We start from the raw sequence: 178,928 nt of genomic DNA, 5'->3' as shown, positions 1-178,928 counted from the left end.
CTACCCCACACCGACGCGCCAGCCCCCAACTACACCCTCATCTGTGAAGAGCCGCTTTCGCATCTGCTGGTGAGCAGAATGACGGCGGATGCTTGGCTCAGATGGTCGCCCGTTTGTTGGCCAGATAACTGATGACCAGGCACCCGACCCCAAAAGCAGAGGCTGTGACAGTGGGTAACCAGGGACCGAGGTCGGTGGCGAATTCCAGGGTGAATTCTCTTTGCCACACAATCACAGCGACGACGCCGGCGACCAACAGAACTGCCGAGACAATTGCGGCTGTGACCGCACGAGCTCCGAATGCGCGGAAAATCGTGCCGAAGGCAGCACCCATGAAGAGCGCAGCCAGGGAATAGGCCAGTACTGAGACAAACGTGATCAACAGGTTCCCGTCGCCCAAGAACGGTGTGTCAAAAACCGGCACACCAATGAACCAGCCGTCGGTGAGACGTTCAAGACCCAGGAGCAGAGTTCCACACACTGCGGCGATCATGGCGGTGACCACGAATCCCAGGGAAGAACCTAACCAGAAGTCGCGCCGTGTCCCGCCAAAGGCGAGCACTGTGGCAAAAGTCCGATTCACGGCCAAGGCTGAGGATGAGATGAAGAACCCGATCAGCACGCTGACCACCATGAAAATGCCCTGAAAGCCGTCTGCGACTTCGGGTGGGAGTGGAAGACCAACCACCATGCCCGTGATCAGACCAGCGATGACAGTCAGTGCCAGGACGGCCAAGAGCATCACAGGAGCCACATAGACGGAGAACGTGCGTTGGGCCATGTAGATCCGGAAGCTGCGCAATGAGTACGTCATGGTCGATCTCCGCGATTGAGGTAGTTGCCAATGAATTTCTCGGGGAAAGGGGAGGCCGAGCCGTTCGGGTGATCCAGGGTTCCCAGGGAGGCCACGATCTCTTGCAAGCTCGGTGATTCAACGGAAAGGTGCAAGTCCGCTGCAAGTTCGAGATCATCCGGGGACAGCGCCCCACGGATCAAGACAGAGCGAATACGGCCCAGGGCTTGTGAAGAGATCAGGTTGTGGCCGTTGAGGAATCGGTCCATTGCCTCATCCAGGCCGCGAACCGCAGTCATGTTGGCGGTGACCTCATCTACAGGTGCATGGAGGTCAACGCGTCCCTGGCGGATGAGGATGACTTCCTCCAGCAGATTGGCTGCCTCATCAATTAGATGAGTAGACATCAAGATCAGGCGGGGATGCTCGGCAACTTCCCGCATCAACTCTTCGTAGAAGATGTTGCGCGCGCTCGGATCCAGCCCCAGGTAGGGCTCATCCAAGAACGTGTAGTCCGTGCGGCACGCCAAAGCGATGCTGATGGCAAACGCCGAGCGTTGTCCCCTTGACAGCTTTTTCAAGGGCGTCTCGCGGGGTATGGAGAACCGGTCCAGGAGACGATCTGCAAGTTGCGATTGCCATCGGGGATAAAAGTGCGGAAGGGTCTGGAGGATGTGCTTGACCAGGTAGTCGTCGTGCCACCGCTGGTCCTCGTGAATGAAGCACGTGCGCTCAAGGACGCGAGCATTCTCCGCCGGGTTCTGACCGTCGATGGTGATCTGGCCAGAACTGCGAAAGGTGTGGTTCAAGATCACCGACATGAGCGTGGTCTTGCCCGCTCCGTTGGCTCCCAGGAGTCCGTATACCTTGCCTGGCTCCAAGTGGAGGTTGATGCCTGCCAAGACTTGCTGTTTGCCGTAGGACTTGGTGACGTTGGTCAAGGTGATGCCACGATCGGTCCGGGTCTGATGGGACGTTGTCTCACCCGCTGTGACTCCACTGGTAGGGGCGGTGGTTGTAGTCATGGTCATGCCTCCATTGGACTTGCGGCGTGTGACGGTGTGCGGGTGCTGGTGGGCAAAGCTGGATTACCCGATGTCGATGGCGTGCGAGTGGTTGGTAATGCCGTCATAGCGGCGTGGCTCTGAATTAGGGTGAGGACATCGGCTGTGGTCATGCCTAGTCGTTGTGCTTCCGCCAATAGCGGGCTGATGTAGGCGTCCAGAAGATCTGCCTGGCGCTGCGCGCGCAAAATGTTGGGACCCTCCGCCGTGACGAACATCCCTAAGCCGCGACGCTTTTCCAACACCCCCTGATCCACCAGACGGTTGAGGGCCTTGCCCGCAGTGGCCGGATTGATTCGGAAGTGTGTTGAGAGTTCTGTGGTCGAGGGCACCTGGGTGCCCGGCGGGTATGCCCCGGCCAGAATGTCATCGGCAATGGTGTCGGCCAGGTCCAGGAAGATCGGGCGATCCGATCGTGGTGCAGGGGGAGTCACGGGCACCTCCTCGATGCTCTTAGGTTAGTTACTCAACTAATTAACCATGGAACCTGGGTGATGGCAAGGCTTGCATCCGCGGTTGCGCAGATTTTGGCGAAAGGGCCTGCTTGTGGGGGAAGTGTTTCTTAACCCCTGCCGCGTGAGGTCACCGGTTGTTGTTGAGACCACCGGTTACAGCCGGTGCTCTCAACAACAACCGGTGACCTCACGGGTGGTGCCGGGGGCGCGGCGGTCACGGAAGCACGCACGGCCTCGGATCATTCCAAAGCAGGAGCGCATCCTCCGCAGGATGACCCGGGTCCACGGCCGTAGGTTCAAGACGGACCGACGGGTGGACACGAATTCATCCCTTGGAAGCTGTTGGGCGGGGCCGCCTATTTTTAGGCTGATCAAGTTGCAATCAAGACCTCTGCACAGGATCGTTCCCCATCTGAAAGGACCCCGCGTGACCACCACTGCGGCCCCCACCGCCTCTGCTCCACCCAGCTCAAAACATCGCCTCCCCGCACTGGACGTTTTGCGCGGTATTGCCATCCTGGGCACGTTGCTGACCAACATTTGGATCTTTGCCACGCCGCGGAACATGGCGTCCATGTCCGAATCCGAGTTGGGTGCCATAGCGGATGGTGGAGTGTGGGCCAATGCCTTCCAAACTGCATTGGGCCTGGTCACCGACGGTAAGTTCATTGGGCTGCTCACCATCATGTTTGGTATTGGCTTGGAGATCCAGCGCCAGTCGGCACTTCGACGGGGCGAAACCTGGCCGGGACGTTACCCGTGGCGGGCCGGCATTTTGGTGTTGGACGGGCTGCTCAATTACATCTTCATTTTTGAATTCGATGTGTTGATGGGTTACGGCCTGACCGCCTTGGCTGTTTCCGCCATCATGATGACCAGCCCCAAAGCGCAGAAAATATGGATGATCGTTGGGTTGGCGGTACACGTTGCAGTGATTGTCGGTTTTGATCTGTTGCAGTCTGTCTTTGTGTTCCTGGGCGGTGTTCCGACGGACATTGGTGACCGTGCCTCGGAGGCTGAAAATGCGGTGGGTGCGGCCGGCCCAGCACTGGATGCCATGGGATCGGGTTCCACCGACTCCTACTGGGCCATGGTGCACGAACGCTTGATCACCTTTGTGGGTGGGCGCGCAGAAATCCCCATCATGTTTCTCATGGGGATAGGGCTTTTCCTGGTGGGCGCGCACCTCTACCGCGCCGGTATTTTTGAGGAGCGGGGTCGGCAATTACGACGACGCATCATGTTGCTCTCTTTCGGCATCGGCCTGCCTTTGGACTGGACCTTGCGTTTGTTCCTCTCCGACTACACGGGTGGTATCACCCGCTACATAACTTCCAGCTTGGTGGCCTTTGGCATCTTGGCCCTGGTGGCGCAGTTCTACGTGCGCCGAGGTTCCACTGGCGTGGTGGGGACCGGACTGAGCGCTGTGGGAAAGATGGCCCTGACCTGCTACATCTTGCAGAACTTGATTGCCTCAATCATCTTCTACGACTGGGGCTTTGGCATGGCTGGCCGTATTCAGGGCGAGTACGCAGTGTGGTTGACCATGCTGATCTATCTGGGTATCGCTGGCTTCCTGGTGGCCTTGAGCCTGGTCTGGCAGAGGTACTTCAAACGCGGTCCCGTGGAGTGGTTGTGGCACGCAACGTATGACGGCATTGGCACGGTGCTGGACCGTCGTCGTGCGCGGGTCTCAGCTGGGTGAGTCGCGCGGCAGCAGGCTGAACTCGACGGGCGGGCAGGAAACGCCGCTGACCTGGACGGCAACCGCCTGAACACCGGGGTAGTAGGTGCGTGTGGTGATCTCGCGGAATGAGTGTTCGCGGGTCAACGTCAGTGTCTGTCCGGGAGCCAGTTTCGCCGTGGTCCATTTGAAGGTCTTGGGCGAGGTGGTGCCGTTGGCTTTGAGGTGGTGGATGACGTAGTCGATGAGCAGGCGAGCGGGTGCGACGTCGTCGTTGCGCAGAGTGACCGTGAAGGTGAGTGTCCCGCCCCAGGTCAGGGGAGACTCCGCTACGTGCGGGCCGCGAATGTCCACCGTGGCGCTGCCGTAGCCCATGACGGCCAGCGCCTCCGGGTGGCCCTGTTTGATCAGGGACCGCAAGGCATGCTTGACGGTTCCCGCGGTGTGCGTACCGGGTTCAACCAACCACTGACGGGCGGTGGCCACAACAAGATCCGGGTGATTGCGGCTCAGATCATTCAGGTGATTGGACACCGAACGACGAACGTAGGGGCTGGGATCATCCTGCAGCGCGGACAGAATGGGCAGCGTGGCCTCCGGGTCTGCCTGCAGCTGGGGGACACGCTGCCCCCACGGCAGGAACGGGCGTGTGCCTTCGGAAGCCAAGCGGCGGATGTGTTCGTCCTGTGCACTGGGCCAGGTGTTGATGGTGCTCAGCGCGGCATCCACGTTGTGATTGAGCAGGATGCGGATGGCAAACTCCGAACTGAAACGGTGGGTGAGCTCGGCCAGTAAGGCCAGGGCATCGCGGAATGCGTGGTCACCTCCGTCAGCCACCGCGCAGCGCGCCACGGCTTCCGTGACGGGCCAGATCAACCAGCCGGAGAACCCGTCAGGTTCCATGGCTGCTGCGTGGCGCACGGTATCGGCCAGGTCAGCATAATTGGGGCCCAAGTCCTCCAGAAGGGCGTCAGCCACCAAGTTCACACGTTGCCGCATGGCCAGGCCCGCCAGCTGATCGGGTGCGGCCGTGATGTGGTCAGCGCGCTGGGGCGCAACGGCGGTCAGCATGTGGGCCAGAGCCTGGACGGTTGACGGGCCGAGCATTTCATTCGCGGTGGGCATGGGCTCATCTCTGGGAAAGGTGGATGTGTCCCAGCCAGGATGCCACGGGGTCGAGTTCACCGGTTGTTGTTGAGACCACCGGTTACAGCCGGGGGTGTCAAACAAAACCGGTGTTGTCACGCCGGGGGGGGGGGGGCGGGGGCGGGGGCGGCCCCCGGGTTGGGCGCCCCCCCCCCCGCCCCCGGCGGGGGCCCCACCCACACCCGGGGTGCCCCCCGCGGGGGGGGGGCGCGCGCGACAGGGGGAGGCCGCCAGGGGGAGGCAACGACGGCGGGGCGGGCTGCGGCGTCGGGTCCATCAAGCCTGTAGGTTGGTGCGGTGACTTCCCAGACCTCAGCACCGACCGCATCTCCGTTGCGTGTGCTGCAAGAGGTCTTTGGTTATGACTCCTTCCGCGGGGACCAGGCACAGATCGTGGAGCATGTCACGGCCGGTGGCGACGCCGTCGTTCTCATGCCCACCGGCGGCGGAAAATCCCTGTGTTACCAGATTCCGGCGCTGGTCAGGGACGGTACGGGCATTGTGATCTCCCCGTTGATCGCGCTGATGCAGAACCAGGTGGATGCCCTGGCGGCGGTGGGTGTCAGGGCAGCATTTCTGAACTCCACCCTGGGCCCGGAGCAAGCCGCCCAGGTGGAGACCCAACTGCTGGCCGGTGAACTGGACCTGCTCTACATGGCGCCCGAACGCCTGGTGCAGTCCCGCACATTGGACCTGCTGAGTCACGCGCAGCTGGCGCTGTTCGCCATTGACGAGGCCCACTGTGTGTCCCAGTGGGGCCACGATTTCCGCAAGGACTACCTTGGGCTGTCCGTCCTGGCCGAACGCTTCCCGGAAACCCCGCGGATCGCCCTGACCGCCACCGCCACCCAGGCCACCCACCGGGAGATCACCGAGCGGCTGAGCCTGGGGGAGGCGCAGCACTTTGTGGCCAGCTTTGACCGCCCCAATATCCAGTACCGCATTGTGGAAAAGGACAACGCGCGCTCGCAGTTGCTGAGCCTGATCCGCGCCGAACATGCGGGGGAGTCCGGGATCGTCTATTGCTTGTCGCGCCGCAGCGTGGAGCAGACCGCAGAAGCCCTGCGTAAAGAGGGTGTTGATGCCATGGCCTATCACGCTGGGCTCACCGAATCCGAGCGGGCCGAGCGCCAAACGCGGTTCCTGCAGGAGGACGGTGTGGTCATGGTGGCCACCATCGCCTTCGGCATGGGGATCGACAAACCTGACGTCCGCTTTGTGGCTCATCTTGATCTGCCCAAGAGCGTGGAGGGCTACTACCAGGAGACGGGCCGCGCGGGCCGCGATGGTCTTCCGGCCACGGCGTGGTTGGCCTACGGGTTGCACGACGTCGTTCAACTGCGCCGCATGATCGACTCTTCGGAGGCCACCGAAACGCACCTGCGCGGACAGCGCGCGCACCTGGATGCCATGTTGGCCCTGTGCGAGTCACTGACCTGCCGCCGCGTGGAGATTCTGCGGTACTTCGGCCAGGACGCCCAACCGTGCGGCAACTGCGACAACTGCCTGACCCCGCCCACCGGCTGGGATGCCACTGTGGCCGCCCAGAAACTTCTCTCGGCACTGATTCGCCTTGACCGGGAACGCAATCAGCACTTTGGTGCCGGCCAGGTGATTCATGTGCTGCGCGGCAAGGTCAATGACCGCTCCACGGCCTCCCGCCACGATCAGCTCAGCGTATGGGGCGTGGGCGCGGATCTGAGCGAAACGGAATGGCGCAGCGTGATCCGCCAACTCCTGGCCCGCAACGTGATCAGCACCTACGGCGAATACGGCACGTTGGGCCTGGCCCCGGGAGCAGGCCCGGTGCTACGCGGAGAGACCACCCTGGAACTTAGGCGTTCGGCCCGCAAAAAACGCGGCTCACTCAGCGGCACACGGCGGACTTCCACAACGACGACGGCCGCCCTCACGCCCCAACAGTCCTCCCTGTTCGAGTCCCTGCGTGAATGGCGTGCTCATCAGGCCCGTGAGCAGAAGGTGCCGGCCTACGTGGTGTTCGGTGATGCCACGTTGATGGCGATAGCCCAGGCGGCACCCACCGCCGTGCACGAATTACGCGGCATCAGCGGAATCGGGGCCAAGAAGTTGGAACGCTACGGGGAGGCCGTCGTCGACATTGTGCGCGGCCCCTGGGGCTGAGCCCGCGGCAAGGGTCTTGCGGTTAGGCGTGTTGTGAACGAAATGCTCCTGGGGTCAGGACCACCCGTTGCTTGAAGTACTTAGAGAAGTTAGTGGCGTCGTCGAATCCTAGCCGGGTGGCCATGGTGGCAGCTAATATGGATTCGTGGGCCAGAAGACGCTGAGCTTCCAGGATCACCCGCTGATCGGTGAAGTCTTTGGCGTGACCCCGGAAAGATTTTCACGGCCCGGTTCAGGGTTGCGCTCCGAGTACTCGATGAGGGCAGCCTAGATGTAGGAGGCCATGACGTTGTTGATAGTGGCCGGGGCTTGTGATGCCGGGGGGTATCCGTCGCAGGCGGTATGGGGTCGATGGTAGTTGTAGTGGTTCACCCAGACTTGGAGCGCTTCTCGGCGTGCCGTCTCTGAGGGGTAGGGGCGGGTGTAGAGGACCTCGTCGACCATGAGCCGGTTGTAGCGCTCGACCTTGCCGTTGTGCTTGGGCGTGTACGGGGGGATCCGGTGGTGACGGTGCCCCAGCCCGGTCACGGCGGCGTTGAAGATGTTGGAGCGGTAGTTGTTGCCGTTGTCGGTGATGACCCGGTCGATCTCGATCCCGTGGGCGGCGAAGAAGGCGCGGGCCCGGTACCAGAATCCGACCGTGGTTTCGGCCCTCTCGTCCTCCAGCGACTCGGTGTAGGCCAGTCGGGTGTGCCCGTCCACGGCCGAGTGCAGGTAGGTGTATCCGACTCTGGCGCCCTTGCCACGCTTGCCGGCCAGCGCCGGACTGGTCCCGCGGCCGTGGGCCCACCAACCGCCTCCGTCCGGGATCTTGCCGAGCTTCTTCACGTCCAGGTGGACCATGTACCCGGGGTGCCGGGCATCGATCCGTTGTGGTGGCGCAACAGCCGCTGCGGGCTCACCTGAGGGGTCGGTGCCTCGGAGGGTGTCGCCGGCTGGGGTGAGGTGGCGCAGCCGGCTGATGCCTAGTCGGTGCAGCCAACGGCCCACGGTGCGCAGGCTGATGACCACGGCGTCGTGGATCACGCCGGTGGCCAGGGCGTGCCTGTCCGGCAGGGGGTCGATCCCGCCGCCAGTCAGGTGGTGGTGGATCCGGCGAGCAGACCACTTCAGCACCCGACGTAGTGCCTCGATTCTCTCCACCACCGGGCCTGAGATCTGTGTCGGCATGCGCCGCGGAGCGCTGGAGATATCAGCCAACGCGGCCTCGCCGCGCTCCTGGTACCGGATGACCCATTTGCTCACGGTTTCCCAGGAAACCCGGAATTCAGAGGCGACGTGGGCGATCGGGGGACCCGTCGCGCAGATGGCGCTGGACCATCTGCAACCGGCCCGTCGGAGTGAGAGCGGAATTGGGGTGGACAGCGATAGCGTGGGACACGGACGGGCTCCTTGTTGCAGCAGGCGGATCTTTGGCGATTTCCATCCTGCGGGCAGGAGCCCGTTCGTCATCTCACTGACCCACCACATCCGACAACCTCATGACCCACAACACCTAGAAGGCTACTGAGCGGTGGACGGTGAAGTGTTCTTCTAAGGGCCGTCATGAACCATGTGATGATCTCTTGCCGGGTGCTGGCCATGTTCGGGACAGTCGGCGACGGGCTCGATAACGCGCTGATGGAAAGCTTCTGGTCATCGATGCAGATCGAACTGCTAAAGCGGAAGATGAGAGTCGAACTCGCCAACGCGATCTTCGAGTACATCGAGATCTTCCACAACCGCCAGCGCCGACATTCCGCCCTCGGCTACCTCGCCCCGACCGAGCACCAGACACTCATCGTCAACAACATCCCCGCCGTGAGTTAGCGACCAGAACTGGAATCAGCTTCGTGGAGCAGGTCAATTTGTCGCCTCTTCGCGCAGCAGTCCCTTTGGGAGCCTGGACCGATTATTAAGCTCATGAGCCGGAATGTTACCGACCACTTCGACAGCCCCAGGAGTAACCCAGTCCGGCCTGGACGCCTTCGTCCTGCCCCACTTGAGGCCGAAAGCCAACGGCGACGGGCAATCTCGCGGCTAGAAGCTAAAACTGTGGGTTGACAGAGGAGGCCTCAGCTGTTGATGCTCTTTGGAGGTTCGTTTGTATTGGCTAGTCAGAGGCTGGTCAATGGAGATCGGAGAAATCACAAGATGCCGCGATATGAAGCGACCAGGATGAGCCTTGAGGGGCTCTTGAAGGAACCTGATGTTACCTATGCTATGGAAGCCCATGACGGGATGTCCGCGCGGATCGCCGAGGGCGCAGGTTTCCCAGTTTTGTGGGCTTCAGGGCTCTGTATCTCGACGTCGTGCGGTGTGCGTGATTCCAACGAGATTTCCTGGAGCAACATGCTCGACAGGGTGCGTTCCATTAGCCTGTGTACGAACCTGCCAATCCTTGTGGACGGTGATAGCGGGCACGGAAATTACAATTCAGCGCGGGTTTTTGCCCGGCACGCGCAGGAGTCCGGCGCGCAAGGTGTGTGTTACGAGGACAAGCAGTTCCCTAAGATGAACTCGTTCTACGGTGACGCCCCAGATCTCATCGAGACGCGAGAGTTCATGGTTAAGATTGCCGCCGCCCGGGAGGTGGTGGAAGACGACTTTATGATTGTAGCTCGTACGGAGAGCCTCATCGCGGGTGCGGGTGTGGATGAAGCCCTTGAGCGTGGCCGTGCCTACATTGCCGCTGGCGCGAACGCGCTGTTCATTCATTCTCGGCAAGAGGAAGTTAACGAGATTGCCGAGTTTTGTCGTCGGTGGGATCGTTGCGCTCCACTCGTCATTGCGCCGACAACTTACGGACGTGATCTTGATCCCCAGGCCTTCGAGGAACTCGGGGTCTCCATGGTGATCTGGGCCAATCAGTCATTGCGGGCTGCCTACAAGGCGATGGAAAAGGTTGCCTGTCACCTCAGCAAGAATCGCAGCTTGGTTAGTCTCCCGGAAATGATCCAGGTGCAGGAGATTTTCGAGCACTACGCTTACCCCGAGATGGACGAGGCGGAACGACGGCTTGTGGGGTTCGTCGAGTCGTGCATGGAAGGCTCTGTCGAAAGGTCAGTGCCCACCAACAACAGGACCTCCGCATGAACGACTCTGCTCTTCTCTTCAACCCGGGGCCCGTTCGGGTTCACCCTTCTGTGTGGGAAGCACTCAATACCGGAGATCTCTGTCATCGGGAGATGGAGACCCTCTCCCGCTTGACCAGGGTGAGGGAGAAGCTGGTGGAGATCTGCAACGGGGACGGGACGCACGACGCGATCCTACTTACCGGCTCTGGAACATGCGCCCTTGAGGCGGCTATCGCTACAGCTGTGCCCCCCTTAGGAACGGCACTCGTTCTGGACAACGGCAATTATGGAGAGCGTCTGCGGCAGATCGTGGCCTCGCGCGCTATCGATCATGAGTGGCTCCGCATGGGTTGGGGCCAGACCTTTGATCTTATTGAGATCGAGCGTGTGCTGAAGGCTCGTACGTTCAGCCACGTGTTGATGGTGCACCATGAGACAAGCACGAGCATGCTGAATCCACTTGCCGAGGTCGCGGCTATCGCCCACCGGTACGGGTGTGATGTCATCGTCGACGCTGTGAGCAGCGTGGGCGCGGAGGAGATCGACGTTCGCGCGATGGGTGTCGACTGGCTGGTCGGTTCTTCGAATAAGTGCCTTGAGGGCTTGCCGGGCATGAGCTTCGTGTGCGCGAAGACCGCGCTCCTCGAGTCGGCCGAGGGCAGCAACGCGGGGCTCTATCTGGACTTGCACGCCAATTTTTCCGCGCAGGTGGGTCGGCAAGAGCCCGCTTTCACTCCCGCGGTGCAAGTGCTCGCCGCGTGGGAATGTGCGCTCGATGTCCTCCTCGCTGAGGGTGTTATCGGGAGACGCGAGCGCTACAGCCGTAGCACCGCTCGGATCCGCGAGCGGATGCAGGAATTGGGCATGAAGTCATTCGTGAGCGACGGTGATTTGTCGTGTTGCACGAGCGTGTTCCATTTGCCGGAGTCCATGCCGTTTTCAGCGTTCCACGACCAGATGCGGGACCGCGGTTACATTATTTACCATTGTCCGCCCCGGATGGGCAATGTCGTTCGTATTGCGACGATGGGGCAGCTCAAAGAGAGTCACGTTGAGGGATTGCTTCACGCCATGACAGCTGTGCTGGTTCCACAAGGAGGTGCGACCAGTGCAAGCAATGAGTGAGTCTCACTATGTCCTTGCCATTGTGGGGGCTGGTCCAAGTGCCGTCTATTCGATGGAACGGTTGGCGGCCCTGGCGTCTGCGGGCCGGTTGACCAAGCCGCTGCTGATTCATGTCTTCGATAAGGGTGGAAACTTCGGCGACGGCGAAGTCCACAGTGCGCGACAGTCCCAGGTAAGTTTCCTTAATCGTATTGCCGGGCAGGTATCTTTCGCCGCCGACGAGACGATCAAGGGGGCAAATCCCCTACTGGAACCCGAGTACCGACTAAACCTCGCGCAGTGGTGCGGGCAAAGATACGCAGAGACTCATGATCAGCGCTATTCCGTTGGGGCCGCGGATTGGCCGAAACGGTATGTGCATGGGGAAGCTTTGCGGCATCACTTCTATGCGTATGTGGGTCTCCTGCGGAAGGCAGGCGTGAAGGTCGTTTTGCATCCCCTGGAAGTGGTGGACATCGACACTTCCAGCGCGCGGATTGAGTTGCTGTGTGGCGATAGTTCCTCGGTGGGAGACGTCGATCAGGTCCTCTTAGTCACGGGGCACTCGTGGAACGACCCCCAACTCGACAAGCGTCGTCACGGCAAGGCTGAGCATGCGAAGCGAGCAGGCGTCGAATACATCGGGAGCGCCTATCCACTGGAACGTGGGCTCACCGTGGAAGCTGCGCCTGCGGGGAGCGTTGTGGCATGCGAAGGTATGGGCCTGACAGCCATCGATATAGTCCTGTATCTCACGGAAGGTAGGGGCGGGACCTTCATCACGGAGGGTTCCGAGGTGAAGTACGTCCCATCGGGAGATGAACCGTCCCGAATCATTCCCTTCTCAGGCTCAGGGTTATTTACTTTTGCGCGACCCGACAATCATAAACAGGTTGACCTCGCGCTTTACGAGCACCGAGGTGTGTTCCTCACAAAGCAAGCAGTGGACATCATCCGTGCACACCGCGGGGAGCCCGGGCGTGAAGGCACACAGGTCGATTTTGAGCGAGACATTTTTCCGTTGGTTCTTCTGGAGATGGCGTTGCTACACGCAACCACACTGTTCGGGGGGGACACGAGGGGCTATTTACGGCAAACCGTTGAGGAGTCGGTGTCGGCGTTCCTCAGCGCCTCGATCGCCCAGGCACCGGCGAGCGCCGAGATTGCCCAGAAGCAACTCCAAGAAGAGATCGCCCGTATCGCTGCACTGATTGACCAGCGCCTGGACGGCACCATATCCCTGGAAGAATGCCGCGTGCAGGCGAACGGGTGGGATTTCGGCCTCGCCGCCGCATCCTTCGTGCATTGCGTATGGGGCAAGGCAGCTCGTGCTCCCGTGGGCACCGTCGTAGCGGCAGAGCAACCCCGCCGCTACCTAACGTCCGAGTCCCCGTTCGGCCTGGCGCCCCGGGCCTTAGAGAGTCCCTTCGACTGGGACCGCACCATCCGGCCGATCCCAGGCAGCGCCTGCGATACACCCGAGCGCTACCGCGCTGCCATGCTCGAATTCTTCGGACAGGATGACACAGCTGCCGCGCGCGGTAACCTAGCCCATCCGGCTAAAGCAGCGGCCGACGGGGTGTGGCGAGATCTGCGCGACGTTCTGGCGCACGCGGTAGACCGAGGCGGTCTCACCCCTAGTTCCCATCGGCGCTTCCTTGAGGTCTACATGCGCCATCACAACCGACTCGCCAATGGTGCCGCTCGTGAGGTCATGGCAAAGATTCGCGCGGTCGCGGAATGCGGCCTCCTGGATGTGGGGGTCGGCCCAGGAGGGAGCGTTCGGCTCGACGACAAGGGGTACATGATTAGCGGCCCGCTCACGGGGTACGAAGGACACGCCGGAGTGCTCGTGGACGCCACTGTCCATGCCTTCGATCCGCGTCTGGACACTGCGGTGCTGTACCGTAACCTGTTGAATAGGGGCGTGGTCCGCCTCTGGGAGAACGTCGGTGGGGAAGGGCTATCCGAAATCTTTGTCCCCGGCGGCCTTGACCTTGACGAGTCATTCAGCCCACGTGGGGCCTCGGGCAAGGTCGACTCCCGAATTACCGTGCTCGGGCCGCCTAGCGAGGGAGTGGTGTTTTTCCAGCTCGGCGCGCTACGGCCCGAGCAGAACCACCACGTGATGCAGGACATCCTCACCTGGGTGGCCAAGCTGGACGCCGAGGGCCTCCTCACTGCCTCAGACACGGCGGTTCCCCGATGAATGGGGGCCGCCTGTCCGGCGCAGTCGCCATTATGGTTGAGTCCCCCGTGACCGGGGCGGGCGCGGATGCGGCACGCTTCCTGGACCATTTGGGGTTCCGTACCCTGTTGCTCGCCCATAACCCTGACGCGATGCCTGAGTATCTGCGTGATCAGCTTGACAAACACGACGTTCGCGTCGTGCGCACGGACACGCAGAGTGTGGCGGCCATGCGCGCAACGATCTGCACCGAAGTCGACGGCGAGCCAGCCGCAGTGCTCAGCTTCTACGAGTACTACGCGGCGCAGGCTGCGGAGCTCGCTGACGAGCTGGGCCTCCCCGGTCCTAACCCGGAGGCGGTCAGGGTGTGCCGCAACAAGGCGGATCAACGGGACACCCTGAGATGTACCAACCTGTCCCTCCGATACGCGAGATGCGGAACACCCGAAGAAGCCGCCCAGACTGCCCGAGACATGGGGAGGCCGGTCGTCGTCAAGCCGACCAATCTCACCGGTAGCGTGCTTGTCCGCCGGTGCGAAACCCCCGAGGAAGCGGCTGAAGCTGCCGCTGCTGTCCTCCACCAGGAGTCCTATCTCGGAGTTCCTGTCACACCTGAGGTCGTGGTCGAGGAGTTCATAGAGGGCCGGGAGTACTCGGTCGAGCTGATGCATGGCCAAGCCGTGGCGGTCACGGGCAAGGAGTTGGCCGCAGGCACCGTCATTGAGATTGCCCACACAGTGCCGGCACCGATCCACGACGGCATCCACGCGGCATTGGCTTCCGCTGCAGAAGCGACCTGCAAGATGATCGGCCTCGGATGGGGTCCGGCGCATGTGGAGGTGCGTCGAGAGGACTCAGGCCGTATCGTCGTCATCGAGGTCAATGCCCGGGTGGCCGGGGACCGCATCCCCGAGCTCGTTCGGCTGGTGACGGGGCGTGATCTAGTGCAAGAACAGATCTGCGCCGCCCTCGGGCGGGAAGTTGACCGCGCACCGTGTTGTGGGGCGCGCACTGCGATGATCTGCTTCCGTCAAGGGCCGGGAGGTCGCCTCGATCGCGTCGGAGGAGAGGACCGGGCGCACGCCGTTCCGGGAGTCCGCGAGGTACACGTGCGGATCGCACAGGGGCAGGAGCACCGACTCAACGATTCCAACCAGGATCGCGTCGCCTGGTGCATCGCCACAGGAGAGGACGCAACCGAGGCCCGGCTTCGTGCGCAAGAGGCCCTGGGGTTGCTGGACCTTTCGTGGACCGCTGCTGAAGGAGACGGGCAATGACAACAGCTGTCCTCAACCGATTCCCCCTTGCGCTGGTGGACTACCCCACGTGGGTCGATGATGACGTCGTCATGGTGACGTCTCGTGACGCCTTGTCACACCCTTTAGATCTGTCTGCATACCGGGACGTCGCGGTGGTGGATGACTACATGTCGGCGAGGACGTGTCTGATCCTGGAGCGCCTCATTCACCAGCATGGCTGTAATGCCTTAGTGGCCCTCTCTGAGTTCGACCTCCTGCGGGCCGCGCGGCTGCGCGATGCGAACGATATGACTGGCCCCACCTTGGCACAGACATTACCTTACCGCGACAAGCTGCTAATGAAGGAGGTCCTGCACGACGCGGGCATTCCCGTCGCGCGGTTCGCACCCGTGAACGAGTTCACGGAGTTGCTTGCGTTCTGGCGAGACATCCAAGGCCCGGTGGTTGTCAAGCCCCGGCTCGGGGCCTCCTCAATCGGGGTCACAGTGCTGAGGACGGGAACGGACCTGGAGGAGTACTGCAGGAGCGTTGGGGCTCTGAAGGGTGACGATCCCGCCTACCTTTTGGCCGAAGAGTTCATCGATAACGAGATGTTCAATATTGACGGTATTTCGATGAACGGCGCGATGCACATCTGCTGGCCTTCCGGAACGTCGTCGTGTTTGGGCTTCGAGTCCGGCCAGTTGCTGATCGCCAGCCAGCTCGACACCGACGATGAGCGGGTGCCCGTCCTCCAAGGACTTGTCCGTGATACGGTTGCCGCCCTCCCATCACACGACCGCATGATCTTCCACGCCGAGGCCTTCAGGTCGCCTGATGGTCACTATCTTTTGAACGAGATTGGCGCCCGGATCGGAGGCGCGAAGGTGCGTGAGCTTGTGTCGCGCGGCTTTGGAACCGATCCCGTCGAATGGTACGTACGGGAGGCGTTCGGCGTCGGAATGTCCCTGGGGGGACTCCCCGACGCGCCCTTCCGCCCGCACGCATACTGTCTTGTGCCTCCCCGCCCGGGGCGTGTCCTCGAGATTGATCCCACGCTGTTTTCCAGCCGAGACGGGCTGGACTCCATCGAGCTACGCGTGGAAGTGGGCGACACGCTGATATCGCCTGGGTCCTCCATCGATGGTATGGCGCTCGTTGTCACGCACGGCGACAGTTGTCAGGAAGCGAGCTCGGTTGCCGAGGCTGTGGCAGAGGACATCCGGGCAAAGGTGAGAGTGGAATAATGAAGACTCATGTAGTTCCGCAGCGATCACCGCAGATTCTGGCGCAGTTCGTTGACCCCGCCAACCTCTGCACATTGGCCGGACTGGTCTTCACCGTGTGGGGACTGGCTGGCGTGCTCGAGGGCAATCTGCATCAGGGTGCCCTTGGTATTATGGGCTCCACCGTGTGTGATATCGGTGATGGTTTCTTGGCTCGGGCGATGTCGAAGCGATCAGAGCTGAAGTCCCGAATCGGCGGGGTGCTCGACTCGCTCGTGGACCTAGCGGCAGGAGGTTTACTTGGGGGCGCCTGCTTCGTGCTTCTGGGCGGGGGGTCAGTCTTCTCCGTTGTCGTGGCGGTGATCTTTACCTGCGCGCTGGCCTGCCGGTTGGCGTACTTCACCGTGGTGGGCTTGGACGGCCACTCTTTCATCGGTGTGCCGGTGGTCGCTAACCAACTCTTGGTTGCAGGCCTACTTCTCGTGCCGTGGGTCCGCCAGGACGGCTTAGCCCACTACGTGGTAGGCGGTCTCATGATTCTTACCGCGGCGGCCAACGTGTCTATGCTGCGGGTACCCAAGCCTCGCGGGGTGTGGATGGCCCTGCTGGCGTGCGTCGCGTGTGCCATCGCAGCGGCGCACGTCCTTCAGTGGGTCATGGCATGAGGGATGCGGAGGCCATCAACCGCTTGCCGCACGGCATCGCGCCGTTCGTCAGCGTGCGCTTCCTGAGTTTTGTTGCGGACCAAGGGTCTACTTTCCTCATTCCCCTCTCAGTCTACGCACTGACAGGCAGCGCTCAGCTATCCGGCCTCGCCTTCATGGTCCAGTGGCTGCCACGGATCATCCTGTCACCGCTCTTCGGTACCATCGTGGATCGCTTTCCGTCAAAACCACAACTCATGCTGACTGACCTGGTAAGGGCCGTCGTCCTGGCGGTGCTCTTCATCGTTCCCGAGACGTGGAGCCTCATCGCCGCATCAGCCGTCCTCACCTTGGCCAACGGCTACTCGTCCATCGTCACCGAGCAGGTCGTGAGTACCGCAGTGGACGACAATGACGTCGCGCAGGCCCAGTCGCAGCAGCAGATGGCTTTCCAAACTGCCCTGGTTCTTGGTCCCGCGCTCGGGAGCTGGGCCCTCGGTCTTCTTAGTCTTCGGAGCGCAATCCTGCTTTTTGCGGTGACCTTTTTCCTCTGCATGGTGTTGACGCCCATGGTCATTCACGCCGTCGGGACTCCGGAACGAAGCCCTGAGGGGGGTGCTCCCCTCCAGCGGCTAAAAGACGGCGCGTTCGAACTCTTCCGCCGCCGGGAGCTAGTCCTCCTCCTGGCGATCACGATGCTGGTGAATCTCACCGGCGGCATGGCCCTAGCGACACTGCCCGTCATCGTGGTGGGCCACCTTGGCGGCGGGCCAGCCATGGCGGGCACGCTCGCGGGCGTCGCGGCCGGCCTAAGCCTGGCCACGGCTGCGGCGGTCACTTGGGTCACCCGAAAGACACCTATCGCGCACGTGGTGATCGCGGCCCCGATCCTAATGACGACCGCAGTGTTCCTCCTCTGCCTGTCGCACTCGGTGTTCCTCTTCGGCCTCGGTTACGCGTTGTGGAGCAGTGGGATGGTCATCTTCACGATCTGGATGCGAACCCGAAGGCTAGAGTTCATCGACCCCGCACGTGTCGGCAGAACTCTGGGGTTCTTCGTGGCGATCATCCTGGGGTCCACACCGGTGGCGGGCTTACTGCTTGCGGTGCTGGGCGACCGGGTTGATAGCCACCAACTTCTCCTCTTCACGGCGGTGTTCAGCGCCTTGGCACTGGTGCCCTTGCTGGTTGCGTGGAAACGCACCCGCCGTGCCACTGCGATGTCCTCGGAGGTATGATGGTTCCCCCCACTATTCTACTCGTCGGCGCTGGCGTGATGGCCGAGCCCTACCTCGACGCTGCCCGGCGTAACGGGCTGCAGATCGCGGTGGTGGACACTGCGGGACGCCTCGCGACCCTCGCCGAGCGCTATCCACTCATCGACCAAGAGGTGCTCCCAGACGGGGAAGCTGGTCACGAGACCGGTTGGGTGCGCCCCGCGTTGGCCCTCGCCGCCAGGCTTGCGGCTGGTGGTGAGCGCTGGGGTTGTCTCGCCTTTTCGGAACCCCATGTGTTGGCGGCGGCCCTGGTACAGGACACCTACGGAATCCCGGGACCGGGCATGCGGGCAGCGCTAACGAGCCGGAATAAGGCGCTCCAGCGCGCGCAGCTGGACGGGATAGTGGATCAACCAGAGCACCTACTGGCTTCCTCAATAACGGACGCTGCGCCTTGGTTGCAGGAGCACCTGCCGGCAGTGGTCAAACCGCTTGACGGGATGGGTAGCCACGGGGTCGAGCGCGTGGTGGCACCGAGCGACATTGAGGACGTCGTGGCGCGCAGAGGCGTCGAGGGGCCCGTGCTGTGCGAGACGTACGTCGAGGGTCAGGAGTACAGCGTCGAGGCACTTGTGGTGGCGGGCGAGCCCGTGCTGACCAATTTGACGCACAAGACCACTCAGGACCAGAAGCACTTCGTGGAGGTGGCGCACCGCGTGGGGTTCGAGGTGGTCGACCCAGCGTTGGCCGAAGTCGCTTGTGGGGCTCTACGCCAGGTGCTGTCCCACCTGGGGGTGCGTGACGCCATGATGAGCATGGAATTCCGGGAGAGCGGCGAGCGTGTCGTGGTGATGGAAACCATGGTGCGCATGCCTGGTGACCATCTCATGGAGGCTATTTCCCGAGCCTATGACAGGGACCTTTACGCGGCGCATATCCAGGCCGCACTCGGGATCGAGACCCCGAGTCTGGAAAGGTTCCCCCATGTCCGTAGGCCGGACCAGGTCGGCGGCCGGTACGGCACGTGCTTTCTTGTGGCCCACCGCCGGGGTGCCCTGCAGGGAATCGAGTGGGGTGAACTGCGTACGTCCGCGGGGGTCGTGCGTTGGGGGGAGCGTTTCCCTCCCGGGCATCAGGTGCAACCGGCGGAGTCGTCCGCAGACCGAGTCGCGTATGCCATCGTGCGCGCGGCCGACGATGCTGCGCTCTCCCACCTCCTCGACGACCTACTCGACCCCGCTCGGATTTTGATCAATGACCAGCAAGAGCAGAAGGGACTCCCATGACCTCTCCACAAACCCTGTCTGGGGACATCCAGCTTGATCTTCCCGAGTTCGACATCCCTCCGTCAGCGCCCCTCCCGATCGTTCGGGAGTGGATGGACCGCGCTCAGGCCGTCGGGGTCCGCGAACTCGCTGCCGCCACGCTCGCGACGGCGGGGCAGGAAGGGCCCTCCACTCGAACCGTCTTGATCAAGGATGTGGACGATACTCGTCTTGTCTTCACGACCAGCGCGGCGAGCCGCAAGGGTTGTGAGCTCGAGACAGATCCCCGCTGCGCACTGACCTTCTATTGGCGCGAGACTATGCAGCAAATTTCCGTTAAGGGCCGGGCCGTGAAGGCGACGGTTGAGGAGTCCGACGCGCGGTTTGACGCTCGACCGGCGGCGGCCCGCGCCGCCGTGATCGCCTCACACCAGAGCCGCCCGCTCCAGGACGAGGATACCTTGCGGGAGCGCGCTAAGATCATCGAAGAGAGCGGTGAACTCCAGCGGCCCGACGAATGGCACGCCTGGCACGTGATCCCTGATGAGGTCGAGTTCTGGCACGGGAGCGCCAACCGGCTCCACCGTCGCCTCTGCTATCGTCGGGGGGCGAATGGAGCGTGGGACGCATGCCGCCTAGAGCCATGAATCGCCGCGTTGTGCTGAAGGTTCTCGTCACTGACCCAATGCACCAGACCGGCATCAAGGAGCTTTCGAGCTTCACCGAACTCGCCGTGGTGAACCGGCCGACCCGTGCCCAGTTCCTGGGGCAGCTCGCGGACACTGATGTGCTCGTGTGCCGCAGTAGCGTGAAGGTCGACGCAGAGGCGTTCGATGTCGCTAACCACCTGCGCGCCGTGATCCGCGCTGGCAATGGGTTAGACAACATCGATGTGACCCGCGCCGAGGCCGACGGTGTGGAGCTCTCCTCGATTCCCAGCCCCGGAGTGAACGCCGTGGCCGAGTTCGTGATCGGCCACCTGCTGGGGTTGAGTCGGCACATCGTGGAGGCTGATCGGCAGGTGCGGGAGGGGCAGTGGAATAAAGCGCTCCTCTGCGGTACGGAACTCGGTGGACGGACCCTGGGAATCGTCGGGTGCGGCAAGATCGGCTCCCGCGTGGCCGAACTCGCGCAGGGATTCGGAATGCACACTCTGGCCAGCGTGGCTCGCCAGGATCCCGCCCGGCGTACGGAACTCGCCGCCCGGGGTATTGAGCTGTGCCCGTTGGAAGAGCTGATTGAGCGCTCCGACGCCATCTCCGTCCAGGTCCCAGGCGCTCCGGAGACGCGCAATCTGATCGACGCCGCCCTGCTCGAACGGGTGCGTCAGGGATGCATGGTGGTCGACGTGAGCCGAGCCGGTGTGGTAAATCATCACGCGCTTCTCGCGGGGTTGAACTCTGGACGCCTCGCAGGCGTCGCCGTAGACGTCCATGCCGAAGAATCGGGGATTCCCGTCCTAGCCCAGCATGAGCGTGCCGTGCTCACCCCTCATCTCGGCGGGTCTACAGACGAGGCCCAAGAGAGGATCGCACGCGAGGTTGTTAGTCGGATTCGTCGACTCGAGTGTGAGGGGAGAGTTGCCCATGGTAACCATGCCTGAGTCGTGGGTTTACGAGCTCACCCTGCAGAGCACTTTTGAACGGCGACTCGTGGAGTTACGGCCTCCTACAGGAGACGAAGTCCTGGTTCAGGTGCACCACACGGGGATATGCGGCTCCGATATTGGAGCCTTCCTCGGTCGGCACCCTTATAAAAGGCCTCCGGTAGTGCTCGGCCATGAAATGTGCGGCACGGTGGTCGGAGTCGGTGCTGCCGTGACATCTGTCTTTCCAGGGGACCTGGTTGCGACTTCCGCCTTCTGCCCCTGCGAGGTATGCCGTCAGTGCCGGGTCGGGCTGATCAACCTGTGTGAGCGACGAACTAACCTCTCACATGAGGGATGGGCAGGCACATTCGCGCGCCATGTGACTTTACGGGAACCGATGATTGTGCGCCTCTCGGCACAGTTGCCCCGACTCCAGGGGGTCCTCGTCGAACCTCTCTCGATTGCTTGGCATGCGTGGCGTCGCACGTCGCTGGGGCGACCGCGTGTAGCTGTGGTCGGCGTAGGGGGTATAGGTTCGGCCGCCCTAGTCCTCGCCCGTGCGGCCGGGGCCCTGCATGTCACTGCTACCGACCTAGGAAAGGAGAAAGAGCACTACGCCGAGCATTTAGGGGCAGAGTGCTTCCTCAGTGCCTCAGATCCAGAGGACCGGGCGCGGTATGGCGAGGTGCAGGCGGATCTCACCCTGGTAACGAATAGCCATCCCTCGTGTCTACGAGAGGCGCTGGAACTGACACGCCCGGGCGGACACGTTGTCGTCGTGAGTTATGCCGGGCAGGATGTACCCATCCCGCTCGATGCCTATGTCGCCCACGAGCTCACGCTCTTCACCTCGCATCTTGCCACACGCCGCGACGTCTATGAGGTGGTTGCGTTACTGGAGGGTGGTCTCGACGCCTTGGGGATGATTGCCCACCGCCGCCCCATCGGCGAGATAGCGCAAGCGTTCGAGATGCTTACCGCGAAGGTGTCCCGCCCCGCAGGTCGGGTCATTCTCGATATCGAGGAGAAGGAAGTGCCGCAGTGAGAACTTTGACCGTGGGAGTCGTGGGGGCCACAGGGGCAGCCGGAGTTGAGGCGTGTCGTCTGCTTCTGCGCCACCCCGCCGTCGGGACCGTGATTCCGTTCGCTCGGTCCGATGGCGACCTCGCGACCCTGCACCGGCGCCTGTCGGACCGCCTTCTCCTGCAGCCCGTGTCCGAAGTGCTGGAGCGCGACGACCTCGATGCCGTACTGATGTGCACCCCCACCGGGGAGGCCATGCAGATCAGCGAGCAGCTCACGACCGCAGGCAGCTGCGTGATCGATCTCAGTGCGGACCACCGCTTCCCTAACGCGGAAGACCTGGAGCGCTGGCACGGTGTTCGACATCCGGCGCCTGCGCTCCTGGCTACAGCACGTTACGGTCTGACCGAGATGGCGCGCGAGGAACTTTACGGCGCACGACTGGTTGCCAACCCCGGCTGCTTCGCCGTCACAGCTGAGCTGGCGCTCATCCCGCTTGCCTGTGCGGGGATGCTCAAGCCCGACAGCCGTGTGACCATCTATGCGGTGAACGGCATGACAGGTGCGGGAAGTAGCCCTCGACGCGAGACGAGCGCAGCTGTGGCGAGCGGCACGTTGCTCTCGTACGGTCTGGACGGGCACCGACATGCGCCCGAGATCGAGGCTGCCGTGAGGATCTGGGGTGGTGTCAACACGGTGGTGGACATGTCGACCGCTCATGCGGACTTTCCCCGCGGAATCCACCTCACAGCATCGATTGAGGTCACTGGCGGCGAATCTCCCTCGCGTGCGGACCTGCTGGATGTCTTCTGCGACGCCTACGGGGCTGGCCGAGAAGGGGAGCGATTCGTCCAAGTCATCGCCCCCGAGCGTCAGGGCGCACTCAACCACAAGGACTACTCCCTCTACCCCTGGGTTTCGTCTGTGACGGGGACCAACAACTGCCAGATAGGTGCAGACGTGGACCCTCGAACTCACTCGATCAAGGTGGTCGCGGTGTCTGACAACCTCGGTAAGGGGGCCGCCGGTAGCGCGGTCCAGAACATGAATGTCGCGTTCGGTCTCCCTGAATCCGCTGGGTTGGAATGGCTAGAGTAGTGCCCGACAACCACGATTCGCAGTATGCCCAGCTCATCTTCGATCCCGCACGCGTCAAGGTTGGACAGCGTTGGCTCTACTCTGCTGGTGCCAACGTACCCCCGTGGGGTGGGGCGCCCGAGCGCTTGACGGAGGAAATCCCTGATCTCGCAGCGCTTGCGGAGGCGGGCGCTGAGGTTATCGTTCTCAACCACCAGGGTTCGGCAAAAGATGGCACGGCAGGGGACCAGGAGCATATCGCCAGCGCGTGGCAGCGAATGGGCTTGCCCGTGCGCTACGACTCTGACCCTTGGAGGAACATCCGGTCCGTTGGCGCTGGGCCCGGAACAATCACTCTGCTGCGCAACACACGGCTCGATCCGGGAGAGGAGAGGTGCGACGAGGCCTTGGCCCGCGCGTACGCGACGCTTGCGCCGCGCGCGATCATCGGTGGGTTTTCCAAGAGCCACCGTCGCAACGCTTCGAATACCGGTATTCTCCAGCACATGCCGACATGGTTGAGTCGGGGTTTGGCCCGGGAGGTCGCTGCCCTTGAACCGCTGCGGCACGGTTCCTTGGGTGCGCTCGTCCTAGGAGGGATGAAGCGTGAGAAAGCCATGGCTGTGACGGGCGCCCTAGCGGATCGCACCGCATGCGTGCTGTTGGCTGGGGGCGTGCTCAACTCCCTGCGGCGCGCTCGGGGTCTCGAGCTCGGGAACTCGTCCCGGCCCACCCTCTCGGCAGGTGACTCTACCCGCTTTCTGAAGGCCACGCGCAGCCTTGGGGATCGGCTCGTGCTTCCCACCGAGGTGTGCCAGCGGGAGAGCGCCACGGGGCGGCTGCAGTGGATCCCCGTGACAGCGCCCACGAAGCCTGGATGGGCGGTCGTGGACGTGCGGTGGGATACACGTGACATGCAGCGCGTGGCCCACGCTCTCCTGGTGGCGCCGCGCGCAGTGGTGGCGGGGCCCCCTGGGCACATAGGTGAAGGTCATGCTGAGGCAGCTGGCGAGGTAGGACGGCTCCTGGAACCCCTCGGGGAGAAGGCGGTCTTTCTCGGCGGTGACACCTGTACCGAGCTGGATGTCACGGGGACTGCATCGGCCGGTGGTGGAGCGGCCCTGGTGTACTTGAGCAAGGGATTCTCACCTGTTGTCGAAGACTTGAGACGGGTTCGAGATCGAAGAAGGGAAAGTCTGTGACAGCGGAAATCTGCACGCCCACCCGGGTCATGCTCGGTGCGGAAGCAACGACGGAGCTCGCCACTATGATCGAGGGGTTCGGTAAAAATTGCCTGCTCGTCTCCGGTTCGGCCAGCGCGGGCGAATCGGGTGCTCTCGATGCGGTCCGTGAACAGCTTGATAAGGCGCGCTGCACCATTACCCTGCACGACTCCGTGCGTCCAGAGCCGACAACCCAAGACGTGGACTGCGGTGTTGAGTTGGCCCGCAGTGCAGATATCAACCTTATTATCGCTGTGGGTGGCGGTAGTGCGATCGACACGGCCAAGGCGATCAGTGTCGCTGTTCATCGCAACTCTTCGGCAGAGCTGGTGGGCATGACCCTGCCGGACAATACGAGCGCCATCGATGTTGTGGCGATTCCGACGACGGCGGGTAGTGGTGCCGAGGTGACACGAGGGGCCATCATCACAGACCCTGATCGAGGCCTGAAATCGGGTATCCGTGGACGGTGCTTGCTGCCACGTGTGGCGGTAGTGGACCCAATATGGCTGCCCACGATGCCACAGAATGTTGCCGCGCAGACGAGCTTTGACGCGCTGTCTCACTCCATCGAGGGATTCATGGCGCGCCGCGCATCGGTTATTTCCCGCATGTGGTGCCGTGAGGCACTGCAAATTCTCCGTCGTACCCTCCCAGCCATCGCCGAGGGGTGCGCCACACGCGAGGCATGGGAAGCACAGGCCACGGCCTCACTCCTTGGTGGGTATACCGTCGCTAATGCCAGCACCGGCTACCCGCACCGCATTCAGCAGGCACTTGGTGGGGACCCGCGCGTACCCAGCACCCACGGGCGTGGCTTGGCGGCGGTCTATCCGGCATGGGTCGATCAGCTTTACATGGACCTACCGCCCGAGCCGATGAACGAGATCGCAGCGCTCCTGGGTGGAACTGACTTGCGGGATGTCATCCGCGACGTGATTTGCCAGCTTGGCCTGCCCATTTCCCTCGCCGTCATGGGTTATGAGCAGGAGCATGTAGACCTCGCCCGTGGCGTCCTGGGGGGCAACCTGGACAATGACCCGATCACCGGCGTGAATGCGAAGGGATTGGACGTTGTCCTAAACAACGCGCTGATGACGGGTGACACGCGATGATCGGGATTGTGCCTGCGGCCGGGTTGGGTCGGCGGCTGGGGACCGCCCTGGATATGCCAAAGCCCTTACTGGAGCTGGGTGGTCATAGCTTGATCGGAACAGTCCTCAGTCGACTCGACGAGATGGAGATCACGCGCATCGTGGTGGTGCTTGGTCACGCTGAGAAGGCAGTTCGGAGTCATGTAGAGGGTCTCGACCTGCGTCATCCAGTGGAGTTCATCGTGAACGAGTGCTATCAAACTACGAATAACCTGTACTCCTTGAGCTTGACCATTCCGTGGTGGGACGAGGGTTTCCTCGTGAGCGACAGCGACCTGCTCACATCCCCCGCCGTGGTCCGGCGACTGTGGGACACCCCAGGTAGCGGCATCGTAGTCGATACTTCTCGAAGTGACACGTTCGATCTGGGGGCGCAAGTCGAGGAGGGAAGAGTCGTGAAACTAAGTAAGAATATTCCCGTGTCTGAGGCGAGCGGAGAGGGGCTCGGGATGTCGATCTGGCGATCCGCCGATGCGGCAGTGCTGGCCGAGGAGGTGCGAAGCATGCTTGTCTGTGGTGGGGAAGATCTGTGGTATCCCTACGCGATGAGCGAGGCCGCGAAGCGTGTTCTCCTGCTTCAGGTGGCTGTTGGGCCAGAGGAGTGGTGGGAGGTCGACACCCAGGAAGACCTTGTGCAAGGGCGCCGCCGTGCGACAGCCCTGCCGGCGTGGGCTCCGTTACCCCGCGTCAAGTAGTTGGCGGTAGTTCGAGGGCGCAATGGAGCTGTTCGAAAATTAACGACGGAAAGGCCACTCGCGGTGGATGGGTTACGGGAGGTGAAGTTCATTGTTCACTCCAGCCCGGTCCGGCCCAGGGAGAGGCTTACGGTTGAGACATCTTGGGGCGCTGGGGTGCGTGTTTGGATTGGATGCTTGCTGTGTGCGGCCGGGGTAGGAGGCCAGTGGTGACTGTTGCGCGGGTAGATTACAAGTTGGGTCAAGCAGCCTGAGTGGTTGGTGTGGTCATGATTATCTCGTATCCGATGGGGGTCAAACTTGCCAAGAGTGTCCTGGCGCCGGCGTCGATGATAAATTTTCTCGATTAATCGCACGCTGGTGATGCGGAGTTCTTCGCGGGTGGCGACGCCGTTGTTGAGTGCTGTGACGTGAGAGCGGGGACTTCATCCGTCATCAATGGAGTTGCCCACGATCCGGTTAGAGTGAATGTCCATGACCGCACAAACGTAAGGCATCCCCTTAGTGGTCTGGTGCGAAGACGTTCCGGGTCACGCCGGACATGTCGGCCACAGCGCACAGTCCATCATGGACCGGTGCACCGGGCTTCTTCGCCTCGCCCTGCTGGGGTTTCTCGGACGCTGACCACCTGCCTATCTCGGAGCAGATTCGCTACTCGCTCCGCTCGAACATCACCTCACCCGCCTTCTCGAGCAGGAGCAGGTAGCCGGAGTCGGGATCATGCGCAGTGCCCATTGAACAATGCGGTCTCCCGGTATGCCTCCACAAGTAAGGTGTCGTTGACTGGGCAGGTCAGCCAGCGGTAGTAGGGCTGGCGGGAGAGCTTCAACACCGGCAGGGACACCGCGAAAGCGAGACGGCCTCAGCGGATCGCCGTAGTTCCGTTGGTTCGAAGTCCTAGCGGCACAGTTGCACAACGTCGACATAGTCGCGCCATCGTCAGTCGGGACCTCAGCGAGGAGGGAATGACGAGTCGCAAATACTTAGGCATGACATCGGCACTGATCGCATTCGCGTCGACATCTTTGGTGGGACACCAAACACCGTAGGACGCCAGGAGAATACCGCCCTTGAGAACGAAGTCTTGGCTGTGCTCTGCGCGGCTGAGACGGTCCAACAACGATTCGAGTAGATGCCGTACCAATTACTTTTGGGTGGGTGTCGGGGTGCCAGTTTTGGCGGCCACCGATCTTGCTTTGGTCTGCAACTTCTTGAAGAATCCTCACCTCCGGTCATGACATGACATCCAACGCTTGGCGAATAGGTGCCTTGGCTCGGGGCTCTTCAGAGCGATATTCAACAGATTTAGTGGGCTTTCCGCCGCGACGCAGCCACTGCATGAGGGCATCACGTACAGTTTCGTAACCGAGCTGCCTTCGTAGGCGAAAAGCGTCAGCGATACAAAGTTCCGGAGAGTAGAGCCCAATGGACAGGTCGCTGCCCGCGATCGAGATCTCATCGCGTCCGGTCGGCGGCTTTGACCAGGTCCCAGTCAGCAGCCGTTGCTTCCTTGGGAAGGTAAATCCCTCGAGCTATGTGAGTGAGGTTCCCAGCGTCTATAGCCCGGTAAAGACCGGTGCGGGGTAAGCAGCCTGGCTGGCGGCCGTCGACCGGATTGCTGGCATGAGCGCCCCCGAGAGCCTGATACGAAATCGTTTTACCATCGCTATGGCTGCGGAGCGCGTGCCTTTCAGGCCAAGCAACACTCGAGTCTCCGGACCCAGCATCTCTTGGACTCACACCACCTCAAAGTTGGCCATCATCATCATCATGTCCTCGTGCTCCAGGTTGTGGCAGTGGAACACGTACTTCCCGCGGTACCCGTCAAAGCGCACCAGCAGGTCCACCTGACCGCCGGTGTCCATGCTGACGGTGTCCTTCCACCCGTGGTTGAAACTGCTCACGGACTGCTGCCGGTCCTGGCCAATCACCTGGAACGGGGCCATGCGGATGTGGAAGGGATGCTCAACATCCAGCCCACGGATCCGCCACCGCTCCACCGTGCCCAATTGGGGGTCGGCCAGGATGGTGTCCGGGTCAAAAGCCTGGTTGTTCACCGTCCACAGGGCCATCCCGTGGGCCTGCGCGCCACCGCGGGCAAACACGAACTCGCGCTCGGCCACCACATCGTCCTCTGACAGCGTCTCCAATTCGGCTAGTCGGTCAGGGATGGGGCCGGAATCTTCCTCCTGGCGGGTGACCTTGAACCGCATGATCACATCAGTGCCGTCAGTCCCGTGTTGGTTGCGCAGCGTGACTTCCTCACCTATCGCCACCTCAGAGAAATCAACGACGACGTCGAACCTCTCCGCTTGGGCAATGTCCAATGTCCCGTGCTCAACGGGAGCTTCCAACAGGCCCAGGTCACTGCCGATCTGCACAAACGGCATGCCACCGTCCAGGTTGAGCCGGTACCGGCGGGCGTTGGACGCGTTGAGGATTCGGAACCGGGACTTGGTGTTGGAAATCTCCAGCACGGGCCAAGGTGCCCCGTTGACCAGGATGCAGTCGCCCAGCACGCCACTCATGTACTCAGCCTCCACACCGGGTGGATCCACCAGGTCTGGGTCAACGGAGGGGTAGAGAAAAGATCCATCTGCCGCAAAAGCTCGGTCCATGATCATCAGGGGGATGTCGCGGTCGCCAGATGGGAGACCGAGGGCGTCTTCGGCGTGGTCGTGAATCAGGTGAAAACCGGCCAGGCCGCGGTAAACCTGGGGGCCGGTGAAGTCCATGCGGTGATCGTGGTACCAGAGGGTGGCGGCGGGCTGGTTCATCTCATAGATGTATTCGCGCTCCCCATCGCTGGTGTCTCCGCTGGCCAGATGGTCGGAGTGCTCGAAGTCGGTGCCGGCGTCGTGGGTGGCGTGATCGCCGTGGTCGGTAGTGGTGGGGAAGATGACGTCCGTGGGTAGCCGTCGTGCTCCGGTGCGGTGACCCCGCCATGGAGATGAACCACCACCGGCACGGGCAGTTCATTGCGATGCGTCACCACAGTGCGGCGCCCCCGTTGGGAGATCAGCGTGGGGCCCGGGACGGTGCCGTTGTAACCCCACACTTGCGTGGTGGTGTGGGGGATGATCTCCAGGTCAGCGGTAGTAGTCCGTGTCCGCATCCGTCCGAGTGGGTTCCAGCACCTCCGGGATGGGCAGGGGCACCTGGAAGGGCTCGGGTAATTCCAGCTCACTGGTCAGCAGAGCCCCCGCACTTCCCTGCGCTCGCCGGTTGTCCCGGGCGCCCCCGCTGCACGCCGTGAACAGCGTGGTCAGCGTCAGCCCGCCTGCGGTGACGGCACTGGTCTTCAGCAGACGGCGACGAGTGACTGCATGCGAGGTGCCGGGGGAAACCATGATTCGACCCTATGCGTTGGCGCAGTTCGCGCGCGCCGAGTTGCCAGTTATGTGGCTGCTCCGCCCACCCTCCCGCCGAGTTGCCAGTTATGTGGCCCCTGAAACCGCCTGACTCAGGGGCCACAAAACTGCGCACTCGACGGGCACAAAGGCCAGCGGCTCAGGGCATCTGGCCCATCACAAACTTGACCCGTTGGTCTGGCTCACCTGTCCCAGCCACCGGGCAGAGGGTTTGGGCTCCCGCTGTTGGGTGTGCCTGTCCACCGCGATGATGCCGAACTTAGGGCCGTAGCCAAAGGTCCATTCGTAATTGTCGAAAGCTGACCATGCCATGTAGCCACGAACATCCACACCTTCCGTCAGACAGCCAGCCACGCCCCGTAACGCGGCTTCCAGATAGGCCAGGCGTTGTGCGTCGTCGTCGGTGCACATTCCGTTCTCTGTGACCATCACGGGTATCTGTGCAACCTCAGCGGCTTCGCGGATGGTTTCGGCCAGACCGTCCGGGTAAATTTCACGTCCCATTTGATCGAGTTCAACGTCCGGGGGAGGTGGTGCGAGTCCGTCAGCTGCGTACACCGTGCGCCCGTAATTCTGGATTCCCACAAAGTCGTCTCCGCGGGAGTCCCGGAGGAATCGCAGATTGACCTCTTCCCGCACGGCCGCAGCGTGCTGTTCACCACCCGGCGCGGCGTGAATCGCGGAGTTGGCCAATGTCCACCCGGTTGGGGTGTCCGGGTGTGTGCTTTTCACGGCGCGTGTTGCGGCACGGTGGGCGGCTAGTACGACGTCGTAACTGCGCTCGGTGGCACAGGACAGAAACGGAGCCAGTCCCTGGGCGGCGACCCCCAATTCCTGCGCGGCGCTGAGAATCATGGGTGTACGTGCGCGTGCTTCGGCATCCTTCTCCACGACGCCGAAGGTGGCCAGTAACCAGGTCAGATTGGGTTCGTTGATGGTGCACACAACGTCGATCAGATCGCCCAGGTCCCGCATCACACGGTGGCTATAACGCTCAAAGAACTCAACGGTCTGTTCGCTTTCCCATCCACCGGAATGCAGCAACCAGCGGGGCGAGGTGAAATGGAAAAGTGTGACCACTGTTGTCAGCCCGTGCTGACGACAGGCCAGAAGAACGTCCCGGTAGTGGCTGATCGCCTCTGGGCTGAACTGGCCCTCTTCCGGCTCAATGCGGGACCACTCCAGGGAGAAACGGTAGGTGTTGAAGCCCAGGCCGGCTAGCAGCGCAATGTCTTCCCGGTAGCGGTCGTAGTGCTCAATGGCGGCTCCGGACGGTTCGGCAAAGTCCGTGTGGGGCAGATTCTCCAGGAACCACACGTCGGAGTTGGTGTTATTACCTTCAACCTGGTGGGCCGCAGTGGCGGCACCCCAGAGGAAAGTTGCGGGAAAGCGGGAAGTCACGGGTCGATTCTCCTGCGGTTGCGGTGTTGTTGACGGAGGACGGGGACGGTGGTGACCAACCGAGAACAGGTTGACCACCACCGTTGTGGAAGGTGTTGGGTTCAGCTGACGATCAGCTACGTGGCTCTGCGCTGCTGTCGGTGACCAGCGTGGTGGCTTCCGTGGGAGGGTTCTTGCGGATGCCCTCGTCGTAGAGCTGTTGCTTGGCTTCGGTCAGGTCCATGTCTTCAACGTCGAAGGCATTGAACCGGCTGTTGCGGAAGGCCAACCACCCGACCACCAGGCCGATAGCCACCACTGCGCTGAGTACCCCGTACAACACGGCGGGGGTATTGGCCAGGGTGGGGGTGACCAGAGCGGCACCGGCAGCAACCACACGTGCGACGGCGATGATGGTGCCCTGGGCCGATGACCTGAGCAGAACGGGGAAGGACTCCTGCGTCCAGATCTTCATGATGGCCTCAAAGGCAAATGCCGAACCGAGTCCTTGGAGCACCTGCACGGCGATCCAGACAGGCACGGTGAAGCCCAAGATGACGGGCAACAGGTATGAGATCACCAGGACTATGGCGCCCATGGCGAAGTAGTTCATGCGACGCGGGCCGTCTGCAATCTTCATGAACAGCAGTGCCCACAACAAACCCAGTGGGAACCCGATGAGGCCGATCAACGAGTTCGTCTGGACGGAGAGCCCCACCACGTTGACGGCGATATAGGTGCCGAACTGGCCGCCGGTGTTGGCCCCCACGTTCGTCAGTGAGTAAAACACCAGCAGGGCAAGGAAGGGCACCAGGTAAATGCGCTGCGTCAGAACATCCTTGATGCTGGATCGTTCAGCGCGAACCGTGTGGATTCCAGCGGACCGCTCGGCATGTGCCGCCTGCCAGGACGCTGATTCGGGGATGCTCAAACGCAGGATCAGAACCACCAGCGCGGACAGACCCACGTTGGCAAAGAGGATCTGAGCCCCGAGCTGACCCATTCCTCCCACCACGGTGGAGAGCCCCACTGAGGCCAGAATGCCCATGAACCACAGCACCTGGGAGAAGCCCAGCAGCTTTCCTCTGTTCTGGTCATTGGCGGCCTCAGCAATGGTTGCCAGGGACACGGGTAGATCTGCGCCACTGCCCAGGCCCAGGAGGATGGTGCCGATCAGCAGTGCGGTGAAGCCACCGGCGAAAACCAACAAGGTTGCTCCCACCACGATCATGGCCATGGTGGCAATGAACACGGCGCGCCTGCCGAACTGATCGCCCAACCGTCCACCGGTCAAAGCACCGATGGCGATGCACAAGGTCAGAGTGGCGGAGAGAATGCCGATCTGGGTTTCAGTGATCCCGATGGTGTGCTGGTACAGGACCAGAGCAATACCTGAGCTCACGATGGCTGCGGCGTCAATGTAGGAGGCCATGCCCGCAACCACACCAACCCACCAGGGGTTCGGTGCCCGGCGGGCGAGATCTGAGGTGGGAGACATGTGTCCTTCTCCTTTGAGTCCAGGACGAAATTGAAACGACTCAATTTCATGATGAGTGTGACAGTAGCTCATCGTGAGCCAACTCACAAGATGATGAGGGTGAGTCGCGGAAACGGGCGGAATGAACACCTTGACTGCCTACTGAATGCGCGCATAGCCTGCCTTCATTCGAGTGAAACGATTCACAAAAGAGTTGGGGTAAAAGATGCCGTTTGAGCGACTTGTACGGGAGTTCCAAGACCCGGGAATCGAATACCGTCCAGAGCTGCGGTGGTGGCTGGCCGAGGGTGCCCACACGGAAGAGACCCTGCGTGCGGAGATCGCCCATGCGCATCGTCTGGGGTTTGGAGCCATGGAGTTCTTGGCCATGGACGAACCAGGGGTGGATCATGCGCGTTACGGCTGGGGTTCGGAGGCATGGTCGCACAGCACCGGAGTGGTCCTGGAAGAAACCACAGCGCGGGGTATGGGAGTGAGTTTCACCTCGGGAGCCAACTGGTCCAACGCCAATTTGCCCACCATCACCGGGGACGACGCCGCAGCCTCCCAGGAGCTCAACGTGGTGGTCAAAGACCTTGTACCGGGAGGTGTCTTTGACGGTGAACTTCCCAGGGTGGACCTAGCTGCACTAAAGCCGGAAGAAGGCCCGATCAGCACCCGAGGTGAGGTGCATCAACAACATCTGGTGGCTGTGGTGGCCGTCCGCCGGGCCGAGGTGGAGGATGTCGGCAGTCGAGATGACCCGGACAACGACGACGGAAGCCACGGACACGGCGGCCCAAGCAGCCAGGCCGCACCGGGAACTGTCCTGGATGCTGATTCCGCCCTTGATCTGACCACCGAGCTCAACGGGACACATCTGGCATGGACAGTTCCTGATCAGCCGGGGTGGACCCTCATGGTTTTCTGGCGCCACGGAACAGGTCAGACCGCGAATCCGTCCGCAACCGTCAATTACACGGTCAACTACCTGGACCGCGCTGGGGTGGAAGCGGTGATCGACTACTGGGACCGTCACGTTCTGACCCCACAGTTGCGGGAAACCATCGCCAGGAATCCAAGGGTCCAGATGTACATGGACTCTTTGGAGGTCAGCACATTCGGAGACGGTGGGCAGCTCTGGTCAGCTCAGATGGTGCGGGAGTTTGAGAGTCGCCGGGGCTACAGCATCATCCCCTGGTTGCCCTTTGTGGTTCACCTTCCCACGTTCATGGCAGTGGCTCTGACTTACACCTATCAACCGGAGGCCTTCCACCGCGGTCGGGTGGAGAAAGTGCGCCGTGACCTGTACCAGACCTATACGGAACTCTACATGGAGAACATGTTGCGCCCGTTTGCTCAGTACCTGCACTCCGTGGGCATACAACTGCGGGCTGAGATTTCGTACGGGCTGCCGTTCGAACTGACTCAACCGGGGCCGGAGGTTGATGGCATAGAGACTGAATCCTTGGAGTTTGGCTCCCAGATTGATGCTTACCGGTTGCTGGCCGGACCCGCTCACCTGTTTGGCAAGCAATATTCCTCGGAAACCGGGGCCACCACGCGCAACCACATCCTGGATCACCGGTTCTATGACCAGATCATCGCAACACAATTGGCGGCGGGAATCACCAAGACTGTTCTGCACGGCTGGTCCAGCACAGCAGGTCCGGAGCCGGCGACCACCTGGCCCGGACACGAAGGCATGTATGCGATGTTCTCGGAGCGATTCGGGTCTCGGCAACCATCGGTGGAGTTTTACCCGCACTGGACTCGGTCCCTGGCGCGGAAGCAGTACCTACTGCGGCGCGGGCGGCCTCGAATCGACGTTGGCATTCTGCGCCGTGACTACCTGGTGGACACCCTGTCTGGTACGGCTTTCCTGGACCCGGACGGCACTCGAGTACCGGACGAGGTTGCTTATGCCACCCGGTGGATGCGGGACCGCAACAACTTCTGGTGGCGGGATCTGGGGATGCAGGACAACGGCTACACCTACGAATTCCTGGACCCAGCTTTGCTGCTGCACCCGGAAGTTTCCTACGACGACGGTGTGGTTCAGCCCCACGGGCCCGGTTACCAAGCGTTGCTGGTCTATCAAGACCACCTGGATGCGGATGCCGCACTGTGGCTGCTGGAACAAGCTCGGGCAGGCTTAAAGGTTGTGATCGTAGATGGTGCGTCTGACCTGCTCTATCTTGCGGAGGACCGCTGGCACACGCATGTCCGCGCGGCCGCCGGCACATCCGGACTGGATGAGCGGGATGCCGAGCTTGTTGAGACCGTGGAAGCCCTGACGCAGCTGCCCAGTGTCCTGCGAGTGGAAGACCCTGCCCGGACGGTGGAGGCTCTGCAGCAGCTGGGCGTCCATGCACGGGCTGGATTCACAGCACCGAACACCTCCTTGCTCACCCATCTGCGTGAGGAGGATGAGCTCTCTCACCTCTACGCGTACAACTTCCTTTATGAAACGGGTGAGGTGACCTCTGCGGAGGTGCGGATTCCGGGCGTCGGGCAGGTTTACGTGATGGATACCCAAGACGGCACAGCACAAGTGCTGCACGATGTTCGGCAGGACAATGCAGCCACCTACGTCACCGTGACCTTGGCGCCCGGTGAATCTTGTGTGATCACCGTGGACCACGCTGAACCTCTCGCATCAGTTCGTCCGGCTGATGAGCCCATCGAGCGGGCACGCTTGGAACAGTTCGAGATCACCGTGGAGAGCTGGGACGCCGGGGAATCCAGGGTGATCACAGAAGATCGCGGCTTGGGTTACGTGACGCATGAAGTGGTACCGGAGACCCAAGTGACGGTCCTGCACTCCGAGGTGGACCAGCTCAAACCCTGGTCTGAACTTCCCGGTATTGGACCGGAGGTTTCGGGGGTGGGTACCTATACCGCGCGGTGGCATCTGGACCGGGCGCCGGCACATGGTGAACGCTGGTATCTGGAATTGGGTTCAACCTGCGGTGGCCTGGCTTCAGCATCCGTCAACGGTTCCCCCGCCATCGGGGTGGACACCTCCGTTTCGAAGGCTGATGTCACACAGTTTCTGGTGGCGGGTCAGAACACCGTTGTGATCCGGGTGGCCAGTTCACTCAACAATCGGTTGCTGGCGCGTGGCTATTACGACGACGTCCTGGACATTGTGACCGTCATGGGTGGTCAACCACCGGCAACAGTGCAGACCAGCCCGCAAGCTCACGGTCTGTTGGGGCCGGTTCGACTGGTCAGTGTGGCGGGCAAGGATTGAGTGGTTGAATCCCGGATCACCAGCTCGGGCGGAAAACTGACGTGACGGTGCCGGTGGCCCGGATCGGTGATCTCATCTTCCAGGAGATCGACGGCGGTCCGCCCGATCAGCTTGCTCGGCTGGTGGACTGAGCTCAGGGCCACCACGGCGGAGGCGGCGTAGTCGATGTCGTCATAGCCGATCAGAAGGATGTCTTGCGGCACCCGCAGGTGATTGCCAAAGACGAAGGCCTGAAGGAGTCCCAGGGCCAGAAGGTCGTTGGCGGCAAACACGGCATCCGGGAGGTGTTTGCGGGGCCGCTCACGGATGATTTCCCCGATGCGTCGCCCTTCCAGGATGCTCAACGCGGCGGTGTTGAAAGATTCCAGACTCGCACCCTGGACGGCGTCCACGGCGGTTTGGGCTCCGGCGCGGCGGTTGACGATCTGGTGCAGGGTGTTGGGGCCACCTACGAAGGCAATACTGCGTGCTCCTTGAGCTAGAAGATGCTCGGCAGCCATCCGACCACCTTCGACGTCGTCGACGGCCAGCGAACAGTAGTCCCCGGGGGGAGCGTGTTCATCCACCAGAACCACGGGAATGTTGCGCTCACGCAGAGCGTCGGTGCGGGTGTGGTCTGCGGTTTGCGGTGTCAGCAAAACACCTCGGACTCGCTGCTGTTCAAAGAGGTCCAGGTAGAGCTGTTCGCGCTCGGGCGTGTACCCAGCACTTCCCACGATCACGGCCTGCCCCAGGGCCTCCGCGCCTTCTTCTGCTCCTTGGGCAAGCTGATGGTAGTAGGGGTTACCGGAATCTTGAACAATCAACCCCACCGTCAAGGAGCGGCCAGCCTTCAACTGCCGTGCGGCGTCATTGCGCACGTACCCCAGATCCTCGATGGCTTGCAGAACACGGCGACGTCGTGCTTCGGAAACCATGTCCGGGCGGTTGAGAACGTTTGACACGGTGCCGATGGAGACGCCGGCGGCCTGTGCGACGTCCTTGATACTCGCCGGTGACGGCACTGGTGTTCCCCTTGCTGGTGGCTGTATTGGACTAGTGACTGCGCGGGCTGGTGGCTACGTGGCTGGTAGACCCGGTCTGCAGCGTGATCGGATCCTGATTCCGATCTTAGGAGACAGGCCTACCGGGGCTTGTCTCAAAACGGCCCCAGAGGCTGCTCGTCTTGACGTGATCGGCCGCACGCCATACTGTATGAAACGATTCAATTTTGTGTGGCCCGCGCCGCACCCCGCACTTCTCTCCCAGGAGCCAGAGCCCATGCCGTCTTTCGATCAGATCACCTCAGCATTGGCACAGCAGGCCATCGAGCTGCCTTCGTGGGCGTTTGGGAACTCCGGCACCCGGTTCAAGGTGTTCTCCACCCCGGGCACGCCCCGCACTGTGGAAGAGAAGATCGCTGATGCAGCCACGGTCCACCACTACACCGGCTTGGCACCATCAGTGGCCCTGCACATTCCGTGGGATGCCGTGGAGGATTACACCGCATTGCGCCGGTACGCCGGAGACCAGGGGATCGAGTTGGGAACCGTCAACTCGAACACTTTCCAGGACGACGCCTACAAATTTGGCTCACTCACCCACACCGACCCCGCCGTGCGGCGAAAGGCGATCGACCACCACCTGCAGTGCCTGGAGATCATGTCCCAGACGAACTCGCGGGATTTGAAGATCTGGCTGGCTGATGGCACCAATTACGCCGGTCAACAGGACATGCGCGGTCGCCAAGACCGCTTGGCTGAATCCCTGGCGGAAATCTACACCCAGCTCGGAGCTGACCAGCGGTTGGTGCTGGAATACAAGTTCTTTGAGCCGGCCTTCTACCACACCGATGTACCGGACTGGGGGACGGCCTACTGTCAGGTGGCTGCGCTGGGGGAGCGGGCCATGGTGTGCCTGGATACCGGCCACCATGCACCGGGGACCAACATTGAGTTCATCGTCATGCAGCTGTTGCGGCTGGGCAAGCTCGGTTCCTTTGACTTCAATTCCCGTAACTACGCCGATGACGACCTCATTGTGGGCGCAGCCGATCCATTCCAGCTCTTCCGGATCATGGTTGAGGTGTTGCGTGGGGGTGGCCTGGAGCCGTCGTCGTCAGTGGCGTTCATGCTCGATCAATGCCACAACGTGGAGGAGAAGATCCCCGGCCAAATCCGCTCCGTGCTCAACGTCCAGGAAATGACCGCACGCGCCTTGCTGCTGGATCGGGTGGCCCTGACGGCGGCCCAAGAAGCAGGCGACGTCCTGGGCGCCCACCAGATTCTGATGGACGCCTTCTACACGGATGTCCGCCCGGACCTGGCTCAATGGCGAGCCTCCCGTGGACTGCCAGAGGACCCCATGGTCGCCTATGCGGCATCCGGTCACGCAGCGCGGATCGCTGAGGAACGCGTGGGCGGTACCCAGGCGTCGTGGGCTTCCTGATCCACAGCGCCTTAACCACACGCCTTACCCACAGCCCCATTCACTGCACCGTGAGAACGGAACTGACACATGACTGCATCATCTGCCTCGACCACGTCCAGCTTCACCGGAGAATCGAAGACCCCGCCCGCGGTGAAGGAGCTGATTGATCGTTCCAACCGTGTGGGCTCGGATCCCAAGAACACCAACTTTGCCGGCGGCAACACTTCGGCCAAAGGCACGGTGACCGATCCTGTCACGGGCACAGAGGTTGAACTGTTGTGGGTCAAGGGCTCCGGCGGTGATCTGGGCACTCTGACAGAGTCCGGCCTGGCCGTCCTGCGGCTGGATCGCGTGCGAGCACTGCGTGGCGTGTACGGCGGTGTTGAGCAGGAAGATGACATGGTGGCGGCCTTTGACTACTGCCTGCATGGAAAAGGTGGAGCAGCGCCGTCGATCGACACCGCCATGCACGGGTTGGTGGATGCCGCTCACGTGGATCATCTGCATCCCGATTCGGGAATCGCCGTGGCCACGTCCCGTGATGGCAAGGAACTGACGACGACGATTTTCGGCGACCGTGTGGTCTGGGTTGATTGGCGCCGCCCGGGCTTCCAACTCGGTTTGGACATCGCTGAGATCAAAGAAGCCAACCCGCAAGCGGTCGGTTGCATCCTGGGTGGACACGGCATCACGGCATGGGGTGCCACCAGCGCTGAAGCTGAGCAGAACTCCCTGTGGATCATCCGAACTGCTGAGGCTTACATTGCTGAACACTCGAAACCAGAACCGTTCGGGCCGGTCCTGGAGGGATACGAGGCACTGCCAGAGGGGAAACGACGGACCAAAGCGGCTGCACTTGCCCCGGTGATCCGTGGTCTGGCTTCCACCGACGCACCGCAGGTGGGACATTTCACGGATTCTGCCGAGGTCTTGGAATTCCTGGCTCACGCGGAGCACCCGCGCCTGGCAGCTCTGGGCACCTCTTGCCCTGATCACTTCCTGCGCACCAAGGTCCGTCCGCTGGTCCTGGACTTGCCCGCCGAGGCCACGATTGAAGAATCCGTGACCAGGCTCAAAGAACTTCATGCCGAGTACCGGGAGGAATACCGGGCCTACTACCAGCGTCACGCCACCCCGGATTCACCGGCCATGCGCGGTGCCGATCCCGCGATCGTGCTGGTCCCGGGAGTTGGGATGTTCTCCTACGGTCGCAACAAGCAGACCGCCCGGGTGGCCGGGGAGTTCTACGTCAATGCCATCAACGTCATGCGCGGTGCCGAGGGGATTTCCTCTTACGCTCCGATCGACGAGGCGGAGAAATTCCGGATCGAGTACTGGGCATTGGAAGAGGCCAAGCTCGCACGGATGCCAGCGCCCAAGCCGCTGGCCACTCGAATTGCACTGGTCACAGGTGCTGCCTCCGGCATCGGCAAGGCCATTGCCACTCGGTTGGCGGCGGAAGGAGCTTGCGTCGTCGTCGCTGATCTGGATGCGGGCAAAGCTCAAGCCGCTGCCGCGGACATCGGTGGTGCGGACACGGCTGTGGGTGTGGCCGTGGATGTTTCGGACGAGGCCGCGGTGCAAGCGGCACTCGATACAGCCGTTCTGGCCTTCGGCGGTGTGGACCTTGTGGTCAACAACGCGGGTTTGTCGCTGTCCAAGCCGTTGCTGGAGACCACCGAGGCTGACTGGGATTTGCAGCACGACGTCATGGCCAAGGGTTCGTTCCTGGTGGCCAAGAATGCCGCAGGGATTCTGATGGACCAGGGCATGGGCGGAGACATCGTTTACATCTCCTCCAAGAACTCGATCTTTGCCGGTCCGAACAACATTGCGTATTCGGCAACCAAGGCCGACCAGGCTCACCAGGTACGCCTTCTGGCTGCTGAATTGGGGGAATACGGTGTCCGCGTCAACGGCATCAATCCCGACGGCGTGGTGCGCGGATCTGGAATCTTTGCCGGAGGTTGGGGAGCGCAGCGGGCCGCAGTGTACGGCGTGGCCGAGGACGACCTGGGTTCCTACTACGCCCAGCGGACGCTGCTCAAACGTGAAGTTCTCCCGGAACACGTGGCCAACGCGGTGTACGCATTGTGCACGGATGACTTCTCGCACACCACGGGCCTGCATGTGCCCGTTGATGCCGGTGTGGCTGCGGCCTTCTTGCGGTGAGGGTTGAACATGGCTAAGTCGGATTCACGCGGTGTGGTTGCCGTTGACCTGGGGGCCACCAGCGGACGGGTGATTCTGGGTCACATGGCCAATGGCTGTCTCCAGATGCGCCACGTGGCAAGGTTCCCCAACCAGCCGGTGAAGCTGTACCAGGGGGAGAGCGCCGGGCTGTACTGGAACATGATCGAGCTCTACCGCAATGTGGTCTCCGGTCTGGCTCAGGCTTGTTCGCTGGACCCGCGTGTGGCCAGTGTGGGCGTGGACACCTGGGCCGTTGATTACGGGTTGCTGCGGAATGGGCGGTTGCTGGGGGTGCCCCGGCATTACCGAGATCCGCATAACGGGCTCGGCGTCGAGGCTGTGCATGCTGTCATTGACCATGCCCAGCTCTATCCGCGCAACGGGCTGCAGCACCTTCCCTTCAACACGATTTTTCAGCTGGCTGTTGACCACGCTGAGGGCGCACTCGGTATGGCAGACCGAATGCTGATGATCCCGGATCTGATCGGATACTGGCTCGCCGGCGTGGAGTTTTCGGAGGTCACCAACGCCTCCACCACGGGCCTTCTGAGCGTTGGCAGTTCAACCTGGGACCGGGAACTGATGAACCGGTTGGACTACTCGACGGAACTGTTGGCGCCCTTGGTGCCACCGGGAACTGCGGTGGGGCCTCTGTTGCCCTCGGTGCGCGCAGAGCTTGGGTTGGGCGATGAACCCGGACCGGAGCTGATTGCGGTGGGGTCCCATGACACCGCCTCTGCTGTGGCTGCTGTCCCTTTGGATGAGGACAGCGCCTACATTTCAGCAGGGACCTGGTCCCTGGTAGGTGTGGAACTCGAAACACCTGTGCTGACTGCTGAAAGTCGAGCGGCAAATTTCACCAACGAACTCGGTGTGGACGGGCGGGTGCGCTTTCTCAAGAACGTCTCCGGCTTGTGGCTGCTGAGCGAAAGTATCCGCCGCTGGGAGAGTCCCACCGTCACGGATTCCCAACGGACCAGTGATCTAGCTGAATTGATTTCTCAAGCTGAGGCTGTCACTCGCCCAGTTCCAGTCTTCGACACCACCGATGAACGGTTCACCCCACCGGGGGACATCCCCGCCAGGATCAGACAGTGGTGCATTGAACACGATGTTGAACCACCGCGTGATCGGGCTGAAACGGTGCGCAGCATCCTGGAATCTCTGGCAGAAGGCTACGCCCACACGATTCAGCAGGCCCAGGAGCTCTCCGGGCGTCAGATCAGAACCGTTCACGTGGTGGGAGGTGGTTCTCAGAACCATCTGCTGTGCCAGCTCACAGCCGACCGAACCGGTCTGCCGGTGATCGCTGGGCCCGTGGAAGCCACCGCCATGGGAAATCTGCTGGTGCAGTTGCGGGCCACGGGGCAGACCACAGGCTCTCTTGAGGCTATGCGCTCGATCGTGAAGAACACCGCCCAACTGCGGCGCTATGAACCCAGGTCAGCCGCTGAGAACCAAGGACAACGGAGGTAAACCCATGACTGAGACCGTGACCAGAGTCCGGCTGGAACACCATGAACCAGGAAGACTGGGCGTAGGGGAAACCACGCCGCGGATTTCGTGGCAGGTGCAGACCGAAGACCCGCAATACCGCCAGGCGGCCGCACGTTTGGAGGTCACCCGATCCTTGGCCGGTGGTGCACCCACCACCCAGGTGCATGAACTCCAGGGGCCGGACCAGGTCCTGGTGGCGTGGCCGCAGGACCCGCTGAGCTCGCGTGAACGGGTCACGGTTCGAGTCCAAGTCTCCGAAGGAAGCCGGTGGAGCCCGTGGAGCGAGCCGGTCACGCTGGAGATCGGCCTGCTGGAACCTGCCCAGTGGTCGGCCCGTTTTGTTGGGCCCGCCTGGGAGGAAACCCCGGCAACACTGCGCCGACCAGGTCGGATTCGTACAGACTTCACGCTTCCCGCCGATATCGTTCAGGCCCGGCTGTACCTCACCGGCCACGGGTTGGTGCAAGCTGAGATCAACGGTGAGCGGATCGGGGATGAAGAACTGACACCAGGATGGACCAGTTACCACCACCGCCTGCGCTACGCCACTTTTGACGTCACGGAAGAGGTCACTGAAGGCAGCAATGCCATCGGGATCTGGCTGGCCGATGGCTGGCACCGTGGCCGCATCGGATTTGAAGGAGGAGTGTGGGACCTCTACGGAAGCCGGTTGGCTGCACTGGCCCAGTTGGAAATCCTCACGGCAGACGGGTCCGTGATCACCGTGGGCACCGACGAATCCTGGCAGGCCGGCTTTGGGCCTCTGTTGAGCAGCAGCCTTTACGACGGCGAACACCATGACCAGCGGCTTGAGGACAAGAACTGGTCCCGTCCCGAGTACCTGGTTGACCCAAGCGGTGTGGCTGCCGAAGAAAGGTGGGGGCCGGTCGCCGTCGTCGATGCTGACTTGGGTCTCCTGGAAGCCCCGGTGGGTCCGCCGGTGCGCTGTACCGGCGAGCTGAATCCCGTCACGGTTGAGGACAAAGGTGAGGGGCGCTGGCTTCTGGACTTTGGCCAAAATCATTCCGGGCGGCTGCGGATCAAGGTATCCGGGGTGGCGGGACAACAGATCACCCTGCGGCACGCCGAAGTGATCCAGGACGGTGAGCTGTACACCCGGACCCTGCGCCAGGCTGAGGCCACCGATGTCCTGATCTTGGGTCAGGACGGCCCGAATGGTGTTACCTGGGAGCCGCGGTTCACCATCCACGGGTATCGGTACGCTGAAATTTCCGGGGTGCCAGGAACACTGAACCCGGCGGATGTGGTCTCGCGTGTGCTGCACACGGACATGGAGCGAACAGGGTGGTTCCGCTGCTCAGAGCCCATATTGGAACGCCTTCACGAGAACGTGTTGTGGAGTACGCGCTCGAATTTTGTGGACATCCCCACCGACTGCCCGCAGCGCGATGAACGCCTGGGCTGGACCGGGGACATTCAGGTCTTTGCTCCCGCAGCGGCCTTCCTGTACGACGTCACGAGCATGCTCGATTCCTGGTTGCGCGACGTCGCCTTGGAGCAACAGGACCAAGGGACCGTGCCGGTTTTTGTGCCCTACATGCGCCTGGGCCCCTGGGGTCAGATGGACCCGCTGCCCACCGCCGTATGGGGCGATGTTGCCGTGTTGACGCCCGACGTCCTGCATCAACGCACCGGTGACTTGGACCTGGTGCGCCGCCAGTACCCCAGTGCCAAGGACTGGGTGGATGGTGTGTTGGAGAAGGCGGGTGACTCCCGGATCTGCGAGGGCTGGATGCAACTGGGCGACTGGCTCGATCCTGCCGCTCCACCGGAGGAGCCATTCAAGGCAACCACGGACCCAGACCTGGTGGCCACCGCCTATCTGGCGTGGTCCACTGGGCGGCTTTCAGCGTTGGCGGAGCTGCTTGGTCATCACGACGACGCCGCCACCTACGCTGCCATTGCCGATGAGGTGCGGGAGGCCTTTGCGCAGCGATACATCGGCGAGGATGGAACAGCGACCAGCGACACCCAATGCGCCTACGCACTGATCTCTGTGTTCGAGCTCTATCCCGATGCTCGGACACGTGCCGCAGGTTCCGCTCGTCTGGCACAGCTGGTGCGGGAAGCCGGTGGAAAGATTTCCACGGGTTTCGCGGGAACTCCCGTTGTGACGGATGCCCTGACCCGGGACGGGTACCTGGAGGAGGCCTACTTGATGTTGCAGGCCACCGAGAACCCATCCTGGCTCTACCCAGTGAGCATGGGAGCCACCACCATTTGGGAACGCTGGGATTCCATGCTCCCGGATGGCAGCATCAACCCGGGGGAGATGACCTCTTTCAATCACTATGCACTGGGGGCGGTGGCCGACTGGATGCAGCGTGTGGTGGCGGGTCTGGCGCTTGAGGACACGGCCTACCGTCGGATTCGTATTGCACCGCGTCCGGGCGGAACCCTGACCAGTGCCGGGGCAACGCACAACACTCCGTACGGTCAGGCCTCCGTGGACTGGGAGATTCGGGACGGACAGCTGCACACGCGGGTGGTCCTTCCGGTGGGAACCTCCGGCGTCGTTGATCTGCCAGGCCAGGCCCGGGTAGAAGTGGGTCATGGGAGGCACGAGTTCACCACACCTCACGGGTGAGCACGGGCTACGGTCTCTTGAACCGTAGCCGCCGAGTGCGCAGTTGTACGGCCACTCCCGCCATCCACCGCCGAATTGCCAAGTGTGTGGCCCCTGACTGAGTCAGGGGCCACACAACTGCGCACTCGGTGCGGGGCTGAGGGTCAGGCCTAGACTCTCGTGTGACGATGTCCGCTATCGGAAGCCCTAGAGAGGCTTGGAGGGTCATGCCAGACGTTCCGCAGCACAGTCATGAGACGGAACGTCCTCTGACCCCTCAGACCTCCAACTTTTGGAAGCGTTTGCGGTATCAAGCTGTTTTTGCGCTCGTGATGGCCGTCGTCAGTGTGCTCGCCGTGCTGGTTGGAGAACTGGGGGTCCTGCGTTCGCGACACGGTGGAGTTATTGAGGACGGTGCTCTGCTGGGGACGGTTCTTCTGGCAGCGTTTGCCAGTCTGTGGGCGTGGCTTCTGTTCGACTCAGACCGTGCGGACCACGGCTTCCCACGTCGGGGGCTCGTGGCGTTGCTGATGCTGTGCGGCCCTACCTACGCGGTGGTTTCAGGCGCGGCATTCATGGTGTGGCCAGTCGCTCTGGGGGAAAACGCTGATCCGTCCACCCTGACGGGCAGCTTGGGTACCTACCCCATGGGGATCCTGGTTTTGAGCCTTGCGTGTTGGGTGTTGGTCAACCTGGGGCTGACGTTCGGGGTCCCGGTTTTTGCGGAGGTGCCATCGGTAGGCCTGAAGCTGTTGTTGATCGTGCCTTGGCTGGCTGTGATCGTTGGCGGTGTCATCTGGATGGTGATCTGGACAGAAGCTAATCCTGTGCAGGCCAGCTCTGCCATGTCAGTGCTGATCATGACCGTCCTGGTGCTACTGAGCCAGTTGGCGGTTTTGGTCTGCGGCCTGCTGATCCAGTGGGCCCGGGTGCGTCGAGAGCGCGCCTGGCAGGGGACTTGGCACGGGTGATCGGGTTCCAAGTGGTCACCCGCGCCGAGTGCGCAGTTGTGCGGCCGCTTCCGCCATCCACCCGCCGAGTTGCCAAGTTTGTGGCCCCTGACTGACTCAGGGGCCACACAACTGCGCACTCGACTAGCGGCCTACGGGAGACAGCCGATCGGCCCCACTCCCTACCATTGGGCTGCCCCGTACTTCTCCCGCAGGACCGTGTCGCTCATGCCTCCGGGATTTCCCGGCCGAAGGCCTCCAACGTGACGTCCTCTGGCTCCGGGCCACCCCTCACACCGGTGTCCAGGGCATCAATGCGGGTGAGTTCATCGTTGGTCAGTTCAAAGTCAAAGACCTCAAAGTTCTCTTGGATGCGGTGGCGCTTGACTGACTTGGGGATGGCTTGACGCCCCTGCTCCAGATGCCAGCGCAACATCACCTGCGCTGGAGTCTTACCGTGCGCCTCAGCGATTTCCAGGATCTCCGGGTTTTCCAAGGTGGATTTCCGATCTTCGCCAAATCCCGGGTAGAAAGTGATCCCGCCAATGGGTGACCACGCCTGGGAAACAATCCCCAGTTCACGGTTCTTGTTGAGCAGTTCCGTTTGACGGAAGTACGGATGGACCTCTATCTGATTGACAGCAGGGATCACTGTGGTCTGAGCCAGTAGTGTGTCCAGATGTTCCGGCATGAAGTTGGAGACACCGATGGCGCGGACTTTGCCGTCCTCCAGTAACTTCTCCAGTGCTTGATATGCGGCGATGGTCCGGTCGAACGCTTCAGGCAGGGCTTGATGGAGAATCAGAAGGTCAATCTGGTCCAGGCCAAGTTTGCCCGCAGATTTATCAAAAGCGTGCAAGGTCTGCTCATAGCCGTAATCGGAAATCCAGATTTTGGTTTCAACAAAAACGTCCTCACGGGCCACCCCAGAATCGCGGATGGCCTGCCCCACCTCACGCTCATTGAAGTAGGCAGCTGCTGTGTCAATGTGGCGATAACCCACATCCAACGCATCAGACACCGCCTGCACGGTCTCCTGCGGTTCAGATTGAAAAACACCAAACCCCAGCTGCGGGATCTCTACGCCATTGTTCAGGGTCAAATTCTGAGTGCTCATACGCCCACGGTATGCACACGCCAGCCTGGTGTCACAGGCCGTACGGCAACCCTTCAGTAGTTCCCAGCCAGCACTCAGCTTAGACTGATGGCTCCACGCGCGCTCAGGGGATCCACAACGACGGCGCAACGCACCCGACGTCGTACACCTCAGCATCCCGTGTGGTGCTGTCCGCACTGACCCGCCCCGCACCCATGAATTACGAGGTGGTACTGATGTCTGCCAACGCCATTGGCTTTGCCCTACTGATCTTGGGGGCGGCGTTGCTGCTCGGCAAGGTCATTCGCGTGAAGGTGGGGTGGATTCAAAGTCTGTTCCTGCCCAGCTCCATCATTGCGGGTGCGCTCCTGCTGCTGTTGGGCCCCCAAGTTCTGGGGCGATTCAACGGCCCGTGGGGTGAGAATGGGCTGTTCACCGAGCCCATGATCACCACCTGGGCAGCGCTGCCCGGGCTGTTGATCAGCGTCATTTTTGCCACCATGTTCCTGGGTCAAGACCTGCCATCGCCCAAACGAGCCGCCAAGCTGGTGGGGCCACAGCTTTCCCTGGGTGTGGCGTTTGGCTCCGGACAGTACGTGATCGGTCTACTGCTGGCGGCACTGGTTCTGGTACCGATCTTTGCGGCCTCGCCCATGACCGGGGCGCTGATCGAAATTGCCTTCGAGGGTGGCCATGGCACCGCAGCGGGCATGCGCGGTGTCATGGAAGACCTTGGTTTTGGCGACGGCGCGGACCTTGCCGTTGGCCTGGCCACGGTGGGCATTGTGGGCGGTGTGATCATTGGCATCGGTCTGATCAACTGGGGCGTGCGGACGGGTAAGACGGAAATCCTCAAGGGCGACGTCAAAATGTCCGTTGCTGAGCAAAAGGGCCTGTTCCGGGCTGACGAACATTATTCGGCAGGCAAGATGACCAGCCGCCCATCCTCCGTGGAGCCGTTGTCCCTGCACATGGCCATCATGGCCGTGGCCGTCCTGATCGGCTGGCTGATCCTGGAAGGGCTGCGCTGGATTGAGCAGATGACCTATGCCTCCGTGATGTTGGACGACACCACCCCGTTGGAGATTTTTGCCTACGTTCCGCTGTTCCCCATGGCGCTGCTGGGTGGTGTGATCCTGCAGCTGATTGCCCGCGCGGTGGGTGCCGATCACTACATCGACCACCAGATCATGCTGCGTATTCAAGGTTGGGCTCTGGACTTTTTGATCGTCTCCGCGATTGCCACCCTGTCTCTGCAAGCTGTGGGGGACAACTTGGCAACTTTCGCCATCCTGGCTGTTGCCGGCATCACCTTCAACGTGTTCATCTTCCTGTGGTTGGCGCCGCGAATCATCGGCCGGTACTGGTTTGAGCGCGGCATCGGTGACTTTGGCCAGTCCATGGGTGTCACGGCAACAGGTTTGATCCTCATGCGCGTGGTGGACCCGGAGGGTGAGTCCCCGGCCTTTGAGGCCTTCGGCTACAAGCAGTTGCTCTTTGAACCGTTCTTTGGCGGCGGTATGGTCACGGCCCTGGCAATTCCAGTCATTTATCTGACCGGGCCGTGGCCCCTGTTCTTTGTGATGCTGGTGGTCTTCCTGATCGCAGTGCTTTCCGGGCTGTTGTACTTCCGGCCCCGGGAGATGAAAGACCGGGAAGCGCATACCCAGGAGTTGGCGCAGCAGAAGAAGGCGGAGGGCGAGGCTACGACCTGACGTGGGCGGTCCGGTGAAGTCAGCCCTGGGGATACCCCTCCGGCACGTCCACCGCGGCTGCAATCACATCTGCAGGAACCTGGTCCACCACCACGGTGGTGCAAGTCGCCGATTGCAGAACTGTCCCGGCCGTGATCCCGTCCATGTCTTGCGTGGCAACCGTGCGCTCGCCGATCCAGGCACCAGTGGTGGGGTCTATGATCACTTCCTGCCGCTCACTGCGCACCGACTCCCACCGCCCGATGGCCACACCGCTGTGTCCATCCACGGTGACCGAGGATGCTGTGACGTCAACACCGGGGACCAGCAACAAGGTTTTGTAGAACACTGCGCGCAGTTCTGCATCCACCAGCCCGGTACGCATGGCATCTGTGATGAACGTAAATACTTGTTCGTCCTCAGACGCGCTTTGGCCTGCTTTGACCCGGTGGATGTGTTCCATCAGCGCCTGGGGATCACGGGGGAGAGCATCCAAATCCTCGGCGGTGAACTGTGCGGGCGAACCGTACCAACGGCCTTGCGGAGCTTCCAACACTGTTCCGGCGTCCCCATGCCCCACCGGATCAAAGGCCTGAACCACGTCAGCAGGGAGATCATCCGCATTGAGGACTTGGCCCTCCTGACCTTCCCGACGCTGATCCCAGTACCAGAGGTCGGAGGCATCTCCCGGGTCCGCCGGGATGTACATGACGTCCGTGGTGGCCTCCCGAAACACGGTGTAGGTACCGGACTCCACCGTGGCCGTGGCCATACCGTGGGATGTTGTTTCCACACGGCGGTACTGCCCCGGCTCCACCGGCGGGTCAGAGATCTCCATGCTGTTCAGCGCCGCTTCCTCCAGGGTTGCGGCAGCCGCAGGTGTGGCACCAGCACCGGCATCCCCACCGATCTGGCTGAGTACCAGGAGACCAGCCGCCGCCGCAGCGGCAGCTGCGGTGAGTAGCCAGGGGGCACGACGACGTCGTCATTGCGAGACTTCAGGCAGTGGAGTCACGGGAACCACAGTGGACTGCGCAGTGGCGTCCTGTTGGGCGTGAATATGTGTGAGAAGTTTTGTTCGCCCCTGAGCAAGTGCCTGCTCTTGGGGGGCGTGGACGGACTCACGGCCGGCGTTCTCCAAGATTTTTAGATCATGCATGGTGGGGCTCCTGCGTGGCGGTGGCTTCGGGTGAAGCCGAAGACGGTGATGAGAGGCGCTCGGCTATTCGCTGCGTGGGTGTGGAATCAGCGGGTGCAGAAAGGTGGGAGCGCAAGGTGAGCCGTGCCCGATGCAATCGTGACCGAACGGTGCCCACGGGCACATGCGTGGCGGCAGCGATTTGGTCATAGGTGAGCTCGCCCCAGACATGTAAGAGGAGAGTGTCGCGGTTGGTGGGGGAAAGGTGCGCGAGCGCCCGCATGACTTGTGACGTGCCTTGCGAGTGATCCAGTTGCTCCGTGATCGGTTCCAGCAGGTCTGCGGGATGCCCGGGATCAAGTCGCGCGGCTTTCTGTTGGATCTGCTCTTGACGCACCGACTGCCGTAGATGCCGGTTTGCCAGGTTGGTGGCGATGCCCAGCAGCCACGGGAGGGCTGATTCACGGGAGAGATCAAAGGTGGTGCGGGAATCGAACGCGGCCAAAAACGTCTCGGAGGTGATGTCCTCGGCAGACAACCGGCCCAAGCGGCGCGTGAGGTAGCGGTACACCGGGGTGGCGTGCCGGTCGTAGAGCACGGCAAATTGCTCCGGTGTCTCCAACGAACCTCTGATGACATCACTGTCCGTGCTCATGGAGTCTCATTTTCGGTGTTCATACCCTGTATTGCCCGCAGGCCACCAAATAGTTCACGCCTACGCGTTCCATCTTGTGCAGCAGGCTTCACCGCTGCCTCGAAATGTGGGATGCAAGGGAGCAATTCGGCAATGCGGGGGCAAGCGGTCCGGTAGGGTCCGGCACAGTCACAACAATGCAGCAAGGAGTTACGTCATGACTGACCAGCATTCTCCCGTTGAGCCCCCTCTGTCCGAGTCTGATGCTTGGGAGCAGGACCGTCAGCAACGTCTGACGGAGTTCTTTGCGGGGGATGATCGCAGCAACTATCAACGCATGCTGGCTGGAGACGACTACGTGGCCGAGGACCCGGAACTGGCAAGAGTCGGCGCCCGTGCCATAGAGCTCATGGGCCGCTTCAACACGGAGTATTACCGTGATCCGCAGGGCAGTCAGTCCATTGTGCGGGAACTGTTCGGTGAGGTGGGCGAGCACGCTCATATCCGCGGCCCGGTTCACGTGGACTACGGGCAGTTCATTTCCGTGGGAGCCCGCACGTTCATCAACATGGGTCTCACGGCCTTGGACGTGGTGCCCATCAGAATCGGGGAGGACTGCCAGTTAGGCCCCCACGTGCAACTGCTGGCGCCCACACACCCCATTGACCCCACGCAGCGCCGGGACAAGTTGGAAGCTGGGAAGCCCATCACCATTGGCAACAACGTCTGGCTCGGTGGGGGAGTCATTGTGTGTCCCGGAGTGAGTATCGGGGAGAACTCGGTGATCGGTTCCGGCGCCGTGGTGACCAAGGACATTCCGGCCAATGTGGTGGCCGTGGGTAACCCGGCGCGGGTCATCAAGGAGAACATCTGACCCACACCACCCTCCCGCCAACTCGACTGCCGAGTGTGTGGTTTTGGTCGCCTGAGCACACCTGAAGCGACCAAAACCACACACTCGGCAGTGGGAGGGAAAGGGGTCAGGTGGCGGTGTTGGTGGCGGCGATGCCTTCGGCCAGCACCTTCAGCAGGCGCGGAGCATCCCGTTCCGGCAAGTCAACGGTGATGAAGTAGCTGGCATCCCGGTTCGCAGCCGATTCGGCCAGGACCGCGCGCAGCTCGCCCACGGTACCCACACGCGGGGTGTGCACGTGCGGGGCACCCAAAACTGCTGGAATGGCGGGCCAGTCCCAGGTGATGACGTCCTGGTAGACCGCATCCGGGCTTTGGATGTAACGCTCCACCGTGTACCCCCGGTTTTCGATCAGGAAGGTCACGGAGTTGGGGATGCGCTGAAAAATGGTCCCCAGTTCTTGCACGGTCAGTTGGGCTGATCCGTCACCGATGAACAGCACCGGCCGCCGCTGCGGCTGCGCCAACCCTGCACCCAGAACAGCGGGCAGCGTGTAACCGATCGAGGACCACACCGGCTGTCCCAAAAGGTCACTGTCCGCGGGCAACTGCAAATCCAGCGCCCCGTAAAAACTGGTGCCGGCTTCTGCAATCACGGTGGTCTGCGGCGCAATCCAGTTCTGAATCTCCGGCCAGAACAGTTCGTGGGTCAGTGCGGCATCCTCAGCGGCATGGGTTGTGCTCAGCTGAGACGGCACCGACGACGACGCCCCGCCCTCCAACGCAGCAAACTCCGCCTGGCCGATCACCCGCTGCAGCACCTCCAGTGCATCGTGGAGCATCACACCTGGATAGTGGGCGTGTGCAATCCGCGCGTGGTCCAGCGCCAGTTCCACAGCTTCCTCCGGTACGTACTTGTGGGAGAAGAACCCGGTGGTGAAGTCGCTGGTGATGGTGCCCACCATGATCAGAAGTTCCGCCTGGTCAACGGCATCACGGGTGGCGGGGTCCGCCGTCGTTTTGCCCAGGTAGGTGCCAAGGCTGGCAGGGTGACGTTCATCCAGGATCGCTTTGGAAGCGGACTGGCTGGCCACCTGGACCCCGGGGAGTTCGGCAATCTGGCGCACCACGGACTCCAAGCCGCGGCGGTGAATGCGGGGTCCGGCCAACAGCGTTGCCTGGGAGCAGCGTGCCACGTGATCCCGTAGGGCGCGCTCAAAGGCTGCCAGAACATCCGGTCGGGTGGAGGCCACGGTCAGCGGTTGGGGGTCGCTGGCGTCCTGAACCATGGCGGCGGCAACATCCAGCGGCACACCGATGAACCCGGGTTTGGAGGCGGACAGCACTGCGGTCAGGACACGATCAATCTCCCGGGCGGCACTTTCGGGACGTAGTACGGCATCCGCCACGGTGAATTCGCGGGCCACGCGCAGGCCGTGCTCAAAGTCCCCGTCGAGCAGTGTGTGATGAAGCGGGACGCCCTGCTCCATGGCCGCACGGGACGGCATCCCCACAATGTGCACCACCGGGACGTCCTCGGCATAACTGCCCGCCATCCCATTGACGGCGGAAAGTTCCCCCACCCCAAAGGTGGTCACAAAGGCCCCCACACCACGTCCTGCGCGAGCATAGGCGTCTGCGGCATAGGAGGCGTTGAGTTCGTTGGTGGAACCCACCCATTGGAGCTCTTCCACGGTGAGCATCTGATCCAGCAGGGTCAGGTTGAAATCCCCGGGCAGCCCAAAAAGGTTGGTGGCGCCCAACTGGGTCAAGCGCTGGGCCAGGTACTGGCCAACGGTGGGCGCGGTGTGAGCTGTGTCAACGGAAGTGTTCATGTCAGACTATTTGTAGAAAGATCACCAATCTGGTCAATAGGTGACTGATGTATTGGTCAAACTGATCAAAACACCCGGCACTCAGGAGGCTGGCATGAGCAAAACGGTGACTCAGTTGGATGACACCAGCCGCCGGGTACTACGAGCATTGGACACCCACCCCCGCGCCACCGTGGGATGGATGGCGCAGAAACTCCGTCTGGCGCGCGGCACCGTCCAAAGTCGCATGGGTCAACTCTTTGAGCCAGGAGTCTTACGCGCCCACAGCGTCACCGTGCCCCCGGAAACGCTGGGGTACGGTCTGCGTGCCATCTGTGTGGCGGAGGTGGAACAGGAACTTTTCGACGACGCCGTGGCCGCCCTCCGCGAACTACCTGAAGTCCTGGAGTGCGTTGCCACCACAGGTGGAACAGATCTGTTCATGCAGTTGGTGGCGCGGGATGCCGACGATCTCTACCAGGTCAACCAGGCGGTGCTCAGCTGTCCGGGAATCCGCAGAACGTCAACCACCCTGGTCCTGCGGGAGCTGATTCCGTACCGGATCGAACAGCTTTTGAGCCCGTGACCCGGAAGCGGTCATGCAGTGCGGGCGGGCCGGTATTGCGCCATCACGTTGTGCGGCGTTGCTGATGGAGCGACCACCCCATGGCCACTGCGGTCTGCGCTGCTTGGATGCCGAGCAATAACCACTGGGCGTCCGGGAATGCGTTGCCCAGGGCCACTGCAACCCCGGTGGGAACCACGGCCACCAGACCTGCCAGGTGCGCGCCCGCAATTTGGGAGCCCACGCCGATAGGTAGGGGGCCGGCATCCGTCATGATGGTGGCCCCGGCCCAGTCCACCGGGGGTCTGCGAGCTCCGGCGGTGGCAGTGGCGCCAACACCAACTGCGGCCAGTACTCCCATGAGCATCAGGAGAGGGGCTGAGAACAGCAGAGACAGCGCGCCGAAAACAGCGGCGCCCCACACGGCCATGATCGTGCACGGCACTGCTGTCCGAACCATGCGCGCAGCTGTGGCGCTCACGGGGATCACGGACTCGACATGGGGATTGAGTGCGGAGGTTCGTGCAGAGCTGGCAGCCAAATCCGCAGCTGCCAACAGCAAGGCGATCAGGGCGGTCACCACGAGCACCGGTGCGCTCCACTGTGGAACGGCCAGGAAAAGCAGCGCTGCTGCTGCAGAGGCTGCCCACAGGGGCAACGGCCCGCTCATTCGCAGCCAGGCCACGGTTTCAGCCCGTGCCAGAGCGGCAGTGGGCCAGTTGGACACATGGAGCCAATGGGGCGCACGGGGCCAATCGGACGCATGGGGCAGCATCCAGCCACCGCGCCCGGCTTGTCCGGGGCCCAAGACCGACCGATACATCTCCTGGATGTCCAGGCTCATCCGTGCAGCCTGGGCCACTTGGGCCCTACCTCCAGCACGTTCCAGCGCAGGCCAGCCCAGAACGTGGATGCCTCTGGCAGCCCATCTGAGCGTTGCAGCAGTCACGACCAGCCCCACCACCAGGGCGACGACGCCGCTCCACACCCCTACGCTCCAACTCCCCAGGGCTGGAAGTGGGGTGGGCATCCACTGCCACACGGCGATGCTGAGCAATCCCACCGTGAGCACCGTGACAGGAGTCCACAGAAGACAAGACGTATAGGCAAAAGTCCCGGCAGTCCTGGGTGCGGTTTCTGCGGTTTGTCGGCACTGGGCTCGTACCGCCAAGGAAGCAATGACGGGACCGGAAAATGCCACTGCAAGGACCCAACCCATCCATGCCCATGGTGAGGCAGCACCTGCCCAGATCATCACAGTCAGGGCTGCGGCACTGACCATGCTGAGCATTCCGGAACGACGAATGACCGCAACCAGCCGCCGTCGTAGGAAAGGTGCACGATCCACTGGCAGCTGAAAGCCCCAGACCAATTCGGGGCGGGTTGCCCACATAGGACCCGTGGAGAGCACCGTCCAGATGGCCAGGCACAACCCTGCAACGGCATACAGGAACAGCGCAGCCCAGGGAGGCAGCCCCAGGTTGGTGTCCCAGACGGGCAGGAACACATGAGCGACGCCGGAAAAGGCCGCCTCACTGAAGTGCACCACGCTGGCGGCTATGGCCGTGGCCACCAGAAAAGCGAATATCTGGGTGTAAAGATCTTCCAGCCGATGAGTCCACGGTGGGACGTTGCGCCTGCGTGTCAGATCATGCGCGTGCAGCCAGGGATCAAATTCACTGGCATCTTGGCCCTCTTGGTGCTCGGCGTTCACGGGCGCTGCGTCTGAATCACGAGTGCACCTTCATGCGGGGTGACTTGGCGGACGTCGTCGTCAATCACCAGGCAACGTTGAGCAATCTGCCGCAGAAAATCGGGATCGTGGGTGACCACCACAGCGGCGCAGCCCTGCGCCTGGGCAGTCAGAATGCGCTCTCCCAGGGCGGAGACCATGGCCGGATCAAGACGTTGCTCTGGTTCATCGAACAGAAGCAGCCGGGCTGGGCGGATCATGGCAGCGGCCAGCAGGAGGCGGCGGCGTTGCCCGGAGGAAAGAGCCTCGGGGAAGGCATGGGAACGCTCGGCCAGGCCAAAGAAGTCCAGTTCGTGTTCCACAGCGCTGATGGGATCAGCAATGCCATGCGCGGTTGCCACCAGGTTCAGGTGTTCGGTGACGGTCAGTCCGGGGAACCAAGCGTCGTCGTCGAACACAGCGGCCACGGCTCGGCGCCACCGTGTGGAGCCCTCTGACCGCGGCCTGGCATCAAACTGAACGTGTCCCTCCAAGGGTTCCTGTCGGCCTGCGACACTGCGCAACACCGTGGACTTTCCGGTTCCGTTGAACCCCACCACACCCAGGATGTCGCCCGCCTGAATGCTGAAATTGACCCTTCCGCACACGGGGACACCGCCGTAGCCGCAGGAGAGGTTGCGAGCTTCCAACACTGCGTTGACATGGGCCATGAATCGAGTCTAAAGGCCAGGTACCGGGTACCCGGGGACAAGTCCGTGACCCGGAAGTGGTCATGCAGTGCGGGCGGGCCGCCACATGGCGTGGGGTTTGGCCTCAGCGGTGATGGGGATGGGGCGTAATGTCTGGAAGCCGTGCCGCCGGTAGAGCTTGCCGGTCAGTGCCGTGGAGGACTCCAGGTAGGCCGGTTCCCGGCGCTGATCCACGGTGGCCAGGCGATATTCCAGCAATTGGGAGGCCACACCGCGGCCACGTGCCTGCGGGCTGACACCGATGGCGTGCAGGTACCAGGCGGGAACCCCCGGCTTGTGGCGGGCAATCGAGGTTTGGATGCCGATGGCCCGTGGCAGCCCCGTCCAGCCTATCGCTTTCACGTAATCGGGCAGGTGGTTGAGGTAGGAACGCGGGGAGGAGGACGCTTTGTCACCCGGCGCTTCCCACACGGCCACCCCCAAGATGTCCTCCCCGTCACGGATGGTGTCCACCATTCCGCGATCCACGGGTCCTGCGGCCAGCATGGCCCGGAAGAGGTGGAAGGCACGTACCAGCATGTCCTGGTCATCTCGGGGCTGCAGCACAGCCCGCGACGGCGGATCGAATTGAAAAGACAAAGCCAACAGGCGGGACAGATCATCAATGTCCGCGCGAGATGCAGGCGTGACGGTGGACACGGCATCCTTTCTTGCAGTTCACAGTGGTGCGTCAGGATTATCTCAGGCGCTCAGGGGTGGCCTGGGCAAAACCTCGCCCGGGCCACCCCTGGGCCGTGGGGCTACTCAGCCCTGGGCACGACGCCGGTACACCAGTACCGCACCCGATGCTGCAGCTACCGCCGCTGTACTCATCAGAACCCACGCGGTGGGCCCAAAACCACCGTTCGAGTTGGCCAAACCGGTCCGCACCAGAATCGGCTTCTGCTCAGTGGGGCCTTGCTCCGGGTGGGAAGCCACCGGCGGATGCGAATCCGTGGGCTCAGGGGAGTGAGATGGCGACGCAGAGGGAGCTGTGTGGCTTGGCGTAGCGGAAGGCTCCTGCGACGGCGATTCCTCCGGAGTAGGGGACACCGATGGCTCAGTGGAGGTGGTGGGAGTTGGAGTCACCGATGGCTCAGGTGTTGCACTCGGTTCCGGTGTGGTCGATGGTTCCGCAGTCACAGTAGGCTCCGGGCTGGGCTCAGCGGTTGGTTCTGTTGAGGGAGTCTCGCTGGGCTCAGGAGTGGGTTCGGGGGTCGGTTCCGGAGTTGGCTCTGATGTCGGTTCGGGAGTTGGTTCGGGAGTCGGCTCCGGCGTTGGTTCGGGCGTTGGCTCCGGGCTGGGCGCGGGTGGCGGCGGGTTGCCGCCGCCGGTGCCGTCCGCACCGTAAAGCACGGAGACCCCAGAGCCGTCCGACGATCCCTGATCTGCTGTGACACTCCATCCGTTGCGTAGCAGACCGTCGGTATCGGGGGTGATCCCCGCGGCAACGTCAACGTCCCCAAGGACCAAGACCAACTGGCCGGCAGCAATATCACCCGCGGAAACGGTCCAACCGGAATCATCACAGGTGAGCACCTGAATCTCGCGGGGTTCCCAGGAGGTGGGATAGGCGCCGTCGATGGATTCACCCACCAGTCCCCGCAAGGTTCCGCAGTCGATCTGGTGGCCTACCGGGGTGTCCGTGACCGTCACGTTGGTCAGCGGGCCGGGCACCTGAACACTCCAGGAATTGGTCCCGGATTGATTGACCCAGCCAAACTTGGAGGGCCGGGTGATGTCTCCGATGCCGGAGGGCTCACCCGGCGTGATGGTTGTGGTGGACTCACCCCACGCGATCACAATGGGCTGTCCCGGTACAGCAGTCTCATTGACGGTGGCGTTGAACCGTAGCTGGCCCTGGAGGTCCATGGGATGTTGAGCTACATAATCGGAGAGCGTCACCGCCACGCTGCCGTCTTGAACCTGTGCTGTGGCCACCACGGCCCCGGTGTCACTGAGGACATCAAACTCCGTCTGCATGGGTGATAGTTCCGGTGGCAGTGCCAGGGAGAAGGTGTCCCCGGGCTGGGAATGATCGGGTACGGACCACTGCGCCACCAGAGTCAGCGAATCGCCAACTCTGATGTTCCCCTGGGTCTCCACGGAGGTTACGGCATCCGGAATCTCAGCCGCCCAGGCCGGACCTGCGAAAACCAGAGGTGATGCCGCCAAAGCCAGGACAGAAACCAGTCCCGTAGCGCGCACTCGGCGTTTTTGGTGCATGGAAAAGGGCATTGCGTTGCTCCTTGCGTCGCGTCGGCGTGCTCCCGATCCCCTGAGAGCAACAACCGGTGACATGACAACATATCTGCAAAGGGGTCAGATATGTGTTTGGAGCCTAACAGTAAAACGATTCGGTTTGGCTATTGTTTCGGCGAAGCAGTGACCACGTGGTTTTTGTCAAAAACCAGGTTTCCTTGACTGTCCACGGTGGCTTCACAGGTGATGAGAATTAGTTGGCGAGGTCCAGAGGTTTCGGTCAATGTAAATAAATGTGAAAGTTCTGTTTGGGGGACGCCTTCGCTGCGGGTTACGGTCCATTCTTGAACGGAACCGAAATCATCACTGGTCAGTACGGTCATGCCTGGCGTGGTGTTGTAGAGGTTGGACATGGGCGCCCACGAACCGTCCGCCCAGTTGACGTGCCCGGCCACCACTGTTGTCCCGGACTGCGCAGATACTGGCGACGACGACGTCAACCACCCCGCCTGGAAGGACACGGGTAGGTCCATTTCCAGAGAGTTGCCATCCAGGTTGACCAGGTCGCGCGGTACGACCGGGATGATCAAGTTTGCTTGTGGAACTGCCAATTCTGATCTGTTCATGGTGGCCCAGTCATGCTCCGGGGGGCCCTGGCCGCCGCCCGGTGAAATTCCGCTGAGATCCACACCCTCCATACCGTTGTTTGGGAGGCCGTCTGCATTGGCGCTGTAATCCGGGGCGGGGGTTCCCGTGGCGGTGATGTGCTCCGCCGCGGGGGCGGTGGCGGAGCCGGGAGATGTTGCCATGTCTGCTGGACCCAGTGGACGATCTTCAATGCCAATACTTTGGAGGACATTTGATTGTCCGTCCGCCATGTAGTCGATGGTCAAAATTCCGACAATAGTCAGTGAGGTCACAAAAATAACCAGCAGGACACGCTGTCCTCTGGGAGTCTTGCTGCGTGATGCAGTGGCTTTTCTGTGGGCCATTCAGTGTTTCCTCACTGCTGAACTGGTGACTGAGGAATTGTTGTCTGGGATTGTCTGTGGCGAGTAGTTGTCACGGCGATCATACGTTCCTGGCGTTGTTCGGCAGAATTGATGCTGTGCGCATCACCACTTTTGATGCAAGAGAATGATGCCCGCGGCGATCATCATGCAATGGTATGTAGGTACGTCACGGGCTTTTTCAGTCCCAGTGCACGTGTTGCAGATCTACACCGTTGCGGTGTGCGTGAGCCTCCACGGCGCGATTGAGCCACAGCGCCAGGCCGGGTGCAAGGGCGTCATAGTGTTGCCGGTACGCGGGTTCGGCCACATACATCCGGGACAGCAGCACGTGGCGCTCATGGGAACACGTGAAGTACTGCTGGATGGAAGCACGGTGACGTTCCACCAGATTGCCCCACTGCGGGTCCGTTGGGCCCGTGGCGTGGCGTGCAGCCGCGGCAAGTTCACGCTCCAACTGCTGCACCGTGTCAGCAATGCTTGCCCAGTCTGCTTCAGTCCGTGTGGAGCTGCGTTCGGAGTATTCCTGCCATGCGCTCGTGGTGCCCCAGCGGTCCTGAGCTGCCTCCACCCATTCCGGGTCCCAGCCCGTTCCAAAGATTTCCAGCTGTTGCTGCGGTGTCAGCAAGATTCCGTGTTCTTGCGTGTGCAGCATTCGGTCAATGCTGTCCAGCCGCTGAGTCATGACCTCAATGTGTTCTTGCACTTTCTGGCGTTGAGCACGGAGAGCATCGGTTGTTGCCATGCCAGGTTGCTCCAGAACTTCCGCGATCTGCTCCAGGTCCATCCCTAAATCCCGATAAATCACCACCCTCTGAAGACGCCCAATGTCCTGTGCGGAGTACAACCGATAGCCCGTGGTGGACCGCTGCGATGGACTGGCCAATCCCAGCTGATCCCAGTGATGCAGAGTCCGCACCGTCAGACCCAGTGCGCTTGCCACGGCGCCCACCGTGAGTCCGGTGGGTGTCTCCCAGGCGTTGGTTCGGAGGTGGTTGTTGATCTGATCGGAGCTTGTCATAGCGGCCAGGCTTTCTGCTCCACAGCATTGGCGGCAGTCATCACAACCAGTGTGCCCTCCGGTGTGGTGATCTCCAGCTCCGTGGAATTCCAGGGTCGCTCCAACGGACCGGAGGAAGCTCCTGGGAGCAGAGTCTGGCAATCGCTGTGAAGGGACTCGATTTGTGAGCGCACACACGCAAAGCTCACCGAAAGTTTGGCTGCGCGCGAGTCCGCCTCCCCGGGTACCAGCAGAACGTCCTGAAACGCCCACCGGCGCAAGTGGATGAGCTGTTGGGGCAGACAGAACAGATTGACAAAGCCCAAACCTCGGGTCCAGAAATCCGCTGACCGGTCCAGGTCCGGTGTGGGAACAGTAACGAACATCGGCATCCCGTAAATACCCCGGAAAACTTCCGGGGGCTGTGCATCTGGGCCGGGAACTGGAACGGGACTGTGCTCAAAAGCGTCATAAAAGGTGCTCATACACGCAGCGTGATGCCTCACGCTGCGTCAGGGTCAAGGGGCGAGCACGGCGTGGGCTGGGCGTCAATTGGTGGCCCTTCACTCAGTGGCCCATGATGGAGCCATGAACAGTACGGGGCAGGAGGTCAGGCGAGGAATCAGCCTGTCCCTGGCGGCTGGGTTGGGGTTGTTTCCGCTAGGGCTGGCATTCGGGCTCTTGGTGCAACAGGCCGGTCTTCCGTGGTGGGTGGCTCCGGCCATGTCCATCGCTGGATTTGCGGGTTCCCTGGAGCTGCTGATGGTGGGGTTGATATCGACCGGAACACCACTGGCCACCATTGCGCTGACCACATTTCTGGTGAACTTTCGGCACGTCTTTTACGCTTTTTCCTTTCCCTTGCGCGTGGTGCGGCACCCGTTGGCACGGTTCTATTCGGTGTACGCCATGATTGATGAGGCCTACGCCGTAACAGCGGCAAACCCAGGTTCCTGGACAGGACCTCGACTGCTTGCCATGCAAATTTCCTTCCAGCTCTACTGGATCACGGGTGGTCTACTGGGCGTTGCCGCAGGGTCCCTCCTTCCGGCGCCCATCCAAGGGCTGGAGTTCGCACTCTGCGCGCTGTTCATCACCTTGACCTTGGACGCCCTGCGCTCACGTGAACACGTACCGTCCCTGATCTTGGCGGGATTGAGTTTTACGGTGGCCTACTTGGTGGTTCCTGAATCGGCGCTGTTCGTGGCATTGCTGATCTTTGTACTCCTGCTGGTCTTGCGGTTTGTCATTGCGGTGCGCCGTGGACGGTTCGGTAACGGCGGTCCAGGCAGCAAGACACACTCGGGTCCGGGCCAGGAGCCAGACCGAGGTTCGGAACAGAACTCAGAGCCTGGCTTTGGGCGACGTGGACCCGAGCCCTCACCGGGGGTGAACTGACTGTGACGCAGACCGATACATCCACGGGCTACATCCTGGCCGTTATGGCCATCATGTTTGCCGTTACGTTCTGCCTGCGTGCCTTGCCATTCGCGCTGTTGAAGCCACTCCGTGAATCCAGATTTGTTCTCACGCTGGCGGTGTGGATGCCCGTGGGGGTGTTGGCAGTGCTGGCGGCTGCAACGTTTGCGGAGTCCGCTCACGGTGGGCAACTGGGTAAGGCGGTGGTGGCAGCTCTGGTGACGCTGGTGGTCCATCTCAGTTGCGGACGGCGGACCTTGCTCAGTGTTGGACTGGGCACCCTGACGTATGTGGTGCTGGTCAATTTCTGGTGAATGACCCTGAATACCGGACGGTAATCTCTGGCATTTCATGTCAAAGCACTATCAATCCGGTAACAGGGGTTGCCCCAAAGCTGAGCGTGCGGGTTTCATGAGCTGGACATTGTGGATACCCACCAAGGGGGATCGGTCATGATCGCTGTGGCAATCCGACACGTTGCCTTTGAGGATCTGGGCAGCTTGGAAACTGTCCTAGGCAAGCGCGGGTACGCAGTGCGGTATCTGGATGCCGGGGTGGACCCGTTGGAGCCGCACACTGTGATGGACGCCGATCTTCTGGTGGTCTTGGGTGGGCCAGTGGGGGCCTATGACATGGATTCCTACCCGTTCCTGGTGCAGGAACGGTCCGTTCTGGCGGCGCGGCTCAGCGCCAATCGCCCCACGCTGGGTATTTGCCTGGGGGCTCAATTGATGGCGCATGCGCTGGGCGCTGAGGTCACTGCTGCACCTCACCAGGAAATTGGTTACGCTCCCGTTGACCTCACCGAAGAGGGCTCTGAATCGGTGTTGGCGCAGTTGCAGGAGACACCTGTGTTGCATTGGCACGGGGACCAATTCGAGATTCCTTTAGGCGCCACCCGACTGGCAGAAACTCGCGGCTTTCCCAACCAGGCTTTTCAGCTGGGCCCCAATGTGCTGGGGCTGCAATTTCATCTGGAAGCCGATTACCGACGCATTGAACAGTGGCTCATTGGGCATGCGGTGGAACTGTCAGGCGCCGGGGTGCCGCCTGAAGTGATCAGGTATGAGGCAGCTCATCACGGCCCTGCCTTGGAGCGGGCCATGCAAGCCACGGTCAATGCCTGGTTGGACGGCTTACAGAGGTGACAACGTGCCAGGTGTGAGTTTGCTCGGCTACCCGGTCGGAGCCACACCGGTGCGCGATGATCGCTGGGGTACGGCCGCAGAGAGCGGAACGTTCGGGATGGATGTGGGCGTCAATCGCGTTGTCCTCTCAAAAGACAAGCACCGGGGTACGGTGGCCGAGTGAACTTTGCCACCGTACCCGTGTTGGAACATCCTGCAGTTCGCCTGGAACCGCTGAGCCATACCCACCATGATGACTTGGTGGCCGCCGCGGAAGTGGATGAGCTCTACCGCACCTGGTACACCGCTGTGCCGGGGCGTAAAACCATGGAAGCCGAAATCGACCGGAGGCTCCAACTGCACAGTGAAGGCAGGATGGCGCCGTGGGCGATTGTTCATCCGCGCAGTGGCAAAGCCATGGGGATGACCACCTACTGCAATCTGGAGCCGGAGCATCGCAGGCTGGAGATCGGCTACACCTGGCTGGCGCGCTACGCCCAAGGAGCCGGGGTCAACCCGGCCATGAAGTTGCTTCTGCTGCAGCGCGCCTTTGAAGACCTGGACTGTCTCTGCGTTCAGTTCCGCACTGATTGGCACAACCATCAATCCCGCGCCGCGATTGCCCGGCTGGGCGCAAAGCAGGACGGAGTACTGCGTAACGACCGCATCCGGCCCGATGGCACGATGCGCGACACCGTGGTGTTTTCCATTTTGAACACCGAGTGGCCGTCTGTTCGCCACGGTTTGGAAGGCCGCTTGGCTACCTGATTTGAGTGCAACACCTGCACACGATTGCATCCACCCCCCACAAGGAGGAACAGCATGACCACTCACGACGACGACCTCACCATCAATCCGTTATTTGCCCGCCCCGGAGAAACCACCCAGCTGCCAAAATTCAAAATTCCAGACTCCGCCATGTTGCCGGAAACTGCCTATCAGGTCATCCACGACGAGGCCATGCTGGATGGTAATGCCCGGTTGAATCTGGCCACCTTTGTGGGAACGTGGATGGATCCGGAAGCACAAAAGTTGTACGGCGAAACCTACGACAAAAACATGATTGACAAGGATGAATATCCCGCCACGGCCGAAATCGAGGAAAGGTGCTGGCGGATTTTGGCCGATCTGTGGAATGCTCCAGCGCCGCAGCGAGCCATTGGCACCTCCACCATCGGGTCCTCTGAAGCGTGCATGTTGGGTGGCCTGGCCATGAAGCGCCGTTGGCAAAACGCGCGCCGGGCGGCGGGTCAGTCCACGCAGCAGCCCAACATTGTCATGAGTTCCGCTGTTCAAGTGTGTTGGGAGAAGTTTGCAAACTACTGGGATGTTGAGCCGCGTTACGTCCCCGTGAGTGCCGAACACATGAGTCTGGACGGGCATGACCTGGAATCCTACGTTGATGAGAACACCATTGGCGTAGTGGCCATCATGGGAGTGACCTACACCGGGATGTATGAGCCCGTGGATCAGATTGCTGCCGCGCTGGACCGGATTCAAGAGACCAAGGGGTGGGACATCCCCATCCATGTGGATGCTGCCTCCGGTGGTTTTGTGGCACCGTTCCTGCAGCCGGAGGTGAAATGGGATTTTCGTTTGAAGCGAGTGGTCTCCATCAACACCAGCGGGCACAAGTACGGACTGGTTTTTCCTGGTGTGGGCTGGGTTGTGTGGCGTGACTCGGACCAACTGCCAGAGGACCTGGTGTTCAAGGTTTCCTACTTGGGTGGTGAAATGCCCACGTTTGCTTTGAATTTCTCCAGGCCCGGCGCGCAGGTGCTTTTGCAGTATTACAACTTTCTGAGGTTGGGTAGGGCTGGCTTCACTGAGGTTCAGGAGAGCAGTCAAAAGGTTGCCCTCTATCTGTCCGGGGAAATAGCCAGCATGGACGCCTTTCAGCTGGTGAGCGATGGTTCAGACATCCCCGTATTCGCGTGGAGTTTGAAGGATGGGTACACCAAGAACTGGGACCTCTATGATCTCTCCGACCAACTGCGCCAGCACGGATGGCTGGTGCCTGCCTACCCCATGCCGGATGACCTCACTGATCTCACAGTCCAGCGCGTGGTGGTGCGCAACGGGCTCTCCATGGACTTGGCGCAAAAGCTCATGGACACCATTCGCAACTGCGTGAAATTTTTGGATGAATTGCCCGGACCTCTCCCGCGGTCGCAGGCCAGCACTCACGCCTTCCACCACTGAGCATCAGACACCAGGTGGGGGAGGGCGCCGTCGTCATACTTTGACACCTGTCCCCGCTAGTGGCCTCGGTTGCCAGTCAATCCCGGGGTGGGGCTGTCATACGCGCAGTATGTGTGCTCGGATGGGTTCGGAACCATCGGTGTGGGCAATTCGGGCCAGCGGTGCCACCGTAAAAAACGCCATCAGAACCTTTGACCATCCGCGACGCATCAGTGGAGCACTCGTGACGCATCAGTATTTGGAACCGGCCGTTACCCTCACTACGTTTGTCAGCGAGTATCCGGGTGGGGTGTTGGCATCCCACCCCGTGGAAGGAGAATATCCGGAGGCTGCCTGGGTCAATTTGGCCGTGACGGGCTCTGGAACCGTGGTTTTCGGAACCGATCGACGCTCCCGCAAGGCCTTGAACATCGGTTCCCGTCCGGAAGTCTCCCTGGTGGTGGTCTCCGGCGCCGGGCAGGAAATTCAAGTGGAAGCTGTGGCGCATGTGCTCGGTGGTGATGCCGCTGAACACGCCGCAGACGTTCTTGCCGTGGCCCATCCGGAAGGTGGTGGAGAGCCGGATTACCTGTGTGTGGTGGGGCTGCAACCGCGCTGGATGCGGTGGGTTGATGTCAGCGTGACCCCGCCCGTCATGGAGGAACACACCTTGTGAAGGGGGTTGTAACAGGTTCGCGCAGCGGCGCTCCTGGCCTGTGATGGTGACAGTGCGGGCAAGGAGTGGTGACAGCCAGGGTAGGGGACAGGCGCTGATTCCAGCGTTGCACTTGAGAAACATCAAGAAACCGGCCCCGGGCGAGCCGCAGGCATGGCACGATTTTCCGGTGACCTCAGATCGCACACCTCATTCCCAGCCGGACCCCGGTGACTCCACGGGGGAGCCGTCCACGGGGCCGAACACCGCGCAGATTCAAACCGTCTCCGCGTTGTTTCCCGGTAAAGCCTTCATCTCCACCGTATTGGAGGCTTTGGACACCAAAAACCGGATGACCGGCAGCCTGGTGCAGCGCTACCTCATGCGCGCGGGGATGGCCGGAATGATTGTGGCCATTTTCTACGTGACCAACTTTGGCCTGATCGCCATTTTTGACGGCATCAATGTGGGGGATGAGACCCTGATCGGCATTGGCCGCGCACTGGGCGGCATTGCCTTTGGGTGGGCACTGGTGTTCATCTATTACACCAAGTCAGAGCTGTTGACCTCCAATATGATGGTGGTCTCCATCGGCGGGTACTACCGAAAAATCAGTGCCTGGCGCGGACTGAAAATCCTGAGCCTGTGCCTGCTCGGCAACTTCCTGGGTGGGCTGCTCATTGCCTTGCTCTACACCATGTCCACCATTCCCCAAGGCATGGCCGGGGAGGCCATGTTGGCGGCGGTGGAGCACAAGCTGGCCTATGTGACCGGAGGGTGGGAAGGCTACGGGGATCTGTTTGTCCGTGCCATCCTGTGCAACTTCATGATCAATTTGGCCATGCTGCTCATTTACAACGGCTACATCAAGGACGACATCACCAAGGCACTGGCCATGATTGCCGCCGTGTTCGTCTTTGCCTTCATGGGGTTGGAGCACTCCGTGGCCAACACCGTGCTCTTCACGGTGGTGGGACTCAACCACGGGATTGATGTACTGGCGGCCCTGGCCAATGTGGGAGTGGCCCTGGTCGGCAACTTTGTGGGTGGTGGTCTCATGATTGGGCTGTACTACGCCTACGTCAACGATGACAGCCACTACCGGCCACCGCGCGACCTTGCATCCTGAAAACGGGCCAGATCAGCGCCCCACCATGCCCATGTGGGCGGCGTTGTACCGATCCCCTTGGACGCCAATGCGCGCCGCCAAGTGATTGAGATCTGCCAGTTCATCGGCGCTGAGGGCCACCCCTGTGCTGGCGGCATTCTCCCGAATCCTGGTCATGCTGCGGGTGCCTGGAATGGGCACAATCCAGGGTTGTTGGGCCAGCAGCCATGCCAGAGCCACCTGTCCGGCGGTCACCGCCTTGGCCTGTGCCATTGCCTTGACGTGGTCCACGAGGGCCTGGTTGGCAGCGCGATTGGTCGCCTCAAACCGGGGAATGGTGGCACGGATGTCCCCGTCGGCAAAGATTGAGCTGGTGACCTGACCGGTCAAAAAGCCCTTGCCCAAGGGGGAGAACGGAACAAAGCCGATCCCCAGTTCAGCGCAAATCGGCAGAATCTCCGGCTCCGGATCTCTGGTCCACAGGGAGTATTCACTTTGCACGGCCGTCACCGGGCATACGGCGTGGGCAGCCCGCAAAGATTCGGCACCGGGTTCGGACAGACCAAAATGCAGCACTTTGCCTTCGGCGATCAGTTCGGACACGGCACCGGCAACTTCTTCCATGGGGACCTCCGGGTCCACACGGTGCTGGTAGAACAGGTCGATCCGATCCGTCCGTAACCGGCGTAAGGAAGCCTCGACCACCGTGCGGATCTGCTCGGGGCGGCTGTTCAACCCGGTGACCTGTCCATCTGTGATGTTCCACCCGAATTTGGTGGCCAGCACCACCTGATCCCGCAGCGGCTCCAGAGCCTCGCCCACCAGCTCTTCGTTGTGGTACGGGCCGTAGACCTCGGCGGTGTCAAAAAACGTCACCTCGGCCTCCACTGCCCCGCGCAGAACCACGATCATCTCAGAGCGGTCACCCGGGTTGGGTCCGTAGGACTGGGACATGCCCATACAGCCCATTCCCAGCGCTGAAACTTCCAGTCCCTGTCCCAGAGTTCGTACGTGCATGGACGTTTCCCTTCTGATCGGATCCTCTGACCCACCAGCGTTGTGGCAACAACGACGACGCTCACCCGCCCGCCGTCGTCGTTGTGGTCAAGGACTGTGCTCTGCAGTTCTCAGGTGACAGGTTCAGCCGGCGGGGCGCTGCCTGGACCCATTGGCCAGGGTAAGGCCCCGGAAACGGTTGATGACAGCTTGAAGTTCTTGTTGCCGCGGGGCGGCCAGGTAACCGGGGTGACCATCGCGCGGGCTCAGCGCATCCAGTCCGCGGTCACGAATGGTGGCCATGACTTCCTGGGCCGCGCGTTGCAAGGCAATGTTCTCCTGCTTGCCAGCGGCCATGTCATCCAGCGCTTGGGCAATCGCGGCGGTTTGCCCCGCATCCACCAGTTGCGCCAGCGCGTTGAGGTCAATCAACTCCTTGCCCACTTGAATCTCGGTGCGGCCACGGGCCCGGTTGGGCTTGGACTTGGAGGGTGGGTTCAAGCTGCCAGTGTGGATGATGCGCGGTGTCCTGGCGCGAAACGGCGATACCTCTCGGGGGCTGAGCTCTGCGCTGTCTGCTTCATCACCCCAGGGGGTTTCCGTGGCAATCTGGCGCGCCTGAGCGGTGACGTTCTTGGGCTGGTATGACTCCATGGCAATCACGTGATCCGCCACGTCAAAAAAGGCTCCCGACCCACCAGCCACCAGGACCGTGGACACCCCGGTGTTCTCCAGCATGGGCTTGACCCGCTCCACAAAGGGAGTGATGGGTTCCTTGTGCGCTGGGATCAAGCGCTTCATGCGGTCATCGCGGATCATGAAGTTGGTGGCGGAGGTGTCCTCGTCAATCAACACGGTGGAGGTGCCAGATTCCAGGGCTTCCACCAGGTTGGCGGCTTGTGAGGTGGAGCCGCTGGCGTTCGTCGTCGTGAATTCGCGGGTGTCCACGCCCGTGGGGAGGCCCGTGATGAAAGGAGAAATGTCCACGCCAGTCACCGAACGGCCGTCTTCGGCGCGGATGGAGACCGCATCCGGGCGGGAGATCACCCATTCGCGGCCATCCCCGGCCACATGCGGGTACACGCCGCTGCTCAGGGCCGCCAGGAGAGTGGATTTACCGTGGTAGCCGCCACCAACGATCACCGTGATGCCCTCCGGGATGCCCATGCCGTGCACAGTGTTTCCGCTGGGCAGGGTGAAGTCCACGGCCAAGGATTCCGGGGAGGCGAACGGTACGGCGCCGCGTTGCAACGGCAGTTGGGAGTCGCCGGAGCGTCTGGGCAGCACGGCGCCGTCACCCACAAAGGCCACCAGTCCGCGGGCCGGAAGCTGCTGGGCCAGCCACAGTTGATCTTCGTAGAGGCGGACGTGGGCGGCCAGGGCGTCGTCGTCACGGTTTTCGGGGGCCAAGGCGGCCACCACCTGCGGTAACGACTCCGTGAGGATGCGCGACGCGGCGCGTCCTTTGATCCGGCGCCCGGCCGCGGGCAGGGCCACCTCCAGGCGCACCTCAACACGGTGGTCCGTGATCACCACGGAGCTGCGTTCCAGCACTTCCTGGCCGTGGGTGTAGGACTTCAGCGCGTGGGCGTCTCCGCTGGAAGAGGCGTTGCCCCATCGGCCGCGATGTTGCGGGCGGGAGGCGGAATCATTGGGGGAGTCGCGCGGTTGGTGGCCGGACACGGCGTCGTTGAAGCGCCGCGCCAAGTAGTCTGCTGCGGCAATCCGCTGATCGCGGGTGCGGGTCCAGCCGGTGGGTAACTGGATCTGCTCCGGGGTCAGCAGAACGCGGATCTTGGAGGGCGGGGCGTAAGGGTCAACCTGCGTGTGGTCCACGCTGAGGGTGAATCCGCCCATGTCATAGCTACCTTTGAGGCGCTTGTAGCTGCCGTATCCCTGGCCGTCCAGGTCTCGGAGAGTCTGCTGTAGTGCCGTGAGGTCGCGCATCCTCCCACCCTAATACTCCGCCGAAAACATGCTTTGGCGGGAAATGTGGTGCGTAGATTGGGTCAAACCATGTTTTCGGCGCAGTTGTAAAAGGGGTGGGAGGCGACCATGAGTTCCACATTGCCGCAGGTGGTTGTCACGGGTTCCACGGGTGCATTGGGCGGACAGGTGGCCAGCGCCCTGGCCGACGCGGGTATTGCCCAGCGCCTGATCGTGCGATCACTGGCGCGCGCACCGCAACTGCACGGCGCCGTGGCCCGGCAAGCGGATTACAGCGATCGCGGCGCTGCGCTCGGCGCGTTGGAAGGGGTCAGCACGCTGTTCATGGTCTCCGGGCGGGAGAGTCCCACCCGCCGTCGGGACCACGCCACTTTCATTCGCGCGGCCGCGGACGCGGGAGTGCAGCACGTGGTTTACACATCGTTCTTTGCAGCGGCCCCGGATGCTGTGTTCACACATGCGCGTGACCACGACGAAGCCGAGCACCTGATCAAGGAATCCGGCATGTCCTGGACTTTCCTGCGGGACAACTTTTACATGGACGTTCTCCCGGATTTCATCGGGGACGACGGCGTCCTCCGCGGCCCCGCAGGCGATGGCCGGTGTTCGTTTGTGGCCCGGGAGGACGTGGCGCGCGTGGCGGCTACCGTTGTGATGGCACCGTCCGAGCATGCCGGGCAGACCTATGAACTGACGGGACCGCAAGCCCTGAGCCTGGAAGAGGCCGCGGCGACCATGACGCGTGTGCTGGGCCGGTCGATCACCTACCACGCGGAGACCGTTGCGGAAGCCTATGCCTCCCGCCGCGCGTGGCCTACTGAACAGTGGGAATACGATGCCTGGGTTTCCACCTACACAGCCATTGCCTCCGGTGATCTTTCCCGCGTGAGTGACGACGTCGAACGGGTCACCGGCCGTGCCCCCGCCACCTTTGACTCCTACCTCCTCCAACTCCGCCGAGATCATGGTTTGACCTAATTTTTCAGCGATTTTTCCCGCCAAACCATGATCTCGGCGGAGTTGGAGGAGGTTAGGCCAGGGCGGCCTTCAGCCAGCGCAGGAGTGCTGCAAACCGTTGGGGATCGCGCAAGTCCTCCAGCACCACCACCCGGATCTTCCAACCGTCGTCGGCCAGCTGGTTGAGGCGGTCCATCTCGTCCCCGTACACATCCCGATCCTGGGCATGGACTGCACCGTTGTACTCCAGACCAACTTTCACATCTGCCCAGGCCAGATCAATGAAAACCCGGCCCCCGCGGGTCAATCGCACGGACACGTTGGCCTGCGCCGGGGGTATTCCGTGGTGCAACAACGCCAACCGCAACACCGTTTCCATGGGCGACCACACCCCGGGTTCGCTGCGCTCCAGAGCCCGGCGTACGACGGCGATCCCGCGGGTCCCCGCCGGCAGCCGAGTCAGCAGCCGCGCCAGTTCCTCCTGGGAGCAAGGTTCCCCCGGATTGGCGTAGTTCAACCCCGTGGACAGCACATGATCCAGGGCGGCCACGCACCGCCACCCGGCCAAAAGCGCTTGGAGGGAGAGAACGGTCTCCAACGCGTGCGTCAGCTGGCATCCCCACGGACCCGTGGAGAGCGGGAAACCAAAGCTCTTGTGCATGGCAAAGCTGCGCGTCACCTGATTGCGTCGCGCACCGCGGTAAGCCAGATGCGGCACGTCATCAGGAAACTTAGACGGCGGGTACTCACCCAGCAGCTCATCCACCCACCGCATGCCCGCGGACAGCGGAATGCCCCAGATCTGTGCCGCAGAGATGTGAGCGACGGCCACATCGGGCCCAAGGGTTGGTTGCATCAGGGCTGCGCGTTGCCAAGCGGGCAGGGGAGCGACGTCGTCGTGGGTCGGGGTGAGTGGATCGTGAACCCAGTGCCCGTGGGCAAGTTGCTGCATGGTGGGATCTGCATCCAGCTGGTAAGGGCTGCGGTCCCAGTTCCGGGTGCGGTGGGCTTCCGGTCGAGGTCGGTCCAGGAGCGGGTGAGAGGTCTTCATGGCCTGACGTTAAGTCAGCTCAGAGACCCCGGCGGAGTTATCCACAGGCCAACTTCCCACCCCTCCGCCGAAAACATGGTTTGACCCAATTTCAGGCACTTTTTCTTGGAGAAAGCATGATTTCGGCGGAGGGGCGGAGGGGACGGAGGGGTTAGGGCCAGAGGCCGGAGGAGCCCCGCCTGTGGGAGTCCACCAGATGCAGGTCCACCATTCCAATTGCAGACATCAGCGCATACATGGTGGTGGGCCCCACAAACGTGAAGCCCTCCTTCTTGAGCGCCTTGGACAGCGCCGTGGATTCTGCGGAGACCGTGGGAGCCTCGGCCATGGTGCGCGGTGCCGGTGTGGTGTCCGGGCGGAAAGACCAGATGAACTCGGACAACCCACCGCGCTGGCGCAAACGCACTGTGGCGGCAGCGTTGGCCACGGTGGCCGTGATCTTGGCGCGATTGCGCACAATCCCAGGATCGGCCAGAAGCCGCTGCACATCCTGCGCTGTGAACGCCGCCACCGTGTCCGGGTCAAACTCGGCAAAGGCTGCCCTGAAGTTCTCCCGCTTGGCCAGGATGGTTGACCAGGACAGCCCCGATTGAAAAGCCTCCAGACTCAAGCGCTCGAACAGGCCGCGTTCATCCGTGACGGGCATGCCCCATTCGGTGTCGTAATAGGTGCGCATCAGATCGCTTGCGGTAGCCCACGCGGGGCGGGCCAGACCGTCGTCGCCCATGACGACGCCGATCTGGCCCGTTTCCCCCAGCTGTTCACTCATGCTGTCACCCTAAACCGCCAGGGATGGATGACGCCTAGCTGTCGCGCTCGGAAGAGGTGTGTGCGTTGTGGAAGCCGTGGGCCAAGCCGCGACGTCCGGAAAGGCGATCCCACACCGGGGCCAGTGCGCTGGTGAGCACCAGCGCGATCACCAGGATCACCGAGAGGCCCAGGGCAGATGTGCCCAGACCGGCGGTACGTTCCGCACCGAAGAAGAGGACATCGCGCACGCCCAGCCAGGTGTAGTGCAGCGGTTCAATCCGCGCCAGCCACGTGAAGAACCCGGGCAGAGCCTCAATGGGCACCACGGCCCCGGCGGAAGGCAGACCCAAGAAGATCAGGTAGATCATGGCCAGAATCAGCCCCAGACTGCCACCGATCGTCAGCAAGGCCAAAGTCACCGCGGAAACCGTGCTGATGGCCAACCAGCTGATCAAGAACAGCAGACCGCCGTGTGGCATGGGCATACCGGCAATGGATGCCGCCAGCATCATCAGTCCTGCGGTGGCAGCGCCGGCCGCCACCATGATGCCCCACTTCAGGAAGAAGGAGGTGAACCGCGAAAGTGCCACGGTCCGGTATTTACGGAAGCTGGAGCCCATTTCCACGGGAATGATGCCCAGAATGCCGTCCACCAGGGTGGACACCGCCACAGCGCCGGAGAGGCCAACCACCAACAACACGATGGACCAGTAGAAGGGGCCCATGCCCAAAGCGGTGCCGTCATCCAGGTCTTGCCAGGCCTGGGTGCTGATCTTGACGGGATCTTTCAGGACGTCCTGGGCCACTGTGGTGACCTCCGGGACTTGCTGACCGGCAGCCTGACGGGCAGCAACCTGCTGATCTGCCGCTTGGCTCAGCTGATCCCCGATGGAGGTGGAGCCGCTTTCCAGGGCCGGGGTCAAGCCTTCGGTCACCAGCCGTGAACTCATGGAACCGGCCTGCGGTGAGGTCAGCAGCTCGATCACCGGCTGGGTGCCATCACCGTCTCCACCGACGGCGGCCGGCACCAAAGCCATGGACTGCTCACTGAACTCTGCCGGAATCACAATGGCGCCGTAGACCTCTCCGCTGGCCAGTGCCTCCTCGGCATCGCTCATGGACATTTCAGTCAGCTTGAACTCGCCGCTGTCATTGACTTTTTCCACCAGGGAGTCGCTGAGATCAGTTCCCAGATTCTCCTGGGTCTGGGAGCCGTCCGCCTGGGTAACGGTGGTGCCGGTGTCCTGGTTGACCACTGCCACGGGCATGTCTTCCATGTGATCGGCGGGCGATCCCAAGCCGCCCAGGTACAGCAGGATGCCCAGAAAGCCGATCACCATCACGGCCACGGGCGGCAGGAGCCACCGCACAGTTTTGGGTAGCTCCCAGAGAGTTGCCCGCTGATGGGCGTTGCCGGGGGTGGAGAGTTCTTGTGCCATGGAGTCCTCGATACATTGGTGTATTGAAATCTGAGGCATGACGATACACTCGTGTATTGAACTGGTCGAGGGGAAATGGAGAGTATGAGCGAGATCTCTGACACAGATGCGGTCAAGCGCTCCCGCGTGGCCACCCGGCACAAGTTGGTGGAGCAAGCTGTCCCGGTGTTCGTGGCCAAAGGATTGGAGGCAGCCAGTGTGGCCGAGCTCTGCGCGGCTGCCGGTTTCACTCGCGGGGCCTTCTACAGCAATTTCAGTTCCAAGACGGAACTGGCCGTGGCGGTCTATGAATCTCGGGTGGATGGGCTGGTGGCCCTGCTGGACACGGAGGTGGATCGGCAGCTGAGCACGGATCAGCCGGTGGCCACCATGCTGGCTTTCGTGTTGGAAGCTGTCTCCGGGCTGGCTCAGGATGGCGCCTGGCAAGGATTCCGCATGGAATTGCATCTGGCCGCCGACCGAGACCCACTGCTGCGCAGCGCCGTGGACGCCCAGTACGAACGTCTGGTCAGCGCGGTGGCGGAAATGCTGTTGCGGGTACGACGACGTGGGGTGAGTTACCGCGTTCCGGAGCCAGATCTGGCCCGCATCTTGCTGGCCGTGTGGGACGGTGAACTGTTGCGCACCGGGCGCCGACTCACCGCTCAGGACGGCACCGGACGGCGGCTGATCACCGCCACGTGGAATGCCTTTGTGGACATGGACCAGACTTCAGCTACGGACCAGACCCCAACCATGGACCGGGCCCCAGCAATGGACCAGCCCACCTGATGGCAGGCAGCGCCTCTCAGTGCATCTGGCGGTAATGCCAGGCAACACCGCGCCGAACTGGTCAGGGTGTGTCTACGGTGCTGTGGTGAACGCACTGTTGCGCTCAGCATCAGCATCAGCATCCAGGAGGAGTTGGATCACATGAAGGCCGCACGCTTTTACGACCGCCAAGACATCCGGATCGAGGAGATTCCAGAACCCACGGTGGGGCCGGGGGAAGTGGGGATTGACGTGGCCTGGTGCGGGATCTGCGGAACGGACCTGCATGAGTACAAGGACGGTCCCGTGTTCTGTCCCACGCATGACACCCCGCACCCCATTTCCGGGGAAACTGCCCCGATCACCCTGGGGCATGAGTTCTCCGGCGTGGTGTACCAGGTGGGTGAGGGCGTGGATGACCTCCAGGTGGGGGATCACGTGGTGGTGGAGCCCTACATCATTGATGACTCCGTGGACACAGGCCCTGAATCCAAGGACTACCACCTGTCCGACAACATGAATTTCATAGGGCTGGCTGGTCGCGGTGGCGGTCTGGGGGAGAAGATCTCCGTGCGCCGCCGATGGGTTCATGCCATCAGCAAGGACCTGCCGTTGGATCAGGCGGCACTGATTGAACCGCTGTCCGTGGGGTATCACGCGGTGGAACGTTCGGGTGCTGCCGCGGGGGACTTGGCCATCATCGGTGGCGCCGGTCCCATCGGTTTGTTGGCCGCGGCGGTCTTGAAAGCCATCGGGTGCACCGTGGTGGTTTCAGAACTCTCCCCGCTGCGCAGGCAAAAGGCCTTGGAATCCGGGGTGGCCGATCACGCATTGGATCCCACCCAGGTGGACGTGGCTGAGGAAGCGCGCAAACTCTCCCGGGATGGCCGCGGAGCGGATGTGGCCTTCGAGTGCACCTCTGTTCAGGTGGTTCTGGACACCTTGATGGATGCGCTGCGCCCCACGGGTGTCCTGGTGGTGGTCTCGATTTGGGCGCAGCGTTCCAATTTCGATATCCACAAGCTGGTGATGAAGGAAATTGATCTACGGGGCACCATTGCCTACGTCAATTCCCACCCGGCCACCATTGAGCTGGTGGAATCCGGAAAGATCAACTTGGAACCGTTCATCACGGGCAAGATCGCCGTGGAGGACCTGGTGGACAAGGGCTTTGACACTCTGATCAACCGGAATGAGACCGCTGTGAAGATTCTGGTTTCACCCAGCGGCAAGGGGTTGTGAGCCCGGGGGTAATTTCTGATTCAATGACCTCACTCAACACCCCAGGTTCAACGCCGCACTGCGGGGCACCACCCTGGGATACCCCCACCAGCTCCAATACTCGGTGGGGGTATCCCCGTGAGAACAGGAAGACCCATGCAGCCAAGTCTTTTGGAGCGCTTACGCAGCGAATCAGGTAGCGCGCTGCTACTTGTGGCAGTCACCGTGCTGGCGTTGCTGTGGGCCAATTCACCGTGGTCACCCCTGTACACGGAGATCTGGGAAACTCACCTGGACATCTCCCTGGGGGCTTGGGGGTTGAATCTGAGCTTGCACCATTGGGTGAATGACGGCCTGATGGTGATCTTCTTTTTTGTGGTGGGCTTGGAAGTCCGCCAGGAGCTGGCGGTGGGCTCGCTGCGGGATCGGCGTCGGGCGCTGGTGCCGTTGGTTGCCGGCACCCTGGGGGTGGCCATCCCGGCCGCCATTTACCTGGCCATTGCGGGGCGTGAATCACCGGCCGGTTGGGGTGCCGTGGTGGGCACAGACACCGCCTTCCTGCTGGGAGCCCTGGCTCTGGTGGGGCCAGCCATGTCCAACCAGCTGCGGATCTTCCTCCTGACGTTGACCGTGGTGGATGATTTCCTGGCGGTGTCCATCATCGGTGTGTTCTACACGGATGACCTCAAACTGCTGCCGCTCGGTATTGCTCTGGCGGCTTTGGTGGCTCTGTACTTCTTGGGGCGAACCCGTCAGTGGCGCTCCGCGCCCTACGTTGGCCTGGTCATTGTGCTGTGGCTTGCCACCCTGGAATCCGGTATTCACCCCTCGATTGCAGGCATGGTGGCAGGTTTGCTGGTGCCGGCCTACGCCACGCACCGCGGCAGCGTGGAGAGCGTGGGCAACCTGTTCCGGGACTTCAGGCAATCACCGGAGGCCGACGTCGCCCGCTCCGCCTCCCGCGGACTGGCTCAGTCAATCTCCGTGAATGAGCGGCTGCATGCCGCTCTGCGCAGCCCCTCGTCCTTGCTGATCGTGCCCATCTTTGCCCTGGCCAATGCCGGCGTGGATCTGCGCGGGGACACTCTGAACACCGCCATGACCTCCACGGTGACCTGGGGTGTGGTGGGTGGCCTGGTGTTGGGCAAACTGCTGGGCATCTCCCTGGGTACGTGGCTGGCCATCCGGATGGGGTTGGGCAGACTTCCCGATGGTGTTGGCCCCGGTTCCATCATGGGCGGTGCCGCGCTCTCTGGAATTGGATTCACCGTCTCCCTGCTGGTGATCGGCCTGGCCTTCACGGATGCCCACCACATCAGCTCCGCCACGGTGGGAGTGCTGCTGGCCATGGTCCTGGCCTGGCTGTTGGGATGGTTGATCTTCTACGTGGCACGTGTGCGTTTTGGCGAAACCTCCGCGGACCTGCCGGTCACCCTGACGCCACCGGTCAATGACGAACACGACCACATCTACGGCTCCGTTGAGGCTGAATGCACCGTGGTGGAGTACTTTGACTACCAGTGCCCGTTCTGCTCCCACACCACCGGAATTGGTTATGACCTGGTGGAACACTTTGGCGACCGGGTGCGCTTCATTGCCCGCCACTGCCCCATCCCGGACCTCCACCCGCACGCCCAACAGGCCGCGGTGGTGGCAGAGGCCGCCGCCCGCCAGGGAGAGTTCTGGGCCATGCACCGCGCGCTGTTCGACCACCAAGAGCAGTTGGGCGAACAGACCTACCGCACACTTGCCCAAGAAATCGGCCTGGACATGGATCAATTTGAATCCGATCTGCAAGACCCTGTTCTGCCCAAGATCGTGGCCAAGCACGCCCGTAGCGCACTGGAGAGCGGCGCTCGCGGGACGCCCACGTTCTTCCTCAACGGCTCCCGGCACCTGGGTCCGCACGATGCGCGGACCATCATTACCGAGTTGGAGGCGCAGATGGCCACGCAGGAGGAACATCCTGCACGACGCCGTTCGTGATCATCCAGTGTTGATCCGCTGCCTACCCCTGACCGGTCATCTCCTGCTGACGCAGTGTTTCCAGGTGGGCGTGGACCAGGGGCAGCACGGAGGCGCCCTCACCGGCGGCTGAGGCCACGCGTTTCATGGAGCCGGCGCGGACGTCTCCCACGGCAAAGATTCCAGGTGTGGTGGTTTCCAAGCTGGCTGGGGGGACTCCATCGTGCCAGCTCTCCTGCGGGACATCTCTGCCGGTGAGCACAAAGCCGTGGTCGTCACGGGCCACCGTGGCGGGCAGCCAGTTGCAGGCGGGCTGGGCACCCAGCAGGCAGAACAGGCCATCTGCCACGGCCTCTCGGCGCTCGCCCGTGGCGATCTCTTCCAGGGTGACTCCGGTCAGGCGGCCTTCGCCGCGACCCTTGACCACGCGGGTACCTGTCAGCACGGAGATGTTGGGGGTGGCTTCCACTTCCCGGATCAGGTAGTCGGACATGGTGGAGCTCAGCGAATCACGGCGCACCGTGATGGTCACGGACCGGGCGAATTTGGCCATGTGGACCGCAGCTTGACCCGCGGAGTTGCCGCCACCCACCACGTACACCTCTTTGTCCTGCATTTCCCGGGCCAGTGAGGTGGCCGCGCCGTAATGGACACCCAGGCCAATCCATTCATCCACGGAGGGGATGTCCAGGCGCCGGTAGGCCACACCGGTTGCCAGCACCACGGTGCGGGCGCACAGGTGCGTGTCATCCACCGTCACGTGGTGGTGTTCGGGTTCATCAGCCGGGCCGGCTTCCACGTAGGACACGGGCCGTCCGGTGTAGAACTGTGCACCGAACCGGCTGGCTTGGACCCTTGAACGCTGCGCCAGCCGCATGCCGGAGATGCCGCGGGGGAAGCCCAGGTAATTGCGAATCATGGAGGAGGATCCTGCCTGACCACCAATGGCATCAGACTCCAGCACAATGGTGGAAAGCCCCTCTGAGGCTGCATACACAGCTGCTGCCAGCCCCGCTGGGCCGGCACCGATCACCAGAACATCCGCGATTTCACCCTCGGGGATTTCGTCATAGGCCCCGTAGAGCTGTTGGCCCACGGACTGCGGGGTGGCTGCTTGCACCACGGTGCCGTTGAACACCCGCACCAGGGGGAAAGCTGCCTCCGGTCCAGCTTCCTCCACAATGGCCTGGGCTTCTTCCTCATCCAGGTTCAGGTACCGATTGGGGATACCCATCCGCTCCAACATGTCCCGAATGGCAGCTGCGGCGGCTGAAGGCTGCTGGTCAACCACATCCACAGCGGTGACCAGCGGCTGAGCCACGGACCACCCCCATTCGGAGAGAAGTTCAATGAGTGCTGTGTGGAACTCCTCATCCCGTGGCCCGCGGGGGATCAGCAGGAACGTGTCCATGTCCCGCTCCAACGTTGCCTGTTGCAGGGCGTCCAACTGCTCACGGAAATCCTCCATGGGCACCAGGGCAACCCGGCGGGAGGCAGGGGAGACCACCTGGATGGTGCGTAGCAACTCAATGGCATTGGTGTCCGGAAGATGGAACTCTGAGGCCACCATGGCCAACTGCGGCGTGGCCGTGGGCGAGCCTGGGTCTGCGGTTGCAGCTCTACCGATACCCGCACACAACGCCCGGGCACGTTCCACCGCCTCAGCGCCGGTCCGCACCCATTCCAGGGCGTAATCGCGGTTGTACCGGGCCTGGAACTCGGCTTGGATCACCTCTGCGTTGTGGTCAGCAACAAGCAAAATCACGGGGCGCTCAGTCATGCATTCAGCCTAACCTCATGACGGATCATTCACGGGCCCGTCAGTTGTCTGCGGTCATGACTAGACTGTTGCGAGGTTGTCCTGATGCACTGTCCAGGGTTTTCACGGGCAACCCCAGCTATACGTCCGGCCGGCTCGGTCCTTCCCTTCCCCACGGGGTCGCCGAACAATCACCACATGAGCACCAGAGGAGGAGCACGGGAATGACGACTACGCCGTCTGAGCGCAACATCCCGTCCGCTGGCCCGGAAACCACCACCATTCAAGTTGTCACTGACATCCTCGCTGAGGTGGCAGGCCACCGGCTGTCTGAGGAAGAGCAGGCGGCGGTGGATGCCTTACCTCCCAACTCAGCCCTGCTGGTGGAGGTCAACGGCCGCGGTTCGCGGTTCCTGTTGAACACGGATGAGGTCACCGTGGGGCGCCACCCCAAAGCGGATATTTTCCTGGATGACGTCACGGTCTCCCGGCGTCACGCGGGTTTTGTGCGCAGGGACAAGACCTATGAAGTCATTGACTCCAAATCGCTGAACGGCACCTACGTCAACAATGACCGGGTTGACTCCGCCAAGCTGGACAGCGGCGATCAGGTGCACCTGGGCAAGTTCTGCTTTGTGTTCTACCGCTCCAGCCGCACCCCAGAGGTGTTTTCCTGAAGTGGTGACATCAGGTCACAGCGGGTCCACTGATTCGCCCGGGGCGTCCATGACGGAAAAAGCCCGGGTTCGCCGAATCGGCATGGGCGCGCTGCTTCAAGAGTTGCAGCCCGACTTCCCGGACATCAGCGCCTCCAAGGTGCGGTTTTTGGAGGACCAAGGGCTCCTACACCCCGCCCGCACACCCTCCGGATACCGCAAGTTCGCCCCGGAGGACGTCCAGCGCTTGCGGCAGGTTCTGATTCTTCAACGCGAGCGTTATCTCCCGCTGAAGGTCATTCGGGAGCTCTCAGACAACGGCCGTTTGGAGCAGTTGCTGGCGCAGACCTCCGGCTCCGCCGCGGAGGCGGCACCGGAACGTACGGCGGACGGTCATGCGGGGTCCACCACCCTCAACGGTGCTGCCGCAGGAGAGTCCACCGCAGCATCCCCGGAAAGTGGGGGAGGGCAGCCTCAGCCGGGCCACACCGGAACTGTAGAAGACAGCGGTGCCGCAGCCACTACGACGTCGCAGTCCCCACCACCCCAGAGCGCACCGCAGCCCGCGGGTCCAGTGACCATGCGGGAGCTGTGCCGCCAGTCCGGCGCGGGTATCCCGCTGGTACGGGAGCTGATCAGTTTTGGTCTGATCCACGAACGCCCAGGTGGGTTTGACCGCCACGATGTGGTGATCGCAGGGGCTGCCCGCGCTCTACGGGACCACGGTGTGGAACCGCGGCATCTGCGGACCTTGCGGCAGGCAGCCGACCGGGAAATGGGCCTGGTGGAGCAGGCCATTGCACCGGATGTTGCCAAACGCAGTCCTGTGGCAGCGCGGCGTGCTTCCGAACGTGCCGGGGAAATCACTCAGCTGTGCCTGAGCATCCATGCCTCTTTGGTTGTGGGACAGTTGGAATCCGTCCAGCAGCGGTTGAGCGCGCTCAGCTCAGACGACTGACCTCTTGCTCCCCGACCAATTCGGGGCACGGATATGAAGAAGCAACCATGCAACGCGAACATCTGATGGAGATTGCCGGGGTGCGCCTGGACGTTCCGTCCTCCCAGCCCGTGGTGGTTTTGCGGGAGGCCGCCGGTGGGAGACATGTGCCCATCTGGGTGGGTACCAATGAGGCCACCTCGATTGTGTTCGCCGTGCAGGGCATTGAGCCTCCCCGCCCGCTGACCCATGATCTCCTGCTGGAGGTTGCAAGGACGTTTGGCCGCAGCGTGGACAAGGTGCGGATTCACACGGTGGAGGGCACGGTGTTCCATGCGGCTCTGGTGTTCGATGATGGATCGGTGGTGGACTCGCGGGCCTCGGATGCCATTGCCCTGGCGGCGAGGGTGGACTGCCCTGTGCTGTGTTCGGATGCGGTGTTGGACGCTGCAGGCCTGATCATGACCGGGGACGGTGAATTGCGTGAACCTGATGCCCGGGAGTCCACGGGTGCCTCGGGATCGGCGGCGGACCCAGACCGCCGCGACGGCGCGGAAGAAAAACTGCGAGAGTTCCGTGACTTCCTGGACACCGTGGATCCCGATGACTTCATGACGTGATCTTGACCGCGTCACCCGGGCAGTCTGGGCCGTGGATCGGCATGAATCCGCGGTTGCGCCCCGTTGAGATCAGTGGTTTGCCCCCGCGACACGATTCGCGTATATGGCGGGGTCTTTGATTCGGGCCCCCCGCCCGTCTACCGTCATGTCCAAGTTGGTTTCAGCCACCCACCGCATGCCCCTCAAATGTGTTGCCCAGGTCCGCAGGGCCCTGCACAACAGTGCGGTGGTGCTCCCCTGTGGAGGGCGGGGTGTTGAGGACCATCATCACAAGACCATGTAGCCACCTTGCACTGAGCAGTGGCACCAGAAGCCGGGAGGACCTGCGTGAAGGACACCGATCACGTCGATGCCCCGCTTGCCGAAGAACTGACACTGCCTGTGTTCACCTCCCTGTCCGGGGGTACTCAGGGTGTGCTCTTTGACGACGAGCGGCAGGTGCTTGATGACACCGTTGGTTACCGCGGTGCCACGGCTTGCAAGGTCACGGGTATCACCTACCGGCAGTTGGACTACTGGGCCCGCACCGAGTTGGTGGAACCCACCGTGCGCGGCGCCAAAGGCTCCGGGTCCCAACGGCTCTACAGTTTCCGCGACATCGTGGTGCTCAAAATCGTCAAGCGCCTCCTGGACACGGGGGTTTCACTGCAGCAGATCCGCTCGGCCGTGGTGGCCCTGCGGGTGCGCGGCATTGAGGACTTGGCGCAGCTGACCCTGATGAGCGATGGCGCCTCCGTGTACGAATGCACCTCCCAGCAGGAAGTGATCGACCTGGTCCAGGGCGGTCAAGGTGTTTTCGGCATTGCCGTGGGCCGCGTGTGGCGTGAGGTGGAAGGCAGCTTGGCTAACCTCCCCGAAGCCAACGGTGAGGCAGAGGCCGAGGAATACCCCGGGGATGAACTCTCCGCGCGCCGGGCCCGCCGGCAGCAAAACGTTTCCTGACCCAAACTGCCCGGGTCAGGACTCTGTCAGGACTCCTTGGCCAGCAGACCGTCCAAGATCTGGGTGTAGCGGCTGGCGATCTCGGCGGCGTCTTCCCCCGGCCAGCGGTGGATGGGCCAGGCAGCGCCCTGAGCACGCTGCCACACTTGATAGTCAGGCAGGACGGGGGCCACCAGCAGATCCCCGAACAACTGCTCCAGCTCTGCCACGCGGTGTTGGTGTTCCACGGAGTCCGGATGAACCTTGTTCACAATCACTCCGCCGGAGTTCACCGCCCAGGCACTGTCCCGTTCAAATTGGGCAATGGCTGTCATGGTGCGCTGCGTGCCGGCCACGGAGAACAGGGACGGCTCCGCCACGGACAGCACGTTTTCTGAGGCGGCCCAGGCAATGCGCGTGAGCGTGTTCAGGTTGGGTGGGCAGTCAATGATCACCAGGTCATAATCCGTTTCCAGGCCATCCACGGCTCGGTCCAGGCGAATCAGATCGGAGCGTTTGTACTGCGCACGGTCAAAAAGGGAGGACGCGGAGGAGCCCGGCGCCACATCCAGCCGGAGACTGTCACGGCCATGTTCGCGGCGCTCGCGCTCCACCCAGGCAGACGGGACCGTCACCGTGCGCAATGCGCCGGGCTTACCGCGCCGTCCCAGGACTTTGCCCACATTGCGCTCCGGCTGGGCTTTGACGCCCAGACCCGTGGAAGCATCCGCATGCGGGTCCAGATCCACCACCAGGGTGCGGATGCCTTGGAGCAGGGCTGCTGAAGCCAAGCCCAAGGTGACGGAGGACTTACCCACTCCGCCTTTGAGGCTGGAGATACTGACAATCTGCACGGTGTCCTTCAACGTCCTTCGGGGATCAGGGAGAGGTTGCGCTGGCCATCTTAACGAGCTTGACTCCCCATCACGGCCTGCACCTGGCCTGTGTGGGCCGAATTAGGATGGTGCAATGCGCAGTTTTGACGTGATCATCATTGGTTCCGGTTCCGGCAATTCCCTGTTGGGCCCCGAGTACGACGCTTTGGATGTGGCCATCATTGATGGCGGAACTTTTGGCGGTACCTGCCTGAACGTGGGGTGCATTCCCACCAAGATGTACGTGTACCCCGCAGAAATCAGTCAATCGGCCCGTGAACTACAGAGACTGGGCGTGAAGATCGACGTCGACTCCCAGGACGTGGACTGGCCTGCCATCCGGGACCGGATTTTTGGTCGCATTGACGCCATTTCCCAGGGTGGTCTGGAGTACCGGAAGTCGCTGGCCCGGGTGACGGTTTTCCAGGAGTATGCCCACTTTGTGGGTCCCAAGATCTTGGAGACCGCCTCCGGGGAGCAGCTGAGTGCCCCCACCATTGTGATCGCCTCTGGTTCCCGGGTGACCGTTCCCCAGATTCCTGGCATTGATCTGGACCGGGTCCACACCTCTGACACGGTCATGCGTATCCCGCAGCTGCCCCAGCGCGTGGTCATTGTGGGCGGTGGTTACATTGCCGCTGAGTTTGCCCACATTTTTCACGGTTTGGGGTCGCAGGTCACCCAGTTGAACCGTTCCGAGCGCCTGCTGCGCGGGCAGGATGCCCAGATTGCGCAGCGTTTCCGGGAATGTGCTGAACAGCAGTGGGAGCTGGCCATGGACTGGTCCCCGGAGCGCATTGTGCCCAACGACGACGGTTCGGTCACCGTGGTCTCCACGGCCACTCACGCTGCGGATACTCGTGAGGACGTGGCCGATGTGGTGCTGATGGCAACGGGGCGGCGGCCCAATACGGACTTGTTGAATCCCTCCGCTGCGGGCTTGGGCATTGATCCGCAGACGCAGCTCCTACGGGTGGATCAATACCAGCGCGTCCTGGACGCTGACGGCAAGGTTCTGGATGGGCTGTGGGCACTGGGGGACATCTGCTCCCCGGCGCAGCTGAAACACGTGGCCAACCAGGAAGCCCGCGTGGTGGCACACAATGTGATGCACCCGCAAGACCTTCACGTCTCAGACCACCGCCACATTCCTGCGGCGGTCTTCACCCACCCGGAAATCGCCACGGTCGGCATGACCGAGGAACAGGCCCGGGACTGGGCTGCAGGACACAACACCCAGATCACGGTGAAGTCTCAAGCCTTTGGGGATGTGGCTTATGGCTGGGCCATGGAGGATCAAACGGGTATCTGCAAGCTCATTGCTGATCGCTCCACGGGGCAACTCCTGGGAGCCCATCTGATTGGTCCCCACGCCTCCATGCTGATCCAACCGCTGATCCAGGCCATGAGCTTTGGGCTGGAGGCGCACCGGATGGCGCGCGGGCAGTACTGGATTCACCCGTCGCTGGCAGAGGTCGTGGAGAACGCGCTGCTGGGCCTGGACATCCAAGCCCAGGACTGATGATGTGATCCTGACCAGGACTGGTCCCAGGCGATTCCAACTGGGACCGGTCTCAGTGAGGTGCGATCAGGACTGGTGGGGGTCGCGTTCCTTGAGAACCCCAGCCACCACAATGGCAAAGATCGCCACCACGGGTACGGCCAGAATGGCCACGCGCAAGCCCAGGATGTCCGAGGTGAAACCCACGAATGGCGAAACGGTCAGGAACGCCACCCGCAGTAGCCAGCCTGCCAAGGTCAGGCCCGTTCCGGGTTTGAGCCCGGGCACGGAATCCGCGGCGTGAAAGGCCGAGGGCACCAGGGTGGCACTTCCAAAGCCGGCCACGGCAAATCCTGCAATGGCCACGGCGGGGGACGGGGCCAGGGCCACCACAGCCAGCCCCGTTGCGGCCAGACTTCCGCCAAATCGGGTCATCCAGATTCGGCCATGTCGATTGGTCATGGTGTCGCCCAGGAGACGGCCGATGAACTGTGCCGCCATCAGCGCCACCAGGCCCATTCCTGCCAGACCGGCGGGGGTGTCCAAAATCCGGGCCAGGAACAGGGTGGACCAGTTCATGCCCAGGTCCTCCACCATGGAACCGGAGATGGCAATGGTGGAAATCAGTACCACCAGCGCCAGGGCACGTCTGGTGCTCGTGGAGGTGCCGGGGGAGGTAGCGCCCGGAATTGAGTTCGCGGAGGTGGCGCGCTCCGGCGTCGTCGGCTCCGGAGAACTCAAAGCGGGGTTCAGCCGGGCCGTGCGCAGTTGCTCCACCTGATTCCGGGTCAAGGCAAAGCGCTGGGCGATCAGAGCCACGGCGGCAAAAATCACCCCGCTGACGGTCAGATGGAGGGGCAGCGGAAGCTCCAGGGCAGCCGCGGTGGAACCCATGACTCCGCCCACCATGGCGCCAAGACTCCACAGCGCGTGCATGGAGTTGAGGATCGAGCGCCCCATGGCCTTCTGAATGTCGATGGCCTGGGCGTTCTGCGCGGTGTCCACAACGGCGTCCGCAGTTCCCGCCAACAGCATGGCCAGAACATAGGCCACCACCAGTGCCACCACGGGCACAGCTGCGGACGAGGGGTCAGCGGAGGAGCCGGCTCCCGTGCCGGCCAGCGCCACGCTGACACTTGCCGAGGCCACCACCATTGCCAGTAACGCAGACCCGATGCCCGCCACCTTGGCGGAGCCAAACCTGCGCAACAACGGAGCGGGAGCCATCCCGGCCAGCAGCGAACCAATGGGCAAGGCGATCACCAGGAAACCGAACTGGGTGTTGGTCAGCTCGAATGCTTCTTTGACTTCCGGCAGACGCGGTAAGAGATTGGCGTACACCGCGCCATTGACCAGGAAAAACCCACCCGTGGCCCACCTGGCCTTGCGCAGTTCGGCAGCAGGCACCGGCGCAGATGCTGGTTGCTGATCGGGCATCAGGTTCGGTCCCGCCGCTGCTTCATGTCCTTGAAACCACGGTCCAGCACGGGCAACTCAGCCAGCTCCCGCAATCTCTCCATGGAGTTCTCCAAGGAAGATTCCAGGCGGGCCCGAGCATCCTGCGCGGTGCGGGCAGGAGGTGCCGGACGGGAGTACAGGTCGTCAACAACGTGGGCGTAATCGCGCAGGATCTCCGGGCGCCGCAGTTTCAGCGACGGCGTCAGGTGGCCCGAATCCACCGTGAAATCTCCGGGCAGGATGGTGAAAGCACGGATGCTCTCGGCCACGGAAACTTTGCGGTTGGCGTGATCCACAACCGACTGAATGTGCTCCACCACGGTGGGATGCTGGGCAGCTTGCTCCGGGCTCAACGTGGTGTCCAGGCCCAGGAACTCCAACTGCTTGGGCAGGGTCTCGGGGTCCAGGGTGATCAGAGCAGCCACAAACTTTTTGCCTTCGCCCACCACCATGCACTGACTCACCATGGCGGTGGCCCGGATGGGGCCCTCCAGGGCCTCCGGGATGACGTTCTTGCCCCCGGCGGTCACAATGATCTCCTTCTTGCGACCAGTGATCCGCAGCAACCCGCGCTCATCCATGGCACCCAGATCGCCCGTGGCAAACCAGCCATCGTGAATGGCCTCCCGGGTCAGGTCCGCACGGCCGTGATACCGCGCCAGGACGTGGGGGCCACGGACCAGGATTTCGCCGTCGTCAGCCAAGCGAATCTGGTGCCCGGGAAGGGGGAGGCCCACAGTGCCCAGAGCATTGATGCCAGGGGTGTTGGCAGCAATCGGGGCCGTGGTTTCCGTCAGGCCGTAACCCTCCACCACATACAGGCCAATGCCGTGGAAAAAATGCGCCAGAGATTCGCTCAAAGCGGCCCCGCCAGAAATGGCCCACTGCACGTTACCGCCCATTGCTTCCCGCAACTTGGCGTACACCAGGCGATCGTAGAGATGGTGACGCGCAGCCAGCATTGGACTGATCCGCCCGGTGGCGTGAGCCCGGGACCAGCGCTCGCCGGTGGTCACCGCCCGGTGGAACAGTACCGCGCGCAGTTTGCCACCGTCCTGAGCGCGCATGCGAGCGCCAATCAGGATCTTCTCGAACACCCTGGGTACCGCAAGAATGAAGGACGGTTGGACTCGCTGTAGATCTGCCGTCAAGTTCTTCACGTCCGGGGTGTGGGCCAGTGTGACGCCGGCGTGGACGGCCAACACCTCCACCATGCGGGCAAAAACGTGAGCCAGCGGAAGGAAGAGCACCGTCTTGGCGCCGGTGTGCACCACCTCCGGTAGATACGGCTGGACGTTTTCACACAGGAACACAAAGTTCCGGTGGGTCAGCTCGCAGCCTTTGGGGGCGCCGGTGGTCCCGGAGGTGTAGATGATGGTGGCGGTGTGGTCCAACCCCACCGCGGTTCGCCGCGCTTCCAGTTCCCGGTCTGAAACCCCCACGCCGTTGGAGATCAGCTGCTCCAGAGTGTGGTCGGTAGGTTCCAGATCGGGGCCAGTTGTGTCCAGGTTAGGGCCAGTTGTGTCCAGGTTGTGGCCGGTGCCGTCCAGACGCCACATCCGGTCGGCGGCTTCCAACTTAGCCGGGGCACGGCCTTCGCCGAGTCCTTCCAGACTGCCGTCAGCCAGCCCGGAAGCCGTGGCGCGTACGGCATCTTCCAGGGTTTGATTCTCCACAAAGATGGCTTTGGCCTGAGAGTCCGTGAGGTTCCAGGCGATCTGGGCGTGGGAGGAGGAATCGTAAACCGGTACTGACACGCATCCCGCCCACCAGATGGCAAAATCCACCAGGGTCCATTCGTAGCGGGTGCGCCCCAAGATGCCCACCCGATCTCCCGGCTCCAGGCCCGCTGCCACCAGTCCTTTGGCCACTGCCATGACTTGGCGGCGGAACTCCGAGGCCCGAACTGGAACACCAGGGCCCACCGCGGGCAGACGTTCGTACAGCACCGGGTCCGCGGCTGAATCAGCTTGGCGCTGCAGCAGATCGGTGATGCGCTGTTGGCTCAGGGTGGGGTGGATCGGCGGCATGGTGGCTTGGCGCACGGGGGTCTCCCAGGGGTTGGATGGCAACGGGCAAGGTGAGCGATTGCTCAGACTCGGGCGCCGTCGTCGTTGTCGTCACGGTGTTCGGGCAATCGGCCCAGCAATGTGATGACAGAGGAAATCACCACGGCCAGACCGGGGAACCACAACCACCATGGCAGCCCGTCCATGAGGAAGCCCAGGATCACCAGAACAACGGGGACCACCATAATGGCTGCCCACGCCACGAGTGTGCCAAGACGTAATCCTGCCGTCACGTGACCGGGGTCCGGCGGATGCCAGTCCTCGTCGGGCTCGGGGAATTGGGATTCGGGGTCAGGGGCTTCGGGCGCCGAGATTTCCGCGTCATCCGGTGCCTCAGATTCCGTGAGCCGTTGGACCAAGTCTTCCCAGGCGCGCTGATCGGCACGGGGATCACGTGGGGACTGGCTCATGCTGACCCACCGCGCGTGGCATCCAACGGTTTCCCGGTGATCGGACATTTCCCCTGGCCAATCAGGTCCACAAAAGCGCGGGAACGTGCCTGCACCACGGGAGCATCGTGATCCAAAGTGGCCACGTGGTAGCTGTCCGGCAACATGATGGTCTCCACCGGGCCGCTGCAAGCGGCCATGATGCGTTCGTGAGAGGAGTCGGACACCACGTGGTCCTGCCGGGAACGCAGCACCAACACCGGGGCACGGACCTGCCCCAGATGGCGTGACGTGCGCTTCATGAGCTGATTCAACTGCGCCACCCCCGCCACCGGAGTGCGGTCATAGGCGTATTCGTCCACACCGGCCTTGGCCACGTCACTGCCCACAGCGCCCGTGGACGTCACCGCATGGCGCAATACAAAAGCCGCTGGTGCCGCCCGGTTGTGCAAGGACAGCGCCGGATTCACCAGCACCACACCATCCACCACCTCCGGCATGGTCTCCGCCAATCTCAGCGCCAGGGCACCACCCATGGAAAAACCCGCCACCACCACACGGGTGTGGGACTGGGCAAGGTCACTGACCAATGCGTGGACGTGGCGGTACCAGTCCTTCCACGTGCTGGCACCCAACGCCTCCCACCCGGGCTCCCGATGCCCCGGCAACGCCGGAACCACCACGGAGTGCTCGGGGGTGAAACTCAAAGCCCAGTCCCGCACGCTGTAGACGGAACCTGTGAACCCATGAATCACCACCACACCCACGGACTGGGGTCCGGTACCCGGGATGCGGAAGGCCACCCGCGGGTCTTCTTCACTGGGGAGAACGACGCCGGAAGGCAGATGAACATTGGCACTCATGGCACCATCGTCTCACTGAACTCTCTGCGGTGAGACTGAACTCCTTGCGGTCGCACTGGACTCTCTGCGACTGACCTGGACTCTCGACGGCCACACTGGACTCCCTACGGCCGAGCTGGACTTCATGAGATACTTCAGCGGAATCACTCACGGTTCCAACCGTCGTCGTTGTTCCACAGCGTCTGCGGGCCAGCAGAGGTAAGCCGGAGGAGTGCGGACCACATGGTCTACATGTTCCTGAAGAACTGGGTGGTGGCCCCGTTCATCAACCTGTTTTTTCGCCCCAAAGTGGTAGGTGCCCACCACGTTCCGGCACGTGGCCCCGCCATCCTGGCCAGTAATCATCTGGCGGCGGCAGACCACATCTTCATGCCCATTGCGGTGGAGCGTCAGATCTTTTTCCTGGCCAAATCTGACTACTTCACGGGCAAGGGCGTCACAGGACGCCTGGTGGCCTGGTTCTTCCGTGCCATCAACCAGATCCCCATGGATCGCTCCGGTGGCAAAAAATCCGCCATGTCCCTCTCCGCAGGTGGCAAAAAACTGGCCGAGGGCGAACTCCTGGGGATCTACCCGGAAGGCACGCGCTCGCCGGACGGTCGGTTGTACCGCGGCAAAGTTGGCGTGGCGCGTCTGGTTTTGGAGTCCGGGGCTCCCGTGATTCCCATTGCCATGATCGGAACGGACGTGGTGCAACCCCTGGGCAAGCTGTTCCCCGCACCCTGGCGGCAAAAAAACGGCTTCCGGGTGACCACTGTTTTTGGTGAGCCCATGGACTTTTCCCATCTGCGTGAACGTGCCGGTGACCAGGACGTGGCCCGGCAAATTTCCGATGACATCGTGGCTGCCATCCAGAAACTCTCCGGCCAGGAATACGTCCCGGCCTACGCTGCGGACGTCAAACGGGCCGCGGCGCAGCGCAATGGTGCCGAATCCTGATGCGGACCAGCGTGGTTGTGGCCGCGGGCACCTGCCCAGCTGCGGTAGCGTAGAGGCTGCGCAACTGCGGTCTTGGGGCCTGCCGGTGCCACCTGGAGCCGGCAGCTGTTTTGGCCGTGGCTGCCGTGTCCACGCTGTGCTGACTGGTACGGCCAGGTTGTGGCCGCATCCAGCACATCTGTGCACCATCAACACATCTCGGCCCCAAGCAACGGGGCAACAACTCAAGGACGCATCACCGTGACTCAGGTTTCAGTAGACACCTCCCAGCTCCCGTTCCAGCCCGGCCCCAAGCCCACCGCTGACACGTATGGGCTGGACGAGTGGCGTGACCTGACAGCCGACCAGCAACCAACCTGGTCCGAGCACCCAGATTTTGCCGCCAGCATTCAGGAACTTTCCTCCGTGCCGCCCCTGGTCTTTGCCGGTGAGGTGGACACCCTCAAAGCCCGTTTGGCCGAGGTGGCGCAGGGTCGGGCCTTTTTCCTGCAGGGCGGTGACTGCGCCGAAACCTTCGAGGGCGCCACCGCTGACAAGATCACGGCCCGCGTGAAGACCCTGCTCCAGATGGCAGCGGTGCTGACCTACGGGGCTTCCATGCCCGTGGTGAAAATGGGCCGCATGGCCGGGCAGTTCTCCAAGCCGCGTTCCTCCAATGATGAAACCCGCGATGGGGTGACCCTTCCCACCTTCCGTGGGGAGATGGTCAACGGGTTTGATTTCACGGAAGAATCCCGGGTTCACGATCCCAACCGCATGGTGCGCGGCTACCACACCTCTGCCTCCACATTGAATCTGATCCGGGCCTTCACCGGCGGTGGCTTTGCCGACTTGCGCCACGTGCACTCGTGGAACATGGGCTTTGCCTCCAACCCCGCCCATTCACGCTACGAATCCACGGCGCGGGAGATCGACCGTGCCGTGAAGTTCATGGAGGCGTGCGGCGCGGACTTTGACGCCTTGAAGACCACGGAACTCTTCACCGGGCATGAGGCGTTGCTGCTGGACTACGAACGCGCTCTGACCCGCATTGACTCGCGCACGCACTTGCCATACGGCACCTCCGGGCACTTCCTGTGGATCGGTGAGCGTACGCGCGGCCTGGAGGACGCCCACGTGGATCTGCTCTCCCGTTTGCAGAACCCCATTGGCGTCAAGCTGGGTCCCTCCACCACCGCGGAGGATGCTCTGACTCTGATCGACAAGCTCGATCCCGAGCGTGTTCCCGGTCGTCTGACATTCATCACGCGCATGGGCGCGGCCAAGATCCGCGAAAACCTCCCGCGGGTGGTGGAAGCCGTGGAGAACTCCGGGGCCAAGGTGGTTTGGGTGACTGATCCCATGCACGGCAACACCGTGTCCACCCCGTCCGGGTACAAGACCCGTAACTTTGACGACGTCGTGGATGAGGTCCGTGGGTTCTTTGAGGTCCACCAGGCCATCGGTTCGCACCCGGGCGGTTTGCACGTGGAGATGACCGGGGACGACGTCGCAGAATGCCTGGGCGGTGCCTCCGCCGTGGAGGAAGCCCATTTTGCGGATCGTTACGAAACCCTCTGCGACCCCCGGCTGAACCACATGCAGTCGTTGGAGATCGCGTTTCTGGTGGCGGGTTACCTGGCCCGGGACTGAGCATCACTGAGTGCCCAGCGGCGCGTCCTGCGCCGCAGGGCACTCAGATCACGCGCAAGGTGATGGTGGTGCCGTCCTGAGACTGGCTGATCACACGCCCCAGCCGGCCACCGGCCACGTCTTCGCGTTGGACCGTGAAGCCCAAGTCCTCCAGCTGGGAGGTGGCATCGTCAATCGAGGAGCCCACCACGCTTGGCACCTCCGTTGGTTCTGCACCGGCTGAAACCGTCAGATCCACGGAGGAACCCTCATCCACTTTGGTGCTGACGACGGGGGACACGGCAATGACGGTGCCTTCGGCGGAATCGGAGAACTCAGTGGTGATCTGACCGGCACTCAATCCGGCATTCTCCAGGCGTGAGGTTGCTTCATCCTGGGAGACACCCTCAATGGATGGCACGCTGACTTGGGCTGGGCCACTGGAAACCAGGATGGAGAGCTGTTCACCCACCCGCATACTGGTGCCCTCCGTTGGGCTGGTACCCAGTACGGAGCCCGCGGGAACATCCGTGCTTGATTGTTCGTAAACCCGGACATTGCCAAAGCCCTGGTCAGCCGCTACGGATTCAGCCTGCTCGGCACTGGTCCCCACCACGGCGGGTACCACCTCAGTCCTGAAACTCCCGGAGCCGAACAGCCAGCCCAGGAAGGCTGCCAAGCAGACCAGCAGCACAGTCACGGCAAGGGCCAACAGGACTTTCAGCGCCGGGAAGCGCATCAGTTTCACCGTGGGTTTGGTGGGATCACTCTGCGGTGTCTCCACCAAGGGCTCCGGGTCGGCGGATCTGGTGGGAGCGGCGTCGTCGGAGTCTGTGGTGCCCCTGCCGTCAGCTAGCCGAGTGTGATCATCGGCGGCAGTTGCTGCCGTAGTGCCCAGTCCCACGGGGGTGGCGGAGGTGTGCAATCCCGTGATGTTGGTGGTGTCATCAAAAACCCCCAGATCACGGGGTGCCGGACCCTGCCGGCCCCCGGACGTGGCGCTGGTGATGGCCTCCGTGGGAGCTTCGGCGCACGGTCCGGTGGTACTGATGGCCTCTGTCTGTGCGCTGGCGGTGTGCCCATCCCACGGTTCCTGCGTGCGCACGGCCTCCGTCAGTTGTTCAGAGGAAGGGCGGCCAGATGAAGAGAGGCTGGACGAGCTTGGCGCGGAGCCGGCGGCCAGCGCTTCAGTCTCTTGTGCGGAAGCGGTCTGGTGTGGGGATACAGTTTGATCCTGCTCGGCCACGGCCAGATTGCCACCGGTCCGTAATTCCTCCACCGGTCCCGTGGCGGGTGCGGAGGCGGGAAGGACGGAGGCCCCCGGATCTGCGGTGACCGGTGCCAACGGCCCCGGCCCCTGGTGCCAACCCTCCGGAACGTGACCCAACTGCTGCGAATCCAGCTCGCGCCGCAGCGTACCCAGTTCCGCTGCCAACGCACCGGCGTCAGCGGGCCGTTGATCCTCCTGTTTTGCTGTCCACTCACTGACCATGTGCGCCACGCGAGAATCAATTCCGGGTACCACCTCAGTGAGGGAGGGCACCGTTTCTTCCGCATGCGCACGCGCCAGCGCCCACGGGTTACCCGTGAAGGGGCGGCGGCCGGCCAACATTTCCCACAGCAGGATGCCCACCGAGTAAACATCCGACCGGGTTCCCACCGGTTGTTCCAGGACCAATTCGGGGGCCGCGTAGGCCACGGTGCCCAGGACCGCCCCCGTGGTGGTGTGCTGATCGGCTCCGCGACTCAGCCCAAAATCAGCCACCTTGACCGTGCCATCCGTGCGCATGAGCACATTTTCGGGTTTGATGTCCCGGTGAATCAGTCCGGCCCGGTGCGCGCTGGCCAGCCCATCCAGCATGGGGCCCATGATCTGGAAAGCCTGTCCGGGGGTCAGGAAATTCTTGCGGTTCAACACATCCCGCAGTGTCCCGCCCTCCACGTACTCCATGACCAGGAACACCAACCCCTCCGGGGTTTGGCCCTGGTCCAGGACGGCCACCACATTGGGATGGGACAGCCGTGCGGCAGCCCGCGCCTCCCGCGCAAAGCGACCCACAAAATCTGGATCTTCACTCAAATGGGGGTGCATGATCTTGACCGCCACGGTCCGGTCAAGACGTTCATCAACGGCCCGGTACACACCGCCGGTACCACCCCGGGCCATGCGTGGACCCACGGTGTAACGTCCCTCCAGGACGGCACCGGTCAAATGATCTTCTTGAGCTCTTTGCACATGACAACCCTAAGTCAGGGTCCTGGGCTCTCGCTTGGAGCCGGTGCACGGCACAGCGGCGTGATCCACCGCTGATCTTCGGATCAAGGCTCAGGCCCAGGAACGGGTCTTGGCTTTCACCTGAGAGACATAGTCCTTGGTGTCGTCAAACATGCCGTATTCCTGCACACCGTGCAGCCCCTGGTAGTAGGCCGCAATGGCCTCATCGCGGTTCTCCGCGCGCTGGGTATTGGCCCGGATGATCGCCACCCCGGCGGTCACATTGTCCTGGGGGTCCAACAAATCAAGGTCGCGCCCCACCAGGTGCTCGGCCCATTCACCGGCGGAGGGCACCACCTGCATGGTGCCGATGGCATTGGCGGGGGAGACCACCTGGTGATTGAAACCTGATTCCTGTTCGGCATGAGCCAACGCCAGGGCCGGGTCCACACCCATGTCCCGGGCAGTGTTGCGCACCATGTCCTGCAACTGCTCATCGGAGACTTTTGGGCGTTCGCGCAGCTGTTTCAGCGAGTCATTGGCTGCCCGGATCGTGTGATCGTCGTAGTCATGGCCGGGAAAGTTGTTGGTCACCGGTGGGTCACCGGCAGGGTCATCATCAGCGGTGTCACCGGCAGCTTCAGCCTTGTCAGTGGTGCCACCGGGGACGCTCAAAACGGTTCCCGGACGCAACCCCGCTGACCAGTCCAGGTCATTGGCTTCCACCAGGTCAGCCACACTCACCTGGTGCTGTTGCGCCAGATCCCACAGCGAATCACCCGTCACCACGGTGTGCTCGGTGGCGGAGGCGTCGTCGTCGTGCTGCGGATCGGTTCCGGTGTCAGTGGCCGGTTCGGCTGTGTTGTGGCCGGGATCTTGAACTGAGCCAGCATCCGCGGTGGCCGACTCGGGTGAAGGCTCCGTCGGGGCGCTCAATCGCAAGTGCTGACCCGGGGTGAGGAGGGCATCGCCGTGGAGGTCATTGAACTCCATCAGATCGTCCACGGAGATCCCATTGGCGTTTGCCACCGACCACAGGGAGTCCCCGGGGAGCACCGTGCGCACCGGGCCGTCCGGCCTGGACTCATCCTGTGTGGGTGTGGGGTGATCGGGCTGCGGGGCCGCAAAACTTGCGGAGGCGCCCGTGATGCCCAGTGCAGCCAAGGCTGCTGCCGCCGTTGCGGCTCGGGTGGCGTTGCGAAGATGCGGGCGCGCCTCGACACCTGCGCGCTCAGTGCGGCGCGCAGAATCGTGGCCCTCGGGTGTGCGGTTCATCGAGATGACCTCAAGGGACTGGGGGAAACGACCCTGGGGAAGGTGAGGCCGCTTCCCAGAGGCTACCTGCCGTGGGCACGTTGCCCTAGCAGGTCAGGGAGCGAGTCTCGCCACATCCGGCGTCTGGGGCGTCGTGTCACCTGCCACGCATCGGCAGCGCATGGCACCCTGGGAGCGTGAAGACTTCCAGCAACCGTGCCGAAAACCCCACTCCCGAACAGTTTGCGCAGCTCGGCGAACTGGTCCAGCAATGGACCACCATCCCCGACATCGCCGAGGCCATGGACGTCATTGTGACGCGGGTGCATTCCCTGGTTGACGACGGCGCCGTGCTCGCCTTCCGCGATCCCGCCGACGGTGTCCGCCGGATCCCCGCCGACTTCACCACGCAGGACGGGCGCCCGCTGGAGGCCCTGCACGGCACGGTCTCCGTGCTGCGCGATGCCGGCTTCACCGATCTGGAAGCGGCCATCTGGCTGCTCAGCCAGGATGACTCGCTGCCCGGGCGACCCATCGACTTCTTGCACGCGGGGCGTAAAACCGAGATTCGCCGTCGTGCTCAGGCCATGGCCTGGTGATCCGGCTCCGGTGAAGTTGACCCCGGTGACATTGCCCGCTGTTCCTGGCCGTTAGCGGTTGCGCCGAACTGCCGCCTGCAGGATGCGGTGAAAGGCCTGGGCCACCACGGGATCAAGGTCAAGGGCATTGATCCCGTCGGCTGCGCGTGCCGTGAGGTCATCCACCGTCTCCTCCACGGCCTGAAGGGCTCCGCTGTCCGTGATGGCCTGGCGGGCGGCCAGAATGTGGGCTTCCGTGCAGTCCGGCTCGCCCAAGACGTCAAGGACTGCTGCGGCCTGCTCCGCGGTGGCACGTTCCAGGTGCACGGCGATCACCACCGTGCGTTTGCCCTCCCGCAAATCGTCCCCGGCGGGCTTGCCGGTGGTCTGGGGATCACCGAAGATGCCCAGAATGTCGTCACGAATTTGATACGCCTCTCCCAACGCCAACGCAAAGCTCCGGAATCCCTCCACGGCACTTTCGGTGGCCTCCTGGCCCTGCGCCAAGAGAACCCCCAAGGCCACGGGGTGTTCGGCGGAATACTTGGCGGACTTGTAACGCAGCACATTCAGAGCGCGGTGATGTGCCTGGTCAGCAGGAAGATTCGCGGCAGCGACTTCAGCATGGACATCCAGATATTGCCCGATCATCACCTGGGTGCGCATGAGGTTGAAATCTGCGGCCGCCGCTGATGGGTGCCCCGCCTCCGCCAACGCCCGCCCAAACAACTGTTCGGACCAGGTGAGTGCCAAGTCACCGATCAAAATGGCCGAAGAGACCCCAAAATGCGCCGGGTCCTGCTCCCACCCGTGAGTCACGTGGAGGTGTTCCATCCGCTTGTGCACGCTTGGCATGGAGCGGCGGGTGTCGGAACGGTCAACGACGTCGTCGTGAATCAGCGCCGCTGTCTGGAACAGTTCCAGCCCCGCGGCAGCCTGTACGGGAATCACGGAGGTGGGTGGGCCACCGGCTGCACGCCAACCCCAGTAGAGCAGCTGCGCGCGCGTGCGCTTACCGCCCGTGGACAGTGCGGCAATGGCAGCTACCAGGTCTTGGGCAGCGGGATCTATGCGGATTGCCGCCTCTTCCTGCTCCGCGAACCACTGCTGCAGGTCGGACTCCACCGCGGACAGAAATGCCTCAGTCTCACGGGCGATCTGCGTGTGGATCGCCCCTGCGTTCTGGGCTGGTGTGCCGCCCGAGCTTGTGCTGTCTGAGGCGGATGGAATGCTGGAGGTCGGCACGGAAGGCTCCCGGTGAGTCTTGGGTGAGTTGTGGCTGTGGCGGTCGGTGCCCTGCCCAGCGTAGACGAGCCCCGTGACCCGGGAGGTTGCCGAGTTCGTGAATGAACCCGGCCGTTACGGGGGACGCCAGGTTGGCGCACCCCGGTGGATGGGAAAGGTGGAACAAGGCCATGGGCACACAGGAGGACATCGCTGCCCTGCGGCGTACCGCCATCCTCCATGTGGACATGGACATGTTTTTTGTGGCTGTTGAGCTCTTGGAACGTCCGGAGCTGGTGGGGCGCCCCATCATTGTGGCCGCACAATCCAACCGATCCGTGGTGCTCTCCGCTTCTTATGAGGCACGCCCGTTCGGAGTGCGCTCCGGGATGCCCCTTGCACGGGCGCGTGCCATGTGTCCACAGGCCATTGTGCTGACGCCGCACTACGGGGTCTATCCCAAGTACTCGACGGCCATCATGGGGATTTTTCACGAGGTCACAGACCGCGTGGAACAGATCAGCGTGGATGAGGCCTTTCTGGACGTCTCCGGGGCCGTGCGTCGGCTGGGTCCGCCCGTGGCCATCGCGCGCATGCTGCGCCACAGGATTCTGGAGAGTACGGGGCTGACCGCATCCGTGGGGATCGGGGCCACCAAAACCATCGCCAAGATTGCCTCAACGCGGGCCAAGCCGAACGGATTGCTCCTGGTGGATCATCAGGACACGGTGGCATTTCTGGCGGAACTACCCGTGAGTGCACTGTGGGGCGTGGGAGCCAAGACAGCTCAGACGCTGCAAGCCGCCGGTCTGATGCACGTGGGGGAGTTGGCCGCCCAAACCCCCGCGGCATTGGCCCGGTTGGTGGGTCCGGCTGCGGGTGCTCATTTGCACGCCCTGGCCAACGGCCAGGACCCGCGCCCCGTGACACCCGTCCGGGAAGAAAAGAGCCTGGGAGCGGAAGGCACCTTTGAGGAAGACGTCACGGATGTGGGCCAGATCCGCCGTGAACTCCTGAGCTTGTCGCACCGGACTGCGGCACGGCTGCGTTCACACGGGCTACGGGCCAAGCGGGTGGGTCTGAAATTGCGGTGGGCGGATTTCACCACTATTTCGCGTTCTCGAACGGTGACACAGCCGTTTTCCTCCGGTCACGATCTGTTCGGCCACGCCCGGGATCTGTTCGACCAGGAATTGCCGCTGGCCGCTCCGGTGCGACTGATCGGGATTCGAGCCGAACATCTGGAGCCCGATCACAATGCGGTACAGCTGAGTTTGGACGGCCGTGAAGAAGACTGGGCGGCGGTGGAGACGGCCATGGATCGGGCCCGCAAACGGTTTGGAGACCTTGGCTTGGGGCCTGCCTCCATGTTGGGCCACCAAGGCACGGGGCACCGTCGAGAAGGCGAAGACAAAAGGCGTCCGGGTATGTGAAGTTGCCCCATTCCAGGTGTCTGGAAGGCAGCGGCGTCACCCACAGGCGTAATCCGGGCGTATCGGCCACGGGACTTGGAGGGTAGGCTTGTCCCAAAGACGGTGAGCAGTGCTGCCATTAACTCTGCCTGCCGGTTGACATCATCACCTTCCAGGAGGGACGTCGTGGCTCTGTCCGAGCGAGAGCAACAGCTGCTGGCGCAGTTGGAGCAGCAGTTGAATGCTGACGATCCCCAGTTCGCCAGCACCATGGAAACGCGGCCGGTCCGGCCCACGTTCTCCACACGCGCCATTGTGTTGGGCGCGGTCATCGGAGTGATTGGCCTCGGAATTGTCATCGGGGGCGTGATGCTCAATCAGATCATCGTGGGAGTTCTTGGATTCCTGGTGATGTCTCTCGGTGTCTACTGGGCCAGCACCAAAGGTGCGGGTAAGCTCAAGGCCACCGCAGACGGCGACCCCAAACCCAGTGCAGGTCCGGCACCCAAGGCGGCAAAGTCGTCGTCGGGATTCATGCGCAACCTGGAGAACAAGTGGGATGAACGCCGTTCCAGCGGTCAGTGAGCCATGACTCCAGCTGAGAGCTACTGACCTCAGCTGCTTGTGGTGTACCGGCCGAACTCCCCGGGAATCGCAGCTCCAGCTTTCACATTGTGGTTGATCACTTTGTTGTGGTGACCACGTTTCAGAGGCCCCGAACGGTTTGCGTTTGGGGCCTTTGGCATGCCCGGGACCGGGCGCCCAGACCGGGGTAGTGAGCTGGTGGAGCATCCGCGGGTTGCCGACTCCCCACGTGGCTGTCGACTTCCCACCCAATCGCCGACTTCCCCCGTGGCTGTCGACTTCCCACCCAATCGCCGACTTCCCACGTTATGGGCGGTGATGTCGCAGTCGGATGGGAGGTGAACGGTGGAGTGGGAACTCGATGGCGGGCCGGGCGGTGTGCGGCGCGGTGAGGCCCTCCACCGAGCTCCACCGGACGTTCCGTGGCCTCCACTACGTGCTCCACTGTCCTCCACCGTTTGCTCCACTGCCCTCCACTGAGCCTCCACCACGAGCCTATAGCTGCTCTGACTAGCTGAAATAAGACCATCACCACACCTCGCACAGCACACCACTGATCCCGAAAAAGCCCCATGATCGCCGACCTCTGGCGGATCGCGGTTGACCGGGGAGGAAAGTGGAGTAAAGTGGGGGAGCAGAGAGAGAAGTAGGAGGAACCTTTCAAACTGAGGTGGTGAGCATGTTCCTCGGGACGTACTCACCCCGACTGGATGACAAGGGGCGCCTGATCTTCCCGGCCAAGTTTCGTGAGGAACTGTCGGAAGGGTTGGTGCTCACTCGTGGCCAGGAGCGCTGCATCTATGTATTCAGTGCGGCGGAGTTCCAGAAGGTTCATGAGCAGATGAGGGCGGCCCCGCTGTCCTCCAAGCAGGCTCGTGATTACATCCGCGTTTTTCTCTCAGGTGCTTCGGATGAAGTGCCGGACAAGCAGGGCCGGGTCACCATTCCCACCCCGCTCCGTCAGTACGCAGGTCTTGATCGGGAGCTGGCCGTTGTAGGCGCAGGTTCTCGTGCGGAGATCTGGGACGCCCAAGCCTGGGAGTCCTACTTGGCGGAACAGGAATCGGCGTTCTCCGACACGGAGGACGAGGTGATCCCAGGGCTGTTCTGACAGTCACCTGCTGCGCAATCGAATAGCTGTCACGTGAGCGGTTGAACACCGCACCGGGATCTCCGCGGCGAGATCTCCACCCGCACTGCCGTCACCGTCCTGACTCAACTTCCCCTGAGCCAGGCCGGATTCGAGGGATGGCCAGCGGGCGGGGTTCTGGTCACGTAGCTCACGGTGCGGTGTTCGTCTGTGTGGGGAGCACCCCCAGTAAGCTGAGGGATCGAAAACATTGCATGCAACGGCGCGTGCCCCCCTGAATCATTGAAGGCCGTCAGATGGTGGCCATGAGTATCACCCATGACCCTGCCACCGGTCATGACCCACATGAGGAGTCACCATGTCGGATGCACCGCGCCCCACGTCGCAGCGGCATGTCCCCGTACTCCTGGAGCAGTGCCTGGACCTCTTGGCTCCGGGGTTGGAGCGCTCCGCACCCGTTGCGGTGGATGCCACCTTGGGTATGGGGGGACATTCTGAAGCGTTGCTCAGCCGGTTCCCCACGCTTCACCTGGTGGGCGTGGACCGAGACCCCACCGCGCTGGAACTTGCCTCAGCCCGGTTGGAACAGTTCGGTGATCGTTTCCACCCCGTGCACACCACCTACGATCAGATCCCCGAAGCCTTGGAGCAAGCGGGCTTTGATCAAGCTGATGGCATCCTCTTTGACCTGGGCGTGTCCTCCATGCAGCTGGATGAGCGCGAACGTGGCTTTGCCTACTCCTATGACGCCCCGCTGGACATGCGGATGGATTCCACCGCCCAGCTCACGGCGCAGGAAGTGGTCAACACCTACCCGGAGGCTGACCTGCGCCGTATCCTGCGCGACTGGGGGGAGGAGCGCTTTGCCTCCAGAATCGCCCAAGCCATTGTGACCACCCGGGCCAACAGTCCCTTGACGACGACGGGCGAGCTGGTTGAGATCGTGCGCTCAGCCGTTCCCGTGGCAGTTCAGCGCAAGAAGGGCCATCCCGCCAAGCAGACCTTCCAAGCACTGCGGATTGAAGTTAATCAGGAGCTTGAGGTTCTTCGCAGAGCTGTGCCACGTGCCCTGGATGTTCTCAGCCAGGATGGGCGAGTCGTTGCCATGAGCTACCACTCGCTGGAAGACAGAATCGTCAAGCAAGAGTTTGCCGCCCGTTCGGTGTCCACCGCGCCCAAGGGCTTGCCCGTGGAGTTGGAAGAGCACAAGCCAACGTTCAAGATCCTGACTCGCGGCACCCACACACCTACAGCGCAGGAGATCGAGGACAACCCGCGGGCAGCTTCGGCCCGGCTGCGGGCCGCCCAACGGATCAGAAGTGGACATGTTGTATGACCGGTTCAGACGAATCGCCCCGGGGTCTGCGGGGTCGTTTGAGAGCGGGCGCCAGATTGCCGTGGCGCAGGCGCCCAACCAGCTCGGTTGACGGTGCCGACCCATCACCTGACCGGGCATCTGGGCAGGCAGGCACCACCAACCGGAAGTGGCGCCGTTGGTCCCGACTACTGCCACTGGTCATTGCGGTGGTGGCTGTGGTCAGCACGCTGGCTGGAATCTTGTACTTGAACATCAAGATCAGCGATGGCCAGTACCGGCTCGTCGAACTGCGTGCCCAGGAGCGGTCTCTGGCGCAGGAGTCCGAGGCTTTGACCCAAGATCTGGAGTTCTACCAGGCGCCCCAAAATCTGGCGATTGCAGCCACCAATGACGGCATGGTTCCAACCACCTCCGAGGGCTTGGTGGACCTGCAATCGCAAGAAGTCACCGGCGACCCGCAGCCTGCTGCGCAGTCCGAGGACGGAGAAGTGTTGGTGGCGCAACCGGTCCAGCGCGGATCAGCGGCAGCCGACCGAGCGGCGTCGTTGGCACGGGAACGCCGCGACGCTTTACCGGACACCGATACCGAGGTCAACGACCAGTTGCGTGCAGCCAATCAGGCTGAATCAGATGTGAATTTGCACGGGGGATCACTGCCGGCGCCGCAGCAGCGCCAGCCCGCGGACGCAACGGCGTCGCCGTCGCCCACCGCTGTGCCCACGGGTGCCCCTGCTTCAGCGGGAACTGAAAGTCAGGCCAACCCCGATCAATCCCAGCCGACGCCAGACCAGAATGCCGGGGGTGGCCAATGAGTGATCGGCCATTCGACCCCACGGAGCCCACCGATGCACCGGGTCCAGATCAGGAGCCGGCGCAGCCGCAGCGCCCGGCCACTCGGCGTGAATTCGTGGGCTTGGCGCTCGGACTGATTGCGCTGACCTTGCTGGCGCTGCGGTTGGTCTGGGTCCAAGGACTGGATTTGAGTGGGCGTGCCGCCAGCGCTGAAAATGATCGGCTGCGGCAGGAGTCTCTACCGGCACTGCGTGGCGAGATTCTGGACCGCAACGGGGCAATTCTGGCTCGCAGCATCCAGCGCTACGACATTGCGGTGGATCAGACTCTGGTGCGTGACCTGACGGTGCGAAATCCTGACGGCAGCACCGAAACCCGCACGGTCTTGAACATCATCCGAGACCTGGCGGACATCCTGCACATCTCAGATGAGGAGGTGAAGGATGCGCTGGACGGGGAGGCCAATTTCCAGTACTTGTACCGTTCGGCCACACCGGAGCAGTGGAACGCCGTCCGTGACCTGCAACTGGGCTTTGTCACGGCAGAGCCGGTCTCCCAGCGCAGTTACCCCAATGGGCAATTGGGCGGGTCCGTCGTGGGTTTCATGGGCGGTGACGGCGATGCCCTGGCGGGCGTGGAACTGTCCCAGGACGAGATCCTGAGCGGTCAGGACGGGATACGTACCTTTGAAATCAGTGCCGATGGCGTGCGCATCCCGGTGGCCCCGCACGATGAGACCTCCCCGGTCAATGGTGGTCAGGTGACCCTGACACTGGACCGTGACGTCCAGTACTACGCGCAGGAGGCGGTTGCCGCACGGGTCAAGGAACTCGACGCCGAATGGGGGACCGCTGTGGTCCTGCGCGTCTCCGACGGCCAGGTGTTGGCGCTGGCAGATTCCACCATGGTGGACCCCAACGATCCCGGGCGTACGGAAAATGAAGGTGACTATTCCCCGCGGTCCGTGGCCGCAGCTGTGGAGCCTGGTTCCACGGAAAAGACGCTGACAGCGGCAGCCGCCATTGAAGAGGGAAAGATTCAACCTCTCAGTGAGGTTTCAGTTCCTCCAGAGCTGACCATTGACGGTCAGACCTTCACGGACTCCTTCACCCATGGGGCGGAGGACCGGACGTTCGCGGGGATCATTGCGGACTCCATGAACACCGGAACGGTGGAGGTGGGCAAGGAGCTGACCCCGGAGCAACGCCACACCTGGTTGAAGAACTTTGGGATCGGGGAACTCACGGGCATCGAGATTCCTGGTGAAACCATGGGTCTGTTGGCTGACTGGACTGCATGGGACACCCGCCAGCAGTACACCGTGCTCTTTGGCCAGGGGCTCTCCCAATCACCGTTACGCACCGCCACCATTTACCAGGCCGTGGCCAACGACGGCGTGTTGGTTGAACCCCGCGTGGTGCTTTCCACCACGGACGCCGATGGCACCACCACCATCCCGGAACCACCTGAACCGCGCCGTGTTGTGAGCAGTGAAACGGCCGCGCAGGTCTTGGAGATCATGGAGACCGTGATCACCGTAGGCGGTGCTCCGGATGCCGCAGTGCCCGGGTACCGCGCCGGCGGCAAGTCAGGCACGGCCGAGGCCCCGGGGGACCAGGGCGGCTATGACGGTTACACCACATCCTTTGTGGGCATGGCACCGATGGAGGACCCGCAGTACGTGGTGGCTGTCACACTGCAACGGCCGCAGGGTGAGGTGCGAACCATTGGGGCATCGGGAGTTTTCAGCCAGATCATGGGCGATGTCCTCAAACACTACGGGGTGAGCCCATCCACCACGGAGCCAGTGGCCCTGGACAAGTTCTTCGGCAAGGATGCCGACCGCAATGAACACAGCAACCGCTAGACTCGGGACGAATCCGGAACGGTTCTTCCCCGCCGTTCAGACCGTAGCGGTTCTCTGCTGGTCGCTCTGGGGAACTCCACCGGTTCGCAACCGTGCCCCTGGCCGTGGTGGCACGGGGTGGTGGGCAAGTGTCCGCCAGGCACAGGAAGGATGACGTGGAGAACATGGATAACGCACCGGAGATCACCACGGATGCAGCGTTGCTGCGTCCCGGTGGGGTTTCCCCCATCAGCCTGGGGTCCATGGCCGCAGCGCTGGATGGGCAACTGCTCCAGGTGCCGGAAACCACGGATCTCCAGCAGGTTGAAGTGTCCGGCATCAGCATTGACTCCCGGGCCGTTCAACCCGGTGATCTCTACGCGGCTTTGCCGGGTGCCCGATTCCACGGGGCGAGCTTTGCTGCGGCGGCGGTGAACAACGGTGCGGCCGCGATTCTCACCGATGCCGCTGGGGGGCAACTCGTAGCGGATGCGCAACCACCGGTCACGGTGCCCATCGTGCTCAGCCAAGATCCCCGTGCCGCCGTGGGGGACCTGGCCGCTCACATCTATGCTTCTCAGCCCGTTGACGGTTCCGGGCTGTCCCTGTTCGCGGTGACCGGCACCAACGGCAAAACCACCACCACGTATTTTGTGAATTCCATTCTGCGCGCGCTGGGCGAAACCACGGGGCTGATTGGAACCATTGAGATTTTGGCGGGAGACCAGCAGATCCCCTCCACCCTGACCACACCCGAAGCCCCCACGGTGCACGCGCTGCTCTCCGTCATGCGCGAGTCCGGCATGACGGCGGCCTCCATGGAGGTGTCCTCCCATGCCATCGAATTCCACCGCGTGGACGGTGTGCGTTACGGCGTCTGCGGGTTCACCAACCTGACTCAGGATCACCTGGACCTCCACGGGACCATGCAGGCTTATTTTGAGGTGAAGGCTGAACTGTTCACACCCGCGCGCACCGAACGTGCCGTGGTGGTGGTGGCTGACGACGCCGACACCTGGGGCATCAACATGGCTCGCCATGCCCGTGCTCAGCTTGGCGCCGAAAACGTTGACGTTTTTGCCATGCGGGGCGGAGTGGTGGCAGACCGGGAATCCGGTCCGCAACGCCGTGGCGCGGACTGGACTCTGCACTCGATGACGCGCCGCGGCATTGGACATGCTTTCCGTCTGGTGCACCGGGACGGACGTACGTTGCGGGTCAGCACCGGTTTGCCCGGTGAGTTCAACGTGGCCAACGCCGCTCTGGCCACGTTGATGGTGTTGTCCTCCGGGGTGGAACTGGAACGGCTGCAGAGAGTTCTGGATGAATACGATCCTCTGACCACGGATGTCCCCGGGCGTATGCAGCTGATCGGTACGCAACCCACCGCCGTCGTCGATTTTGCGCATAATCCAGACGCCCTGGCCCGGGCACTGAACGCCGTGGACCCGCCAGAAGGTGAGGGACGAGTCATCTTGGTGTTCGGCGCCACCGGGGACCGAGACAAAACCAAGCGACCGCTCATGGGTGAAATTGCGGTACGTGAGGCGGATGTGGTCATCATCAGTGATGACGATCCCCACGGTGAGGACCCGGCGGCCATCCGCGGTGAGGTTCTTGCCGGTGCTCACGCGCTGATGGAGTCCGGCAAGGCGCGTGCCACGGAGATTCACGAAATCGCACCGCGATCGGTGGCCATTCGTTCCGCAGTGCGGATGGCCGGACGTAATGATTCGGTGATCGTGGCCGGCCGCGGACATGAGACAGTGCAGGACATTGCGGGTGTGGACCACCCGCTGGATGACCGTGCGGAACTACGCGCGGCTTTGGACGAGATGGGCAGCAGCTCGCAGGAAGGCTGGGGTGAAGCCAAGTGATCGCACTGGACGCGCACCAGATTGCCCAGATCACGGGCGGTACCGTGCTGGGATTGGACACCGCAGCAGCGGGTCAAGACGCCGTGAGCGCGGGTCAGGTTCCCGTGGTGGAGCACGTGACCACTGACTCGCGGGAAGTTGGCCCGGGAACGCTGTTCGTGGCCAAACCCGGCGAAGTCACCGACGGTCACAACTTTGTCCCCGCGGCATTCGAGGCCGGGGCAACCCTGGCCCTGGTGGAGCGGCCGGTGCCCCTGGCGGAAGCACCTGCAACTCTGACGGAGGCACCTGCAACACTGGAGACCACCTCCGTCTATCCATCCGTTCAGGTCAACGACGTGGTGGAAGCCATGGGAGCGCTGGCCGCCTGGGTGGTGGCTCATCTGCGGGAATCCCACGGCACGGCCGATGGCGGCGTCAAAGTTGTGGGCATCACCGGCTCCGTGGGCAAGACCACCACCAAGGACCTACTGCGCGCTGTTTTCGAGTCCGTGGGTCCCACAGTGGCTCCCCAGGGCTCCTACAACGGGGAGGTGGGCGTCCCGCTGACGGTGTTCACCGCAACGGAACAAACCCGGTACCTGGTGGTGGAGATGGGTGCCACCCACATCGGCAACATCGAATACCTGTGCAACATGGTCCACCCGGATGTGGGTGTGGTGCTGTGTGTGGGAACCGCCCACGCCGGTGAGTTCGGCGGCGTGGACAACATTGCCGTGGCCAAGGGCGAACTGGTGGAGGCGCTGGGCACGGATGGGGTGGCCGTTCTCAACGAGGACGATCCCCGCGTACGTACCATGCACACCCGCACCCAGGCACCGGTGGTGTTTTTCACCGCGGGGGATGCTTGCACGGCTCATCCGATCACCGGCCAACGAGTGTGGGCCAGTGACGTCACCACGGACGACGACGGCCACCCCACCCTGACTTTGCACTTCCCGGATGGTTCCGAGCACCGTGTGGTCTCCGGACTGATCGGTGCCCATCACGTGAGCAACATCCTGGCCGCTGCCACCGCAGCTTTTGTGGCCGGTGTCCCGGCTGAGCAGATTGCCACTGTGCTACAGCACCGCGGTGCGGGCAGCCGGTGGCGGATGGAACGTACGGAACGTGGCGACGGCGTCACCGTGATCAACGATGCCTACAACGCCAACCCCCAGTCCATGCGCGCCGCGCTGCAAACGCTGGCCGAACTGGGGCGGGGTTCTGGTGATCGTCCGGCGCGGCGCACCTGGGCGGTGCTGGGCGGCATGTTGGAACTCGGTGACCTCTCCGTGGAGGAACACGATGCCATCGGCCGGCAAGTGGTCCGCATGAACATTTCAAAATTGGTGGCTGTGGGGGAGACCGCACGCCCCATCTACAACGCCGCGCATCTGGAAGGCTCGTGGGGCAATGAGGCCACCTGGGTCCCGGATGCCGATGCCGCCGAAGAGCTTTTGGCCCAGGAATTGGCTCCCGGAGACATGGTGTTGTTCAAGTCCTCCAATGCCGCAGGAATGAAGATTCTGGGGGACAAAGTGGCAGCCGCCCCCGTCACGGACTCACGTGCGCCGGCCGCAGCCAATGATGCCCCCGCGGAGGCAGATCACTGGCTCTCCGCAGGTGACTTTGTCAACACGGACCGCGATCAGCCAGGAGGAGCGCACGCATGATTCAGATTGTGGTAGCGGGCTTCCTGGGCCTGGCACTCTCGATTTTCGGTACCCCCGCGTTCATCAAATTCTTGGCCAGACAGGGCTACGGCCAGTTCATTCGTGAAGACGGGCCGTCCAGCCATCAAACCAAACGTGGCACGCCCACCATGGGTGGCGTGGCCATCCTGGGGGCCGCCACGGTGGCCTACCTGATCTCCCACCTGGGTGTGGGGATCACCACGGGCAACTGGACGGGCCCCACGGTGTCCGGTGTCCTGGCGCTGTTCCTGATGCTCGGCATGGGATTTGTGGGTGGCATTGACGACTTCACCAAGATCACCAAGAAGCAGAACCTGGGGCTGACTCCCAAGGGCAAAATCCTGTTGCAGGGCCTCATCGGGTCCGCTTTTGGTGTTTTGGCCTTGCTGTTCCCTGATCCTCGGGGGGAGACTCCCGGCTCCACGGCGGTGTCCATCACCCGTGATCTTCCCGCCCTGGACATGGGCTTTGGGCAGTTCCAGGGGGGCTTGATCGAAGCTCTCACCAGCGAACGCAATGTGCTCCTGGTGATCGCGGGACTGATTCTCTTTGTGGTGTGGGTCAACTTGATTGCCACGGCCACCACCAATGCGGTCAACCTGACCGATGGTTTGGACGGTCTGGCCACGGGAGCCGCCATTCTGGTGTTCTCCGGCTACCTGTTGATCAGCATGTGGCAGACGGATCATCTCTGCGGTGATCCCGCCACCACCTCCGCCTCCGGACTGTGCTACACCGTGCGCGATCCATCTGATCTTGCTGTGTTGGCAGCTGCGCTGATCGGCGCCTTGATCGGTTTCCTCTGGTGGAACACCTCCCCGGCCAAGATTTTCATGGGTGACACCGGGTCATTGGGCCTGGGCGGTGCCTTGGCGGCCTTTGCCGTCCTGAGCCGTACGGAACTGCTTTTGGTTCTGATTGCCGGACTGTTCGTGCTGATCACGGTGTCCGTGATCCTCCAGGTGGGGTGGTTCAAACTCTCCGGTGGAAAGCGCATCTTCAAGATGGCACCGCTGCAACATCACTTTGAACTCAAGGGCTGGCAGGAAGTGACCGTTGTGGTCCGCTTTTGGATCATCGCCGGACTGTTCGTGGCCGTTGCCCTGGCCATTTTCTACGGAGAGTGGCTGATCTCCAATGGAGGAACTTTCCGGTGATCGCATCCACCAACGCCAACCCCGTCTTGGGTTCGCCCCGCCTTGAAGAACTCACCAGCTGGGATGCGGACTGGTCCGGTCTGCCCGTGGTGGTTGTGGGAATCGGGGTGGCTGGATTCGCCGCAGCAGACACGTTGATTGAGCTGGGCGCCAACGTCGTCGTCGTGGATGGCAAAGTGTCTGAGGAAACCCGCAACAAGGCGGAAACGCTGAAAATTGTGGGTGCCAAAGAGGTCCTGCTGGGGCAAGAGTTCATGTCCTCCGTACCGCTGGTGGAGGGCCAGCAGGCTGAACTGGTGGTCACCTCACCGGGTTTGCGCCCGGATCAGCCGCTGCTGGCGCAGGCACGGGAATTGGGCATCCAAATCTGGGGGGATGTGGAGCTGGCCTGGCGCATCCGTGAGCGTGCCGGCCGAAAAACCGCGGAATGGGTTTGCATCACGGGTACCAACGGCAAGACCACCACGGTCCAGATGACGGAAGCCATGCTCCAAGCCGGGGGATTGAAAGCCATTGCCGTGGGCAATGTGGGCACCCCTGTTCTGGACGCGCTGCGTGACCCCGTGGAGTACGACGTTCTGGCCGTGGAACTCTCCAGCTTCCAGCTGCACTGGCAGTACTCAGTCTCCCCGCTGGCTGCGGTGTGTCTCAACATTGCAGAAGATCACGTGGACTGGCACGGGAGCTTCCAGAACTACCTTGCGGACAAGTCGCGCGTGTATGAAAACTGCCGGGTGGCGGCGGTCTACAACGTGGCCGATCAGAGCACGCTTCACATGGTGGAGGAGGCCGACGTGGTGGAGGGGTGCCGCGCCATCGGTTTCACCGCCGGTCATCCGCAACCCTCCATGCTGGGCGTGGTGGAAGATCTGCTGGTGGATCGCGCCTTCCTGGACGATCGCCGCCATCAGGCCTTGGAGCTGGCTTCCGTGACGGAGTTGAAGCCGGTCCCCACCGTGCATGGAGTGGCCAATGCCCTGGCTGCTGCCGCCTTGGCGCGAGCTGCCGGTGTTGACGCACCGGAGGTGGGGGAAGGGCTGCGCCGCTTTGAGCCAGGCGCCCACCGCATCCAGCCCGTGGCCAAGACCAACGGTGTGGTGTGGATCAACGATTCCAAGGCCACCAACCCGCACGCCGCCAACGCCTCCCTGTCCGCTTTTGATCCGGTGGTCTGGATTGCCGGTGGCCTGGCCAAGGGCACGGACAGCCACGATTTGGTGGCCCAGCACGCCCACCGCTTGCGGGCGGTGGTGCTCATTGGCACAGACAACGCCAATCTCACGGCGGCACTGGCCCAGCACGCCCCGGATGTCCCGGTGATTCCAGCAGTCCAGGACGCTGGACAGGCACCGGTTGATGCAGCAGACGGTGACGCCGTGATGCGCCTTGCCGTTGCAGCGGCCCACCGGGTGGCAGTGGAAGGTGACACGGTTCTGTTGGCGCCGGCTGCGGCCTCCATGGATCAGTTCAAGGACTATGCCCACCGCGGCCAGGCGTTCACGGTGTCCGTTGCCGATTTGGTGGAGCGTTTGTCATGAGTCCGCGCGGACGCACCCGCAACAGCACGGTCAGCGCCATGCGCCGTGCTGAATCCGGTGCCTCCCGTCCCGACTTGGTTGCAGCGCAGTCCGCGGGGACCGGGCTGTTGCGGCGGGTCTGGACCTGGGTCCATGACGGTCCGCTGCTGCATTCCTATTACGCCTTGGCGGCAAGTGCGGTTCTGCTCTCCGCCGTAGGCGTCATGATGGTGTTGTCCTCCTCCTCCGTGGAGTCCATCTCCTCCGATCAGTCGGCGTACCAGTATTTTTGGCGCCAGCTGGTGTTTGGTGGCGGCGGCATCTTTGCCATGGTGGTCCTGTCACTGCTGCCGCCCAAACTGTTTGAACGATGTGCCGTGATGGCCTTTGCGGTCACCAGCTTGGGTCTGGCCACCGTGTTGCTGTGGGGCACTGAGATCAACGGCAACCGCAACTGGATTCAAATCGGGCAATTCACCGCCCAGCCTTCGGAGGCGGCAAAGCTCGGGGTGGCCTTGATGCTGGGCTGGTACTTTGCCAAGTACTCCCGGCAATTGCACGGATGGGGCTATTTGTGGCCTTCCGGGCTGATCCTGTTGGTCCCGCTGATCGGGGTGGGCGCAGGCGGGGACGCCGGAACGGCGATCATCTTTGTGCTGATCTACGCTGCGGCGCTGTTCCTGGCCGGAGCACCACTGAAACTTTTTGCCGTGGGTGGCTTGGGAGCCTTGGTGATCAGCGCGTTCACCGTGGTCATGGCTCCCCACCGCATGGATCGTGTGACCGGTTGGATCACCGGCAACTGCGACGCCGCAGGCTCCTGCTGGCAGGCGCAGCAAGGCTTGGGTGCCTTGGCCACCGGAGGATGGTGGGGAGTTGGGCTGGGGCAGTCCCGGTCCAAGTACAGCTATGTGCCGGAAGCACACAATGACTACATTTTTGCGATCATCGGTGAAGAGCTGGGGCTCATTGGCACGGTCTTCATCTTGGCTTTGTTCGCTGTGATGGCGGTGGCCATGGCTCGTGTGTTGTTGCGCAGCAACTCAACCTTTGAACGGATCACCACGGGTGGGATCTTGGCCTGGTTGATCGGTCAGGCTTTTGTGAACATCGGAATGGTCACGGGTGCTCTGCCCGTGATTGGGGTTCCCCTACCATTCATCAGTTACGGTGGGTCCTCCTTGTTCATGTGTTTGGCGGCAGTGGGGGTGGTCATGTCCTTCACCAGACTGGCCGGACCCACTTGGTTGGACCGGCTGATCAACCGATTCCGCGGGCCGTCTGCACGAACAACACCGAGCCCCGCTCCCGAGGCGGCATGGGACGGGGAGACGGAGCTTCCCCACAATGTGCACCGCATTGGGACCCGTCCGGAGAGGACATCATGAATCACCAGGTACCCGGGGCAGGGCAGCAGGAACCCACCCCCTCCTCGGCAGCGCAGTCCACAGCGGGTGTGGTGTCCGTGGTGATCGCCGGCGGTGGTACGGCCGGCCACGTGTCCCCTCTGCTTGCCATTGCGCGGGCTTTGCAGGACGCCGACCCCTCCGCGGACATTACAGCGGTGGGTACGACGACGGGGATGGAAACCCGTCTGGTTCCGGCAGCCGGATTGCCGCTGGAAACCATTGATCGCGTGCCACTGCCGCGCAAACCATCCATGGACCTGCTCAAATTGCCGCTTCGGCTGCGGGGCGCCGTCAAACAAGCCGGTCAGATCATTGACCGTCATGCGGCTGACGTGGTGGTGGGCGTGGGTGGCTATGTGAGCACCCCCATGTATCTGGCTGCCAAGCGGCGCGGAATCCCCGTGGTGATTCACGAGGCCAATGCGCGCCCCGGGCTGGCCAACCGGGTGGGTGCCCGGTTTGCCGCTGTGGTTGCCACTGCATTTCCGGACACCCCGATTGCGGGGGCGCGCACGGTGGGTATGCCCATGCGCCCGGAGATCGCTGGTCTGGACCGAGCTGCACGGCAGGCCGAGGCCCGGCAGGCATTGGGCCTGGACCCGGCGCTGCCCACGGTGATTCTCACCGGTGGATCATCCGGTGCACAAAGCATGAACCAGACCATGAGCCAAGTGGTGCAGGAGATCGGCCCAGCAGGCATCCAGGTGTTGCACGTCACCGGGCACGGCAAACAACTGATGGATGCTCGTGGCGAACTGGTCACAGCCCAGGGCTACCACCAGGTGGAATACGTGGATGGTATGGAGCAGGTCTATGCAGCGGCAGATCTTCTGGTGGCGCGCTCCGGGGCGGCCACGGTCTCGGAAGTGGCCGCAGTGGGTTTGCCTGCCATTTTTGTGCCCTTGCCCATCGGCAACGGAGAGCAGGCGCTCAACGCACGGTCACTGGTGAATGCCGGGGCAGCACACGTGGTCAAGGACGCCGAATTCACCCCGGAGTACGTCCGGGACACCGTATTTCCCCTGGCCACCGACACTCAGGCGCTGGCGCAGATGGCCCAAGCAGCCCGGGGGGCCGGCGTGCGTGATGCCGCAGCCACCATGGCCCAGTTGATTTTGCAGGAGGCGCGAGCGTGAACCATTACACACAGGATGCCAGTGGAGATGCCCACAACGGTGCTGCACAGGTGGGAGTCCACACCCCTCCGCAGGAGTTGGGACGGACGCACCTGATCGGAATAGGCGGGGCGGGCATGTCCGCCGTCGCCCGGTTGCTGCTGGCCCACGGCGTCCCGGTGCACGGCTCCGACGCCCAGGAATCCACCGCCTTGCTGCAGCTGCGTGAGCAAGGTGCCACCGTGACCGTGGGGCAACGTGCTGAGAACGTGCATGACGTGGACACCGTGGTGATCTCCACCGCCATTCGGGAGACCAACCCGGAGTTGGCGGCTGCTCGGAAGCTGGGGCTTGCTGTTCTGCACCGGTCGGATGCCCTGGCGGTGACCATGCACGGTTCACATGTGGTGGCGGTTGCCGGAACCCACGGGAAGACCACCACCAGTTCCATGATCGCCGTGATGCTGGAAGCAGCGGGGCGCCGCCCGTCCTGGGCCATCGGTGCCCACGTGGCAGATTTGGGCTCCAACGCCGCATTGGGTCACGGCGATTGGTTTGTGGCCGAAGCCGATGAGTCAGACGGTTCTTTCCTGAAATACGCCCCCACCGTGGCCGTGGTGACCAACATTGAACCGGACCATCTGGATCATTACCCCTCCACGGAGGCTTTCTTCCAGGCTTTTGACGACTTTGCCGCCACCATTCGTGACGGCGGCACACTGGTGGCCTGCCAGGATGATGCGGGCTCACGCGCGCTGGCCCAGAGTTTCCGGGACAGCGGGGGCAAGGTGCTCACTTACGGCACGGACCCCACGGCGGACATTGAGATTCACCAGATCGAAAGCCACGGTCTTGGCTCCACCGCCACGCTGGTGGTCGGTGACGGTGCGGATGCCCACCGGTACCGGTTGAGTCTTTCCGTCCCCGGAGCACACAACGTGCAAAATGCCACGGCGGCTTTCGCCGTCGCCTGGGCAACCGGAGTTCCAGCGGAAGATGCACTGCGTGGATTGACCGGCTTCCACGGATCAGCGCGGCGCTTTGACCTCAAAGGCGAAGGTAACGGCATTCGAGTTTTTGACGACTATGCCCACCACCCCACGGAGGTGGCGGCTGCCCTGACAGCGGCGCGCAATGTGGCCAACGGGCATCAGGTTCACGCCCTGTTTCAACCACATCTGTTCTCCCGAACCCAGGCTTTTGCCGGGGAGTTTGCCGCTGCCTTGGAGCTGGCAGATCATGCGTGGGTGCTGCCGATCTTTGCAGCGCGTGAAGACCCCGTTCCCGGAGTCACCGCGCAGCTGATCACGGAGGCCGGCAATGAGCGGGTGCGTGCGGTGGCGGATGCCCAGGAAGCCATCACCGCTGTGCTCTCCCAGGCAGAACCGGGGGATTTGGTCATGACCATCGGCGCGGGGGACGTGACGGTTTACGGTCCGCAGCTGGTGGCTGCACTGGCCGGGGAAGTCGCCGTCTGATGGCTCCCGGGCAACGCCCTCATCAGCCACGGCTCAACCGCAAACATTCCTCGTCCGCGGGCCAATCGCAGGCTCCCTCTGAGCACGGCGCAGAGAACGGCACGCCGCCGGAATCTGGGCAGGAACCGGGCAGCGTTCTGGTCAATGACGACTCCAAAGTCTCGGACCTGGACACCTCTCGCTATGAAGAAGTCCCTTCGGGTGGTGGACAGTTCAGTGCTTGGCGCCGTCGCATACAGGGTGAGGGACCGGACGGGCCGCACAGATCGGGCCACCGGAGCTCGCACCAACTCACAGCAGCGCAGCGCCGGACACGGCGACGTCGTCGCGCCCTCTGGGGGAGTGCCGGAGCCTTGGTAGGGGCCCTGGTATTGGCCTGGGTGATCTTCTTTTCGCCGCTCCTGGCAGTACGTTCCATCGAGGTCCAAGGAGCCCAGCTGACGGATTCCCAGGAAGTTTCCCAACACCTGGAGCAGTTTCAAGGTGTCCCCATGACCCGCATTTCAGAACGGGATGTGATGGACAGCCTGGGGGATCTACCCCAGGTGCGTTCCGTGCATGTGATGACCATGCCCAACAACACGTTGGTGGTGGAACTGACGGAACGTGTGCCGGTGGCCGCTGTGCAAGACGGCGCCAGCTGGGCCCTGGTGGATCATGAGGGCACCGTGCTGCGCACCGTGGAAGATCCCGCTGATCTCAACGTTCCCGTGATTGAAGGTGGCACGGAGATTTTGGGATCGGAGGACTTCACGTTTGTGGCGGATGTACTTTCCACCTTGCCTTCAGCCTTGCTGGAACAAGTCAGCTCTGCGCAAGCGGAGTCCAACTCCACGGTGGTTCTTGAACTGGACGGTGGGATCACGGTGCGGTGGGGGGACTCTTCCCGGGGCGCCCTCAAAGCTGAGGTGCTGGCACAGCTGGTGGAGGCCGGCGCAGCCACGGGTGCCGTGAGCGTTTATGACGTTTCTTCTCCTGAGCATCCTGTCCTGGAGTGATAACCCCGGTGACATTGAGTGACGCCACAGCGCTGCATTGTTCAAGTTTTGCCTGAACGTTGAAGGCTTGTCCGTAAATTTTCCCGGATGCGCTGCTCAACACACCATGTTGCGTACAGATCGCCTCACGGCCGTTGCTAGTCTTTGCGTGGAAGAAATAGCTGAGCCGTATCCGCAGGTCACTCATTCTTGAACCGCAGCTTGAAGGTTAAGGAATCGGAGTCCCGGTTGTGCGGCTGGCGCAACAGCAGCCCGTTCGTCCCCCAGGCGGGCGGACCCCCGAAGTGAAACAGGTGATCATGGACACCACGACTCCCCAGAACTACCTGGCCGTCATCAAGGTCGTCGGCATCGGCGGCGGCGGCGTCAATGCCGTCAACCGCATGATTGAAGAAGGTCTGCGCGGCGTAGAGTTCATCGCCATCAACACGGACGCCCAGGCGCTGTTGATGTCTGATGCTGACGTCAAACTTGATGTTGGCCGTGAATTGACCCGCGGGCTCGGTGCGGGCGCCAACCCTGATGTTGGTCGTCAGGCGGCTGAGGACCACCAGGAAGAGATTGAGGAAGTCCTCAAGGGCGCAGACATGGTGTTTGTGACCGCCGGTGAAGGCGGTGGCACCGGTACCGGTGGCGCTCCGGTGATCGCTCGGATCGCTCGCTCCCTGGGTGCCCTGACCATTGGTGTGGTCACCCGCCCCTTCACCTTTGAGGGGCGTCGCCGCTCCAACCAGGCCGAGAACGGGATCGAAACCCTGCGCGATGAAGTCGACACCCTCATTGTGATCCCCAATGACCGTTTGCTCTCCATCTCTGATCGCAACGTGTCCATGCTGGATGCCTTCAAGTCCGCCGACCAGGTGCTGCTCTCCGGTGTGCAGGGCATCACGGATCTGATCACCACGCCGGGTCTGATCAACCTGGACTTTGCAGACGTCAAGTCCGTGATGCAGGGGGCCGGTTCCGCACTGATGGGCATTGGCTCCGCTCAGGGCGAGGACCGTGCCGTCAAGGCTGCCGAGCTGGCCATTGCCTCCCCGCTGCTGGAGGCTTCCATCGACGGCGCCCACGGTGTGCTGCTCTCCATCCAGGGTGGCTCGGACCTGGGCCTGTTCGAGATCAATGAGGCCGCCCGCCTGGTGCAGGAAGTTGCCCACCCGGAGGCCAACATCATCTTCGGTGCCGTGATTGACGACGCCCTGGGCGACCAGGCTCGCGTGACCGTGATCGCCGCTGGTTTCGACTCGGTCTCCCCGGAGACCAACGCGAACAACACCTCCGCCGCAGCCCAGCAGGCCGCCTCCACCCGCGCCGCTTTCGGCTCCGGAGCGGGCCAGCCGGCCAACATCGGCCGTGCCCCGCAGCGTGGCGGCCAGTCCGCACCGGCTCGTTCGGGTGCTGCTGCCGGTTGGTCGCAGCAGTCCAATGACGATGTCCCGGACGACGCCGGGTTCGATGTCGATTTGCCAGCCGAACAGGATTCGGTCAAGGGTTCCGCCAACCGCAAGGACTCCCTGGATTTCCCTGATTTCCTGAAGTGAGTCCCCGCGCGTGATCACAGCCGGGCGTCCCGCAAGGGATGCCCGGCTGCGGCATTTCCACCGACCGGATCGACCAGGAGGCGTCATGTACTGGTACCGCACCACCGTGGGTGCAGCCCAGATTGCTTTCACCAACCGCCAAGCAGGCAATCTTGCGCTGCACGTCAACGACGACGAACACGCGGTGCGTCGTCGTCGTACGGCATTGGAGGCCGATCTTGGGGTGGCTGCGGGCAGCATGCTGTTCCTGAACCAGGTGCACGGGGTGGCAGTTGCGGATGCGGATGCGCTGCAACCCGGTGAGGTGCCCGTGGCCGATGCCGCGGTGTCCGTGACCGGACGCGCCCTGGCGGTCATGGTGGCCGACTGCGTTCCGGTGGTCCTGGTGGGCACCACACCGGAGAATCCGGCTCTGTGCGTGACGGCCGTGGCACATGCCGGGCGCAACGGATTGCTCGACGGCGTCCTGGAAGCCACCGTGACAGCCATGCAGGACCGCGGTGCTGAAACCATCACCGCGGTGGTGGGCCCCAGTGTGTGCGGGCGATGCTACGAGGTTCCGCCCGAGATGGCGGAGGACTCCGAAGCCATACGACCGGGAATCAGGTCCACCACATCCTGGGGCACCACCTCCCTGGACCTGCCTTCTGCGGCCGTGCAGTGCCTGGAGACCTTGGGTGCCAGCGTGCAACGCCCACAGGTGGCGGATTCGCCGGCGTGCACCCTGGAGAATCCAGGGCTGTCGTCCCACCGCAGAGACCCGGGGAGCGGAAGAATCGTGGGTGTGGTCACCACTGCACCCACGGAGGATTCAGCCGCAGCGCCTGCGGGGGCAAAAACCGTGCCGGTAGGGGCACGAGCGACTGAGGGCAGCAAGAGTGAGGGGACGGGACAAGAGTGAGTGCTGATGCCAGGATGGCCGAACTCGATCAGCGGCTCAGCGAGCTGAGGCAACGCCTTGATGCAGCTGAGCTGGACCGTCAGGTGGGCCAAGGACCGGCCGAACTGATTGCCGTGACCAAGTTTTTCCCGGCTGACGATGTCCGGAGGCTGCTGGCTCTGGGGCAAACTCAGATGGGGGAGAACCGCGACCAGGAGGCATCTTCCAAAGCCGCGGAGGTCCCGGAAGCCACCTGGCATTTCATTGGTCAATTGCAGTCCAAGAAAACCAACTCGGTGGTTCGTTACGCCTCCTGCGTCCACTCGGTGGACCGACCATCCCTGGTGACCGCCCTGGGAAAATCCGTGCGGAATCACCGGAGCGCCGTGGCTGACGGGCTGGCTGATCCAGGTCCGTGTGTGCGGGGTGACTTGGATTGTTTCCTTCAGATCTCCCTGGACGGTACGGAGGGTCGCGGAGGTGTGCTTCCGGCTCATCTGGAGGCATTGGCCGCGGCTGTGGTGGAGGAAGAAGGGTTGGCATTGAAAGGGGTCATGGCCGTGGCTCCGCTGGGTGAAGCGGCAGACCCCGCGTTTGAGCGCCTGCATGAATATTCGCAGTTGGTGCGTACAGTGCAGGCGGACGCGGATCGAATCTCCGCGGGCATGAGCACCGATTTGGAGGCCGCCATCCGGTGGGGCTCCACCCACGTTAGAGTTGGTTCCGGTATTCTCGGTGCGCGTCCGGTGGGTCAAAACTGAGACCCCCCAACTCACGCGTTTCACTGCAGATCAAGGAGAGCCATCCATGGGCCAGTCAATGCGCCGAGCCATGATTGCGCTGGGCCTGGCAGAGCCTGATGCGCCCGCTGAATCCCGCGTGCCTGAAGACCGCGACCCACAACGTTCCGCCCAGTCGGCTGGTCCGCGTGATCGCCCCGCTCGATCAGATCGCCCGGACTCCGGCCAGCGTTCGCAACGCTCGCAGGCTCCGGTGGGTCAGCAGGCTTCTGCCCGCCGTGACAGCACCGAGCCCGCAGGCCGTGCTTCCTCCACCCAGCGCGGACCGGAGGACACTCGGTCAGCGCCGGCGGCACAGTCTGCGCCCCGCGGCCGTACACAGCAATCCCGGCGGGATGCCGAATACCGCGCTCCGGTGACCCCCATCAAGCGCGCCCCCTCCACTTCACGAGAGAATGCCGACGACATGCGCACCATCACCACCGTGCACCCGCGCTCCTACAACGATGCCAAGTCCGTGGGGGAGTCCTTCCGGGACGGTACCCCCGTGATCATGGACCTGACGGATCTGGGTGAGGCGGAAGCCAAACGTCTGGTGGATTTTGCCGCTGGTCTGGTCTACGCCCTGCACGGTTCCATTGAGCGGGTCACCACCACGGTGTTCCTCCTCACCCCGTCTTACGTGGAAGTGGTGGACAACACCGCCGGTGCCGCGGATGAATCCGCCGAACCGGCCTGAGGGTAGACGTGCAGATCATCCTGGGCATCTTGTATGTGCTGGTCCATCTCCTGGTGTTGACGGTTCTGGCCCGTTTTGTGCTGGAGATGGTGACCTCCTGGTCGCGTAACTGGCGTCCCCGCGGGTTCATGCTGGTTTTTGCCACCGTGATCTATTCGGTGACGGACCCCGTGTTCAAGCCGTTGCGTCGCTTGATTCCTCCGCTACGCATGGGGGGCATTGCCCTGGACCTTTCGGCCATCATTCTCATCTTTGGTCTGACGGTTCTGCGTGGCGTGCTGGCCACCTTGTTTTTCAACTGACCCGGACGTTGTCTCAAGTGAGGCATCAGGTGCGGTAGCTGGCCGCGGTGAGTCGTGGGCTTTCCGGTGGACAGCCGGGCAACCCAACAGTGGGGAACCGCGCCGGAGGATGTACTGTGTTGGGAGAACCAAGACCATTGCGTCGGTGGACCACACCTGCACAGGGTCACCTGAACTCACCGTGGCCGGGCTGGCTTTCGGGGAGTCAGCAGTGACCCCGTAGAACTGATCCATCTGTTGAACCGGTCCACCACCTTGGGCGCCAGCCCTCGCAATGACCTGCACGAGGAGAGAAAACACCCCATGGCTTTGACTCCTGAAGACGTCATCAACAAGCGGTTTCAGCCCACCAAGTTCCGCGAGGGCTATGACCAGGATGAAGTTGATGATTTCCTGGATGAGATTGTCCTGGAACTGCGCAATCTGAACCAGGAGATCGCAGGTCTGACCCAGCAGCTTGAGGCTGCCGGTGAGCAGCCCGCTCGCACTCAGGAGACGGCTGCGGAGTCCTCCACTGCGGATGAGGCTGCCCCAGCTGCGGAGTCCACCCCTGTGGAGGAGCCCGTCCAGGCTGCAGCGGCCGCTGAGCCGGCCCAGCCGGCGGAATCGGATGCCTCCCAGCAGGCTGTCGGCTTGGTTGCCATGGCACAAAAGCTGCACGATGACTACGTGGCCACGGGCCGTGCCGAGCATGATCGCCTGGTGGCCGAAGGCCAGAGCAACGCGGAGCGGATGGTTTCTGACGCCCAGCGGTCCAAGGATGAAGTCCTGGCCGGTTTGGAGCAGGAGCGCGGCACCCTGGAGCAGAAGGTCAATGACCTCAAGGGCTTTGAGGCTCGCTACCGTGAAAGCCTCAAGGAGTTCATCTCCCGTCAGCTGCATGACATTGAGACCGCACCGGCTGTCATCTCAGAAACCGACCAGGCCTGAAACCGGTTCAGCACACCGTTCAGCCAGTGCCTAGAAGAAACGCCCGCAGCCCCAAGCTCTACCTGCTTGGGGCTGCGTTGACCGCCTTGACCGTGTACGTCCTGGACCAAGCCACCAAGGCCTTTGTGGAACGCACCATGCAATTGGGCGAATCCATCTCCGTGCTCGGTGACTGGCTGCGATGGCACTACATTCTCAATCCCGGTGCGGCCTTTTCCCTGGGAGAGAATTACACCTGGCTGTTCACCGCCATCATGGCGGTGGTCTCCGTGGGGATTCTGATCTACCTGCCGCGTGTGCGCAGCTGGCCCTGGGTTCTGGGACTGGGCATGGTGCTGGGGGGTGCGCTGGGAAATCTCACCGACCGCCTGTTCCGCTGGCCAGGGTTCCCCAACGGTCACGTGGTGGATTTCATTCACGTTCAGCACTTTGCCGTGTTCAACATCGCGGACTGCGGTGTGGTGGTCGGCATCGCCTTGATCGCCCTGCTGCTGCTGACCGGCCGGGAGGCAGACGGTACGCGCTACAGCCCCAAGAAAAAGCACCCGGACGCAGAATCCACTCAGGCATGACGGAGCGGGTGAGGCAGCGGCTGATTGTCACCGCAGAGTTGGAGGGCCAGCGTGCCGATGCGGCAGTGGCCCGGATGGCGGGACTGTCCCGGACCGTCGTCGGGAAGCTGCTGCGGGAAGGTGCGGTGAGCGTCAACGGACGCGCTGTGGCCAAATCGGAAAAGCTGCCCGCCGGTATGCAGGTGGACGTACTGCTACCGGAGCCGGTGGATCTGGCGGCGATCACCCCGGAGGTGGTGGCGGGATTCGAGGTGGTCTACCTGGATGACCACATTGTGGTGGTGGACAAGCCCGCAGGCGTGGCAGCACACCCCTCCCCGGGGTGGAAAGGCCCCACCGTGGTCAGCGCGTTGGCAGGTGCCGGGGTGTCCGTGAGTACTTCCGGGGCTGCTGAACGCCAGGGCATTGTGCATCGCCTGGATGTGGGCACCTCCGGGCTCATGGTGGTGGCCCGCACAGAGCACGCGTACACCGCCCTCAAAAGGGCGTTCAAAGAGCGAGCGGTGGAGAAGGTGTATCACACGGTGGTGCAGGGGCTTCCGGACCCCCTGGAAGGCACCATTGACGCCCCCATCGGGCGCCACCCCGGCTATGAATGGCGCTTTGCCGTGGTGGATGACGGCCGTGACTCCGTGACGCATTACCAAACCCTGGAAGCCTTTGGCCGAGCCACCCTGGTGGAGGTCCATTTGGAGACCGGGAGAACACACCAGATTCGCGTGCACTTCTCCGCCTTGCGTCACCCCTGTTGCGGTGATCTGACTTACGGGGCAGACCCCGGATTGTCGGCTGCGCTGGGCCTGACGCGACAATGGTTGCATGCCCGTAGGCTCGGCTTTGAACACCCCGCCACGGGGGAGCAGGTCACCTTTGAGAGTGCGTATCCCCAAGATTTGGACTACGCCCTGGAGACCCTGCGCGACGGCGGTCCCTGAGCGGATTCCAGAGTCTTTCCTCACGTGGGCGCCGGGTGGGTTGCACCCGTGGCTGTCCGAGCGGACCGCTAGACTCTTTCGGTGACCAAGGGCAAGGGATTTACGCATCTGCACGTGCACACCGAGTATTCAATGCTCGACGGTGCAGCCCGACTCGACGACCTCTTTGAGGCCTGTCACGCCAACGGTATGGACTCCCTGGCCACCACGGACCACGGATTCGTGTTCGGTGCCTACGACTTCTGGGCCAAGGCCAACAAAGCCGGAATCAAACCGATCATTGGCGTTGAGGCCTATGTGACTCCGGGCACGCACCGCACGGATCGCTCGCGGGTGAAGTTTCACGAAGGCGGCCGCGAAGACGTCTCCGGTGGTGGCGCCTACACCCATATGACCTTGCTGGCTGAAACCACGCAAGGCATGCAAAACCTGTTCCGGGCCTCCTCCTACGCCTCCCTGGAAGGGCAGCTCTACAAGCCGCGCATGGACCGGGAGCTGCTGAATCAGTACGGCAAGGGGCTGATTGCCACCACGGGGTGCCCCTCCAGCGAGATCCAGACCCGCCTGCGATTGGGGCAGTACAAAGAGGCGGTGGAGGCTGCTGCTGAGTTCCGGGACATCTTTGGTGCGGAAAACTACTACTGCGAGATCATGGATCACGGCCTGGGGATCGAGAAGAACATCCACCAGGATTTGATGAAGCTGGCCAAGGACCTCCACCTGCCGTTGGTGGCCACCAATGACCTCCATTACACGCACGCAGAAGATGCCAAAGCCCATGCTGCGTTGCTCTGCGTACAGTCCGGTTCCACTCTGGCTGACCCCAAGCGCTTCAAGTTCGACGCCGATGAGTTCTACCTGAAATCGCCTGCGGAGATGCGTGACCTCTTCCGCGACTACCCGGAAGCGTGCGACAACACTCTGGAAATCGCTGAACGCTGCCACGTGGAGTTTGATGAATCCATCGGCAAGTTCATGCCCGTGTTCCCCGTGCCGGAGGGCGAGAACGAGGCTTCCTGGTTTGCCAAGGAAGTGGATGCGGGACTGGACTACCGGTTCCCCAACGGGGTGCCGCAGGATGCCCGGGACCAGGCTGAGTATGAAAAAGGCATCATCCAGCAGATGGGTTTCCCCGGGTACTTCCTGGTGGTGGCCGACTTCATCAACTGGGCCAAGGACAACGGCATCCGCGTGGGTCCGGGCCGTGGCTCGGGTGCGGGCTCCATGGTGGCTTACGCCATGCGCATCACCGAGCTGAACCCCTTGGAACACGGCCTGATCTTTGAGCGGTTCCTCAACCCGGAACGTGTGTCCATGCCGGACTTTGACGTGGACTTTGACGATCGCCGTCGTTCAGAGGTCATCAAGTACGTGACCGAAAAATACGGTGACGAACGGGTGGCCATGATTGTCACCTACGGCACCATCAAGGCCAAGCAGGCGCTCAAGGACTCCTCCCGGGTGCTGGGCTATCCGTTCTCCATGGGGGAGAAGCTGACCAAGGCCATGCCGCCGGACATCATGGGCAAGGGCATCTCCCTGGCCGATGTCTACAACAAGGACGCCAAGCGCTATGACGAAGCCGGTGAGCTGCGAGAGGTCCTGGAGGAAGACCCGGAAGCCGCCAAGGTATTTGAGACCGCCACGGGGCTGGAAGGGCTCAAGCGGCAGTGGGGTGTGCATGCGGCCGGTGTGATCATGTCCTCGGACCCGCTCATTGACATCATCCCGCTGATGCGCCGCGAGGCCGACGGCCAGGTGATCACCCAGTTCGATTACCCCACGTGTGAAGGCCTGGGGCTGATCAAGATGGACTTCCTGGGGTTGCGCAACCTCACCATCATCTCCGATGCCCTGGAGAACATCACGTTGAACCGGGACGGCTTTGTGCTGGACCTGGAAACCCTGGAACTGGACGACAAAGCCTCCTACGAGCTGCTGGCTCGCGGGGACACCTTGGGGGTGTTCCAGCTGGACGGTGGCCCCATGCGCTCCCTGCTGCGCTTGATGCAGCCCGATGAGTTCGAGGACATTTCCGCTGTGCTGGCGCTCTACCGGCCCGGCCCCATGGGCGTGAATTCGCACACCAACTACGCCCTGCGCAAGACCGGCCAGCAGGAAGTCACCCCCATCCATCCGGAGCTGGAAGAGCCCCTGGCGGAGATCCTGGACACCACCTACGGCCTGATCGTGTATCAGGAGCAGGTCATGGCCGTGGCCCAGAAAGTGGCCAATTACACCCTGGGTCAAGCGGACCTTCTGCGCCGGGCCATGGGCAAGAAAAAGAAGTCCGAGCTGGACAAGCAGCAGGACGCGTTCTTTGGCGGGATGAAGGACAACGGGTACTCGGAGGACGCCGCCAAAACCCTGTGGCACGTGCTGGAGTCCTTCTCCGACTACGCCTTCAACAAGGCGCACACGGCCGCCTACGGTCTGGTGTCCTACTGGACCGCTTATCTCAAGGCCCACTACCCGGCCGAATACATGGCCGCCCTACTCACGTCAGTGGGCGATGACAAGGACAAGCTGGCGCTCTACCTCAATGAATGCCGCCACATGGGCATCACGGTACTGCCCCCGGATGTCAATGAATCGGTGATCACCTTCACCCCGGTGGGCAGTGACATCCGCTTTGGCATGGCCGCTGTGCGCAACGTGGGTGCCAACGTTGTCCAGGGCATTGTGGATGCCCGTGAGGAAAAGGGCTCCTTCACCTCCTTCAACGACTTCCTCTCCAAAGTGCCGGTGGTGGTGTGCAACAAACGCACCATTGAATCGCTGATCAAATCCGGTGCTTTCGACCAGTTGGGCCACACACGGCGGTCCCTGGTGATGTGCCACGAGCAGGCGATTGACGACGTCGTCGCCCAGAAGAAGAACGAAGCCAAAGGTGAGTTCACGTTTGATCTGTTCGCCATGGGCGGGGATGATTCCGGAGCGGAGGATTCGCAAGGCACCCAGGTGGACGTTCCTGATGTGCCCGAGTGGGAGCGGAAGGACATGCTGTCGTTCGAGCGCGAAATGCTGGGGCTCTACGTCTCCGATCACCCGCTGCGCGGGCTGGACGATGCCCTGGGACAGTACTCGGACACCACCGTCCAAGCGTTGCTGGCAGAAGACGGCGGGAAGCCCGACGGCGCCATTGTGACCGTTGCCGGGATGATCACCTCCGTACAGCGCCGGATTGCCAAGTCCTCCGGCAATGCCTACGCCCGCATTGAACTGGAGGACCGGACGGGCTCCGTGGAGATCATGTTCTTCGGCAAGACCTACGCACCCATTGCGGGAGTCCTGGCCGAAGACCTGATCTGCTCGGTCAAGGCGCGCCTGCAGAAGCGCGACGACGGCTCCACCTCCCTGTCCGCCATGGAACTGACCGTTCCGGAGATCAATCCGGACGGGCACTCCGGTCCGGTCAAAATTGCGCTGGCCGAGCACAAGGCCACCGAACACACCGTGCATGCTCTGGCCGAGGTGCTGCGCAATCATCGCGGAGACTCGGAAGTCCGGGTGCACCTGGAGACCCAGCGTTCCCTGCAAATTTGGTCCCTGCCGCCGCAGTACCGGGTCTCTGCCTCTCCGGCGCTGTTCGGGGATCTGAAGGTGCTGCTGGGCCCGGCATGCCTGGAAGTGGCCAACTGAGAAGCTGCCCGTACGCCACCGTAGAATGGATGGCGTGAATTCCAGCAGCCAGCCCACCCACGAACCGTCCACAGGTGCGGACAATGTCCCCGTCACCGCTGAGGCAGGTGGAGGGGCTCCCACCATGCGCACCGTTGACCTGCGTGGGCGTGAGTTGACCTGGGCTCAGCTGCGTGCAGCCGTCCCGCGGCAGACCCCTCAGTCCTTGGGGCAAGCGGAAGAGACTGTGCGAGGCATCATCAATCACGTGCGGACTGACGGCGCTGAGGCTCTACGTGAATATGCTGCACGGTTTGACCGTGTGGAACAGGACCGTTTGCGGGTTGATCCGGCAGCCATTCGTGCTGCGGTGGATCAGTTGGACCCCAAGGTTCGCCACGGTTTGGAATCCGCCATCGAACGGTGCCGCACATTCGCTGCGGCCCAACGGCCAGCGGATGCCCACGTGGAGGTGGCACCTGGTGCCAGGCTGGTTCACCGCTGGACCCCGGTGGCTCGCGTGGGGCTGTATGTACCCGGCGGATTGGCCGTCTATCCGTCCTCAGTGGTCATGAACGTGGTTCCTGCCCAGGCCGCCGGGGTGGACTCCGTGGTCCTGTGCACCCCGCCCCAGGCGGAGTTCGGCGGTCTGCCGCACCCCACCATCCTGGCCGCCGCGGGACTGCTGGGGGTGGACGAGGTGTGGGCCATCGGCGGTGCCCAAGCGCTGGCGGCCATGGCCTACGGGCTCACAGATTCCGATCACGGTGACACCTTGGAAGCGGTGCAAACCATCACCGGACCGGGCAACATATTTGTGGCAACGGCCAAGCGATTGCTGCGCTCGATGGTGGGCGTGGATGCGGAGGCTGGAACCACAGAGATCGCCGTGATCGCCGATCACACCGCGGATCCCGTTTTTGTTGCCGCAGATCTGATGTCGCAAGCCGAACACGACCCTGATGCGGGCTCCGTGCTGATCACCCATGACCCCCAGATGGCTCAGCGGGTGGCAGAGGCCATTGCGCAAATGGCTCCGCAGGCCCGTCACGCCGAGCGCATCAAGACCGCGTTGGAAGGCCCGCAGTCCGGGGTGATTCTCACCGATGACCTGGCGGCCTCCATCCAGGCAGCCGATGCCTACGCCGCCGAGCACCTGGAGATTCACACCGAACACCCGCGCGACGTGGCCGCGCGTATCCGCAATGCTGGTGCAATTTTCGTGGGCCCCTACAGCCCCGTACCGCTGGGTGACTACGCTGCTGGCTCCAACCACGTGTTGCCCACGGGCGGTTCAGCGGTGTACGCCCAAGGGCTGTGCACCACCAGTTTCATGAAGGCCGTTCAAGTCATCGAGTACACCCAGGAGGCCCTGGGGGAGCTCGAAGATGACATTGTTGCTCTGGCAGAGGAAGAAAACCTGCCCAATCACGGTGTGGCAGTCGCTCTTCGTGGTCAGCGCACGGTCAACGTCCCCGGCGGAGAGGCTTGATCCATGCACTGCCCTTTCTGCCGTCACCCGGATTCCAAGGTGGTGGACTCTCGCACCACTGACGACGGCGCCGCGATCCGCAGGCGTCGGCAGTGCGGTTCCTGCGGTCGCAGGTTCTCCACGCTGGAGACCACCTCCATTTCGGTGATCAAACGCTCCGGGGTCACCGAACCCTTTGAGCGCTCCAAGATCGTCTCCGGTGTCCGCAAGGCTTGTCAGGGACGGCCGGTCACGGAGGATGACCTGGCCAAATTGGCTCAGGAGGTGGAAGAGTCCGTGCGCTCGGCAGGTATTGCCGAAATTGAGGCCCATGAAGTGGGGCTGGCCATCCTGCAACCTCTGCGCCGCTTGGACGTGGTGGCCTACCTGCGGTTTGCCTCCGTGTATCAGGCTTTTGACGATCTCAATGACTTTGAGTCGGCCATTGAGGTCTTGCGTCAAGAGCAACAAGTCCAGACCGTGGGCCAGCAAGCGCTGGTGGAGGATGGCGCCCATGCCCCACGTAGGTCACGACGCCCCGGATTGAACTCTCAACCCAAGAGTCAGACTCGATCTGCTCCAAGTCGAACTGAAAAATCTTCAAACTCTCAACCTGGACAGGAACGTTTACTTTAAACCCGCGTATTGACGGGCCTGATGGGGCTCCGGTGAGTGAACGTGGTGGAACGGGAACCCCAATCACGGGTGGATTTTGCCTCGATTCAAAAAAATTGGGGCACTTTGGGTTGCACATCCCGGAATTGTGGTCCTAAACTGAAACCACAAAGCCCGGTAGGGGTTGCGGAGGGGAAGCCGCGACACCTACCGGGCTTTATTCATGCCCTGGGTCGAGTGGGGTCAAACATCAAGTCTCACTTCCAGCAGAAGACTTGAAACGCATTTGCAGGGACCGCCATGGCTCGACCTGGACGTTGAGACTCGATTCAACGTTTACGTGAGACTTTTGGTTGAGCTCCCATCTGACGGTCGAGATCATCAAAAAGCCGCGAGTCCCCACGTCATGACGTGGGGACTCACGGCTGGATGGGGAATGGGAGTACCAGATGGGAGCTGGGCGCCGGACTCCCAGCAGAGCGCTGCACTACCAGATGGGGGCTCAGGCCTCCCCGGTGGTGGAGACCGCATCCCCCTCGGCCCAGAGGGCAGCGCCCACAATTCCGGCGTTGTTGCGCAGCTGCGCCACCTTGATGGGCGTGTTCAACTCCAACAGCGGAAGGAACTTGTCCGCCTTCTTGGACACGCCGCCCCCGATGATGAACAGGGAGGGTGTGAACAGCATTTCCACGTGCTCAAAGTAGGGCTGCAAACGCTTGCTGGCCCACTTCTTGAAGGAGAGGTCATCGCGTTCGCGGGCGGTGGCGGAGGCCCGAGTTTCGGCGTCGTGTCCGTGCAGTTCCAAGTGGCCCAGCTCGGCATTGGGAACCAGCTTGCCGTCCACGATCAGTGCAGAGCCAATACCGGTGCCCAAGGTCATCACCAGCACGGTCCCGTCAATGTCCTTGCCCGCACCGTAGAGGGTTTCGGCAAGGCCTGCGCCGTCGGCGTCGTTGAGAGCTGCCACCGGGCGGTTCAGGATCTCCGCCAGCAGGCCGGCAATGTTGGCCCCAACCCACGTGGGGTCAATGTTGGCGGCCAGCAGGGTCACACCGTCTTTGACAATGGATGGCACGATCACACCAACCGGTGAATCCGGTGCCGGGGCGCCTTCGCGGGACTGTAGCTCAGCCACAATCTGGCGGATGACTTCCGCCACGGCTTCCGGGGTGGCCGGCTGCGGGGTGGGAATGCGGAAGCGTTCGCCCACCAGATCGCCCACCTCCAGATCCACGATGCCGCCCTTGACCCCCGTGCCGCCCACGTCAATTCCGATCACTCGGCGGGAGCTGGTGGGTGATCCCGTGGCCACGGGTGGGACGGGGTCGCCTTCGCGGTGGCCGGTGGTGTTCGGTTGCTGGTTGCTCACGGTGTGGTCCTTTCGCTGGGGCAGCAGTGCCCTCAGGCAGGGTCGGGTTGGGTCAGGATTTCGGCACCGTCTTCGGCGACCACCATGGTGTGTTCAAACTGGGCGGTGCGCTGACGGTCGCGGGTGGTGATGGTCCAGTCGTCATCCCACTGATCCCACTGGATGGTGCCCAGGGTCAGCATGGGTTCAATGGTGAAGATCATGCCCGCCCGGATCTCTGTGGAGTAGCCGGGGGCGGCGTCGTAGTGGGGAATGATCAGACCGGAGTGGAATTCGCGGCCCACACCGTGGCCGGTGAAGTCCCTGACCACGCCGTAGTCAAAGCGCCGAGCGTATTTTTCGATCACGCGCCCGATCACGTTGATCTGCCGTCCCGGACGCACCGCTTTGATCGCTCGGTTCAGGGCTTCCTGGGTCCGTTCCACCAGGAGGCGGGATTCTTGGTCCACGTCTCCCACCAGGAACATGGCATTGGTGTCTCCGTGCATGCCGTCCTTGTAGGCGGTCACATCCAAGTTGATGATGTCGCCGTCCTCCAGCACCGTGGAGTCCGGTATGCCGTGACAGATGACTTCATTGAGGGAGGAGCACAGGGATTTGGGGTATCCCCGGTAGCCCAGGGTGGAGGGGTAGGCCCCGTGGTCGCACATGTAGTCATGGGCAATCCGGTCCAGCTCATCGGTGGTGGTGCCGGGAACACAGGCCTTGCCCGCCTCCTGGAGAGCATTGGCCGCAATCCGCCCGGCGGCGCGTACGCGTTCGATCTCCTCCGGCGTGTACATGTTGGAGTCACTGCCTTCATCCGCTTCAGCCTTGCCCACGTACTCGGGGCGCGTGATGGCAGCGGGCACTGAACGCCACGGGCTGAGCACACCGGGGGTCAAACGGCCCACGGGTGCCCGTCCGGGCTGGGCCGGGGCGTTGTGGGTGGTGGTGGCGGAGGTACGGCTGGTACTCACGTGAGTGGCGCTCCTGGCATTCAAACGACGGCGGAAACTTCCGCAAGCCTAATTGGCTCCGTGCCGTAGGGTAACCAGCAGGGCGCCCGGTTACGGGCCCACAGCAAAAGTTTCACCACTCACCAGCGGAGGACGTCATGGAGTTCTGGTACAACCTGAAGACCGGCGAGGTCGAAGTCGGGGCGCAGTCCGATTACAGCCAGTTGATGGGGCCCTACACCTCACGTGAGGACGCCCAGCGTGCCCTGCAGACCGCCGCAGAGAACACCAAACGCTGGGATGACAACGAACGCGAATACCGTCAGGACAACTGAACAGCATCAGCACCAGCGTGCCCGGTTGAGATCGACTTGAACGTCTAGATCATCCGCCACCGCCGCTACCACCACCACGACGACGGCGCAGCACACCCACGGAGGTGCGCTGCGCCGTCGTCGTAGTGGTGGAGACGGGTTGCTGGGACAGCTCAGCGCTTTCAGCGCACCTCAGTAGGTGTGTTCCTGCGTGGGAAAGGTGCCGTCCTTGACCTCGCGGATGTACTGCGTCACGCCCTGGCTCATGACGGCGCGAAGGTCCGCGTACTGCTTGACGAATTTGGCCACGCGCCCCCCGTTGAGACCCAGCGCATCCTGCCAGACCAGGACCTGTCCGGTGGTGACGGCGCCGGCGCCAATGCCGATGGTGGGGACGCCCAGCGCCTGATCCACAGCGGCCGCCGTTTCTGCCGGCACCATCTCCATGAGGATGGCAAAGGCTCCGGCGGCTTCCAGCGCCAGGGCGTCGTCCAGGACTTTCTGCGCCGCGGCACCACGGCCTTGGATGCGGTAGCCGCCCAGGGCATGCTCTGACTGCGGGGTGAAACCCACGTGGCCGATCACCGGGATTCCGGCCCGGACCACAGCCGCCACGTGATGCGCTGTGCTGGCATCCGCCTCAATCTTGACGGCGTGTGCCCCTCCTTCTTTCATGAACCGCACTGCGGTGCGAACGGCATGCTCCGGGGATTCTTCGTAGGAACCGAACGGCAGATCCACGATCACCAGCGCGCGGGAGGCACCGGCCGCCACTGCGCGGCACATGGGCAGCAGTTCCTCCACCGTGATCGGCAACGACGACGCATTGCCCAGTACCGTCGCGCTGGCCGAATCCCCGACCAGAAGGGTGTCCACGCCTGCGGCGTCAAAGAGCTCGGCAGTCATGAAGTCGTAGCTGGTCAGCATGGTGAAGCGCTCGCCGGTGTCCTTGGCCTGGGCCAAGTGGTGAGTGCGCACTCGTTTGATGGCGGACAGCTGGAAGGCAGACTGATCCGCTGCGGGGGAGGTGTTGCTCATGGTCCCAGCCTATCGGCGCGCAGGGCACGTTCCAGCGTGGTTGGAGGGAGCAGGGTGGCGGGAGGTGTGCAGCGTGGCCGGACAGTGCCGTGCGGCCGGATCTAGTGGGTGACCGGACTGTGGGTGGTGGCTGGACGGCTCCGGCCAGCTGCCCTCGGAGAAACCGCTGACTGTGTGTACAACGCATTCCCGCCCGTGTAAGCAGTGCGTAAAACCTTCCGCCGGGGTTTCCGCGCAGCCTGCTGTGTGTGAGCCGGAAGATAGGGTGGTCTCAAAGAGTCAGTACCGGTGTGAGGAGTTGTCCATGGACCGTCAGCAAGAATTTGTGCTGCGCACCATTGAAGAGCGTGATGTTCGTTTTGTACGGATGTGGTTCACGGATGTCACGGGAACCTTGAAGTCCGTCGCGTTGGCCCCGGCGGAGGTGGAAAGCGCTTTTGAGGAGGGCCTGGGGTTTGACGGCTCCTCCATTGAGGGTCTGTCCCGGGTGACTGAATCCGACATGCTGTTGCAGCCGGACCCCTCCACGTTTCAATTGCTGCCCTGGCGCGGTGAAGATCAGCCCACGGCGCGGATGTTCTGCGACATCCTGACGCCGGAAGGACAACCGTCCATGGCTGATCCGCGCGGTGTGCTCAAACGTGTTTTGGAGAGGGCCGCAGCCAATGGGTTGACCTGCTACACCTCCCCGGAGATCGAGTTCTACCTCCTGAAATCCCCGGAACTGGACCGGGTGACGGATGAACCCGTGCCGGTGGACCGCGAAGGCTACTTTGACCACACCCCGGGTGGGGTGGTGCAGAACTTCCGCCGTGACGTGGTGCTGACTCTGGAAGACGTGGGCATCTCTGTTGAGTTCTCTCACCATGAAGCCGGACCCGGTCAGAACGAAATTGACCTGCGCTACGCGGACCCCCTGCAGACCGCGGACAACATCATGACGTTCCGCACCGTGGTGCGGGAGACCGCACTGGAACACGGCTCCTACGCCACGTTCATGCCCAAGCCGTTTTCCAACCACCCGGGCTCGGGCATGCACACCCATTTCTCCCTCTTCGAGGGGGACACCAACGCGTTCTTTGAGGCTGGCGCGGAGTTCCAACTGTCCAAGATCGCGGGGCATTTCATTGCCGGGGTGCTGCGGCACGCCGCTGAAATGGCCATTGTGACCAACCAGTTCGTGAACTCCTACAAGCGCCTGTGGTCCGGTGCCGAAGCTCCGTCCTACATCTCCTGGGGACACAACAACCGCTCCGCACTGGTGCGGGTGCCGCTCTACAAGCCGGACAAGGTGCAGTCCGCCCGGATTGAATACCGAGGGCTGGATTCAGCGGCCAACCCGTACTTGGCCTACGCCGCCATCATGGCCGCGGGCTTGAAGGGCGTGGAAGGGGAATACGAACTCCCCGCCGTGGAATCCGATGACCTGGCTTCCATGAGTTCAGCCGAACGGCAGGTGGCCGGCCACGAACCCATGCCTGCCAGCCTGCATGATGCCATCCGGGCAGCGGAAAACTCTGAGTTCATGGCAGATCTTCTGGGCGAACAGGTCTTCACCCACTTGATGCGCAACAAACGTGCCGAATGGGAGAGCTACCGCACGGTGGTCACCCGCCACGAACTGCAATCCAACCTGGGTTTGCTCTGAGATGGTGCCCCCGGGGCTTGGCAAGCAGATGGAACCCAAAACCGTGGAAACCCTCACCGACGGGCAGCTCATCCACGTGGGTTTTGCCGATCTCAAACAGGCTCGGCGCTGGCTGCAGTTCCCGGAACTGGCCTCCGCCGACCTGGGGGCTCTGCTGGAGCTGCTGGAGGAATACGCCGCCAGCCCGGACACCGCAGTGCGCTCGCTGGTGCGTTTGATTGAGGCCCACCCGTCTGCTGCGGAGGTGCTCACCGGTGACACGGAGGCTGCCGCGCCACTGGTCCGGTTGCTGGGAGCTTCCGAGGCGCTGGGGGAGTTCCTGATCCGTCACCCGGATCAGCTTGATCTGGTCAAACATCCGTTTGAGGCCGAGCCGCAGGAGATCCCCGCCACCGAGTTCCGCAATCACCTGCTGGCGGCCGTGGGGGCCACACCTTCCGATCGGTTGCCCGTTGCCACCGCCACGGGGGACCAGGCCTATCAGGCATTGCGTGTGGCATACCGCCGTGAGCTGACCCGGATTGCCGTGGGAGATCTTGGTGCGATCAGCCCGGTTGACCACGTGCCCGCCGTCGGGCGTCAGTTGGCCGATCTTGCAGCGGCCGCCATTGATGCGGCCCTTGCAGTGTCCCGCGCTGAGCTGGCCCAAACCGTTGACGACGCCGAATCCGCCCTGCTGCCCAGGCTCAGTCTGGCCGTGATCGGCATGGGCAAATGCGGTGCCCGCGAGCTGAACTACATCTCAGACGTGGACGTGATCTACGTTCACGAGTTGTTGGCGCAGATTCCCGGTACCTCCTCCGGAGCTGACGCGCAGACTGCACCGGCTGCCACCTCCATGGCAGAAGAGGAGTGCGCCTCCGTGCTCGCTGCCAAACTGGCTTCCGGAACGGCACGCGCCATCATGGCAACCTCTGCTGAGCCACCGCTGTGGGAACTGGACGCCAACTTGCGCCCGGAAGGCAAAGACGGCCCGCTCTCACGGACTGTGTCCTCCCACGTGCGGTATTACAAGAAGTGGGCCAAGTCCTGGGAGTTCCAGGCTTTACTCAAAGCCCGCCCCATGGCTGGAGATGCTGAGCTGGGGTCCCAGTATGCGGAAGCCATCACCCCGTTCGTCTGGGAGTCCTCCCAGCGCGAGGGATTCGTGGAGTCCGTGCAGGCCATGCGGCGTCGGGTGACAGACAACATCCCCGCTGAGGAGCGGGAACGTCAGATCAAACTGGGACCGGGTGGCCTGCGTGACGTGGAGTTCACGGTTCAACTCTTGCAACTGGTTCACGGTCACAGCGATGACCGCGTGCGAACCCAGTCCACCACTGACTCCTTACAGGCACTTTCCGATTGCGGCTACATTGCTCGGCGCGATGCAGAGCAGTTCGGCGCCCATTACCGCTGGTTGCGACTGCTGGAACACCGCATTCAGCTGTTCCGGTTGCGGCGCACCCATCTCATGCCCACCAAAAGCCATGAGCTTGCGGTGATTGCGGTGGCCATGCAGGCCCCGGACGCTCAGCAGCGGATGCGCGGTGATGCCCTGGTGGAGCAGTGGCATCAGGTGCAGCGATCCGTGCGGGGAATGCACGAAAAGATCTTCTACCGGCCGTTGTTGGCAGCGTTGTCTCACACCCCGTTGGATGGGGTGGAGCTCAGTGACGAGCAGGTCCGCGACCGCCTGGAAGTCCTGGGGTACCGGGATCCGCGTGCGGCGCAGCGGCATCTGGAAGCTCTCACCAAGGGGGTGAGCCGCCGAGCGGAGATTTTGCGCACCCTGTTGCCGGTGCTGCTGGAGTGGATTGCCCGGGGGGTGGATGCCGATGCCGGGTTGTTGGGTTTCCGTCGCGTCTCCGAGGCTTTGGGAAGTTCCCCGTGGTACCTGCGCATGATGCGCGACTCGAACACCGCCGCAGAGCGTCTGTGTCAGATTTTGGCCTCTTCGCGGTACATCACGGATTCCTTGGAAAATCAGCCGGAAGCAGTGGCGTGGTTGGGCCGCGACGACGACCTTGTGCCGCGCAGCTTTGAACATCTCTGGAATGAGATCCAGGCGCAAATGGGCCGCCACAGCGATGCCGATGGTGCCATCCGGATGATCCGGGTGCTGCGTCGTCGTGAGGGATTGCGGGTTGCTCTGGCCGATGCCTGCGGTCTGGTGGATGTTGATGCGGTGGTGGCGGCGCTGTCTGACATTGACCGAGCCACAATCTTGGGCGCGTTGCACGTGGCCGAACGCGACATTTACGTGCACCAGGAGTCCGGCTGCATGGCAGATGTTCTGGTGGTGGCCATGGGGAGGCAGGGCGGCCGGGAGATCGGGTACGGCTCCGATGCTGATGTCATGTATGCCTTCCAGCCGTGTACCGGTGATCATGACCACGGGCATCAGGAAATGGACGATGGCGCGTTGCCCACTGGACCGGATGCTCTGGCTGCGGAGGCCAGCGACGGCGACCATCAGCAGTGCGCTTCTGACCAGGCACTGCGCGTGATTCAGCGGATGGTGCAACTCTTGAAGTCCCCGTGTGATCCCGTGATCGTGGCTGAACGCTCCCTGGAGATCGACAACGATCTTCGACCGGAGGGCAAGCAGGGGGCCATGGTGCGTTCCGTGGAGTCCTACCGCGAGTATTACGACCGTTGGGCGCAGACCTGGGAGTTCCAGGCTTTGACCCGAGCTTTGCCCATGGCGGGTTCGGACAAGGTGGCACGCCACTTCACGGAGGTCATTGACCCCCACCGGTACCCGGCGCAGTTCAGTGCGCAGCAGCTCAATGACGTCCGGCGGATGAAAGCCCGTGTGGAGAATGAACGTTTGCCACGAGGTGCCGACCCCACTCGCCATTTGAAACTGGGACGGGGTGGACTGTCCGACGTCGAGTGGCTGGCGCAGACGCTGCAGCTTCAACATGCTCACGATCACCCCGCGTTGCGCACCACCAGCACGTTGCGCACCCTCCAAGCAGCCGTGGAGGAAGACCTGTTGGAAGAAGCGGATGCGCAGGCCCTGGCCCGTGCCTGGCGGTTGTGCACGCAGATCCGCAATTACAACGTTCTGCGCACGGGACGGGCCTCAGATGTTCTGCCCAAGGCTGGACTGGACATGGAAGCCGTGGCTCGCTGGTGCGGGTACCCGCCCGGCCACGCCGGGGCTCTGGAAGATGACTACTTGCGCATCACTCGGCAAGCCCGCGCCGTGTTCGAGCGAGTCTTCTACGGCCGCTGAACCTGCGCTCCACCCGGTGGGGCTTCCTCAAGTGTCCACCCTTCCGAATCCCGGGTGTACGTGATGCGGATGTGGCGCCGATCGGTTGCGTCCTGCCAGAACTCAACCCGGTTGGGACGAATCCGCCACAATCGCCAGTCACTCGGGCGCACATCAGCCTGTGCGGCTGGGCTGCGAGCCGCCAAATCAGCATGACTTTCTGCTGGAGTCGCTTCCATCACGATGCCCCGCACCCTGACTGCCCTTGCCATGGGTTGCCACCAGAGATTCAATGCCGCGGATGGGTTGCGTGCCAACTGCTGACCTTTTCGGCTGGAGGCCAGCCCCGCAAAGGCCCATCCTTGCTCATCCACGTCTTTCAGGAGAAGGGTGCGAGAGTCGGGGACGCCGTCGTCGTCAACTGTGGCCAGCATGGCGGCCAAAGGTTCGGCCACCCCCGCAGCCAGTGCGGCATCCAGCCACGAATAGAACATGGTGACTGGATCGGATGGAAGGCGGTTGAAGTCAAGAGGGGGCGCTGTGCCCGTCAAAGACGGAATCTTGCGGAGGCGAGCGGCTGAATCCTGTCCCATGAGCTCCAGTGTGGCACTGATGAGACCCGAACAAAGCTGCCAAGTGTACGAATTGCCCTGCCACTGCTGCGAGTCGCTGGAATCACCGAGGAAGACTACAGATGGAACAGCGTGGGAGACACGGCACACCCCATCTGGCGCACGGGCAACGTGCGCCAGATGGGGTGAAAGCGCCCCGGGAGGGAGTCGAACCCCCGACCAAGAGATTAGAAGGCTCCTGCTCTATCCACTGAGCTACCGAGGCTGACCGAGACAGTCTAACCAACCCGCCGCACTGCGTTGTGACGTCCTGACTCCCGGAGTGGACCCTCCACAGCGATGAAAGTTTTTGGAGTGCCTGGTGGTTGTGCCCATTTGGTCGGGAATCCTCAGCGGGGCCATGACCAGGCGCGTCACAGTGGGGGTGAACCCTCCGGGGATCCGCCCCGGGTCAGGGATCAACCGGCCGGCCATCACGGTGCGGCCCTCTGATCAGGAGCACTCATGACTGACACGATCACAGTGCGCGGTTTTGTGGCCACCCAGCCTTCACTGCGCCAGACCTTCAACAACATCCATGTCTCAGACTTCCGCCTTGCCTCAACCTCCCGAAGGTACGACGTTGACAAGGGAGAATGGGTGGATGCCGGTGCCACCAACTGGTATACGGTCACCAACTACCGGTACTTGGCGGACAACGTGGCGGCCTCATTGGCCGTGGGAGACGCGGTTTTGGTCCACGGGCGGCTGAAGATCCGTGAGTGGATGGACAACGCCGGTCACAAACGCCTCACCGTAGAAATTGAAGCCACATCAGTGGGCCCGGATCTTGCCCTGGGCTCGGCCAAATACACCCGAGCTGGTAGCGGCCGCAACAACGGGGTCACTCAGGAGAGCGCGGCAGCCCGGGATGCCAGGGACAGTAGAGATCATCACGACGACGCCCAGCACCAGTCCCGCACGCAGCCTTACGATGCAGACAGTGTCCACGGTGAAGCGGATGTGTCCTACGACCAGGACACCGGTGAGGTGTTTGGTGAGGGGGAGGGCGGCGTCGTCGATCGGATGACCGGATGGTCCCCGCAGCGCGACTCCATGACGGGTGGAGTGGGCCTGCAACCGGGGGAAGTTGCTGATCTGAACCAGGAATCCCGTGTGGAGTTTCAACTGGACGAGTCTGAGGCGGATACGGAGGAAGGGGCGGATGTGATGAGCGCCTCTACGCGGTGAGGAAAACCGCCGGTGCGTAGGCGGCGCGGATTGCCTGGGCACCGGCGGCCGCAGGTAGCCTGGTGGTCATGGCGGAATTCATTTACACCATGAACAAGGCCCGCAAAAAAGTGGGCGACAAACTCATCCTGGACGACGTCACCATGTCGTTCTACCCGGGCGCCAAGATTGGCGTGGTCGGCCCCAACGGTGCCGGTAAGTCCACGATTCTGAAAATCATGGCTGGACTGGACGAACCTTCCAACGGCGAGGCGCGTCTGTCCCCGGGTTACTCGGTGGGCATCCTGCTGCAGGAACCCCCGTTGAATGAGGAAAAGACCGTACGCGGCAACGTTGAAGAGGGCGTTGGCGAGATCAAGACCAAGCTGGACCGCTTCAACCAGATCTCTGAGGAAATGGCCCAGCCGGATGCAGATTTTGATGCCCTCATGGAGGAAATGGGCAGCCTGCAGACTGACATTGATGCCGCAAACGCGTGGGACTTGGACTCCCAGCTGGAGCAGGCCATGGACGCTCTGCGTTGCCCCCCGGGTGACACTCCAGTGACCAACCTTTCCGGTGGTGAGCGCCGTCGTGTGGCGCTGTGCAAGCTGCTGTTGGAAAAGCCGGACCTGCTGCTGTTGGATGAGCCCACCAACCACCTGGATGCCGAATCCGTGTTGTGGTTGGAGCAGCATCTGGCTGCCTACCCGGGTGCCGTGTTGGCGGTGACTCACGATCGCTACTTCCTGGACCACGTGGCTGAATGGATCTGTGAGGTGGACCGCGGCCGCCTCTACCCCTACGAAGGCAACTACTCCACCTACCTGGACACCAAGGCCAAGCGCATGGAAGTTCAGGGCAAAAAGGACGCCAAGCAGGCCAAGCGCCTGAAAGACGAGCTCGACTGGGTGCGCTCCAACGCCAAGGGACGTCAGGCAAAGTCCAAAGCCCGTTTGGCTCGTTATGAAGAGATGGCTGCGGAGGCAGAGAAGACCCGCAAGCTGGACTTTGAGGAAATCCAGATTCCCCCGGGACCGCGTCTGGGCAACCAGGTGATCGAGGCCAAAGATCTCCGCAAGGGCTTTGGCGACCGCGTGCTGATTGACGATCTCTCCTTCACGCTGCCGCGCAACGGCATTGTGGGTGTGATCGGCCCCAACGGTGTGGGTAAGTCCACGCTGTTCAAGACCATTGTGGGTCTGGAGGAGAAAGACGGCGGCGAGCTGAAGGTCGGCGACTCCGTGAAAATCTCCTACGTGGATCAGAACCGAGAGAACATTGATCCGGAGAAGTCCCTGTGGCAGGTGGTCTCCGACGGTCTGGACTTCATCAACGTGGGCCAGGTGGAGATGCCATCGCGTGCCTATGTTTCCGCTTTCGGTTTCAAGGGCCCGGATCAGCAGAAGAAGGCCGGTGTGCTCTCCGGCGGTGAGCGCAACCGCCTGAACTTGGCGTTGACGTTGAAGCAGGGCGGCAACTTGCTGCTGCTGGATGAGCCCACCAACGATCTTGACGTGGAAACGTTGGGTTCCTTGGAGAACGCGCTGCTGGAGTTCCCAGGCTGCGCCGTCGTCATTTCTCACGACCGGTGGTTCCTGGACAGAGTGGCCACTCACATTCTGGCGTGGGAGGGCACCGAGGAGGATCCGGACAACTGGTACTGGTTTGAAGGAAACTTTGAGTCCTACGAGGAAAACAAGGTGGAGCGCCTGGGCCCGGAGGCGGCACGCCCCAAGCGGGTGACCCACCGCCGCCTGACCCGCGACTGACCTGCCCCCTATTCAACTCCGCCGAGATCATGGTTTTGGTCGCTTTCGGAGCCCTCAAAGCGACCAAAACCATGATCTCGGCGGAGTTGCGGGGGTTAGGACTGGCTGGCGCCACCGTCGACGGCGATGTCGCCCAGCGTCATGTGCGCAGCCCCCTCAGAGAGGAGAAAGCCAATGAGCGGTGCTATGTCCTCCGGAGCGGCGATGCGTTGTAGCGGGATGCCGGGCTGGTAGGTGGCAAGGTTTCCCGCCACAGTTTGGTCCCGGTGGTCCTCGCCCTCCCACATGGCCCGAAGCATCGGGGTGTCTGTGGTTCCGGGGGAAACCACCATGCAGCGGATTCCGTTGTCACCAAGCTCCAAGCCCAGGCTGCGGGTGAATTGGGATGCGGCAGCCTTTGTGGCCGAGTAGGCGGCCAGGCCGGACCTCGGGCGACGCGCGGAGTTTGAGGCGACCGTCAGGAGGCAGCGAGCCCGATCGGCACCAACAGGGTCCTGAGCCACCATGACTCGCGCGGCAGCGGTGAGAACGTGCGCGGTTCCCAGCAGATTCACGCGAATGACGCGCTCGATTTCTGCTGGATCGGCCGACATTGCTGGACCACTGATGAGTGTCCCGGCTGTGTGGACCACGGCTCGGAGCGGGCCTAATCTTGCGATGTCTTCGAACAGTGCGCTGCAGGCCGCGGAGTCGGTGACATCTAGTGGGTGGGTCTGGGGGCCCGCAACTTCACCGAGGTCCGCTCTGACGACAGTGAACTTTGAGTCGCCCGCAGCGCTACGTATGTCGGCCATGTGGTTGGCCGCGGCTCGACCAATGCCACCCTCTGCCCCCGTGACCACCACGATGGGCCGGGACGTCATGAGAGCTCCGGGACTGTAGTGGGCAGCGGGTTGCGCAATTGGATCATGCGAGTTTCCTCCGAAATGAATACGACGGCGGAGCTGCTGTGAGCGACTCGACCCCGCCATGGCTGAGGTTCAACACCGCCGGGTAGTGCGGATTCGTTCCGATTAGTCCAGCAGGTGCGCCCAAGAAGCCAGGCGTGGGTTGGACGCCAGATCGGCATAGTCGACGTCGTGGCCAGCGGCCAGAATTTGTTCGACCAGACCCATGATGCGCACTGAGTCCAACCCCAGCTCCATCAAGTCGGCGTGAGTATCGACCTCCGTGGGGGTCACTCCCAGCGCGTCGGCCACATCGCGTTGCAACTTCTCGAGGATTTCCGGCATCGTCCCTCATCTCCGCCGGAAACTCGCCGGCGTCATTCGATTTCGTCAATTAACACAGGTTAGCCTAACCTAATTCAGGTTCAGGTCTTGTGACGTGGAAGGAAAGCATGACGGAGACGATGCCAACGATGGCCGCCAGCACAGTAGGTGAGTGGTTCCCCTTGTCGGGAGCGCAACTGGGCATCTGGAATGCACAGCGGCTAGAGCAAGCATCTCCCTTCTACGTGGTCGGAGAGGTGGTCGAAATCGGCGCGGGTCGGGTGGACACAGCTGCGTTGGCGCGTGCCGTTCGGGCAACGGTTGAGGAGACCGAGACCCTGCGCCTGCGGTTTCGCGAGGGCCATAATGGCCCCGAGCAGCGCGTGGCGCACGAGCCCGTGGCCGACCCCGAAATCCGGAACCTATCTGAAGCCGCTGATTCATACGCGTTTGCCCACGCCATCGTCGACGACGAACGCACCCGCATGGCCGAGCAATGCGCGGCCATGACGAATCGCTGCCTGCATAAGTACCTCATCCTGCGTTTAGATGATCAGACTGTCTGGTTGTTGCAGCTCTACCATCACCTGATCGTTGATGGCTACTCCGCGGCCATGCTCACCCGCCGTATCGCAGCCCGCTATCGTGCAGAAATTTCTGGCGCATCCTTACCGGAATCTGGCCAGCACGCCGTCCGCGAACTCGTGGAGCAAGACCTGGGCTACCGAAGTAGCGAAAGTCACCGGCGCGATCGCGACTACTGGGTGGACACGTTCACGCCCCCGCCCAGTACCCGCTCCCGTGACGCGGGCCCCAAGGATCCCGGTGCGCGGCCGGTGTTCATTTCATCGAATCTTGACGCCGATGACGTCGATCGGCTCAAGGAGATGGCCGCCGATGCTGGAGTCACATGGGTGGACACGCTCCTGGCAGGTTACGCCGCGTATATTCGCCGGCTGCAGGGAAGCAACGACGTCGTCCTGGCATTGCCCATGATGGTTCGCCAAGGATCGGCTGCCCTGAAGACCCCGGGCATGGCGGTCAATATTCTGCCGCTGCGGGTTGCGGTGAACCCCGCGGACACGTTGACCGATCTGGCACGCATGGTCTCGGCGACCGTGGCGTCCATGCGGGAGCACCAGAGGTATCGGGGCGAGGAGCTTCCCCATGCTCTAGGAGTTCCGGGTGCTGGTGCGTTGCTGCACGGCGTGGGGGCGAATATCAAGGTGTTCAACCCGGAACTAGATTTTGCAGGGGTCGCCGGGGTGCTTCGAAACGTGGCTGGTGGCCCACCCGAAGACCTGGGGATCACGGTGACTCCAAGGCTTGAGCCAGATGTGACCACGGGCGACGACCATGACACCTCGGTTTCCGGGGTACCCAGGACATGGCTACAGCTCAGCTTTGAGACCGATCCTGCTAGGGTCTCGCGCCAGAGGGCCGCTGACCGGTTGGTAAGTTTCACCCGATTTCTGCGCGGCCTCATGGACCCGGCGCTACCGGCCTTGGGGCGGGTCGCTGCCCTAGAGCCGAGCGAGATTGACCGGATGCGAACCAGGCGCTCGGGGGCCTGCGGTAGCGCACCTATCAACGCCCTGGCCACAGTCGATGACGGAACGAAGAACGCATCCGGCATGGCTAACCGCAGCTTGGGTGGAGTCGAGCGGTCCAAGCCCCGCCGAACCGATGATCTGGCGGAGCTCATCACTCGGATCGGTAGTTCACGTTCGGATGCCGCCACGCTGGTGGATTCCCGCGCGTCGCTCACCGGTCCCGAAGTTCTGCGGCAAGTCAAGCACATGGCTGCCCTGCTCCAAGACCTCGGCGTTGGGCCTGAAGATGTGGTGCTGCTGGACCTGCCACGCGGGCACGAAATGGTGCTCGGCGCCTTGGCCACTCTGCTGGCCGGGGGTGCCTTTCAGATGCTCGACCGCGCACACCCGACCGCCCGTCGGCGGGAGACCTCCGAACAAACAGCTCCGGTCGTCGTCATCACGGATCGGCAAGGTGATCCCCAGACTTGCCCGCTGGCGCCGCGGATTATCTGGGAGGAGATCGCGTGGGAAGAAGGCCGCCATCCGTCCTACCGGGAGGTCGAGGACGGCACCTTGGCGTACGTTTTGCACACCTCCGGGACCACGGGGCGGCCCAAGGGGGTGCAGATTTCGAGGGGGTCGTTGGCTCATCTGATCAACCATCACCTCGACGAGCTGTTCCCCCGGGCCGTTGCCAAGGCTGGCAAACAACAGCTGAACGTCGCTCACACTGCATCGTTCTCTTTCGATGCGGCCTTGGATCAGCTTTCGTGGATCTTCGGGGGGCATACCGTTCACGTCTACGACGCCGAGATCACCGGTGACGCCTTGGCCTTCCTGGGCGCTCTGCGTCAGGACGAGATCGATGTCTTGGACTCCACTCCGTCGTTGGCCTCAGTTCTGGTGGAGTTCGGGCTGCTGGAAGCTGAAGGAACCCCGACCACATTGATTTTCGGCGGGGAAGCACTGCCAGAGAATCTGTGGCGCGCGGTAATCGCCTCCGGTAAGGAGGCATGGAACTTGTACGGTCCTACCGAGGCTACCGTGGACGCCATCGCCGCTCGCGTTCAAGGGCCGACAGTGACCATCGGACGACCCCTGTACGGAACCGATGCGTTCATCCTCGACATTGATCTCCATCCCGTGGCGGACGGTGAAATCGGAGAGCTGTATCTGGGTGGCCCGCAACTTTCCCGGGGATACCTCAATGGACCGGGGGAGACGGCCACACGGTTTGTGGCCGATCCCTTTAATCCCGGTCAACGCTTGTACCGTACCGGTGACCTCGCACGATGGGAACCTAGAACTGGATATGTCCACGTGGGCCGGGCTGATGAGCAGGTAGAGATTCGCGGTCAAAGGGTTGAACCCGCAGAAGTTGAAGGGGCACTCAATTCCCTTCCGGATGTGGCCACCGCCGTCGTCACCATTGCCGGCGAGAGTCATGATGCGACGCTTCTGGGCTACATCGTCCCCGTCAAGGGCAGCGCACCCAGCCCAGAATCCATCCGCGCGGACCTGGCGGAGAAAGTCCCTGGATACCTGATCCCGGCCCACGTGACAGTCCTCCAGGCACTGCCCACCACCGTTGGCGGCAAGGTCGACCGCGCCGCTCTACCTGCCCCCGATCTCGGTCCCAGCCAGCGAACAGCGGAAACCGCGGCGGAGATGATCCTGGCGGAGGTCATTACAGAGACCCTGAACCGGTCCGGGACAACCTTGCCGGGCGCCGTCGGCATGGATCGCGACTTTGTCAGTCAGGGTGGGGACAGTATTGCTGCCCTGACCGTGGTTGCCCAGGCCAGACAACGTGGTCTGCGTGTGACTGCCCAGGACCTTTTAGGCGCGACACCACTGTCCGGTGTTGCAGCACGGGCGCGGCCGTTGGCACACGAAGGCGCGGCAGCACAGGTCACGGATTCGACCAGGGCTGCTACAGAATCTTTCACGGAAACGGGATCGGTCACTGACGACGATGGGTATAACGCCGATCTGCCCATTGGCTCCTTTCCGGTATCTGCAGTGGTTGAAACCCAGCTGGCTGCGGCACCTACCCGCGAGTCCTTGCGCACTCACGCGCAATGGGCGGTTCTGCACACGGGGACCCGGCTGGATCGCGCTGCGCTTGAGCACGCCGTGATTACGTTGCTGGATCGCCATGATGCTCTGCGCCTGGTGCTCTCCACCGACTCGGGTGAACCTCGTCCTTGGCTCTACATCAGACGAGCCGGTGCCGTGCAGGCCCGGGACGTGCTGGTAGATACAGCCGAGCACGAAGGGGCGACTGAGCGAGTTGTGCCGGGTCATGCTGCGGGAAGTAAGGGGGAGCACGACGGCGACGCCGGGGACGTCGCCGAGCGGTGGGCCCACGAACTGACCGGTCGGCTCGATCCGGAAGCCGGCACCGTCATCCAGATGACGATCCTGCCCGGTGAGGGCTTCTCCGGTTTGGAGTCCCAGGGAGAGCACCAACACGGTGAAGACGTTGACGGTGATCGCCTGCTGGTGGTGATCCACCACCTGGCGGTCGATGCTGTGTCCTGGCGGATCATCCTTCAGGACTTGCAGCGCTTCTATGAATCTGCTGTGCACGGCATCGTTTTGGAACAACGTCCGGTTGGTGCATCGTGGCGAACCGCCGCACTTGCACTGCAAGCGCAGGTTGAGCGGGGCGGGTCAGCGAAAGCCGCTGAGACTTGGAGCCGAATGCTAAGTGATGGTCCTGACGCACCACTAGGTGCAAGGCGACTCGATCCCGAGTTTGACACCGTGGCAACGGCCCGGCACGCGTTGAGTTGGATCGATCCCAACACCACCCGTGTATTGACCGAGGAACTAGCGGCTGCTTACCGCATGCGGCCCGAGGAAGTGCTCTTGGCAGGACTGAACTTGTCGTTGGCGCTTTTCGACCGGGACCGGGGAATCTGCGAGCCCATGGTGCGCCCCGTGACGTTGGAAAGCCACGGTCGTGATTTGCCTTCCGCCGACCTTGACCTCTCTGAAACGGTGGGTTGGTTTACAACTGAGTTCCCCGTGCAGGTGAACTCTCCCGCTCTGGGGCGGCCCGTTCAGGGTCCGGATGACGGCGATCGACGACGCGTACTCGATGATCAGACGTTGCAATCCGTATTGGAGGGGGGTTCGGCCGCAGCGGCACTGCTGTTGGCTGCCAAAGAGGCCCGCCGCGCAGTGACAGACACCACGCAGTACGGTCTGCTGCGGCAAGGCGACGGAGAGCCGAGCCAGCAACTGAAGGCGCTACCCGAACCAGAAGTCGTGCTCAATGTCCTCACCGACTTCACAACCTCCGCCGGTTTCTGGGCCTTGGACAGCGAACGGGCGTTCCGAGTTATCGAATCTCCCCACCGTCGCTTGACGGAGCCCCTCACCGTCAACGTGTTCCCATCCTCCGGGGCGAATCCGGGTCTGACGGTCGAGTGGAGTTGCGCGGGCGGGATCTTTTCTGAGCACGACCTGGCGCAGTTGCAGCAGAGTTTCCAGCAAGCCCTGTCGGCCCTGAGCACGCATGCCACTCGCGCGGAAACTCTGGGTGGCACCAGCCCATCCGATTTATCCTTCCTGGAACTGGACCAACAGCAGATCAATGCCTTGGACCAATGTCATGGTGGCGTCGATGACGTTCTGCCGCTTTCGCCATTGCAGGAAGGCTTGCTTTTTCACGCGTTGGCCGACGGCGCGGACGATGCTTATGTCCTAGCCGCCGCGTTGGAGATTCAGGGGCAGCTCGATCCGGATCGGTTACAGGAAGCATTCAACGCAGTCCTCACCCGGCACCCCGTGCTCCGAGCCGCTTTCGACGTCGACACGCTGGGCGAGCCCGTCCAAGTGATTCCCCGCAATGTGCAGATCGCGTGGGAAGTGGTGGACTTATCTGCGCTGCCTCCTGAGGCTGCACGATATTCGGTAGACAGCGTCTTGAAGGCCATGGCTACACGCGCCGTAAATGTTGCTCAAGCGCCGTTGATCGCAGCCACCCACCTCAAACTTTCCGCGGAAGCCTCGGTTCTAGTCTTGGGTGGCCACCACCTGGTCACGGACGGCTGGTCTACGCCCTTGATGGTTCGTGACCTGATGGCCTTTTACCATGACCAGGGCGGGGACCTGCCCCACGCAGCACCCTTCTCCGAGTATCTGGCCCAACTGCACTCTGCAACGGGTACTTCAGTGCTTGGGGCATGGCGGACACGACTTCACGGGTTGACTGCACCCACGCTGCTGACGGAGCTGTGTGAAGCAGACATTGCGGCCGACAAAGGACAGGACGCGCAGAGCGCCGTCGAACCCGTCCGCACAGTTCTCTCATTGGACCCTGAGATGGCCGGGAACATGGCTCGCTTTGCACGCGAGCACGGACTGACCGCCAACACGTTGCTGCAGGGGGCCTGGGCCACGGTCTTGTGTAAAACCACAGAGCACGACGACGTTGTCTTCGGTGTGACAGTTTCCGGGCGGCCCACCGATCTACCGGGCATCGAAAACACGGTGGGTTTGTTTGCCAATACATTGCCCGCCAGATTCACGGTCACCCGGGACGTTGCCCTGCTGCAGTGCTTCGCGCGGCTACAGACCGAGCAGGCCAGTATGAGCGACTACGAGTCTGCGTCCCTGGCGGAGATCGAGCGCGACCTTGGGCTCGGGCCCATCTTCGATTCTTTGGTGGTTTACGAAAACGCTCCGGCCGCACGGTTTGACAGCACCCAATTGCCGCGTGTGGTCAACATCCACAGCGCGGGCGGCACCCACTATCCCGTCAATGTCATGGTGCCTCCGGGAGATGGCCAGAGGGTGATTCTGGAACATGATCCCTCCCGGATCGCACCGGGGGTTGCCCAGATGCTGCGTGAAGAGCTCACCAGAGTCATAGAAACGGTGTATACCAACCCGCAGGCCACCTTCGCGGACATTGAGACCGCAGCTGGAACAGTCGATGACCTGGATGTTGTGACCGACCTGGCCACGGAGGGTACACCGACAGAACTGGCAATTGATGCAACATCTGCACCGCAGACGATTGCCGAACAGGGCCACCAGGTTGGGCCAGGTGCACTGACCCATGCAGGTGCAGGCGCGTCATCAACCGGACCGTCGCAGCAATTGGTGGCCACCGTGTCTGCGGAGATGGCGGACCTGTTGGGCCGCGGCGCCGTGGCGGCTGACGACGACTTCTTCGCCATGGGCGGCCACTCCCTGACTGCCATGCGGTTGCTGGGGCGGCTTCGGCATCGGGGGGTCTCCGTGGGACTGACCCAGATTCTGCAGCAACGCACACCTGCGGGCATCGCTGCTGCAGCTCAGACCGAACAGAACGCGCTAGACGACGGCGTGACCCACGTTGACGACGAGGGCGCGACCCGCCACAACGATGGCGCTGGCCACGACAGCGACGACGGCGCGACCCACGACAGCGATAGCGGCACAGCGCAAAACAACGAGAGCGCTGCCCGCGACAACGGGATTTCGGGACTTTCGGAGGCGGCCCAACGGCTGTGGTTCCTCCACCAATTGGAGGGGCCATCTCATGTTTATGACGTTCCTGTCGCACTTGAACTGACAGGGCCTGTGGACGCTACAGCACTCGAAACGGCGTGGCTGGATGTCCTTGAGCATCATCCGATTCTGCGTACGATCTACCCCGAACTCCCCGGAGGAACCCCCGGGGTCAAGGTGCTCACGGTTGACGAGGTTCCCGGACTGAGCAGCTGGACATCTTCGATGCGGGCACCGTGGGGTAGCGGTGAATCCTGGCCGGTGGAGGATCACATCAGCCAGTGGTTCACCGACCCGCAGCATGCTGTGGACATCACCCAGCAAGCACCGGCGAGGGCAGCGTTACTGCAGGTTGAATCCCCCGAGCGCGCCCAGGCATCCGGTGCGGTGCCCGCCGCAGAGCCGGGAAGGCATCACCGCTCGATTCTGCTGTTGAACTTTCACCACATTGCGATCGACGCAGAATCTATCGAACCGCTGCTCACCGATCTTTCAACGGCCTACACCCACCGTGTGGTGGGCAGAGCGCCACGGTGGGAGGCAAGTGCTCAGCGCAGTTCCGCCGTCGCATCCGATGAGGTGCAGGCGCAGCGGGACGAGGCGTTCTGGGCCCGGGAACTATCCGGGCTACCCGAGGCACTCGATTTGCCGTTCGATCACCCCCGACCAGTTCACCCGACCTACCGCGGGCACACAGAGATAAGGGAGCTGGGAACTCACCTGAGCCGGGAGCTGGCACAGGCCTGCGCGCGCCACGGCGTCACGCCGCTGATGCTGCTGCGCACCGCCGTCGCTGTGTCCTGGTCCATGCTGGGTGCCGGCCACGACCTCCCGTTGGGTAGCACCGTAGCGATGCGCGACGACCTTGCTGATGACAAGCGCAGCGTTGGGTATCACGTCAACACGATGGCTGTCCGGTGCCAACTGGACCCCACAGCTACGGTTGAACAGACCCTGGACGCGATCCGCACGAGTTCTCTAAACGCGCTAGAACATGCGCAGCTGCCCTTCGAACGAGTCGTGGAGTTGCTGCACCCCACCCGCGACCGCGCGCGACACCCCGTGTTCCAAACCCTGGTGTCTTACGAGGCGCAGGCTCCCGTGCCGAACATCGGGAACTTGGCTACCCGAGAACTGGAAGTTCGTACGGCTAACGCCAGATTCGACGTCGGAGTTTGGCTGGTGGACAACGCGGAGGGGAGCGGGACGGAGTACAACGGATCATCGACCGCGTTGCGGCTGGTCGGAGCCACTGACGTGTTTACCTCAGACACCGTGGCCCTGCTGGCCGACACCGTTGAAACAGTGCTGCAGCAGATTCTGAGCGGACCGCAGGCTAGGCTCACCGACTTGTCCCTGGGCTTGGAAGAGCCCGCTGATCCGCCCGTGCGGAACCGGCGGCTACTGAGCTTGCCAGAAGCCTTCGAGCTGCAGGCGATGATGACCCCGGGTCGGATAGCCGTCACGGATCACGGGGGCCAGGTCACCTACGGGCAACTGGCGGACTCCGTGACCAGCCTTGCCGCCCACCTCGCCTCCCATGGGGTGGGGGAGGGCAGCATTGTTGCGGTAGCTGCCCCCAGAGACCGCACCTTGCCCTTGTCACTTCTGGCTATTCAGCGATTGGGTGCGGTTTACCTACCTTTGGATCTTGACCACCCGGCCTCACGGTTGAGCGTGATTGTGCAGGACGGGCAGCCGGATTGCCTGCTGACTACATGCTCCCTGCGGGAGCAGCTACCCGTTCAGGGCACGCCAATTGTGCTGATCGAAGACGCTTGGAACCAGCGGGTGGCGCCGCACTTGGCACCGGTTCCGCGGGCCGACGACGGCCTGGCCTACATCCTGCACACCTCGGGCTCCACGGGGCGCCCCAAAGGCGTGATGGTCACGCGGGCCAATCTGGCCGCCTTCCTGCATTCGGCCATCGAACTCGGTTGGGTGCGTGCGGAGGAGTCGCTGGTGGCCGTAACCACAGCCTCCTTTGACATCGCGGGGCTGGAACTGTTTGCCCCGTTACTCGTCGGCGCCACTGTCCATATCGCGGACCGCGGCACCGTGCTTGACCCGCAGCTACTGCTCGAGCAATTGACCTTGGCCAAGGCTTCGGTGCTGCAGGCCACCCCGACACTCTGGCGTGGACTCCTGGAGGCCGCCTTGCGTTCGGGCTCACCGGCGTTGACCGGGGTGCGAGCACTGATCGGCGGCGAAGCGGTGCCCAACGATCTCGCCGTCGGCATGACGGAGCACTGCGCTCAGGTGCACAACGTCTACGGACCTACTGAAGTCACTATTTGGGCAACTACGGCTGGCGTGACTGGAACTGGTCCAGTCAGCATCGGCGCACCCTGGACGGATGTGCGCGTAAGGGTGCTCGATGAGGCACTGCGTGCCGTACCTGACGGGGTGGCCGGTGAACTCTATTTGGGTGGTGCGCAGGTGGCACGGGGCTATCTGGGGCAGCCCGGTCTGAGCGCAGCACGATTCGTGGCCGATCCTCAGAGGGCCGGTCAGCGGATGTACCGGACAGGCGATCTGGTGGTGCGCCGTAATGGAATGTTGTACTTCCTGCGCAGGGCAGATGATCAAGTCAAGGTTCGCGGTCATCGCGTGGAGCTCGGTGAAGTCGAAACGGCATTGCGCAACGTGGATGGCGTCAGCCAGGCAGCGGCAGTAGTCCGCCAGGATGCTCAGGGCACGGCTCGATTACTCGCCTACATCGTCCTGGCCGAGGATCGTCGTGGCCGTGGGGACCCGGAGCATGGACCCGGCGATGGCAGCAGCGACGCCGCCGCTCAGGTTGCCATTTCAGAGGTGGCTACCGCGGGTGAGGTTGGGCGGGTGCAGGAGCACGTGGCCCGCAGCCTGCCGGAGTACATGATGCCGTCGGTCATCACTGCGGTAGATGCCATCCCATTGACCGCCAACGGGAAAGTTGATCGGGCCGCGCTGCCCGAGGCGCACATTCCAACCGGCTCGGGCAGGGCCCCCGCCACTCGGGCCGAGCAGGCGATGTGCGAGGTTATTGTCGAGTTGCTGGCCCTGGACACGGTTAGTCCAGATGACGATTTCTTTGCCTTGGGCGGAGACAGCATTATGTCCGTGCGTCTGGTTGCCATGGCCCGCGAACGTGGACTCGAGCTGTCTGTTGCCCAGGTCTTTGCCCATCCCAAGTTGGCCTCACTGGCGGCTGCGGCTGAGTCGACCGGCGAGGAGGTAGGGGAAGACACACAGCCATCCGGTGACGCGAGAGCGTCCGAGGGAGTCGAGGTCACAGACCAGCTCGCCCAAGTCTTGGACGAATTAGCTCCGAATTGGGTCGAAGTCTTGCCTGTAACACCTCTGCAGGAAGGCATGTACTTACAGTCCGTGCTGGACCGCGCCAACGGCTCGGATGCCTACGTGGTCCAGCACCGGTTCGGCCTGGAAGCACCCGTGGACGTGCAAGCACTGCGCAGGGCCTGCGATGCCCTGTATACGCGCCACCCCATGCTGCGCGCTGGCTTCACCCACCGTGGGTCAGGTACGCCCATTCAGTTCCTATTGGATGTCCACCCCATGCCCTGGACCCAACGGGAGGTTCAGGATCAAGCAGAACTGGACGCGCAAGCCAAAGCATCCTTCGAACGCGGGATCGACCCCCAACGGCCGCCGCTGATCAACGCTTTCCTGGGAGTTTTACCCGATGGCACCGGGGAACTGATCATCACCCAGCACCACTTGTTGACGGATGCCTGGTCGCAATCGGTGCTCTTCGAGGAACTGTTCCAACTCTTCCTAATGCACCGCAGCGATCCCTCCGTTGAGCACCCGCGTGCCGCCAACGCCACCGGTCCTGGTGCGGCGCAAGCCACGACCGAAGCTCTTAGGCCGCCTTTGCCACCGGCCCCGGACTTCAAGCGCTATTTGCGTCATCTGGACGGCGCAAGCGAGACGGACGGTCTTGAGGCATGGCGCGGTTACCTGGCCGAGTTGGACCAACCGACGCTGATCGCGCCGCAGACCGCATTGGTCCATCCCGTGCCCTCCATGCTGGAACGCGAGCTGAGCGAGCAAACAGAGAGTGGTTTGAAATCGGTGGCAGCTTCGCTCGGCGTTAGCCGTGCCACGCTCGTCCACTTGGCCTGGGGGCTGGTGCTCAAGGAGCTGACCGGCAACGACGACGTCGTCTTTGGTACCACCGTGTCGGGACGGGACCCCGAGGTCTCCGGTGTGGAGGATATGGTCGGTTTGACCCTGAACACCGTTCCGTTCCGCGTCAACTCGCGTCCTCACCAACTCATCGCTGAACTCGTGACCACGACGTTCCGCCACCAGGGTGCGCTCACGGCTCACCACGCGGTGGGACTCGGCAAGATTCAACGAACGCTGGGGATGACGCCCTTGTTTGACACCTTGGTGGTCTACCGGAACACACCCAGGGACGCGCAGGCTCGCGGCGAGCTGTTCCGGCGTGCAGGGGTCACGCACGCTCATGCGATAGACGCCACCCATTACGGATTGGTTCTGGATGTCGATCCTGGCGACGGTTCGGGGCCGGGACGGATTGCCGTTGAGTACCACCAAGAGCGGATCGCAACCCAATACGCCAGCGAGGTACTGTCGCGTCTGAACCGGGTCCTGGAGCAACTGGCCACTGTGGACCCGGCCACCACACCGGTGGCTGCCGTGCACGGAACGGCTGTAGGACCTCCGGTTGGTGCTGTCACCCCGCACGCCAATACCGCGCTGGAACCGGCCCGGCGCCCCGTACCTGCCGCAGGCCAGCCGGGAGGGGACGTCGACATGCTGCTGCGGCAACTCGCGGCAGACTTGCCGCATGCGACCAGCCTGGTGGGGCCAGATTTCTCGTTGACTGCCAGCGAACTGGAGCAGCGCGTGGATCGCATGGCTCGCATCCTGGCAGATAGGAAGTTGGGGGCGGGGGATGTCGTCGGCATTTGCTTGCCACGCACCGCCGATCACGTGGTGGCAATCTTCGCAGTCATGCGCACGGGTGCGGCGTACCTCCCCTTGGAAGCCGGACAACCGGCCACACGCAGCGCCCAATTGCTCGATGACGCCGGTGCGGCCGGTTTGGTGACAACCGCCAGGATTGCGGCCAGCCTGCCGCAGAGTGCTACCGGGCCGCGTGCCGTGGTCGATCTGGAGGATGCTGAGATCCAAGCGATCTTGGATGGGCGCTCTTCAGCCCCGTTGGTGGATGAGGAAGCGGTCAGCGGTCCTGTCGACAGCGATCAGCCCGCCTACGTGATCTACACCTCCGGTTCCACGGGCATGCCAAAGGGCGTGCTTGTGGGGCATCGGGGTCTGACCAGTATGTACCACAACCATGTTGAGGAGATTTTCGATCCACTTGTGGATCGCTTGCAGCGATCCGTACGGGTGGCCCACACCGTCAATTTCGCTTTCGACATGTCCTGGGAAGAACTGTTCTGGATGCTGCGCGGCCATGAAGTGCACGTGATCGACGAGGACCTGCGGATCAACCCCGTAGCCCTGGTTAAGCACTACCACCGCGTTGGCATTGATGTGCTCAACGTGACCCCCTCCTACGCGCGGGAACTCGTAGCGGTGGAGCTGCTCGAGGGCCCCGGACGCCCGTCATTGGTGATGCTCGGAGGCGAAGCCGTGCCGCAAGAGCTGTGGACGCTGCTCAGAGACCGTCCGGACGTGGATGGATACGATCTCTACGGCCCCACCGAGTTCACCATCAACGCCTTCGGGTCGCCTGTTACCGGCAATGTTCGCCCTTGTCTGGGCAAACCGGTTCGTAATGCGCAAGCGCGCATCCTGGATTCCGGTCTGCGCCCCGTGCCGGTGGGGGCCGCCGGCGAGTTGTACCTGTCCGGGGACGGCCTTGCCCACGGATATGTGGGCAGGCCCGGAATCACGGCTGCCGCCTTTGTGGCCGATCCGGATCAGTCTGGGGCCCGGATGTATCGGACCGGAGACTTGGTTCGCCGGGAAGCCGACGACGTCGTGACCTACCTTGGGCGCGTCGACCGGCAGCTGAAGGTGCGCGGAATGCGGGTGGAACCTGGCGAGACTGAGGCCGCGGCGGCTGCATTGGATGGAGTCAGCGCGTGCGCTGTCGATGTCCGCGGTGGCACCGGGGCAGGGCACAGCGGATCGCGCCTGGTGGCCTGGGTGTTGCCCGAAGACGGGGCCGAACCGGACCCTGGGTGGATTCGAGCCCGGCTGCGCGAGAGTCTGGCATCACATCAGGTGCCTTCCCGGGTGGAGCTGGTCGACGAGTTCCCGCTGACACCCAACGGAAAGCTGGATCGCTCGGCACTTTCGGCCACGGCAGGACACAATGAACGCACCCGCGCCCCGAAACCTGGCCTGGAGAGTTCCTGGTGTTCGCTGGTCGAAGAGCTCCTGGAGCTGGAGGCAGGCACCGTGGACCCGGAACTGTCCTTCCTGGACCTCGGCGGAGACTCCCTGACCGCCATGCGGGCCTCCGGTTTGGCCAGTCAACGCCACGGAATCGATGTCTCGGCAGTCGATCTCCTGGCAGGCAAGACGCTGGCTGAGTTAGTTACCACCCGCGCCGAAACTGCCACTCATGCCGAATCTGCTGCGCAACTGGCATCTGCAACATCATGGGCCTCTGCCCCACAAGCAGAATCCGCAGCGCAGCCGGCCCAGGCTGCGTGGGGACACGAACCCGTTCTTCGCCTCCGAAAAGGCACCGGCGAACCGTTGGTGTGCATCCATCCCGGTGGCGGGTTCGCATGGCCGTTCCTCCCGCTGGCCACCAGGCTGCCGGGTAGTCGTCCAATAGTTGGCCTCCAACTCCCGGACAACCCACTCGATGCTGATGTGCGGCCGTACACCATGGCCGCCGCTGCCAGGGAGTACGCGGCAACTATCAGGTCCATTCAACCGCATGGCCCCTACCATCTGCTGGGCTATTCCTTCGGTGGAACGATGGCTCACCACATCGCCGCGCTCTTCAGGGAGGAAGGCGACGACGTCGCCTTCCTCGGCATCCTAGATGCCGAACCAGCCGGACACCGGCGTCGTTGGACAGGGGAGCCCCCGACCGAGCACAACGACGACCAAGGTGAGCCTGTTGCCCATGCCGGACTGCAGCTGTCCACAGCGGAGGTAACCGAACTTGCGGGTCTTGTCGAAGGCCTTCATGAGCGTTCACCCGAGTTGATCGAGCAGTTGGGCAAGAACTTGCAGCGCTGCACTGAGCTGTTGGCAACCTCCGAACCGTGTGCATTCGATGGTCACGTCACGTTGGTGGTCGCCGACGACATACCTGCACCATCACCGGATGCGCAGGGTGAATCCTCCGGTCGGGGTGTCGTAGCTCGCCCCGGGCACGCCAGCTGGGCACCCGAGCGGCACTGGCGCCAGTACCACGGCGATGCCCTGACCGTTCACCACATACCTTTCACCCATTCCGGCTTGGCCGCACCGGCTGGTTGGGATCGAATTGCCGCTTTGCTCGCGGGAACTCCCGCAGTGGGTACATCCACCCCGCCACGCAAAACTCCGCCGAGATCATGGTTTCGGTCGCCCAGGGGCACCTCAAAACGACCGAAACCATGATCTCGACGGAGTTGAAGCGGCCCACAAGACCTCCCCGTCCCCGGGCAGGATCCAAGAGTCTCGGCGGTAGCCGAGCAGCTGACGTCATTGCGAAATGACATGGAAATGAGGAGATACTCCATGAACACAAACACCCTCCACAAGTGGGGCCCCTTGGGGTTCCTGAAAATGATCGCGGTTGCCATGATCGCCGTCTTTGCCCTTGCGGCATGCGGTAACGGCGGGTTCGGCGATGATTCGGCTACCGATGCCGCCGGTGATTCGACCCGCACGATTGAAACTGACCAGGGCAACATTGAGGTCCCCGCAGATGCCGAACGCATCGTCGTGCTCTCCGGAAGCCTGGCCGGTTACGTTTTCGCTTTGGATGCTCCGGTGGTGGCCACCGACACCCGTGTGATCGGCGTGACCGACTTGTCTAGTGACTTCCCGGAAGCCTGGGCGGATGAGGCAGAGGAGCAGGGCACCGAAGCCCTTCCCGGTGGAGAGCAGCTCAGCGTTGAAGCAGTGGCTGCAGCCGAGCCTGACCTGATCATCGGTGGCGGTCAGGGCATCACGGCCGTCCAGGCCGAAGAGGCCTACGACGATCTGAAAGAGATCGCCCCCACGGTCCTGGTCCCCAGCTCGGTGACCGACTGGCAGGGTGAGCTCAACATGATTGCAGAGACCCTGGGCAAGGAAGACCAGGCCAACGAGATGATTTCCGCTTATGACGAGCGCGTTGAAGAAGTCAAGGAAGCCATCACGGTGCCTGAAGGTGAGTTCGAGGTTTTGCTGAGCCTGTCCACCGACGAGCCCAGCCTCATCCCCGCGGATGCGGCTCTCCCTAAGCAGCTGGAATCCCTGGGCTTCACTGCCTCTGACGTCTACACGAAGGCCGGCGAACCGGAGCTCTACGGCTCGGGTGATTCGTTCAACGTGAGCACCGAGGTTCTACCTACGGTGGCCGATGCGCAGACTGCATTCGTGATCAACCTGGGTGGCAAGACTGCGGATGAACTCAAGGAAGATTCCGTCTACTCGCAGCTGCCGGCCTTTGAAGACGATCAGGTGTACGAGCTGCCTGCGGCTAGCTACCGCCCGGACTACGACGGCGCGATGGGCACCTTGGATCAGATCGAGGAGATGTTCAGCTGATCTGAAAACCCGCTGGACTGCGTGTCCACCATCAGTTCACCTACATAAGAATCACAGCAGAGGAGATCAACCGTGGCCAATCCGTTTGACGATGAAGACGGCAAGTTCCGTGTCCTGGTCAACGATGAGGACCAGCACTCCCTATGGCCGACATTTCGAGAGGTACCTGAGGGGTGGAAGGTTGTTCACGGCACCGGTGACGGTGCCTCTCGAGCGGAGTGCCTTGAGTACGTCGAACAACACTGGACGGACATGAGGCCGCGTTCGATTCGGTGACGACGACGGCGCACGGGGGCCGGGGCCTGTCCCGGTACCCGTGCGCCGTTCTTCGTACCTATGACTGACGCATCTAGGACTGGAGCGCCTCGCTTACGCTCAGTACCCGAATCCAGAGATCTGCACCAGATCTCTGGATTGGCTCACCTGCGGCCCACAGCGGCAACCGCATCCACATGCGCCTTGAGCCATTGCTGCCCGCCCAAAGCCGATACCACGGGGGAGAGCTTGAGATAGGTTTCCAGTAGTTCGTCCTCTGCGATGGAGTCAGCAACGATTCCGCCGCCGGCTTGGGCGATTACTGTGCTGCCGTCGTCGCTGATGTGGGCTGCTCGCAGCAGAACTCGCCAGTGGCCATCCCCGGAAGCGTCTGACCAACCAACAGCTCCTGCATAAAAGCCCCGGTCCGCCTCCACTTGCTGGATATGCTCGATCGCTTGGGCTTGCGGGGTGCCGGCCACAGCTGGAGTGGGGTGTAGGGCAAGGGCTAGCTCCAGCGCCGTCGTCGTCGGTGACTTGAGGGTTCCCGTGATCGGGGTTCCTAAATGCCAAACATGCGGGGTGTGGGTGAGAGTGGGAAGGGGCGGGACGTCTAGGTCAGAGCACAGAGGGCGCAGCGTCTGTTCGATCGCCTCGACGACGAAGCGATGTTCGTCCAGGTCTTTGAACGAGTTCTGAAGGCTTAGAGCTGCGTTGCGGTCGGCCTGCCGGTCATCGGGCTCGCGCCTCATCGTGCCCGCCAAGGGGTGGGTGAATATTTGGTTGCCGCGGCGTTCGATAAGAATCTCTGGACTGGAGCCCACCATGTGCGTACCCGTAAAGCGTTCCCCGGCTGCGCTGAGTGCGGAGAGGAAGCCACGACCGTGATGGTCCTGGGCCACCATCCGATCGAGCAGCGACATGGGCTGCACGGGGGATGGCAAGTGCATCTCCAGAGCCCGGGCGAGCACCACCTTCTCGAGCGCGATCGGCTCTGCTGACATAGCTTCTGGCGCGGGAGTGTCCGCTGCCTCGGAGTCCGATGCCACGGTCACAGAGGCAGCCGCACGAATTTTCGACACCGCATCGTGCACGCGGCGCAGATGTTCATCGGGACCAGGAAGCTCGCGGTATTGGATTTCCCCCGGCAATCCACTCCGATTTGGCGCGGAAAGGCTCGTGGAGTCAAGGGCTGCCAAGGCTTGTTCCCCGCGATGTTCGAGCCACCCACGGTCAAAGGTCTCCCACCTGTTTGGCTCGAACAAGGCGGTGGGTGCGTGCGTATCGAACGGGATACAGCCAGCCACAACCTGCGCCCGGTGCGTGCTCAGCGCTCGCAGGGCTGCATCGGCGGTGGTCAATTCCTGCCGCACCCCGGTTCCGACCACGGTGCGGGTGTTGTCCGTGAGTACGAACGTTGGAGTCTGGCCTGAGGTGGTGATGATGGCTCCTGAACTGGTCCGATGGTTACACGACGATGAATTAAGGGTAGGCTAACCTAATATTTGCATCCAAGCCCCAACATCTGGAGAGGACCTAGATGCCCATTCCAAAGATCGACAGCTACTTGATTCCTTCGCCCTCGGAGGCAGACCGGGTCGATTGGGTTGTGGACTCGGCTCGCAGTGCCGTGCTTGTTCACGACATGCAGAAGTACTTCTTGCGTGCCTATGACCTCGATCAAGATCCGGTGGCCACAGCGGTGACGAACATGCAGCGGATTGTGGCCGCGGCCAGGGCCGCTGAGGTGCCCGTGGTCTACTCCGTGCAGCCCGGTGATCAGCATCCCGCCCGACGGGGGTTGCTGCGCGACTTCTGGGGTGATGGCATGGCCGCGGGCGTGGATACAGAGGTGATCGATGCCTTGCGGCCGACCGCCCAGGACATTGTGGTCACCAAATGGCGTTATTCAGCTTTTCAGCGCACCGATCTACGGGATCTACTGGCCCGAGCGGGTCGCGATCAGCTGATCATCGTTGGCGTATATGCGCACATGGGATGCCAGATGACGGCCGCCGAGGCGTTTATGCAGGACATTCAGTCCTTTCTGGTGCACGACGCCGTTGCCGACTTCTCAGCCGCCGAGCACCTGAGTGCCGTCGACTACGTGGCCAAACGGTGCGGGCGATCCGTGTCCAGCGAGAACGTGCTCGAATCCATGAGGTATGCAGCCCGGCTAGGAGCGACACTTGGTTAAGTCAGTAGTGGACCTTGCTCGCGAAGACAGCACCACCTTGCTAGCGACCGGGGTGCCCGCTGACGCAGCCGCACGCTACCGAGCTTTGGGGCTGTGGGTCGGTCAAACCCACTGGGACTTCCTCGAGGAAGCGATCTTGCGGCATTCCCAGTTACCCGCAGCCACGGACCGTTACCGCAGCTTGACTTACGGGCAACTGGGGGCATCCATCAGTTCAGCCCGCGCGGCATTAGCTGCCAAGGGAATTGCGCCAGGTGACAAAGTGGTCGTGCAATTGCCCAACTCGGTGGCCTTTGTCGAGGCAATTGCTGCACTGTTTTCCCTAGGGGCGGTACCAGTATTTGCCCTGCCCGCGCACGGGGCGCTGGAAATCCGGCACTTTTGTGAGATTTCCGGGGCCGTGGCCTACCTCGGTTCACCACCGAAACCATCCGAGGGCGAATCGGTTGTTGAGTCACTCAATACCGAAACTCCCCAGGTGGCGACGATCGAGATTGACGAATCCTTGCCACAACCGTGGGTTGTTGATTCATCAGTGAAGGACGTAGAGCCAGTTCAGGTTGAGCCAAGTGCTTTGGCATTTCTTCAGCTCTCGGGTGGTACGACGGCGATTCCCAAACTCATCCCGCGCACCCACGATGATTACTTATATTCGGTGCGCCGCAGCGTGGAGATCTGTGATCTGCGCCGGAATGACGTCATGATGGTCGTCCTGCCTTGTGCGCACAACTTCACTATGAGCTCACCGGGGATTCTGGGTGCCCTTTATACGGGTGCGCACGTGGTCATTGCCGCCGACCCAAGTCCCACGACGTGTATGCGTACCATCGCTCGCCATGCTGTCACCCATGTGGCTTTAGTGCCCCCGCTGTTACTGTCCTGGCTCAACTCTCCAACCCGCGGGGACCACGACCTGTCCTCGCTCAGGACGTTGTGGGTGGGTGGGGCCAAACTCAGTGATACAGCAGCCAGAAGGGTGGGTCCGGACCTCGGGTGCCAGCTCCAGCAGGTCTTCGGTATGGCGGAGGGGTTGGTGAACTACACGCGCTTGGATGATGACCTAGAGACTGTGGTGCAGACCCAGGGTAAGCCCATGTCTGAGCACGATGAGGTCAAGGTACTCGACGACGACGGTCATCCCGTACCGCAGGGGGAACCTGGCTTGCTCTACACCCGGGGTCCGTACACCATCCGTCGTTACTACAGGGCGCCCGAGCACAATGCACGGTCCTTTACCGAGGATGGTTTTTACCGCACTGGGGACATCGTGCGGCAGCGTCCTAGCGGCCACCTAGTGGTGGTTGGGCGAGACAAAGACCAGATCAATCGGGGTGGAGAGAAGATCGCCCCGGAGGCGGTTGAAAACGAACTGTTGGCTCACGAATCCATCCATGATGTTTCGGTTGTGGGATTGCCTGACGAGGTTTTGGGTGAACGGGTTTGCGCCTACCTGATCGCGCGTCCGGGGGCGGATGCAGCTATTCCCGGCCCCGGTGAGCTACGTCGATTCTTGCGCCATCGCGGTCTGGCATCGTTCGCTATACCCGATGATTTTCGTGTTGTTGAAAAATTCCCCCAAACGGGTGTCGGAAAGGTAAGTAAGAAACATCAGCGACAATAGTTCGCTTCTCTCGCTTACGTGTTCACGTAGTCTCCCTAGAAATGTGAATCGAGGTCTTTCATGTACGATGTTGTTGGAATTGGGTTCGGCCCGGCTAATTTGGCTTTGGCGATTGCCATTGATGATTACAATAGAACGGTTTCTCCGCAGGAGCGAGTCAAGGCGCTTTTTTTGGAGCGGCGAGAGGTATTCTCCTGGCATCCGGGCATGATGCTGCCTGGTGTGACCATGCAAATCTCTTTCCTGAAAGATCTGGTATCTTTCCGGGATGTCACCCACCCTCTTTCCTTCCTGGCCTATGCGCAAGGGCGAGGCCGGCTGGAACATTTTGTGAATAAGCAGACGTTCTTCCCTTCCCGCGAGGAGTTCTCCGATTACCTGTCCTGGGCAGCTGAAGCGGTCGCTGATCAGGTCTGGTACGGGGCTGAGGTCATCTCAGTGACGGTGGAACCCACGGAGGGGGCAGCGGTGATCAAGCTGGCTTCCGGCGAAGAGCTGCACACTCGCGCCGTGGTGCACGCACCCGGCCTGCAACCCCGGTTGCCGGAAGGTATCGAGCGCTCAGCACGATTGGTCCACACCCATGAGATTCTCGACGTCGCAGCTCACCGGTTACTTTCACCACGTCAGGTCGTCGTCATCGGGGCGGGGCAAAGTGCCGCCGAGGTTGTCGAGTACCTTCACGCTCAGGACGACGAAACCACAGTCCACGCCGTGTTCAGCAAAGTGGGCTACACCCCGGCGGATGACAGCCCCTTTGCCAACCGGATTTTCGACCCGGAGATGGTTGACCGGTGGCACGCTGCCCCGCAGGGGGTTCGGGACCGGATGTTCGCCTACCATCGGGGTACAAACTATTCAGCGGTGGACCCGGAACTGATCGAGTCGCTGTACAACCGTGAGTACGAGGAGCGGGTAACGGGGCGTCGTCGCCTCTTCATGCACAACTGCACCGAAATGCTGGAATGCGTGGAGGATGACGACGGTGTGACCGTGACCGTTCGTGATCTCATGACGGGCGAGCTCAGTACGCTGCGAGCCGACCTCGTAGTCTTCGGTTCCGGCTACCGCCAGGCCGACCCGATCGAGCTCTTTGGGAATGACGCCCAGTGGTATCGGCACGACGGTGTGCGGCCCGAGGTACTGCGCGATTACCGCTGGTCTCCCAAGCAGGACGGCGCTCCGGACGTGTTTCTCAACGGAGGCGTTGAGCACAGTCACGGGCTGACTTCCTCGCTGCTGTCGAATCTGGCGGTGCGGAGCGGGGAAATCCTGGAGCGGCTGATCGAACTGCAAGCAGCAAACCTGCCGAATGACAGTGTCCGGGAACACAGTGCGGCGGACGAGGAAGCGGGCGCTGAAACCGGTGTGATTTCCGAACAAGCGGGAAAGAGATTCGCTCCGACACGTTGAAGTCTGGCCATGGAGTGAGCTGACGATGCCGGAGTATTGGCCGGGGCCTTGTAGGCAGTGAGACAAGTGGAAGGTAGGCAATGCAACGAACAAGCCGGGAGACGACCGTTTACCCGATCACTATCAGGGAGCTGGAGGTGCTGCGGGTACAGGAGCTCACCCCTGGTATGCGGCGCATCGTCTTGGGCGGGGCGGGGCTTGAAGAACACGAACGCAACGGGGTGAGTATCCCGGCGTTTCGCAGCACGGGCTTTGACGATGACATCAAGATCATCGTGCCCGATCCCGTGACGGGGCTGTGCCCCATCCCGCAGCCCCAGCCCGGCGGCACCGTGGCCTGGACCGAGGACGCCGTGGCATTGGCGCGGACCTACACGGTGCGTTCGTTTGACCCAGAGACCGGTGAATTGGCTATCGACTTCGTCCTGCACGGAACGGGCCTAGCCTCCAGTTGGTCGCGGACGGTCCGCCCCGGGGAGAGCATTTACGTAGCCGGCCCCAAGGTTTCTGCCGCCCTGCCCACGGACACCGATTGGATGCTGCTGGTGGGTGACGACACCGCGTTGCCCGCCATCGCACGTTGTTTGGAGGACGTCCCGGCGGGCACGCGGGTACGCGCAGTTGTTGAAATCCCAACGGTCCACGATCAGCAGGAGTTGGACACCCAGGCTGAGCTTGAGGTGACCTGGGTGATCCGCGATGCCGGGGATGACCTGGTGGAAACCGTCAAAGAGATCGAGTGGTGGGAGGGAAACCCTTTCGTTTGGGTGGCTGGTGAAGCTACGGATATCAAACCCCTGCGGCGCTGGTTCAAACAGGACCGTTCGGTACCGCGCGAACACACCGACATCTCCGGATACTGGCGCCGCCGCGAGGTGATCAGCGTCGAGAATGACGCCCACACTTTGGACGTTGCAGCCACCGGCCCCAGCGCGGAGGCGAAGCTGCACGAACTGACGGAACTGGCACCGGCCCTGGCCATCCGAACGGCCTGCGCCATGGACCTCTTCGCTCACGTTGACGACGGGGCTGACACTGTAGCCGAGTTGGCAGAGCGGACGGGCACGCAGCCCGAGGGGCTGACTCGGTTGCTGCGTCTGCTAGCCGTGCACGACCTGCTCAACCTGAGCAGCACCGAAGTGGAGAAAGACAGCGCTGAGAGCAGCAGCGTGGAGGATGAGAGGCTGCAGGGCGGTCGCGTGGAACTGACCGAAATGGGGCAGCTACTGGCCGACCCTGACTCCCGGATGGTGCGCTCGCTGAATCGCTCGGCCACGATCGCGGAACTGTCCTTGGCTGGTCTGTATGAGGCGCTGACGAAAGGTGGACCAGTCGCCGTCGATCATCAGGGTCGCAGCTGGGCCGAGGTCTGTGCACAGGACTCCGGCGTGGCCGAGGAAGTGGCGGAACAGGTTGCGGAGGAGGCATGGTTCACCGCCCCGGCGCTGCCCGGCGTGGTGGGCTTGGGTGAGCAGGAGACGGTGACGTTCACCGGTCCGGGTGCCGGAGTCTACGCTGACGAGGCCTTGCGGCGTGTAGCGGGACTGCGGGCAGCGGTTGCAGGCTCGGGGCCTGAACTACAGCGCAGAACTGCGGAGATCAGCCCGGAGCGACGCGAGCAGGTTCAGGCCCTCATCGTGGAGTCTGATTTCCAGCGTGTTGTGGCTGAGGGTACGACGACGGCGGTGGCCGTGGACCCCTTCGGATCGCAACCGGCCCCGCAGTCCACTGCGTTGCTGAGCGCTCTGCTACGGGAAGCCGAACGGGTGATCGTGGTTTCGGCTCTGGTCGATGCAGACGCTCCGGACGAGTTCGATGCCGAGGAAGACGTGCGTCGTCTGTGCTTGCACGGTGGTCTTTTGCCAACCCGGCGGCGCTTGGCACAGCTCGCCGCGGATGCCGGCGGGATCGTGGTCAAGTCCAATGCCGTCGGTTGGGGTTTGTGGGCCATTGAGCTTGCCGCCATGAAATCCGGACGGAGGCTCTGAGTCCTTGGTGCGTGCCTTACTGACTCCACCGGACACAGAAGATGGCCGCAGCACCCTGAGCGTTGGTGCCGACACCACACCGGTCGGTTTGATCTGGCAGGTGATCAAGTCACGTCCCTGGATGACATTGGGGGCAGCGGTTCTGGCTGTAGCTCACCAGATCGGTGAAATTCTGGTGCCCTTGATCGTGGGGCGGGCTATCGACGGTCCCTTGGCAGCGGGCGATGTACCAGGCACCGTGTGGGCGGTGGTCATACTTGGTCTTGCTTTCTTGCTGTTGTCCACCGCGTATCGGTTCGGTGCACGCTTGGGACACAGCGCCGCCAGCTTTGTCCAGCATGAACTGCGCATGATGGTCACGGACCGGATCACGGACCGCCGTGGCATGGGGGCAGATCGACGATCTGCCGGAGACCTTTTGACGGTTGCCGGTACGGATACCGAAGCGGTGTCCATGACCAAGCTGCTGGCCTTTCTACCCATCGGAGAGATTGCAGCGGTCGTGGTCGGAGGCGGTGTCCTGATCTGGGTGTGGTGGCCCTTGGGCGTTGGCATTCTCCTTGGGGCTGCGATCACCGCGTTAGTGGCCGACCGTTTGGCCAGCCCGTTAGCGGTGCGGCAACGGCAGGCTCAGTACCAGGCTGGCACCGCTGCCGACGTCGCCGTCGACCATCTCTCCGGACTGCGGGTGGTTGCGGGCCTGGGTGCGGGCGCGGAGGCCGGACGACGCTACCGCCTGGCCTCCCGGAATGCCCTTGCAGCAGCCTTGCGATCCAACGTTGCCCGCGCCCAATTGGGGGCGCTGACTCACATCGCCGGTGGACTGTTTGTGGTTGCCACGGCGGTGCTGGCGATTCAACAAACCATGGCCGGACGGCTCAGTGTAGGGGAGTTGGTGGTGGTAGTTGCCATCGCACAGATGCTGGTGGAACCCATGTCCGTATTAGGACGCAACGTGGGCGTGGTGTGGGCAACAGGGCTGGCATCGGCTGCGCGTGTGCTGGATGTCCTCCAATCCCCGCCGAGCCCATGCACTGCCCCTTCGGCGGCCTGGTGGCAAGCGGTGGAGGCACCCCGGGCTGGTGAGCTCGTGATGGTGGAGGTTTCCTCCGAGATCAAGAAAACACTGCTCGACGGTCTGCGCGAGCACACGATCCACGGACAACCGAACGGATGGTTGGTCGGATCGGGACAGGATTTCCTGCTCAACGGGGATGTGGCTGAGAACGTGGGCTTCGACCGGGTTGCGGCTGAAGACATCGCCGGTGCGTTGAAGGCGGCAGCGTGTACCGATTTCCTGGAGGAACATCCGGCGGGAGAAGGTGTGACCGTAGGTGAGGCCGGAGGGGAACTATCGGGTGGCCAGCGGCAACGTGTGGCCGTGGCGCGTGCCTTGGCGGCCAACCCCCAGGTTCTGGTCTTGGACGAACCTACATCGGCTCTGGATACCGTGACCGAGGTTGCTGTGGCCCAAGGGATCAGAAACCACCGACGAGGCCAGAGCACGCTGGTGTTCACCTCATCGTCTGTGTGGCGCGAAATCGCCGATCAACACCTGAGGATCGGGGACCGGGACCTCGATGAGCTCAGTGTTGGCTCCACCCAAAACGTAGGAGGACATCGTGGGGCGTGACACCGTGCAGAATCCTCCGAGGGCTGCAACCCACGGGTCCGCTGCGATTCCTTGGGCCAGCGGCGGCCAAGTCCTGCGCGCCCTCGGACGCAAGGCTGCCCGTTACCCCTGGCGTACCACCGGTGCGGTGCTGGCCCTGTTGGCCTCGGCTGGCTGCGGGCTGGTGCTGCCCTCGGTATTGGGAGCATTCGTTGATTTGGGCACGGGTCAGGGTGGGGCTCATTGGTTGATCGGGAACGGTGGACTGATCTGGGCTGTGGCGGTCCTGCTGGGGTCTGTGATCTTAGGCGCATCGCTCAACGCCGTCGGTACGGTTTGGTCCGCAGGTGTTGCCGATCGTGTGATCGCCTCCCTGCGCGAGGACACGATGGCCGCTGCCCTGAGCCGGGGGCAGGAGGAAGCGGAGGCGGCAGGGTCCGGGGAAGTCGTCTCCCGCTCCACCGACGACGTCGCCGCAGTCACCTCCGCGATTAACACGGCCCTGCCGTCTGCGGTGGCTGCCGTCACGGGAATCTTGGTGACTGCCGTGGGAATGGTCGCCATCCACTGGTCGTATGCCGTGTCCTTGATGGTTGTTACCGTCCCGGTCTACGGGTTCGTGGTGAGACGCTATTTGCGTGAGGCGCCGCCGCTATACGCAACGGAACGCAGCCAGCGGGCACGTCGTGCCGGGGTGGTGCTCGACGTCGTCAAGGGCTCTACCCAAATCCGTACCTACGACGCCGCTGGATTCATGCGAACTCGTCTGGTGCGCCCTTCATGGGTGGTGGCGCGCATGATTGTGTTGACTCAGATCGCGACCACTCGGCTTTTCGCCGGTGTCAATCTGGCTGAGTTCTTGGGAATGGTGGCCTTGCTGGGAACCACTCTGGTGCTTCTGGGCCAAGGAGCTGTGACGTTGGGGGCTGCGACGGCGGCGATCCTGTTCTTCATGCGCTTGTACGATCCCATTGGCACGGCCTTGATGATGCTGGACAAGCTTCAGTCTGCGGCCACTTCGTTGAGTCGCATCGTGGGCATGATGGGAAGTACCGCAAACGCGGGCAACGTGAGGACTTCGGTCGTCGTCGATGGTGCTGCAGAAGCGGGCCTCGCTGACACCCGCACGGGTGGTTCGGAGCTACGCGTCACCGGGTTGCGGGCCGGTTATGGAGACCAGGCAGTGGTGCACGACGTCAGTTTCACCGTGCCTGCTGGCACCTCATTGGCATTGGTAGGAGCATCAGGTGCAGGCAAGACCACCGTGGCGGCGGTAGCCGCCGGTGTCCGAGACCCTTTGACCGGCACTGTCGAAGTGGGGCCGGGACTCACGGGGAGTACCCAAACCGGAATGGAACTCCTGCATGAACTTCCCGCAGCGGATCGTGCCCGTCGGGTGGCACTGATCGCCCAGGAGGGCCATGTCTTCTCAACCACCTTGCGCGGCAACTTGGACCTGGGCAGACCCGGGTGCTCCGATGAGCAGTTGTGGGAAGCCCTACAGCTGGTGGGGCTCGGTGAGTGGGCCCGTGAACTTCCCGATGGACTTGATACCACGCTGGAGGCGGGTTCGCCCATGGTGGCTGAACATCGCTCGCAGCAGTTGGCACTGGCCCGGGCGGCGGTGTTGGACCCCGCCGTCGTCATCTTGGACGAGCCCAGCTCCAGGGTCTCCGAACATGAGGCTGCCGAGTTGGGAGAGGCTGTTGCCGGGCTGAGTCGTGGCCGCACCAGCGTGGTGATCGCTCATCGGTTGGTGCAGGCCAGCGTGTGTGACCGCATTCTGGTGATGGACCGTGGCCGGGTGGTTGAGGACGGCACTCACGATCAACTCCTGCGGTGTGGAGGCCGCTATGCAGCCTTGTGGGACGCCTCCCAGATCGGGTGATCAGTTGGGTCAGCGGTTGGTCACGCTGGTGTGGCGTCGTCCAAAGGGCACGATTAACGGGCGATCGCTGACCGGGTCCTCAATGACCCGGGCGCTGAGACCGAAAACCTCGGCCAAAAGCTCCTCCGTGACGACTTCCGCGGGGTGGCCAGCGGCTTCGATCTTGCCTCGATTCATCACCACCAGATGATCGCTGTACCGGGTGGCCAGCACAAGATCGTGCAGAACCATTACCACGGTGCGCCCACGATCCTCGTGCAGGGTGTCCACCAGGTCCAGAAGGTCCAAAGCGTGGGCCAGGTCCAGGTAGGTGGTGGGTTCATCCAGGAGAAGGATTTCGGTGTCTTGGGCCAGGGTCATGGCCAGCCACACCCGCTGGCGTTGACCACCGGACAGCGATTCCAGAGGGCGCTCGGCCAGATCGGAGACGGAGGTCAGCTCCAACGCGCGGCGGACGTGATCGGCGTCGTCAACCGACCAAGGCCGAATCCAAGTGTGGTGTGGGTGCCGGCCTAGGGCCACTAATTCGGAGACCGTCATTCCTTCCGGGGCCACCGGGGACTGCGGGAGCAGGCCGATGGTTTGCGCCGCCTGTTTGGGCGCCAGGGTGTAGAGATCCCGTCCGTTCAATTCCACGGCCCCCGCACGCGGGGCCAACAACCGGGCCAAGGTGTGCAGCAATGTGGACTTGCCGCAACCGTTCGGTCCGACGATGGTGGTGACGGCATGTTCGGGAATCTCCAAGGTGAGATCGCTGATCACGTTGGTGTTGCGATAGCCCACATCAATACCGCGAGCCACGAGCCGGGCACCCGCGGATTCTGAAGGTGCGGGTGCATTCTCGGACGGTGCGGTATTGGGGCCCGATGAGCCCTTGCCAGAGAGGCTGCTCTGCCGGTCGGTGCTACTGGGATGGCTCACAACGTAATCCTTCGTCGATTGGTCACGATGACGTAGAGCAGGAACGGGCCGCCGATGGCCGCCGTGACGATTCCCACGGGCAGTTCCCAGGGCAGCGCCACGCGGGCGATCACATCGGCAGTCAGTACAAGCACCGCCCCGCAGACGGCGCTGCCCACCAGAGGTGGGTGGGCAGCGCGTTGCAATCGCACGGCCACCTGGGGTGCCACGAAGGCCACGAATGATACGGGGCCGACTGCCGCAACGGCTGCGGCTGTGAGCACGACGGCGGCCGCCAACATCAGCACGCGCCGTCGTCCGACGTTGACCCCCAACGATGAGGCCGAACTCTCTCCGAGCTGCAAAGGCCGCAGGTCCCGGGCCGTCGGTAACACCAGGACGCCGACCACGAACAACACCACCAGTACCGGAATCAACTCGGTGATTCCACGTCCATTGACGCTGCCCGTCAACCAGACCAGAGCGAGTGCCGCGCTGTCCGATTCTGCCGAAGCGAGCACAAAACTGACCACGGAGCTGAGCATCGAATTGACCCCGATGCCGATCAAAACCAAGCGGTAGGTCTCCGTACCTGTTCCGCGGGACAGCAGCAGGATGACCGCAGCCGTCAGGGCAGCGCCACCGGTGGCTACGAGCGGAATGACCATCGGAATCTGCGCTAGCTGCCCGCCAAAGCCGATGACCCAGACCGCTGCGGCGGAAGCACCCATGGAGATACCCAGAACATCGGGGCTGGCTAGGGCGTTGCGCGCGATGCTCTGGGTGATGGCTCCGGCCATACCAAGGACCAGACCCACGGCAACGGCAACCAAAGCTCTGGCTAGACGCCAATCGAAAACCACCATGTGCTGGAGTCGCGTGCCGCCGCCGAATAACACAGTGAGTACTTCACTGGGGGTCAGGGGATAGTCACCCAGGCCAAGACCCACCACGAACACTACGCAGCCGAACAGCATGGCACCGGTTACTACGATCAGAGAACGTAAGTGCAGTGGGAAGACAAAGGTGCCGATGCGCAGCATCCTGTGGCCCGGTTCGCGGGTGGCTTGTTGCTGGGGTGAGGTGGTGTTGAGCGTCGTGGTCATGGGCCAACCGGGAGTCGTCGTCGAACCAACAGGATGAATACGGGGGCACCGATGAACGCCAACATAATGCTGGCCTGGACCTCCGAGGGAGCAGCGATGATCCGGCCCACGGTATCGGCGACAACCACCAGGATTGCGCCGAGCAACCCAGACACGGGGATCACCCATCGGTAATCGGGACCGCCGATCAGACGGGCAATGTGGGGGACCACCAGGCCAACAAACCCAATGGGCCCGGCCACCGCAGTGGCCGCACCGGCCAAGACGACGATGGCTACGAATCCGCTCCAGCGGGCCAGCCCCGGACGTGCGCCTAAGGAACGCGCTGCGGAATCGCCTAGACCCAACAAGGTCAATGTACGTCCGGACAACAAGGCAATAACCGTGCCCACCACCAGATACGGCAGGACATCTGTCAGCACGCTGAGATCGCGGCCGGCCACGGTTCCGGCCTGCCAATACCGTTGCACGTTCAAAGCACCGCGGTCGGAGAGCACGAGCATGGTGGTCATGGCGGTCAGAAAGGCCGTCAGGGCCGATCCGGCCAGGATCAGGGTCAGCGGATTGGTGGCGGAGCCACCCAGGGCGCTGATCGCAAACACCAAAGTGGCGCCGATCACGGCACCGCCGAATGCGAACCAGACTTGCACGCCGGGGGAAGTGACTCCCAGGAAGAAGGCAGCGGCCACGATGGCCAGCGCGGCACCGCTGGTGACTCCCAGCAGGCCGGGGTCGGCCAGTGGGTTGCGGGTGTGACCTTGGGTCAGGGCGCCGGCCAGGCCCAAAGCCGCACCCACGGCCACACCGATCACGATCCGCGGGATGCGCAGCTCGTGAACCAATACAGTGATTTCAGTCTGTGCTTGCTCTGGATGCCACAGGGCTTGCCAGACAGCGCTGGGCTCGACTCCGCGTGAGCCGATGAACAGACTCACAGCACAGCACAGCACCAAGGCCAGCACCAAAATACCCAGGGTGATCACCTGAGTGCGGGCGCGGGAGGTCCCCGAAAGGGTTTGGAGCATAGCCACGTTCTATCATGGTGAGGTTTACCTAACCTAGCGGCCACGACGGGTGGGCCGACAATCGGATGGGAGATCTTGCTTGGAACGTCGCGACCCTCTGGCGTCGTCGTCAGTATTGGAGGAGGTCAGTCAGGGGGGAGCACTTGCTTCGATCCTGCCGTCCGAAGTCAGCGTGGTGGCCTCACGCTGCGAGGTCACGGCTCTTTTGTGGCCCAACGAGGAACGGGTAATGGCCCGTGCTGTGACTAAGCGAAAGGCCGAGTTCACTACGGGCAGGGCATGCGCCCGTAGTGCCCTCGGTCACCTCGGTGTGGAACCGGTGGAAATCCTCAAAGGGGAGTGCGGCGAACCCCTATGGCCACGCGGGGTGGTGGGTTCCATTACGCATTGTCGGGGATATCGGGCCGCAGCTGTGGCACGCTCGGAGCGGGTGCAGGCCATCGGTATTGACGCAGAGCCACATGAACCGCTGCCTCCTGAGGTGCGCCCGTTGATCCTCACCGACCAGGATGCCGAGAACATTCGCGAGTTGACTGGGATGACTGAACTGACTCGGCAGACGCGGGGTGGAGCACCCGTGCATTGGGACCGCATGATCTTCTGCGCCAAGGAGGCCATTTATAAAGCCTGGTTCCCGATCAAGCACCGATGGCTCGGTTTTGAGGAGGTCTCGGTCTACCCGAAGCCCGATGGGGGCTTCCGTGCACAGTTGCCAACCACCCTGTTCTCGGAGGGCAACGCCTCTTCTCTGATCGAAGGCCGATGGGTGGTGGATGATGGGGTGCTACTCGCGGCCATCGCGGTGGTGCCCCTCAACTCCGCCGAGATCATGGTTTCGGTCGCCTGAGGGCACCTCAAAACGACCCAAACCATGATCTCGGCGGAGTTTTAGTCGCGGAACTCCGGCAAACGGATCATGCCTTCTTGCATGGTGGTGGCCACGAGCTTGCCCTCGCGGTCAAACATCCGCCCCTCACCCAGGGCACGAGCGCCGGAGGCCGACGGCGAGGCCTGGACATACAACAACCATTCATCGGCACGGGCCGGCCGATGCCACCACATCGCATGATCCAGAGAGGCAATCGCCATCCCCTTCTCCAACCAGGACTTGCCGTGTTTGCGCAGGGCAGGCTCCAACAGAACGTAATCGGAGACATAAGCCAACGCCGCCTGATGCAGACCAGGGTCATCCGGCAACGCGCGGTGCGTCTTAACCCACACGGCGCTAAACGGTTCCCGCCGTTCGGTCGGACCTAGATAGATCGCGGGGGTGATGTAGCGGATATCGAACGGGCGTTCCTTGGCGATTGCCCGCGCTTGCGGAAGGTCCAGATGCCCCAAAAGGTCGCTGGCCGTGGGCAAAGACTCTGGATCAGGCATCCCCTTGGGGCAATCATCCTGGTGCTCCAGGCCCCGGGAGGCCGTCTGGAAAGAGAAAATCCCGGACAGAATTGGCGCCCCGAACTGGTAAGCGTGCACCCGCCTGGTGGAAAATGATCGGCCATCGCGCATCCGCTCCACCCCAAAGGTGATGGGCTCGTGGATGTCCCCGGCACGCAGGAAGTAGCAGTGCATCGAATGGATAGTGCGGTCCTCCTCGACCGTGGCCATCGCCGCCCGCAAGGACTGCGCCATGACCTGCCCGCCGTAAACAGACCCGCGCAGGGAGGAGATGGTCTGGCCCACAAATATGTCTTCCAACGTGCGAATCCCGCCTTGATTGCTCACATTGAGCATCTCAATCAGGGCCTGTGTGGGGTCGTAGCCGGTCTCGGACAAGTGCTCTGGGGTCATGACCGTTACTTTACGGGCCAGGTGTGGGCCGTCGGTGTGTTTCCATGGACCCATGACTTCCCTCACCGTTGATATTCACATGCGCTTTGGCGATATCGATTCTTACGGCCACGCCAATAACGTGGTTCAACTCCAGTACCTTGAGGACGCTCGCGTGCGCCTGAGCGAAATGCCCATCCACGGCATCGATGGGATCGAGGATGGGCTGAGTTTTCGCAAGCTGACCGGCACCCGCCTCACGGTGGTGGGACGCCAGGAGGTGGAATACACCGCACAACTGCACTACCGCTTGGCCCCGATCCAAGTCCGCATCTGGGTCTCCAATATTGGCGCCTCCTCTTACGTGCTCAATTACGAGCTTCAGGACCACGACGACGGAACCACCTTTGCCGTAGCCCAGTCCACCACCGTGCAGATTGGCCGCGAATCGGGGCGTCCCGAGCGCCTCACGGAACAACAAATCGCTTTCCTGACGGCGTATTCCGAGGAGCCGGTGCAGTTCCACCGTCGCCCGGAGCCGGTCCGGGGTACATGAGATGGCGCGTTTCTTTGAACTCGTCGACGCATCCTCCGTGGAGGACGTCCGCACCTATCTGAGCCGTGCCCGCTCGATTGACGACGACGGTGCCGTACGGTTCCAGGGTGTTGGCGGCGCGGTCGGGATGTGGAGCTGCGTATTGGCACGTGCGGGTTTGTTGGACAACACTCCGACCGTATTGGGCCTACGCACCGCAGGTCTGGGCCAACCCTCCACGCTGGATGCCGTTGTTAGCCTGGGGGCTGTACTGGACCGGATACCACGTCTGCGCAGCACCGGTGACTCGATGTTGCGCTTGCCGCCCTATGACGAGAAAGCCGCCTGGGCGGGTGTCTCGCCGTCGTTGTCCGGCTGGGAAGCGGTTGGCGCGGTGCCGGCACAGGCATTGGTGACCACGGCCAAGGCCGGTACGGAGGAGGTCGCCCAGACCATCCCGACCAACGCCGGACGGGAGATCGTCCAACGGGTCCGCTCGGGAGTCTGGAGCCGGGTGTCCGAGTGGGGACAGGGCGCCAACGACGACGGTGAGTCGCCTTTCGTGGTCCCCGACGGTGCTGCTTTCGCCGCCTGGGCACTGGGATTCTTGCGCTCCGACGACGATTCCGAGGTTCCCGTTGCCGTCAATGGCTCCTGGACGCGGTTGTCCTGTCCCGGAGGTTTCGTGCTAACCCACAAGCCCCGCTGAGCGGTGGTCTGCGACAGCCTGGCTCAGTCCGGGGCGTTCACCAAGGAGTGGGCGGCGCGCTCCAAATAGTCCCACAAGATGCCTTCGTGCAGGGGCGGAAGGTCCAGGGTGTCCAGGGCTGCGCGCATGTGCTTGAGCCACGTGTCGCGCACCTTGGAATCGATGTGGAACGGGACGTGGCGCATCCGAAGCCTGGGGTGGCCGCGTTCCTCCGAATAGGTGGTCGGTCCGCCCCAGTACTGTTCCAGGAACATCCGCAGCCGACGCTCAGCGGGGGCCAAGTCCTGCTCGGGGTACATGGCGCGGAACTCCGCATCCGCTGCCACACCCTTGTAGAACTCATGCACGAGCTTGGCGAAGGTTTCGTGGCCGCCCACTTGGTCGTAGAACGACGCCGACTGGCCCGCTCCCGCCTCAGAGGAAGCGCTCTGCGCTGTGTCAGCCTCGGCGCGGCGATCGCCCATCTGCTTCATGGGCCGCCGCATGGCCGACAACGGCCTACCTACGGGAATGATCCGCGCATCGGGTGCAGCAGCCGCCTCCGGATTGATCTGACCGGCGGGATTGGTCTGGTCAGCGTCAGGGGTCTGGTCCGTGGGCTCGGGCCCGTTCGCGCTCCGGTCCCTGCGGTCACTCATTGTGCTGCCTCGGCATCAACTTTCTGTGCGGCCACAGCGCGTGCCACGCGATCCCGGCCCTCCAGAATCAAACGCCGCAGACCATTGAGGTCTTCCGGCAGAGTGGCCAAGAAGGTATCGGCGGCGTCAACGGTGGCCTGCACGGGAAGGCGCGGGAACATGCCCACGGCCACCTGCTCGGCGATTTCATGCGAGCGTTCGCGGTAGATATCCGTCACCACCGCAAAATACTTCTCCACGTAGGGCGACAACAGGGAGTCATCGTTGGACTGTTGGAAACCGACAATGGCAGCTTCTTGCAGGGAGTTGGGCATCGAACCATCCTCAATCACGGCTGTCCAGACGGCTGCCTTGGCCTCCGCGGTCGGGATGGCTGCGCGTGCTTGAGCGGCTGCAATCGCACCGTGCTCCGTGTTGTCCCGTTCCAGGGCGGCATCCACGGCGTTGGGTCCGAGGCGTCCACCGGCGGTCAGGGAAGTCAGCAGCGCCCACCGCAGGTCAGTGTCCACCTCCAGACCGTCCAGCATGAGCTCACCGGAATCCAGTCCGTCAATACGGTCCAGTTGCTCTGATGTGCGGGCCCGGCGGGCGTAGGCACGGATGAACTGCAGTTGGTTGTCAGAGCCGGGCTCTGCAGCGGCGGCCAAGTGCCACAGGCGCTCAGCGGCATCCTCCTCGATCCGGCCGCGATCAGCCTGGGTCACGTAGCTGTCCAGAACTGTGTCCAGATGCCGCAGCTGCACCATGACGGTGGTGGAATCCGTCTCCTCCCCGATGTTGTTGAGCACCGTCTCCACGTACCCCCTGGCCGGTGCGACGGCGTCGTGCACACCATCCCAGGCGGCCTGCCAGACCAGAGCGCGCGGAAGAGATTCCGCGAAGTCTTTGAGGTGCTCGGTAGCGGTGTCCTGGGAGTACTCGTCCAAACGAATCTTGGTGTAGGCGAGGTCGTCGTCGTTGACCAGTACCAAGTCGGGTGCCTCCAGACCCACCAGATCGGGGACCTCGGTGCGAGGACCGTCGATATCCAGCTCTACGCGGTGGTTACGGATCAGTTGTCCGGTGGCGTCGTCGACGTCGTAAAAGCCGATGGCCAACCGGTGAGGGCGCAACGTGGGGTATTCATCCGTGGCCGTCTGCTCAATGGCAAAGGAGGTGATGATGTTGTCGTCATTGCGCACGCAATCCGGGCGCAAGGTGTTGACGCCGGCGGTTTCCAGCCAGCGTTCGGACCAGTCCTTGAGCTCTCGGCCGGAGGCGGCCTCAAGTTCGGCCATTAGATCCTTGAGCTCGGCATTGGTCCAGCCGTACTTGGCAAAGTAGGTCCGCAAACCGGCCATGAACTGATCCTGCCCAACCCAGGCCACCAGCTGCTTGAGCACGGAGGCGCCCTTGGCGTAGGTGATGCCATCGAAGTTGACCAGAACGTCTTCCAGGTCCGTGATATCGGCCTTGATCGGGTGAGTGGTTGGTAGCTGATCCTGTTCGAAAGCCCAGGACTTCTCCATGGAGGCGAACGTGGTCCAGGCGTTGCTGTATTCGGTGGCCTGGGCAGAAGCCAACGTGGAGGCGAACTCGGCAAAGGACTCGTTGAGCCACAGGTCATTCCACCAGCGCATGGTCACCAGGTTGCCGAACCACATGTGTGCCAATTCGTGCAGCACCGTGATCGCACGGCGTTCCACCCGAGCCAACGTGGGGCGAGATCGGAAGACATAGGACTCCACGAATGTCACGCAACCGGCGTTCTCCATCGCCCCGGCGTTGAACTGGGGCACGAAGAGCTGGTCGTACTTTTCGAACGGGTACGGGGAGTCGAACTGGGACTCGTAGAACGCAAAACCCCGTTTGGTGAGATCGAAAATCTCCTCCGCATCCACGTGCTTCATCAGCGACTTTCGGGCAAAAACACCCAAGGGAATGACCCGGCCATCGGAGGAGGTCAGCTCGTCGCGAACAACCTCATACGGACCGGCCACCAAAGCGTTGATATAGGGCGGCAACGGGGGAGTGGTACCGAAGGCCCAGGTGGTTTTGCCCTCACCGGCGGGGGTGGGCTCCGGTGTCGGCTGATTGGACACCACCTGCCAATAGTTGGGTGCCGTGACCGTGAACGTGAATCGTGACTTCAGATCAGGCTGCTCGAAGACCGGGAACATCCGGCGAGTATCGGCCACCTCGAACTGCGAATACAGATAGACCTCGCCATCCACGGGGTCCACAAAACGGTGCAGGCCCTCGCCGGTGTTCGTGTAGTACATCTCGGCATCAACCACCAGCACGTTGTCCTCGGCCAACTGCGGAAGCTGGATGCGCACGCCGTCAGCCACCTCGGCGGGATCGAGCTGACGGCCATTGAGCTGGATCGAGTTCACCGCCGCGGTGAAAGCATCCATGAACGTGGAAGCCCCCGGTTTGGCTTTGAACTTCACCGTCGTCGTCGTGTGAAAAGTTGTGTTGCCCGTGGTGAGGTCCAAGACGACATCGTAGGAATCGACGGAAACTAAGGCAGCGCGTTCCGCTGCTTCTACTCGGGTGAGGTTTTTGCCGGGCACTGTGGTGCGATCCTTTCACCGGAATCCTGGTGGAGATTCCTTGACGGGGGGAAGTCGTGCGGGAGTATCGCCCCATGATGCCATGGCTCACCCAGTCTGGATTAGGCTGGCACGTACCCAGGTTCTGCAGGCTTGCTGCATTGCCGTGACTTGGGGCGTACTGCTGCATGAGAGATGCAGTGTGAATCCTGTGCTGTGAGGCACGGCCCACCTCGTGAAGGAGTTGCGCGGATGCGCGTTCACATCGCCACCGACCACGCCGGAATGGAATTGTCGCAGTATCTGGTTGAGCAACTGACAGCCGATGGCTACGAGATGATCGACCACGGGCCTGAGATCTACGATGCCCTTGATGACTACCCCGCATTCTGCATTCACGCAGCTCAAGCCGTCATGGAGGACCGTGCCCGGGGGCTGGACTCCTTGGGCGTGGTGCTGGGCGGTTCGGGTAACGGCGAACAGATGGCAGCCAATAAAGTGCCGGGAGTCCGAGCGGCCCTGGCTTGGAATCTCTCAACCGCTCAATTGGCCCGCGAACACAATGACGCTCAGGTGGTGGCATTGGGCGGACGCCAGCACACACCGGACGAGGGTCTGGAAATCGTTCGCGCTTTCCTGAGTACTTCGTTCTCCTTCGACGAGCGTCACGTACGCCGCATCAACCAGATCACCGAGTTCGAACGCACCGGCACTGTCGCCGGGCATCTGGACGGTTTGACCGCACGGCCGTATTTGGCCGAGTCGCCCGAGGCCTGATCGTGCCAGAAGGCCATTCAATTCACCGGCTGGCAACTCAGATCGGTGACGTGTTCTTGGGTGAGGAGCTTGCGGTTTCCAGCCCCCAGGGCCGATTCGCGCGCGGAGCCGCGTTGTTGGACGGTCGCCGCCTGGTCTCGGCGCGGGCCTACGGCAAGCAGCTGCACCTGACGTTTGAATCTCCGGCAGACCCGGAAGATCGCCTGGTCATGCGCTCACACCTGGGGCTCTACGGGGCGTGGAGTTTTGCCGGTGACGCCCAGTTCGCTGCAGCCTCCAGCATCGGTGCCCCGCGCAAGATTGGTGAACGAGAGACCAGGGGGGATTCCCTTGCCCAGAGCCGCGACGACGACGGGCGCGTGATGCCCGATCCGCCCGTAGGGGCAGTACGCGCCCGGTTGGTGGGCCGCCACGGTTGGGCTGATCTGCGCGGTCCCTCCGACTGCAGGGTGGAAACGGTCTCAGAAGCGGAGACGGCCAAGAAGCGGCTTGGTCCTGACCCTCTGGACCCGGAGGCCTCTCCTGGGCTCTACCTGGCTCGTGCCGGACGGTCCGCGCGACCTATTGCGGCGTTGTTGATGGAGCAACAGGTTATTTCCGGTGTGGGCAATATTTTCCGTGCCGAGTCCTTGTTTCGCCGCGGTGTAGACCCATTCCTGGCTGGCAAAGGTGCGGGGGAGGCGTTGCTGCTTGGTTTGTGGGAGGAAAATCGTGCGTTGATGGAGATTGGGGTGCGCTTGGGTCGGATCATCACCACGGATGCAGATGATCGTCCCGGTGTCCCCGAGACCGCGGCATGGCCGGCGCACGCAAACTACGTCTACAAGCGCACGGGTAAACCTTGCCTGCACTGTGAAACGCTGGTGCGGGAGACAGAATTGGCCGGGCGCAGTTTGTTCTGGTGCCCGAGCTGCCAACCGCCGTCGTCGTGATCCGGGTGGATACCACTCCGGTCGCCCCGGAGGACCTTGGACGCGCCATCTTCCATGCCATTCCTTTTCAGGGATTCGTGGTGGCGATGCGCGGCATGGTCTCCGGATTCGTTCAGGCCTTGCAGACCTGACCAGTTGCTATCAACGGAACTCCGTGCTGACACCGAACCTTGGCCCAGGGCAACCCCACGTGCCAGGCGCCACAATCCTGACCGCACCTCGAGGTGAGATCACCGGTTGTTGTTGAGATCACCGCCTATTACCGGTGATCTCAACAACAACCGGTGATCTCAGCGCTGGGGTGGCGGCAAAAACTTGAGGCCCGGTCGAATGGACCGGGCCTCTGCTGAAAATTTGGAGGGGATGACGGGAATCGAACCCGCGTAGCCAGTTTGGAAGACTGGGGCTCTACCATTGAGCTACA

Annotated in this window: 141 protein-coding genes, 1 tRNA gene and 4 pseudogenes; 94 read left to right on the top strand and 52 right to left on the bottom strand. The window is 62.6% G+C overall.

Going from position 1 to position 178,928, the window contains the following annotated elements; translation table 11 throughout:
* Positions 1–97: 97 nt before the first annotated feature.
* The 3 genes from Q4G32_RS07220 to Q4G32_RS07210 are packed head-to-tail and all read right to left on the bottom strand — an operon-like array spanning position 98 to position 2,291.
* The gene (locus Q4G32_RS07220; RefSeq protein WP_303350341.1) at positions 98–814 is read right to left on the bottom strand and encodes a hypothetical protein; all 717 of its coding nucleotides are present in this window, start codon (positions 812–814) and stop codon (positions 98–100) included.
* Entirely contained in the window at positions 811–1,818 is a 1,008-nt protein-coding gene (locus Q4G32_RS07215) for an ABC transporter ATP-binding protein (protein ID WP_303350340.1), read from the bottom strand. The genes Q4G32_RS07220 and Q4G32_RS07215 overlap by 4 nt, the downstream gene beginning before the upstream one ends.
* Positions 1,819–1,820: 2 nt before the next feature.
* Positions 1,821–2,291: a GntR family transcriptional regulator gene (locus Q4G32_RS07210; protein ID WP_303350339.1), complete on the bottom strand. Its 471-nt coding sequence runs from the start codon at positions 2,289–2,291 to the stop codon at positions 1,821–1,823.
* Between the two features lie 448 nt (positions 2,292–2,739).
* On the opposite strand from Q4G32_RS07210, the gene Q4G32_RS07205 reads away from it, so the two are divergent.
* Complete coding sequence (locus Q4G32_RS07205) at positions 2,740–4,017, top strand: DUF418 domain-containing protein (protein ID WP_303350336.1); 1,278 nt, start codon at positions 2,740–2,742, stop codon at positions 4,015–4,017.
* On the opposite strand, the gene Q4G32_RS07200 is transcribed toward Q4G32_RS07205, so the two are convergent.
* On the bottom strand, positions 4,006–5,121 hold the full coding sequence (locus tag Q4G32_RS07200) for a DNA alkylation repair protein (RefSeq protein ID WP_303350335.1): 1,116 nt from the start codon (positions 5,119–5,121) through the stop codon (positions 4,006–4,008). The two genes, Q4G32_RS07205 and Q4G32_RS07200, sit on opposite strands and share 12 nt — an antisense overlap.
* Before the next feature lie 318 nt (positions 5,122–5,439).
* Here Q4G32_RS07200 and recQ point away from each other — a divergent pair, with 318 nt between their 5' ends.
* Entirely contained in the window at positions 5,440–7,284 is a 1,845-nt protein-coding gene (gene recQ, locus Q4G32_RS07195) for a DNA helicase RecQ (protein WP_303350334.1), read from the top strand.
* Positions 7,285–7,306: 22 nt separating this feature from the next.
* On the opposite strand, the gene Q4G32_RS13945 is transcribed toward recQ, so the two are convergent.
* On the bottom strand, positions 7,307–7,462 hold the full coding sequence (locus Q4G32_RS13945) for a helix-turn-helix domain-containing protein (protein ID WP_368660372.1): 156 nt from the start codon (positions 7,460–7,462) through the stop codon (positions 7,307–7,309).
* Here Q4G32_RS13945 and Q4G32_RS07190 point away from each other — a divergent pair.
* The gene (locus Q4G32_RS07190; protein WP_303350333.1) at positions 7,430–7,555 is read left to right on the top strand and encodes a hypothetical protein; all 126 of its coding nucleotides are present in this window, start codon (positions 7,430–7,432) and stop codon (positions 7,553–7,555) included. The two genes, Q4G32_RS13945 and Q4G32_RS07190, sit on opposite strands and share 33 nt — an antisense overlap.
* Here the strand turns inward: Q4G32_RS07190 and Q4G32_RS07185 are convergent.
* A pseudogene (locus tag Q4G32_RS07185) lies at positions 7,552–8,605 on the bottom strand (IS481 family transposase). The gene Q4G32_RS07190 and the pseudogene Q4G32_RS07185 sit on opposite strands and share 4 nt — an antisense overlap.
* A 254-nt stretch (positions 8,606–8,859) precedes the next feature.
* On the opposite strand from Q4G32_RS07185, the pseudogene Q4G32_RS07180 reads away from it, so the two are divergent.
* From Q4G32_RS07180 to Q4G32_RS07110, 16 genes and pseudogenes are all read left to right on the top strand, one after another.
* Positions 8,860–9,093 (top strand): annotated as a pseudogene (locus Q4G32_RS07180) (integrase core domain-containing protein); the annotation flags it as partial.
* Positions 9,094–9,441: 348 nt separating this feature from the next.
* A complete protein-coding gene (locus Q4G32_RS07175) occupies positions 9,442–10,359 on the top strand; it encodes an isocitrate lyase/phosphoenolpyruvate mutase family protein (protein ID WP_303350332.1) in 918 nt (305 codons plus the stop codon).
* Positions 10,356–11,465, top strand: a complete 1,110-nt coding sequence (locus tag Q4G32_RS07170) for a pyridoxal-phosphate-dependent aminotransferase family protein (protein ID WP_303350331.1) — start codon at positions 10,356–10,358, stop codon at positions 11,463–11,465. Before Q4G32_RS07175 ends, Q4G32_RS07170 begins: the two co-directional genes overlap by 4 nt.
* The gene (locus Q4G32_RS07165) at positions 11,458–13,653 is read left to right on the top strand and encodes an FAD/NAD(P)-binding protein (RefSeq protein WP_303350364.1); all 2,196 of its coding nucleotides are present in this window, start codon (positions 11,458–11,460) and stop codon (positions 13,651–13,653) included. Before Q4G32_RS07170 ends, Q4G32_RS07165 begins: the two co-directional genes overlap by 8 nt.
* Positions 13,654–13,685: 32 nt before the next feature.
* Positions 13,686–14,909, top strand: coding sequence for an ATP-grasp domain-containing protein (locus Q4G32_RS07160; protein WP_303350330.1), 1,224 nt, complete (start codon positions 13,686–13,688; stop codon positions 14,907–14,909).
* Positions 14,906–16,117: an ATP-grasp domain-containing protein gene (locus Q4G32_RS07155; protein WP_303350329.1), complete on the top strand. Its 1,212-nt coding sequence runs from the start codon at positions 14,906–14,908 to the stop codon at positions 16,115–16,117. The genes Q4G32_RS07160 and Q4G32_RS07155 overlap by 4 nt, the downstream gene beginning before the upstream one ends.
* Positions 16,117–16,761 (top strand): CDP-alcohol phosphatidyltransferase family protein, encoded by a 645-nt coding sequence (locus Q4G32_RS07150; RefSeq protein WP_303350328.1) that lies wholly within the window; start codon positions 16,117–16,119, stop codon positions 16,759–16,761. Before Q4G32_RS07155 ends, Q4G32_RS07150 begins: the two co-directional genes overlap by 1 nt.
* Positions 16,758–17,978, top strand: coding sequence for an MFS transporter (locus tag Q4G32_RS07145; protein ID WP_303350327.1), 1,221 nt, complete (start codon positions 16,758–16,760; stop codon positions 17,976–17,978). The genes Q4G32_RS07150 and Q4G32_RS07145 overlap by 4 nt, the downstream gene beginning before the upstream one ends.
* A 38-nt stretch (positions 17,979–18,016) precedes the next feature.
* A complete protein-coding gene (locus Q4G32_RS07140) occupies positions 18,017–19,243 on the top strand; it encodes an ATP-grasp domain-containing protein (protein WP_303350326.1) in 1,227 nt (408 codons plus the stop codon).
* Positions 19,240–19,869 (top strand): pyridoxal 5'-phosphate synthase, encoded by a 630-nt coding sequence (locus Q4G32_RS07135; protein ID WP_303350325.1) that lies wholly within the window; start codon positions 19,240–19,242, stop codon positions 19,867–19,869. The genes Q4G32_RS07140 and Q4G32_RS07135 overlap by 4 nt, the downstream gene beginning before the upstream one ends.
* Positions 19,866–20,825: an NAD(P)-dependent oxidoreductase gene (locus Q4G32_RS07130; protein ID WP_303350324.1), complete on the top strand. Its 960-nt coding sequence runs from the start codon at positions 19,866–19,868 to the stop codon at positions 20,823–20,825. Before Q4G32_RS07135 ends, Q4G32_RS07130 begins: the two co-directional genes overlap by 4 nt.
* Positions 20,809–21,855, top strand: coding sequence for a zinc-binding dehydrogenase (locus Q4G32_RS13940; RefSeq protein WP_368660371.1), 1,047 nt, complete (start codon positions 20,809–20,811; stop codon positions 21,853–21,855). The genes Q4G32_RS07130 and Q4G32_RS13940 overlap by 17 nt, the downstream gene beginning before the upstream one ends.
* The gene (argC, locus tag Q4G32_RS07120) at positions 21,852–22,931 is read left to right on the top strand and encodes an N-acetyl-gamma-glutamyl-phosphate reductase (RefSeq protein WP_368660370.1); all 1,080 of its coding nucleotides are present in this window, start codon (positions 21,852–21,854) and stop codon (positions 22,929–22,931) included. The genes Q4G32_RS13940 and argC overlap by 4 nt, the downstream gene beginning before the upstream one ends.
* Positions 22,919–24,112 (top strand): phosphoglycerate kinase, encoded by a 1,194-nt coding sequence (pgk, locus tag Q4G32_RS13935; RefSeq protein ID WP_368660369.1) that lies wholly within the window; start codon positions 22,919–22,921, stop codon positions 24,110–24,112. Before argC ends, pgk begins: the two co-directional genes overlap by 13 nt.
* Positions 24,109–25,248 (top strand): iron-containing alcohol dehydrogenase, encoded by a 1,140-nt coding sequence (locus Q4G32_RS07115; RefSeq protein WP_303350322.1) that lies wholly within the window; start codon positions 24,109–24,111, stop codon positions 25,246–25,248. The genes pgk and Q4G32_RS07115 overlap by 4 nt, the downstream gene beginning before the upstream one ends.
* Positions 25,245–25,982: a phosphocholine cytidylyltransferase family protein gene (locus Q4G32_RS07110; RefSeq protein WP_303350320.1), complete on the top strand. Its 738-nt coding sequence runs from the start codon at positions 25,245–25,247 to the stop codon at positions 25,980–25,982. The genes Q4G32_RS07115 and Q4G32_RS07110 overlap by 4 nt, the downstream gene beginning before the upstream one ends.
* A 1,736-nt stretch (positions 25,983–27,718) precedes the next feature.
* Here Q4G32_RS07110 and Q4G32_RS07105 read toward each other — a convergent pair.
* From Q4G32_RS07105 to Q4G32_RS07090, 5 genes are all read right to left on the bottom strand, one after another.
* Positions 27,719–28,807: a multicopper oxidase family protein gene (locus Q4G32_RS07105; protein ID WP_303350360.1), complete on the bottom strand. Its 1,089-nt coding sequence runs from the start codon at positions 28,805–28,807 to the stop codon at positions 27,719–27,721.
* Complete coding sequence (locus Q4G32_RS13930) at positions 28,756–29,097, bottom strand: multicopper oxidase domain-containing protein (protein ID WP_368660368.1); 342 nt, start codon at positions 29,095–29,097, stop codon at positions 28,756–28,758. The genes Q4G32_RS07105 and Q4G32_RS13930 overlap by 52 nt, the downstream gene beginning before the upstream one ends.
* Positions 29,072–29,332: a hypothetical protein gene (locus Q4G32_RS07100; RefSeq protein ID WP_303350318.1), complete on the bottom strand. Its 261-nt coding sequence runs from the start codon at positions 29,330–29,332 to the stop codon at positions 29,072–29,074. Before Q4G32_RS07100 ends, Q4G32_RS13930 begins: the two co-directional genes overlap by 26 nt.
* 177 nt (positions 29,333–29,509) lie before the next feature.
* Positions 29,510–30,754, bottom strand: coding sequence for a glycoside hydrolase family 1 protein (locus tag Q4G32_RS07095; protein WP_303350316.1), 1,245 nt, complete (start codon positions 30,752–30,754; stop codon positions 29,510–29,512).
* Between the two features lie 112 nt (positions 30,755–30,866).
* Positions 30,867–32,231 carry an MFS transporter gene (locus tag Q4G32_RS07090; RefSeq protein WP_303350315.1) on the bottom strand — a complete coding sequence of 455 codons (1,365 nt, stop codon included), beginning with the start codon at positions 32,229–32,231 and terminating at the stop codon, positions 30,867–30,869.
* Positions 32,232–32,436: 205 nt separating this feature from the next.
* Here Q4G32_RS07090 and Q4G32_RS07085 point away from each other — a divergent pair, with 205 nt between their 5' ends.
* Positions 32,437–35,466 (top strand): glycosyl hydrolase, encoded by a 3,030-nt coding sequence (locus tag Q4G32_RS07085; RefSeq protein WP_303350313.1) that lies wholly within the window; start codon positions 32,437–32,439, stop codon positions 35,464–35,466.
* Here Q4G32_RS07085 and Q4G32_RS07080 read toward each other — a convergent pair.
* Positions 35,415–36,470, bottom strand: coding sequence for a LacI family DNA-binding transcriptional regulator (locus Q4G32_RS07080; protein WP_303350311.1), 1,056 nt, complete (start codon positions 36,468–36,470; stop codon positions 35,415–35,417). The genes Q4G32_RS07085 and Q4G32_RS07080 overlap by 52 nt on opposite strands.
* Before the next feature lie 256 nt (positions 36,471–36,726).
* On the opposite strand from Q4G32_RS07080, the gene rhaI reads away from it, so the two are divergent.
* From rhaI to Q4G32_RS07055, 5 genes are all read left to right on the top strand, one after another.
* Positions 36,727–37,893 carry an L-rhamnose isomerase gene (rhaI, locus tag Q4G32_RS07075; RefSeq protein WP_303350359.1) on the top strand — a complete coding sequence of 389 codons (1,167 nt, stop codon included), beginning with the start codon at positions 36,727–36,729 and terminating at the stop codon, positions 37,891–37,893.
* 69 nt (positions 37,894–37,962) lie between these two features.
* Positions 37,963–40,047, top strand: a complete 2,085-nt coding sequence (locus tag Q4G32_RS07070) for a bifunctional aldolase/short-chain dehydrogenase (protein ID WP_303350309.1) — start codon at positions 37,963–37,965, stop codon at positions 40,045–40,047.
* A 9-nt stretch (positions 40,048–40,056) separates the two neighbouring features.
* Positions 40,057–41,544 carry a rhamnulokinase gene (locus Q4G32_RS07065; RefSeq protein ID WP_303350307.1) on the top strand — a complete coding sequence of 496 codons (1,488 nt, stop codon included), beginning with the start codon at positions 40,057–40,059 and terminating at the stop codon, positions 41,542–41,544.
* A gap of 4 nt (positions 41,545–41,548) precedes the next feature.
* Complete coding sequence (locus tag Q4G32_RS07060; protein ID WP_303350305.1) at positions 41,549–44,173, top strand: alpha-L-rhamnosidase; 2,625 nt, start codon at positions 41,549–41,551, stop codon at positions 44,171–44,173.
* A 206-nt stretch (positions 44,174–44,379) separates the two neighbouring features.
* Positions 44,380–45,123 carry a hypothetical protein gene (locus tag Q4G32_RS07055; protein WP_303350303.1) on the top strand — a complete coding sequence of 248 codons (744 nt, stop codon included), beginning with the start codon at positions 44,380–44,382 and terminating at the stop codon, positions 45,121–45,123.
* A 205-nt stretch (positions 45,124–45,328) separates the two neighbouring features.
* Here Q4G32_RS07055 and Q4G32_RS07050 read toward each other — a convergent pair whose 3' ends face one another.
* Positions 45,329–46,219: an aldo/keto reductase gene (locus tag Q4G32_RS07050; RefSeq protein WP_303350301.1), complete on the bottom strand. Its 891-nt coding sequence runs from the start codon at positions 46,217–46,219 to the stop codon at positions 45,329–45,331.
* 215 nt (positions 46,220–46,434) lie between these two features.
* On the opposite strand from Q4G32_RS07050, the gene Q4G32_RS07045 reads away from it, so the two are divergent.
* On the top strand, positions 46,435–47,913 hold the full coding sequence (locus Q4G32_RS07045; RefSeq protein ID WP_303350299.1) for a sodium/glutamate symporter: 1,479 nt from the start codon (positions 46,435–46,437) through the stop codon (positions 47,911–47,913).
* Between the two features lie 19 nt (positions 47,914–47,932).
* On the opposite strand, the pseudogene Q4G32_RS07040 reads toward Q4G32_RS07045, so the two are convergent.
* From Q4G32_RS07040 to Q4G32_RS07030, 3 genes and pseudogenes are all read right to left on the bottom strand, one after another.
* Positions 47,933–48,862 (bottom strand): annotated as a pseudogene (locus Q4G32_RS07040) (CU044_5270 family protein); the annotation flags it as partial.
* 15 nt (positions 48,863–48,877) lie between these two features.
* Complete coding sequence (locus tag Q4G32_RS07035; protein WP_303350297.1) at positions 48,878–49,051, bottom strand: hypothetical protein; 174 nt, start codon at positions 49,049–49,051, stop codon at positions 48,878–48,880.
* Positions 49,044–49,685: an RNA polymerase sigma factor gene (locus Q4G32_RS07030; RefSeq protein ID WP_303350295.1), complete on the bottom strand. Its 642-nt coding sequence runs from the start codon at positions 49,683–49,685 to the stop codon at positions 49,044–49,046. The genes Q4G32_RS07035 and Q4G32_RS07030 overlap by 8 nt, the downstream gene beginning before the upstream one ends.
* Before the next feature lie 196 nt (positions 49,686–49,881).
* Between Q4G32_RS07030 and Q4G32_RS07025 the strand changes: the two genes are divergently transcribed.
* Complete coding sequence (locus Q4G32_RS07025; protein ID WP_368660367.1) at positions 49,882–50,538, top strand: sugar O-acetyltransferase; 657 nt, start codon at positions 49,882–49,884, stop codon at positions 50,536–50,538.
* Between the two features lie 106 nt (positions 50,539–50,644).
* On the opposite strand, the gene Q4G32_RS07020 is transcribed toward Q4G32_RS07025, so the two are convergent.
* Positions 50,645–52,351 (bottom strand): alpha-keto acid decarboxylase family protein, encoded by a 1,707-nt coding sequence (locus Q4G32_RS07020; RefSeq protein WP_303350293.1) that lies wholly within the window; start codon positions 52,349–52,351, stop codon positions 50,645–50,647.
* A gap of 94 nt (positions 52,352–52,445) precedes the next feature.
* Between Q4G32_RS07020 and Q4G32_RS07015 the strand changes: the two genes are divergently transcribed.
* Positions 52,446–52,916, top strand: a complete 471-nt coding sequence (locus Q4G32_RS07015) for an Lrp/AsnC family transcriptional regulator (protein ID WP_303350291.1) — start codon at positions 52,446–52,448, stop codon at positions 52,914–52,916.
* A gap of 43 nt (positions 52,917–52,959) precedes the next feature.
* Here Q4G32_RS07015 and Q4G32_RS07010 read toward each other — a convergent pair whose 3' ends face one another.
* The 7 genes from Q4G32_RS07010 to Q4G32_RS06980 form a co-directional block, all read right to left on the bottom strand.
* Positions 52,960–54,609, bottom strand: coding sequence for a DUF6297 family protein (locus tag Q4G32_RS07010; protein WP_303350289.1), 1,650 nt, complete (start codon positions 54,607–54,609; stop codon positions 52,960–52,962).
* Positions 54,606–55,298, bottom strand: coding sequence for an ABC transporter ATP-binding protein (locus tag Q4G32_RS07005; protein WP_303350287.1), 693 nt, complete (start codon positions 55,296–55,298; stop codon positions 54,606–54,608). The genes Q4G32_RS07010 and Q4G32_RS07005 overlap by 4 nt, the downstream gene beginning before the upstream one ends.
* Before the next feature lie 60 nt (positions 55,299–55,358).
* Positions 55,359–55,976: a GNAT family N-acetyltransferase gene (locus Q4G32_RS07000; protein ID WP_303350285.1), complete on the bottom strand. Its 618-nt coding sequence runs from the start codon at positions 55,974–55,976 to the stop codon at positions 55,359–55,361.
* Between the two features lie 105 nt (positions 55,977–56,081).
* Positions 56,082–57,554 carry an Ig-like domain-containing protein gene (locus tag Q4G32_RS06995; RefSeq protein ID WP_303350283.1) on the bottom strand — a complete coding sequence of 491 codons (1,473 nt, stop codon included), beginning with the start codon at positions 57,552–57,554 and terminating at the stop codon, positions 56,082–56,084.
* Positions 57,555–57,682: 128 nt separating this feature from the next.
* The gene (locus tag Q4G32_RS06990) at positions 57,683–58,411 is read right to left on the bottom strand and encodes a class F sortase (protein WP_303350281.1); all 729 of its coding nucleotides are present in this window, start codon (positions 58,409–58,411) and stop codon (positions 57,683–57,685) included.
* Positions 58,412–58,709: 298 nt separating this feature from the next.
* On the bottom strand, positions 58,710–59,549 hold the full coding sequence (locus Q4G32_RS06985; RefSeq protein ID WP_303350279.1) for a MerR family transcriptional regulator: 840 nt from the start codon (positions 59,547–59,549) through the stop codon (positions 58,710–58,712).
* A complete protein-coding gene (locus tag Q4G32_RS06980) occupies positions 59,546–60,013 on the bottom strand; it encodes a VOC family protein (protein WP_303350277.1) in 468 nt (155 codons plus the stop codon). Before Q4G32_RS06980 ends, Q4G32_RS06985 begins: the two co-directional genes overlap by 4 nt.
* 103 nt (positions 60,014–60,116) lie before the next feature.
* On the opposite strand from Q4G32_RS06980, the gene Q4G32_RS06975 reads away from it, so the two are divergent.
* The 8 genes from Q4G32_RS06975 (at position 60,117) to Q4G32_RS06940 (ending at position 66,039) form a co-directional block, all read left to right on the top strand.
* The gene (locus tag Q4G32_RS06975) at positions 60,117–60,926 is read left to right on the top strand and encodes an AzlC family ABC transporter permease (protein WP_303350275.1); all 810 of its coding nucleotides are present in this window, start codon (positions 60,117–60,119) and stop codon (positions 60,924–60,926) included.
* A gap of 2 nt (positions 60,927–60,928) precedes the next feature.
* The gene (locus Q4G32_RS06970; RefSeq protein ID WP_303350274.1) at positions 60,929–61,261 is read left to right on the top strand and encodes a branched-chain amino acid transporter permease; all 333 of its coding nucleotides are present in this window, start codon (positions 60,929–60,931) and stop codon (positions 61,259–61,261) included.
* Positions 61,262–61,399: 138 nt separating this feature from the next.
* On the top strand, positions 61,400–62,095 hold the full coding sequence (locus Q4G32_RS06965) for a glutamine amidotransferase (RefSeq protein ID WP_303350272.1): 696 nt from the start codon (positions 61,400–61,402) through the stop codon (positions 62,093–62,095).
* Between the two features lie 4 nt (positions 62,096–62,099).
* Entirely contained in the window at positions 62,100–62,258 is a 159-nt protein-coding gene (locus Q4G32_RS06960; RefSeq protein WP_303350270.1) for a hypothetical protein, read from the top strand.
* Complete coding sequence (locus Q4G32_RS06955) at positions 62,255–62,842, top strand: GNAT family N-acetyltransferase (protein ID WP_303350268.1); 588 nt, start codon at positions 62,255–62,257, stop codon at positions 62,840–62,842. The genes Q4G32_RS06960 and Q4G32_RS06955 overlap by 4 nt, the downstream gene beginning before the upstream one ends.
* A 54-nt stretch (positions 62,843–62,896) precedes the next feature.
* On the top strand, positions 62,897–64,276 hold the full coding sequence (locus Q4G32_RS06950) for a glutamate decarboxylase (RefSeq protein WP_303350266.1): 1,380 nt from the start codon (positions 62,897–62,899) through the stop codon (positions 64,274–64,276).
* A gap of 223 nt (positions 64,277–64,499) precedes the next feature.
* Positions 64,500–64,931, top strand: coding sequence for a pyridoxamine 5'-phosphate oxidase family protein (locus tag Q4G32_RS06945; protein ID WP_303350264.1), 432 nt, complete (start codon positions 64,500–64,502; stop codon positions 64,929–64,931).
* A gap of 169 nt (positions 64,932–65,100) precedes the next feature.
* Positions 65,101–66,039 carry a formate/nitrite transporter family protein gene (locus Q4G32_RS06940; RefSeq protein WP_303350262.1) on the top strand — a complete coding sequence of 313 codons (939 nt, stop codon included), beginning with the start codon at positions 65,101–65,103 and terminating at the stop codon, positions 66,037–66,039.
* A gap of 12 nt (positions 66,040–66,051) precedes the next feature.
* Here Q4G32_RS06940 and Q4G32_RS06935 read toward each other — a convergent pair whose 3' ends face one another.
* Positions 66,052–67,035, bottom strand: coding sequence for an aldo/keto reductase (locus Q4G32_RS06935; protein ID WP_303350261.1), 984 nt, complete (start codon positions 67,033–67,035; stop codon positions 66,052–66,054).
* Positions 67,036–67,158: 123 nt separating this feature from the next.
* Positions 67,159–68,961, bottom strand: coding sequence for an ABC-ATPase domain-containing protein (locus tag Q4G32_RS06930; protein ID WP_303350260.1), 1,803 nt, complete (start codon positions 68,959–68,961; stop codon positions 67,159–67,161).
* 108 nt (positions 68,962–69,069) lie between these two features.
* On the opposite strand from Q4G32_RS06930, the gene Q4G32_RS06925 reads away from it, so the two are divergent.
* Positions 69,070–69,939: an SDR family oxidoreductase gene (locus Q4G32_RS06925; RefSeq protein WP_303350258.1), complete on the top strand. Its 870-nt coding sequence runs from the start codon at positions 69,070–69,072 to the stop codon at positions 69,937–69,939.
* 52 nt (positions 69,940–69,991) lie between these two features.
* Here Q4G32_RS06925 and Q4G32_RS06920 read toward each other — a convergent pair whose 3' ends face one another.
* The 3 genes from Q4G32_RS06920 to Q4G32_RS06910 all read right to left on the bottom strand — a co-directional run bounded on the left by Q4G32_RS06920 (position 69,992) and on the right by Q4G32_RS06910 (position 73,158).
* Positions 69,992–70,969 (bottom strand): hypothetical protein, encoded by a 978-nt coding sequence (locus Q4G32_RS06920; RefSeq protein ID WP_303350256.1) that lies wholly within the window; start codon positions 70,967–70,969, stop codon positions 69,992–69,994.
* 151 nt (positions 70,970–71,120) lie between these two features.
* Positions 71,121–71,738 carry a DNA-3-methyladenine glycosylase I gene (locus tag Q4G32_RS06915; RefSeq protein ID WP_303350254.1) on the bottom strand — a complete coding sequence of 206 codons (618 nt, stop codon included), beginning with the start codon at positions 71,736–71,738 and terminating at the stop codon, positions 71,121–71,123.
* 34 nt (positions 71,739–71,772) lie between these two features.
* Entirely contained in the window at positions 71,773–73,158 is a 1,386-nt protein-coding gene (locus Q4G32_RS06910) for a YhgE/Pip domain-containing protein (protein WP_303350252.1), read from the bottom strand.
* A gap of 84 nt (positions 73,159–73,242) precedes the next feature.
* Here Q4G32_RS06910 and Q4G32_RS06905 point away from each other — a divergent pair, with 84 nt between their 5' ends.
* From Q4G32_RS06905 to nhaA, 3 genes are all read left to right on the top strand, one after another.
* Positions 73,243–73,929, top strand: coding sequence for a TetR/AcrR family transcriptional regulator (locus Q4G32_RS06905; RefSeq protein ID WP_303350250.1), 687 nt, complete (start codon positions 73,243–73,245; stop codon positions 73,927–73,929).
* 141 nt (positions 73,930–74,070) lie between these two features.
* Positions 74,071–75,150 carry a 2,3-butanediol dehydrogenase gene (locus Q4G32_RS06900; RefSeq protein ID WP_303350248.1) on the top strand — a complete coding sequence of 360 codons (1,080 nt, stop codon included), beginning with the start codon at positions 74,071–74,073 and terminating at the stop codon, positions 75,148–75,150.
* A gap of 135 nt (positions 75,151–75,285) precedes the next feature.
* Positions 75,286–77,115: a Na+/H+ antiporter NhaA gene (gene nhaA / locus Q4G32_RS06895; protein ID WP_303350247.1), complete on the top strand. Its 1,830-nt coding sequence runs from the start codon at positions 75,286–75,288 to the stop codon at positions 77,113–77,115.
* Between the two features lie 22 nt (positions 77,116–77,137).
* On the opposite strand, the gene Q4G32_RS06890 is transcribed toward nhaA, so the two are convergent.
* Positions 77,138–78,874 (bottom strand): FAD-dependent oxidoreductase, encoded by a 1,737-nt coding sequence (locus tag Q4G32_RS06890; protein WP_303350245.1) that lies wholly within the window; start codon positions 78,872–78,874, stop codon positions 77,138–77,140.
* Between the two features lie 203 nt (positions 78,875–79,077).
* On the opposite strand from Q4G32_RS06890, the gene Q4G32_RS06885 reads away from it, so the two are divergent.
* From Q4G32_RS06885 to Q4G32_RS06870, 4 genes are all read left to right on the top strand, one after another.
* A complete protein-coding gene (locus Q4G32_RS06885) occupies positions 79,078–79,530 on the top strand; it encodes an FHA domain-containing protein (protein WP_303350243.1) in 453 nt (150 codons plus the stop codon).
* 49 nt (positions 79,531–79,579) lie between these two features.
* Positions 79,580–80,467, top strand: a complete 888-nt coding sequence (gene ftsR, locus Q4G32_RS06880; protein ID WP_303350242.1) for a transcriptional regulator FtsR — start codon at positions 79,580–79,582, stop codon at positions 80,465–80,467.
* A gap of 47 nt (positions 80,468–80,514) precedes the next feature.
* Positions 80,515–81,066 carry a bifunctional nuclease family protein gene (locus Q4G32_RS06875; RefSeq protein WP_303350241.1) on the top strand — a complete coding sequence of 184 codons (552 nt, stop codon included), beginning with the start codon at positions 80,515–80,517 and terminating at the stop codon, positions 81,064–81,066.
* A 369-nt stretch (positions 81,067–81,435) separates the two neighbouring features.
* Positions 81,436–82,008: a MerR family transcriptional regulator gene (locus Q4G32_RS06870; protein WP_303350357.1), complete on the top strand. Its 573-nt coding sequence runs from the start codon at positions 81,436–81,438 to the stop codon at positions 82,006–82,008.
* Between the two features lie 26 nt (positions 82,009–82,034).
* Here Q4G32_RS06870 and Q4G32_RS06865 read toward each other — a convergent pair whose 3' ends face one another.
* Positions 82,035–82,841: a ParA family protein gene (locus tag Q4G32_RS06865; RefSeq protein WP_303350240.1), complete on the bottom strand. Its 807-nt coding sequence runs from the start codon at positions 82,839–82,841 to the stop codon at positions 82,035–82,037.
* A 115-nt stretch (positions 82,842–82,956) separates the two neighbouring features.
* Here Q4G32_RS06865 and Q4G32_RS06860 point away from each other — a divergent pair, with 115 nt between their 5' ends.
* Entirely contained in the window at positions 82,957–84,384 is a 1,428-nt protein-coding gene (locus tag Q4G32_RS06860; protein WP_303350239.1) for a mycothione reductase, read from the top strand.
* Between the two features lie 66 nt (positions 84,385–84,450).
* Here the strand turns inward: Q4G32_RS06860 and Q4G32_RS06855 are convergent, their stop codons facing one another.
* The 4 genes from Q4G32_RS06855 to Q4G32_RS06840 are packed head-to-tail and all read right to left on the bottom strand — an operon-like array spanning position 84,451 to position 89,142.
* Positions 84,451–85,800, bottom strand: a complete 1,350-nt coding sequence (locus Q4G32_RS06855; RefSeq protein WP_303350238.1) for an MFS transporter — start codon at positions 85,798–85,800, stop codon at positions 84,451–84,453.
* Positions 85,800–87,866, bottom strand: a complete 2,067-nt coding sequence (locus Q4G32_RS06850; protein ID WP_441327476.1) for an AMP-dependent synthetase/ligase — start codon at positions 87,864–87,866, stop codon at positions 85,800–85,802. Before Q4G32_RS06850 ends, Q4G32_RS06855 begins: the two co-directional genes overlap by 1 nt.
* 47 nt (positions 87,867–87,913) lie before the next feature.
* Positions 87,914–88,300, bottom strand: coding sequence for a hypothetical protein (locus Q4G32_RS06845; protein ID WP_303350237.1), 387 nt, complete (start codon positions 88,298–88,300; stop codon positions 87,914–87,916).
* Positions 88,297–89,142 carry an alpha/beta hydrolase gene (locus Q4G32_RS06840; RefSeq protein WP_303350236.1) on the bottom strand — a complete coding sequence of 282 codons (846 nt, stop codon included), beginning with the start codon at positions 89,140–89,142 and terminating at the stop codon, positions 88,297–88,299. Before Q4G32_RS06840 ends, Q4G32_RS06845 begins: the two co-directional genes overlap by 4 nt.
* A 222-nt stretch (positions 89,143–89,364) precedes the next feature.
* On the opposite strand from Q4G32_RS06840, the gene Q4G32_RS06835 reads away from it, so the two are divergent.
* Both Q4G32_RS06835 and Q4G32_RS06830 read left to right on the top strand, forming a co-directional pair.
* Complete coding sequence (locus tag Q4G32_RS06835) at positions 89,365–90,081, top strand: lysophospholipid acyltransferase family protein (protein ID WP_303350235.1); 717 nt, start codon at positions 89,365–89,367, stop codon at positions 90,079–90,081.
* A gap of 240 nt (positions 90,082–90,321) precedes the next feature.
* A complete protein-coding gene (locus Q4G32_RS06830; RefSeq protein WP_303350233.1) occupies positions 90,322–91,713 on the top strand; it encodes a class II 3-deoxy-7-phosphoheptulonate synthase in 1,392 nt (463 codons plus the stop codon).
* 43 nt (positions 91,714–91,756) lie between these two features.
* Here Q4G32_RS06830 and Q4G32_RS06825 read toward each other — a convergent pair whose 3' ends face one another.
* Positions 91,757–93,904, bottom strand: coding sequence for a protein kinase domain-containing protein (locus Q4G32_RS06825; RefSeq protein ID WP_303350231.1), 2,148 nt, complete (start codon positions 93,902–93,904; stop codon positions 91,757–91,759).
* A 114-nt stretch (positions 93,905–94,018) separates the two neighbouring features.
* Positions 94,019–95,182 (bottom strand): lytic transglycosylase domain-containing protein, encoded by a 1,164-nt coding sequence (locus Q4G32_RS06820; RefSeq protein WP_303350229.1) that lies wholly within the window; start codon positions 95,180–95,182, stop codon positions 94,019–94,021.
* Positions 95,183–95,358: 176 nt separating this feature from the next.
* Here Q4G32_RS06820 and Q4G32_RS06815 point away from each other — a divergent pair, with 176 nt between their 5' ends.
* Entirely contained in the window at positions 95,359–95,760 is a 402-nt protein-coding gene (locus tag Q4G32_RS06815) for an Rv2175c family DNA-binding protein (protein WP_303350227.1), read from the top strand.
* 51 nt (positions 95,761–95,811) lie between these two features.
* Here the strand turns inward: Q4G32_RS06815 and Q4G32_RS06810 are convergent, their stop codons facing one another.
* Positions 95,812–96,984: a polyprenyl synthetase family protein gene (locus tag Q4G32_RS06810; protein ID WP_303350225.1), complete on the bottom strand. Its 1,173-nt coding sequence runs from the start codon at positions 96,982–96,984 to the stop codon at positions 95,812–95,814.
* A 170-nt stretch (positions 96,985–97,154) separates the two neighbouring features.
* On the opposite strand from Q4G32_RS06810, the gene dinB reads away from it, so the two are divergent.
* From dinB to nrdR, 25 genes are all read left to right on the top strand, one after another.
* Positions 97,155–98,396 carry a DNA polymerase IV gene (gene dinB / locus Q4G32_RS06805; RefSeq protein WP_303350223.1) on the top strand — a complete coding sequence of 414 codons (1,242 nt, stop codon included), beginning with the start codon at positions 97,155–97,157 and terminating at the stop codon, positions 98,394–98,396.
* 165 nt (positions 98,397–98,561) lie between these two features.
* Positions 98,562–98,960, top strand: coding sequence for a DUF3040 domain-containing protein (locus Q4G32_RS06800; protein WP_303350221.1), 399 nt, complete (start codon positions 98,562–98,564; stop codon positions 98,958–98,960).
* A 679-nt stretch (positions 98,961–99,639) separates the two neighbouring features.
* Positions 99,640–100,071: a division/cell wall cluster transcriptional repressor MraZ gene (mraZ, locus tag Q4G32_RS06795; RefSeq protein WP_303350353.1), complete on the top strand. Its 432-nt coding sequence runs from the start codon at positions 99,640–99,642 to the stop codon at positions 100,069–100,071.
* A gap of 337 nt (positions 100,072–100,408) precedes the next feature.
* The gene (gene rsmH, locus Q4G32_RS06790) at positions 100,409–101,386 is read left to right on the top strand and encodes a 16S rRNA (cytosine(1402)-N(4))-methyltransferase RsmH (RefSeq protein ID WP_303350219.1); all 978 of its coding nucleotides are present in this window, start codon (positions 100,409–100,411) and stop codon (positions 101,384–101,386) included.
* A complete protein-coding gene (locus Q4G32_RS06785; RefSeq protein WP_303350217.1) occupies positions 101,383–102,180 on the top strand; it encodes a hypothetical protein in 798 nt (265 codons plus the stop codon). Before rsmH ends, Q4G32_RS06785 begins: the two co-directional genes overlap by 4 nt.
* Positions 102,177–104,027, top strand: coding sequence for a peptidoglycan D,D-transpeptidase FtsI family protein (locus tag Q4G32_RS06780; RefSeq protein ID WP_303350215.1), 1,851 nt, complete (start codon positions 102,177–102,179; stop codon positions 104,025–104,027). Before Q4G32_RS06785 ends, Q4G32_RS06780 begins: the two co-directional genes overlap by 4 nt.
* Positions 104,028–104,191: 164 nt before the next feature.
* Positions 104,192–105,883, top strand: coding sequence for a UDP-N-acetylmuramoyl-L-alanyl-D-glutamate--2,6-diaminopimelate ligase (locus tag Q4G32_RS06775; RefSeq protein ID WP_303350350.1), 1,692 nt, complete (start codon positions 104,192–104,194; stop codon positions 105,881–105,883).
* Positions 105,880–107,538, top strand: a complete 1,659-nt coding sequence (locus tag Q4G32_RS06770) for a UDP-N-acetylmuramoyl-tripeptide--D-alanyl-D-alanine ligase (protein ID WP_303350214.1) — start codon at positions 105,880–105,882, stop codon at positions 107,536–107,538. Before Q4G32_RS06775 ends, Q4G32_RS06770 begins: the two co-directional genes overlap by 4 nt.
* Positions 107,535–108,716 (top strand): phospho-N-acetylmuramoyl-pentapeptide-transferase, encoded by a 1,182-nt coding sequence (mraY, locus tag Q4G32_RS06765; RefSeq protein ID WP_303350213.1) that lies wholly within the window; start codon positions 107,535–107,537, stop codon positions 108,714–108,716. The genes Q4G32_RS06770 and mraY overlap by 4 nt, the downstream gene beginning before the upstream one ends.
* Entirely contained in the window at positions 108,713–110,254 is a 1,542-nt protein-coding gene (murD, locus tag Q4G32_RS06760; RefSeq protein WP_303350212.1) for a UDP-N-acetylmuramoyl-L-alanine--D-glutamate ligase, read from the top strand. Before mraY ends, murD begins: the two co-directional genes overlap by 4 nt.
* Positions 110,251–111,621 carry a putative lipid II flippase FtsW gene (gene ftsW, locus Q4G32_RS06755; RefSeq protein ID WP_303350211.1) on the top strand — a complete coding sequence of 457 codons (1,371 nt, stop codon included), beginning with the start codon at positions 110,251–110,253 and terminating at the stop codon, positions 111,619–111,621. The genes murD and ftsW overlap by 4 nt, the downstream gene beginning before the upstream one ends.
* Entirely contained in the window at positions 111,618–112,778 is a 1,161-nt protein-coding gene (gene murG / locus Q4G32_RS06750) for an undecaprenyldiphospho-muramoylpentapeptide beta-N-acetylglucosaminyltransferase (protein WP_303350209.1), read from the top strand. Before ftsW ends, murG begins: the two co-directional genes overlap by 4 nt.
* A 50-nt stretch (positions 112,779–112,828) precedes the next feature.
* A complete protein-coding gene (murC, locus tag Q4G32_RS06745; protein WP_303350348.1) occupies positions 112,829–114,235 on the top strand; it encodes a UDP-N-acetylmuramate--L-alanine ligase in 1,407 nt (468 codons plus the stop codon).
* Between the two features lie 353 nt (positions 114,236–114,588).
* Positions 114,589–115,233 (top strand): cell division protein FtsQ/DivIB, encoded by a 645-nt coding sequence (locus Q4G32_RS06740; RefSeq protein ID WP_303350208.1) that lies wholly within the window; start codon positions 114,589–114,591, stop codon positions 115,231–115,233.
* A 299-nt stretch (positions 115,234–115,532) separates the two neighbouring features.
* A complete protein-coding gene (ftsZ, locus tag Q4G32_RS06735) occupies positions 115,533–116,774 on the top strand; it encodes a cell division protein FtsZ (RefSeq protein WP_303350207.1) in 1,242 nt (413 codons plus the stop codon).
* Between the two features lie 85 nt (positions 116,775–116,859).
* The gene (locus tag Q4G32_RS06730) at positions 116,860–117,675 is read left to right on the top strand and encodes a polyphenol oxidase family protein (RefSeq protein ID WP_303350206.1); all 816 of its coding nucleotides are present in this window, start codon (positions 116,860–116,862) and stop codon (positions 117,673–117,675) included.
* Entirely contained in the window at positions 117,672–118,415 is a 744-nt protein-coding gene (locus Q4G32_RS06725; protein ID WP_303350205.1) for a YggS family pyridoxal phosphate-dependent enzyme, read from the top strand. Before Q4G32_RS06730 ends, Q4G32_RS06725 begins: the two co-directional genes overlap by 4 nt.
* Before the next feature lie 46 nt (positions 118,416–118,461).
* Positions 118,462–119,133, top strand: a complete 672-nt coding sequence (sepF, locus tag Q4G32_RS06720) for a cell division protein SepF (RefSeq protein ID WP_303350203.1) — start codon at positions 118,462–118,464, stop codon at positions 119,131–119,133.
* A gap of 8 nt (positions 119,134–119,141) precedes the next feature.
* On the top strand, positions 119,142–119,435 hold the full coding sequence (locus tag Q4G32_RS06715; protein ID WP_303350201.1) for a YggT family protein: 294 nt from the start codon (positions 119,142–119,144) through the stop codon (positions 119,433–119,435).
* 303 nt (positions 119,436–119,738) lie between these two features.
* Positions 119,739–120,365 carry a DivIVA domain-containing protein gene (locus Q4G32_RS06710; RefSeq protein WP_303350200.1) on the top strand — a complete coding sequence of 209 codons (627 nt, stop codon included), beginning with the start codon at positions 119,739–119,741 and terminating at the stop codon, positions 120,363–120,365.
* Positions 120,366–120,391: 26 nt separating this feature from the next.
* Positions 120,392–120,937, top strand: a complete 546-nt coding sequence (gene lspA / locus Q4G32_RS06705) for a signal peptidase II (RefSeq protein ID WP_303350198.1) — start codon at positions 120,392–120,394, stop codon at positions 120,935–120,937.
* Positions 120,934–121,872, top strand: a complete 939-nt coding sequence (locus Q4G32_RS06700) for an RluA family pseudouridine synthase (RefSeq protein WP_303350196.1) — start codon at positions 120,934–120,936, stop codon at positions 121,870–121,872. Before lspA ends, Q4G32_RS06700 begins: the two co-directional genes overlap by 4 nt.
* 132 nt (positions 121,873–122,004) lie before the next feature.
* The gene (gene dnaE, locus Q4G32_RS06695; RefSeq protein WP_441327477.1) at positions 122,005–125,514 is read left to right on the top strand and encodes a DNA polymerase III subunit alpha; all 3,510 of its coding nucleotides are present in this window, start codon (positions 122,005–122,007) and stop codon (positions 125,512–125,514) included.
* Positions 125,515–125,638: 124 nt separating this feature from the next.
* Entirely contained in the window at positions 125,639–126,985 is a 1,347-nt protein-coding gene (gene hisD / locus Q4G32_RS06690) for a histidinol dehydrogenase (protein ID WP_303350347.1), read from the top strand.
* 3 nt (positions 126,986–126,988) lie between these two features.
* Positions 126,989–127,600 carry a transcriptional regulator NrdR gene (gene nrdR / locus Q4G32_RS06685; protein ID WP_303350193.1) on the top strand — a complete coding sequence of 204 codons (612 nt, stop codon included), beginning with the start codon at positions 126,989–126,991 and terminating at the stop codon, positions 127,598–127,600.
* Between the two features lie 481 nt (positions 127,601–128,081).
* Here the strand turns inward: nrdR and ppgK are convergent, their stop codons facing one another.
* Complete coding sequence (ppgK, locus tag Q4G32_RS06680; RefSeq protein WP_303350346.1) at positions 128,082–128,891, bottom strand: polyphosphate--glucose phosphotransferase; 810 nt, start codon at positions 128,889–128,891, stop codon at positions 128,082–128,084.
* A gap of 89 nt (positions 128,892–128,980) precedes the next feature.
* A complete protein-coding gene (gene map / locus Q4G32_RS06675) occupies positions 128,981–129,907 on the bottom strand; it encodes a type I methionyl aminopeptidase (protein ID WP_303350191.1) in 927 nt (308 codons plus the stop codon).
* A 137-nt stretch (positions 129,908–130,044) separates the two neighbouring features.
* On the opposite strand from map, the gene Q4G32_RS06670 reads away from it, so the two are divergent.
* The gene (locus Q4G32_RS06670) at positions 130,045–130,221 is read left to right on the top strand and encodes an SPOR domain-containing protein (RefSeq protein WP_303350189.1); all 177 of its coding nucleotides are present in this window, start codon (positions 130,045–130,047) and stop codon (positions 130,219–130,221) included.
* Positions 130,222–130,392: 171 nt separating this feature from the next.
* Here Q4G32_RS06670 and panB read toward each other — a convergent pair whose 3' ends face one another.
* The gene (gene panB, locus Q4G32_RS06665) at positions 130,393–131,238 is read right to left on the bottom strand and encodes a 3-methyl-2-oxobutanoate hydroxymethyltransferase (protein ID WP_303350188.1); all 846 of its coding nucleotides are present in this window, start codon (positions 131,236–131,238) and stop codon (positions 130,393–130,395) included.
* Between the two features lie 304 nt (positions 131,239–131,542).
* Here panB and Q4G32_RS06660 point away from each other — a divergent pair, with 304 nt between their 5' ends.
* Positions 131,543–132,886, top strand: coding sequence for a glutamine synthetase family protein (locus tag Q4G32_RS06660; RefSeq protein WP_303350186.1), 1,344 nt, complete (start codon positions 131,543–131,545; stop codon positions 132,884–132,886).
* Between the two features lie 28 nt (positions 132,887–132,914).
* Positions 132,915–136,109 carry a bifunctional [glutamine synthetase] adenylyltransferase/[glutamine synthetase]-adenylyl-L-tyrosine phosphorylase gene (locus Q4G32_RS06655; protein ID WP_303350184.1) on the top strand — a complete coding sequence of 1,065 codons (3,195 nt, stop codon included), beginning with the start codon at positions 132,915–132,917 and terminating at the stop codon, positions 136,107–136,109.
* Here Q4G32_RS06655 and Q4G32_RS06650 read toward each other — a convergent pair.
* Together Q4G32_RS06650 and Q4G32_RS06645 are read right to left on the bottom strand one after the other, a co-directional pair.
* Positions 136,097–136,681, bottom strand: a complete 585-nt coding sequence (locus Q4G32_RS06650) for a pyridoxine/pyridoxamine 5'-phosphate oxidase (RefSeq protein WP_303350182.1) — start codon at positions 136,679–136,681, stop codon at positions 136,097–136,099. The two genes, Q4G32_RS06655 and Q4G32_RS06650, sit on opposite strands and share 13 nt — an antisense overlap.
* Positions 136,682–136,852: 171 nt before the next feature.
* Positions 136,853–136,925: transfer RNA gene (locus tag Q4G32_RS06645), tRNA-Arg, on the bottom strand.
* A 239-nt stretch (positions 136,926–137,164) separates the two neighbouring features.
* On the opposite strand from Q4G32_RS06645, the gene ssb reads away from it, so the two are divergent.
* Both ssb and ettA read left to right on the top strand, forming a co-directional pair.
* Positions 137,165–137,890 (top strand): single-stranded DNA-binding protein, encoded by a 726-nt coding sequence (gene ssb, locus Q4G32_RS06640; RefSeq protein ID WP_303350180.1) that lies wholly within the window; start codon positions 137,165–137,167, stop codon positions 137,888–137,890.
* A 68-nt stretch (positions 137,891–137,958) separates the two neighbouring features.
* On the top strand, positions 137,959–139,641 hold the full coding sequence (ettA, locus tag Q4G32_RS06635) for an energy-dependent translational throttle protein EttA (protein WP_303350179.1): 1,683 nt from the start codon (positions 137,959–137,961) through the stop codon (positions 139,639–139,641).
* A gap of 95 nt (positions 139,642–139,736) precedes the next feature.
* Here the strand turns inward: ettA and Q4G32_RS06630 are convergent, their stop codons facing one another.
* Together Q4G32_RS06630 and Q4G32_RS06625 are read right to left on the bottom strand one after the other, a co-directional pair.
* On the bottom strand, positions 139,737–140,504 hold the full coding sequence (locus Q4G32_RS06630; protein ID WP_303350178.1) for an SDR family oxidoreductase: 768 nt from the start codon (positions 140,502–140,504) through the stop codon (positions 139,737–139,739).
* Between the two features lie 150 nt (positions 140,505–140,654).
* On the bottom strand, positions 140,655–140,873 hold the full coding sequence (locus tag Q4G32_RS06625) for a phosphopantetheine-binding protein (RefSeq protein ID WP_303350176.1): 219 nt from the start codon (positions 140,871–140,873) through the stop codon (positions 140,655–140,657).
* Positions 140,874–140,980: 107 nt separating this feature from the next.
* Here Q4G32_RS06625 and Q4G32_RS06620 point away from each other — a divergent pair, with 107 nt between their 5' ends.
* The 3 genes from Q4G32_RS06620 to Q4G32_RS06610 all read left to right on the top strand — a co-directional run bounded on the left by Q4G32_RS06620 (position 140,981) and on the right by Q4G32_RS06610 (position 156,877).
* Positions 140,981–155,464, top strand: coding sequence for a non-ribosomal peptide synthetase (locus Q4G32_RS06620; protein ID WP_303350174.1), 14,484 nt, complete (start codon positions 140,981–140,983; stop codon positions 155,462–155,464).
* 120 nt (positions 155,465–155,584) lie between these two features.
* The gene (locus tag Q4G32_RS06615; RefSeq protein ID WP_303350172.1) at positions 155,585–156,601 is read left to right on the top strand and encodes a Fe2+-enterobactin ABC transporter substrate-binding protein; all 1,017 of its coding nucleotides are present in this window, start codon (positions 155,585–155,587) and stop codon (positions 156,599–156,601) included.
* 72 nt (positions 156,602–156,673) lie between these two features.
* Positions 156,674–156,877: an MbtH family protein gene (locus tag Q4G32_RS06610; RefSeq protein ID WP_303350171.1), complete on the top strand. Its 204-nt coding sequence runs from the start codon at positions 156,674–156,676 to the stop codon at positions 156,875–156,877.
* 143 nt (positions 156,878–157,020) lie between these two features.
* Here the strand turns inward: Q4G32_RS06610 and Q4G32_RS06605 are convergent, their stop codons facing one another.
* On the bottom strand, positions 157,021–158,244 hold the full coding sequence (locus Q4G32_RS06605; RefSeq protein WP_303350170.1) for an isochorismate synthase: 1,224 nt from the start codon (positions 158,242–158,244) through the stop codon (positions 157,021–157,023).
* A 152-nt stretch (positions 158,245–158,396) separates the two neighbouring features.
* Here Q4G32_RS06605 and Q4G32_RS06600 point away from each other — a divergent pair, with 152 nt between their 5' ends.
* The 6 genes from Q4G32_RS06600 (at position 158,397) to Q4G32_RS06575 (ending at position 167,575) form a co-directional block, all read left to right on the top strand.
* Positions 158,397–159,053: an isochorismatase family protein gene (locus Q4G32_RS06600; RefSeq protein ID WP_303350168.1), complete on the top strand. Its 657-nt coding sequence runs from the start codon at positions 158,397–158,399 to the stop codon at positions 159,051–159,053.
* Positions 159,046–160,674 carry a (2,3-dihydroxybenzoyl)adenylate synthase gene (locus Q4G32_RS06595; RefSeq protein ID WP_303350166.1) on the top strand — a complete coding sequence of 543 codons (1,629 nt, stop codon included), beginning with the start codon at positions 159,046–159,048 and terminating at the stop codon, positions 160,672–160,674. The genes Q4G32_RS06600 and Q4G32_RS06595 overlap by 8 nt, the downstream gene beginning before the upstream one ends.
* A 60-nt stretch (positions 160,675–160,734) precedes the next feature.
* Positions 160,735–162,087: a lysine N(6)-hydroxylase/L-ornithine N(5)-oxygenase family protein gene (locus tag Q4G32_RS06590; protein ID WP_303350164.1), complete on the top strand. Its 1,353-nt coding sequence runs from the start codon at positions 160,735–160,737 to the stop codon at positions 162,085–162,087.
* 80 nt (positions 162,088–162,167) lie between these two features.
* On the top strand, positions 162,168–164,075 hold the full coding sequence (locus tag Q4G32_RS06585) for a siderophore-interacting protein (RefSeq protein WP_303350162.1): 1,908 nt from the start codon (positions 162,168–162,170) through the stop codon (positions 164,073–164,075).
* Positions 164,076–164,082: 7 nt separating this feature from the next.
* A complete protein-coding gene (locus Q4G32_RS06580; RefSeq protein WP_303350344.1) occupies positions 164,083–165,708 on the top strand; it encodes an ABC transporter transmembrane domain-containing protein in 1,626 nt (541 codons plus the stop codon).
* Positions 165,698–167,575 carry an ABC transporter ATP-binding protein gene (locus tag Q4G32_RS06575; protein ID WP_303350160.1) on the top strand — a complete coding sequence of 626 codons (1,878 nt, stop codon included), beginning with the start codon at positions 165,698–165,700 and terminating at the stop codon, positions 167,573–167,575. Before Q4G32_RS06580 ends, Q4G32_RS06575 begins: the two co-directional genes overlap by 11 nt.
* 9 nt (positions 167,576–167,584) lie before the next feature.
* Here the strand turns inward: Q4G32_RS06575 and Q4G32_RS06570 are convergent, their stop codons facing one another.
* Genes Q4G32_RS06570 through Q4G32_RS06560 form a run of 3 tightly spaced genes read right to left on the bottom strand, consistent with a single transcriptional unit; the run spans position 167,585 to position 170,606 of the window.
* Positions 167,585–168,496 carry an ABC transporter ATP-binding protein gene (locus Q4G32_RS06570; protein WP_303350157.1) on the bottom strand — a complete coding sequence of 304 codons (912 nt, stop codon included), beginning with the start codon at positions 168,494–168,496 and terminating at the stop codon, positions 167,585–167,587.
* Positions 168,493–169,581, bottom strand: coding sequence for a FecCD family ABC transporter permease (locus Q4G32_RS06565; RefSeq protein WP_303350156.1), 1,089 nt, complete (start codon positions 169,579–169,581; stop codon positions 168,493–168,495). Before Q4G32_RS06565 ends, Q4G32_RS06570 begins: the two co-directional genes overlap by 4 nt.
* A complete protein-coding gene (locus Q4G32_RS06560) occupies positions 169,578–170,606 on the bottom strand; it encodes a FecCD family ABC transporter permease (RefSeq protein WP_303350155.1) in 1,029 nt (342 codons plus the stop codon). The genes Q4G32_RS06565 and Q4G32_RS06560 overlap by 4 nt, the downstream gene beginning before the upstream one ends.
* Positions 170,607–170,835: 229 nt before the next feature.
* Here Q4G32_RS06560 and Q4G32_RS13925 point away from each other — a divergent pair.
* Both Q4G32_RS13925 and Q4G32_RS06555 read left to right on the top strand, forming a co-directional pair.
* Positions 170,836–171,012, top strand: a pseudogene (locus Q4G32_RS13925) (4'-phosphopantetheinyl transferase family protein); the annotation flags it as partial.
* 6 nt (positions 171,013–171,018) lie between these two features.
* Complete coding sequence (locus tag Q4G32_RS06555; protein ID WP_303350153.1) at positions 171,019–171,453, top strand: 4'-phosphopantetheinyl transferase family protein; 435 nt, start codon at positions 171,019–171,021, stop codon at positions 171,451–171,453.
* A gap of 41 nt (positions 171,454–171,494) precedes the next feature.
* On the opposite strand, the gene Q4G32_RS06550 is transcribed toward Q4G32_RS06555, so the two are convergent.
* Positions 171,495–172,400: an acyl-CoA thioesterase gene (locus tag Q4G32_RS06550; protein ID WP_303350152.1), complete on the bottom strand. Its 906-nt coding sequence runs from the start codon at positions 172,398–172,400 to the stop codon at positions 171,495–171,497.
* A 52-nt stretch (positions 172,401–172,452) separates the two neighbouring features.
* Between Q4G32_RS06550 and Q4G32_RS06545 the strand changes: the two genes are divergently transcribed.
* Positions 172,453–172,935, top strand: coding sequence for an acyl-CoA thioesterase (locus tag Q4G32_RS06545; RefSeq protein ID WP_303350151.1), 483 nt, complete (start codon positions 172,453–172,455; stop codon positions 172,933–172,935).
* 1 nt (position 172,936) lies between these two features.
* Entirely contained in the window at positions 172,937–173,623 is a 687-nt protein-coding gene (locus tag Q4G32_RS06540; RefSeq protein ID WP_303350149.1) for a hypothetical protein, read from the top strand.
* A gap of 23 nt (positions 173,624–173,646) precedes the next feature.
* On the opposite strand, the gene Q4G32_RS06535 is transcribed toward Q4G32_RS06540, so the two are convergent.
* Positions 173,647–174,087 (bottom strand): globin, encoded by a 441-nt coding sequence (locus tag Q4G32_RS06535; RefSeq protein ID WP_303350343.1) that lies wholly within the window; start codon positions 174,085–174,087, stop codon positions 173,647–173,649.
* A gap of 170 nt (positions 174,088–174,257) precedes the next feature.
* On the bottom strand, positions 174,258–176,816 hold the full coding sequence (gene pepN / locus Q4G32_RS06530) for an aminopeptidase N (protein WP_303350147.1): 2,559 nt from the start codon (positions 176,814–176,816) through the stop codon (positions 174,258–174,260).
* A gap of 231 nt (positions 176,817–177,047) precedes the next feature.
* On the opposite strand from pepN, the gene Q4G32_RS06525 reads away from it, so the two are divergent.
* From Q4G32_RS06525 to Q4G32_RS06515, 3 genes are read left to right on the top strand one after another with little or no spacing between them, the layout of a single operon-like run.
* On the top strand, positions 177,048–177,572 hold the full coding sequence (locus Q4G32_RS06525) for a ribose-5-phosphate isomerase (protein WP_303350145.1): 525 nt from the start codon (positions 177,048–177,050) through the stop codon (positions 177,570–177,572).
* 2 nt (positions 177,573–177,574) lie between these two features.
* On the top strand, positions 177,575–178,504 hold the full coding sequence (locus tag Q4G32_RS06520; RefSeq protein WP_303350143.1) for an Fpg/Nei family DNA glycosylase: 930 nt from the start codon (positions 177,575–177,577) through the stop codon (positions 178,502–178,504).
* On the top strand, positions 178,474–178,635 hold the full coding sequence (locus tag Q4G32_RS06515) for a hypothetical protein (RefSeq protein WP_303350141.1): 162 nt from the start codon (positions 178,474–178,476) through the stop codon (positions 178,633–178,635). Before Q4G32_RS06520 ends, Q4G32_RS06515 begins: the two co-directional genes overlap by 31 nt.
* Positions 178,636–178,928 lie beyond the last annotated feature (293 nt).

This window comes from Kocuria sp. (assembly GCF_030538595.1).
GTDB lineage: Bacteria > Actinomycetota > Actinomycetes > Actinomycetales > Micrococcaceae > Kocuria.
The sequence above is the reverse complement of the archived record's forward strand: the minus strand, read 5'-3'. Positions and strand labels throughout refer to the sequence as shown.

Coding starts and splice junctions, on each gene's coding strand:
- Q4G32_RS06700 (WP_303350196.1), top strand. CDS start 120,934: ATGACGGAGCGGGTGAGGCAGCGGCTGATTGTCACCGCAGAGTTGGAG.
- Q4G32_RS07200 (WP_303350335.1), bottom strand. CDS start 5,121: ATGCCCACCGCGAATGAAATGCTCGGCCCGTCAACCGTCCAGGCTCTG.
- Q4G32_RS07020 (WP_303350293.1), bottom strand. CDS start 52,351: ATGAACACTTCCGTTGACACAGCTCACACCGCGCCCACCGTTGGCCAG.
- Q4G32_RS06885 (WP_303350243.1), top strand. CDS start 79,078: ATGACGACTACGCCGTCTGAGCGCAACATCCCGTCCGCTGGCCCGGAA.
- Q4G32_RS06620 (WP_303350174.1), top strand. CDS start 140,981: ATGACGGAGACGATGCCAACGATGGCCGCCAGCACAGTAGGTGAGTGG.
- Q4G32_RS06525 (WP_303350145.1), top strand. CDS start 177,048: ATGCGCGTTCACATCGCCACCGACCACGCCGGAATGGAATTGTCGCAG.
- Q4G32_RS07055 (WP_303350303.1), top strand. CDS start 44,380: ATGCCAGACGTTCCGCAGCACAGTCATGAGACGGAACGTCCTCTGACC.
- Q4G32_RS07065 (WP_303350307.1), top strand. CDS start 40,057: ATGGCTAAGTCGGATTCACGCGGTGTGGTTGCCGTTGACCTGGGGGCC.
- Q4G32_RS07175 (WP_303350332.1), top strand. CDS start 9,442: ATGAGCCTTGAGGGGCTCTTGAAGGAACCTGATGTTACCTATGCTATG.
- Q4G32_RS06775 (WP_303350350.1), top strand. CDS start 104,192: ATGGATAACGCACCGGAGATCACCACGGATGCAGCGTTGCTGCGTCCC.
- ssb (WP_303350180.1), top strand. CDS start 137,165: ATGACTGACACGATCACAGTGCGCGGTTTTGTGGCCACCCAGCCTTCA.
- Q4G32_RS07150 (WP_303350328.1), top strand. CDS start 16,117: ATGAAGACTCATGTAGTTCCGCAGCGATCACCGCAGATTCTGGCGCAG.
- Q4G32_RS07110 (WP_303350320.1), top strand. CDS start 25,245: ATGATCGGGATTGTGCCTGCGGCCGGGTTGGGTCGGCGGCTGGGGACC.
- ftsZ (WP_303350207.1), top strand. CDS start 115,533: ATGGACACCACGACTCCCCAGAACTACCTGGCCGTCATCAAGGTCGTC.
- Q4G32_RS06860 (WP_303350239.1), top strand. CDS start 82,957: ATGCGCAGTTTTGACGTGATCATCATTGGTTCCGGTTCCGGCAATTCC.
- Q4G32_RS07100 (WP_303350318.1), bottom strand. CDS start 29,332: ATGGTTTCCCCCGGCACCTCGCATGCAGTCACTCGTCGCCGTCTGCTG.
- Q4G32_RS06565 (WP_303350156.1), bottom strand. CDS start 169,581: ATGACCACGACGCTCAACACCACCTCACCCCAGCAACAAGCCACCCGC.
- Q4G32_RS06710 (WP_303350200.1), top strand. CDS start 119,739: ATGGCTTTGACTCCTGAAGACGTCATCAACAAGCGGTTTCAGCCCACC.
- Q4G32_RS06600 (WP_303350168.1), top strand. CDS start 158,397: ATGCCCATTCCAAAGATCGACAGCTACTTGATTCCTTCGCCCTCGGAG.
- Q4G32_RS06840 (WP_303350236.1), bottom strand. CDS start 89,142: ATGAGTGCCAATGTTCATCTGCCTTCCGGCGTCGTTCTCCCCAGTGAA.
- Q4G32_RS06925 (WP_303350258.1), top strand. CDS start 69,070: ATGAGTTCCACATTGCCGCAGGTGGTTGTCACGGGTTCCACGGGTGCA.
- Q4G32_RS07165 (WP_303350364.1), top strand. CDS start 11,458: ATGAGTGAGTCTCACTATGTCCTTGCCATTGTGGGGGCTGGTCCAAGT.
- Q4G32_RS06930 (WP_303350260.1), bottom strand. CDS start 68,961: ATGCGCGACCTCACGGCACTACAGCAGACTCTCCGAGACCTGGACGGC.
- rsmH (WP_303350219.1), top strand. CDS start 100,409: ATGTCGGATGCACCGCGCCCCACGTCGCAGCGGCATGTCCCCGTACTC.
- Q4G32_RS07215 (WP_303350340.1), bottom strand. CDS start 1,818: ATGACTACAACCACCGCCCCTACCAGTGGAGTCACAGCGGGTGAGACA.
- Q4G32_RS06785 (WP_303350217.1), top strand. CDS start 101,383: ATGACCGGTTCAGACGAATCGCCCCGGGGTCTGCGGGGTCGTTTGAGA.
- Q4G32_RS06650 (WP_303350182.1), bottom strand. CDS start 136,681: ATGGGACAGGATTCAGCCGCTCGCCTCCGCAAGATTCCGTCTTTGACG.
- Q4G32_RS06630 (WP_303350178.1), bottom strand. CDS start 140,504: ATGACGTCCCGGCCCATCGTGGTGGTCACGGGGGCAGAGGGTGGCATT.
- Q4G32_RS06975 (WP_303350275.1), top strand. CDS start 60,117: ATGAACAGTACGGGGCAGGAGGTCAGGCGAGGAATCAGCCTGTCCCTG.
- Q4G32_RS06845 (WP_303350237.1), bottom strand. CDS start 88,300: ATGAGCCAGTCCCCACGTGATCCCCGTGCCGATCAGCGCGCCTGGGAA.
- pgk (WP_368660369.1), top strand. CDS start 22,919: ATGGCTAGAGTAGTGCCCGACAACCACGATTCGCAGTATGCCCAGCTC.
- ftsW (WP_303350211.1), top strand. CDS start 110,251: ATGAGTCCGCGCGGACGCACCCGCAACAGCACGGTCAGCGCCATGCGC.
- Q4G32_RS06560 (WP_303350155.1), bottom strand. CDS start 170,606: ATGCTCCAAACCCTTTCGGGGACCTCCCGCGCCCGCACTCAGGTGATC.
- Q4G32_RS06545 (WP_303350151.1), top strand. CDS start 172,453: ATGACTTCCCTCACCGTTGATATTCACATGCGCTTTGGCGATATCGAT.
- Q4G32_RS06905 (WP_303350250.1), top strand. CDS start 73,243: ATGAGCGAGATCTCTGACACAGATGCGGTCAAGCGCTCCCGCGTGGCC.
- nhaA (WP_303350247.1), top strand. CDS start 75,286: ATGCAGCCAAGTCTTTTGGAGCGCTTACGCAGCGAATCAGGTAGCGCG.
- rhaI (WP_303350359.1), top strand. CDS start 36,727: ATGCCGTCTTTCGATCAGATCACCTCAGCATTGGCACAGCAGGCCATC.
- ettA (WP_303350179.1), top strand. CDS start 137,959: ATGGCGGAATTCATTTACACCATGAACAAGGCCCGCAAAAAAGTGGGC.
- Q4G32_RS06660 (WP_303350186.1), top strand. CDS start 131,543: ATGGACCGTCAGCAAGAATTTGTGCTGCGCACCATTGAAGAGCGTGAT.
- Q4G32_RS06820 (WP_303350229.1), bottom strand. CDS start 95,182: ATGAACCGCACACCCGAGGGCCACGATTCTGCGCGCCGCACTGAGCGC.
- Q4G32_RS06995 (WP_303350283.1), bottom strand. CDS start 57,554: ATGCCCTTTTCCATGCACCAAAAACGCCGAGTGCGCGCTACGGGACTG.
- mraY (WP_303350213.1), top strand. CDS start 107,535: ATGATTCAGATTGTGGTAGCGGGCTTCCTGGGCCTGGCACTCTCGATT.
- Q4G32_RS06890 (WP_303350245.1), bottom strand. CDS start 78,874: ATGACTGAGCGCCCCGTGATTTTGCTTGTTGCTGACCACAACGCAGAG.
- Q4G32_RS13940 (WP_368660371.1), top strand. CDS start 20,809: ATGGTAACCATGCCTGAGTCGTGGGTTTACGAGCTCACCCTGCAGAGC.
- Q4G32_RS06585 (WP_303350162.1), top strand. CDS start 162,168: ATGCAACGAACAAGCCGGGAGACGACCGTTTACCCGATCACTATCAGG.
- Q4G32_RS06855 (WP_303350238.1), bottom strand. CDS start 85,800: ATGCCCGATCAGCAACCAGCATCTGCGCCGGTGCCTGCTGCCGAACTG.
- Q4G32_RS07035 (WP_303350297.1), bottom strand. CDS start 49,051: ATGCATGATCTAAAAATCTTGGAGAACGCCGGCCGTGAGTCCGTCCAC.
- Q4G32_RS06550 (WP_303350152.1), bottom strand. CDS start 172,400: ATGACCCCAGAGCACTTGTCCGAGACCGGCTACGACCCCACACAGGCC.
- mraZ (WP_303350353.1), top strand. CDS start 99,640: ATGTTCCTCGGGACGTACTCACCCCGACTGGATGACAAGGGGCGCCTG.
- nrdR (WP_303350193.1), top strand. CDS start 126,989: ATGCACTGCCCTTTCTGCCGTCACCCGGATTCCAAGGTGGTGGACTCT.
- Q4G32_RS06590 (WP_303350164.1), top strand. CDS start 160,735: ATGTACGATGTTGTTGGAATTGGGTTCGGCCCGGCTAATTTGGCTTTG.
- Q4G32_RS06965 (WP_303350272.1), top strand. CDS start 61,400: ATGATCGCTGTGGCAATCCGACACGTTGCCTTTGAGGATCTGGGCAGC.
- Q4G32_RS07155 (WP_303350329.1), top strand. CDS start 14,906: ATGACAACAGCTGTCCTCAACCGATTCCCCCTTGCGCTGGTGGACTAC.
- Q4G32_RS06920 (WP_303350256.1), bottom strand. CDS start 70,969: ATGAAGACCTCTCACCCGCTCCTGGACCGACCTCGACCGGAAGCCCAC.
- Q4G32_RS07220 (WP_303350341.1), bottom strand. CDS start 814: ATGACGTACTCATTGCGCAGCTTCCGGATCTACATGGCCCAACGCACG.
- murG (WP_303350209.1), top strand. CDS start 111,618: ATGAATCACCAGGTACCCGGGGCAGGGCAGCAGGAACCCACCCCCTCC.
- Q4G32_RS06655 (WP_303350184.1), top strand. CDS start 132,915: ATGGAACCCAAAACCGTGGAAACCCTCACCGACGGGCAGCTCATCCAC.
- panB (WP_303350188.1), bottom strand. CDS start 131,238: ATGAGCAACACCTCCCCCGCAGCGGATCAGTCTGCCTTCCAGCTGTCC.
- Q4G32_RS06935 (WP_303350261.1), bottom strand. CDS start 67,035: ATGCACGTACGAACTCTGGGACAGGGACTGGAAGTTTCAGCGCTGGGA.
- Q4G32_RS06915 (WP_303350254.1), bottom strand. CDS start 71,738: ATGAGTGAACAGCTGGGGGAAACGGGCCAGATCGGCGTCGTCATGGGC.
- dinB (WP_303350223.1), top strand. CDS start 97,155: ATGGGCACACAGGAGGACATCGCTGCCCTGCGGCGTACCGCCATCCTC.
- Q4G32_RS07085 (WP_303350313.1), top strand. CDS start 32,437: ATGCCGTTTGAGCGACTTGTACGGGAGTTCCAAGACCCGGGAATCGAA.
- Q4G32_RS07050 (WP_303350301.1), bottom strand. CDS start 46,219: ATGAGCACTCAGAATTTGACCCTGAACAATGGCGTAGAGATCCCGCAG.
- Q4G32_RS07005 (WP_303350287.1), bottom strand. CDS start 55,298: ATGGCCCATGTCAACGCAGTGTTGGAAGCTCGCAACCTCTCCTGCGGC.
- Q4G32_RS06980 (WP_303350277.1), bottom strand. CDS start 60,013: ATGAGCACCTTTTATGACGCTTTTGAGCACAGTCCCGTTCCAGTTCCC.
- Q4G32_RS07030 (WP_303350295.1), bottom strand. CDS start 49,685: ATGAGCACGGACAGTGATGTCATCAGAGGTTCGTTGGAGACACCGGAG.
- Q4G32_RS07025 (WP_368660367.1), top strand. CDS start 49,882: ATGACTGACCAGCATTCTCCCGTTGAGCCCCCTCTGTCCGAGTCTGAT.
- Q4G32_RS06540 (WP_303350149.1), top strand. CDS start 172,937: ATGGCGCGTTTCTTTGAACTCGTCGACGCATCCTCCGTGGAGGACGTC.
- Q4G32_RS06900 (WP_303350248.1), top strand. CDS start 74,071: ATGAAGGCCGCACGCTTTTACGACCGCCAAGACATCCGGATCGAGGAG.
- Q4G32_RS07130 (WP_303350324.1), top strand. CDS start 19,866: ATGAATCGCCGCGTTGTGCTGAAGGTTCTCGTCACTGACCCAATGCAC.
- Q4G32_RS07145 (WP_303350327.1), top strand. CDS start 16,758: ATGAGGGATGCGGAGGCCATCAACCGCTTGCCGCACGGCATCGCGCCG.
- Q4G32_RS07070 (WP_303350309.1), top strand. CDS start 37,963: ATGACTGCATCATCTGCCTCGACCACGTCCAGCTTCACCGGAGAATCG.
- Q4G32_RS13930 (WP_368660368.1), bottom strand. CDS start 29,097: ATGCGGACACGGACTACTACCGCTGACCTGGAGATCATCCCCCACACC.
- sepF (WP_303350203.1), top strand. CDS start 118,462: ATGGGCCAGTCAATGCGCCGAGCCATGATTGCGCTGGGCCTGGCAGAG.
- Q4G32_RS06535 (WP_303350343.1), bottom strand. CDS start 174,087: ATGGGCGATCGCCGCGCCGAGGCTGACACAGCGCAGAGCGCTTCCTCT.
- Q4G32_RS07170 (WP_303350331.1), top strand. CDS start 10,356: ATGAACGACTCTGCTCTTCTCTTCAACCCGGGGCCCGTTCGGGTTCAC.
- Q4G32_RS06985 (WP_303350279.1), bottom strand. CDS start 59,549: ATGACAAGCTCCGATCAGATCAACAACCACCTCCGAACCAACGCCTGG.
- Q4G32_RS06730 (WP_303350206.1), top strand. CDS start 116,860: ATGTACTGGTACCGCACCACCGTGGGTGCAGCCCAGATTGCTTTCACC.
- Q4G32_RS07140 (WP_303350326.1), top strand. CDS start 18,017: ATGGCCGAGCCCTACCTCGACGCTGCCCGGCGTAACGGGCTGCAGATC.
- Q4G32_RS07090 (WP_303350315.1), bottom strand. CDS start 32,231: ATGTCTCCCACCTCAGATCTCGCCCGCCGGGCACCGAACCCCTGGTGG.
- Q4G32_RS07160 (WP_303350330.1), top strand. CDS start 13,686: ATGGTTGAGTCCCCCGTGACCGGGGCGGGCGCGGATGCGGCACGCTTC.
- Q4G32_RS06950 (WP_303350266.1), top strand. CDS start 62,897: ATGACCACTCACGACGACGACCTCACCATCAATCCGTTATTTGCCCGC.
- dnaE (WP_441327477.1), top strand. CDS start 122,005: ATGCTCGACGGTGCAGCCCGACTCGACGACCTCTTTGAGGCCTGTCAC.
- Q4G32_RS06835 (WP_303350235.1), top strand. CDS start 89,365: ATGGTCTACATGTTCCTGAAGAACTGGGTGGTGGCCCCGTTCATCAAC.
- Q4G32_RS06910 (WP_303350252.1), bottom strand. CDS start 73,158: ATGGCACAAGAACTCTCCACCCCCGGCAACGCCCATCAGCGGGCAACT.
- Q4G32_RS07045 (WP_303350299.1), top strand. CDS start 46,435: ATGTCTGCCAACGCCATTGGCTTTGCCCTACTGATCTTGGGGGCGGCG.
- Q4G32_RS06670 (WP_303350189.1), top strand. CDS start 130,045: ATGGAGTTCTGGTACAACCTGAAGACCGGCGAGGTCGAAGTCGGGGCG.
- Q4G32_RS06625 (WP_303350176.1), bottom strand. CDS start 140,873: ATGCCGGAAATCCTCGAGAAGTTGCAACGCGATGTGGCCGACGCGCTG.
- hisD (WP_303350347.1), top strand. CDS start 125,639: ATGCGCACCGTTGACCTGCGTGGGCGTGAGTTGACCTGGGCTCAGCTG.
- Q4G32_RS06780 (WP_303350215.1), top strand. CDS start 102,177: ATGAGTGATCGGCCATTCGACCCCACGGAGCCCACCGATGCACCGGGT.
- Q4G32_RS07135 (WP_303350325.1), top strand. CDS start 19,240: ATGACCTCTCCACAAACCCTGTCTGGGGACATCCAGCTTGATCTTCCC.
- Q4G32_RS06615 (WP_303350172.1), top strand. CDS start 155,585: ATGAACACAAACACCCTCCACAAGTGGGGCCCCTTGGGGTTCCTGAAA.
- Q4G32_RS07060 (WP_303350305.1), top strand. CDS start 41,549: ATGACTGAGACCGTGACCAGAGTCCGGCTGGAACACCATGAACCAGGA.
- ftsR (WP_303350242.1), top strand. CDS start 79,580: ATGACGGAAAAAGCCCGGGTTCGCCGAATCGGCATGGGCGCGCTGCTT.
- Q4G32_RS07015 (WP_303350291.1), top strand. CDS start 52,446: ATGAGCAAAACGGTGACTCAGTTGGATGACACCAGCCGCCGGGTACTA.
- Q4G32_RS06875 (WP_303350241.1), top strand. CDS start 80,515: ATGCAACGCGAACATCTGATGGAGATTGCCGGGGTGCGCCTGGACGTT.